The organism is Streptomyces sp. CA-106110, assembly GCF_050936285.1.
Classification (GTDB): Bacteria; Actinomycetota; Actinomycetes; order Streptomycetales; family Streptomycetaceae; genus Streptomyces.
Genome location: NZ_JBNJNB010000001.1, coordinates 10901227 through 11131912, shown reverse-complemented (window position 1 = coordinate 11131912; position 230686 = coordinate 10901227). Strand labels below are relative to the sequence as shown.

The 230686-nt window shown below is 68.2% G+C and carries 197 protein-coding genes and 21 pseudogenes (2 of these 218 running past the window's edge); 105 read left to right on the top strand and 113 right to left on the bottom strand.

Going from position 1 to position 230686, the window contains the following annotated elements:
- From ACQEXA_RS51330 to ACQEXA_RS51310, 5 genes are all read right to left on the bottom strand, one after another.
- Positions 1-901, bottom strand: partial view of a 4-hydroxyphenylacetate 3-hydroxylase N-terminal domain-containing protein gene (locus tag ACQEXA_RS51330; RefSeq protein ID WP_432922845.1) — the 5' portion only. 722 nt of this gene lie to the left of the window's left edge; 901 of the gene's 1623 nt are visible here — the first part of the coding sequence; the start codon lies at positions 899-901; its stop codon lies off the left edge, out of view.
- 450 nt (positions 902-1351) lie between these two features.
- Positions 1352-4408, bottom strand: coding sequence for a BTAD domain-containing putative transcriptional regulator (locus ACQEXA_RS51325; protein WP_432922848.1), 3057 nt, complete (start codon positions 4406-4408; stop codon positions 1352-1354).
- A gap of 797 nt (positions 4409-5205) precedes the next feature.
- On the bottom strand, positions 5206-5871 hold the full coding sequence (locus ACQEXA_RS51320; protein WP_432922851.1) for a CoA-transferase: 666 nt from the start codon (positions 5869-5871) through the stop codon (positions 5206-5208).
- Positions 5868-6548: a 3-oxoacid CoA-transferase subunit A gene (locus ACQEXA_RS51315; protein ID WP_432938838.1), complete on the bottom strand. Its 681-nt coding sequence runs from the start codon at positions 6546-6548 to the stop codon at positions 5868-5870. Before ACQEXA_RS51315 ends, ACQEXA_RS51320 begins: the two co-directional genes overlap by 4 nt.
- An 11-nt stretch (positions 6549-6559) precedes the next feature.
- Positions 6560-7747 carry a thiolase family protein gene (locus ACQEXA_RS51310; RefSeq protein WP_433134791.1) on the bottom strand — a complete coding sequence of 396 codons (1188 nt, stop codon included), beginning with the start codon at positions 7745-7747 and terminating at the stop codon, positions 6560-6562.
- 71 nt (positions 7748-7818) lie between these two features.
- Between ACQEXA_RS51310 and ACQEXA_RS51305 the strand changes: the two genes are divergently transcribed.
- Entirely contained in the window at positions 7819-8700 is an 882-nt protein-coding gene (locus ACQEXA_RS51305) for a LysR substrate-binding domain-containing protein (protein ID WP_433133474.1), read from the top strand.
- 104 nt (positions 8701-8804) lie between these two features.
- Here ACQEXA_RS51305 and ACQEXA_RS51300 read toward each other — a convergent pair whose 3' ends face one another.
- Positions 8805-10163 carry an IS4 family transposase gene (locus ACQEXA_RS51300; protein WP_433133472.1) on the bottom strand — a complete coding sequence of 453 codons (1359 nt, stop codon included), beginning with the start codon at positions 10161-10163 and terminating at the stop codon, positions 8805-8807.
- Between the two features lie 320 nt (positions 10164-10483).
- Here ACQEXA_RS51300 and ACQEXA_RS51295 point away from each other — a divergent pair, with 320 nt between their 5' ends.
- Genes ACQEXA_RS51295 through ACQEXA_RS51285 form a run of 3 tightly spaced genes read left to right on the top strand, consistent with a single transcriptional unit; the run spans position 10484 to position 11356 of the window.
- Complete coding sequence (locus ACQEXA_RS51295; RefSeq protein WP_432922860.1) at positions 10484-10738, top strand: hypothetical protein; 255 nt, start codon at positions 10484-10486, stop codon at positions 10736-10738.
- On the top strand, positions 10735-11112 hold the full coding sequence (locus ACQEXA_RS51290; protein WP_432922863.1) for a PIN domain-containing protein: 378 nt from the start codon (positions 10735-10737) through the stop codon (positions 11110-11112). The genes ACQEXA_RS51295 and ACQEXA_RS51290 overlap by 4 nt, the downstream gene beginning before the upstream one ends.
- 19 nt (positions 11113-11131) lie before the next feature.
- Entirely contained in the window at positions 11132-11356 is a 225-nt protein-coding gene (locus ACQEXA_RS51285) for a hypothetical protein (RefSeq protein WP_433133470.1), read from the top strand.
- Positions 11357-11401: 45 nt separating this feature from the next.
- Here ACQEXA_RS51285 and ACQEXA_RS51280 read toward each other — a convergent pair whose 3' ends face one another.
- The gene (locus ACQEXA_RS51280) at positions 11402-12358 is read right to left on the bottom strand and encodes a pentapeptide repeat-containing protein (RefSeq protein WP_433133468.1); all 957 of its coding nucleotides are present in this window, start codon (positions 12356-12358) and stop codon (positions 11402-11404) included.
- A 384-nt stretch (positions 12359-12742) separates the two neighbouring features.
- On the bottom strand, positions 12743-13963 hold the full coding sequence (locus ACQEXA_RS51275) for an RNA-guided endonuclease InsQ/TnpB family protein (RefSeq protein WP_433133466.1): 1221 nt from the start codon (positions 13961-13963) through the stop codon (positions 12743-12745).
- A gap of 179 nt (positions 13964-14142) precedes the next feature.
- Between ACQEXA_RS51275 and ACQEXA_RS51270 the strand changes: the two genes are divergently transcribed.
- Positions 14143-14967 (top strand): DUF6348 family protein, encoded by an 825-nt coding sequence (locus ACQEXA_RS51270; protein WP_433133464.1) that lies wholly within the window; start codon positions 14143-14145, stop codon positions 14965-14967.
- A 67-nt stretch (positions 14968-15034) separates the two neighbouring features.
- Positions 15035-16363, top strand: a complete 1329-nt coding sequence (locus ACQEXA_RS51265; protein WP_432933157.1) for an IS701 family transposase — start codon at positions 15035-15037, stop codon at positions 16361-16363.
- 260 nt (positions 16364-16623) lie between these two features.
- Here ACQEXA_RS51265 and ACQEXA_RS51260 read toward each other — a convergent pair whose 3' ends face one another.
- Positions 16624-17985: an IS701 family transposase gene (locus ACQEXA_RS51260; protein ID WP_433133462.1), complete on the bottom strand. Its 1362-nt coding sequence runs from the start codon at positions 17983-17985 to the stop codon at positions 16624-16626.
- Between the two features lie 97 nt (positions 17986-18082).
- On the opposite strand from ACQEXA_RS51260, the pseudogene ACQEXA_RS51255 reads away from it, so the two are divergent.
- Both ACQEXA_RS51255 and ACQEXA_RS51250 read left to right on the top strand, forming a co-directional pair.
- Positions 18083-18359: pseudogene (locus tag ACQEXA_RS51255) on the top strand (Pls/PosA family non-ribosomal peptide synthetase); the annotation flags it as partial.
- A 686-nt stretch (positions 18360-19045) separates the two neighbouring features.
- Positions 19046-20470, top strand: coding sequence for a purine-cytosine permease family protein (locus ACQEXA_RS51250; RefSeq protein WP_433133460.1), 1425 nt, complete (start codon positions 19046-19048; stop codon positions 20468-20470).
- Between the two features lie 9 nt (positions 20471-20479).
- Here ACQEXA_RS51250 and ACQEXA_RS51245 read toward each other — a convergent pair.
- Together ACQEXA_RS51245 and ACQEXA_RS51240 are read right to left on the bottom strand one after the other, a co-directional pair.
- Positions 20480-20705: pseudogene (locus tag ACQEXA_RS51245) on the bottom strand (IS5/IS1182 family transposase); the annotation flags it as partial.
- A 239-nt stretch (positions 20706-20944) separates the two neighbouring features.
- Positions 20945-22384, bottom strand: a complete 1440-nt coding sequence (locus ACQEXA_RS51240) for an NF041680 family putative transposase (protein WP_433128087.1) — start codon at positions 22382-22384, stop codon at positions 20945-20947.
- Positions 22385-22814: 430 nt separating this feature from the next.
- On the opposite strand from ACQEXA_RS51240, the gene ACQEXA_RS51235 reads away from it, so the two are divergent.
- The 3 genes from ACQEXA_RS51235 to ACQEXA_RS51225 all read left to right on the top strand — a co-directional run bounded on the left by ACQEXA_RS51235 (position 22815) and on the right by ACQEXA_RS51225 (position 23912).
- Positions 22815-22997: a hypothetical protein gene (locus tag ACQEXA_RS51235; RefSeq protein WP_433133458.1), complete on the top strand. Its 183-nt coding sequence runs from the start codon at positions 22815-22817 to the stop codon at positions 22995-22997.
- Between the two features lie 112 nt (positions 22998-23109).
- Positions 23110-23433 carry an ArsR/SmtB family transcription factor gene (locus ACQEXA_RS51230; RefSeq protein WP_359398647.1) on the top strand — a complete coding sequence of 108 codons (324 nt, stop codon included), beginning with the start codon at positions 23110-23112 and terminating at the stop codon, positions 23431-23433.
- Positions 23430-23912, top strand: coding sequence for an SRPBCC family protein (locus ACQEXA_RS51225; protein WP_432922903.1), 483 nt, complete (start codon positions 23430-23432; stop codon positions 23910-23912). The genes ACQEXA_RS51230 and ACQEXA_RS51225 overlap by 4 nt, the downstream gene beginning before the upstream one ends.
- A 402-nt stretch (positions 23913-24314) precedes the next feature.
- Here ACQEXA_RS51225 and ACQEXA_RS51220 read toward each other — a convergent pair whose 3' ends face one another.
- Complete coding sequence (locus ACQEXA_RS51220; protein WP_432922906.1) at positions 24315-25055, bottom strand: VOC family protein; 741 nt, start codon at positions 25053-25055, stop codon at positions 24315-24317.
- Between the two features lie 152 nt (positions 25056-25207).
- Here ACQEXA_RS51220 and ACQEXA_RS51215 point away from each other — a divergent pair, with 152 nt between their 5' ends.
- The 3 genes from ACQEXA_RS51215 to ACQEXA_RS51205 are packed head-to-tail and all read left to right on the top strand — an operon-like array spanning position 25208 to position 26442.
- Entirely contained in the window at positions 25208-25669 is a 462-nt protein-coding gene (locus ACQEXA_RS51215; protein ID WP_433133456.1) for an SRPBCC family protein, read from the top strand.
- Positions 25670-25681: 12 nt separating this feature from the next.
- Positions 25682-26029 (top strand): ArsR/SmtB family transcription factor, encoded by a 348-nt coding sequence (locus tag ACQEXA_RS51210; RefSeq protein WP_432922912.1) that lies wholly within the window; start codon positions 25682-25684, stop codon positions 26027-26029.
- 2 nt (positions 26030-26031) lie between these two features.
- Entirely contained in the window at positions 26032-26442 is a 411-nt protein-coding gene (locus ACQEXA_RS51205) for an SRPBCC family protein (protein WP_433133454.1), read from the top strand.
- A gap of 212 nt (positions 26443-26654) precedes the next feature.
- On the opposite strand, the gene ACQEXA_RS51200 is transcribed toward ACQEXA_RS51205, so the two are convergent.
- From ACQEXA_RS51200 to ACQEXA_RS51190, 3 genes are read right to left on the bottom strand one after another with little or no spacing between them, the layout of a single operon-like run.
- On the bottom strand, positions 26655-26864 hold the full coding sequence (locus tag ACQEXA_RS51200; protein ID WP_433133452.1) for a hypothetical protein: 210 nt from the start codon (positions 26862-26864) through the stop codon (positions 26655-26657).
- A 24-nt stretch (positions 26865-26888) separates the two neighbouring features.
- Positions 26889-28415 (bottom strand): IS66 family transposase, encoded by a 1527-nt coding sequence (tnpC, locus tag ACQEXA_RS51195; protein WP_432926078.1) that lies wholly within the window; start codon positions 28413-28415, stop codon positions 26889-26891.
- Positions 28416-28457: 42 nt separating this feature from the next.
- On the bottom strand, positions 28458-28652 hold the full coding sequence (locus tag ACQEXA_RS51190) for a nuclear transport factor 2 family protein (RefSeq protein WP_433133450.1): 195 nt from the start codon (positions 28650-28652) through the stop codon (positions 28458-28460).
- Positions 28653-29107: 455 nt separating this feature from the next.
- On the opposite strand from ACQEXA_RS51190, the gene ACQEXA_RS51185 reads away from it, so the two are divergent.
- The 3 genes from ACQEXA_RS51185 to ACQEXA_RS51175 all read left to right on the top strand — a co-directional run bounded on the left by ACQEXA_RS51185 (position 29108) and on the right by ACQEXA_RS51175 (position 36292).
- Positions 29108-29947, top strand: a complete 840-nt coding sequence (locus tag ACQEXA_RS51185) for an SDR family oxidoreductase (protein ID WP_433133448.1) — start codon at positions 29108-29110, stop codon at positions 29945-29947.
- Between the two features lie 128 nt (positions 29948-30075).
- Positions 30076-31125: an aldo/keto reductase gene (locus tag ACQEXA_RS51180; RefSeq protein ID WP_432922924.1), complete on the top strand. Its 1050-nt coding sequence runs from the start codon at positions 30076-30078 to the stop codon at positions 31123-31125.
- Between the two features lie 1084 nt (positions 31126-32209).
- Positions 32210-36292, top strand: coding sequence for a discoidin domain-containing protein (locus ACQEXA_RS51175; protein WP_433133446.1), 4083 nt, complete (start codon positions 32210-32212; stop codon positions 36290-36292).
- A 358-nt stretch (positions 36293-36650) separates the two neighbouring features.
- On the opposite strand, the gene ACQEXA_RS51170 is transcribed toward ACQEXA_RS51175, so the two are convergent.
- Positions 36651-37106 (bottom strand): SsgA family sporulation/cell division regulator, encoded by a 456-nt coding sequence (locus ACQEXA_RS51170; protein WP_433133444.1) that lies wholly within the window; start codon positions 37104-37106, stop codon positions 36651-36653.
- Positions 37107-37728: 622 nt separating this feature from the next.
- On the opposite strand from ACQEXA_RS51170, the gene ACQEXA_RS51165 reads away from it, so the two are divergent.
- The 3 genes and pseudogenes from ACQEXA_RS51165 to ACQEXA_RS51155 all read left to right on the top strand — a co-directional run.
- On the top strand, positions 37729-38085 hold the full coding sequence (locus ACQEXA_RS51165) for a zinc-binding dehydrogenase (RefSeq protein WP_432922932.1): 357 nt from the start codon (positions 37729-37731) through the stop codon (positions 38083-38085).
- Positions 38086-38241: 156 nt separating this feature from the next.
- Positions 38242-38814 carry a TetR family transcriptional regulator gene (locus ACQEXA_RS51160; RefSeq protein WP_432922935.1) on the top strand — a complete coding sequence of 191 codons (573 nt, stop codon included), beginning with the start codon at positions 38242-38244 and terminating at the stop codon, positions 38812-38814.
- Positions 38815-39137: 323 nt separating this feature from the next.
- Positions 39138-39444, top strand: a pseudogene (locus ACQEXA_RS51155) (RNA polymerase subunit sigma-24); the annotation flags it as partial.
- A 173-nt stretch (positions 39445-39617) separates the two neighbouring features.
- On the opposite strand, the gene ACQEXA_RS51150 reads toward ACQEXA_RS51155, so the two are convergent.
- Both ACQEXA_RS51150 and ACQEXA_RS51145 read right to left on the bottom strand, forming a co-directional pair.
- On the bottom strand, positions 39618-40412 hold the full coding sequence (locus ACQEXA_RS51150; RefSeq protein WP_432922938.1) for a nucleotidyltransferase domain-containing protein: 795 nt from the start codon (positions 40410-40412) through the stop codon (positions 39618-39620).
- A 295-nt stretch (positions 40413-40707) separates the two neighbouring features.
- A complete protein-coding gene (locus ACQEXA_RS51145) occupies positions 40708-41256 on the bottom strand; it encodes a GNAT family N-acetyltransferase (protein WP_432922941.1) in 549 nt (182 codons plus the stop codon).
- Between the two features lie 340 nt (positions 41257-41596).
- Here ACQEXA_RS51145 and ACQEXA_RS51140 point away from each other — a divergent pair, with 340 nt between their 5' ends.
- The 3 genes from ACQEXA_RS51140 (at position 41597) to ACQEXA_RS51130 (ending at position 44434) form a co-directional block, all read left to right on the top strand.
- Positions 41597-42787: an MFS transporter gene (locus tag ACQEXA_RS51140; RefSeq protein WP_433133442.1), complete on the top strand. Its 1191-nt coding sequence runs from the start codon at positions 41597-41599 to the stop codon at positions 42785-42787.
- A 237-nt stretch (positions 42788-43024) separates the two neighbouring features.
- Complete coding sequence (locus ACQEXA_RS51135; RefSeq protein ID WP_432922946.1) at positions 43025-43153, top strand: hypothetical protein; 129 nt, start codon at positions 43025-43027, stop codon at positions 43151-43153.
- 501 nt (positions 43154-43654) lie between these two features.
- Complete coding sequence (locus ACQEXA_RS51130) at positions 43655-44434, top strand: hypothetical protein (protein WP_432922949.1); 780 nt, start codon at positions 43655-43657, stop codon at positions 44432-44434.
- Between the two features lie 60 nt (positions 44435-44494).
- On the opposite strand, the gene ACQEXA_RS51125 is transcribed toward ACQEXA_RS51130, so the two are convergent.
- Positions 44495-45214 (bottom strand): class I SAM-dependent methyltransferase, encoded by a 720-nt coding sequence (locus ACQEXA_RS51125; RefSeq protein WP_432922952.1) that lies wholly within the window; start codon positions 45212-45214, stop codon positions 44495-44497.
- A gap of 512 nt (positions 45215-45726) precedes the next feature.
- Between ACQEXA_RS51125 and ACQEXA_RS51120 the strand changes: the two genes are divergently transcribed.
- On the top strand, positions 45727-46344 hold the full coding sequence (locus tag ACQEXA_RS51120; protein ID WP_432922955.1) for a hypothetical protein: 618 nt from the start codon (positions 45727-45729) through the stop codon (positions 46342-46344).
- Positions 46345-46463: 119 nt separating this feature from the next.
- Here ACQEXA_RS51120 and ACQEXA_RS51115 read toward each other — a convergent pair whose 3' ends face one another.
- From ACQEXA_RS51115 to ACQEXA_RS51105, 3 genes are all read right to left on the bottom strand, one after another.
- Positions 46464-48161 carry a hypothetical protein gene (locus ACQEXA_RS51115; RefSeq protein WP_433133440.1) on the bottom strand — a complete coding sequence of 566 codons (1698 nt, stop codon included), beginning with the start codon at positions 48159-48161 and terminating at the stop codon, positions 46464-46466.
- A 40-nt stretch (positions 48162-48201) separates the two neighbouring features.
- Positions 48202-49080, bottom strand: coding sequence for a hypothetical protein (locus tag ACQEXA_RS51110; protein WP_432922964.1), 879 nt, complete (start codon positions 49078-49080; stop codon positions 48202-48204).
- Between the two features lie 524 nt (positions 49081-49604).
- Positions 49605-50768, bottom strand: coding sequence for an IS4 family transposase (locus ACQEXA_RS51105; protein WP_432933394.1), 1164 nt, complete (start codon positions 50766-50768; stop codon positions 49605-49607).
- A 188-nt stretch (positions 50769-50956) separates the two neighbouring features.
- Between ACQEXA_RS51105 and ACQEXA_RS51100 the strand changes: the two genes are divergently transcribed.
- Positions 50957-51598 (top strand): SMI1/KNR4 family protein, encoded by a 642-nt coding sequence (locus ACQEXA_RS51100; RefSeq protein WP_432922967.1) that lies wholly within the window; start codon positions 50957-50959, stop codon positions 51596-51598.
- Between the two features lie 240 nt (positions 51599-51838).
- Positions 51839-52489, top strand: coding sequence for a hypothetical protein (locus ACQEXA_RS51095; protein WP_433133438.1), 651 nt, complete (start codon positions 51839-51841; stop codon positions 52487-52489).
- A 273-nt stretch (positions 52490-52762) separates the two neighbouring features.
- On the opposite strand, the gene ACQEXA_RS51090 is transcribed toward ACQEXA_RS51095, so the two are convergent.
- Both ACQEXA_RS51090 and ACQEXA_RS51085 read right to left on the bottom strand, forming a co-directional pair.
- Positions 52763-53617: an ABC transporter permease gene (locus ACQEXA_RS51090; protein WP_432922971.1), complete on the bottom strand. Its 855-nt coding sequence runs from the start codon at positions 53615-53617 to the stop codon at positions 52763-52765.
- Positions 53614-54534: an ABC transporter ATP-binding protein gene (locus ACQEXA_RS51085; protein ID WP_433133436.1), complete on the bottom strand. Its 921-nt coding sequence runs from the start codon at positions 54532-54534 to the stop codon at positions 53614-53616. Before ACQEXA_RS51085 ends, ACQEXA_RS51090 begins: the two co-directional genes overlap by 4 nt.
- A gap of 208 nt (positions 54535-54742) precedes the next feature.
- Here ACQEXA_RS51085 and ACQEXA_RS51080 point away from each other — a divergent pair, with 208 nt between their 5' ends.
- Both ACQEXA_RS51080 and ACQEXA_RS51075 read left to right on the top strand, forming a co-directional pair.
- Positions 54743-55915 carry a histidine kinase gene (locus ACQEXA_RS51080; RefSeq protein ID WP_433133434.1) on the top strand — a complete coding sequence of 391 codons (1173 nt, stop codon included), beginning with the start codon at positions 54743-54745 and terminating at the stop codon, positions 55913-55915.
- Entirely contained in the window at positions 55912-56574 is a 663-nt protein-coding gene (locus tag ACQEXA_RS51075; RefSeq protein ID WP_433133432.1) for a response regulator, read from the top strand. The genes ACQEXA_RS51080 and ACQEXA_RS51075 overlap by 4 nt, the downstream gene beginning before the upstream one ends.
- Positions 56575-56757: 183 nt before the next feature.
- Here the strand turns inward: ACQEXA_RS51075 and ACQEXA_RS51070 are convergent, their stop codons facing one another.
- Complete coding sequence (locus ACQEXA_RS51070) at positions 56758-57762, bottom strand: helix-turn-helix domain-containing protein (RefSeq protein WP_433133430.1); 1005 nt, start codon at positions 57760-57762, stop codon at positions 56758-56760.
- 88 nt (positions 57763-57850) lie between these two features.
- On the opposite strand from ACQEXA_RS51070, the gene ACQEXA_RS51065 reads away from it, so the two are divergent.
- The gene (locus ACQEXA_RS51065) at positions 57851-58882 is read left to right on the top strand and encodes a saccharopine dehydrogenase family protein (RefSeq protein ID WP_432922989.1); all 1032 of its coding nucleotides are present in this window, start codon (positions 57851-57853) and stop codon (positions 58880-58882) included.
- Positions 58883-59370: 488 nt separating this feature from the next.
- Here ACQEXA_RS51065 and ACQEXA_RS51060 read toward each other — a convergent pair.
- The 4 genes and pseudogenes from ACQEXA_RS51060 to ACQEXA_RS51045 form a co-directional block, all read right to left on the bottom strand.
- Positions 59371-59526, bottom strand: a pseudogene (locus ACQEXA_RS51060) (MFS transporter); the annotation flags it as partial.
- Between the two features lie 81 nt (positions 59527-59607).
- Complete coding sequence (locus ACQEXA_RS51055) at positions 59608-59868, bottom strand: integrase core domain-containing protein (RefSeq protein WP_433134790.1); 261 nt, start codon at positions 59866-59868, stop codon at positions 59608-59610.
- A gap of 34 nt (positions 59869-59902) precedes the next feature.
- Complete coding sequence (locus tag ACQEXA_RS51050) at positions 59903-60523, bottom strand: IS3 family transposase (protein ID WP_433133428.1); 621 nt, start codon at positions 60521-60523, stop codon at positions 59903-59905.
- Positions 60520-60837 carry a transposase gene (locus ACQEXA_RS51045; RefSeq protein WP_433133427.1) on the bottom strand — a complete coding sequence of 106 codons (318 nt, stop codon included), beginning with the start codon at positions 60835-60837 and terminating at the stop codon, positions 60520-60522. Before ACQEXA_RS51045 ends, ACQEXA_RS51050 begins: the two co-directional genes overlap by 4 nt.
- Positions 60838-61022: 185 nt before the next feature.
- Between ACQEXA_RS51045 and ACQEXA_RS51040 the strand changes: the two genes are divergently transcribed.
- Entirely contained in the window at positions 61023-61685 is a 663-nt protein-coding gene (locus ACQEXA_RS51040; RefSeq protein ID WP_433133425.1) for an IS3 family transposase, read from the top strand.
- A gap of 255 nt (positions 61686-61940) precedes the next feature.
- On the opposite strand, the gene ACQEXA_RS51035 is transcribed toward ACQEXA_RS51040, so the two are convergent.
- On the bottom strand, positions 61941-63104 hold the full coding sequence (locus ACQEXA_RS51035) for an IS4 family transposase (protein ID WP_432933394.1): 1164 nt from the start codon (positions 63102-63104) through the stop codon (positions 61941-61943).
- A 96-nt stretch (positions 63105-63200) separates the two neighbouring features.
- Between ACQEXA_RS51035 and ACQEXA_RS51030 the strand changes: the two genes are divergently transcribed.
- Entirely contained in the window at positions 63201-63440 is a 240-nt protein-coding gene (locus ACQEXA_RS51030; RefSeq protein ID WP_433133423.1) for an integrase core domain-containing protein, read from the top strand.
- Between the two features lie 322 nt (positions 63441-63762).
- Here the strand turns inward: ACQEXA_RS51030 and ACQEXA_RS51025 are convergent, their stop codons facing one another.
- Positions 63763-65106, bottom strand: a complete 1344-nt coding sequence (locus ACQEXA_RS51025) for an IS4 family transposase (protein WP_433128925.1) — start codon at positions 65104-65106, stop codon at positions 63763-63765.
- 846 nt (positions 65107-65952) lie between these two features.
- On the opposite strand from ACQEXA_RS51025, the gene ACQEXA_RS51020 reads away from it, so the two are divergent.
- Positions 65953-66780 carry an HARBI1 family protein gene (locus ACQEXA_RS51020; protein ID WP_433133421.1) on the top strand — a complete coding sequence of 276 codons (828 nt, stop codon included), beginning with the start codon at positions 65953-65955 and terminating at the stop codon, positions 66778-66780.
- Between the two features lie 4 nt (positions 66781-66784).
- Here the strand turns inward: ACQEXA_RS51020 and ACQEXA_RS51015 are convergent, their stop codons facing one another.
- Entirely contained in the window at positions 66785-67258 is a 474-nt protein-coding gene (locus ACQEXA_RS51015) for a group II intron maturase-specific domain-containing protein (protein ID WP_433134789.1), read from the bottom strand.
- Between ACQEXA_RS51015 and ACQEXA_RS51010 the strand changes: the two genes are divergently transcribed.
- Positions 67245-68513, top strand: a complete 1269-nt coding sequence (locus tag ACQEXA_RS51010; RefSeq protein ID WP_432920608.1) for an ISL3 family transposase — start codon at positions 67245-67247, stop codon at positions 68511-68513. The genes ACQEXA_RS51015 and ACQEXA_RS51010 overlap by 14 nt on opposite strands.
- Here the strand turns inward: ACQEXA_RS51010 and ACQEXA_RS51005 are convergent.
- On the bottom strand, positions 68467-69150 hold the full coding sequence (locus tag ACQEXA_RS51005; protein WP_433134788.1) for a reverse transcriptase domain-containing protein: 684 nt from the start codon (positions 69148-69150) through the stop codon (positions 68467-68469). The two genes, ACQEXA_RS51010 and ACQEXA_RS51005, sit on opposite strands and share 47 nt — an antisense overlap.
- A gap of 103 nt (positions 69151-69253) precedes the next feature.
- Here ACQEXA_RS51005 and ACQEXA_RS51000 point away from each other — a divergent pair, with 103 nt between their 5' ends.
- Complete coding sequence (locus ACQEXA_RS51000) at positions 69254-70417, top strand: IS4 family transposase (protein WP_432933394.1); 1164 nt, start codon at positions 69254-69256, stop codon at positions 70415-70417.
- A gap of 260 nt (positions 70418-70677) precedes the next feature.
- Here the strand turns inward: ACQEXA_RS51000 and ACQEXA_RS50995 are convergent, their stop codons facing one another.
- The 4 genes and pseudogenes from ACQEXA_RS50995 to ACQEXA_RS50980 all read right to left on the bottom strand — a co-directional run bounded on the left by ACQEXA_RS50995 (position 70678) and on the right by ACQEXA_RS50980 (position 75128).
- Positions 70678-70944, bottom strand: coding sequence for a hypothetical protein (locus tag ACQEXA_RS50995; RefSeq protein ID WP_433133419.1), 267 nt, complete (start codon positions 70942-70944; stop codon positions 70678-70680).
- 548 nt (positions 70945-71492) lie between these two features.
- Positions 71493-72749 (bottom strand): group II intron reverse transcriptase/maturase, encoded by a 1257-nt coding sequence (ltrA, locus tag ACQEXA_RS50990; protein WP_432920871.1) that lies wholly within the window; start codon positions 72747-72749, stop codon positions 71493-71495.
- A 742-nt stretch (positions 72750-73491) separates the two neighbouring features.
- Positions 73492-73602 (bottom strand): annotated as a pseudogene (locus ACQEXA_RS50985) (IS5/IS1182 family transposase); the annotation flags it as partial.
- 251 nt (positions 73603-73853) lie between these two features.
- Positions 73854-75128 (bottom strand): IS701 family transposase, encoded by a 1275-nt coding sequence (locus ACQEXA_RS50980; protein WP_433133417.1) that lies wholly within the window; start codon positions 75126-75128, stop codon positions 73854-73856.
- A 139-nt stretch (positions 75129-75267) separates the two neighbouring features.
- Here ACQEXA_RS50980 and ACQEXA_RS50975 point away from each other — a divergent pair, with 139 nt between their 5' ends.
- Positions 75268-76548 carry an IS256 family transposase gene (locus tag ACQEXA_RS50975; RefSeq protein ID WP_432938879.1) on the top strand — a complete coding sequence of 427 codons (1281 nt, stop codon included), beginning with the start codon at positions 75268-75270 and terminating at the stop codon, positions 76546-76548.
- An 83-nt stretch (positions 76549-76631) separates the two neighbouring features.
- Here ACQEXA_RS50975 and ACQEXA_RS50970 read toward each other — a convergent pair whose 3' ends face one another.
- Positions 76632-77981 (bottom strand): IS701 family transposase, encoded by a 1350-nt coding sequence (locus tag ACQEXA_RS50970; protein ID WP_433133415.1) that lies wholly within the window; start codon positions 77979-77981, stop codon positions 76632-76634.
- Positions 77982-78082: 101 nt separating this feature from the next.
- Positions 78083-78805: pseudogene (locus ACQEXA_RS50965) on the bottom strand (HARBI1 family protein); the annotation flags it as partial.
- Positions 78806-79438: 633 nt separating this feature from the next.
- On the opposite strand from ACQEXA_RS50965, the gene ACQEXA_RS50960 reads away from it, so the two are divergent.
- Complete coding sequence (locus ACQEXA_RS50960) at positions 79439-79957, top strand: transposase (RefSeq protein WP_433133413.1); 519 nt, start codon at positions 79439-79441, stop codon at positions 79955-79957.
- Positions 79958-80139: 182 nt separating this feature from the next.
- On the opposite strand, the pseudogene ACQEXA_RS50955 reads toward ACQEXA_RS50960, so the two are convergent.
- Positions 80140-80355, bottom strand: a pseudogene (locus tag ACQEXA_RS50955) (transposase); the annotation flags it as partial.
- Between the two features lie 440 nt (positions 80356-80795).
- Positions 80796-82185 (bottom strand): annotated as a pseudogene (locus tag ACQEXA_RS50950) (IS1380 family transposase).
- Between the two features lie 1035 nt (positions 82186-83220).
- On the opposite strand from ACQEXA_RS50950, the gene ACQEXA_RS50945 reads away from it, so the two are divergent.
- Positions 83221-84678 carry a sugar transferase gene (locus ACQEXA_RS50945; protein WP_433133411.1) on the top strand — a complete coding sequence of 486 codons (1458 nt, stop codon included), beginning with the start codon at positions 83221-83223 and terminating at the stop codon, positions 84676-84678.
- A 111-nt stretch (positions 84679-84789) separates the two neighbouring features.
- On the opposite strand, the gene ACQEXA_RS50940 is transcribed toward ACQEXA_RS50945, so the two are convergent.
- Entirely contained in the window at positions 84790-86139 is a 1350-nt protein-coding gene (locus ACQEXA_RS50940; protein ID WP_432928858.1) for an IS701 family transposase, read from the bottom strand.
- A gap of 200 nt (positions 86140-86339) precedes the next feature.
- On the opposite strand from ACQEXA_RS50940, the pseudogene ACQEXA_RS50935 reads away from it, so the two are divergent.
- Positions 86340-87158: pseudogene (locus ACQEXA_RS50935) on the top strand (RNA-guided endonuclease InsQ/TnpB family protein); the annotation flags it as partial.
- Positions 87145-87435, top strand: a pseudogene (locus tag ACQEXA_RS50930) (phosphatase PAP2 family protein); the annotation flags it as partial. The pseudogenes ACQEXA_RS50935 and ACQEXA_RS50930, both read left to right, overlap by 14 nt.
- Before the next feature lie 17 nt (positions 87436-87452).
- Here the strand turns inward: ACQEXA_RS50930 and ACQEXA_RS50925 are convergent.
- The 25 genes and pseudogenes from ACQEXA_RS50925 to ACQEXA_RS50805 form a co-directional block, all read right to left on the bottom strand.
- Positions 87453-88778, bottom strand: a complete 1326-nt coding sequence (locus ACQEXA_RS50925; RefSeq protein WP_433133408.1) for a glutamate-1-semialdehyde 2,1-aminomutase — start codon at positions 88776-88778, stop codon at positions 87453-87455.
- A gap of 7 nt (positions 88779-88785) precedes the next feature.
- Complete coding sequence (gene rfbC, locus ACQEXA_RS50920) at positions 88786-89337, bottom strand: dTDP-4-dehydrorhamnose 3,5-epimerase (RefSeq protein ID WP_433133405.1); 552 nt, start codon at positions 89335-89337, stop codon at positions 88786-88788.
- Positions 89334-90566, bottom strand: a complete 1233-nt coding sequence (locus ACQEXA_RS50915; protein ID WP_433133403.1) for a polysaccharide pyruvyl transferase family protein — start codon at positions 90564-90566, stop codon at positions 89334-89336. Before ACQEXA_RS50915 ends, rfbC begins: the two co-directional genes overlap by 4 nt.
- Positions 90563-91510: a glycosyltransferase family 2 protein gene (locus ACQEXA_RS50910; protein ID WP_433133401.1), complete on the bottom strand. Its 948-nt coding sequence runs from the start codon at positions 91508-91510 to the stop codon at positions 90563-90565. The genes ACQEXA_RS50915 and ACQEXA_RS50910 overlap by 4 nt, the downstream gene beginning before the upstream one ends.
- Positions 91507-92817 carry a hypothetical protein gene (locus ACQEXA_RS50905; RefSeq protein WP_433133399.1) on the bottom strand — a complete coding sequence of 437 codons (1311 nt, stop codon included), beginning with the start codon at positions 92815-92817 and terminating at the stop codon, positions 91507-91509. Before ACQEXA_RS50905 ends, ACQEXA_RS50910 begins: the two co-directional genes overlap by 4 nt.
- Before the next feature lie 5 nt (positions 92818-92822).
- Positions 92823-94106 (bottom strand): DUF4910 domain-containing protein, encoded by a 1284-nt coding sequence (locus tag ACQEXA_RS50900; protein ID WP_433133397.1) that lies wholly within the window; start codon positions 94104-94106, stop codon positions 92823-92825.
- On the bottom strand, positions 94094-95119 hold the full coding sequence (locus ACQEXA_RS50895) for an NAD-dependent epimerase/dehydratase family protein (protein ID WP_433130449.1): 1026 nt from the start codon (positions 95117-95119) through the stop codon (positions 94094-94096). Before ACQEXA_RS50895 ends, ACQEXA_RS50900 begins: the two co-directional genes overlap by 13 nt.
- A gap of 3 nt (positions 95120-95122) precedes the next feature.
- Positions 95123-95770, bottom strand: coding sequence for a PIG-L deacetylase family protein (locus ACQEXA_RS50890; RefSeq protein WP_433133395.1), 648 nt, complete (start codon positions 95768-95770; stop codon positions 95123-95125).
- Complete coding sequence (locus tag ACQEXA_RS50885) at positions 95767-96594, bottom strand: glucose-1-phosphate cytidylyltransferase (protein ID WP_433133393.1); 828 nt, start codon at positions 96592-96594, stop codon at positions 95767-95769. The genes ACQEXA_RS50890 and ACQEXA_RS50885 overlap by 4 nt, the downstream gene beginning before the upstream one ends.
- Positions 96591-97826, bottom strand: coding sequence for a class I SAM-dependent methyltransferase (locus tag ACQEXA_RS50880; RefSeq protein WP_433133391.1), 1236 nt, complete (start codon positions 97824-97826; stop codon positions 96591-96593). Before ACQEXA_RS50880 ends, ACQEXA_RS50885 begins: the two co-directional genes overlap by 4 nt.
- Entirely contained in the window at positions 97823-99100 is a 1278-nt protein-coding gene (locus ACQEXA_RS50875) for a glycosyltransferase (protein ID WP_433133389.1), read from the bottom strand. The genes ACQEXA_RS50880 and ACQEXA_RS50875 overlap by 4 nt, the downstream gene beginning before the upstream one ends.
- A 2-nt stretch (positions 99101-99102) precedes the next feature.
- The gene (locus ACQEXA_RS50870) at positions 99103-100329 is read right to left on the bottom strand and encodes an O-antigen ligase domain-containing protein (RefSeq protein ID WP_433133387.1); all 1227 of its coding nucleotides are present in this window, start codon (positions 100327-100329) and stop codon (positions 99103-99105) included.
- A gap of 1 nt (position 100330) precedes the next feature.
- Entirely contained in the window at positions 100331-101848 is a 1518-nt protein-coding gene (locus ACQEXA_RS50865; protein WP_433133385.1) for a right-handed parallel beta-helix repeat-containing protein, read from the bottom strand.
- A gap of 17 nt (positions 101849-101865) precedes the next feature.
- Positions 101866-103809: an alginate lyase family protein gene (locus ACQEXA_RS50860; protein ID WP_433133383.1), complete on the bottom strand. Its 1944-nt coding sequence runs from the start codon at positions 103807-103809 to the stop codon at positions 101866-101868.
- Positions 103806-105986, bottom strand: coding sequence for a bi-domain-containing oxidoreductase (locus ACQEXA_RS50855; protein ID WP_433133381.1), 2181 nt, complete (start codon positions 105984-105986; stop codon positions 103806-103808). The genes ACQEXA_RS50860 and ACQEXA_RS50855 overlap by 4 nt, the downstream gene beginning before the upstream one ends.
- Before the next feature lie 29 nt (positions 105987-106015).
- Positions 106016-107950, bottom strand: coding sequence for an asparagine synthase (glutamine-hydrolyzing) (gene asnB / locus ACQEXA_RS50850; RefSeq protein WP_433133379.1), 1935 nt, complete (start codon positions 107948-107950; stop codon positions 106016-106018).
- 2 nt (positions 107951-107952) lie between these two features.
- Positions 107953-109494, bottom strand: a complete 1542-nt coding sequence (locus ACQEXA_RS50845; RefSeq protein WP_433133377.1) for a Wzz/FepE/Etk N-terminal domain-containing protein — start codon at positions 109492-109494, stop codon at positions 107953-107955.
- A complete protein-coding gene (locus tag ACQEXA_RS50840; protein WP_433133376.1) occupies positions 109491-110897 on the bottom strand; it encodes a Wzz/FepE/Etk N-terminal domain-containing protein in 1407 nt (468 codons plus the stop codon). Before ACQEXA_RS50840 ends, ACQEXA_RS50845 begins: the two co-directional genes overlap by 4 nt.
- Positions 110894-112158, bottom strand: a pseudogene (locus ACQEXA_RS50835) (glycosyltransferase family 4 protein). The gene ACQEXA_RS50840 and the pseudogene ACQEXA_RS50835 overlap by 4 nt, the downstream one beginning before the upstream one ends.
- Positions 112148-113464 (bottom strand): nucleotide sugar dehydrogenase, encoded by a 1317-nt coding sequence (locus ACQEXA_RS50830; RefSeq protein ID WP_433133374.1) that lies wholly within the window; start codon positions 113462-113464, stop codon positions 112148-112150. The pseudogene ACQEXA_RS50835 and the gene ACQEXA_RS50830 overlap by 11 nt, the downstream one beginning before the upstream one ends.
- A gap of 87 nt (positions 113465-113551) precedes the next feature.
- Positions 113552-113914 (bottom strand): hypothetical protein, encoded by a 363-nt coding sequence (locus ACQEXA_RS50825; protein WP_433133372.1) that lies wholly within the window; start codon positions 113912-113914, stop codon positions 113552-113554.
- 121 nt (positions 113915-114035) lie between these two features.
- Positions 114036-115287 (bottom strand): annotated as a pseudogene (locus ACQEXA_RS50820) (IS3 family transposase).
- 35 nt (positions 115288-115322) lie between these two features.
- Complete coding sequence (locus ACQEXA_RS50815; RefSeq protein ID WP_433133370.1) at positions 115323-115502, bottom strand: hypothetical protein; 180 nt, start codon at positions 115500-115502, stop codon at positions 115323-115325.
- 148 nt (positions 115503-115650) lie between these two features.
- Positions 115651-116694: a Gfo/Idh/MocA family protein gene (locus tag ACQEXA_RS50810; RefSeq protein WP_433133368.1), complete on the bottom strand. Its 1044-nt coding sequence runs from the start codon at positions 116692-116694 to the stop codon at positions 115651-115653.
- Positions 116695-117046: 352 nt separating this feature from the next.
- Entirely contained in the window at positions 117047-117685 is a 639-nt protein-coding gene (locus ACQEXA_RS50805; protein ID WP_433133366.1) for a DUF6518 family protein, read from the bottom strand.
- Positions 117686-117979: 294 nt separating this feature from the next.
- Here ACQEXA_RS50805 and ACQEXA_RS50800 point away from each other — a divergent pair.
- Positions 117980-118848 (top strand): annotated as a pseudogene (locus ACQEXA_RS50800) (transposase); the annotation flags it as partial.
- Positions 118849-118868: 20 nt separating this feature from the next.
- Here ACQEXA_RS50800 and ACQEXA_RS50795 read toward each other — a convergent pair.
- The gene (locus tag ACQEXA_RS50795) at positions 118869-121061 is read right to left on the bottom strand and encodes a recombinase family protein (protein ID WP_433134787.1); all 2193 of its coding nucleotides are present in this window, start codon (positions 121059-121061) and stop codon (positions 118869-118871) included.
- A gap of 301 nt (positions 121062-121362) precedes the next feature.
- On the opposite strand from ACQEXA_RS50795, the pseudogene ACQEXA_RS50790 reads away from it, so the two are divergent.
- Positions 121363-121503 (top strand): annotated as a pseudogene (locus tag ACQEXA_RS50790) (IS5/IS1182 family transposase); the annotation flags it as partial.
- Positions 121504-121522: 19 nt separating this feature from the next.
- On the opposite strand, the gene ACQEXA_RS50785 reads toward ACQEXA_RS50790, so the two are convergent.
- Positions 121523-122449 (bottom strand): alpha/beta hydrolase, encoded by a 927-nt coding sequence (locus ACQEXA_RS50785; RefSeq protein ID WP_433133364.1) that lies wholly within the window; start codon positions 122447-122449, stop codon positions 121523-121525.
- 183 nt (positions 122450-122632) lie between these two features.
- Between ACQEXA_RS50785 and ACQEXA_RS50780 the strand changes: the two genes are divergently transcribed.
- The 7 genes and pseudogenes from ACQEXA_RS50780 to ACQEXA_RS50750 form a co-directional block, all read left to right on the top strand.
- Positions 122633-123511, top strand: a complete 879-nt coding sequence (locus ACQEXA_RS50780; protein ID WP_433133362.1) for a helix-turn-helix domain-containing protein — start codon at positions 122633-122635, stop codon at positions 123509-123511.
- An 88-nt stretch (positions 123512-123599) separates the two neighbouring features.
- Entirely contained in the window at positions 123600-123926 is a 327-nt protein-coding gene (locus ACQEXA_RS50775) for a helix-turn-helix domain-containing protein (protein WP_433133360.1), read from the top strand.
- Positions 123818-124216, top strand: coding sequence for a recombinase family protein (locus ACQEXA_RS50770; RefSeq protein WP_433134785.1), 399 nt, complete (start codon positions 123818-123820; stop codon positions 124214-124216). Before ACQEXA_RS50775 ends, ACQEXA_RS50770 begins: the two co-directional genes overlap by 109 nt.
- Positions 124213-126186 (top strand): zinc ribbon domain-containing protein, encoded by a 1974-nt coding sequence (locus ACQEXA_RS50765; RefSeq protein WP_433133358.1) that lies wholly within the window; start codon positions 124213-124215, stop codon positions 126184-126186. Before ACQEXA_RS50770 ends, ACQEXA_RS50765 begins: the two co-directional genes overlap by 4 nt.
- A 53-nt stretch (positions 126187-126239) precedes the next feature.
- Positions 126240-126527 (top strand): DUF2255 family protein, encoded by a 288-nt coding sequence (locus tag ACQEXA_RS50760; protein ID WP_433133356.1) that lies wholly within the window; start codon positions 126240-126242, stop codon positions 126525-126527.
- A 97-nt stretch (positions 126528-126624) separates the two neighbouring features.
- A complete protein-coding gene (locus ACQEXA_RS50755) occupies positions 126625-127137 on the top strand; it encodes an SMI1/KNR4 family protein (protein ID WP_433133354.1) in 513 nt (170 codons plus the stop codon).
- Between the two features lie 67 nt (positions 127138-127204).
- Positions 127205-127348 (top strand): annotated as a pseudogene (locus ACQEXA_RS50750) (helix-turn-helix domain-containing protein); the annotation flags it as partial.
- Here the strand turns inward: ACQEXA_RS50750 and ACQEXA_RS50745 are convergent.
- Both ACQEXA_RS50745 and ACQEXA_RS50740 read right to left on the bottom strand, forming a co-directional pair.
- Positions 127329-127487: pseudogene (locus ACQEXA_RS50745) on the bottom strand (transposase); the annotation flags it as partial. The pseudogenes ACQEXA_RS50750 and ACQEXA_RS50745 sit on opposite strands and share 20 nt — an antisense overlap.
- A gap of 132 nt (positions 127488-127619) precedes the next feature.
- Positions 127620-127907 (bottom strand): hypothetical protein, encoded by a 288-nt coding sequence (locus ACQEXA_RS50740; RefSeq protein WP_433133352.1) that lies wholly within the window; start codon positions 127905-127907, stop codon positions 127620-127622.
- Between the two features lie 80 nt (positions 127908-127987).
- Between ACQEXA_RS50740 and ACQEXA_RS50735 the strand changes: the two are divergent.
- From ACQEXA_RS50735 to ACQEXA_RS50725, 3 genes and pseudogenes are all read left to right on the top strand, one after another.
- Positions 127988-128212, top strand: a pseudogene (locus ACQEXA_RS50735) (DUF6086 family protein); the annotation flags it as partial.
- A 274-nt stretch (positions 128213-128486) separates the two neighbouring features.
- On the top strand, positions 128487-129356 hold the full coding sequence (locus ACQEXA_RS50730) for an IS5 family transposase (protein WP_433133350.1): 870 nt from the start codon (positions 128487-128489) through the stop codon (positions 129354-129356).
- A gap of 35 nt (positions 129357-129391) precedes the next feature.
- Complete coding sequence (locus ACQEXA_RS50725) at positions 129392-129913, top strand: hypothetical protein (RefSeq protein ID WP_433133348.1); 522 nt, start codon at positions 129392-129394, stop codon at positions 129911-129913.
- A gap of 181 nt (positions 129914-130094) precedes the next feature.
- On the opposite strand, the gene ACQEXA_RS50720 is transcribed toward ACQEXA_RS50725, so the two are convergent.
- Positions 130095-130532, bottom strand: a complete 438-nt coding sequence (locus ACQEXA_RS50720; protein ID WP_433133346.1) for a MarR family winged helix-turn-helix transcriptional regulator — start codon at positions 130530-130532, stop codon at positions 130095-130097.
- 86 nt (positions 130533-130618) lie between these two features.
- Here ACQEXA_RS50720 and ACQEXA_RS50715 point away from each other — a divergent pair, with 86 nt between their 5' ends.
- Complete coding sequence (locus tag ACQEXA_RS50715; RefSeq protein ID WP_433133344.1) at positions 130619-131083, top strand: MarR family winged helix-turn-helix transcriptional regulator; 465 nt, start codon at positions 130619-130621, stop codon at positions 131081-131083.
- Between the two features lie 302 nt (positions 131084-131385).
- Here ACQEXA_RS50715 and ACQEXA_RS50710 read toward each other — a convergent pair whose 3' ends face one another.
- The 4 genes from ACQEXA_RS50710 to ACQEXA_RS50695 all read right to left on the bottom strand — a co-directional run bounded on the left by ACQEXA_RS50710 (position 131386) and on the right by ACQEXA_RS50695 (position 134116).
- Positions 131386-131787: a tautomerase family protein gene (locus tag ACQEXA_RS50710; RefSeq protein ID WP_432923187.1), complete on the bottom strand. Its 402-nt coding sequence runs from the start codon at positions 131785-131787 to the stop codon at positions 131386-131388.
- 143 nt (positions 131788-131930) lie between these two features.
- Positions 131931-132644: a flavin reductase family protein gene (locus tag ACQEXA_RS50705; RefSeq protein WP_433133342.1), complete on the bottom strand. Its 714-nt coding sequence runs from the start codon at positions 132642-132644 to the stop codon at positions 131931-131933.
- Between the two features lie 142 nt (positions 132645-132786).
- The gene (locus tag ACQEXA_RS50700) at positions 132787-133575 is read right to left on the bottom strand and encodes an alpha/beta fold hydrolase (RefSeq protein WP_433133340.1); all 789 of its coding nucleotides are present in this window, start codon (positions 133573-133575) and stop codon (positions 132787-132789) included.
- Between the two features lie 115 nt (positions 133576-133690).
- The gene (locus ACQEXA_RS50695; RefSeq protein ID WP_432923196.1) at positions 133691-134116 is read right to left on the bottom strand and encodes a nuclear transport factor 2 family protein; all 426 of its coding nucleotides are present in this window, start codon (positions 134114-134116) and stop codon (positions 133691-133693) included.
- A 270-nt stretch (positions 134117-134386) separates the two neighbouring features.
- On the opposite strand from ACQEXA_RS50695, the gene ACQEXA_RS50690 reads away from it, so the two are divergent.
- The 6 genes from ACQEXA_RS50690 (at position 134387) to ACQEXA_RS50665 (ending at position 140981) form a co-directional block, all read left to right on the top strand.
- Positions 134387-134854, top strand: a complete 468-nt coding sequence (locus ACQEXA_RS50690; RefSeq protein ID WP_432923199.1) for a winged helix-turn-helix transcriptional regulator — start codon at positions 134387-134389, stop codon at positions 134852-134854.
- A gap of 689 nt (positions 134855-135543) precedes the next feature.
- Positions 135544-136392: an MBL fold metallo-hydrolase gene (locus ACQEXA_RS50685; protein WP_433133338.1), complete on the top strand. Its 849-nt coding sequence runs from the start codon at positions 135544-135546 to the stop codon at positions 136390-136392.
- A 426-nt stretch (positions 136393-136818) separates the two neighbouring features.
- The gene (locus ACQEXA_RS50680; RefSeq protein WP_433133336.1) at positions 136819-137820 is read left to right on the top strand and encodes a zinc-dependent alcohol dehydrogenase family protein; all 1002 of its coding nucleotides are present in this window, start codon (positions 136819-136821) and stop codon (positions 137818-137820) included.
- 463 nt (positions 137821-138283) lie between these two features.
- Positions 138284-139087, top strand: a complete 804-nt coding sequence (locus ACQEXA_RS50675) for an alpha/beta fold hydrolase (RefSeq protein WP_433133334.1) — start codon at positions 138284-138286, stop codon at positions 139085-139087.
- A 15-nt stretch (positions 139088-139102) separates the two neighbouring features.
- A complete protein-coding gene (locus ACQEXA_RS50670) occupies positions 139103-140011 on the top strand; it encodes an alpha/beta hydrolase (protein WP_433133332.1) in 909 nt (302 codons plus the stop codon).
- 385 nt (positions 140012-140396) lie between these two features.
- The gene (locus ACQEXA_RS50665) at positions 140397-140981 is read left to right on the top strand and encodes a CGNR zinc finger domain-containing protein (RefSeq protein WP_359407800.1); all 585 of its coding nucleotides are present in this window, start codon (positions 140397-140399) and stop codon (positions 140979-140981) included.
- A gap of 78 nt (positions 140982-141059) precedes the next feature.
- Here ACQEXA_RS50665 and ACQEXA_RS50660 read toward each other — a convergent pair whose 3' ends face one another.
- The gene (locus tag ACQEXA_RS50660) at positions 141060-141992 is read right to left on the bottom strand and encodes a ketopantoate reductase family protein (RefSeq protein ID WP_433133330.1); all 933 of its coding nucleotides are present in this window, start codon (positions 141990-141992) and stop codon (positions 141060-141062) included.
- Between the two features lie 301 nt (positions 141993-142293).
- On the opposite strand from ACQEXA_RS50660, the gene ACQEXA_RS50655 reads away from it, so the two are divergent.
- The 6 genes from ACQEXA_RS50655 (at position 142294) to ACQEXA_RS50630 (ending at position 147488) form a co-directional block, all read left to right on the top strand.
- Entirely contained in the window at positions 142294-143022 is a 729-nt protein-coding gene (locus tag ACQEXA_RS50655; RefSeq protein WP_433133328.1) for a flavin reductase family protein, read from the top strand.
- 8 nt (positions 143023-143030) lie between these two features.
- The gene (locus ACQEXA_RS50650; RefSeq protein WP_432923225.1) at positions 143031-144236 is read left to right on the top strand and encodes an alpha/beta fold hydrolase; all 1206 of its coding nucleotides are present in this window, start codon (positions 143031-143033) and stop codon (positions 144234-144236) included.
- 27 nt (positions 144237-144263) lie between these two features.
- Positions 144264-145157 (top strand): alpha/beta hydrolase, encoded by an 894-nt coding sequence (locus tag ACQEXA_RS50645; RefSeq protein ID WP_432923228.1) that lies wholly within the window; start codon positions 144264-144266, stop codon positions 145155-145157.
- A gap of 52 nt (positions 145158-145209) precedes the next feature.
- On the top strand, positions 145210-145998 hold the full coding sequence (locus ACQEXA_RS50640) for an enoyl-CoA hydratase/isomerase family protein (RefSeq protein WP_433133326.1): 789 nt from the start codon (positions 145210-145212) through the stop codon (positions 145996-145998).
- 236 nt (positions 145999-146234) lie between these two features.
- Positions 146235-147227 carry a hypothetical protein gene (locus ACQEXA_RS50635; protein WP_432923234.1) on the top strand — a complete coding sequence of 331 codons (993 nt, stop codon included), beginning with the start codon at positions 146235-146237 and terminating at the stop codon, positions 147225-147227.
- 3 nt (positions 147228-147230) lie between these two features.
- Positions 147231-147488 (top strand): helix-turn-helix domain-containing protein, encoded by a 258-nt coding sequence (locus ACQEXA_RS50630; protein ID WP_433134783.1) that lies wholly within the window; start codon positions 147231-147233, stop codon positions 147486-147488.
- Here ACQEXA_RS50630 and ACQEXA_RS50625 read toward each other — a convergent pair.
- On the bottom strand, positions 147400-148095 hold the full coding sequence (locus tag ACQEXA_RS50625; protein WP_433133324.1) for a class I SAM-dependent methyltransferase: 696 nt from the start codon (positions 148093-148095) through the stop codon (positions 147400-147402). The genes ACQEXA_RS50630 and ACQEXA_RS50625 overlap by 89 nt on opposite strands.
- A 79-nt stretch (positions 148096-148174) precedes the next feature.
- On the opposite strand from ACQEXA_RS50625, the gene ACQEXA_RS50620 reads away from it, so the two are divergent.
- Positions 148175-149125 (top strand): AraC family transcriptional regulator, encoded by a 951-nt coding sequence (locus ACQEXA_RS50620; protein WP_433133322.1) that lies wholly within the window; start codon positions 148175-148177, stop codon positions 149123-149125.
- Here ACQEXA_RS50620 and ACQEXA_RS50615 read toward each other — a convergent pair.
- Both ACQEXA_RS50615 and ACQEXA_RS50610 read right to left on the bottom strand, forming a co-directional pair.
- Positions 149076-149477, bottom strand: a complete 402-nt coding sequence (locus ACQEXA_RS50615) for a hypothetical protein (RefSeq protein ID WP_432923243.1) — start codon at positions 149475-149477, stop codon at positions 149076-149078. The genes ACQEXA_RS50620 and ACQEXA_RS50615 overlap by 50 nt on opposite strands.
- A complete protein-coding gene (locus tag ACQEXA_RS50610; RefSeq protein WP_433133320.1) occupies positions 149468-149632 on the bottom strand; it encodes a hypothetical protein in 165 nt (54 codons plus the stop codon). The genes ACQEXA_RS50615 and ACQEXA_RS50610 overlap by 10 nt, the downstream gene beginning before the upstream one ends.
- Before the next feature lie 325 nt (positions 149633-149957).
- Between ACQEXA_RS50610 and ACQEXA_RS50605 the strand changes: the two genes are divergently transcribed.
- The 5 genes from ACQEXA_RS50605 (at position 149958) to helR (ending at position 156210) form a co-directional block, all read left to right on the top strand.
- Positions 149958-150800 (top strand): FkbM family methyltransferase, encoded by an 843-nt coding sequence (locus ACQEXA_RS50605; RefSeq protein WP_433133318.1) that lies wholly within the window; start codon positions 149958-149960, stop codon positions 150798-150800.
- Positions 150801-151354: 554 nt separating this feature from the next.
- The gene (locus ACQEXA_RS50600; protein WP_432923252.1) at positions 151355-152173 is read left to right on the top strand and encodes a Teneurin-2; all 819 of its coding nucleotides are present in this window, start codon (positions 151355-151357) and stop codon (positions 152171-152173) included.
- A gap of 18 nt (positions 152174-152191) precedes the next feature.
- On the top strand, positions 152192-152314 hold the full coding sequence (locus tag ACQEXA_RS50595; RefSeq protein ID WP_433133316.1) for a hypothetical protein: 123 nt from the start codon (positions 152192-152194) through the stop codon (positions 152312-152314).
- 329 nt (positions 152315-152643) lie between these two features.
- Positions 152644-153873: a glycosyltransferase gene (locus tag ACQEXA_RS50590; RefSeq protein WP_433134781.1), complete on the top strand. Its 1230-nt coding sequence runs from the start codon at positions 152644-152646 to the stop codon at positions 153871-153873.
- Between the two features lie 189 nt (positions 153874-154062).
- Positions 154063-156210: an RNA polymerase recycling motor ATPase HelR gene (gene helR, locus ACQEXA_RS50585; RefSeq protein ID WP_433133314.1), complete on the top strand. Its 2148-nt coding sequence runs from the start codon at positions 154063-154065 to the stop codon at positions 156208-156210.
- Positions 156211-156708: 498 nt separating this feature from the next.
- On the opposite strand, the pseudogene ACQEXA_RS50580 reads toward helR, so the two are convergent.
- Positions 156709-157107: pseudogene (locus ACQEXA_RS50580) on the bottom strand (maleylpyruvate isomerase N-terminal domain-containing protein); the annotation flags it as partial.
- A gap of 134 nt (positions 157108-157241) precedes the next feature.
- Between ACQEXA_RS50580 and ACQEXA_RS50575 the strand changes: the two are divergent.
- Positions 157242-157661 (top strand): winged helix-turn-helix transcriptional regulator, encoded by a 420-nt coding sequence (locus ACQEXA_RS50575; RefSeq protein ID WP_432923261.1) that lies wholly within the window; start codon positions 157242-157244, stop codon positions 157659-157661.
- A gap of 198 nt (positions 157662-157859) precedes the next feature.
- Here the strand turns inward: ACQEXA_RS50575 and ACQEXA_RS50570 are convergent, their stop codons facing one another.
- A complete protein-coding gene (locus ACQEXA_RS50570) occupies positions 157860-158339 on the bottom strand; it encodes a hypothetical protein (RefSeq protein ID WP_433133312.1) in 480 nt (159 codons plus the stop codon).
- A gap of 92 nt (positions 158340-158431) precedes the next feature.
- Between ACQEXA_RS50570 and ACQEXA_RS50565 the strand changes: the two genes are divergently transcribed.
- Positions 158432-158863, top strand: a complete 432-nt coding sequence (locus ACQEXA_RS50565) for a MerR family transcriptional regulator (protein WP_433133310.1) — start codon at positions 158432-158434, stop codon at positions 158861-158863.
- 245 nt (positions 158864-159108) lie between these two features.
- Here ACQEXA_RS50565 and ACQEXA_RS50560 read toward each other — a convergent pair whose 3' ends face one another.
- The 8 genes from ACQEXA_RS50560 to ACQEXA_RS50525 all read right to left on the bottom strand — a co-directional run bounded on the left by ACQEXA_RS50560 (position 159109) and on the right by ACQEXA_RS50525 (position 169895).
- Entirely contained in the window at positions 159109-160329 is a 1221-nt protein-coding gene (locus ACQEXA_RS50560; protein ID WP_433133308.1) for an RNA-guided endonuclease InsQ/TnpB family protein, read from the bottom strand.
- 238 nt (positions 160330-160567) lie between these two features.
- Positions 160568-162781, bottom strand: a complete 2214-nt coding sequence (locus tag ACQEXA_RS50555; protein ID WP_433133306.1) for a TIGR03767 family metallophosphoesterase — start codon at positions 162779-162781, stop codon at positions 160568-160570.
- 1004 nt (positions 162782-163785) lie between these two features.
- Positions 163786-164832 carry an ABC transporter permease gene (locus ACQEXA_RS50550; RefSeq protein WP_433133304.1) on the bottom strand — a complete coding sequence of 349 codons (1047 nt, stop codon included), beginning with the start codon at positions 164830-164832 and terminating at the stop codon, positions 163786-163788.
- Positions 164833-165104: 272 nt separating this feature from the next.
- A complete protein-coding gene (locus ACQEXA_RS50545; protein WP_359410984.1) occupies positions 165105-165359 on the bottom strand; it encodes a hypothetical protein in 255 nt (84 codons plus the stop codon).
- A gap of 263 nt (positions 165360-165622) precedes the next feature.
- A complete protein-coding gene (locus ACQEXA_RS50540; protein WP_433133302.1) occupies positions 165623-166087 on the bottom strand; it encodes a phospholipase domain-containing protein in 465 nt (154 codons plus the stop codon).
- A gap of 29 nt (positions 166088-166116) precedes the next feature.
- The gene (locus ACQEXA_RS50535; RefSeq protein WP_433133300.1) at positions 166117-167337 is read right to left on the bottom strand and encodes an RNA-guided endonuclease InsQ/TnpB family protein; all 1221 of its coding nucleotides are present in this window, start codon (positions 167335-167337) and stop codon (positions 166117-166119) included.
- Between the two features lie 195 nt (positions 167338-167532).
- Positions 167533-168849 (bottom strand): transposase, encoded by a 1317-nt coding sequence (locus ACQEXA_RS50530; protein ID WP_433133298.1) that lies wholly within the window; start codon positions 168847-168849, stop codon positions 167533-167535.
- A gap of 191 nt (positions 168850-169040) precedes the next feature.
- Positions 169041-169895 carry a reverse transcriptase domain-containing protein gene (locus ACQEXA_RS50525; protein WP_433133296.1) on the bottom strand — a complete coding sequence of 285 codons (855 nt, stop codon included), beginning with the start codon at positions 169893-169895 and terminating at the stop codon, positions 169041-169043.
- 71 nt (positions 169896-169966) lie between these two features.
- Between ACQEXA_RS50525 and ACQEXA_RS50520 the strand changes: the two genes are divergently transcribed.
- The 4 genes and pseudogenes from ACQEXA_RS50520 to ACQEXA_RS50505 all read left to right on the top strand — a co-directional run bounded on the left by ACQEXA_RS50520 (position 169967) and on the right by ACQEXA_RS50505 (position 173036).
- A complete protein-coding gene (locus ACQEXA_RS50520) occupies positions 169967-170344 on the top strand; it encodes a hypothetical protein (protein WP_359412606.1) in 378 nt (125 codons plus the stop codon).
- A pseudogene (locus ACQEXA_RS50515) lies at positions 170341-170496 on the top strand (DUF5372 family protein); the annotation flags it as partial. The gene ACQEXA_RS50520 and the pseudogene ACQEXA_RS50515, both read left to right, overlap by 4 nt.
- Positions 170497-170659: 163 nt before the next feature.
- Complete coding sequence (locus ACQEXA_RS50510) at positions 170660-170824, top strand: hypothetical protein (RefSeq protein ID WP_359412609.1); 165 nt, start codon at positions 170660-170662, stop codon at positions 170822-170824.
- Positions 170817-173036: a recombinase family protein gene (locus ACQEXA_RS50505; RefSeq protein WP_432920226.1), complete on the top strand. Its 2220-nt coding sequence runs from the start codon at positions 170817-170819 to the stop codon at positions 173034-173036. The genes ACQEXA_RS50510 and ACQEXA_RS50505 overlap by 8 nt, the downstream gene beginning before the upstream one ends.
- 9 nt (positions 173037-173045) lie before the next feature.
- Here ACQEXA_RS50505 and ACQEXA_RS50500 read toward each other — a convergent pair whose 3' ends face one another.
- Entirely contained in the window at positions 173046-173624 is a 579-nt protein-coding gene (locus tag ACQEXA_RS50500; protein WP_433132685.1) for a reverse transcriptase domain-containing protein, read from the bottom strand.
- Between the two features lie 699 nt (positions 173625-174323).
- Between ACQEXA_RS50500 and ACQEXA_RS50495 the strand changes: the two genes are divergently transcribed.
- Positions 174324-175625 (top strand): ISAs1 family transposase, encoded by a 1302-nt coding sequence (locus ACQEXA_RS50495; RefSeq protein WP_432923114.1) that lies wholly within the window; start codon positions 174324-174326, stop codon positions 175623-175625.
- A gap of 189 nt (positions 175626-175814) precedes the next feature.
- On the opposite strand, the gene ltrA (ACQEXA_RS50490) is transcribed toward ACQEXA_RS50495, so the two are convergent.
- The 3 genes and pseudogenes from ltrA (ACQEXA_RS50490) to ACQEXA_RS50480 form a co-directional block, all read right to left on the bottom strand.
- Entirely contained in the window at positions 175815-177233 is a 1419-nt protein-coding gene (ltrA, locus tag ACQEXA_RS50490; RefSeq protein ID WP_432930471.1) for a group II intron reverse transcriptase/maturase, read from the bottom strand.
- A gap of 616 nt (positions 177234-177849) precedes the next feature.
- Positions 177850-178128 (bottom strand): annotated as a pseudogene (locus ACQEXA_RS50485) (transposase); the annotation flags it as partial.
- 57 nt (positions 178129-178185) lie between these two features.
- Complete coding sequence (locus ACQEXA_RS50480; RefSeq protein ID WP_433133294.1) at positions 178186-179493, bottom strand: alkaline phosphatase family protein; 1308 nt, start codon at positions 179491-179493, stop codon at positions 178186-178188.
- Positions 179494-179566: 73 nt separating this feature from the next.
- On the opposite strand from ACQEXA_RS50480, the gene ACQEXA_RS50475 reads away from it, so the two are divergent.
- Both ACQEXA_RS50475 and ACQEXA_RS50470 read left to right on the top strand, forming a co-directional pair.
- Positions 179567-181273, top strand: coding sequence for an ISAzo13 family transposase (locus ACQEXA_RS50475; protein WP_433128026.1), 1707 nt, complete (start codon positions 179567-179569; stop codon positions 181271-181273).
- Between the two features lie 80 nt (positions 181274-181353).
- Positions 181354-182283 carry a transposase family protein gene (locus ACQEXA_RS50470; protein WP_432922089.1) on the top strand — a complete coding sequence of 310 codons (930 nt, stop codon included), beginning with the start codon at positions 181354-181356 and terminating at the stop codon, positions 182281-182283.
- Between the two features lie 40 nt (positions 182284-182323).
- Here the strand turns inward: ACQEXA_RS50470 and ACQEXA_RS50465 are convergent, their stop codons facing one another.
- The 3 genes from ACQEXA_RS50465 to ACQEXA_RS50455 all read right to left on the bottom strand — a co-directional run bounded on the left by ACQEXA_RS50465 (position 182324) and on the right by ACQEXA_RS50455 (position 184573).
- The gene (locus ACQEXA_RS50465; RefSeq protein WP_433133292.1) at positions 182324-182623 is read right to left on the bottom strand and encodes an alkaline phosphatase family protein; all 300 of its coding nucleotides are present in this window, start codon (positions 182621-182623) and stop codon (positions 182324-182326) included.
- A 29-nt stretch (positions 182624-182652) separates the two neighbouring features.
- A complete protein-coding gene (locus ACQEXA_RS50460) occupies positions 182653-183093 on the bottom strand; it encodes a hypothetical protein (RefSeq protein ID WP_432923294.1) in 441 nt (146 codons plus the stop codon).
- Between the two features lie 535 nt (positions 183094-183628).
- Complete coding sequence (locus ACQEXA_RS50455; RefSeq protein WP_432923297.1) at positions 183629-184573, bottom strand: RNA polymerase sigma-70 factor; 945 nt, start codon at positions 184571-184573, stop codon at positions 183629-183631.
- Positions 184574-184745: 172 nt separating this feature from the next.
- On the opposite strand from ACQEXA_RS50455, the gene ACQEXA_RS50450 reads away from it, so the two are divergent.
- A complete protein-coding gene (locus tag ACQEXA_RS50450) occupies positions 184746-185231 on the top strand; it encodes a carboxymuconolactone decarboxylase family protein (protein ID WP_432923300.1) in 486 nt (161 codons plus the stop codon).
- Positions 185232-185384: 153 nt separating this feature from the next.
- Here the strand turns inward: ACQEXA_RS50450 and ACQEXA_RS50445 are convergent, their stop codons facing one another.
- Positions 185385-185864, bottom strand: coding sequence for a DUF2000 family protein (locus ACQEXA_RS50445; protein WP_432923303.1), 480 nt, complete (start codon positions 185862-185864; stop codon positions 185385-185387).
- A 49-nt stretch (positions 185865-185913) separates the two neighbouring features.
- Between ACQEXA_RS50445 and ACQEXA_RS50440 the strand changes: the two genes are divergently transcribed.
- The 7 genes from ACQEXA_RS50440 to ACQEXA_RS50410 all read left to right on the top strand — a co-directional run bounded on the left by ACQEXA_RS50440 (position 185914) and on the right by ACQEXA_RS50410 (position 193026).
- Entirely contained in the window at positions 185914-186759 is an 846-nt protein-coding gene (locus ACQEXA_RS50440) for an AraC family transcriptional regulator (RefSeq protein WP_432923306.1), read from the top strand.
- A gap of 90 nt (positions 186760-186849) precedes the next feature.
- Positions 186850-187353 carry a methylated-DNA--[protein]-cysteine S-methyltransferase gene (locus ACQEXA_RS50435; RefSeq protein ID WP_432923309.1) on the top strand — a complete coding sequence of 168 codons (504 nt, stop codon included), beginning with the start codon at positions 186850-186852 and terminating at the stop codon, positions 187351-187353.
- 178 nt (positions 187354-187531) lie between these two features.
- Positions 187532-188038: a methylated-DNA--[protein]-cysteine S-methyltransferase gene (locus tag ACQEXA_RS50430; RefSeq protein WP_432923312.1), complete on the top strand. Its 507-nt coding sequence runs from the start codon at positions 187532-187534 to the stop codon at positions 188036-188038.
- Between the two features lie 86 nt (positions 188039-188124).
- On the top strand, positions 188125-188856 hold the full coding sequence (locus ACQEXA_RS50425) for a 2OG-Fe(II) oxygenase (RefSeq protein WP_432923315.1): 732 nt from the start codon (positions 188125-188127) through the stop codon (positions 188854-188856).
- A complete protein-coding gene (locus ACQEXA_RS50420) occupies positions 188853-189146 on the top strand; it encodes an Ada metal-binding domain-containing protein (protein WP_432923318.1) in 294 nt (97 codons plus the stop codon). The genes ACQEXA_RS50425 and ACQEXA_RS50420 overlap by 4 nt, the downstream gene beginning before the upstream one ends.
- Positions 189147-189859: 713 nt before the next feature.
- Positions 189860-190909 carry a PP2C family protein-serine/threonine phosphatase gene (locus tag ACQEXA_RS50415; protein WP_432923321.1) on the top strand — a complete coding sequence of 350 codons (1050 nt, stop codon included), beginning with the start codon at positions 189860-189862 and terminating at the stop codon, positions 190907-190909.
- Positions 190910-190932: 23 nt separating this feature from the next.
- A complete protein-coding gene (locus ACQEXA_RS50410) occupies positions 190933-193026 on the top strand; it encodes an ATP-binding SpoIIE family protein phosphatase (RefSeq protein ID WP_432923324.1) in 2094 nt (697 codons plus the stop codon).
- A gap of 78 nt (positions 193027-193104) precedes the next feature.
- On the opposite strand, the gene ACQEXA_RS50405 is transcribed toward ACQEXA_RS50410, so the two are convergent.
- The gene (locus ACQEXA_RS50405; protein WP_361825264.1) at positions 193105-193821 is read right to left on the bottom strand and encodes a TetR/AcrR family transcriptional regulator; all 717 of its coding nucleotides are present in this window, start codon (positions 193819-193821) and stop codon (positions 193105-193107) included.
- 182 nt (positions 193822-194003) lie between these two features.
- On the opposite strand from ACQEXA_RS50405, the gene ACQEXA_RS50400 reads away from it, so the two are divergent.
- The 5 genes and pseudogenes from ACQEXA_RS50400 to ACQEXA_RS50380 all read left to right on the top strand — a co-directional run.
- The gene (locus ACQEXA_RS50400; protein ID WP_432923327.1) at positions 194004-195587 is read left to right on the top strand and encodes a succinic semialdehyde dehydrogenase; all 1584 of its coding nucleotides are present in this window, start codon (positions 194004-194006) and stop codon (positions 195585-195587) included.
- Positions 195588-195638: 51 nt separating this feature from the next.
- Positions 195639-196568: an NAD-dependent epimerase/dehydratase family protein gene (locus ACQEXA_RS50395; protein ID WP_432923330.1), complete on the top strand. Its 930-nt coding sequence runs from the start codon at positions 195639-195641 to the stop codon at positions 196566-196568.
- A complete protein-coding gene (locus tag ACQEXA_RS50390) occupies positions 196565-197002 on the top strand; it encodes a hypothetical protein (protein ID WP_432923333.1) in 438 nt (145 codons plus the stop codon). Before ACQEXA_RS50395 ends, ACQEXA_RS50390 begins: the two co-directional genes overlap by 4 nt.
- The gene (locus tag ACQEXA_RS50385) at positions 196999-197874 is read left to right on the top strand and encodes a DAPG hydrolase family protein (RefSeq protein ID WP_432923336.1); all 876 of its coding nucleotides are present in this window, start codon (positions 196999-197001) and stop codon (positions 197872-197874) included. The genes ACQEXA_RS50390 and ACQEXA_RS50385 overlap by 4 nt, the downstream gene beginning before the upstream one ends.
- 19 nt (positions 197875-197893) lie before the next feature.
- Positions 197894-198142, top strand: a pseudogene (locus tag ACQEXA_RS50380) (fatty acid--CoA ligase); the annotation flags it as partial.
- A 150-nt stretch (positions 198143-198292) separates the two neighbouring features.
- On the opposite strand, the gene ltrA (ACQEXA_RS50375) reads toward ACQEXA_RS50380, so the two are convergent.
- On the bottom strand, positions 198293-199711 hold the full coding sequence (gene ltrA / locus ACQEXA_RS50375; RefSeq protein ID WP_433131268.1) for a group II intron reverse transcriptase/maturase: 1419 nt from the start codon (positions 199709-199711) through the stop codon (positions 198293-198295).
- A gap of 607 nt (positions 199712-200318) precedes the next feature.
- Here ltrA (ACQEXA_RS50375) and ACQEXA_RS50370 point away from each other — a divergent pair.
- Positions 200319-200594, top strand: a complete 276-nt coding sequence (locus ACQEXA_RS50370) for an AMP-binding enzyme (RefSeq protein WP_432923338.1) — start codon at positions 200319-200321, stop codon at positions 200592-200594.
- A 31-nt stretch (positions 200595-200625) separates the two neighbouring features.
- Here the strand turns inward: ACQEXA_RS50370 and ACQEXA_RS50365 are convergent, their stop codons facing one another.
- Positions 200626-201792 (bottom strand): IS630 family transposase, encoded by a 1167-nt coding sequence (locus ACQEXA_RS50365; RefSeq protein WP_432920486.1) that lies wholly within the window; start codon positions 201790-201792, stop codon positions 200626-200628.
- A gap of 88 nt (positions 201793-201880) precedes the next feature.
- On the opposite strand from ACQEXA_RS50365, the gene ACQEXA_RS50360 reads away from it, so the two are divergent.
- The gene (locus ACQEXA_RS50360) at positions 201881-202207 is read left to right on the top strand and encodes a PH domain-containing protein (protein WP_432920489.1); all 327 of its coding nucleotides are present in this window, start codon (positions 201881-201883) and stop codon (positions 202205-202207) included.
- A gap of 76 nt (positions 202208-202283) precedes the next feature.
- Here ACQEXA_RS50360 and ACQEXA_RS50355 read toward each other — a convergent pair whose 3' ends face one another.
- Both ACQEXA_RS50355 and ACQEXA_RS50350 read right to left on the bottom strand, forming a co-directional pair.
- The gene (locus tag ACQEXA_RS50355) at positions 202284-203717 is read right to left on the bottom strand and encodes a transposase (protein ID WP_433133290.1); all 1434 of its coding nucleotides are present in this window, start codon (positions 203715-203717) and stop codon (positions 202284-202286) included.
- A 236-nt stretch (positions 203718-203953) separates the two neighbouring features.
- Complete coding sequence (locus ACQEXA_RS50350) at positions 203954-204631, bottom strand: TetR/AcrR family transcriptional regulator (protein ID WP_432923341.1); 678 nt, start codon at positions 204629-204631, stop codon at positions 203954-203956.
- A gap of 194 nt (positions 204632-204825) precedes the next feature.
- Here ACQEXA_RS50350 and ACQEXA_RS50345 point away from each other — a divergent pair, with 194 nt between their 5' ends.
- From ACQEXA_RS50345 to ACQEXA_RS50335, 3 genes are all read left to right on the top strand, one after another.
- A complete protein-coding gene (locus tag ACQEXA_RS50345) occupies positions 204826-206247 on the top strand; it encodes a DHA2 family efflux MFS transporter permease subunit (protein WP_432923344.1) in 1422 nt (473 codons plus the stop codon).
- A gap of 133 nt (positions 206248-206380) precedes the next feature.
- Positions 206381-206890 (top strand): hypothetical protein, encoded by a 510-nt coding sequence (locus tag ACQEXA_RS50340; RefSeq protein ID WP_433133288.1) that lies wholly within the window; start codon positions 206381-206383, stop codon positions 206888-206890.
- The gene (locus ACQEXA_RS50335; RefSeq protein WP_433133286.1) at positions 206887-207804 is read left to right on the top strand and encodes an MsnO8 family LLM class oxidoreductase; all 918 of its coding nucleotides are present in this window, start codon (positions 206887-206889) and stop codon (positions 207802-207804) included. The genes ACQEXA_RS50340 and ACQEXA_RS50335 overlap by 4 nt, the downstream gene beginning before the upstream one ends.
- A gap of 177 nt (positions 207805-207981) precedes the next feature.
- On the opposite strand, the gene ACQEXA_RS50330 is transcribed toward ACQEXA_RS50335, so the two are convergent.
- The 6 genes from ACQEXA_RS50330 to ACQEXA_RS50305 all read right to left on the bottom strand — a co-directional run bounded on the left by ACQEXA_RS50330 (position 207982) and on the right by ACQEXA_RS50305 (position 212363).
- Positions 207982-208251 carry a hypothetical protein gene (locus ACQEXA_RS50330; RefSeq protein ID WP_432923353.1) on the bottom strand — a complete coding sequence of 90 codons (270 nt, stop codon included), beginning with the start codon at positions 208249-208251 and terminating at the stop codon, positions 207982-207984.
- Positions 208252-208693: 442 nt separating this feature from the next.
- Positions 208694-209734: a low-specificity L-threonine aldolase gene (ltaE, locus tag ACQEXA_RS50325; RefSeq protein WP_432923356.1), complete on the bottom strand. Its 1041-nt coding sequence runs from the start codon at positions 209732-209734 to the stop codon at positions 208694-208696.
- Positions 209735-209880: 146 nt separating this feature from the next.
- A complete protein-coding gene (locus tag ACQEXA_RS50320) occupies positions 209881-210099 on the bottom strand; it encodes a hypothetical protein (RefSeq protein WP_359407452.1) in 219 nt (72 codons plus the stop codon).
- 349 nt (positions 210100-210448) lie between these two features.
- Positions 210449-210814: a hypothetical protein gene (locus tag ACQEXA_RS50315; protein WP_433133284.1), complete on the bottom strand. Its 366-nt coding sequence runs from the start codon at positions 210812-210814 to the stop codon at positions 210449-210451.
- 234 nt (positions 210815-211048) lie between these two features.
- Positions 211049-212119: a hypothetical protein gene (locus tag ACQEXA_RS50310; RefSeq protein WP_433133282.1), complete on the bottom strand. Its 1071-nt coding sequence runs from the start codon at positions 212117-212119 to the stop codon at positions 211049-211051.
- Positions 212067-212363: a hypothetical protein gene (locus tag ACQEXA_RS50305; protein WP_433133280.1), complete on the bottom strand. Its 297-nt coding sequence runs from the start codon at positions 212361-212363 to the stop codon at positions 212067-212069. Before ACQEXA_RS50305 ends, ACQEXA_RS50310 begins: the two co-directional genes overlap by 53 nt.
- A 228-nt stretch (positions 212364-212591) precedes the next feature.
- Here ACQEXA_RS50305 and ACQEXA_RS50300 point away from each other — a divergent pair, with 228 nt between their 5' ends.
- The 4 genes from ACQEXA_RS50300 to ACQEXA_RS50285 all read left to right on the top strand — a co-directional run bounded on the left by ACQEXA_RS50300 (position 212592) and on the right by ACQEXA_RS50285 (position 218006).
- Positions 212592-213374, top strand: a complete 783-nt coding sequence (locus tag ACQEXA_RS50300; protein WP_433133278.1) for a DUF899 domain-containing protein — start codon at positions 212592-212594, stop codon at positions 213372-213374.
- Between the two features lie 356 nt (positions 213375-213730).
- A complete protein-coding gene (locus ACQEXA_RS50295) occupies positions 213731-214717 on the top strand; it encodes an AAA family ATPase (RefSeq protein ID WP_432923370.1) in 987 nt (328 codons plus the stop codon).
- Between the two features lie 8 nt (positions 214718-214725).
- Positions 214726-216726, top strand: a complete 2001-nt coding sequence (locus ACQEXA_RS50290) for a helix-turn-helix transcriptional regulator (RefSeq protein ID WP_433133276.1) — start codon at positions 214726-214728, stop codon at positions 216724-216726.
- Between the two features lie 59 nt (positions 216727-216785).
- Positions 216786-218006, top strand: coding sequence for an RNA-guided endonuclease InsQ/TnpB family protein (locus ACQEXA_RS50285; RefSeq protein WP_433133274.1), 1221 nt, complete (start codon positions 216786-216788; stop codon positions 218004-218006).
- 235 nt (positions 218007-218241) lie between these two features.
- Here ACQEXA_RS50285 and ACQEXA_RS50280 read toward each other — a convergent pair whose 3' ends face one another.
- Together ACQEXA_RS50280 and ACQEXA_RS50275 are read right to left on the bottom strand one after the other, a co-directional pair.
- On the bottom strand, positions 218242-219051 hold the full coding sequence (locus ACQEXA_RS50280) for an SAM-dependent methyltransferase (protein ID WP_433133272.1): 810 nt from the start codon (positions 219049-219051) through the stop codon (positions 218242-218244).
- A gap of 381 nt (positions 219052-219432) precedes the next feature.
- Positions 219433-219696, bottom strand: a complete 264-nt coding sequence (locus ACQEXA_RS50275) for a hypothetical protein (protein WP_432923381.1) — start codon at positions 219694-219696, stop codon at positions 219433-219435.
- A gap of 684 nt (positions 219697-220380) precedes the next feature.
- Here ACQEXA_RS50275 and ACQEXA_RS50270 point away from each other — a divergent pair.
- Both ACQEXA_RS50270 and ACQEXA_RS50265 read left to right on the top strand, forming a co-directional pair.
- Positions 220381-222624 (top strand): RICIN domain-containing protein, encoded by a 2244-nt coding sequence (locus ACQEXA_RS50270; protein WP_433133270.1) that lies wholly within the window; start codon positions 220381-220383, stop codon positions 222622-222624.
- Positions 222625-223092: 468 nt separating this feature from the next.
- A complete protein-coding gene (locus ACQEXA_RS50265) occupies positions 223093-224403 on the top strand; it encodes an epoxide hydrolase family protein (RefSeq protein WP_433133268.1) in 1311 nt (436 codons plus the stop codon).
- Between the two features lie 42 nt (positions 224404-224445).
- On the opposite strand, the gene ACQEXA_RS50260 is transcribed toward ACQEXA_RS50265, so the two are convergent.
- Positions 224446-225192: an SDR family oxidoreductase gene (locus ACQEXA_RS50260; RefSeq protein ID WP_432923390.1), complete on the bottom strand. Its 747-nt coding sequence runs from the start codon at positions 225190-225192 to the stop codon at positions 224446-224448.
- A gap of 123 nt (positions 225193-225315) precedes the next feature.
- Here ACQEXA_RS50260 and ACQEXA_RS50255 point away from each other — a divergent pair, with 123 nt between their 5' ends.
- The gene (locus ACQEXA_RS50255) at positions 225316-225969 is read left to right on the top strand and encodes a TetR/AcrR family transcriptional regulator C-terminal ligand-binding domain-containing protein (RefSeq protein WP_432923393.1); all 654 of its coding nucleotides are present in this window, start codon (positions 225316-225318) and stop codon (positions 225967-225969) included.
- A gap of 73 nt (positions 225970-226042) precedes the next feature.
- Here the strand turns inward: ACQEXA_RS50255 and ACQEXA_RS50250 are convergent, their stop codons facing one another.
- On the bottom strand, positions 226043-228568 hold the full coding sequence (locus ACQEXA_RS50250; protein ID WP_432938863.1) for a Pls/PosA family non-ribosomal peptide synthetase: 2526 nt from the start codon (positions 228566-228568) through the stop codon (positions 226043-226045).
- Positions 228569-229880: 1312 nt separating this feature from the next.
- On the opposite strand from ACQEXA_RS50250, the gene ACQEXA_RS50245 reads away from it, so the two are divergent.
- Positions 229881-230686, top strand: the 5' end (the start) of a protein-coding gene (locus ACQEXA_RS50245; protein WP_433133266.1) for a carbohydrate-binding protein. The gene runs 1447 nt beyond the window's last position; the window shows 806 of its 2253 coding nt (coding positions 1-806); its start codon is at positions 229881-229883; the stop codon falls past the right edge of the window.

The following is a 230686-nucleotide window of genomic DNA, read 5'->3' as shown; positions in this document are numbered from 1 at the left end:
TGTGGTGCAGGGTGTCGGCGTGCTCGAAATCGAACGTACGCTGCGCATACAACCTGGAGTGATCGACGTTGCCCAGGTGGTAGATGTGCTCCCACGGGATGAGGACGTCATCGAAGTACGTCATGGAGTCGAGCTCGTCGCCGAGGCTTGACAGCGGCCGCTCGAAGGCGAACTCGGCGGGCGTGGCGTTGGAACGGCGTCCCACGTGCGTGACCTTCGGGTGGTTCACGGGGACGCTCGCCCAGATGATGTGCTCCGGTTCTGTCCCGGGCTTCACGATGTTGCCGAGCAGAATCGTGTCGGCAAATATGACCGAGGTGGAGACCCCCTTCCAGCCTTCGACCACGATGCCTTCGTCATTGCGCTCCTTGACGCGGAGCATCGGGTTGCGCGCGGCCGCCTCGGGGTCCGAGCGGTCGCGCTGCACGTCGTTCAGCAGGGGGACCGTCCAGAGGTCCGCGTCCCGGTTGGCCTCGAAGTCCGCGACGATGTTGCGGGCGAGGTCGACGGTCGCGGGCGTGTCCTTGGACAGCTCAGCCCAAGGGGCGGTGTCGTCCACGAGGGCGTACCAGTTGCCGTTGTTGCTCTGGGGGAGGCGGCCGAACGCGCCGCCGCCAAAGCTGCGGATCACCTGGTTGGCGTAGTCGCGCCGGCGTTCGAGGTCGTGCTGGTTTCGCGGATACAGCCAGCCGATCGGGCGTCGCGTACCGTTCTCGTCGACGAAGGTCAGGGAGTCCTGGTTCTCGGGCTCGTGATGCAGGTCATAGAAGCGCGCGGCTTGCGCGGCGTAGCCACGGGTCAGAGGATGCGTTGTCACATCCTCGATGCGCTCACCGTCGATGATGACGTTGCGCCCGTCACGCAGATTTTCCAGGTACTCCGAACCGGTCCTCATGGTCATGCCTCCAGTTCTCCAGGGACGCGGCTCATCGTCGCGGTCACGGCGTTAACCGCCTGCGAAGAGGGTGTTAGCTTGGCGTTTAACCCCGATCGTGCATGAGGGTTCGTCAGCTCGCTGACGGACCCTTTCTGCTCGTCGGGAGCGGAGATATCTGTTTGTGGGCAGGTTGATGGCCTACGCCAACGCGCTGCGCTGCCGGCCACCCCGGCCTGGGGACAGGCGGCATCGGGACGATCGACCCGTCGATGGCGATCTGGTCCAAGGCTGGACCGACCATACGGTCGGAGGGCTCCAGAGCGATGCGCTGTCCCAGAGGGCTTCGGTCAGCCATGGTGACAGGGCAGGCACAGGCCTCCCGGTGATCACAGAGCGTCGCAACTCCATGATCTACAGACCCTGTGCCTGTGTTCTACTACCGAGGTATCCCATCGCGCCTATCTGCGCGAACCCTTATCGGCGCAGTTGGGCGACAAGCCGGCGAACCTCGTCGGACGGCGCGACGCCGAGCTCCCTCATCCGTGCGACGTACCGCCGATAAAGCGCCAACGCTTCGTCATCGCTGCCGCTGGCATACTCAAGCTGGATCGCGAGCTGCCAGGCCTGCTCTCGGTAGGGATCGTCGCGGAGCACGTAATCGACCAGACCCTTCGCCTCACGAAGGCGGTTCAATCGATAGGCCAACTTGGCTGCGTCGACTCTGGCCGACAGTAGGATCCCGGTCAGAGCCACGCGACGCTCCGCGACCCATTTGCCTGACATTGTTGCCAGAAAAGTGCCCCTCTCTGCGCCCCTGAGGGCGTGCAGGAGCGTCTGGAGTCGCACCTCTCCGTCTTGCCTTCCGGCTTGCGCGACGATGTCAACAGCTCGCTGGGCCGAGCCCATCGCCAGCTCCGGGCCGACCAAACTGAAGACATCCCCATCCTGCGACGGTCCAAGGTCTGCGGGGAGCGCCTGGCGGAGCCGGAAGAGGGCTTGGCGCAGGTAGCTTCGGCTGGCAGCATCGTTGCGGCCGCCGAAGAGCGCGCCGAGAAGCTCATCGCGTGTGGCCCTCCGGTCAGGGCTTCCGAGTAGATAACTGAGCAGCTCCACACTCTTCGTCAGACGGGGCTGGACCACCTTTCCGTCGACCGTGAGGGTCGGCTCTCCGAACTCTTCGAGGACAAGACGTGGCGCACTCACATTCACGCGCACGGGGTGCTGGCCCGAGAGCACGTCGAGGACCTCGTGACAATGCGACATGCGACTGGACTTGGTGTCCGCCGCCCTGGACGCAACCGATGGCATGTCCGCCAACGCCGTCAGCAGCAAGTGCTGAGTCCCGTGGGCCGAGGCAGAGACGAAGGCCAGCTCCGCCGTGGCGTCGGACTCATCCTCGAGGCCGAGCCGCCATTGCGCCTCGGCCAGGTACACCGCAGCCGTCGGGAGCTCGAGCTGGCGGTCTCCTTTCTGCATACTCAGCAGGCATGCCGTGAGATGCTCCTGCGCCTCAGCATCTCTGCCTTGCAGCAGCATGGAAAGACCCGTCCAAAGCTGCCACCCCTCGCGCGTCAGGGCATAGTCCGAGACACCGTTTGCAGCCGCCGCCGCCAGCACGCGGTCGGCACGTTGCCTGTTGCCTTCGAGGCGCAGCCACAGCTTGGCTTCAGCGAGAAGGCTCATGTTCTGGAACACCTTCGAGCCTGTTGACGCAATGAGGTCCCGCCCCCGCTTGAGCAAGGCCCAGGCTTCTTCTCCGCGGCCGAGGTCCAGCATGAGATCGACGGCGTCGACGGCATGCAACCAGACCGGCTGCGACGAACTGCGACGAGGCTCGTACATGGCCATCGCTGCGTCCAAGCGCCCCGTGGCGCGCAGTGCGGCAACGACCCAGGGACCCCCGAGGACAGTGCGCCACGGGTCGAACGAGCCTGGGTCGTCGAGTCCGTCAAGGCGACCGCGGACGAAGGCCAGGCGCATCAGCAAACCGTCGACCGGGCCGGAGGGCATCGTTGAGTATTCCGGGAAGGGTGGCGGCTCCTCGCCGGTTGCGCCCGCGATCAGCGTGTCGGCGATGCGCCGGTTCCGACCAGGTGGCAGCTGGTCGCCGATGATTCGGGCCTCGGCGATCCGTCCTGAGTGCCAAAGGCACCAACAAGCCAGGACGCGCGCCTCCTCGGAGTCGGGAGCCCCCGGCTCTGGAAGCCAGTCATAGCCGTGCCGATCGATGAACTCGACTCCGCGACCCCATTGCTCCAGTGCAAAGGCAACGCGCAAGACGACGGATCCGATCTCCGGAGTCGGGGTCCGGACCGATGCACCCAGTGCATCGAGCCAACGTGCCGCCGGGGCGAAGTCCATCCGCGCAACCAGGCTTGGGAGGGCGGCGGCGGCCAACCGCCCAGCCGCCTCCACATCGCCGAGCCGAAGCAGCTCGTCGACGGCTTCCTCGCGCGCGCCGTTGGCGATCAGGACTTCTGCGTATCTGCGACGCACCTCGCCGACCGTCTTGGCGTCCTCCCGCTCGAGAGCCACCTGTAGGAAGTCCCGGAACATGGGATGGGGTGTCATGCGCGAACCATCGGCGGACCACGTCACCGGAAGATATCGGCCCCGGAGGTCGGCCATGATGTGCGCTGCATTCTCCTGGCCCAGTGCTCGGGCTCCGTCGACCGATATCTCGTGCAACGGACTTGTATGAAGCAGGAACCTTCGTTCAGCCAGGGAAAGGGAGTTGAATATGTTGGCGGCGACGTACGAGTGCAGTGAATCGGGATCCAGCTCATGAGACCGGGCGTGGCGCCACCCCTTGAACAAGACGCCGGTTATCCATCCCCCTGTCGCGGCTACTGCCTGCGCGGGATCGACGTCGACGTCACCGACTGTTCGAAGGGCCGCGCTCGCCTCCTGGACGTCGAAGGCAAGGTCGGTCTCGACCAGCTCGCCGACCCGGTCGCGCTCGCTGGTCGAGCCCCAGTCGAGCTGGACGTCGACGCGCGAGATCAGTATGAGGTTCGCGTCGGACGGCAGGTAGCGGGCGAAGGAGGACAGCACCGCGGTGCAGCTCTCGTCGGAAGCGATTCGCTCCACGTTGTCGCAGACCACGATGAGCCGACTGCCCTGAAGGCTCTCGGCAAGCAATCCGGCTGCCTCGCCGATCTGAAGGCTGCTGCTCAGAGCATCCGAGGCGACATCCGCCGCACTGGAGACTATGTCCTCGACAGCCGCCTCGATATAGACGAGCAGACGCCCCGCCGCCCGCTCCGTCCCGTCGAGCGACACCCAGGCAACAGGCCTGTCGAGGTCGCGAACAGCCTGAACCACCGCGGTTGTCTTGCCGGCACCGGCGGTGGCAAAGACTTTCACCACCGTGTGGCGGTCGAGCAGCTCGTGTATGCGTTGGCTGAGCCTCTGGCGGTGGACTACCTCTTTCGCAGGCTCGGGCATTGCGAGTTTGCGTCTGATGATCGTGCGGTGGTGGCGACCTGGTGTCTTCGGCGCGCTCGATCGACCGGGCTCGGAATCAACCATCGGAGCAACTTCGAGGATGTCCGGAGGAGCAGACACCTCTCCCGGCATCCCAGGCCATGTGTTCCGACATCGCCCTACCTCCGCGCTTCTTGGTGCTCCTCGGGACCTTACGTGAAGCGCCTCGGGTTCGGTAGAGACTGGAACATTCGAGTCATGGCACGACCCTCGTGCTACCCCGCTTGAGCCATCGCCGTGGGGTGGGCATGGTTGCCGGCGTCCTCGGCGACTACCGGAACGAGTCCCCCGGGTGGAAGGGCGGTCGCCCAGAAGCTCGGGACGGCACCGAACACGGCGCCAGATCGCCCCTTCCATCTAACTACGCCCACAAGAAACGCCTGGGGCCCCCGTCCGCCCGTGCAGCGCACGCACGTGCGGGGGTAGGCCGCCGGTAGCCGATCGGCTTGCCTCTTCGGCCCAGCGGACCGAACTCATCGAATGTCCGAATCCCCAGAAGGTGATCCTGCCGCGGGCGCGGCCGATGCCGATCACCCGTCCATGGACGCGCGCAGGCAGGCGGCTGCGTGTGCATCGACCAGCGAGTGACTGGCCGACGAGCTCGGCCCGGCCGATGGTGGCCGTCTCCACCGACCACAAGATCGGCTCGGCCCGTCCAAACCCTCAGGAGTCGAAGGACCCCCTCCTGACCAGCGACGATGGCAAGGAGCTGGCTCAGCCTGGAGAACTTCCCGGCCACAGCACCGGCGGGGCATCGCTCCTACGTCGACGGACTCGTGGCCAAAGCGTGCGGCCGACCACCCCGCGAGCGCGCAGCGACCCTGCCTTTGCCGGGCGCGGCGCTACGCAGGGAGGCCGAGTCGCTCGCACAGCTCCGCCGCACCGATGCCGTACGTCTCGCGGATCGCGACGCCGTCAGGGCCGAGATCGAACACTCCGTAGTCGCTGTAGACCTGCCTCACGCACTGGATGCCGGTGAGCGGATAGGTGCACTCGGGCACCAGCTTGGGCGCGCCGGACTTGGTGAAGAGCGTCATCATCACGAAGACCTGCTTGGCGCCGATGGCCAGATCCATCGCCCCGCCGACGGCCGGGATGGCGCCCGGCTCTCCGGTGTGCCAGTTGGCCAGGCTGCCGTCGTACGCCACCTGGTAGGCACCGAGCACGCACACGTCGAGATGGCCTCCGCGCATCATCGCGAAGCTGTCGGCGTGGTGGAAGTAGGAGCAGCCCGGCGTCTCGATCACCGGCACTTTGCCGGCATTGGTGAGGTCGGGGTCGACCTCGGTGCCGTGGGCTGCGCGGCCCATGCCGAGCATGCCGTTCTCGGTGTGCAAGACAATACCCGCGTCGGCGGGCAGGTGGTCGGCGATCTTGGTCGGCCGGCCGATTCCGAGGTTCACATACGCGCCGGCCGGGATGTCACGGGCGATGACGGCGGCGAGCTCATCCATCGACAGGGGGTGGTCGGCCGCCATGGGCGCTTCGACCATATGGCTGGTGCTCATCGTGCTCCCTCGACGGTGTAGTGGCGGGCCTCGACCTGGACAACCCGGTCGACATAGATGCTCGGCGTGATGATCGCCTCGGGGTCTAGGAACCCGGTCGGGACGATCTCGCCGACCTGCACGATCGTCGTCGTGGCGGCGGTGGCCATGACCGGGCCAAAGTTGCGGGCCGTCTTGCGGTAGACCAGGTTGCCCATCCCGTCGCATTGATGGGCGCTGATGAGCGCGTAGTCTCCCTTGATCGGATACTCGAGCACGTACGTACGCCCGTCGATCTCGCGGGTCTCCTTGCCTTCGGCCAGCGGCGTGCCGACCGCCGTCGGGGAGAAGAAGGCGCCGATGCCGGCGCCGGCCGCGCGCATCCTCTCGGCCAGGCTCCCCTGCGGGACGACCTCGAGTGCGATCCTGCCCGCGTGGTACAGCTCATCGAAGACGTAGGAGTCGACCTGCCGCGGGAACGAGCAGATCACCTTACGGACCCGCCCCGCCTTGAGCAGTGCGGCCAAGCCGACCTCGCCATTGCCGGCGTTGTTGGAGACGATCGTGAGGTCCTGCGCGCCCTGCCGGATGAGCGCGTCGATGAGGTCGAACGGCATCCCCGCCAGGCCGAAGCCGCCGACCAGGACTGTCGAGCCGTCCTGGATCCCGGCGACGGCCTCGTCACACGACTCGAGCATCCGGGTCTTGCTCACCTTCCGACCTCCGTGTTCTCCAGCACGACGGCGAGCCCCTGCCCGACACCGATGCAGATCGCTGCGACGCCATACCGCTCATTGCGCTCGCGCAGCACCTTCGCCAGCGTGCCCACGATCCGGCCACCCGAGGCACCCAGCGGGTGGCCGATCGCGATGGCGCCGCCCTTGGCGTTGACGATCTCCGGGTCGATCTTCCAGGCGTCGACGCAGGCGATGGACTGCACCGCGAACGCCTCGTTGAGTTCGACAGCGCCGACCTGATCCCAGGCGATGCCGGCGCGAGCGAGAGCTCGGTTGGCCGCCTCCACCGGGGCGTAGCCGAACATCTGCGGCTCCAGCGCCATCGCGCCACGGCCCACGATCCGCGCGACCGGGTCCGAACCGATCACGTCGGCCGCACCCTCCGAGCCGAGCAGGAGCGCCGAGGCACCGTCGTTGAGCGGCGAGGCGTTCCCGGCGGTGATGGAGCCGTCGTCGCGGAAGGCCGGTTTCAGCCCTGCCAGAACCTCCACCGTCGACGTCGGTCGGATGCCTTCGTCTCGGGCCAGGTCGGTGCCCGCGACAGGCGTCACCAGGCCGTCGTAGAAGCCCGCCTCCCACGCTTCGTACGCCAGACGGTGCGAGCGGGCCGCGAACTCGTCCTGACGCTCCCGCGAGATCCCGAACCGCTCCGCGAGTTGCTCGTTGCACTCGCCCAGGCTCACCGTCCACTCCGCCGGCATCTTCGGGTTGACCAGCCGCCAGCCCAGCGTCGTCGACACCGCCGTAAGGTCCCCTGCCGGGAAGCCCCTGGCGGGCTTGGGCAGCACCCAGGGCGCCCTGGTCATCGACTCGACACCGCCGACCAGCACCACTTCGGCATCGCCGGTCTCGATCGCGCGCGAGGCGATCATCGCCGCGTCCAGTGACGAGCCACAGAGACGGTTCACGGTCGTACCCGGCACCGACACGGGCAGGCCAGCCAGCAAAGCGGCCATCCGGCCCACGTTGCGGTTCTCCTCGCCCGCACCGTTCGCGTTGCCCCACACGACGTCGTCTATCGCGGCGGGCTCCAGCTTCGGGGCTTGGGCGAGCACCGCCGTGATGGCGGAAGCTGCCAGGTCATCCGGCCGTACTGCGGCCAGGGCACCGTTGAAGCGACCGAAGGGGGTCCGCGTCGCGGCGTATACGAAGGCGCTCATGTCACCGAAGTTAATACGGCTGCCTAATATTCTGAAATACACATATCCCCGCTGATTAAGATGGTGCACATATGGATCTCCGGCACCTCCGGTACTTCGTCGCTGTCGCCGAGGAGCGTCACTTCGGCCGCGCCGCGGAGCGGCTGCACATAGCGCAACCGCCGCTGTCCCAGCAGATCCGCCAGCTCGAGGCCGAGCTCGGCGTGGACCTGCTTCATCGCACCACCCGGCGTGTCGACCTCACCGCGGCCGGCCGCGCCTACCTCAAGCGCGCACGGGCGATCCTCGCCGAGGTCGATGACGCCGCCCGCCTGGCTCGCCGAGTCGCGGCCGGTGCCGTCGGGCATCTCACCATCGGCTGCGTCGGCTCGGCGACATACAGCCTGTTGCCGGCGCTCTCGCGCCGACTGTCGCTGGAGCTACCGGGGGTCGACTTCTCCTTCCGTGGCGAGATGTTGGCTCCGGACCAGGTGGAGGCATTGCGCACCGGCGCCATTGACGTCGCCCTGTTGCGACCACCCGTCGCCGATCTCTCGCTCACTGTCCGAACACTGCGCCACGACCGGCTCGTGGTCGCCGTGCCGGCCGACCATCCGCTCGCAAAACGGTCCCGGCTCCGTGCCCACGATCTGGCCGACGCCGATCTGATCATGCACTCGGCCGACCGCCGATCGGTGATGTACGGCGTTGTGCTGCGCCTGCTTCACGACGCCGGCGTAGAGCCGCACATCCGCCACGAGGTCGGCGAGACGTCCACCCTGATCACCCTGGTCGCCGGCGGCCTGGGCCTCGCGGTGGTGCCGGAACCTGCGACCGCACTGACGCTCGAAGGGGTGGTCTACCTGCCCCTGACAGGTCCCACCGCCCGCGTCGAACTCGCCGTGGCCCATCGCGCGGATCGTTCCGAACCGCACCTGGCTCGGACCGTCGAGGTCATCGAGGCGACGGTCTAGACCCAGCCGCCTGCACGACGCAGGCGGCCGGATCCTCAAGCTCACTGCCACCCACGGCGGTGATCTAGACCCAATGCCGTGTAGATAGGCGGCTGGGCTGGGTGTCAAGGTCCTGGTGCGGTCAGGATGTCGATGCTGATGGTGGCCTTGTAGCTGGTCCGGTCGATGGTGCCTTTGGCGTTGTACTTGGAGATCGCGCGTTTGACGACGCGGGGCCGGGTGCGGATGCGTCGGTCGGGCATGAGGTCGGCCAGGACGTGGCGGCCGATGGCCCCGACGAGGTCGACGACCGTGTCGGCGATGACGCCCGCGGCCTGGATGACCAGGTCGCGGGCGGTGTTCAGGGCGGTGGTGAAGCTGGCCCGGTCGGGGTCGATGCCGGGCCGGGCGGCGGTGGCGTCGGCCATGGCCAGGCGCAGGGCCTGGTAGGTGACCAGCAGGGCGTAGAGCTCTTGGGAGACACCGTCCGGGGTGCGGGCGCGCAGGACACGGCCGCCCAGGGTGGTGGACTTGATCTCCAGATACGCGGTCTCGATCTCCCAGCGCTGGTGGTACAGGGTGATCAGTTCGGCGGCGGGGTGGGTCCTGTGGTCGGTCAGTGTGGTGACGAGGCGGTAGAGGCCGGTGCTGCGTCCCGTGGCCGTGGTGATGGTGATCTCGCAGTCGATGACCCGCACGGGGACGGCGCCGATTGCCGAAAGGTAGGAGCCGTCACCGCAGCGGCCCAGGACGGGCAGCCGACGGCCGTTCTTCACACGGGTCAGCACGTGCGCGCCGGTTCTGGCCATGGCGGTCACCAGCGCTTGGGCGGCGAAGTTCCGGTCCAGCAGCACGATCATGCCCTTGCGCAGGCTGCGGAGCAGGCGCGGCGCGTACGTCGTCTCGCCGTCAGTGGTTGGTCCGAACACCGCGTCGATGACCGTGCGGGTGCCGCAGGACACCAGCACCAGGAGTCGCAACGCTGGATATCCCGCACCACCGTTGTTGCAGCGGTGTTTGGTGTATTCGGTCAGATTCGCCGGGCTGTCGGGCACCGCCATGGTGGTGCCGTCGATCGCGCAGACCAGCAGCCCGCGCCACCACACGCCGGTGGTGGCGATGCCGGCGGCCGGTCCACGCAGCAGGTCGAACAGCCATCGCAGCGGCTCGGCCCCCACCCGCCTGCGGGCCTGTGCCAGCGCACCACCGGTCGGGTCCGCAACCGTCAGCCCTTCCAGTCCCGCCGTCAACCGCTGCCACACCTGCCGCCAGCCCAGCCCGGGGAACAGACACCCTGCCAGCAGCAGATACACCACCACCCGGGACGGCAGGTCCCGCACCCGCTCCTGCACCCTGCCCGTCTGCGTCAACGCCTCGTCGACCATCTCGAACGGGATGATCCGGGTCAACTCGCCCAGATGGCCGGGCGTGAACGCCCCGGCGGCAACAACAACTTCACGAGAAATGACAGACTGGGTACCCAACGGAGCTCCCGCCGAACAGTGATCTTGGTCGACACGGTTCTAGCAGGAGCTCCGTCCCGTTTCAGGCCACTTGGCACACAGGCCCCACGCGCTATCTACACGGGATTGGATCTAGACCTATTGCCCTGCGAGGTAGGGGACGCGGCCGGCGGGTGGTCGGCCGTTCAGCGGGGTGTGTCCGCGGTGGTGATGGTAGGTATGCAAACCGGCAACGGCCTTCCGAACTGCCCCCTCCAGAGGGGAAATGCCGGGGGCGCCGCCGCCCCGGTGGCGGTGTCAGACGCACCCCGTGCGAATTCTACCGGTGGTAGAATCCCCGTATGAGCAAGCCGACGAGCATCAAGACCACGGAGGCCGTGCGCGATCGGCTGCGCATTCTCGCGGCGGAGCGCGGCACGACGATCACAGAACTGCTGGAGGAGCTCGCCGCAGGCGAACTCACCGAGGCCGAGCGGGCAGAACGCGCCGCTGAAGCTGCGCGGGAACTCGGGATCGACTACACCCCACAGGTCCGGGACGCAGGCCAGTCCGCCTGGGAGAAGATCCGCGCGCACCAGGGCGGCGCTGCTGCGTGAGTCTGACAGCCGTCTTGGATCACACCGCCCTGATCGCCCTGTACCGGGCAGACCACTTCTTCACCGGCCTGTACATCGAAGCCTCACGGGGCACCGGGCGCGTCCTCGTTCCGTCGCTGTCCATACTGGCCGCCGAGCGCCAGACCCCTGGTTCCGGGACACATGCCGCAACGCTCCGCTTCGCCGAGCAAGTGCCGTTCACCTCGAACCATGCCCTGGATGCCATGGCCTGGCCGGACGCCGAGTGGCCGGTAGCCCACCCTGCAGCAATCGCCTGGCAAGGCGCCAAAGCGGGTGACCCCGTCACCGTCCTGTCACTCGATCCTCAGCTGTATGCGGGCACCGGAATCATTCCGCTGAATCCCAAAGAGTAACGCCGAGCGGATACCGCCAGTGGGACTGCTGGAGCAGCCCGGCACTCACGTGATCTCACTACCCGGGCTTGAAGCGGACCCCGTCCGGGCCGCCCGGACCGTCGCGAACCTGGCCGGACGTGATGACGCCCCAGCCCGCCTCCTACTCGGCCACGACGCCGTCCAGTACGCCGGCGCCGCCGCCCAGGCACTCGCCGAGTCCGACGAGAAGCGGCGCCCGGTCTCCGAGTCCGTCTGGGACTGACCACTCCCCACACCGGTCGGTCCGCTGCCCACCCGCAATCTCCGATTACCGTGTGCCGCCTGTCGGCTGGGGTGGTGTCGGAGAGCCGTCGTCCTGAGCTCGCCTGGCGGCGAGTTCGGCCAGCGCGGGCGGCAGCCGGGTGGATTCGTCGATGCGGGCGTCCGCGAGTTGTTCCTCGGTGAGTCCGTCACAGTTCCGGAGGTCGGCTCCGGTGAGGTCGGCTCCCTTCAGAACCGCTCCTGAGACTCCCGCGCCGCGCAGGTCTGCCCGGTGAAGCAGGGCGCCGTCGAGGCGGGCTCCGTGGAGGGCGGCCTGTCTGAGGTCCGCGAAGTTGAGAACAGCGCCTTGGAGGCGACTGCCGCGCAGGTCGGCACTGCGCAGGTCCGCGTGGGTGAGGAACACCCGGTCAAGGCGCGGTGCGCCATCGAACTCGAAGCCGCGCAGGAACAGTCCGCACAGAGCGGCGTCGCCGAGGTCGATTCTGCGTGGCTCGTGGCGCTCCGGACGGCGAGCGAGCACATCCACCGCGGCCTGGACATCGGGCGATGGCTGCGTTCCCTGCGGGAGCGACGGTCGGCCGGCATTCCGGGTTTCCGGCAGTGTCAGGTCAGCTGCGGGTGCCGGATCGGGGCGCGTGCGGTGCCGTACGAACGCGGCCAGGACGCTCACGACAGCCGCATGCTCATGAGGCGACTCGGACAGCACATGTTCAAGGCCGTACACCCCGCCCAGGCGCAGTTCCATCGTGTCCGAGGCCAGGTGCTGGATGGCCGTGCGGAACCGCTCCGTCACCTGGCCCCGCCGGGAGAGCAAGTAGGTGCGCGCCGTGTAGAAAAGACCGACGAAGACGGTTGCCCCCGTCACCGTGGCAAGCACGGTCTGCCGGACCGCATTCACCGCGTCGGCCCGCTCTTTGCCCCGCAGCGAGCTCACGGTGTCGCCCGCCACCAGCCAGGAAACCGGCCCAAGCACCAGCAGTACGGCGCCCAGGACACCCACCACGACAATCCCGCCCCTGGCCACCCGCCGCCACCGGCGCCACCACACTCGCCAGCGGGCCCTCCGAGCCCCTTCAGCGCTCAAGCTTCCCCCACCGCCATCAGCAGACCGCGAACTCGTAGCTTACGGATATTCTCTCCGCGCCAAACCCGGCGGCTCTGCGCGCTGACCCAAGCTCGCCCGTACGCGACAACCACGGGAGCAGAGCCGTAGCCGACTACGGACCGATGGCCGGCCAAGTGCCGACGTCACAACCGTCAGCCATCGGAACTACTCGCCTGGGGCACGGCCGACGATTCCGTCAATCGGCGGTCAGTCTCTTTGAAGGCTCCCCTCCCTGAAGGGAGGGGATTCTCCACCCTCCAGGGTTGAGCGGGGATGTACGGCTCAGGCTGCCACCGGAGCCAGCGGCTCAGGTGGTCTTACGCCCTCGACACCGTCCGGGTTCCAACCTGCCCGGACCAGCATCACGCGGGCGGAGTTCTTGTCCCTGGGGGACACGGCTCCGCACACGGTGCAGGCATACGTTCTCATCGAGAGAGGGAGTGCGTGCTTGGTTCTCGCCCCGCACGTTGCGCAGTCCATCGTGGTGTGCGCCGGGTGCACCAGACGGACGTCCCGTGCGTGCTTGCGGCCCATCTCGATCAGGGCACGCTTCGTCGCCGCGATGGCCGCGTCGGCCGCCTTGCGGGCCATGGTGGTCTTCGCGAGGAACTTCGGGCGGAAGTCCTCCACCGCCACTCCGTCATGATCGCGCATGACGGCCTTGGCCCACTTGCGGCCGGTGTCCTCTCGCTGCCGCGCGATCTTCCTGTGCAGCTTCGCTGCCTGTGCCTGCGCCTTCCGGTAGCCGGTGGATGCACGCTGTCCTTTCGGTCGCCGGCGCCGGGCCATCATCCGCTGGTACTTCGTGAGCCGCTGAGCGGACCGCTTGCCGTGTTCGGCATGCGGAAGGTCGTAGGCGTCGTCGGTGGTGGTCGCGGTCTCCTTCACACCCCAGTCCACGCCCAGGACGTGGCCGGTCTCCACAAGCGGCTCGACCTGGGCCGGGGCGACGAAGGAGGCGTACCAATGTCCGAGCGTGTCCTGGTACACGCGCACGCTCGACGGGTCGGCCGGAAGGTCCCGCGACCACACCACGCTCAGCACGATCTGGCCCGCAAGGTGCAGGCGGCCCTCCTTGAGGCGGAAGCCGCGCCGGGTGTAGTTCAGGCTCGGCCTGGCCTCCCGCTTGCGCTTGAAGCGGGGCATCCCGGCCCGGCGGTGCTGCGCAAGCCCGTCCTTGATGTCCTTCAGCGCCTTCGCCCGCGACTTGGCGAACTCCCGGATCACCTGCTGCTGCGGCACGCTCGCGCCCTCAGCCAGCCACGCTGTCACCCCGCGGGCGTCGGTCAGCATCCTGTCCAGCTGCGCCGGACCACACGTCAACTTCTCGCCGCCCGCTCTGCTCTGCGCGTGGGCCTGCCGGGACTTGGCCACGCATTCGTTCCAGAGCCACCGGCAGCGATCCCACTCGGCTTCGAGTGCGCGCCGGGCTGTCTTCGACAGGCGTACACGGAAGGTGTACCGGGCATGCCCGGTGTCCTTCGTGGTCGCTTCTGTCGTCATGCATCCGAACCTACCTGGGAGGACTGACAGTTGAGAGTTCTTGACCGTTGTGGGCGGCATCACGGCCGTGCGGGGTGGACGCCGGATCGCCCTGACGGCGATCCGGCTGTCCCTGCCCTGCTCCGCAGGAGTCCGATTCCTCCCCGGCCTGAAGGCCGGGGCATCCTCGGAGAAAGCCGGTGAAGGACGGGAACTCAGACGGCATCTGCGCACAACTGCGGCTCAGTAAGATCCACCGCATGCCCTGGATACGACGGCGTGCGCGCCAAGCCCAGCCGCCTGAGGACCGCCTGCCCGACCTTGAGTTCCTCGCCCTCGTGAAAGCAAGCCTTGAGGAGTGCGCCCCCGGCGTGACACGGGGCACCGAACTCAAGGGCAATTCGCTGAGCAGCCCACGCGGATGGGCAGTGGGCATGGCTCTGCCCGGCCATGGAGGCGACCACCATTACGACCTCGTCGCACTGCCGGACGTAAGTATCCAGCCGGATGTGCCTTGCTTCATGGACTGCGTCGTGGCGATGTCCGGCGATCCCCGCAAAGCGGCCGACGCATGGGTGCAAACCGCGGGCGCGTGCATGCTTGAACTTCTCGACCCGCGCGGGCACTTCGCGGACCACGCGGACCCCGATCACGAACGTGGCGTTCCCGGCTGGCACTCGATCATCTCCGGCGCAGTCGGCTTCGGACTCGACGCCGCCGAGAACCGGCGCTTGCAGACTGCTCTCCTCGATGCGAACGTGCTCCATCGCATCGCAGGCACCTTCACCGCGGATCTGGAATCGCCGTTCTTCAACGGGGTCAAGGTCTTCTACGGCGGGCGCCCTGGCGCGATGGAGGTTGAGATCCGAGTCAACGGGGAGCGCCACGAAACCGCCTCGGCCGCGATGGCGACGCTGAACCTGCCCGAGCCCACAGTGTTCACGGCTGTTCGCTACTACGCACTGTTGCTCCCGGTGCCGACTGACGGCGGAGAGCCGCCCCACCCTCCCCGTCCGCCCGCCTAGCCCTTCAGTTGGAGATCAGCGGCCCCGCTGTAGTTCCTCGGTCATCGTGTGGGGGTAACTGCCTTGTATGAAGGCGGAGTTACTGGACATTATGCCGGAGATCACCGATCGGGAGCGGGCCGAGGAGTTCTCCGATCAGTTGGAGAACCTGCTGGTGGAGGTTGGCGGGATCTTCCCGCGGGCGGATCTGCGGATGCGGGCCGCGCGGTGCATCCGCGGCCTGCTCTCCCCGGTGTCACGCAAGAATGGCTGGCAGCTTGCCGAGTACGGCGGCGACGCCGAGCCGTGGGGGCAGCAGCATCTGCTGGACCGCTCGGTCTGGGACGTCGATGCGCTGCGGGACTTCACCCGACGCTACGTCATCGATGGCCTGGACGACGGCGGGAGGGGAGCTGGGCCCGGCGGAGCGGGGGTTTTGGTGGTCGACGAGACCGGCTTCGCCAAGAAGGGCCGGGCCTCGGTCGGGGTGGCCAGGCAGTACTCCGGCACGCTCGGCGGGGTCTTCCCGTGCCAGATCGGGGTGATGGCCGCCTGGGCCACCGGACGCGGGCAGGCACTGATCGACCGGGAGATCTACCAGCCCCGGGAATGGACCGAGGACCGGGCCCGCTGCCGCGCCGCACACGTCCCCGACACCGTCGGTTTCGCCACCAAGCCCCGCCTGGCCGAGCAGATGATCGCCCGTACGCTGCCCAACCTTCCCGAGGACCGGGTGTGGGTGGCCGCCGATGAGGTCTATGGACGCGACGGCGCCTTCCGCGTCTTCCTGGAGGAGCACCATCTGCCCTACGCGGTGAACGTGCAGGCCAACCACACGGTGCTGCCCCGTCCCGGCTGGCGGCACGCCGCGAGGCTGGTGGAGCGGCACGCCGCCGAGGACGACTGGGTCACCCTGCCGGCCGGCCCCTCCCAGCTCGACTCCCGCGTCTGGCAGTGGTGGGTACGCCCTATCCCCGACCCTGAGGCGGAGACCGGCGACGGGGCGTGGGCGCGGTGGTTCATCGCCCGGCGACGGCCGCAGACCCCCACCGGGCGCGACTACTACCTGGCCTGGGGCCCGCCCGAGACCACCGTGGAAGAGCTGGTCTGTGTACCCGGGGCCCGCTGGCGAGTGGAGGAAGCGATCAAGCTCGCGAAGTCGGCCGCCGGGATGGCCGATTACGAGGTGCGTTCCTTCCACGGCTGGTACCGGCACATCACCCTGGCCCAGCTGGCCGCGGCCTTCCTGGCTGTCCAGGCCGCGGCCGCCACCCGCGACGAGGAGCCCGCCCCCGGCCCCGACCGCGTCGCGGAGATCCTGCACGCCAGCTTGGACACGCCTCCCGGCCACACAGGGGGACCTCGCCGATCCCACCAGCCCTACCGGCACCGCCGCTATCGCGTTCACGGCGTATGAAATCGCCCGACTGCTGTGGGTGATGGCACCCCAGCCCACCCCGGCCGAGCGGATCCGCCACGGCCTGCACTGGTCCTGGTGGCGACGCTGCCACCAGGCCGTCGCCCGCGCCTGTCACAGGCGGCGCAACCGTGCCCGCGAAGCCGAACACCCCACGGCACGGCCGCCACCCACCGGTCCTCAAACTACAGCGGGGCCGCTGATCTCCAACTGAAGGGTCAATCACGGCAGCTGTAGATAGCTGCTGCTGAGCTTTCTGATCATGGTGTGGTGTCGGCGTACGCGTGCCAACGGCGGTGGCAGAGGCGGGCGCGGTGTTGATGGCGGCGGCGCCAGGTGGACCACCACAGCAGGTGTTCGGGGCCTCGTCGGGATGGCGGAAGGATCAAGGCCCGTAGCAGGCGGAGAAGTTCGTGGCTGCTGAGGGGGACGAGGTCGGCCTCGGCAGGATCGTTCCGGCCGGTCTGGGCGGCACGTTCGAGGGCAGCGGCGACGGCCAGGAAGGCGTAGGCGACCAGGGCGATCACGCTCCAGCGGTGCCAGGAGTTCCAGCAGGTGACCTGGCCTTTGTCGAGGTGGCAGACCTCCTTCGCATCCTGGAAGTCGTCCTCTACCCGCCACCTGCGGCACACCAGTGACACCAGTCTTGCCAGCGTCACCGGCCCGGGGGCGAAGCAGCGGTAGTAGGACACGGTGCGGGTATAGCGGTGCCGGCGGACCAGCAATACGGACGTCCCCGCGTCGCGGTCGTGTCCGTCGGGGGTGTCGTCGGCAGTGACCTCGATCATCGCCCAGTCGTAGTCGCGTATGCCCTTCTGCCCCGCGCCGGTCCGCATCCGCTGCCAGGCCCGCTTCGGCAGCCGGCTAGCGGCCTGGGTCACGCTCAGCTTCGCGGCCGGGGTGGTGACCTGGTGGTTGGAGCGCACTGCCACGACGTAGCCCAGGCCCAGCTCGCGGCAGGTGGTACGCAGCTCCCGCCCTCCGTAGACCTCGTCACCCAGGAAGAAGGATGCAGATATGCCCTGCTGACCGGCGGCGCGGAGCATGTGGGCCGCGAGTTGCGGCTTGCTTGCAAAGCACAGCTCGTCGGGAACACCGGTCAGTTCACGACGCTCCTCGTCGCCGGCCCACTCCCTGGTGAAGTACAGGCGCCGGTCGATCAGGCAGTGCCCGGCGGCCGTGGCGAAGGTGAGGTGCACCGCGACCTGGCACAGAGCCACGCCGCCGACCGAGCCGGAGTACTGGCGGGCCGCGGCCACCGCGTCGGTCGAGGACTTCGCGTCCCCCGTCTCATCCGCGATCAGGACCCCGTCGCCGTCGTCGAGCAGGTCCACGGCCCAGTCCGCCGTCCGCTCGAGCACCGCTTGTTCGTCCCATACCGCGCGGGACAGCAGATGGTGCAGGCGGTGCGGGCCCCGCTCACCGATCGCTTCGGCCAGGCTCCAGCAGTTGACGTCCTCGAGCTCCATCAGCATGCCCCTAGTCATCCGCGCGAACGTCTCCCTGCTCTCGGAGCGGGCGAAGCAGTCGGACAACGAGGCCAACAAGGCCCCGAACGCGGCCTCGTGGCCCTCATGGTCTACCGTGGCCGAAGCGGCCGTCTCGTCCTGATGTTGCGTCACACCACGTCATGATCGAGGCGGCCGTCCTCACGCCCACACCCACCCCTGTCACCCCGCTGACCAGCCGCGATGAATACCAGGCAGAGCTATCTACAGCTGCCGTGTCAATGCGGGGACCAAGATCCAGTGTCATTCGCAGGAGGACGGCACCTTCAAGTCCGACTACAGCACCCTCGGCGCAGGCTGCACCCTCGGAGTCGGCGCCCTTGTGCATTACAGCGTGACAATGGGTGACGGCGTCGTGCTGGCGCCCGACTCCTTCCTCATGAAAGGCGAAGAAGTCCCCTCGCGCGCACGCTGGGGTGGAAACCCCGCAGCTCAGATGCCGGATACTCCCGGGGAGACCCGCGGCATCGGCCCGGCACTGGCAGTAGCTACGTCCTCGGCGGGCGGCGCCGCGACGGAGAATTGAGGAAGGCCGCACCATGGGATCGCACGCATAGCGGGACGTGCGTCTTGGGCGGTGTGCTGGCCGCCGGCCGATTAACTGCGGTTCCCCGGTGGGTGCGGGAGCCGGTGGTAGGCGTGTTCGAGTCCGTGGCGGCGGTGCCTGACGCCGTGGCGGCCAAGGTGCGTGGCCGGCACATGATCTGGGAGCGCGGGTGAGCCCGGGACTGCTGGCGATGCACGCCGCGGTGACGGCTTGTCCGCCCCGGATCCGGGGGCAGCGCCGGAGGGGCGTCCTGCTCTGTCTCGCCGGCAGGCATGGGGCGCGTCCTGGCCTGTTGTGACGTGCAGCGGGACGGTGATGATCCAGGCGTCGTAGATGTGCTGCAACCACCGCCCTGCTTCTGGCCCTGCTCGTCCGGGACCGGGCTGGAGATCACCCGATGACAGACGATCAAGTTGAGTGATCACGGCCGACGACAGGGTCACTCACGCCGAACCACCGCCAGGTCACCCCACTCGACCTGCGAAGTCAGGACGGAAGATCCTCTTCCAGGCTCATGACGTGCTCCCTCTTGACAATCTATTCAGTCATCAAGAACTCTGCATGACGTTATGCAGGCCCGGCAACCCTAGGTCCGTCGGCAACAGGACCGAGGAGAGACAACGGATCATGGCAGAGGCTCTTGTCGAGCAGCGCTCCATCGATGTCGTACCGGACGAGGAACGACACGGGACCGCCTTCTCACAGTTCACACTCTGGCTCGGTGCCAACCTTCAGATCACCGCCGTGGTGACCGGTGCACTCGCCGTCGTCTTCGGCGGGGACGTCGTCTGGTCGCTGGTCGGCCTGGTGGTGGGCAACTTGCTGGGCGGCGCCGTGATGGCGCTGCACTCCGCGCAGGGTCCCAAGCTGGGCCTCCCGCAGATGATCCAGTCGCGCGCCCAGTTCGGCGTGCGCGGCGCAGTGGTCCCGCTGCTGCTCGTGATCCTGATGTACGTCGGGTTCTTCGCGAGCGGCACGGTGCTCGCGGGTCAGGCGGTCGGCGAGCTCACCCACACGAGCCACACCTCAGGCATCGTGATCTTCGCCGTGGTCACGGCGGTCACGGCGGCCGTCGGCTACCGCGTCATCCACGCCCTCGGCCGGTTCGCGAGCGTCGTCTGCGCGCTCGCCTTCATCTACCTGGCCATACGACTGCTCGACCACGTGGACCTGTCGACGCTGCTGCACAACGCGCACTTCTCGCTGCCGATGTTCCTGCTCGCGATGTCGCTGTCGGCGTCCTGGCAACTCGCGTTCGGACCGTACGTGGCGGACTACTCGCGCTATCTGCCGCGCGCCACCTCCGGCCGGGCGACCTTCTGGTGGACCCTGTCGGGTTCGGCGCTCGGCTCACAGTGGTCGATGACGTTCGGCGTGCTGGTGGCGGCGACGGCGGGCGACAAGTTCCTCGCCAACCAGGTCGGCTACGTCGTCGGCCTCGGCGGCGCGGGCCTGATCGCGTCGTTCCTCTACTTCGTGATCGCGCTCGGCAAGCTGACCGTCAACGTGCTCAACACGTACGGCGGCTTCATGTCGATGGTCACCAGCGTCAGCGGATTCCGCGGCCAACGCGTGCTCTCGCAGCGCGGTCGGGCCGCGTACATCGCTCTGATCATGATCGCGGGCACGGCGGTCGCGCTCCTCGGCAAGGACAGCTTCCTGGCCTCGTTCAAGGACTTCCTGCTCTTCCTGCTGACCTTCTTCACGCCGTGGTCGGCCATCAACCTGGTCGACTACTACCTGATCTCGAAGGAGCGGTACGACATCCCGGCGCTCTTCGACCCCGCGGGCCGCTACGGTGCCTGGCGCTGGGACGCGCTCGGGGTCTACGCGGTGGGTCTGCTCGCCCAACTGCCGTTGCTCTCCACGGCCTTCTACACGGGCCCGCTGGTCGCCCCGCTGGGCGGCGCGGACATCTCCTGGATCGTCGGTCTCGTGGCGCCCGCGCTGCTGTACTGGCTGCTGGCCCGGCGAAACCCGCCCCTGCCGACGGGGAACCAGCCCAACACCATGACGGGGGCCAGCCCCAAGGCCGAGGCCGAGGCTGTATAAGGCCGAGCCCTATGCGGTGAGGCGGATCAGGCGCTCGCAGCGGCAGATGGTTGCTGCGAGCGAGTCCGAGCAAGGCCGGGGAGTTCCGGGCATGGCGCTCGTAGCGGTGCTTGAGCCCCCGGTAGCCGGTCAGCTGGGAGAAGGTGCGCTCGATGACCCATCCGCTGCGCCCCAGTCGTTCCCTGGACTCGACTCCTTTGCGCGCGATGCGGACGCCGATGCGCTCGCCACGTAACCGATGCTTCGGCATCACCGCGGCGGCCAGGCGCTTCACGTGGTGCGGGAGTGCAAAGGTCGGCTCGACGACGTAGCGGGGCTTCCCCAAGAGCAGGGTGGGGAAGCCCCTCAGCGCGCCCCACGGCCTGCAGTCACAACCGCTCTCCCGCAGCCCTCCCAGTGTCGGCCAGCCAGCCGCACTGTGTGTACCTCACACCCCAGACCTACCGGATCACACAGCGACTCTCAGCTTGATCTTTAACCTGCACGGTTCTTGTGTTCCGCGATGCTGAGATCGCGTTTCACGGTTTTACCGACGTCGTGGTTGGGTGCCCGGCGGCGGTTCTTCGAGCCGGTCGGGCGTCCGGGGCCGGGCCGGGAAGGTTTGGGTGCGGCCGCCGGACGGGCCGTCTTCGCTCGGAGGTTCCGAAACCCCCGCCGCACCCGCGCGGGCGTGAGCCGCCCCGGCTCGGCGGGCTTCTCCCAGGGGCGGCGAAGATCCTCGGCGAGTGGGCGGGCGAGCCGGAGCTGCGTGTGGGCGATGATGACCAGCCAGGTCCAGCGGTCCGCCGTATCGGGCTCACGGACCTTCGGACGGGTCCAGCCGAGCGTCTGCTTGATCATCCTGAAGGTGTGTTCAAGATCGAACCTTCGCAGGAAGGCCTGCCAGAACACATCGACCAGTCCAGCGCTCGCACCGGTGACCGACGACCACAGCCAGACCGGCTTGGGGTCACGGTCACCGGGCAGGTACTCGACCCTGAGGCGGATCAACGTGCCATGCAGAACGGGGAGGTCGCCCTCGTGGTCCAGCCAGGGCCCGCGGTGGGTGAGCCGGGGATGCATCCGGTCCCATGCCATCGCCTCGGCTTTCCCATAGCGGGTGGTGTCGGTGACGGTCGCCACCTCCGGCTCGTGCCAGGTGTCGGACTTGGCCAGGGTGAAGGTTCCGCCGTGCTTGCGGGGCCGGCCCCCCTTGGGGCTGTAACGGTGCGGTGGTGCGGGTCGAAGCAGCACCCGGTCGGAGCGGAGACGGCCCACCAGCTCGACCGGCAGGTCCGTGAGGACGAAAGCGAGGCGGGTGACGTCGTAGCCGGCGTCCATCACAATCAGGATGTCCGGGTCACCGTCGCTCCAGTGCCCTGCAGCGATGATCCGGTCGACAACTTCGCGGAGCTGGGCGGCGGTCACCGCAGTGGCGTCGTCGGCCGGGCCCAGCCGCACCGCGTCCAGCAGCGCGGTCCAGGATGTGCGTCCGGTCTCCAAGGCAGCGACGAAAGAGTAGGGCCAGCCCGGGATGAACTGCGAGTTGCTCTTGGCCCGCCCGTAGACATGACAGAACAGCCGCTCCGCGCTGGTCGGCGCATCGGGCCGCAGCCACGGCGAGACATCGACCGCCAGCACGATCCTCCCATCGGCCGCCCTGGGTAGCGGCAGGGACGCCAACGACCGGCGCAGACGTTCCACCTGGAGGCGCCCGCAGTTCAGCGCGTCGTACATCGCGCCGTGTCCCCGCTGGTGCTCCGCCACCAGCGTCAGGTCGACCAGCGAGGTGACCGGGCCGTCGGCACACAGAACCGCATCCGTCAGCTCGAACAGTGCATCCGCCCGCCGGGACAGGCAGGCATGGAAGTCCTCACGGAAGCAGGACAACACGGACAGCGACTCGACGCGGGCGGCGTCATCCAGAACACTCATCACAGCGGCCGTTTCTTGGTGCTTCGTTGCTCGACACTCCGAAGCCTCAAGGACGGCCGCGCCCTCTGTCCGGCGAATCAAGAACCCCGACAAGAAACGATCTTGCCGAGGTTAAAGATCAAGCTCAGCGGGCGTACGACCCCGACATCACCCATCAAGTTCAGGAGTGTCGCGTCAGGCAACGTTCGCCGCGTCGATGAATTCCTGTAGGCGCTCACCGGTGGCATGCCGGTGCCGCCCGTTGATCTACCGGCGGATCACGCTGCCCTGCTTCTTGTGGCCGGCATGGTCGGTGCCCTCGAGGGTGAACTGGACCTCGCTGCGGCTCAGCACATCTGGTCGAGACCGTTCACCACTGCACCGTGATCGGTGAGGGTCGCTCTTGACGGCCTCAGTGGACAGCGAGAGCGTCCAGCGCGCCGAATCTGAGATGCAGCGTCCGGAAAGCGGGCCGTCCCCACTCGGTACGCGCCTTGGAGCTGCGCGCCTCGCCATGGCCGCGGCCGGCTGCCCCGCACCGGCCGTCCAGCGCTTCTCGCTCGCGGAGGTGGCCGCTGCCCGCCGGGCGCTGGAGACGCGGGCAACGGTCGTGACGGTGGTGATCAAGCCCTGAACGCGAGGGTCGCTCCGGCAGGCGGAACCACCGATCGGCGGCATGTTGAGGAGCGATCTTCCCGGGCGATGGCCTTGACGCGCCCACCTCCGTAAGTCAATACTTACCGTTCGTGGGTACTTACCAAGCTGGCGATCCGCTGGGCGCTCTGGGGGATCCCACCAGGCGCGCCATCGTCGAGCGCCTGGCTGACAGGCCGCGCGCCGTCGGCGAACTCGCCGACGAGCTCCCGGTCAGCCGACCGGCGGTGTCCCAGCACCTGAAGGTGCTGAAGAACGCCGGGCTCGTGAGCGAGCGAGCGGACGGCACTCGCCGGATCTACCGGCTCAACCCGGCCGGCGTGGCCGCGCTGCGCGATCAACTCGAGACGTTCTGGAACCGGGCGTTGGCCGGCTACCAGGACGTCGCCGAAGAACCGGAAGAGGAAAATTCATGACCCAGGAAGCCGCCACCGTGGTCCGCAGGGAGATTGTGGTCGACGCGCCGCTCGAGCGGGCGTTCACCGTGTTCACGGAGCGGTTCGGCGACTTCAAGCCGCCGGAGCACAACCTTCTCGCGGTGGAGATCGCCGAGACCGTGTTCGAGCCGAAGGTCGGCGGCCATATCTACGATCGCGGCGTGGACGGCAGCGAGTGCCGCTGGGCGCGCGTCCTCGCCTACGAGCCGCCGGACCGGGTGGTGTTCAGCTGGGACATCGACCCCCAGTGGCAGATCGAGACCGAACCGGAGAACACCAGCGAGGTCGAGGTCCGGTTCGTCGCCGAGGCCCCGGAGCGCACCAGGGTGGAGCTGGAGCACCGCAACATCGACCGGCACGGCCCCGGCTGGCAGGCTGTCGCCGGTGGTGTCGCCGATGACGCCGGCTGGCCGCTGTACCTGGCTCGCTACGCCGCCCTGCTCGGATCCGGCAGCTGAAGGCCGTCCATCACGCGTGATCCCGGGAGGTGAGGAGAGGCCGACCGGCATCGCCCTGCCCGGAACGTGGGAGATGGACGGGCGGTGGCCTCGCCGATGGAGCGCGGCCACCGCCCGTCCGCGCCGTGCCCAGGGCGCTCTGGGAAAGCGGCCTGAGGCGTCCGGATCGCTGGATTCTCGCGGAGATTCGTGAGGTCAGCCGGCGTGCTCAGTCACCACGGGATGTAACTCAGCGCTTCAGTTGGCGAGTTGAGTGTTGTGCTCGGCGAGCAAGCTGATCTCGGCCCCGACACGCAAGTCCTCGCCGCTCGAATCGACCGAGACGCCACAACCCAACTCACCTGGGGTCATGGCGCATCAGCGCACAAGGCTCACATGTCGCGGTGTCGTCAAGGCTCCGCGTCAGGACGGGGCGAGGACGCAGAACTCGTGGCCCTCCGGGTCGGCCAGGCACGTCCACGGGACGTCGCCCTGGCCGAGGTCGAGGTCGGTGGCGCCGAGGGCCCGCAGCCGGGCCACCTCCGCTGCCTTGTCGTCACCGGGGTACGGCAGCAGGTCAAGATGGACGCGGTCTGGCACGGTCTTCACGTCGGGCGTGCGGAGGAACTCGAGATACGGGCCGACACCCTTGGCGGAGCGCAACGCCGCATGAGCGTCGGTCACCTCATGCAGGGTCCAGTCCATCGCCTCACCCCAGAACCGGGCCATGGCCCGCGGATCCTCGCAGTCGACCACCACCGCGGCGATCGGTCCGGTGTCCCGGTAGATCTCCCGGGGCTCCAGCACGCAGAACTCGTTGCCCTCGGGGTCGGCGAGGACCGTCCACGGCACATTGCCCTGGCCCACGTGGGCGGGCGTCGCCCCCAGAGCCTGGAGGCGCGCGACCAACTCCGCCTGATGGTCCGCAGAGCTGGTGGCGAGATCGAGGTGCACACGGTTCTTTGTCGCCGTCTTGGGCTCCGGGACGGGAACGACGTCGACGCAGACGGCGACCGGGTCCGGCCAAACGAGGCCGCCGCCGGGTCCGACGTAGGTCGTCACGCCGGGGCTGTAAGCACTCCAGCCGAGCGACTCCGCCCAGAACCGGCCGACCGCCGCGCCATCACGAGCCTTGATGTTCACCTGAACTGGTCGCAGTGCCATGTCGGCGATCCTATGCACCCGCACTGCACACACATCCGAATGGCCACGACTCGCCGTAAGCCATGACCTCTTGACAGGCGACAGAGTCCTACCTAGCTTTACAAGCAACAGCTTGTACAAGAGATCGCTTGTGCATCCGGAAGGAGACCGGGATGACCAGCACCACCAGCACGCGGACCGAGGACTTCAGCGCGGTCTTGAACCTCCCCTCCAGCCCCGACGCCGTGTCGGCGCTCTTCACCTCCGCCGCCGGCGTCAGCCGCTGGTGGGGCCCGACCGAGGGCGATGGAGCAGTCGGCGGCACGCTCGTCACCAGCTTCGGCGACTACGGCGTCAACGCGATGCGCGTCCTCGAAGCCGGACCCACCCGCGTGGTCTGGGAGTCCATCGCGCCCGACGGGACCACCCCAACCGGGCACACGCAGGAGTGGCTCGGCACGACGATGGAGTTCGACATCGTCGCCGCCGACACCGGCACCGAGCTCCGTTTCCGGCACGCCGGCCTGACCCCGCAGCTCGAGTGCTGGGACTCCTGTGTCGCCGGCTGGACGTACTTCATGGCGAGCATCGAGACCTATGCCAAGACCGGCATCGGCACCCCGTTCGGGGCTTGAGACCCTGGTCCGATGGCAGAGTCGAAGCAGTCGACGCCCGCGGCACCCGATGCGGTGCTGCGGGCGCTCGCCGACCCGCACCGCCGACAGATCCTGCGCCTCGTCCAACACGCCGAGCTACCTGCGGGCCAGATCGCGGCGAGCTTCACCCTCACCCAGCAGGCGGTCAGCCAGCACATCGGCGTGCTCAAACAGGCCGGCCTCCTCACCGAGCGCCGCGAGGGAACCCGCCGCCTCTACACGCTGCGCCACGAGTCGCTCGAGCCGGTACGCGAGCTACTCTCCGAGTTCTGGCCCGACGCCCTCAGCCGCCTGAAGAAGGCCGTCGAGACGGCCCATCCCCGACCACCGAAGAGGTAGCCGTGACCGCTCAGATCCGCAATGACGTCATCGTCGCGACCGAGCACATCAAGGCACCGCCCGAGGTGGTCTTCCCCTACTTCACCGACCCCGCGCTCATCGTCGAGTGGATCGGCGACCGGGCCGAACTCGACCCGCAGCCCGGCGGCGTGTTCTCGCTCGACATGGGCGAGGTCGTCGCCCGCGGCGCCTACATCACCGTCGAGCCGCCGCACCGCGTCGTGTTCAGCTGGGGCATCCCCGGCAACGACGCGCTGCCGCCCGGCGGATCGACCGTCGAAGTCACGCTGACACCTGACGGCGACGACACGCTGGTCGTACTCACGCACCGCGGCCTGCCGTCCACCCACATCGGCAACCACCGCGCCGGCTGGGAGCACCGGCTCGGGCGGCTGCGCGTCGAGGCCGGCTGAACCAGCTGCATGGTGGTGTACGGACTGGGGGCATCCGTCCATGCCGAAGTCCGGCGCGACGTTCTTGCCAGCGGCACTGAAGGGTGGGGGCGCAAGGTTCAGGGTCGCGCCCGAGGCCTCCGTGCGGTGAAGATTCGACACCTCCACCTCGCACGGAGGCCTTCGCCACGATCAAGAACCTCGACTGTCAACAACGCTCGCGGTCAGCGCATCTAGCTGATCCGCAGGCTCGCGATCAGCCCGTCCTTCAGAACGAAGGTCATGGGGCCGGTGCCGTTGTAGCCGTTGCCCGAGACGGTCAGCGTCACCACATAGGTGTCCTCGGAGGACTTCTCAACGCCCTTGAGGGCGAAGTTCGCCTGGACGCCGATGTTGTCAGTGCCGTTCCAACGTAAGCATTCACAAGGAATGCCTGTCGACATTTGACGCTGTGTGATATCTGCTGGTCAGGTGGCCAGGGCGATGGGTGGCATCCAGAGGTTGCCGGTGAAGGCGCGGCGGATGGCGTCGAAGGGGTTCAGGCCGTGCTTGCGGGCGGAGTCGAGGTATGAGCGCACGGCGAGCCAGGCCGCGGCACCGTGTTCGGACTGGTGGCAACCGGAGATCTTGACCTGGGTCTTGACCGGTCGCAGTGCTCTCTCGCCGGTGTTGTTGGTGAAGGGCACGTGTCGGGGGTGGTCGGCGAAGCGGAGCACGTTGTTCGCCTGGTCGCGGAGCCGTTCCAGCAGGTTGCGGGCCGGGGACTGCTTGCGGCCGGGGGCTCTGGGGTGGAGCGCGAGTCCGGCGGTGACGCCTCGGTGGTAGTGCTGCTGGTAGAACAGCAGCGAGGTGGGGCCGATCTCGGCTCTCTCGCCGTCCCTGACGCGCCGGGCCTGGCGGTTCAGGCCCGCCAGGGCCCAGTGGATCTGCTGGTGCCACTTCTGCTTGGGATGGTCTTGCTCGGCGGCGGTCAGCTCGCGGATCAGGTGCGCGCCGCACAACTGGTGGTCCGCGTCCGGGTAGCCGGCGTAGAGCGAGAGCGAGTCGTGGACCAGCGTGCCGCGGAAACCCGGCAGGATGCCCAGGGAGTTGGCGCCCTCACGCGAGCGCGGCGCCAGGGCCAGGTGGGTCAGTTGCTCGGTACAGGCCACATGCAGCCAGCGGCGCTTGGCGCCGATCCGGGTGGTGGTCTCGTCCGCGTGCAAGATGTGGCCGAGCATCAGCAGGGTTTTGATGAGGTTCAGCGAGTCGCCGGTCAGTTCGGCGGCCTCGGCGACCATACCGCTGACCCAGCCGGTGGACACCGCGGCGCCGGTCAGGTCGGCTATCAGCCGGGCGGTCCGCTCGACGGGGACGTGGTGAAAGACGACCAGGTAGACCGCCAGTGCGCGCAGGTTCGGGCCGTAGGACGCGGGCGAGCCCGCCAGGTGGTCGGGTGCCTCGGCTGTGGTGGTGTGCCCGCAGCCGCAGCGGACCTTGTGCAGCCGGTACTCGGTGACCTTCACCGTGACCAGGGGGATGTCGCTGACCTGACGGCGAGCGAAGCCGACTGAGGGCGCGCCGCGCAAGTGGCTGCCGCAGTCCGCGCAGGCACGCGGGCGATGGTTCTCGACCTGGTCCGGATTCTCGACCATGCCCAACCCCGCACCGGGCGCGCCCTTGCGCCTGCCCCGCCGGGCCTGGCCCTTCGGCTGCGCCTCGGGCTTGTCGTCCTTCGGCAGACCGAACACGTCCTGCGAGGGCGGGAAGTTGGAGTTGCCCGAGTTGCGGTTCAACCGCCGTTCCAACTCCACGACCCGCTTCGTCAGGCGCTCGTTGGCGGCAGCGAGCTGCGCGTTCTGGTCCTCCAGCAGTGCGGCCCGCGTCTCCAGCACAGTGTTCCGCTCTTCGAGCAGTGCACACCGCTCGGCCAGCGCCACGTTCTGCTCGCGCAGCAGCGCAATCAGCGCGAGGAGGTCCTCACGCGACGCGGCGGACTCGGCAGCAACAGACACGATCCCGCAGCGTGCCAGAGACCACGACGGCCTGTCACATCGTCAACTCGCCACCAGCGGACAGACCACGTGAATGCTTACGTTCCAACTACTCACGCCGTCCCGTCCGTGGAACTCACGGCCCCAGTCATTGAGATACGCGTCAGGGGTGAAAGCGGCCACAAAGGCCGCCGCATCGCCTTCGTTGGTCGCGTCGATGAACGTGCGGATGGCGGGGGGAATCTCGATGTCCGTCACGGTGACGACTCCTTCGCTTCAGGTCGGTTCGGGACTGGCCGCATTGCGGCCGAGCAGCCCTGTCCGACGTCAACGAGCGCGGCAGCGATGGCCATTCCGCCCGGACGCCGGTAGAACGCCGGTGGAGGAATTCCGACGGGTGCGTTCCCGCCGGCTGCCGCTCGTGTCCCAGGGCACCGTGTCGGCCCCCGCGACAGAGTCGGGTGCCCCAACTGGAAGGCAGATCCCTTCGGCGTGCCGCACCCCGATCGTTGAGCCGGCCTGACGTAGAGGGCGGCCCGGCACTTGGCCTCTGGGCGCGGAGCCCGACCGAATAAACCATCCGGTTGTTTTCTCGAACGAGGCACGCTAGATTTCCAACCAACCGGATGGATGCAAGTTTAGCGACGGGCCAGCGTCATACAGCGTCACAGCGCCGTCACCCCAGTCAGTAAATTCAGCTTGGAGCAACGATCATGGGCACATGGTTGGTCACCGGTGCGTCGTCGGGCATCGGCCGCAAGGTCGCGGAGCAGCTTCTCAAGCGCGGTGACAAGGTCGCCGCCGTGCCACGGCGCAGGGATCGCCTGAACGACCTGGCCGAACAGTACGGCGACCAGATCTGGACGGCTCAGCTCGACGTCACCGACACCGAGGCCCTGCGCGCCGTGATCGACCGAGTCTTCGCGGAGCTTGGTCAGGTGGACGTCGTCTTCTCCAACGCCGGCTCCGGCGCCGTCGGTGCCGCCGAGGAGCTCGAGGACTCGATGATCGAGCAGCAGATCGCCCTCAACCTGGTGGCCCCGATCCAGCTCGCCCGCGCCGTATTCCCCCGCCTGCGCGCCCAGGGCGGCGGCCGATTCATCCAGACCTCCACCATGGGCGGTCAGATCACCTCGCCGGGCGCCAGCATGTACCACGCTTCCAAGTGGGGTGTGGAGGGCTTCCTGGAGTCGGTGGCCCCTGAGGTCGCGCCGTTCGGCATCGGGATCACGCTGGTGGAGCCTGGCGTCGTGCGCACCGACTTCGGTGCCGCGCTCTCCATCGCCCCGCCGATCCCCGCCTACGCCTCGACGCCCGTAGGCCAGATGCGCCAGTACATCGAGGCGTCGTGCGGCAACCTGACGGGCGACGCAAGCGGTGACCCCGAGAAGGTGGCGGCCGCGGTCATCGACTCCGTGGACATCAACCCGGCCCCCCTGCGGCTTGCGCTCGGCAGCGACTCCTACGGGGCCATCCAGGCCGCACTCCAGCGCCGGCTCGCCCAGCTCGAGAGCACGAAGTCCATCTCCTTCTCCACCGACTACGACCAGTAGCCCACCCGGCGTACGTCCCTCAACAGCGCCCCTCCCTCCGGCCCGCCGGACAAGTGCCGGCAGCGGCAGTCCTGCCGGCTGTACCGACGGTCTCAGCACCCTCAGAGCAGAGTTAAGGAAACCCCACCGTGAGCCTCACCGACTTCCGCACGCTCGGACGCACCGGTCTTCGTGTCAGCCCCCTGGCTCTGGGCACGATGACCTTCGGCGACCCCTCCTGGGGCGCCGACGAGCAGACCTCGCTCGACATCCTCGCGCGCTACATCGAGGCGGGCGGCAACTTCATCGACACCGCAAACCGCTATATGGAGGGGCGTTCCGAGCAGGTGATCGGCTCGTACCTGCGCAAGTACCCGGATCAGCGGGACCGGCTCGTCATCGCGACCAAGTTCGCCCTCTCGATGGACCCAACCGACCCGAACAACGGCGGCACCAGCCGCAAGGCCATCCGCAAGCACATCGACGCCTCGCTGGAGCGGCTCGGCACCGACTACATCGACCTGTACTGGCAGCACAACTGGGACCAGCACACACCGCTGGAGGAGACCATGTCCACGCTGGACGATCTCGTCCGCGAGGGCAAGGTCCGCTATGTGGGCCTCTCCGACAGCCCTGCCTGGGCGGTCGCCCGCATGGCGACGCTCGCCGAGTGGCGCGGCTGGGCCCCGGTCGCCGCCCTCCAGCTCGAATACTCGCTGCTGGAACGCACCTCCGAGGGCGAGCTGTTCGGCGCCGCGCGGGAACTCCGCCTCGGCGTCCTGCCCTGGAGTCCGCTCGCCAATGGCGTGCTGACCGGCAAGTACACGCGTGAGAATCACAACCCGGAGGGCGCCGGCCGCGGCATGTTCGTCGGCCACCATCTCAACGAGCAGACCTTCGCTCTGCTCGACGTGCTCGCCCGCATCGCCAAGGAGCTGGACACCACGGTCGCCGCGGTCTCGCTGGCTTGGGTCCGCCAGCAGCCCTTGACCACGGCCACGGTCATCGGCGCCCGTACGGTCGCACAACTCGAGGCCAACCTGGCCTCCCTGGACGTCACCCTCTCCCCCGACCACCTCACCGAACTCGACGTCCTCACCGCCCCGGCCCTCAACTTCCCCCTCCCCTTCCTCAAGGCTCTCGGCGTCCCCGCCCAGCAGGGCACAACGATCATCAACGGTGTCAGGGCCGACGCCTGACCGACACGGCACACGGCTCGCCCTGTGGTGCACACCCCTCACGGGTGGGTACCACAGGGCATCGCTGCCAGGCCGTACTCACCGCGGGCTTCGCCGTACTGCTCCAGCGAGCGCGTGCCGGTTCGCGGATCACGGCTGTGCCCAAGTACGGGGCCGAGTCCAAGTACAGGGTTGCGCAACGAGCCCAGAGCGCTCCGCAGCTGACGTGCCTTCAGCGTCGGACTGCTGATGCCGGCGCGGGGTCAGAAGGCGCGGTAGGGAGAGAACCCCTCCCCCGGCGTACAACAGGATCATGCGCAGCCCGGGACAGCGGTCCAGGGTGCCCGCAACGAAACAGACATACGGCGCATTCATCAGATGACGGGCCTACGCTCCATGCCGCACGGCCGCGACCCAATTGAGCGCCAGCGGGTCGATCGGCGCCCCCAGGGCACGGGCAGCGGCAATCCCCGTATCCACCCCAACCGTGCCGGCGCAAGCGCGCGAGTTGCCCGGTGCGTACGCAAACGACGTCACTGCGACCGACCCACGACGGAGACCCTTTGGCCTCGCCAGGACACCCAGCGTGCCCCGCACGTGGTCCGGGACCCAACGGACCGTTTTCGAGCGATGTGCGGCGGCGACCGCGACGTACCGACCCGGTCGGTCCAATCCCCCCTTGCTGTTTGAGCGTTCATGGCGCGCCCCCTTGGAGTGTTCAAAGTCCACTCGGAGCGCGTCAAAGATAGGAGACGGATCTCCGACTCCCCTACTGCGATCGGCACTTCGGCTGGCCCCCGGACACAGGCTCCGTCCCCACCCGAGGCGCTTCCCCTGCACGGACGGCGACCCAGCGAAAACATCCAAGGCGTCCCACCCGCCAACTCCCCCGCCCTCGTCTGCTCACGCAAATACAGCCAACACGTCAACCCGCCCCCGCGGCCTCGGCTTTCACGACGATTCCGGCATCAGGGGTTGACAGGACTCTTCTCACACCACAGCCTTTGGCAACGTTGTCATTCTTCGTTGGCACCGGGCGTGCTGAGCTGGTCGGCCAGGTCGCTCCGGCCCACGCCGCTGTCTTTTTTGATGGGACATCACGCTCATGAGAGATCAGGAGAGTCCGTCGCGGCACGTGTCGCGACGGTCGGTCGTCACCACGGGCTCCACACTGCTGGCAGGGTTCGGCCTCGGATCGCTGATGCCCGTGGCGACCGCCGCGGCCGCCGGCACCGACGCGTCCACCGCCTCCTCCTCGCCACAGGAACTCGCGCTCTACCGGCCGGTCACGGTGTCCTCGACGGCCTACGCGCCCACCCCGGCGGAGTTCGTGGTCGACCGGCTCACCTCGCCGGGCGTGCGCGGCAGTGGCTGGCGAGCGGAGGCGAGCGATCCGCAGTGGATATCGATCGATCTTCAGTCCGTCTGCGATGTCACGTGGATCCGTCTGACGTTCGAGGCGGACGCGAGCGACCCCGTCTTCACGCCGCCCAGCACCGGCAATCCGAACAGCGGCACCACGGGCAAGGAGATCCTGTCCAGCTACGCCGTCGAGTTCGTGGTGGAGACCTCCCTGGACAACAAGTCCTGGACGAGCGTCTACCGTACGACCGCGGGCACCGGCGGAGTCGTGAACCTCCAGCTCGCGCGCCCGGTGACGGCCCGCTGGGTGCGGATGACCTCGCGTCGGCGCTCCAGCGCCAACCCGCTGGGACTGAACGGCTTCGAGGTCTACGGCACGCCCAAGGGGCGGCGTCCTTCCGCCACCGGCTGGACCGACTGGGGTACCGACACAAGTCGCCCGCCGAAACTGGCGGTAGCCGCCGACGGCACCGTGCCGCTGGAGTCGGGCTGGCGGCTGACGCTCGACGACTGGGCCGACGCCGACGGTTCGGCTCTGTCACGGACGTCCGTCGACACGAGCGGCTGGCTGCCGGCCACCGTGCCGGGCACGGTCCTGACCTCGCTCGTGGACCAGGGCAAGCTGCCCGACCCGGTTGTCGGCTTGAACAACCTGCACGTCCCCGAAGCGTTGTCACGGCACTCTTGGTGGTACAAGCGCGACTTCGAGCTGCCGCGCGGTCTGCGCACGGGGGGTGGCCGGCGCATCTGGCTGGAGTTCGACGGCATCAACCACAAGGCCGACATATGGCTCAACGGTCAGCACGTGGGCGGTCTGACGTACCCCTTCGCACGCTCGACGCACGACGTGACCGGACTGCTCACAGCAGGCGAGACCAACGCGCTCGCGGTGCGGACCGACCCCATGCCCGTCCCCGGCAGCCCCGGTGACAAGGGCCCGGCCGGCGAGTCCTGGGTGGACGCCGGCGCCAACCAGATGAACCTCAACTCACCCACGTACCTGGCTTCCTCGGGCTGGGACTGGATGCCCGCGGTGCGGGACCGGGCGGCCGGCATCTGGAACCACGTACGGCTGCGCTCCACCGGCCACGTCGTCATCGGCGACCCGCGGGTGGACACCATCCTGCCGGACCTGCCCGACGTGTCGGTCGCCGAGCTGACCCTCGTCGTCCCGGTGCGCAACGCCGACACCGCCGACCACCAGGCGACCGTCGTAGCGTCCTTCGACGACGTCCAGGTGAGCAAGGTCGTCACCGTCCCGGCCGGACAGAGCGTCGATGTCACGTTCGCCCCGGACACCTTCCGCCAACTGCGGCTGCGCAACCCCAAGCTGTGGTGGCCCAATGGGCTCGGCGACGCCGACCTGCACACGCTCACCCTCGTGGCATCGGTGGACGGCGCCGAAAGCGACCGCCGCACCACGCGGTTCGGCATCCGGCAGTTCGGCTACGAGTACAAGGTGCCGCTGCCCTTCGCCGCCTCCGGCGACGCCTACACGCAGACCGTGACCTTCGATCGGCAGCAGGCCCGCCACGTGCGCGTCAAGTGCCTCACCCGGGCCACCTCCTGGGGCTCCTCGCTGTGGACCCTGTCCGTACTCGACAGCTCCCGGCCCACCACGGATCTCGCCCTGCACGCACCGGCCGAGGCATCGAGCGTGGACGAAAGCGACCACGGCGCGGCCAACGCGACCGACGGCGACCCGAACACCCGCTGGTCCTCCGCCTACGAGGACGACCAGTGGATCACGGTCGACCTGGGTTCCCAGCAGTCCTTCGACCGAGTCGACCTGGTCTGGGAGCAGGCGTACGCGAAGACGTTCGTGGTGCAGGTTTCCGCCGACGGCTCCACCTGGACCGACGAGGCCTCCGTCGACAACACCGCCGTACCGCTGCCGTTCAACAACGGCAACGCGAGCCTCCAGGTCGAGGACTTCGACGCCCGTACGGCCCGCTACGTCCGTATCGCCTGCGGGGTGCGCAACACCAGCTGGGGCAACTCCCTGTGGTCACTAGGTGTCGTCAACAGCGCCGACCACGGACACGATCTCGCACTTCACAAAACGGCGACCGCCTCCAGCGAAGACCCGGGCAACCCCGCCTCGAACGCCACGGACGGCAACCCAGGCAGCCGCTGGTCGTCCGCCTACGAGGACAACCAGTGGATCCAGGTCGACCTCGGCTCGGCGCAGCAATTCGACCGTGTGGCCATCGTGTGGGAAGTGGCCTACCCGAAGACGTATGTCATCCAGGTCTCCGACGACGGCAGTTCGTGGACCGACGTGAAGTCGGTGTCCAACACTCCTGACCCGCTGACGATCACCGTGAACGGTGTCCGGGTACTGGCCCGCGGTGGCAACTGGGGCTGGGACGAGTTGCTGCGCCGCATGCCGCCGGAGCGCATGGACGCGGCGGTGCGCATGCACCGCGACATGAACTTCACCATGATCCGCAACTGGGTGGGTACGTGCGACCGCGAGGAGTTCTTCGCGGCCTGTGACGAGCACGGCATCCTCGTGTGGAACGACTTCCCCAACGCGTGGGGGATGGACCCGCCGAACCACGACGACTTCATCTCGATCGCCCGGGACACCGTGCTGCGCTACCGCATCCACCCCAGTGTGGTCGTCTGGTGCGGCGCTAACGAGGGCAACCCGCCCGCGGCGATCGACAAGGGCATGCGCGACGCGGTCGAGCAGCAGGCACCCGGTCTGCTCTACCAGAACAACTCGGCGGGCGGGATCATCACCGGCGGCGGCCCCTACGGGTGGGTCGAGCCCCAGAAATACTTCGACGCCTCCACGTACGGCAGCAGAGACTTCGGCTTCCACACCGAGATCGGCATGCCGGTCGTGTCCACCGCCGCGAGCATGCGCAACATGACGGGCGACGAGCCCGAGTGGCCGATTCGCGGGGCGTGGTACTACCACGACTGGAGCGAGCACGGGAACCAGGCGCCGCAGACCTACAAGGCGGCCATCGAGACCCGACTCGGGCAGGCGCGGGACCTCGACGACTTTGCCCGTAAGGCCCAGTTCGTCAACTACGAGAACACACGGGCGATGTTCGAGGCGTGGAACGCCAACCTCTGGGACAACGCCACCGGTCTGATGCTGTGGATGTCCCACCCCGCCTGGCACAGCACGGTCTGGCAGACCTACGACTACGACTTCGACGTCAACGGCACCTACTACGGCGCCCGCGCGGCCTGCGAGCCCCTGCACGTGCAGGCCGACCCTGAGGGCCGGGTCATCGCGGTCAACCACACCCGCCAGGACCTGAAGCACATCACGGTCTCCGCCACGCTGTTCGATCTGACCGGCAGCCGACTGGGCCCGGCCAAGAGCGTCCAACTGGACGTGGCGTCGGCCGCCACCGCGAAGGCGTTCACCGCCGCGTGGACGGATGACCTGCCCGATCTGCATCTCCTGCGGCTCACGCTGGAGAGCGCCGACGGCCGCGTGCTGTCCGACAACACCTACTGGCGCTACCGAACACCCGACGCCATGCGGAAACTGACCGAGGCGCGACAGGTGAAGGTCACCGGCTCGGTGACCCGCCAGACGCAGTCCGGGGACCGTCACGAGCTGACCGCGACGATCCGCAACCGCGGTTCGGTGGTCGCCTCGATGGTCCGGCTGTCGCTGCTGGACGACGCCACGGGACACCGTGTGCTGCCGACCCTCTACAGCGACAACTACCTGTGGCTGCTGCCCGGTGAGTCCAAGACGGTCACCCTGTCCTGGCCCGCCCACGCCCTGCCCTCGCGCCGGCCCCGGCTCGAGGTGACGGCGTTCAACGGGAGTTCCTCCTCGGTCCGTCCGTAGCAGTGCTCGGTCCCGGTGCTCGCCGCACCGGGGCCGTGCCTCCCACCAGACACACGGCGGCCCGCGACCGGCTTGACGGCGCAGGCCGCCGCGTCCACCGCCGTAACCACCGCACCGCGTACACCGGGCGGCATGGGCGACGTGCTGACGGTACGCAATTCCACCGGGCGCCTGAAGGGATCTTCGTCGACCACCAGCGTGAGCGCCGGACGGGCTGGGCTGCTAGGCCTGCGTGGCAGGGGCGAGCGGTCCGGTCCGGGGGTGGATCCGGTGCCGAGCGCATTCCCGTGCACCGCCGGAAACCGTGGTGCGTGGCACGTACCGGCTGGCGTGCGTGCGAAGGACGGACCGTGCGGTGTCATCTACCGTCCAAGAGGCCGACGAGGAGGGCGTCCCAGTCCACGTCGTTCAGTTCCTCGCCCGCCGGCACCATGTCGCAGGTGTCGAACAGCCACTTCTCCAGGGCGCGCCGGTCGATCTCGAACAGCGCGCTGGCCCCACGCGTCGCAAGCCGAAGCCGCAGCAGGGACCGGCCTCGGCTGTGCACTGGCCAGGCCCGGACGTCCCCGATGCCGCTGGATTCCAGCAGTCCCTCGCACAGCAGGTCGCGGCCGAGGTGCCAGGTGACGGCGGGGCCGTCCTCCGACCGGAGGACGACGGTCACCAGCAAGGGGTCATCGGGGGCGAACCGGAACTCGGCGCCGAGCGGGACCCGGACGTCCTCCCACAGCACCCGGTGCACGACCAGCGAGAGGGGGGCCATACGCCCGGTTCCGGAGTGCTGTGCCTGTGGTTCGAATTGGTTCCCGCTCATGGAGACCTCCCCTTGCATACGGCGCTTCTCCCTAACGTGGCCGTTGGAGGGCGTAGTACGCATCAGTCAGATGACTGGCAGTAGCATCTGTCGCGTCCGGCTCAGGACGGTGGCCCGGTCGTCCAACGCGGTCACCGCGTTCCAGCAACTGCCGCGCCATCTCGCGGCCGAAGCCGCTGCTGACCCCCGTGATGGACCAAGTGTGTAAAGACATACGTGCGGCCTCCTATCAACCATCCAACTGGCTGGTTTCATCCAGGCCACAGGTGTCCCGCTTACCAACCAATCAGTTGGATTTTCGGTCGCGAGGCCGCGGTGATCGCACCACGTGCGTGGGCGGTGAAAGTGTCGGCAAGCGCCAGGACCTCCGCGTTTGCGCTGCGGGGCGACCAGCAGAAGACAAGGGCGTAGGCGAGAGGTCACCCGCTGGGACGGCTGTGAGATCCGGCGGCAGACGGTCCGCCACAGCCGAGCGGGCCACCGTGATGAGGCGGCCGAGCGCGACCAGATCGATGATCTCGTCGAGGCCCGCCTCCGGGCAGTGGCCCTGGTAGCTGGGCAGCTCCTGGAAATCGGCCGGTGACCGCGGGCCGGCGGCCCAGGGGGTGTTCCCTGCGCAGGAATGCGACTGGGTACTCCTCCCCCGCCTCGACGCCTTTCAGCCCCGTCAGATCATCGCTGGCGGGAACTGGTCCCGGCCGGAGTGGACACGGTGCTGGACACGGTCGGCAACCGCATCCGAGCGACCATGGCCACGGCGGCCCGGGACGACGCGCGCACCGCGTCCGTGGCGGACGTCGGTCATCCGGGCGTCACTCCGGTGTTCTGCCGCCTGAACGGTGAGGATCTGCGCGCCGTCGCGGAGTTGGCCGACGCAGCCCTGCTCATGGTGCGGGTAGGTGCCACGCATCCGCTGGAGCGCACCGCCAACGCCCAGCGGGCGCTGACGGCAGGGGCACCGACGGCAAGATCGTCGTGACGATCGAGCCCTGATCACCCGACGAGCTGCGTGGTGCCCGGCAGCCGTCTATCGGTCGGCCGCCGGGCACCGCGCGACGTGGACGACCTGGGCTCCGTGGCGCTGCCGGGTCCCGGGCCTTTCTCAAACCAGACGTTTGTCTTTTAAGCTGGCGCCATGGGTTACGACTCTTCCGCCACGCGTGCGCGTCTGATCGAGGCCGCGTACGCCGAGTTCGTGGCGTACGGCCTCGCCGGAGCCCGTGTCGAACGGATCGCCAAGAACGCACCGGCCAACAAACAGGCCATCTACGCGTACTTCGGCTCCAAGCACGATCTCTTCGACGCCGTCCTCGACAGCCGCCTGCGCGTCCTCGCCGACGTCGTGCCCTTCACCCCCGACGATCTCCCCACCTACACCGCCGCCCTCTTCGACGCCTTCATCGCCGATCCCGACCTCATCCGCCTCACGCAGTGGAAGGCCCTCGAAAAGCCCGAAGCCTCCGCCACGGAACTCGAGGCCCATCTCTCCAAGGCCCAGGCCGTCGCGGACGCGCACGGCGCGGACCTGGAGGCCGGCATGGACGCGCTGATGATCGCCTTGGCCGCCGCACAGGCCTGGCTCGCCACCCCGCCGACCATCCGGAACCCGGGCAAGGACGACGAGGCGGCGCGGCTGAAACGGCACCGTGCTGCGGTGATCGCCGCGGTCGAGGCGATGACGGACCGATTGCTGCCGTCCGGCAAGTGACGTAGTCAGCGCAGCAGGGCAGACCCTGCACCTCCCACAGTCCGGCAGGCCGAGATCGTCAGGGCCTTCAAGCAGGCGTGGGAAGCGTCTCTGATTGGCTTAGCGAGCCTGAGCGTTGCTCAGCCCTGGGAGCCAATCGCCTTCGTGCCCTGGTACTGAACGACAGGAGCCGCCAGCCCGCGTGGCACGTCCCTCCGGACGCTGGTCGACCGGGCCGCAAGACCCGACCGAAGAGGGTGCCCGACGTCGCCTGGGCGCCGGGCGTGCGCGTAGCACTCTGCCACACGTTCACTACGCTTCGCCAATCCAACTGGTGAGCCTAGGACATCGACGCCCTCGTCGGCCTCCTCGACCCCGACGCCACCGCGACCGCCGATGGCGGCCGCCTCGCCAGCGCGGTGCTCCACCCGATCGAAGGGAGCGAGGAAATCGCTCGCGCCAGGGTCGAAATCGCCGCCCGAGTGCCCCACCTGACGCACCTGGAGCGCACGGTGAACGGCCAGCCCGGCCTGGTGGCCCAGCATGACGGCGTCACGGTCACGGTGTATGCGTTCGACATCGCAGACGACCCGGATCAAGCACATCTGGGCGGTACGCAACCCCGAAAAGCTCCGGCTGGTCCCCGAGTGAGCGGGCTGCGCCCTACCGAAGGAGTGGCGGATCTCCGGTCAGGCCCACTGCAGTACCACCCGAATGGCGTTCACCGTCGCCGCTGTTCATGCCGTCCAGACTGCACGGCGCTCAGGGTGAAGCTCAGAATGAACAGGCACCGACGGCCGGAAGGTGCACGCCGAGCGGCGCGGTCAGCTCGCCTCATCGATGACGTCGTGGAGGTACTGCATCGCGAGGCTTTCGGCGTGCCGATGGCGTTCGATTGCCGCGCCTGTGTCGTCGCGCCACCGCCGGTACAGCTCGACGCTGGCGAGGAGCGCCTGACCGGCGCCGTGCTGGTCATAGCCGCACACCGTCCTCTGAAGGTCGCGCGCCTCATCCGGTGCGATCGACTCGAGGTGGCGCACGCCACGCGGGATTGCACCCACCCGGCGAACCGCCAGGGGGCCCAGCACGGCCTCGCGCAGGTAGGAGAGGAAGCCGATGACCTCGAACAGTTCACCGCGGCCGAGTTTCGTCGCACTGTAATGCACCCAGACCCAGAACCGGTCCTCGATCCACTGAAGGTCGAGCGACGCCGGTACTGGGGGATGCTCCGCGAGCGAGTCGGCCAGGCCACCGTCCCGGTCCCACAGGATGTCCGGGTCCTCAACGCGCTCGGCGAAGTCACAGGCGCGCACGAACTTGAAGTCGACATGGAGAAGGGGCGGCCCGACGAGCGTGATGATCAGGCGGGGTTCACCGACATGCTCCCCGGTGAAACCGGCCACCAGGGCGGCCCATGACTCGATCAGCTTGCGACGCTCCTTCATGACGGAGTCGAACGCCTCGTCGTCGATGACCACGATCAGGTCGACATCGGAGTAGATGTCGGGGTTTCCGCCCGCGATCGACCCCGACACAGCAACACCCGTCACCCTCGGATCCTGCTGGATCCGAGGAAGTACGTCGCTGAGGAACCGGCTGTGCAGGGAGGGCTCATCCATGGCATTCCTTCCGGTCGGAACAAAGTCTCGCAACGTACCACCCCACTAGGCCCGATCTACACGAAATAACGGCGCGGCAAGGCGTGGCGAAGAAGGAGCCCGGCGCCCGCGCACGGCCGAAGTTCCACAACTGCACCGCAGCGCCGGGCAGCAGCGCATGGCCCGACGCAAAGCCACTCACGCGGCTGGCAGGGACATGTACTGGTCCTGTCCGCCCGTAGAGGTGAGGTGACGGGCAGTGCGGATGCTGGCCCGGACGGCGCGTCACGTCACCACAGGCGTACCCCCCGCGGCACTATGCGCTGGGGCCCCGGAGGCCGACTGCATCATGCCGCCAGAACGGCTCCGCATAGACGAGCGTCCCCGTCATCCACGGCTCGTACTGTGGGAGCCTGAGAGCCTGGAAGGCACCGTCGGGAATGCGCAAGGATGGTTTTCGGAAGCCCTGGTCACCGCCGGGAGTAAATCCGAAGCGTGAGTAATAGCCCGGATCGCCCTCCAGGAAGACGAGGGGGACGGATCGCTCGGCGAGGATCTTCAGTCCGTGCCGGACCAGGGCCGAGCCGATACCGCGCTTGTGGTGCTCAGGCATGACGGCCAACGGGCTGAGCACCTGCACCCCAACCAGACGTCGAGGGGCATCGAGCAGACTGCGGGTGAACATGACATGCCCGACGATCCGTCCGTCGCTCTCGGCGACCAGCGAAAGACCGTCCGCGGGCGTGATGATCTGCCGCAGCGCATCGACCAGGTCGGCCACGACAAGGCCGTGGTCCCCGAACGCCCGCAGGTGAATGTCCCGTACAGGCTCACTGTCGCCAGGACGCTCTTCGCGAAGCTCCATGCCGGAAGGGTAGGGACACCACCCGGTCACTCGCACACGGTTTTGGAGCCGAGGCAGCGCGGTCAGTGGACGCCCAGCTGCCCACCGGGCCAACCGCACCACCGACGCAACGACAACCAGGGAGTCGGCCGAACTCTTCCTGCCCATCGGCCTGGCGTCTCGCAGAAGGTACGGTCCCGGGTGCCGACACCCTTCGCGAGGTAATTCCCTGCGCCGCACGGCGTCGCCGCCTACCATGCGAGCCATGACCTGGCGACATTGATCCCGCAGCCGAGCCTCCCGAGGACCGCCTCGGAACGCCCTACCTCCGGCGTCCGAACTGTCCCTGCGGGAAGGCCTCATGACACATACACCTGCACGTACAACCGCCACCGGAATCAGGCGGCTGACGGCGACGCTGTACTCCTACGCATTCCTCAACGACTTCATCCTGCTCTACCCGGTGTACGCGCTGCTGTTCAGCGACGCCGGCCTGCCGCTGTGGCAGATCTCCTCCCTCTTCGCCCTCTGGTCACTCACCGGCGTACTCCTCGAAGTGCCCTTCGGCGCCTTGGCTGACGCCGTCTCCCGCCGACTCGCGCTCTGGCTCGGCCCGCTCCTCACGGCCACCGGCTTCACCCTGTGGGTGCTCATCCCCTCGTACGGGGCCTTCGCAGCCGGCTTCGTCCTCTGGGGCGCCGGCGGAGCCCTCAGCTCCGGTGCGCTGGAGGCACTCGTCTACGATGAACTGGAACGGCTTGGCGCCGCCGGCCGGTACGCCCACGTCATGGGCCACGCCCGCGCGGCCGGCCTGGTGGCCGTGGTCGCCGCCATGGCGCTCGCCGGCCCCGTCCTCACCCTGGGCGGCTATTCCGCCGTCGGCGCGGCAAGCGTACTGGCCTGCCTGCTCGCGGCGGCGGCAGCGACCCGGTTACCCGAACAGCCACCACCGGCCGCCCGCAGCGGCAGCTGGGCCACGACCCTGCGGGCCGGGCTCGCCGAAGCCCGTGCCGACCGGTCCGTGCGCACAGCCCTGCTGCTCGTCCCGGCCGTCGGCGCCGTATGGGGCGCACTCGACGAATACACCCCGCTGTTGGTCCAAGGCACTGGCGTAGCCGAGCACACCGTGCCCTACCTGCTCCTCATGATCTGGGCCACCACCACGACCGGCAGCCTGCTGGCCGGAGCATGCTCACGCCTGAGCCAGAACGGCCTCGCCGTGCTGCTCGCCGGCGCGGCGCTCGCACTGGCCGCAGGCGCCGCACTGCGCACACCGGCCGGCCTCCTCCTCGTGGCCCTCGCCTTCGCCGGCTTCCAACTGGCCACCGTGCTCGCCGACGCCCGGCTCCAGGACCGCATCGACGACCAGCGCCGAGCCACCCTCACCTCCCTCGCAAGCCTCGGCACCGACGTAACGACCGTGGTGGTGTATGCCGCGTACACAGCCGTCACCTCCGCAACCTCCCACCATGCCGCCTTCGCTTGGGCCGCACTCCCCTACCTTGTGACCGCGCTGCTGATCACAGGCGGCAGACGAACCCCAACGAAGTGATCGCCAAGGCCAGCGCCTCAGCCAGCAGACGGGTACATCCGAGCACCGCTCCAGCCCAGCCAACACCGCACCACGCCACCCGTTGTCCCCAGAGCCCGGCACTCCTACGCAGCGGGCACACGCAAGGCCGACCGCAAGGGCCGCCCCGCACGGCAGAGGGCCGAGCCCTGCGCTCGGCTCCTTCGTCGTCCGGCACAACGGGACGAGCGGTGCTACACCTTCAACTATCGTGAGAACGTGACCGACGGGCTCCGGACCATCCGCACGGGCGAACGCGTCCGCTTCCATGTCAGCGTCGAGAGCTCCGACGGAGTGGAGTTCGTCAGTCGCCTCGACCAGCCCCACCCCGCCGAGTTCTACCGGTGACCGCCCCCGGGGTTCCGCTGCTGGAGACCGTCACGGGGGCGCGCCAAGCGCTGACCGTCGTCCTGCCCGTGCGGCTGCTGCACCTGCCCGAGTGGCCCGAAGGTCCTTTCCCTTTCGAGCTTGGCAGCCGCCGCACCGACACCCATACGCGGTCCACCTACTTCGCACCGGCCTCCGCTCGCGCGCTCTACAGGGCGCCCGGACGGCCGCGTCGCAGGCACCTGCCCCTGGACGTCAAGCATGACGGGATGCACCTGCTTGGCATGGAGCTTCTGCGCGTGGCCACCGCCCGCAACCCCGAACACGCCCTCGCCGTAATGCACTTCAGCGTGGAAAGACCACTGCTGCCCGCACTGCGGGCCCTGGGCGGGACGGCGGCTCGATCCCGCGGACGAACTCCTCGGTGGGCCCTTCGATCCGGCCGGGCTGCTGGCCGGCATCGCCGACGCCCGCGACCACGAGGCGCCCTTCGCCATAGCCCGGCCCTACAGCATCGTCTTCATGACTCCGAGTCACCAGCACACTCCCGCCCTGCGCACCGGCCCCGAAATGGCACTGCCCGTCACTGCGGATCGCTGGCTGTGGCAACTGGCCTCACGCTCCACACCCGAGGACTTCCCTCTTCCTCCGGAAACGGCCGACGAACAGCTCAAGGACACGGTGAGGATCTCGGCGGACTGGAGCGCCCTGGTGCTGCGACAAGGGACCGCCTTCCTGGGTCACCGACCCGACACCGGCACGGGCGACTTCTTCGAGTTCGGGGCGCTGCACTCCCGTACGGTCTATCTCGACGCCCTGCTCCTCGGCTCGCTCCAACGCGATCACATCAACGAGCTCACCGACGAACTCTCCGAGGTTTTCAACTCCCCACGGATCGCACGGCGAGTCGCCACGCTGGAGAGGAACATCGCTGTCTTCCGCAGCACCTACTGGCGACAACACCTCACCGCGCATGGCGCCGCCAACGATCTGCTGCTCGCCTTCCAACAACAGCATCGGCTGCCCGCCCGCTTCAACGAGATCCTCGCCGAAGCAGCTGATTACAGCAGGCTGGTACAGACGCAGGAAAGCCAGCAGATCAGCGGCGCCCTGGGCATCCTCACCATTCTCGGACTGCCCCTCGGCACCGCGCTGAGCATCCTCCAAGTCCTCGGCGACGGCTCCGTGACACACCTGCTCATCGCCCTCGCACTGTCCATCGCCGCCGCAGCGGCAGCCCTCACCACGCCCTATGGACGCCTCGTCCTGTCATCCCTGCGCGGCGGAAGCGACAAGACCTGACAACAGAGCGTGCCCTCTGGGCCAACCACCCGGCGCCAACGCGGCGCGCCCGTGTCTCCGTCAGAATGTGTGAAACTCCTCGAAGGGCGGCTCGAACGACGGGTCAGGCAAGCGAAAGGCCGTGCAGCGAGTCACTGGTTCGGCCTGAGGATCGGCGGAAACCGTCGTCGGAGCTTCGCCGGGGAAGGCGTCGGGAAGCACCGTCCATCCCAGGTTCCTTTCGAAGTAGCGCACGGCAGTTCGCACAGACGGGGCCCAGGCGTCATCGACGATGATCAGCCCGCCGGGCCGAACGACCTTGCGCAGGAAGTAGAGATCGACGAAAACCTCATGGAACCGGTGACTGCCGTCCACGAACGCCGCATCCGCGGCGAGACCTTCCGTGAGGAGTTGCGGAAGCCCGATCGACGAAGGAACGAGCATGAGCGAGGCGATCGAGTCCAGCCCCGCGGAGCCCATCACGTCCCAGCCGGCATTCGACCAGTCACGTTCCTGAAACGGGTCGATGATGACGTGCCGAGCACGCGGTGGGTTCACCGTCACCAGCGCCTCACCGATCGCGAGCGCGGAACTGGCATAGGCGAGACCGATCTCGACGACCGTCTGCGCACCCTCGGAGATCAGTAGGTCACGCAACTGGTCGCATTCGCGTTCGGGCACCGTGATCGTCTCGAAGTCCGCCTCGCCAGCTCGCGTTCGTGGCGGCCCCTCCTGCGCGAGCCTACGGCGTACTTCGCGGACCCGCTTCCTGCGCTCATCCGTTTCCATCGTGTTGACCACGCATCCACGCTACGAGCACTTCGGTCGAAGGGGGAGGAACCGACACGGGCTTCCCGGTGACGGGTTCCTCTGGCAGTGGCCGCCCCCGTTCTGGGAACCGTTCCCCAGTGCACTTCGAGGTCGTCCGGCTTCGGTGACGTCGGGCGCGACAACAGCAGTAACCGGCGCGGCAGCCTCACGCCGCTCCACACATCACCCCGACCTCCCCGGCCGCGCCTTCGTAGCCCCGCCAAGGACGCGTGTCGTTGAGCAGTCGAGGTCACCGCGCCGCAGGTGACAGCAAGGGCCACCGTGCCTCGCCTCCCCCACCGCCCTGCTCTGCCCCAGCCAGATCGGCTCTACGATCACCCAGAGCACGCGAAGCGCAGCTGAAGGGGAGCAGCATGATTTCCGAGCCGGAGATGGCAGGAGAGATCGGCGCGGTTGAGACGCCCGAGATAGTCAGCGACCTCGACCGGAGACCTACCGGCCCACGTGGGTCGCGAAGCCCGTGGCTGTGGGCACTGGGGGGAATGGTGGCAGCATCGGCCCTCTGGGCGGCAGCGGTGTTCCACTTCGGGCTGGGCAGTCCGAGGCCGGACGCACGGGGGTACCACCTCGACCACGACCCTTGCCCGTCCGTGCAGCTGGCGTCGATCGAGTCAGCCATCGCACCGAGAGACTCCGCCGGCCTGACCGATTCGGGACTCCTCAAGGATCCCGCCCTTGACCAGGTCCAGTGCTTCGTCTCTCTTCAGCCCGAAACCAATGCCAAGCAGTCCAAGCCAGGCTGGTTCCTCTACTACACCGTCGGCATCACGGTGGAACAGCACAAGAAGGCTGATCCCAGGGCCGAGTTCGAGGCGCGGCGGCGGGTGACCGATCTCGGGGTCGTTCCGGAGGACAGTGTCAAGGTCGTCACGCACCTCGGCGACAAGGCCTACTTGGTCACCCGGTCTCTCGGTGACACCGAGTTGCGGGTCGTGGACGGCGGAACGGTCCTCTCCCTCAGTCTCTCCGCCGTTCCCCACTACGAAGGCGACGGCACGGGCGACCAGATCGGTGTCGGACCGGACACCCCTGATCTGTCCTCGTACCAGCCGGCCATGATCAACGACATGCGTGACCTCATGGCCAGCCTCAAGCGATAAGGGCTCCCAACAGAAACTGTCGGCCCGCTTGCTTCTTGATCTTGTCGTGGGGAGGAGGGAGTCACGGCGTGATCGTCTCGGACGAGCTGCAGTCGCTCATTGAGCCGTTGTCACCGTTCTTAGCGTTGTTGGCCGGTGTTGGCCAACTCGCCGAAATCCGGACATGAGGTGGTCCGGTGACCTCGCGAACGGTCTTCGAGGTCGGGGAACAGCGTGAGCTGGTCACCTTGGCGCAGTCGGGTCTTGTCGCCTCCGTTTGGCGTGCCCGCTGTCCTGGGTGGGCTCACGGTCCCACGCGTCCTCGGGACGTGCACGGTCTGGCCGGTAGCTCTCCGCTGTCCGATCCTCTGGTCGGGAGCGGTCACACCTGGCCGTCGCCGTGCTCGGTGCCCGAGTGCGCGTCGTCCAATCGTCACGCTGGCGCCGTGATGCCGCGTGACGGTGATCTTCTGGTGCTGCTGCTGGAGTGGATGCTGCCAGTGCTGGCCGCCCCAGATCGAGGTGTAGGCGGGATCCACTGCGATCACCACAAGGCCCTGGTGGAAGGCCATGCCCCGGAGTCGTTCACGAAAGCGTGCGGTGGGGATACCGGCCACGGTGCGGCGGAACGTCTTCCCGCGTCCGCCTCGGCCCATGGTCTCCCGGCCCACAGCGCGGGCGTCGTCGAAGCCTGGGTTCTCCACCGCGATCCCGGCGCAGCCGTGCTCCTTGGCGATGCGGATCAGCTCGGTGACCGCGGTGCGGAGCCTTCCGTCCCGTGTCGAGGCGGGGCCGGACATCTCCAGGGGCACGGTGATGGGGTCTCCGATGGGGTTGCCGTGCGGGTCGAGCAGGTAGGCAGCCAGGTGATCGGCGTTCAGGTCGATACCGAGCAGGCGTTCGCCGGATGCCTGGATCTCCTTTGGCGTCGGCAGCACGACAGGATCGCAGGCCCACGAGGCATCCAGGTACCAGCGGTCACGCTCGGGGTCGTACACGATGTCGTAGCGGACGGCCCGGTTGGCCATCGCCCGGTCCAGCCATTCCTCACGGCGGTGCGAGAAGGCCACGGTGCAGGCCAGGTTGTACCGGCCCCGGGGGGCGTTGGCCAGCTGCCGCAGCGGCTCGGGCAGCACGATCGACACCTGGCCCTTCTCCGGGTGGACGCTGATGGTGTAGTTCCCGAAAGGGGCGCCGGATTCTCCATCGGCGGTGAGGAACAGCCGCTTAGCCACCCACCGCAGCCGCCACTCCTCGACGGTAAGCTCGGCCTTCTCCAGGTTGTGTCGCAGCTTCGCCAGACGGCGGCCACCCACCACGATCGACGGGCGCCCGGATTCGATACGGGCCTCCACGACCGCGAGCCGGGCGGTGAGGATCTGCAAGCGGCGCTGCTTCTCGTAGCGCTCTGCCTGGTTGGCGTAGCCCCGCGTCGTGCCCGCGTGCTTGCCGCAGGGCGCGGCAAGGCGGCGGGAGATCGTGCGGATAGCGCGGCGCAGGCAAGCGCGCTCATCGAACAGGACGCGCATCCTGAGCTGGTACTGGTCCTGCGAGGCGCGGGTCATCGCCCCCGCCCAGCGGGACGAGGACACAGCGGTGAGGTTCTTCTTCCGGGCAGCGCGCTGGTTGTCCTTCGCCTTCACCCTGCCGACCGATACGCGCTCGGCGAGGTCGGCCCGCTGGTGGTGCCCGAGATGCTCACCGACGAGCCACAGAACCTCGGCCTCTTCGGTGGTGACGCACAGCCGGTCCCGGATACGGGCGCCGGTCGGTGCGGCGATGGTGAAGGGGGCCGCGAGCGTGCGCAGCTCGCGCTTCTTCTTACGACGTCGCGGCATGCTCGCGGCCCTCCCTGCGGTGTCTTGTCGGGGATCGGTGTCAGTTGTCTACGGGATAGGCGTCGAGATAGCGGACACCCTGCTCGGGCGGGATCGGTTCTCCACTCTCGTGGTCGACGCAGTGAGCCTCGAAGGTCTCTTCCTCGGTGAACGGGTGGAATGTGCCGTCCACCAGATACCAGCAGCGCAGCTCCTTGACGGCGATCTTCGTCCCGTTCGGAGCCGTGTGCGAGATCGCGTGAGTGAAGGTGCGAACGGTGATGCCCAGTTCGTCTCCGTCGTGGACCATGCGGTGCAGTCCGGCAACAACCATAGGGTTTTCGATCTCGACGGAGCCGTCCTTGCCGATGGTGACACCGGTGCTCCAGCCATTGCTGAAGGTCACCAGGTGATTCCCTGTGCCGGCGGGAGCGACCAGGTTGTTGATGGTGGCCTGGACGGGGCTGCCAGGTTGGATGGCGAGCGCGGCAGCAGCAAGATCCCGTGCCTTGGTGAGCGAGGCGATCTGCTCGTCGCTGGGGAATTCGTGCCGCCAGCCGGTGAACGATCCGACCGCGTTGTGGCCGATCACGGTAACCATGCCCGCGCTGCCGGGCGGCTCGTAATGGCAGGCACCACGTCCGCAGTACAGGCCCTCCCAATCCTTCCGGCGACGCGCTGTTGCCGGCTTGACCTCGATCGAGAATCCGCAGCCGGGGCAGGCGATTGCAACCTTCCCGGCCTGATTCTTGGCCTTGGCACTGGATCGCTTCTGCTTCTCCAGCAGGAACCAGCCTGGTGGTTCCTCATGCCACCGCGCTATGTCCTCCCGGGCAGGAAACTGCTTTCCCTTCCGCTTGAGTAGCCGCCGAGTAACCCACTCGCAGTCGCCGCCGAGTGCCTTGCGGATCTCCTCGATCGTTGCGCGGCCCTGATGCAAGAAAGCCTCCTTCATCAACTCGCAACCCGCCATCCAAACAGTACACATGGCCAACCCGGACCAAATCGCCTTTCTCAACAGTCGACTTGACCGCCCTCGTCAGCGCACGGGCCTTCGCTGACCTGGAGCCACGAAGAACGGTACCGGCCGACACTGACAGTGCCCGTCATGCGACGTGTGCGCGCTGCAACACCACGAACCAGTACATGCTCCTGCACATCCGAAAACGAACAGTTCCCCACCCCTTGGCCCAACGTCGCTTGATTTAGGCAGCTGATGCCATCTGTCGAGGCGGAGGCGACGTCTCGTCATATGTGGTGATCTGCGGGATGGCTGGGCTGTTCGGTGGTGCGGGGCGTTGGTCTTGGGGGAAGAGCTGGAGCTCGATGGTGTGGGTGACGTGGGTGGTGGCCGGTTCGTCGGGTCGCAGGCTGCGGTAGCCGGTGCCGCTGCGCTTGGTGGCGCGGGGTGCGGCGCGTCCGGGGCGGGGCTTGACGGCCTCGCGGATCAGGTCGTCCTGGACGTCACGGACCTTGGCGGTCAGCTGGCGAGGGGGAAAAGTCCGCGCCGACGGAGCGTCGGGCGGCGGCGAGGGTCTGCTTGAAGCTGATGTGCGAGACGGGGAGGTGGGCGCGGTGGGCGGAATCGGCGGCCAGCTGGTGGAGGGCCTGGTAGACGCACAGCATGGCCCACAGTTCCTGCTCGACCATGGCGGGGCTGTTCGAGCGGAGGGTGGCGGTTCGCCCGCCGCGCTGCTCGATTTTGATGTGTTTGAAGATCGTTTCGCTGGTCCAGCGCGCCGTGTACAGCTCCGCCAGCTCGCGGGCGGGCGCCGAGGCCGGGTCGAGCAGCGTGGTGATCAGACAGAACAGCTCGGAGGTCTCCCCGCTCGCCCCGTCCTTATCGAGGGTGGTGGTCAGCACCGTGTACTCGATCACCCGCACCGTGATCCGCGCCCCGCGCGGGCCGTTGAGGTGGGAGAGGTAGGTGCCGTCCGACAGGACGTGATCCACCGGCAAGGTGAAGGAGTCCGAGACGCGCCAAAGGAGTTGGGCGCCCCTGTCCGCGGCGGCCTGCCACAGGCCGAAGGCGGGAAAGCCTCGGTCGGCCATCACGAGCATCCCCGTGTGCAGGTGCACCAGCAGGCGCCGTGCCAGGGTCCGCTCACCCACCGCGAAGGAGTCGAAGACCGCGCCGATCATCGCCTTGGTGCCGCACTCCACCAGTGCCAGCAGCCGTACCTGCGGATACGGACCGGGCCGGCCTCCGTTGGAGGCGCGGGTGTAGGCGGCGGCGTTCGCCTCGCTGTCCGGCACGTCGAGCAGGGAGCCATCCAGGGAAGCCAGGCGCAGGCCACGCCAGAAGGCACCGGGGGTGGCCGGACTCCCGCTCGCCCCTGCGACCCGGTCGAACAACAACCGGAGCGGACCGGGCCCCACTCGCTGGCGGGCCAACGTCAGTGAGCCCGTGCCGGCCGGCCGCCACTCCTCACCCCGTCGACGCGGCCAATGCTCCACCAACTCCCGCAGCACCAGCCCGTATCCGTTTCCCGTGAACAGCCACATCGTGAGCACGAAGTACACCACCAGCCGCGACGGCAAGGACCGAGTCCGCTCCTCCCGCGCCCCAGCCTCGTCAACCACAAAGTCAACCAACTCGGGCGTAAAGGTCCGCGACAGCAGCCCCATCCGGATCCACTCCGGGTACGTCTCACCAGCTATGTGACCCCTCGACACAAGAGCGAGATGATAGGCGATCTTAGACTATCCAAGCGACGTTGGGATCTTGGCCAGGCCTCGAAGGCGTGACGGGACAGCCTTCGGGTCAGGTTTGTCTACGAGACCGCATTGTCAGCACGACCGTCTATCTTCGCTGCATGACACAGACAGATCTTGCTGACTTCCGTCGTGAATGGGCCCGACTTGAATCGTGGCTTGAGGCGCACTCGCCCGCCGACCTGGCGACATTGCGCGGGCCTGCCGACAGCGGACAGCTCGCCGAGCTTGAAGCACGACTGGGATTCCCACTGCACCCGGAGCTGAGGACGCTGTTGGAGCTGCACGACGGAGGCGCTGCTCCCTCAGCCTGCCCCGGGATGAGTGCAGCAGCTCTGCATGCCGGGGCCTTCCTTCCGTTGGGCCATCGGATGAGCGGTGTGGACGACATCCTCGAGGAATACGACATACTCGTGGACGTCGGCGAGGACAACATCGACGCCGACCTCTGGGATGAAGAGGCCCTGGCGGTGAATCTGCATCGATGCGTGCCTTTCGCGCTGCCCAACGATGGTGGTGTCGCCTTCGTCGATCACCGACCCGGCCCTTCGTACGGGCATGTCTATGAGATGGGCATCGGATCGGGAGATCTGGAGGGGACGCTCTGGGCGACCAGCCTCACTGAGTTCTTCCGCGCGTTGGCCGATGCTCTGGAGACGGGCACTCCTTTCCTGGATCACTGGCCCGCGCCCTACGAAGACGGGTCGGGCCACCGTTGCCTCGATTGGGGAATCCGGCCCTGAGCGTGAAGTCGGGGCGTTGGCCTGACAGTTGGCTGTCGGTGGCGATAGCCCTTGGCGTGTGAGGTACGCGCAGGGCGACGGGCTGACCGGCGCCGAGAGGGCCGGGCGGAAGCGGATCCGGCTGCAGACCCCAACGCCTTCGAACCTGGCCTCACCCGGACCGGACGCCACGCCGCCGCCGTACAGCGAGGACCCCATCAGGCGCCCGTAGGTCGCGTTGCACTGGAGGAGAATGTCGTCATGCCACCTACCTCTCCCGCGTCGCGGCTCGTGGCTGGGGCCGCCAGGGCCCGGCTGCGCCCTCTTGGACTTCGCCGGCGCGGCCAGTCCCGCCTTTGGCTGGACGACCATGGTTGGTGGCTGGGGCTCGTCGAGTTTCCTTCACCCAGCTGGAGCCAGGGCAGTGGACTGCACGTCGGAGCGATGTGGCTGTGGCAGGACGTTGAGCACTTCGCATTCCACCTCAGTGAGCGCCTGAGTGGTACCGAGGACTACCGCAGTGACGAGCAGTTCGCGGCGGTCGCAGAAGATCTTGCACTTCGGGCAGAGACACAGGTGCAGAAGCTCCGACACCAGTTCCCCGATGTTCAGTCGGTGGCGCGGTACTTGGCTGTCCAACCGGTGAGGCGCGGGTGGTTCTGGGAGCCGTGGCACGCCGGGGTCGCGGCAGCGCTCGTCGGTGACGTTGCCGTGGCGCAGGAGCGATTCGCCACGGTCCTCGAGGAGGAGCCCGTCGCCCCTTGGATGGAGAGTGCTCAGCAGACCGTGCGGGAACTGAGGGGCATGGTGCGCGACAGGAGCGCCATCAGGGCCTGGGCGCTGAGCAGCATCACCTCGTGCCGAGAAAGGCTGCGCCTCACCGGCTACGACAAAGAGCTGTTGATCACGTGACGGCTGATCCCCGGGAGGATCGGGCTCGGTGGCCGGTGGAGGCCGGCGCCGCCGCGGGCGGAAAGTGCCCAGCCAGAACAGCGCCTCTTCACCCGGTGCGGCCTGCCCAGGGCCGCCGCCAGGTCGCCGTCGGCATCGCGTCCTGGCCTCGGCGGCACTGTGCAGCCTGGCGCTGCGCCGCCTGCCTTTCTCCGCAACTGTCTTTGTCCAAGGCGACGTGCCCAACCAGCCACCCCCGCAGACGGCGGTGCGCCCGGAGATCCTCAGTACGTTTCACACGTCGCGGCGCCGCACGACGACCAGCGCGAGCAGGACCGCGACGAGCGGCCACAGCGCGTACACGATCCAGGAGCCGGCGACCGTGGCGGTGTAGCCGAGGGAATGGGGATCCGGCGGCCAGTTCTGGACCAGGCGCTTCCAGGCGCTGGCCACCATCGCATGGTTGACATCTGCGGACCAGCGCTTGTCCTGGGAGAAGAGGGTGGGCAGCATCACCAGTGCGAAGACGCTGGTGACCATGGTCGCGGCGCTGTGGCGGATCAGGACGCCGAGGCCCAGGCCGACCAGTGCGCAGACCGGGGCCAGCAGCGCGGATGCCGCCAGAGCCCGGAACACTCCGGGGTGGGTGATGGGTACCCCTGTGTGCCGCCCGTTCAGGATGGCCTGGGAGACCAGGAAGGATCCGGTGGAGATGCCTGTCCCGACGGCGGCCCACACGCCGGCGGTGACGACGGCTTTGGCCAACATCACTGAACTGCGGGCAGGTACGGCCACGGTGGTGGTGCGGATCAGGCCGCTGCTGTATTCGCTGGTGACGGTGATGGCGCCGAGGCTGCCGGCGATGAGCATCAGCGTCATGTAGCTGGCAGGCGGATAGGCGTCGAAGGGCAGGAAGTCGGGAGGCTGCCGGGTGCTGGCGCCGGGGCCCTCGAAGTTCTTGTAGTTCGCCAGGGCTGCCACGGCTGCGGACCCGATGACGAACAGGCTGGTGAGGGCGATCGTCCACGGAGTGGAGCGCAGGGACCTCATCTTGATCCACTCGCCGGCCAGGACGTCGCGGAAGCGGGCCGGCGGCTCGGTGATGGGCGCGTGCGAGGTGGTCGAGGGGAGGGAGGTGATCGTGGTCATCGAGGGTGTCCTGCCAGGTATTCAACGCTGTCGGCGGTGAGTTGCATGAACGCTTCCTCCAGTGAGGCGGTAAGGGTGGTCAGCTCGTTCAGCACGATCTGGTTCTCGAAAGCAAGCGCGCCGATCCGCTCCGCGGGCAGCCCGGTCACGGCGAGCTTCGCGGTGCCGGTCGAGTCCTGTAACTCGACCGCTGCGCCTGCGGCGGTCAGCACCGCTGCCAGCGCGGCCGCCTGCGGGCTGCCGACCACGACACTGCGGCAACCGCTACGGGCCGCGAAGTCCCTTACAGACTCTGCCGCGATGAGCCTGCCCCGGCCGATGACGACGAGCTGGTCGGCGGTGTTCTCCATCTCCGACATCAGATGGCTGGAGAGGAAGACAGTGCGCCCCTCGGCGGCCAGCCGCCGGAACAGGCGGCGCATCCAGAAGACTCCCTCCGGATCCATGCCGTTGATCGGCTCGTCGAACATCAGCACGGGCGGATCGCCGAGCAGCGCGGTGGCGATGCCGAGCCGCTGCTTCATGCCGAGCGAGAACCCGCCGATGCGGCGGCTCGCCACCTCGGCGAGCCCTACCTCCTGAAGGACCTCGTCGACCCGGCGCAGCGGGATGCCGTTGCTGCGCGCCAGGGCTGACAGGTGAGCGCTGGCGCTGCGGCCGCCGTGGACCTGGGTGGCGTCCAGGAGAGCGCCGACATGCCGCAGTCCACGGGGGTGAGTGCCGACGGGCACGCCGCTGACGGTGGCGGCACCGGACGTGGGCGCGTCCAGGCCCAGGATCATCCGCAGAGTGGTCGTCTTGCCGGCTCCGTTGGGGCCTAGGAATCCAGTGACTTGACCCGGCCGCACCGTGAAGGACAACTGGTCGACGGCGGTCTTGCTGCCGTAGCGCTTGGTGAGTTCGTTGACGTCGATCACACGGTCAAGCCTGTCGGGAAGTCCCCGACCGGGCATGGGACCGTGGGCGGCAATCGCACCGCCGGGTTAGCCCGCGGGCGTACGTCCCGGGGCCGATGCCGTGCAGGTAGCGGCTGGTTAGTCTCGCAGCATGGACGACTCAATGACCTCTCCGTCGCCTGCCGGGGTTCCGCATCGCAATCCTCCTCTGGAAATAGGCACACCGACGGTGACCAGGACGAAGGTCATGGCCTGGGTCGGGGGTTTCCTGTACCTCTTCCTCCTGCTTCTGCTGCTTGGGGGCGCGCCGCGGGCTTCGGGCACGGTGCACGCGGTGGGGTCGCTGCTGGCTGCGAGCCTGCTCGTCGGTGTGCTGCGACGGATGCCGCTGCTGGCTCTGGGCATGACGCTCTTCGGCGCCATCGCCGTGGTGGCGGTGTTCCCGCCACGCCACGTGCATACGAGCCTGGCGGTGTCGTATCAGGGCGAGTTCCTGTCGTTTCTGGCAGTGGACCTTGTGCTGGGCTTCATCGTCGCCACTCGCACGCGGCGAGCTTCGATCGTCGCCGTCGCCGTGTCTTTCACCGTGCAACTCCTGCTGATCGGCGGCTTCGCGCACGGGGACAACCTGACGGTGAACGGCGTGATCGCCCTCCTCGCGATGGCCGCATCGTGCATGGTCGGCCTGCTCAGCCGCGAGCGTCGCGAGCACGCGGTGGCTCTGCGCGCGCAGGAGGTATCGGAGGCCGTGACCGCCGAACGGCTGCGGATCGCAAGGGAGTTGCACGACATGATCGCCCACAGCATCGGCATTATTGCCATCCAAGCCGGGGTGGGCAGCCGGGTCATCCAGACACAGCCTGCGGAGGCCCGCGAAGCCCTGCGAGCCATCGAGGCCACGAGCAGAGAGACCCTGTCGGGCCTACGCCGCACGTTGGTGGCGCTACGTCAGGCCGACCCGGAGGCTGCGGCATCGATGCAGGCTCTCGCGCCCTCGCCGGGACTGGCGGACATAGAGCGGCTCACGGCGGCGACCGCGGATGCGGGGGTACGCGTCGACGTGCACCTCAGCGGGGAGCAGCGGCCGTTGCCGGCCGACATCGACCTGTCCGCCTACCGTATCGTGCAGGAGGCGCTCACCAACGTGGTCCGTCACGCGGGCACGGGGCATTGCCGGGTGGCCATCGACTACGGGGACGAGGAGCTGTCCGTGGAGGTCGTCGACGACGGGCGCGGCGCCACGAACGGCTCGGCCCATGGCTTCGGCCTCGTGGGCATGCGGGAACGGGTGGGCCTGCTGCACGGCCAACTCATCGCCGGACCACGTCCCGAGGGCGGCTTCCGGGTGGCGGCGACACTGCCACTGCCCCAACCCGTCGCAGTTCCGGCGGAGGCCCGATGACGGTCCGCATCATCCTCGCCGACGACCAGCCATTGGTGCGGTCCGGTCTGCGCGTGCTCATGGCCGACTGCCCCGACCTCGAGGTCGTCGGAGAGGCCGCCACGGGCGCCGAGGCGGTCCAACTGGTCAGCGACATCAGCCCCGACATCGCGGTGATGGACATCAGGATGCCCGGCATGGACGGGATCGAGGCCACGCGCCGGATCACCGCCGGCCCGGCAAAGACCCGCGTCCTCATGCTGACCACCTTCGACGAGGACGACCACGTCTACGGCGCGCTCCGGGCCGGCGCGAGCGGCTTCGTGGTCAAGGACATGGCGCTGGACGACATCCTCGCGGCGATCCGCGTGGTCGCCGCCGGCGACGCACTGATCGCGCCAAGTGTGACGCACCGTCTGATCGCGGATTTCGTCAGGCGCCCTGCGGATCCCCCAGAGCGCTCTCCACGGCCGGTCGAGGGCCTCACCGAGCGGGAACGGGAAGTGCTGACCTTGGTCGGACATGGCCGGTCGAACAGCGAGATCGCGGAGGATCTCTTCATCTCGGTAGCCACCGCCAAGTCGCACGTGTCACGCCTGTTCACCAAACTGGGCGCCCGGGACCGTGTTCAGCTCGTGATCACCGCCTATGAGATGGGGCTGGTAAGACCGCCGCGCTGAGCCCGTCCGTGGGCTCAACGAGGCATTGGGCGCCGTGTTCGCCCCGCACGTGCAGGCTGCGGCGCTTCATCTGTGCGGAGTATCGGCACTGGTTTTCGCAGTGGAGAGCAGGTGCCGGGCGTCTCAGTGGAGGCCCCGGCCTGGCAACTGACCGCCGGTGAGCCGAAGGCTCCTTCCCGTGGCTCAGGGGAGTTGGTGGTGTTGCCGGCTGTCGTTCAGGCCGGGGTGAGGTCGCGAGCGGAAGGTGCGGCGGTAGCTGTCGGGAGGCACGCCGACCGTGCGGTTGAAGTGCCGGCGCAGCGTTGTTGCGGTGCCCATGCCGGTGGCCGCAGCGATGGTGTCGACGGTGTCGTCGGTGGTTTCCAGCAGCTCCTGGGCGTAGCGGATCCGCTGAGTCAGGAGCCATTGCAGCGGGGTGGTACCGGTCACCGACCTGAAATGGCGGCCGAGGTTGCGTGAACTCATGCGTGCCTGGCGGGCCAGATCCTCCACGGTCAGCGGCTGGTCCAGCCGTTCGATCGCCCAAGGGAACAGTTCGGCGAGCGGGTGGTTGTCCGGGGCGGGCGCCGGGGCGGTGACGAACTGGGCCTGGCCGCCGTCCCGGTGTGGTGGCACGACCAGGCGGCGGGCGACGGCGTTGGTGATCGACGAGCCGTGGTCGAGGCGCACGAGGTGCAGACACAGGTCCATGGCGGCGGCTTTGCCGGCGGAGGTGAGCACACTGCCGTTGTCCACGTAGAGGACGTCCGGGTCCACCTTCACCTGGGGGTACCGGTCAGCCAGGGCTTGGGTGTGCGCCCAGTGCGTGGTCGCGCGCCGCCCGTCCAGCAGGCCTGCGGCGGCCAGCACGAACGCGCCCGTGCAAAGGGATGCCACGCGTGCGCCTGCCTCGTGGGCCGCGCGCACTGCGTCGACCAGGTCGGCGGGTGGGGCCTCGTCGACGTCGGCCCAGCCCGGGACGATCACGGTGTCGGCTTTCGTGAGCTGCTCGAACCCGTGATCGGGCTCCAGCCGGAACCAGCCGGCCCGCACGGCGCCCCGGCCGCAGACGTGCAGGTCGTACCAGGGGTCTGCCACCCCGATCGGGGCGGCGCTGAAGACCTCGTAGGCGATGGACAGTTCGAAGTGCAGCATTCCGTCGGTGACGGCCAGCGCGACGGTGGTCACGTCCGGAATTGTACGGGCCATGGCGTTCCGGACACTCGTGTGAGGCACCCACCCTCGACAGGATGTCCACAACGGATCGCAAGAGATCATTTCGAGTGCGGGGGAACCCATGGAATCAGGGCTCAAGGTGGCTGTCTTCGGCGCGTACGGGCACACCGGGCGCTTTGTTGTGGCAGAGCTGCGGGATCGCGGGTTCGTCCCGGCCCTCTCCGGGCGCGACGCCGACAAACTCAAGGCGCTGGCGGCATCCGAAGCCGGACTCGTCGCCCGCCCGGCATCGGTCGACGACCCGGCCTCGCTCGATCGCGCACTGGCCGGTGTGGCGGCCGTGATCAACTGTGCCGGGCCCTTCGCCACGACGGCCGCCCCTGTGATCGAGGCGGCGTTGCGCGCCGGGATCCCGTATGTGGATGTGGCGGCGGAGATCGAGGCCAATGTCGATACGTTCGCGCACTTCACGGAGCGTGCCCGCGCGGCAGGGGCGGTGATCGTCCCGGCCATGGCCTTCTACGGCGGCCTCGGCGATCTGCTGACCACCGCCGCGATGGGCGACTGGACGGCGGCCGACGAGGCGCACATCGCGTACGGGCTCAGCAGTTGGCACCCCACTGCCGGGACGCGTGCAGCGGGCGCCGTCTCCCGGCAGCGGCGAGACGGTCGGCGCGTCCGTTACACGAACGGGCAACTCGAGTACCGCCATGACGATCCGCCGACTCTCAAGTGGCCCTTTCCCGAGCCGATGGGCCCTCGGTCCGTCATCGGGGAGTTCACGATGGCCGACGTCGTCACCGTTCCCAGCCATCTGTCCATCCCCGAAGTGCGCAATTACATGACGATCGAGGCGGCCAAGGACGTGACGGCCCCGAACGCACCCCTGCCGGCCGCGGCCGACGAGCGTGGGCGGTCCGCGCAGACCTTCATAGTCGACGTCGTCGTGCGCCGTGGCGGCAGCGAACAGCGGGCTGTGGCGAGGGGCCAGGACATCTACGCCGTCACCGCGCCGCTCGTTGTGGAAGCGGTAGACCGCATCCTCACGGGACGGACCAGAACGGTCGGTGTCGCCTCCGCCGGCGATATCTTCGACGCACCCGACTTCCTCCGTGCGCTGTCCTCGCACATTTCCCTGGAACTGTGTCCATAGCGGCAGACTGCTCACGCCGTGCGCCGGGCTGTTGTAGTTGGGCCCGCTCCGGCGGGGCGGAGGTGATCCGACATGGGTTGTCGACGCGAACGGTGTTCGAGTGCCGGTAGCCACCCCGCCTCCCTGGGCCGCGTCTCCCCCACCGGCTCCGCGGTTCCCGTGACGGCCCGGGGTCCTGCGGCCCGTTACCCATACCGCTGGGCCGGGACTGTCTGCCGTGCTGTTGGACTCGCGGTCTGTACGGGCATCGCGGCTGCGCACCGCCGCATACATGCTGTCGTTGCTGGTCACGCTTCCACTGTGCGGCGGCCCGTCTCGGGAGCTGGCGGGAAACGGACATCGCATGCCTGCGGCCAGGCATGTCAGCTGTGACGGGTTAGTCGCGTCTGCGTCCGCTGGGCGACGCGAATGCGGCCGCCGACAGCGCAGGCGAAGTCTGAAGGAGCGGGAGGGAGAGGGCAGCCAATGTCTCTTCTCCCCCCTCAACATCACGTCGTGACGCTCGCGTTGTGTCGTGAAGCGTCTTCCTCAGGTTGCCGCTTCAGGGCTCCTCGCCCGCCCGGACGGTCCATCTCGCGCCATTCCGGCCGCAGTCCAGTCAGGTTCGTGGTGAGGAAGTATGCGGCCCCGCATACGAGCAGCACTGAGGGTCCCCTCGTAACGTGGAGTCGGTGATACCAGGGGAAGTTGAGGTTGTCAATCCCCAGAAAGCGTGGAGGACTTCCTTATGCTGCTCGGTCCTCCCGATGCCCCCGCGTCCTGGCCTCGGTGACGGTTCGTTCGAAGTCCACCGGAGCCAGTCCGTCGGCGGCGCTGTGCCTGCGGCGCGTGTTGAAGAAGTCCGTGATCCATATGGCGATCTTCAGCCGGGCCTCGGTGCGGGTGGCGAAGCGGTGCCGGTGGACATACTCGACCTTGATCGATGAGTGGAACGATTCCGCGGCGGCGTTGTCCAGGGCCGAGCCCACACGCCCCATCGACTGCACCACGCCGAGGCGGTCACACAGGCTGTTGTACGCCTCACTGGTGTACTCCCGACCCGCGGTCCGAATGAAAGATCACGCCGTCCACCCTGCCGCCACGCGTCGCGGCGGCCATCTTCAACGACGCGCTGACCAGCAACGCATCGTGCCGAGGACCCATCGCGTAGCCGAGTACCCGGCGCGAGAACGCGTCGTGGACGGACGCGAGGTAGAGCTTGCCCTCATCGGTTTCAATCTCGGTCATATCGCCCCACCACAGCACGTCGGGCGCGATGGCGTCGAAACGACGCAGGACCAGGTCACGGGCAGCTTTCCGCTTGCCTTGGCGAGTCAGATTCCTGCGCCGACGCGGGGGCTTGCGGCCCTGCAGACCGAGCTCGGCCATGATCTCGGCGACGGTGTTCTGCGAGACCTGCCAGCCCTCGGCCCACAGGTCCAGCGTGATCCTCGGCGAACCGTACGTCCGGTGCGACGCGTTGAAGAAGTGAGTGATCCGCTCGGCCAGTGCCGCGCGTCTGACCTCGCGTTTCGTCGGCTGCTCGGGCCGGCGGCGCCACTTGTAGAACCAGGACTCGGACACCCCGAGCGCCCGGCAGGCGACCGTGTGCGGGACATGGTGCTCGGTCCGCTGGCCGGCGATGAAGCCCGCAACCGTCACTTCGTCGCCTCCTTCACCCAGAGGACCACGGAACGCTTGAGGACATCGCGCTCCATCCCGATCTCCGTGTTCTCCTTGCGCAGCTGCTTGTTCTCCTCGCGCAGCCTGCGCAGTTCATCGCGTTCCGACTCGTCGAGCCCGCCAGCGGCCTCCGCGTCCGCGCGGGCCCGGGCCCGATGGACCCACGTCTGCAGCGTGCCCTCATGCACCCCCAGATCCCGCGCGACCTCCGCCGCGGACTTCCCCGTCTCCAACACGATCCGTACCGCACCCGCACGGAACGGCGCGTCGTACGACCTTCGCTTCCCACCCATGACCCTCAAATTCCCCTTCAGTCGCACCTCCACGCTACGAGGGGAAGGTCACTGGAGCGGTTGCGGCGGGAGATGGGCGAGAAGAACAAGCGCATCCGCGAGCTGGAGATGGAGCGTGATGTCTTCAAACGCTGCATGGCCTTGTGGGTGAAGTAGCTGCTGCGGACCCGGCCCAGGTGGCCAGGATGATCAGCGACTGCAAGGCCGGGCAGAACATTCCGCACAACCTCGCGTGCCGTGTGCTGGGCGTGTCGGAGTCGTGGTTCTACAAGTGGCGGGATCGACCCGTCACCGCGCGCGAGGTGCGGCGTGAGGAACTGGCCGACGCGATCAAGCACATCTTCGACACCTCGGGCGGCACCTACGGCTCCCCGAAGATCTGGATCACGCTCATACGGGAGGGATGGCGGGTATCGGTGAACACCGTCGCCAAGCTCATGGCCGAACTCGGCCTGGCCGGACACAAGATACGCCGCAGGCGTGGGCTCACCCGTCCCGGCAGGCGGGCCGCGGCCCCGGACTTCGTGCGCCGTGACTTCACCGCCGACGCACCCGATCAGGTCTGGGCGGGCGACATGACGGAGATCGTCACGAGCGAGGGGAAGCTCTACCTGGCCACCGTGATCGATCTGTTCTCACGCCGCCTGCTCGGCTACGCGATGAGCGCCCACCATGATGCCGAACTCGTCGTGGCCTCCCTGCACATGGCCGCCGCCACCCGAGGCGGCGACGTCAAGGGCGTGATCTTCCACAGCGACAGGGGTTCGGAATACGTCTCTCGCCGGTTCAAGCGGACCTGCCGCCGCCTGGGCGTGACCCAGTCCATGGGCCAACGTCGCTTGATTTAGGCAGCTGATGCCATCTGTCGAGGCGGAGGCGACGTCTCGTCATATGTGGTGATCTGCGGGATGGCTGGGCTGTTCGGTGGTGCGGGGCGTTGGTCTTGGGGGAAGAGCTGGAGCTCGATGGTGTGGGTGACGTGGGTGGTGGCCGGTTCGTCGGGTCGCAGGCTGCGGTAGCCGGTGCCGCTGCGCTTGGTGGCGCGGGGTGCGGCGCGTCCGGGGCGGGGCTTGACGGCCTCGCGGATCAGGTCGTCCTGGACGTCACGGACCTTGGCGGTCAGCTGGCGAGGGGGAAAAGTCCGCGCCGACGGAGCGTCGGGCGGCGGCGAGGGTCTGCTTGAAGCTGATGTGCGAGACGGGGAGGTGGGCGCGGTGGGCGGAATCGGCGGCCAGCTGGTGGAGGGCCTGGTAGACGCACAGCATGGCCCACAGTTCCTGCTCGACCATGGCGGGGCTGTTCGAGCGGAGGGTGGCGGTTCGCCCGCCGCGCTGCTCGATTTTGATGTGTTTGAAGATCGTTTCGCTGGTCCAGCGCGCCGTGTACAGCTCCGCCAGCTCGCGGGCGGGCGCCGAGGCCGGGTCGAGCAGCGTGGTGATCAGACAGAACAGCTCGGAGGTCTCCCCGCTCGCCCCGTCCTTATCGAGGGTGGTGGTCAGCACCGTGTACTCGATCACCCGCACCGTGATCCGCGCCCCGCGCGGGCCGTTGAGGTGGGAGAGGTAGGTGCCGTCCGACAGGACGTGATCCACCGGCAAGGTGAAGGAGTCCGAGACGCGCCAAAGGAGTTGGGCGCCCCTGTCCGCGGCGGCCTGCCACAGGCCGAAGGCGGGAAAGCCTCGGTCGGCCATCACGAGCATCCCCGTGTGCAGGTGCACCAGCAGGCGCCGTGCCAGGGTCCGCTCACCCACCGCGAAGGAGTCGAAGACCGCGCCGATCATCGCCTTGGTGCCGCACTCCACCAGTGCCAGCAGCCGTACCTGCGGATACGGACCGGGCCGGCCTCCGTTGGAGGCGCGGGTGTAGGCGGCGGCGTTCGCCTCGCTGTCCGGCACGTCGAGCAGGGAGCCATCCAGGGAAGCCAGGCGCAGGCCACGCCAGAAGGCACCGGGGGTGGCCGGACTCCCGCTCGCCCCTGCGACCCGGTCGAACAACAACCGGAGCGGACCGGGCCCCACTCGCTGGCGGGCCAACGTCAGTGAGCCCGTGCCGGCCGGCCGCCACTCCTCACCCCGTCGACGCGGCCAATGCTCCACCAACTCCCGCAGCACCAGCCCGTATCCGTTTCCCGTGAACAGCCACATCGTGAGCACGAAGTACACCACCAGCCGCGACGGCAAGGACCGAGTCCGCTCCTCCCGCGCCCCAGCCTCGTCAACCACAAAGTCAACCAACTCGGGCGTAAAGGTCCGCGACAGCAGCCCCATCCGGATCCGCTCCGGGTACGTCTCACCAGCTATGTGACCCCTCGACACAAGAGCGAGATAATAGGCGATCTTAGACTATCCAAGCGACGTTGGTCCATGGGCCGGGTCGGCTCGTGTTTCGACAATGCCGTCAGCGAGGCGTTCAACAGCGTGCTCAAGGTCGAGTACGTTCACCGGCACACCTTCGCCACCCGCACCGAGGCCCGACTGAAGATCGCCACGTGGATCACCGGGTTCTACAACACCCATCGGCTACACAGCGTGTGCGGCTACCGCAGTCCGATCGACTACGAACACGACCACCGGGCCAACTCCGTCCTGGAGCTGGCCGCTTAGAAGATCTCCACAGTTCGAGGGGATTGACAGCACCGCTTTGACATCCGGCGGGAAGTACGTGCCGGAGGACATCCGATTCCAGACCTTGTACAAATTGTTCTTAGGGTCCTTCTCGAACATCTCGATCGACACCCCATCCACGCCGGATGAGCCCTTGTTCCCTCTCACCTTCACCCAGGCGTCCCACACCTCCTGCTTGGAGATGTCGAACGGCTTGGCCGACGCTTTCAACTCGTCCATCCCGCTCCTCCCGGAGAACTTCCGGTTGACCGAACAAACCAGTCACGAACGACCCGGCCCCTCAATGCCGTTGCTTGAATGTCTAAACCAGTTTGGGGATGAGGGTGATGGTCTTCGGCTGGACGCGGCGGGTCGGTTGGCGGGTCCAGCCCTTCGGAGGGTCGGCGTACTTGAGCTTGAAGCGCTTGACCAGGCGGTCGGCCTCGCGGTCGCGACGTGGTCCGATGTCGAGTTTGCGGAGTTTGGCGGCGAGGGTGGCCAGGAACTTCGCGAGTCGGCGTGGGGTGCTCGCGGCCTGCTGGATGACGCTGCGGCGGGCGGCTTTGAGGACTTTGACGAAGGAGATCCGGTCCGGGTCGAGGCGATGCTGGCCGGCGATGTCCACGATCATGCGGGACAGGCAGTGGTGGACGGTCAGGTGGGCCCAGACCTCCTGGTGCACCAGGGCCGGCTCCGCCGAGCGCAGGACCTGCTGCGGGCCGCGCTGGAAGGTCTTGAGTTGGCGGTTCGACAGCTCCGCCTCCCAGCGCTCGTGATAAAGGGCCGCGAGTTCGGCGGCCGGGGCCTGGTCGGGGTCGAGGAGGTCGGTGAGCAGACGGATCGTCTCCCCACTGTTGACCTGGTACTCGATCACCCGCACGGTCACCGTGTGGACCTTACGACCGCCGACCCACTGCGAGATCTCCGCCAAGTAGGTGCCGTCCGGCAGGCGTTCGACCGGGGTGCGCGCGTTGTTCGTCTTCGCGCGGATCAGCACGTGGGCGCCCGCGCCGGTGAACGCCCGCCACACGCCGACCCCCACGAACCCGCGGTCCATGATCACGAGCATGCCAGTCGCGGCGGCAGCGAGAGGCACGGCCAGGTCCTGTTCGCTGTCGACGAGGCCGCCGACCCGCGCGTCCAGCACCGCGTGCGTGCCGATCTCCGTCAAGGTGACCACCCGGACCTGCGGGAACGCCAGCGGACTGCCGTCTTTTGCCACCTGCCCGCCGAACGCTGCCCGGTTCGCCGCCGTGTCCGGGGCGTCCAGGTAGAACCCGTCGACCGCGGCCAGCCGCATCCCACGCCAGAACGACCCGGCAAGCCCGTCCGGAGCCAGCGGACCCGCGACCTTGCGAAACACCGTCTCCAGTACCTGCGGGCCAAGACGCTGCCGCGCCCGGGTGAACGACGACTTGTTCGGAACCGCGCCACCCATCCCCGGGATCGCGCTGACCAGGTTCTCCGCCACGTCGTCATAGGAGTCCTGATGGAACAGGGCCAGCCCCAGCACGAAGTACACCATCGTCCTGACCGGCAGCGCACCCGGCCGCTTGTCCCGTCTCCCGTGCGCGACGACCGCCTCGTCCACCAGCTCCGGCGTCACCCACCGAGTCAACGCCCCCAGCCGCACCTGATCAGATAATCCCACCCACGCGTGACCCATGCCCGACCCAACGAGGGCCAGCCCGCCACGTCACCGCCCCAGAGCGAACTTGTTCGCACATCAAGCAACGGCATTGCCCGGCCCCTTCGCTCCACCTCGATTACCGAGGCTTCCCCACTACTACGAGCCGGTCCGCCAGCGCGCCGCGCAACGGTACTCAGCACCCGGCCGGAGCGCTTCCGCACCAGGCTCTCCCTGTCGCCCCGGCCTCTGAGCCAGGGCAGTATCGCGCCGCGCCTTCCCACGTTCCGCACGGAAGCCGCAGACCGGGCTCGCGCCGCCTTCATGCCGGACACCGCCTGGCCAATACACGGTCACCCGCCAGGCTCATCCCGGGGTCCTGAAGACACCCCGGTTTCGATGTCATCTACTACTTACGACACGTCATCAGCGGTTCACTCGCGTTCGCCTTCCCGGTCCCCACCTGACGCCTGATCAGCGCCTTTCCCCCGGACGCTCACCACGACGGTCTGCCGAGTAGCCGAGGGGAATCTCACCCCTCGGCTCTCACAGAATCCGTGCGTAACAGTCTCCCGTTACACGGCTCTTGCCACTCTGATCACCAGGCCACGGACGCCACTGTGGTCCATCTCCAGTGCGCGAACATGCGGGGGTACCTGTCGGCGATCTCCCACATCTTCTGGAGCGCTTTCCGCAACGCCGCGAGCCTCTTGTACTTCTGACGGATCCACCGCACCAAGTAGGCATTGAGCCTTTCCCGGTAACCGACGGTCGCTGAGGGTGATCGCCTCCGGGAGTTTCGTGGTGCACTCCCAACTCCGGGCAGGCGTAAGGCCCCTGGTAGGAACGATCTTGCGACAGAAAGATCCGACCGAGGGGCCTCACGTGCCGACCAGTGTCACATACACCGCCGTGCTCGATGTCCGGCGCTCCACCGCCGAGCACCTGGCCCGGCTCCTGCGAAGCCATCGAACCGAGGTCGGCACCCGCCGCGGGCGCCGCGCCCTGGGCTGCTTCAAGCAGGCCGTGCTGATCCTGCGCTGGTTCATCGACGGCACCCGTCTGTCCCAACTCGCCCGCGACAACGCCCTGTCCACGTCCACCGCCTACCGATACCTGCACGAAGGACTGACGGTCCTGGCGGCCGGGGCACCGGACCTGGCCACCGCGCTGGAACGGGCGAAGGCGGCCGGCCTGACCCATCTCAATCTGGACGGCACGGTCATCCGCACCGACCGCGTCGCCGCCCCGGGGCCCAACGGGGCAGACCTCTGGTGGTCGGGCAAGCACAAGCATCACGGCGGCAACGTGCAGGTCATCTCCGCCCCGGACGGCTGGCCGATCTGGGTCTCGCCGGTGCGGCCCGGCCGCGAGCACGACACTACCTGCGCCCGCCACCACGGGCTCGTCGATGCTCTGAACCGGCTCGCCGACCAACTGGGCACACTGACCCTGGTCGACCTCGGCTACGAGAACGCCGGAGACGGCTTCCGTCACCCGGTCAAGAAGCCCGCGGGCGGTGAACTCACCGAAGCCCAGCAGACCTTCAACAAGGCCATCCGAGGCATCCACGGGATGTGCGAACGCGCGAATGCCCTGCTTAAGACCACTTTCAAGGCCCTGCGGCGGGTCAGCCTCGATCCCAGCCGCATCACCCAGATCGCCGCCGCGGCCCTCGTCCTGCTCCAGCTCGAATACGACCGCACCATCTGAACGATCACACACAGACATGAGGGCTTACCGGGAAACGCTCATTGATGCGCATCAAGAGGGGATTCAGTGCCGACCGGTAGAACCGACCGAAATACTGCATCCAGCCCCGCACGGCCGGATTGATCCGTCGTGCAAGCTCGACGAAGGAGAGATCGGACCGAGTGTGGAGCCGCCAACTGCGGACTTCCGCACTGATCCTCTTCAGAGCTTCCTTACTGATCGCCGGCTCGAACGACGTGGACCGCCGTCCGTGCCTGTTCCGGCTCTCGCGTGCGCGAAACGTATACCCGAGAAAAGTGGCTCTCCGGGTATGGGTGTGGGTGACTGGGTGTGATCTCGGCGTCAATGTGTTGACCGGGTTGGATGGTTCCGTCCCAGGGCGGTGGAATGCAGGACGCGCACGGGGTGGACCGTAGGTTTGGAGGTTGTCGAAGACCGTCCTGACCTGCCGGAGAGCCAGCGCCGTGCGCGTTACCACTGCATTCAACCGCCTTCTGGACCTTCCCGGCGCGAGCGTCACCGACGTGTCGTTCGGCGAGGACCGCGTGATCGTGGACGTGGTGCTGACCCGTCGGCGTCTGGTCTGCCCGGAGGCTGGCTGTGACTTCACCGCTGCGTCGCGGTACGACACCCGGCCGGTCTCCTCCTGCTGGCGGCATCTGGACCTGGGCCGCTGGGGCCTGGTCCTGCGTGCAAACCTTCGCCGCCTGGACTGTCCCCAGCACGGTGTCAAGATCGAGGCCGTCCCCTTCGCCAGGCACCGCTCCGGCTTCACCCGAGACTTCGAGGACGTCGTCGCCTACCTGGCCACCCGCACCGACAAGACCACCATCACCCGCCTGCAGCGCGTCGACTGGGACACTGTGGGCCGCATCTGCGCCCGCGTGGTCACCGACGGCCTGGACACCGACCGGCTCGACGGCCTGGTCGCCATCGGCGTCGACGAAGTGAGCTGGAAGAAGCACCACAACTACCTCACCTTGGTCGCCGACCACACCGGGAAGAAGATCGTCTGGGGCGCCGAGGGCAAGGACAGCGAGACGCTCGACCGGTTCTTCGCCGAGCTCGGCCCCGAGCGTGCCGCACGACTGGCCGCGGTGAGCATGGACATGGGCCCGGCCTTCGCCAAGAGCGTCCGCGAGAAGGGCCACGCCCCGCAGGCCGCGATCTGCATCGACCCCTTCCACGCCGTCAAGCTCGTCGGCGACGCCCTGGACACTGTGCGCCGCGAAGCCTGGAACGAGATGCGCGGGCTCGGCGACCAGGAAGGAGCGAAGAAGTTCAAGGGCGCCCGCTGGTCGCTGCTCAAGAACCCGGAGAACCTCACCGACGAACAGGCATCCACACTCCGCAAGCTCCGCCGCAAAGGCGGCGGCATCTGGCGGGCCTACCGCCTCAAGGAGTCCTTCCGGGCCATCTTCGCCGGCGACCTGAACGCCGACGAGGCCGCCGAGTTGATCGACCGCTGGACCTCCCAGGCCCAGCGTTCCCAGCTCCCCGCCTTCATCAAGGTCGCCAAGACCATCCGCAAGTTCCGCGACGGGATCCTCGCCTCGATCCGCATGAAGATCAACAATGGGCGGGCGGAGGGCCTCAACAACCACGTCCGCCTACTGGTCCGACGCGCCTACGGCTTCCACACCGCCACAGCCGCACTCTCCCTGGTCATGCTCACCTGCGGACCCATCACCCTCGTCCTACCCTGGGAGCGCCCCCCAACTCGCACCGGCTGACCCACACCGATGCCGGGAGAGCCAGAAAAGTGAACTCCGTCTGCCCGAAAGGCCGTCGGCGCTTACCGTCCCGGCAGTACACGATCTTGGTCTTGTCGGGGTGCAAGCGCAGCCCGACCTCCTCCATCCTGTCCGTCAGCGACGCCAGCACTTCGCGGGCCTGACGCTCCGACACGCAGTGCACGACTGCGTCGTCGGCATAGCGCTCGAACGTGATACCCGGCCATTTACGGGCGAGCCACAAGTCGAACGCGTAGTGGAGAAACAGGTTCGCCAGCACGGGCGAAACCGCTGACCCCTGGGGAGTCCCACGATTCCGCTCTTGCAAGGTGCCATCGGGCAGTTGAAGCGGAGCTTGGAGCCACCGCTTCACATACAGCACTACCCAACGGGCATCGGTGTGCGCTTCCACGGCTTTGACGATGAGGTCCCACCGGACGCTGTCGAAGAACTTCTGGACATCGAGATCGATCACCCAGTCCCTCTTCCAGCAGCGTTGACGGCAGCGTTCCACCGCCTCCAAGGCCGATCGTCCGGGCCGGTAGCCGTAGGAGTCTTCATGGAATACGGGTTCGACCCGGTCCATCAGATGCCTGGCCACCACCGTCTGGGCGATTCTGTCGGCCACCGTGGGCACGCCCAAGATCCCAACGTCGCTTGGATAGTCTAAGATCGCCTATCATCTCGCTCTTGTGTCGAGGGGTCACATAGCTGGTGAGACGTACCCGGAGTGGATCCGGATGGGGCTGCTGTCGCGGACCTTTACGCCCGAGTTGGTTGACTTTGTGGTTGACGAGGCTGGGGCGCGGGAGGAGCGGACTCGGTCCTTGCCGTCGCGGCTGGTGGTGTACTTCGTGCTCACGATGTGGCTGTTCACGGGAAACGGATACGGGCTGGTGCTGCGGGAGTTGGTGGAGCATTGGCCGCGTCGACGGGGTGAGGAGTGGCGGCCGGCCGGCACGGGCTCACTGACGTTGGCCCGCCAGCGAGTGGGGCCCGGTCCGCTCCGGTTGTTGTTCGACCGGGTCGCAGGGGCGAGCGGGAGTCCGGCCACCCCCGGTGCCTTCTGGCGTGGCCTGCGCCTGGCTTCCCTGGATGGCTCCCTGCTCGACGTGCCGGACAGCGAGGCGAACGCCGCCGCCTACACCCGCGCCTCCAACGGAGGCCGGCCCGGTCCGTATCCGCAGGTACGGCTGCTGGCACTGGTGGAGTGCGGCACCAAGGCGATGATCGGCGCGGTCTTCGACTCCTTCGCGGTGGGTGAGCGGACCCTGGCACGGCGCCTGCTGGTGCACCTGCACACGGGGATGCTCGTGATGGCCGACCGAGGCTTTCCCGCCTTCGGCCTGTGGCAGGCCGCCGCGGACAGGGGCGCCCAACTCCTTTGGCGCGTCTCGGACTCCTTCACCTTGCCGGTGGATCACGTCCTGTCGGACGGCACCTACCTCTCCCACCTCAACGGCCCGCGCGGGGCGCGGATCACGGTGCGGGTGATCGAGTACACGGTGCTGACCACCACCCTCGATAAGGACGGGGCGAGCGGGGAGACCTCCGAGCTGTTCTGTCTGATCACCACGCTGCTCGACCCGGCCTCGGCGCCCGCCCGCGAGCTGGCGGAGCTGTACACGGCGCGCTGGACCAGCGAAACGATCTTCAAACACATCAAAATCGAGCAGCGCGGCGGGCGAACCGCCACCCTCCGCTCGAACAGCCCCGCCATGGTCGAGCAGGAACTGTGGGCCATGCTGTGCGTCTACCAGGCCCTCCACCAGCTGGCCGCCGATTCCGCCCACCGCGCCCACCTCCCCGTCTCGCACATCAGCTTCAAGCAGACCCTCGCCGCCGCCCGACGCTCCGTCGGCGCGGACTTTTCCCCCTCGCCAGCTGACCGCCAAGGTCCGTGACGTCCAGGACGACCTGATCCGCGAGGCCGTCAAGCCCCGCCCCGGACGCGCCGCACCCCGCGCCACCAAGCGCAGCGGCACCGGCTACCGCAGCCTGCGACCCGACGAACCGGCCACCACCCACGTCACCCACACCATCGAGCTCCAGCTCTTCCCCCAAGACCAACGCCCCGCACCACCGAACAGCCCAGCCATCCCGCAGATCACCACATATGACGAGACGTCGCCTCCGCCTCGACAGATGGCATCAGCTGCCTAAATCAAGCGACGTTGCCCAAGATCCTGACGCCGCCTTCGGGAGACGACTTGGGAATCTCCACCGCACGCACCGGCGGCGGGAAGTACGTCCCTGACGACATCCTGTTCCAGATCTTATAAAGGTTGCCCTTCAGATCCTTCTCGAAGTCCCCAATGGAGCGACTGTCCACGCCGGGCGCGCCTCTGTTCGCTTTCACCACTTCGTACGCCCCCCAGACTTCCCGTTTCGAAATGTCAAACGGCTTGCCTGATGAATTCAACGCGTCCATATAGGTCCTCCCGGGAAGCCCGGTTGTCTAGATAAACAACGTCACGAATGGCCCGGTCCCTTCGCTCCACTCTCATTACAAGAGCTTCTTCACTACTACGAACCGGTCCGCCAGCGCGCCCCGCGTCGGTACTCGATCCCTTGTGGTGTCCGCCACTTGGGACACTCCCTCTCACCCGCCCGAGGACAGGGCAGTATCGAGGCGCGCCTTCTCCTGTTCCATGCGAGAGCGGCAGACCGGGCTCACGTCGTCTACATGCCGGACACCACCTGGCCAGTAAGCGGATTCCCGCCAGGCTCTTCCCGGAGTTGGCTAAAGACCCCGGTTTTGATGCCATCTGTCTGCTTAACGACACTTCAGCAACGATTCGCTTGCGCTCGTCTTCCCGATCCCCACCTGACGCCTCTTGAGCGCCTTTTCCTCATCGCTCACCACGACAGTCTTCGGCTAACGCGGCATGAGGTCGAGTAGCCGGGGGGAATTTCACCCCCCGGCCCTCACAGATCCCGGCGTGACAGTCTCCCGTCACCGGGCTCTTGTCATCCTGATCACCAGAACGTGGGAACCCATGCCCAATGGGCGAAGAGCCTGGGGTACTGACGGGTGATACGCCGCCAGCACGCATGGGCCTTCTTGAAGGTCCGCAGCCGCTTGAACTTCTTGCGGATCCAGCGCATCAAGTAGGCGTTGATGCGCTCCAGGAGGGGAAGCAGCGCCGTCCGGTAGAACGCACCGAAGTACTGCATCCAGCCCCGAACGATCGGATTGATCGCCCGTGCGAGCTCGGCGAAGGTCCGGCCGATCTGTCGGTGAAGCCGCCATTGCCGCACTTCACCACTGATCTTCTTCGAGGATTCCTTGCTGATCGCCGGCAGGAACGAGGTGAACCTCTCCCCATTCCTGTCGATGGCCTTGCGAGCCCGGAAAGTGAACCCCAGGAAGGTGAACTCCGTCTGCCCGTACGGACGTCGGCGCTTATTACCATCCCGGCAGTACACGATCTTGGTCTTGTCGGGATGCAGCCGCAACCCAACTTCCCTCATCCTGTTCGCGATTGCCTCCCGTAGTTTCCGGGCCTGACCCTCGCTGACACAGTGCACAACACCGTCGTCTGCGTACCGTTCGAACGGTACGCCCGGATACTCCCGGGCCATCCACATGTCGAACGCATAATGCATGAACAGGTTAGCCAAAACAGGCGAAATCGCAGAACCCTGCGGGGTTCCGCGATCGCGCTGCTGCAAGGTCCCGTCAGGCAGTTGCAACGGCGCCTCAAGCCACCGCCGCACATACAGAACTACCCAGGGGAGATCCGTGTGGGCCCGAACCGCTTTGACGACAAGGTCCCAGGGCACGCTGTCAAAGAATTTCTGGATGTCCAGATCGATCACCCAGTCATACTTCCAACAGCGTTTCCGGCACGCCGCGACCGCATCCAACGCGGACCGCCCAGGACGGTAGCCGTAGGAGTCCTGATGGAAGATCGGTTCGACCTTCTCTTCAAGACGCCGGGCTACTACCGTTTGAGCGATTCGGTCAGCCACGGTGGGCACACCGAGCAAACGAACCCCACCACCATGCGACTTCGGGATCTCCACACCCTTCACCGGAGGCGGAAAGTAACTCCCCGAAGACAGACGATTCCAGATTCGATAGAGATTACCCTTCAGATCCTTCTCGAAGTCCTCGATGGAGCGCCCGTCCACCCCTGCCGCACCCTTGTTCGCCTTGACCTTCTCGTACGCCTCCTGAACCTCCCACTTCGAGATCTCAAACGGCTTGTCCGATGATTTCAACTGGTCCACCCAGCTCCTCCCGGAGAACTTCCGGTTGACCGAACGAACAATCAGTCACGGATGACCCGGCCCCTTCGCTCCCCCTTCATTACAAAGGGTTCCTCACTACTACGAGCCGGTCCGCCAGCACACCCCGCGTCGGTACTCAAACCCTCACGGTTCTTCCGCTTGGGCCGCTCCCTCTCGCCACCCGCATGACTCAAGCGGCACTATCAGGGCATGCCTTCTCACGTTCCATGCGAGAGCCGCAGATCAGGCTCACGTCGCCTCCGTGCCGGACACCGCCTGGCCAGTAGACGGGACTCCCGCCAGACTTATCCCGGAGCAACCACAAATCTCCGGTTCTGATGTCACCTGTTTTCTAACGACACTTCAGCAGCGATTCACTTGCGTTCGTCTTCCTGATCCCCACCTGACGGCTCTACCGCCGCCTTTTCCACATCGCTCACCACGACGGTCGTCAACCAACGCAGCATGTGGCGGTTTGGCACCATCCCCCGCAGGACGGAACCGAGGGGCCAAGTCCCTCATCTCTCGCACAGCACCGCATCGCGAAGCTCTCCTACCTGAACTCCCCTCTGCGTTCGTGACACACGCGGTTTGAAATCTCCCTCCGCAGGGCGATTCCGAAGGGCCATACCTTCATCTCTCGCACAGCATCGCTTCCAGAAGCTGTCCTACATCAACTCCCTTTCGCGTTCAGGACACAATGAGCGTTTCCCGGTAAGCCCTCATGTCTGTGTGTGATCGTTCAGATGGTGCGGTCGTATTCGAGCTGGAGCAGGACGAGGGCCGCGGCGGCGATCTGGGTGATGCGGCTGGGATCGAGGCTGACCCGCCGCAGGGCCTTGAAAGTGGTCTTACCCTTCAGTTGTAGATCATGGTCCTTGTGGTACTTCTGACGTCGCGTGAGATGCGGACCGGTCCATGTGTCGTCGTGCGCGGGTGCGGCGGTGGCAGGCGCGGGCGATGGTCTGGTGCAGGCGGCGGTAGGCGGACCAGGCCAGGCCGTGCCGGATACGCTCGGCCCGGTCGGGTTGCGGGGCGAGCAGGATGATCAGGCGTTGGATCTCGAAGGCCGTGAAGCGGACGGGGGCCGGGGTGCCGGTGGGGTCATCGTGGTCCCCCTCTCTGGTCGCCGGTCAGTGTGGGCTGGTCTTGGCCGAAGCGGGTGGAGGCCAGTGGGCCCTGTTCCCGGGCGGCTTGGGCGTCGCAGCCGGCCAGGAAGGCGGCGGCGAGCTGGGCGAGGGTGATGTGCCGGTACCAGCCGTGGTAGGAGCGGACCTCGTAGTCGGCCAGTCCGCAGGCGGATTTCGCCAGCTTGATCGCTTCTTCCACCCGCCAGCGTGCTCCCGGGACCAGCACCAGGTCTTCCATCGCTGTCCCGGGTGGTCCCCAGCCCAGGTAGTAGTCGCGCTTGGCTGGTTCCTCGGGGCGGCGGCGCGCGATGATCCATCGTGCCCAGGCCTCGTCGCCGACCGGCTCGCCCGGGTCGATGATCCGGCGTGCCCACCACTGCCAGACGCGGGTGTCCAGCTGGGAGGGCCCGGCTGGTAGCTGAACCCAGTCCTCCTCCTGGGCGACGCGCTCCACCAGCCGTCCCGCATGCCTCCATCCCGGGCGTGCCAGTACCGGCGTGTTCGCCTGGACCGCTACCACGTAGGGCAAGTGATGTTCCTCGAGGAAGGAGCGGAAGGCCTTTTCTCGCCCGTAGACCTCGTCCGCCGCTACCCACACTGCTCCTTCGCCCTGGGGCAGGTCGGGCAGCGCCCGCTCGATCATCGCCTCGGCCAGCCGCGGCTTGGTCATGAAAGCGCGGTCCTCGGGCACGTGCGCGGCCCGGCAGCGCGCCGGGTCGCCTGTCCACTCCTTCGGCAGGTACAACTCCCGGTCGATCAACGCCTGCCCGGCTCCGGTCGCCCACGCGGCCATCACCCCGACCTGGCAGGGGAAGACACCCCCCAGCGCCCCGGAATACTGCCTGGCCACCCCGGCCGAGGCCGTGCCGCGCTTGGCGAACCCGGTCTCGTCCACCACCAGCACTCCCGCCCCGCCCGGCCCCGCGCCCTCCCCGTCGTCCGCCAGCGCCGCGACCACGTGACGCCGCGTGAAGTCCCGCATCCCCTCCACGTCCCAACGCGCACGGTCCAGCAGATGCTGCTGGTTCCACGGCGCACCGTCGCCGGCGTACTCCGCCAACTGCCAGCCGTTCTTCCGCGAGACCGGCCCCAACAAGCCCCGCACACACGCCGCAACCCGACGCCGCACGTCCACCCGGGGGAAGAACCGGCCGACCTCCAACAGCAGGTCGTCCAACTGCCCGGCCCACTCCTCCGCCCACTCCCGGTCCGACACCGCGCCCACAACGTCCAGCAACTCGACCTGCATACACGCCAGTTACCCGCCCTACGAGATCGACGAACTACGACCCCGACCATGATCTACAGCTCAAGGGACTGACCCGGGAGTGTCTAATCAACGGCGGATCTGCTGATCAAGGGAGAGACGCCACGTGAGCGAGATGACGATGGAGCAAGGGTCCGTGGAGGAGTCGGCAGGCAATGCGACGCCATCGGCCGCGTCGGACGAACAGCTCGTCGCGATGCTCGTTGACCGGGCACGTAGTGAGGGACTGCAACTGACTGGCGAGGGCGGGCTGTTGCAGATGCTGACCAAGCGGGTGCTGGAGTCCGCCCTGGAAGGCGAGATCACCGATCACCTCGGCTACGAGAAGCACGATCCGGCCGGGAAGAACAACGGCAACAGCCGCAACGGCACCCGGGCGAAGACCGTACTGACCGACATCGGTCCGGTGGAGGTGAAGGTGCCCCGCGACACCGCCGGCAGCTTCGAGCCGCAGATCGTCAAGAAGCGGCAGCGCCGCCTGACCGGTGTCGACGAGATGGTGCTGTCCCTGTCCGCGAAGGGTCTCACCCACGGGGAGATATCGGCTCATCTCGCCGAGGTGTACGGCGCCGAGGTGTCCAAGCAGACCATCTCCACCATCACTGACAAGGTGATGGACGGCATGGCCGAATGGCAGAACCGGCCGCTCGACCGCGTCTATCCGGTCCTGTTCGTGGACGCTATCAATGTCAAAATCCGCGACGGTCAGGTCGCGAACCGCCCCATCTACGTCGTGATGGCCGTGACCGTGGACGGCACCCGCGACATCCTCGGCATCTGGGCCGGTGACGGCGGCGAGGGCGCGAAGTACTGGCTGCACGTGTTCACCGAGTTGAAGAACCGCGGCCTGGACGACGTGCTGATGCTGGTCTGCGACGGACTCAAGGGCCTCCCCGAGGCCGTGGAGACCGTCTGGCCTCGCACGATTGTCCAAACGTGTGTGGTTCACCTGCTGCGGAATTCGTTCCGTTACGCCGCCCGCCAGGACTGGGACAAGGTTGCCAAGGCCCTCAAGCCCGTCTACACCGCTCCCAGCGAGGACGCGGCGACGGAGCGGTTCCTGGAGTTCCAGGAGTCCTGGGGCCAGAAGTATCCAGCGATCGTGAAGCTGTGGTCGGACGCCTGGGCCGAGTTCGTGCCCTTCCTCTCCTTCGACGTCGAGATACGCAAGGTCATCTGCAGCACGAACGCGATCGAGAGCGTCAACGCCCGCATACGCAAGGCCGTTCGCGCCCGCGGACACTTCCCCAACGAGGCCGCCGCCCTCAAGTGCATCTACATGGCGCTGATGAGCCTGGACCCGACCGGGAAGGGCCGCAAGCGGTGGACCATGCGCTGGAAGGCCCCACTCAACGCCTTCCAGATCGCCTTCGAGGGCCGCCTGACCCCGAGCAACAACTGACCGCTCAACAACCAAGATCAGCCGTTAAATTGACACACCCACTGACCCGGCAGCTGTAGTTCTTGATGATCGGTGTGGGGGAGTCAGGTCGCTGCAGCTGCGGTGATGTTGTTCCAGCGCTGGTGACATGCCTGGGCGACGGCTTGATGGCGGCGGCGCCAGGCCGACCAGTGCAGGGCGTGGTCCGTGTCGCGGTTCGGCAGGGGCAAGGCGGTGATGCGGAGCAGGGTCAGCAGCTCGCGTGCGCTGACGGGGATGAGGTCGCTGCTGCCTGTGGTGGGGGTGGTGCGGGCGAGGGTGACAGTCAGGACGGCAGCGGCCAGCAGGCTGAGTAGACTCCAGCGCATCCAGGAGTTCCAGCAGGTCACCTGGCCCTGGTCGAGTCCGGTCGCGCCCTTGGCGAGCTGGAAGTCTTCCTCGACCCGCCACCTGGTGCAGATCACGTGGACCAGGTCGGCGAGTGTGACGGGGATGGCTGAGTGGCAGCGGTAGAAGGAGAGTTCCCCGGTGAAGCGGTGGCGGCGTACGACGAGAACGGAGTGTCCGTCTTCGACGCGGTTGCCGGGCTCCGGGGCGTCGTCGGCCAGAACACCGATCCACGCCCAGTCGTAGTGACGGTCGCCCTTGAGGCCGTGCCCGGTACGCATGCGCATCCACGCCTGCCGGGGCAGCTGCCTGGCCAGGGCGTTGGCGGTGAAGCCGCCGGCGGGGGTGGCCACGGTGTGGTCGGCCCGCACGGCAACCGCGTAGTCGAAGGCGAGCTCGCGGGCGCATCGGCGCAGGTCGCGACCGCCGTAGACCTCGTCGCCGGCCAGCCATCGGGCTTCGACACCCAGGGTGCGGGCCCGGCGGAGCATCCCGGCGGCGAGCTGGGGCTTGGTGGAGAACTCGATCGCGTCGGGCACGTGGGTGAGCAGGCGGCGTTCCTCGTCCCTGGCCCAGTCGGTGCCCAGGTACAGGGCGCGGTCGATCAGCGCGTGGCCGCGCGGGGAGGCGTAGGTGAGGTGGACGGCGACCTGGCACAGCCCGACCCCGCCCAGCGCTCCGGAGTACTGGTGGGCGGCGCCGACCGCGTCGGTGGAGGACTTCTCATCCCCGGTCTCGTCCACGATCAGCACCGCGTCACTGTCCGCGAGTTCGCCAGCCGTCCAGGCGGCCATCCGGTCACGCACCCCGTTGTGGTCCCACACGCCCCGCGACAGGAAGTGCTGCAGACGCGACGGGCTGCCATGGCCCATCGCCTCCGCGAGCGTCCAGCAGTTACGGCTTTCCAGACCCATCAGCATGGCCTGGGCCATCTCCCGGGCCAGTAGCCGGGACTCCCGGCGGGGGAAGCAGTCGGCCACCGCCGCCATCACCGCCCCGAAGCAGTCCCGCCACGTCTCCCCGGCTATCGTGGCCTCCCCGGCCACCGCGTCATGGCTCGTCGTCACAAACGATCATCGTCGCGGTGGCCGTTCCCGTCTCCGCAACCACCCCACCCGAAACGGCTGACCAGCACGAACGCGTCAACGATCAAGAACTACAGCTGCCGGGTCTTAAGCAGGGCATTCGCGCGTTCGCACATCCCGTGGATGCCTCGGATGACCCTGTTGAAGGTCTGCTGGGCTTCGGTGAGTTCACCGCCCGCGGGCTTCTTGACCGGGTGACGGAAGCCGTCTCCGGCGTTCTCGTAGCCGAGGTCGACCAGGGTCAGTGTGCCCAGTTGGTCGGCGAGCCGGTTCAGAGCATCGACGAGCCCGTGGTGGCGGGCGCAGGTAGTGTCGTGCTCGCGGCCGGGCCGCACCGGCGAGACCCAGATCGGCCAGCCGTTCGGGGCAGAGATGACCTGCACGTTGCCGCCGTGATGCTTGTGCTTGCCCGACCACCAGAGGTCTGCCCCGTTGGGCCCCGGGGCGGCGACGCGGTCGGTGCGGATGACCGTGCCGTCCAGATTGAGATGGGTCAGGCCGGCCGCCTTCGCCCGTTCCAGCGCGGTGGCCAGGTCCGGTGCCCCGGCCGCCAGGACCGTCAGTCCTTCGTGCAGGTATCGGTAGGCGGTGGACGTGGACAGGGCGTTGTCGCGGGCGAGTTGGGACAGACGGGTGCCGTCGATGAACCAGCTCAGGATCAGCACGGCCTGCTTGAAGCAGCCCAGGGCGCGGCGCCCGCGGCGGGTGCCGACCTCGGTTCGATGGCTTCGCAGGAGCCGGGCCAGGTGCTCGGCGGTGGAGCGCCGGACATCGAGCACGGCGGTGTATGTGACACTGGTCGGCACGTGAGGCCCCTCGGTCGGATCTTTCTGTCGCAAGATCGTTCCTACCAGGGGCCTTACGCCTGCCCGGAGTTGGGAGTGCACCACGAAACTCCCGGAGGCGATCACCCTCAGCGACCGTCGGTTACCGGGAAAGGCTCAATCAACCAACGCAGCTCGGGGCGGTTTGACGCCTCCCACCGCAGGGCGACGCCGAAGGGCCACAAACCTTCATCTTCCGCACAGCACCGCATCAAGCAGGGTCTCTACCTACATCAACCTCACTCTCAGCGTTCGTGGCACACCTTCAGTTGCAGATCGTGGTCTTGCTGTTCGGGCACCAAGTCCTATGCCGAACTACTCCCCGCCTCGATCGGTCGGTTCGGGAGTGCCAGGGCCCGTCTTCTGGCCACCGGCGGGGACCGGAAGACCGACCCCGCGGACGCTCTCTACGTGGCCCAGGTCGCGCTCTTCCGCACTGATCTGCGCAAGGTCACCGCGGAGGACTAGTCCACGATCCTGCGGCTGCTGACCGAGCGGCACGACGACCTGACCGGCGAGCGGACCCGTATCGTCAACCGTCTCCACGCGGTCCTCCGCGACCTGTTGCCCGGTGGCGCCCCCACACGGCTGTCGGCAGAGAAGGCCGCGACTTTGATGAAGGACATCCGGCCGGCCACTGCGACGGACCACTGCCGCCGGGACATCGCTCGTGATCTGCTGGCCGACCTGCGCAGGCTTGACCGGCAGGTCAAGGACAACGAGGCCCAGATGCGCGATGCTCTCGCTGCCGCACGAACCAGCCTGACGTCGCTGCCCGGACTGGGCACGGTACTGGCTGCGAAGCTCCTGGGCCACGTCGGCGATATCAGCCGCTTCCCGACAGAGCACCACTTCGCCAGCTACGTCTGCAGCACGCCCTTGGACACCTCCAGCGGCAAACGGGTACGCCATCGGCTCAACACCAGGGGTAACAGAGCCTTGAACAGCGCGCTTCACATCATCGCTGTCTGCCAGATCCGTAACGATGGGCGCGGCCGGGAGTACTACCTCCCCAAGATCGCCGAAGGAAGGACACCCGCCGAGGCGCGCCGAGCCCTCAAACGACACCTCTCCAACGTGGTCTACCGGATCATGAAACGAGATCAGCGAGTTCAACTCGCAGCAATTGCTTGACACACAGAGGCGCTAATCAACGGCCCTGCCTCACATTCGGTGGTAGCGAAGCGTGACACTGATCACCAACTGCTGGATGTTCGAGGCGCCTTCTGTCTCTTGGGCATGGCGAAGTCCCGGCACGATGGTCGGGTTCTCCGTGGTCCTTGAGGTCGTGGGCAGGATAGGACGGGTAGCCGACAGCCGGCTGGGCGGGGCAGGGCGGCGAGCCGGTGGAAGGCCGTGGTCAGTTCGTGTCTCCAGGGCCAGGTCGCGGAGATGCGCAGTCGTAGACGGCGGCCGCCGCGGGTGAGGCGAGCTGCGTCATGCAGGATCCGGTAGCGCAGTTTCCTAGGCTCGGCGCTGGCCAGTTCACCGTCCAGCAGCAGGATCCTCGTCCAGGCGAGCAGGTCGATCGCGGTCAGCGACTTCAAGCCACGAGACCGGGCCGCCGCAACCGCGCCGTGCTCCACGTCCACCCCGCAGGTGGAGAGACCGAGTTCCCCTGCGTGGGCGACGAAGTTCCCGATGCTGCAACCGATGTCCAGTACGGATTGGATGCGGCCCAGCGTTGCGGCGTGACCGATGGTGGCGGCGTAACGCCGCTGGCACCCCTGACGGACTTCGTCATCTGCATATATGTCAAACTCATAAGACCCAGGTTTCACTGACGGCGGTGGTGCTGGCGCCACAACTCAGCCCAGATCCACCGGCTTGATTTCGGTGTGATCGTTTCGGGGTCGTGCAGGCCGTGTCGGGGTTGAGTTGCGGATTCGGGCGTGAGGTGGCCGCTGGTCTACCCAGCTCTTCCACTTTTCCGCAGGTCTCGGGCTCTTTCGGGCAGGTCGGTCAGGGAGTGTCAGGGGGCTGGTGGCGCGTGCACGATGTTGAAGAGCTGGGTGAAGTTGGTGCTCCAGGGCCAGCGTGCGGGCAGGTGCAGGGTGAGGCGGCGGGCCGAGCGGGCCAGGCGGGCGGGCACGTTGATCAGGTGGTCCCGGATGGTGGCGGTGGTCGCTCTGGCATGGAACGTGCCGGCCAGTGCGCCGGCGGCGCGGGTCAGGTTGTGTGCCAGGGCTGCCAGGGCGAGCCAGGCGGCATTGGCCTGGAAATGCCCGGAGGGCGCGTGGGCGAAGGCGCTGTTCTTGACATCCGCGATCACCTGCTCGACGACGGCGTGCCGTCGATGGTCACGCTCGGCATCGTTCAAGGAGAGCGGGGAGTCGGTGAACGCGGCGTGGTAGCGCCAGGTGTCAAACAGCGTGCCCTGTCCGGCGGGGACGGCTTGCGCGCTCAGGCGTTTGACGCGGCGCACGATCAGACGGGCGGTGACCTGCTGCTTCTTCGGCTTGGAAGTGAAGGCGGTGTAGGTGGTTTTGGCTATCTCGGCGTCGGAGATCCAGCACTGGCCCTCCTCGTCCCAGACCGCCTTGGGGTACTTGATCGGCGTCCAGGCGTCCTCATCGATGCGGGCGATGGCGGTCTTGACGGAAGCGTTCATCCGCACGGTGATGGAGAACCGCGCGCCCAGCGCCCGGCAGGAGTTGACGACATCGGCGCCGTAGAACGCCGAGTCCGCGCGCATCACCAGCAGGCCGCTGGCGCCGCAGGCGCGAGGCGGTGCGGATGGTCTCGGCGACGAACGCCGCCGCTCCGCGCGCGGAGTTCGAGGGTCCCTTGCGTAGCCTGGTGGCGGCGATGACCGGGGCGGCCAGGGGTGTGGAGACGATGCCGAGCAGCGCGTTCAGGCCCTTGACCTTGCTGTATCCGTAACCGGCGCCCTGCTTGGCGTAGCCGTAGGTGCGGCGGATGGTGTCATCGATGTCCACGTAGGCGACCTGGTCCGCGCCGGGCAGCAGCGGGGCGTGATGGGCCAGTTCGGGAAGGAACCGGCGGGCCACAGCGTGCAGTTGCTTCACATGCCCGTGGGTGAAGGAGCGCAGGAACGACCCCAGCGTGGACGGGGCCCGCGCACCGGAGAACAGGCGGCCCATCGCGCCGTGCCGCAGCCGGTGCATGTCGTCGATGCTGTCGGCGCCCGCGACCATGCCACCCACCAGCGACATCACCTTCGCCGCGGGGAAGGCACCGGTGCCGTCCTTCGAGGCCGGCAGACGGATGTACTCCCCGACCAGTGCGGGCAGACCGCACCGCTCGGCCAACCGCACCACCGGCTCCAGGCCGCCGTATGCGATCAGGTTCGGGTCGTCGAACGCGGATGAGACCGCCGCTGCGGCATGGGAAGATTGCATCTCGGAAGTGCCTTGCTGATCGTGCCTGATGTGGTCCTAGAGAAATCCCATCATCGCAGGTCACAAGGCACTTCTTCGTTCCCCGAGAAACCGTCCACAGGCATCAAGCCGGTGGATCCGGGCTCAGTCTGGGGTCCGGGCGGAAATACCCGGTGAGGCAGCGCTTGCAACGGATGGGGCGATAGCGACCGTCCACGACCAGATGCAGAGCGTGACCTTTCTCCAGGCACGCTGGGCAATGGTTGTCCAGCGGGCTCGGCGTTCCGGCTTTCAGAGTCTCGGTCTCAGTCGAGTCTGCCGAGGTGGCGCCCATCCTTACCGCCTTCCAGGTAATAAGAAGCACTCTCGCCCGAGCATTAGTTGGATTTGCATCATGTATTTCACGTCGGGCGTGGGCGCCCACGACTCTTCCCGCCGGTGAATGCATCCGACGCAATCGCCACGCAAGCACAGTCCCGTCCGTAATTGCGAGATGTCGTGCGAGACGAATCCCGGGTGTGGTGGGCGCACGGTTGGACCGTTCGAGCGAGTTTTTGCTGTGGATTTCCTGTGCCGAAATTCCGGCCGCGCGCGTTCCATCTGCCACTTCGCCGGTCACATCGCCCTGCAGGCCGTGACTGGCGTGGGTGAGTCGCCTTGCGCGCGATTGACAACACACCCTACCGTCCAATCCCGCTGGACGAATTGTCCAGTTTCATTGGACAATGTCCGGGTTTCCATCAGTGTTCGAGTCTTCGCGGTGCCCTGGGGTCGGCCGAGGTCCTCGGGTCGAGGAGAAGCGAACCGATGACAGCCATGCCATGAGCCCCCACGCCCTCGAGCCACGAGGCGAGGACGGGCTACGCGGACTCCGACCCACCATGACCGTGCGGCGGCATATCAGCCAACCCCGCCCGGATCCAGGGCCTGGGAATGCCAGTCACTCCCTCACTCCCTCACTCCCTCACACCTCTCACTCCCTCACTCCCCAAGACAGATCTCTGGGCCCGAGACCACGAACTGACCTTCCGGAAGGATGAAATGCCCCAGGCACCAATGGCAGTACCGACACAGAGACAGACCATCCGGAAGCAGCCACCAGCCGGACGCCGCACCGGCAAACCCATCTGGTACGCGTGGGCCGCCGTCCTCGGCGACGCGGCTGGCGCCGCCGTGCCGATGTACCTGGCGTTCGCACTGGCCGACGGGAGCAATGCCACGGCGTACGCGATGGTGGCGACCGCGGCGTGGCTGCTCGTACGCGGCGCACGGAACCGCTACGCCGAACGCCGTCTCGGTGAGCGCGACAACGTCGGCCCCGCACTGCAGGACTGGCTGGTGCTGATCGGACTACTCGCGGTCGTGCGGGCGGCGACGGGCGAGGAATCCCCCTTCCTCGTCGCGCTCACCGCCTTGGTGCCCTGCGCCCCCACCAGCGCCCTCGTGCACACGCTGATCCGCCGCCATCTGGTCACCCGGCGCCGCGCCGGCCGGGCCGTCCGCAGGGCCTTGGCGATCGGGGAACCGAACGCCGTCGACAGCCTGGTGAGCCACCTCGCCAAGCGGACCGACCACGAGTTCGTCATCGTCGGGGTATGCCCGATCGGCGACCGCGACCCCCAGACGCTGACCCCGGTCGCCGCCCGCCTCGGCAGACAGGCACCGCCGCGCATGTCGGCCGACTCCGCCCCGGTGCTGGAGGCTGCGCGGCGGCTCGGCGTCGACGTGGTCCTGGTCGCGCCGGGACCGTACATGGCCGGAACGCGGCTGCGGCAGCTGTCCTGGGCACTGCACAACGAGGAGTGCCCGCTCGTGGTCGTACCGGGACTCACAGAGGTGTCCGGGCGCCGGGTGAGCGTCTTCTCCGTGGCCGGTCTGACGATGCTGAACGTGGCGCCACCCCTGAGACGGGGGCTCGCGGCGCTGCTCAAGGCGGTGACTGACCGGCTGGGCGCAGTGCTCCTGATTGTGCTACTGGCCCCGGTGTTCACGGCGGTGGCCCTCGCCGTACGGTTGGACTCCCCGGGCCCGATCGTGTACCGGCAGACGCGCATCGGTCGCGGCGGACAGCCTTTCACCATGACCAAGTTCCGCTCCATGGTCGCCGACGCAGAGCGGCTGAGACACCAGCTGGCCGCCACCAACGAACAGGACGGCCCGACGTTCAAGGTGCGCCGCGATCCGCGGATCACCCGCGTCGGCCGGGTACTGCGCCGCTACTCCCTAGACGAACTGCCCCAGCTTTTCAACGTGGTGCGGGGTCACATGTCCCTGGTCGGCCCGCGACCGCCCTTGCCCGACGAGGTCGCCGGCTACGACGAGGTGGAGCTCCGGCGACTGGCCGTGAAGCCCGGCCTCACCGGCCTGTGGCAGGTCAGCGGCCGCTCGGACCTGTCGTGGAACGAGACGATCGCTCTGGACCTCAGGTATGTGGACAACTGGTCGCCCATCGGAGATCTCGGGGTACTCGTCCAAACGGTTCGGGCCGTTGTGGCGGGCACCGGGGCCTACTGATCGCCTGTCGGCCGCGCTCCGGCACCGGCAATCCCCCGGGAGGACCATGCCGGGTCTTCGAACTTGAGCGGTCTGACACGGCAGCTGTAAGTCTTGATCTTCATAGTGAGGTCAGCAGGTCGCGGTGGCGGCCACGTTGTTCCACTGTCGGTGGCAGGCGGTGGCTCGGTGCTGATGCCGGCGTCGCCAGGCGGACCAGTGCAGCACGTGGGTCAGGTCGCGGCGGGGCGTGGGGATGACGGTTGCCCGCAGGACGGCGAGGAGTTCGCGGGGGCTGGCGGGAACGAGCTCGGCGCCGGTGGTGTCGGCGGTGTGTGTACGCGCGCGGGTGACGGCCAGGACCGCCGCGGCCAGCAGGCTGATCAGGCTCCAGCGCATCCACGAGTTCCAGCAGGTCACCTGCCCCTGGTCGAGCCCCGCGTGGTCCTTCGCCCCTTGGAAGTTTTCCTCGATCCTCCACCTGGTGCAGATGATGTCCACAAGGTGCGCGAGGCTGACGGGGGTGGCCGACTGGCAGCGGTAGAAGGAGAGTTCGCGGGTGTAGCGGTGGCGACGCACGACGAGGAATGAGTGCCCTGAGGCGGACGCGTAGCCCTCGAGGGCGTCGTCGGCGAGCACGTCGATCAGGGCCCAGTCGTAGTGGCGGTCTGCCTTGCGGCCGTGCCCGGTCCGCATCCGCATCCACGCCCGTCCGGGCACCTTTCGGGCCAGCTCGGCCGCCGGATGGCGGCCGGTGGCGGTGGTGGCGCGGTGGTCGGTCTTGACCGCCATGGCGTAGTCGAAGCCCAGAGCGCGGGCAGCGCGGCGCAGCTCGAGGCCGCCGTAGACTTCGTCGCCGGTGATCCAGCGCGCGCGGATGCCCAGGGCGCGGGCGCGGTGCAGCATGGTGATCGCCAGCTGGGGCTTGGTGGCGAAGCACACCTCGTCCGGCACGTGCCGCAGCAGCCGGCGCTCCTCGTCCTCGGCCCAGCCCGCCGGCAGGTACAGCTCCCGGTCGACCAGCGCGTGTCCGCGGGGCGAGGCATAGGTCAGGTGGACAGCGACCTGGCACAGGCCCACCCCGCCCAGCGCGCCGGAGTACTGGTGGGCCGCGCCAACGCAGTCGGTCGAGGACTTCGCGTCCCCCGTCTCGTCCAGGACCAACACTGCTTGCTCGTCAGCGAGTTGACCACAAGCCCAGGCGGCCAGCCTGTCCCGGGCCGCATCATGGTCCCAGGCGCCACGGGAGAGGAAGTGCTGCAGCCGGTGCGGGCCGTCGTGACCAAGCGCCTCAGACAGCGTCCAGCAGTTGCGCCGCTCCAGCTCCATCAGCATCGCCTGCGTCATCTCCCGCGCCAGCAGCCGCGAGTCCCGTCGCGGGAAGCAGTCCGCGAGCTGCCCCATCAGCTCCCCGAACGCCGTCGTCCACTCCTGCCGGGCTACCGTGGCCTCCACGGCCACCACGTCATACGTCGACTCCACAATCGACCATGATCGAGGTGGCCGTTCCCATCCCCGCACCCGCCCCGCTGACCTGCATGAACAGCTCAACGATCAAGACTTACAGCTGCCGTGTCCGTACAGCATCGCTGCAAGAAGAGTTCCTACATGCTTCTTCCTTTCGCGTTCAGGACACAACAAGGCCGTGTACCTGCACAACAAGGTGCGTTCCGAAGGACAAGCTGACGTGTGGTCCAGCGCAGCTCGACAAGATGCTGACCGAGGCGCGTCGGGTGACGCCGTGGCTCGCGCAGGGCGCGAGCGTGCCGCAGCAGCAGGTCATACGCGACTTCGCGACATCGCGGGCGAAAGGGCTGGGGGACATCAAGGCCCGGCTGCCGATGCGGCAGCGTGCGGGGATGCCCCGCTGGAAGAAGAAGCGGGAGGCCGATCCGTCGTTGAACTACACCCGGCGTGGGTTTTGTCTCAAGGACGGGCGCCTGCACCTGGCGGGCGGGATCGTGCTGACGGTGGTGTGGTCGCGCCGGCTGCCCAAGGCGCCGTCCTCGGTGCGCGTGTACCGCGACGGCATCGGCCATTGGTACGCGTCCTTCGTGACCGCCACCACCACTGAGCAGCTGCCGGAGACCGGTCGCATGATCGGGATCGACTGGGGCGTCAAGGAGAGTGCGACCACCACGAGCGACGATTACGACCTTCCCCACGCCCAGCACGGGAAGAAGGCCCAGGCGAAGCTCTCGCGCTATGACCGGATGATGGCCCGACGCCGACCGGCCACGGGGCAGGCCGCCTCGAAGGGCTACCGCGAGGCGAAGAAGCTGCGCGCGAAGGCGTACGCCAAGGTCGCCGGGCAGCGTCAGGACACCGGCCGCAAGTGGGCCAAGTCCGTGGTCTGCGGCCATGACAGGATCGCGGTGGAAGAGTTCCGCCCGAAGTTCCTCGCGAAGACCACCATGGCCAAGAAGGCGGCCGACGCCGCTATCTCGGCAACCAAGCGCGCCCTGATCGACATGGGCCGCAAGCATGGGCGGGATGTGCGCTCTCACCGCGTTCGCCCTCGTGGTGGCGCTGCTCGTGACCGGCCGGCTCGGCCTCGGCGGGACGGCCGGCATGTCATTCGTGCTCGCCTCGGCGCTGGTTGCCGGTGCCGCCATGGGCTGGGCGGAGGTCGTCCTGGGCGCGCACTACCCGACCGACACCCTCGGCGGCTGGTGCACCGCGCTGGCGGTGATACCGGCGACCGCGTGGCTGGTCGACCGCACGGCTGACTCGCTGGTCGACCGGACGGCCGAGGCCGGTCGGCCGGAGCGTCGCTGACGTCACGTCACGTCATGTCACGCCAAGCGGCGGAATACGGGCTTGACCGGTCGTCCGGCCAGCCAGGGGGTGGGGTCGGCGGCGTCCAGTGCCTTCCGGTACACCGCGCACGCCTGGGCCACCACCTCGACGGTGTGATCGATGTCGGCGTCGTCGAGCGCGCTGCTCACCACGAACGACGGGGCCAGCACCCCGCCCGCGAGGAGCCGGCGCAGGAACAGGGTGCGGTACTGCTGCGACGGCTGCCCGTTCTCGTCGAGGGTGGCGAAGACCAGGTTGCTGGCCCGGCCCCGGACGACGAGGTGGTCGCCGACGCCCGTGCTGGCCGCGGCGTCGCGGACACCGGCGGCCAACCGCTCGCCGAGGGCGTGCAGCCGTGCGGTGACGCCCTCTTCGACGTAGGTGGTGAGCACGGCCATCGCGGCGGCCAGGGAGTGCGTTTCCGCACCGTGGGTGGTGGACAGCAGGAACACCCGGTCGCCGGAGTGTCGCAGCCCGCCCCGCTCCATCAGATCGCGGCGTCCGGCCAGCGCGGAGACGGCGAATCCGTTGCCCAGCGCCTTGCCGAACGTGGAAAGGTCGGGGACGACGCCGTACAGGCCCTGGGCGCCCGCCTCGGACCAGCGGAAGCCGGTGATCATCTCATCGAAGATCAGTACGCAGCCGTGCCGGTCGGCCAGCTCGCGCAGGCCGGCGAGGTACCCGGGCGGAGGCTCGGTGTGGGTGGCGGGTTCGAGGATCAGACAGGCGACCTCGTCCTGGTACCGGGTGAGCAGCTCCTCCGTGGCGGCCAGGTCCCCGTAAGGGAACGCCACGGTGAGCTCGTTGGTCGCCGCCGGAATGCCGGCGGACATCGGCGTGGTGCCGATGAACCAGTCGTCGACGGAGAAGAACGGATGGTCGGCGCAGATGGCCACCCGCGGGCGCCCGGTGGCGGCGCGGGCGAGGCGGACCGCGGCGGTGGTGGCGTCGGAGCCGTTCTTCGCGAACTTCACCATCTCGGCGGTCGGCACCGTGGCCAGGAAGCGTTCGGCGGCTTCGACCTCCACGATGGACGGCCGCACGAAGTTGCTGCCGCGGTCGAGTTCCCGCCGCACCGCCTCGATCACGCGTGGGTGGGCGTGGCCGAGGCTGACCGACCGCAGGCCGGAGCCGTACTCGACGTAGCGGTTGCCGTCGATGTCCCACACGTGGGCACCGCGGCCGTGGCTGATGACCGGGGCCAGGTTGTCGGGGTACTGGTCGTCGCCCTTGGCGTAGGTGTGCGCGCCCCCGGGGATCATGGCGTGCAGCCGTTCGTTCGCCCTCCGCGACCGGGGCAGGTGAAGCTCTTGGGTGTCCACGGGTACCTCATCCTTCTCTGTGCTTCAGGACCTCGGCGAGGCTCGGCGCCTCCCGGTCCCGTTGGGACATCGATGTGACCGGCAGCGGCCAGGGAATGGCGAGCTCCGGGTCGTCGAAGGCGATCGTCACGTCCTCGGCCGGGTCGTGCGGGCGGTCGATCCGGTACGAGACGTCGGCGGTCTCGGTCAGAGCCTGGAAGCCGTGCGCGCACCCCGCCGGGATGTACACGGTCACCTGCGCCTCGCCGGACAGCTCGAAGAAGACCCAGTTCCGGTAGGTCGGCGACTCCGGGCGCAGGTCCACGACGACGTCGTAGATCCTCCCGTACGAGCACCGCACCAGCTTGGCCTCGCCGGCGCCGGAGCGCAGGTGCAGGCCGCGCAGCACGCCCAGGACCGAACGGGACACGCTGTCCTGAACGAAGGCGTCCGGGTCGAGGCCCACCGAGCGGACCACGTCGGCGTCGAAGGTGCGGCAGAAGAAGCCGCGCTCGTCGGCATGCGGCGTCGGCTCGAACAGGTACGCGCCGGCGATCTCCGGGACTTCGGTCGCTTTCAAGGAGACTCCCGCAAGGCGTGGGCGTGGTCGGTCGCCGGGAACACGGCCGCGGTCAAGGCGGTGAACTGGTCCTCGAGTTGCCGGGCGGCGGCCAGGTTCTGCTCGGTGAGGGTCTGCCGCAGCTCCGCCGAGTGCTTCTCCAGCGCCCGGAACTGTTCGAGGAGCCGGTCGGCGTCGACCTCGCGGGCCGGGTGGCAGTACGCGCCGAGGCCCATCCGGTCCATGAGCGCGTCGCTCTTCGCCGCGTAGCAGAGGGCAAGCACGGGCGTTCCGGTCTTCAGCGCGCAGATCAGGTTGTGGTAGCGGACGGCCACCACGGTGTCGGCGGCCGCCATCTCGTTCATCAGGTCGGCCAGTGAGGCCGGTTCGGCGGCGGTGACCAGCGGTGAGTCGACCGCGTCGAGGATCGCGGCGACCACCGACTCGTCGCATGTGTCGCCGGTGAGCAGCCGGACCGGCCTGCCGTCCTCGACCAGCGTGCGGACGAACTTGATCGTCCCGTCGAGGTAGCGCCGGTGGATCTCCTCGGCCCGGGCGCGGTCGTCGTTGCCGCCGTGGAAGTCCATGACTCCGAGGCAGACGGGACCCGGCGTCCCGGTGGGCGCGCTCACTTGTGGTGTCGGCAGGGAGAACGCGAGGTCGGGGTAGACCTCGTCGCGCGCGGTGTCCACGCCCATCGCGCGCATCGCGTCGCGGGACTGGGCGTCCCGGTACGACCGGTATGCGGCCAGCCGTGCCGACCAGCGCACCAGGGTCCGGGTCGGGCGGTTGCCGATCGCGGCGGCGCCGACGCTGACCAGCGCGACCCGGGTGCCCAGCAGCCGGCCGGTCGCGCAGAGCAGGAACAGCGAGTACGGGAAGCCCCACGGCCGCAGCGGCAGGGTGGCCTCCAGGACGCCCATGCCGGGCACGATCACCACGTCGTGCCGGCGCACCCAGGCAGCGGTGCGGAAGACGTCGACGAGTTTGCCCAGGCCCTTCGCCGCGATCGCGCCCGCACGCGACGCGGTCCGGTACTCCGCGCGGTTCCAGTGCAGCCGCGTCGCGGGGATCCCGAACTTGGCCGTCACCGCCTCGGGTCCGCCGCACAGCGCGTCCACGACCGCGTCCGGGTGCTTGAGCCGGAGGTACCCGAGCACGGCTTCCAGCGATCCGTCGTTGCCGAGGTTGCCGGAGCCGAGCAGGCCGAACACCCCGACGCGCACCGGAGTTCCGTTCGCCGACGTCATGCGCGCCTGCCCTCACGGCCGGCGACGAGGGTGTCGACGGAGACGGTGAGCCGGCCCGGGTCGACCGGGGCGCGGTCCTCGACCCGCTCGCCGGCGCCCGGCCGGACCCGGCTGGTCATCCACGCGGCCAGGTGGCGGAAGCACGCGCGCCGGTCGGCCGGGGACAGCGGCGCCCGCCGGATCGCCGCGGCGAAGCCCCAGACGTACTCGGCGAGGAGCCGGGGCGTCGGGTGCAGCGGGCCTGCCCGGCGCGGGTCCAGGTTGACGCACCGGGAGCGCTTGCTGGGGTTCGCCCGCTCGGCGCGGGTGGGGTGGTCGCGGCGGAAGTACAGCAGCTCCGGCACCTGGTAAAAGGGCCCTTGCAGGGCGATGTCGGTGACGAACGTGCGGTCCGCGTGGTGGTAGCTGTCGAGTGGCTTCACCCGGCGCAGCACGTCGGCCCGGATCACCCCGTAGAAGTCGTCGCCGCCGGGCTCGAACAGCATGCTGCGGAAGCGCTCCGGCGCGTGCGGCGAGTCGGTGGCGAGCCGGTACTCGTAGGGGACCTTCACCCGGCCGTCGCCGTCGATGACCGCCTGGCCGGTGTGCGCGAGGATCATGTCCGGCCGCTCGTCCAGCGCCTCCACGCAGCGCCGCAGCAGGTCTCTGCCGTACAGGTCGTCGTGCGAGGCCCACTTGAACAGTTCGCCGCGGGACTCGGCGAACACATGGTTGTGGTTCGGCGTGGCGCCGATGTTCCGGGGCAGCCGGAGGTACCGGATGCGCGAGTCCTGCGCGGCGTACCGGCGGCAGATGTCCTGGGTCCCGTCGGTCGAGGCGTTGTCGGAGATGACCAGTTCGAAGTCCTCGTAGGTCTGGCCGAGCAGAGCGTCGAGCGACTCGGCCAGGTACTCCTCGCCGTTGTACACGGGCAGGCCGATGCTCAACCGGGGATGGGCGGTCATGAGGTCCTCACTTCGGGGACGGTGTGGTGTTGGTGCTCGCGCAGGGCGGACCGCAGTTGCAGCCACCACACGGCTGAGCCGGTGACGGTCGCGGCGGCGACGCCCCAGGCTGAGCCGACCGTGCCAGCTACGGCCGCCCCGCCGAGCCCGCCGCCGACGTAGCAGGCGGAGGCGAACAGTTGGGAGCGCAGGCTGCGCCGGGCCGCGCCGAGCGCGCGCAGCCCGGCCGCCGCGCCGGTGCCTAGGCCGGCGCCCGCGACGCCGAGGGTGACCATCACGATGAGCTGCGCGGCGGAGTGCCAGACGTCGCCGAGCAGGAGTTCGCCGAGCCGGTCCGGCATCAGCAGCAGCGCGCCGCCCCAGAGCAGCGCGCCGGCGGCCTGCCCGCCGCCCAGCAGGAGGCAGAATCTGCCCAGTTGCTGCGGGGCCTGCCGCAGCACCCGTGCCGCCTCCGGGACGGTGACCAGCGACAGGCCCATCAGCACGGCGAGGAACGGGCCGAGCAGCAGCTCGGCGCCCCGGACCGCGCCCACCGCGCCGAGGCCGACGATCGCGCCGAGCCCGTACGCCCGCAGCTGGCTGGCGCCGCTGAGGCAGGTGTTCTCGACCAGGTACCGGTAGCCGAGGTCGCGCTGCTCGCGAAGCCAGCCGCGTGCCTGTGCCGTCCGGGGCCGGATGCCGGACTGGAGGCAGCCGTAGCCCGCGGCCACCGTGGCGGACGCGCCCCAGGCGAGCACGAAGGCGGCCACGCTGCCCACGTGGGCAGCCACGACCAGGGCCGGGATGAGCGCGATGCCCCACACGACGTCGTTGACGAACGCCTTGCGCCCGGTGCCGGCGGCGAAGAACGAGTACCGCCAGGCGTCCTGCAGCAGCAGCCCCGGCAGCATGACGCCGAGGCAGACGAACGCGGGCCCCACGCGGCCACCGAGGGCCGGCCCGATCACCAGACACGCCGCGCTGATGGCCGTACCCACGCCGAGTGCGGTACCCGTCGAGCGGGCCACCGCCGCGCGCCAGGACGCGTCCGGCGCTCCGCTGAAGCGCACCATGAGCGGGTCGGTGGCTAGCCCGCGGGAGACGTTGAGCACCACGCCGTAGGTCACCCAGGCCAGGCTGAACACGCCGAACGCGGTTACCCCCAGCGAGCGTGCCACGTAGGCGCCCACCGCGAAGTTGCTGATGCTGGAGGCCGCCTGGTCGGCCAGTCCCCAAGACAGCCGGCCGGCTATGGCCCGCAGGGCGGTCGGCCGGGTGGGTCCGGCCGGGGCCGCCGGTGTCGTCGTCTTCTCGCTCTCGGTCGTCATCGGCGTTATGCCTTGATCAGCCCGGCGCCGTGCAGGGCGTCGGCCGCGTCGGCGACGGTGTCGAACGGGAGCCCGGACCGGTCGGCGACGTCGAGCAGGCTGTGCTCGCCGTCGGAGAGGTTGAGTACCCAGAGCATGGCCATCTGGGCCTGCTTCGCGTCGCTGCGGCCGCCGAGCGCGTCGTACAGCCCGCGTCGGCCCAGCTGTGGTTCGCCGTACGGGCTGAGGTTGACGTACTGACGGTTGCGGTCGAGGACGGCGAACGCCTCGCGGCAGACGGCGAGGGTGTCCGCCATCGCCTCCGGGGAGACGAAGTCCAGGTTGTCCGCCGAGGTGTGGTACTCGGGGTAGCCGGCGTACGGGGTCCGGGTGAGCGAGCCCACGCCGAGATTGAACCCGGGCGAGCAGAACTGCCGCTCGTCGTAGCCGTACGGGGTGAACTCGACTGTCTGGTGCGGGCGTTCGGAAGCGGTCAGCACGTGCCGCATGACGCGGTCGATCTCGGCGTCGCCGCGTCTGCTCTGCTTGTACGTCAGCCGGCCCGGGTCGCCGGCGCAGGCCAGCACCAGGCCGTGCTTGACCCGTTCCACCCGTTCCGCGTTGCGGGCCAGCCAGGTGATCGCTCCGATGGTGCCGGGCGCGAACAGGAACCGGTAGGTGTAGTACGTCGGCTGCTCGGCCAGCGCCCGGGCCAGGTACGTCGCCACCGCGATGCCGGCCAGGTTGTCGTTGGCCAGCGACGGGTGGCAGACGTGGCAGGAGACGATCACCTCGTCGGCGACCTGCCCGGGGACCACGTACTCGGCGTAGGTGAGGTGCCCGTCGGCGAGTGTGGAGTCGACGCACACCTCGTACTCGCCGTCCGGCAGCGCGTCCAAGGTCTCCTGGGCCAGGCAGAACCCCCATTCCGGCTTGTAGTAGCTGGTGCGGTACGGCACCCAGGCCGGGTGCTCCGGCAGGGTGTGCAGGTGCGCGCGAAGCTCGGCCAGCGGCATGGTCGCCGACACCGGCACGCTGTAGCCGAGCACGTGCAGGCTGGACGCGGCGAAGTCGACGACCCGCTTGCCGGCGGTGTCGGCGATGTACGCGTCCCGGATGTTCCACTCCTTGGGCACCGTCCAGTCGAGCACCTGAGTCCCGGTCGGCACCTCGTGCACCTGGAGCGGAACGTACTCGCCGACGATCTCCAGGGTGGCGCGCACACCGTCGCCGGTGATGCTCCGGCACAGCGGGTACAACCGTTCCACCAGCGCGTACATCTCTTCGCCGGCCGTGGTCATCGGCGCCACCGCAGGGTGTCGTCGACCGTGCCGGCGTCGGACGCCGCGCGCAGCACGGCCAGCCGGGTGAAGCGTCGCTCGAAGTCCTCCCGGGTCAGCCCGTGCTGACGGTAGGCGTCGGCGAGTTCGAGCGCGCCCTGCTTCACCGTCCACTCGCAGTCGAAGCCGGGCACCGCGGTCCGGAACCGGGAGAAGTCCACCCGGTAGGACCGCGGATCGGCACCGTTCTCCCCGGTGATCACCACCCGCGAGCCGGATACCGCCTCGGCGACCTGCTCGGCGATCTCGGCGACCGTGACGTTGTTGATCTCGCTGCCGATGTTGAACGCCCGGTCGTGCACCGCCTCCCGCGGCGCCACCAGCGCGGCCGCGAAGGCCCGTGCGATGTCGGCGGCGTGCACCAGCGGGCGCCAGGGGGTGCCGTCGGAGAGCACCAGCACCTCGCCGGACAGGAGCGCGTGGCCCACCAGGTTGTTCAGCACGATGTCGGCGCGCAGCCGGGGTGAGTAGCCGAAGGCGGTGGCGTTGCGCATGTACACCGGGCTGAAGTCGCCGTCGGACAGCGCGTGCAGGTCGTCCTCCACCCGTACCTTGGACTCCGCGTACGGCGTCACCGGCCGCAGCGGGGCGTCCTCGGCCACCAGGTCGTCGCCGCCGGCGGCGCCGTAGACCGAGCAGGTCGACGCGTACAGGAAGCGCCGTACTCCGGCGTCGCGGGCCAGCCGGGCCAGCCGCACGGACGCGTGGTGGTTGATGTCGTAGGTGAGGTCCGGCGCCAGTGCTCCCAGCGGGTCGTTGGACAGGGCGGCCAGGTGGATCACGGCGTCGACCCCGGCCACGTGTTCGGCCGTGACGTCGCGCAGGTCCACCCGCCGCCCCGGCGGATCGGCGGGCGCCGGGCCCAGCACGCAGTCGGCGAACAGGCCGGCGTCCAGCCCGACGACCTCGTGCCCGGCGGCCGCGAGGACCGGGGCCATGACGGTGCCCAGATAGCCCTGGTGCCCGGTCAGCAGTACGCGCAAGGTTCATTCCCCCAGGTCGAGAGTGAGTTTGGTGACGGCGAACGCCTCGGCGTAGCGCGCGTGGCATTCGATACCGCGGATCCGCGCCAGCCCGAGGAAGGCCTCGCGGTCGTACCAGGGCCGGCGCCGCTGCGAGGGGTAGTGCTCCTGCAGCAGCCGCACCTTCCGCTCGGCGATCTCCGGCGACAGCGGCTGGTACGCCGCCATACGGCCGAGATCGCCGTCCCACTTGACGATCTCGTAGCCGAGCACCAAGTGGTCGCGGAACGCGGTGGTCATCAGCTTCGCCAGACCGCGGTGGTCCTGGTGCGCGTCGTCGGTGCGCGGGGCCAGCACGAGATCCGGCTCCGTCCCCGCGCGCAGCTCCTCGACCGCCGCCTTGGCCTCGTCCCAGTACGCGGGCAGCCGGCCGTCCGGCAGCTTGTGCACGGTCAGTCGCAGGTCGGCGCCCGGGCAGAAGGCGGCGAGCGCGGCCTGCTCCTCCTGCTCCCGTTCGCTGCCGCCGCCGGAGAGCACCAGCACGTCGACGCGGACACCCGGCCGCGCGTGGCACAGGGTGAGCAGCGTGCCGCCGGCGCCGATGGCGATGTCGTCGCAGTGCGCACCCACCGCGACGATCCGGTCCAGGCGCCCGGCCCCGAGCCGGATCACGCCCCAACTCCGGAGCCGGCCCGGCTTCCGGTCGCGCCCGCCACCGCGCCGTCGTGTTCCCACACGGCCCACGGGCGCTCGCCCCTGGCGTAGGCGGCGTCGAGCGCGGCCCGCTCCTTCACGGTGTCGGTCGGCTTCCAGAAGCCGCGGTGCTGGTACGCGATCAGCCGCCCGCGCTTGGCCAGTTGGGCGCAGCCGTCAGCGACCAGGTCCCCGTTCTCCGGGATGTGGTCGAAGACCTCCTGGCGGAGCACGAAGTAGCCGCCGTTCTCCCACAGCGGCAGTTCACTCACCGCGGTGATGCCCCCCACCAGGCCGTCCTCGCCCAACTCCACACAGTGGAACGAGGACTGCGGCGGCACCACCATCATCGACGCACCCGCGTCGCGCCGGGCGAACCGGTCGATCATCTCCGGCAGCGGGGCATCGGTGAGGACGTCGGCGTAGTTGGCAAGGAACATCTCGTCGCCGTCCAGGTGGCGGCGCACCCGGCGCAGCCGCTCCCCGATCGGCGACTCGATGCCGGTCTGCACAAACGTGATCGTCCAGTCCGAGATGTCGGTGGACAGCAGCTCGGTCCGCCCGCTGCGCAGCACGAAGTCGTTGGACGTCGTCTCCTCGTAGTTGAGGAAGAAGTCCTTGATGTGGTGGGCCCCGTACCCCAGACACAGGATGAACTCCGTGTGCCCGAAGTGCGCGTAGTAGCGCATGACATGCCAGATCAGCGGACGGGGGCCGACCATCGCCATCGGCTTGGGCACGTCGTCGGAAGCTCCGTTGCGCATCCGCATCCCGTAACCGCCGCAGAACAGAACGACCTTCATCGCTTGACCTCGACAATGCTCAGTTCCGGGATGGGAAAGACCAGCCGGCCGCCCCAGTCGTGCACGAAGGACAGCTGCTCGACCAGCTCGGCCCGCAGGTTCCACGGGAGGACGAGGACGTAGTCCGGTCTGTCGGCGGCGATCTGCTCGGGCGGCAGGATCGGGATGCGGGTGCCCGGAGTGAACCTGCCGTGCTTGTAGGGGTTGCGGTCGACCGTGTACGTGAGCAGGTCGGGCCGGATGCCGCAGTGGTTGAGCAGGGTGTTGCCCTTGCCCGGGGCGCCGTAGCCGACGACCGTCTCGCCGCGCTCGGCCGCCTCGATGAGGAACTTGAGGAGGTCCCGGCGTACCTTGGCCACCCGCTCGGAGAACTCGGTGTACCCGGACAGCTCCTGCAGCCCGGCGGCCTTCTCCCGGTCCAGCACGTCGGCCACCCGCCGGGTCGGCTCGCCGGCCACCTCGGCCGGCCGGGCCCACAGCCGGATGGAGCCGCCGTGCGTGGGCAGCAGCTCGACGTCCACCAGCGCGAGCCCGCCGCTCGCCAGCGCCCGGATCGCGGACGCGACCGTGTAGTACTGGAAATGCTCGTGGTAGATCGTGTCGTACTGGTTCTCCTCGATCAGGGTCAGCAGGTGCTGCACCTCGATGGAGACCCAGCCGTCGTCGGCGACCAGGGCGCGCAGCCCCTGGGTGAACCCGACCACGTCGGGGATGTGCGCGTACACGTTGTTGGCCACGACCAGGTCGGCCGGGCCGTGCTCGGCGCGGACGCCGGCGCCGGTGGCCGGGTCCAGGAACTCCGTGAGCGTGGGCACACCCGCCTCGCGTGCCGCGGCGCCGACGTTCACCGAGGGCTCGATGCCAAGGCAGCGGATCCCGCGGTCCACCACGTGCCGCAGCAGGTACCCGTCGTTGCTCGCGACCTCGACCACGAAGGCGTCGGTGCCGAGACCCAGCCGCTCCACGGCGTCGGTGACGAATGTGCGCGCGTGCTCCACCCAGGAGGTCGAGTAGGAGGAGAAGTACGCGTACTGCGTGAACGTCTCCTCCGGCGTGATCAGCGGCGGGATCTGTGCGAGCCAGCAGCCGGTGCACACCCGCAGGTGCAGCGGGTACGCCGGCTCCGGCAGGTCCAGTTGGTCCGCGGCGAGAAAGCTTTCGCACGGCGGGGTCGCCCCCAGATCGACGACGCTCGCCAGCGCCGCCGAGCCGCAGAGTCGGCATCGTGTCATCTACTGCCTCCATCCCGCTCGCGCGGGTGCCCCCGACGCGAGCCAGTGCTTTTGTCCCCTATCGGCGGCGGGCTGTCCCCGCTGCCGGACCGCACCGCGATCGCGGTGCGGTACTCCTCCACCAGGCGCTCCAGCCCGACGGCCGGGCTGAAGTCCTGCTCATAACGGCGCCGGGCCGCCTGGCCCATCTCCTGGTTGCGTGCCGGGTCGGCCGTGATCCGGCGTATGCAGGACGCGAGCGAGGCGGGCTCTCCCGGCTGGTGCAGCAGCCCGGTCACCCCGTCCTCGACGAGTTCGACGAAGGCGCCGTGGCCGGCGGCGACGGCCGGGACCCCGGCCGCCATCGCCTCCACGACCACCAGGCCGAACGCCTCCAGCCACGTGGAGGGAGCCACCACGGCAACCGACCTCGCGATGACCTTGCGGCACTCCGCCGTATCCAGCAGGCCGGCGTAGCGCACGTCGTCCCGGCCCGCCGCCCAGGCGGTCACCTCCCGCTCCAGCGGCCCCGTGCCGGCGATCACGAGCGGCACGCCCACTCCGCTGTCGGCGGCGATCTCGTCCCACGCGGCCATGAGCAGCCGCACGCCCTTGGCTTCCGCGAGCCGGCCGAGATAGAGCAGATGCTCGCCGTCGCCTACTCGGCACGTGCCCGGGTCGGGCACGAAGTTGTGCTTCACCGCCAGCCGCTCGGCCGGCATGCCGGCCTGCACCAGGACGTCGCGCTGCGCCGCGGAGATGCAGAAGAACCGCTCCACGCCGGACCACCACCGCCGCCGGTTGACCGACAGGCTGACCGCGAGCGGCACCGTCGCGAGGCGGGAGTTGCGGTAGCAGCCGTGCCGGACGGCGGGCAGCGGCGCCGCCGACCCGACGCACTCGGTGCACGGCCGGCCGTCCCGCTGCAGCGTGCCGGGCGGGCAGACCTGGGTGTAGTTGTGCAGCGTGGCCACGGCGGGCACACCGGCGTCGGCGCACGCGGCCAGCACCGCCGGCGACAGCAGCGGGAAGACGTTGTGGACGTGGACCACGTCCGGCTGCTCGGCGCGCAGCCGGGCGGCGAGCTCCGTGCGGACCGCCGGGTTCCACGGCACCCGCAGGGGCACCGCGACCTTGGCGAGGAGGGACATGGCGGCGATGTCGTCGCTGCGCCGCTCGAACACCTCGACCTGATGGCCGGCCCCGCGCAGCAGCGCCACCTCCTGGTCGACGACCCTGTTCTCCCCGCTCGGCTGCGCCGAGGCGTAGCGGTTGTGCACCACGAGGACGTGCATGCTCAGGCCACCTCCGATTTCCGGGACCATCGCGGGACGCGTGGCCGGGGGACCTGGGGCGTCGGGAGGGGAGTGGCCGCGGCAGGCGCCGTCAACAGGGAGGCGGCCACGGCCAGATGCAGCAGATACGGCGAGGCGTCGCCCAGCCCTGCCTCGGTGTACGACGCGATCGCGCAGTAGCTGATCAGGAAGATCGCGCAGGCCCTCGACAGCGACGGTGGCCGCAGCAGCGCGACGCCGCCCAACACGATGATGATCGCCGCCACCAGGGCGACGCCGATCAGACCCTGCTCGTTGTAGACGGCCAGCCAGCTGTTGTCGATCGGCAGCCCGCCGAACGACTTGTCGCCCAGGCCCACTCCGAAGAACTTCTCCCCAGTCGTCCGGGGGGCGGCCAGCAGGGCGTCCCAGACCTTGGCCCGGCCGGTGAGGCTGGAGAAGTTCTCCTTGCTCTGTCCGCGCAGGAACCACGTCTGCAGGGCGGAGGCGAACCCCACGGCAGCCACCGTGGCGCACGCCACCGCCCAGGTGAAGAACCGACGGGCCGCGGCGCTGGTGAGCAGGAGCGAGCCGATCGCCAACAGCAACCCGAGCAGCAGGCCGAGCGTGGCCGTCCGGGTATGGGTCAGGGCGAGCAGGATGAGTGACGGCACGATGACCACCGCCGCACTGACCTTGTCGGTCCGGCGGCCCAGCAGGAGCAGCACGGTGAGCCCGATGATCACCGCGGCGTACTGTCCGATCTGCGGCGGGGTGAGCGGCCACAACGCGCCGACCAGCCGCCCGCCGTAGAGATCGGGCATGGCCGCGCCCGGTGAGACGACCAGGCCGGCGGCCACCGTCCCGAGCACCGCGAAGTACATCCGGATGTGGTGCCGGACGAACGTCAGACCGCCGTCCCACCAGCGGCTGAGCAGCCACAGCGTGCCGACGAAGAGAGCCAGCCGGAAGCAGCGGAACAGTGCGCCGAACCCCAGGTGCACGCTGGAGATCACGCTCGACACCAGCAGCAGGGTGAGCAGGAGCAGGTAGGCGCTGGACCGGATGCGCAGCCGGAGGTTGACCGTGAGGGCCAGCGCGAACGCGGCGACCAGCGCGCCCATGGTGACCATCTGGATAAGGGAGCGGGGCAGCGGGACGATGGTCTTCGCCCCGGCGGAGCCCAGCGTGTTGAGGACCAGCAGCCCCCAGACAGTGCCGACGATCTTCGGTGTGCGCTCCGCGCCCATCTCAACCACCGTCCCGTGCGCGGAGGGTGCTGCCCGCGTCCTGGCGGTACGGCGTGGCCTGCCACTGCGCGAAGTCGAGCACCTGGCTCGGGTCGTGGGCGACGAACTTCCACGGTCCGACGTAGACGTTGTCGTGCCAGCGGTTGTCCTGCTTCTGGGTGATCGCGTCGGCGACCTTCTCGCCCTTGTACGGCGACCAGTCCGGATAGGTGCCGTAGTTGGACAGCACCGCCATGCGGTCGCACTTCGCCGTGCAGTTGACGACGGACTTGTCCAGCACGAAGCGGTTGTCGTGGATGTCCACCCGCTGGGTCTTCCACCGGCAGTCGGCGTAGAGCGGTGCGGTGGCAATCGCCGGCTTCGCGCAGCTGGCGGTCTTCTTCACCAGCAGCGTGCAGTCACCGGACGAGGTGTTGGCCGGGCTGTTGCAGAACCGGTCGGCGTTCTCCCACAGGGTGATCCCGGACCAGTTGTCCTCCAGCACGTTCCGGTAGATCTCGATCTTGTTAGTGCGGGCCTTGATCCGTGGTTCGCCGCCGGACTCGGACAGGTAGATGGTCGCGAACGGGAAGCTGTCGCCGCGGTCGGCGTATTTGCGGCCCTCGACCCAGTTGTTGCGCCGGATGGTGTTGTTCCGGATGACCGCGTTGTAGCTGGTCTCGTAGATCAGCGCGGCACCGTCGTTGGCCTCGAGCACGTTGTCCTCGATGAGGAAGTCGTTGTTGTTGGTGTCCGCCCACAATCCGGTTCCGCGGTTGTCGTGCACCCAGTTGCCGCGTATGTCGGCGCCGTTGACTGCCCAGAACTTGACGCCTCCGGTGCAGCCGCAGCCCGGCTGCCGCCGCTCCCAGTCGCCGGTGTTGTTGCCCGTGATCTCGTTGCCCTCGACCACCAGGCCGGTGATGGTGCCAGTGGCCTTGTACGCGTTCATGCCGTATTGGCCGTTGTCGCGCAGGCAGTTGGCGCGGACCTGCTGGCGGTCACCGGCCATCAGCCCGGCGCCGGAGTTGTTCTGGATCGTCGCGTGCTCGATCACCCATCCGTCGGCGGAGTCATGGTTGACCACGCCCTCGTCACGCGGCGGGACGAAACCCTGCACGGTCAGGTAGCGGATGGTGACGTCGCGGGCGGTGCCGCTGAACGCGTACTGGTTGGTCTTCCGGCCGTCGAACACCGCGCCTGGCGCGCCGAGGTAGACGTCCCCCTCCTTGGGGATGACCTGGGCGTAGCGGTCCGGCTCGAGCCTGTGCGTGCCCGGTCGAAGCCAGAACGTGGTGTGCGGAGGACTGTTCTTGGTCTTCGCAGCCAGGTCACCGACCACCGCGGGGTCGACCGTCACCGCGTCCGCCGGCGCCTTCGCCGGCCCGGACGCGGGCTTGGCGCACACCCGGGCCATGGAGGTGGTTGGCGCCTCGGTCGGCCCCGCGGCCGGGGCTGCCGGCATGCTCGTGCAGCCGGTCGCCGCCAACAAGGCCAGCGCCGCCGCCGGCAACGCCCAGTTCCGCCACTTGATCCACACGCGTCCTCCCCCTCTCTCTAGCCGCGGAACCTGAGTACGGTGGTGAACCCCTCCGTGCCATCGGCGGAGCCCGTGCCGACCAGCGTGGTGGTGGGTTCCTTGCGCCCGAAGCCGGCGGAGTACCAGCCCAGCGGCGGGCCGGTCTCGCCGCGGTGCGCCCGCCAGGACAGCTGCCCGGGCAGGTCGAGCACCGCGGAGCGGTCCTCGCCGTCCCGGGTCCAGGTGAGCTGTGCCCGGTTCCCCACCAAGTCCGCGGCGATCGCCGGGCCGAGGTGGAACGCCAAGTGCACGGCCCGGCGCGGGCCGCGCACCTCGTCCACGACCCGCAGCTCCTGGCTCTCGGCGGTCAGCTCCACCCGGCGGCGGTGCACGGAATCCTGGTACCCGTCGTGCTCGGCACTCCAGTGAGCCACCCCGTCGCCGGACGCGTCCGCGGCCAGGACGCGGCTGCGGGCGTGCCGGGTCCACAGGAACGGGCCGCCGGAGACGGACTGGTCGGTGCCGTCCAGTTGCAGGGTGTTGTGGCCGAGGGTCGACCGGAAGTACTGCCGCCACTGGGGCTGTCCGTGGTAGCAGAACGTCCCCGGGTCGGCGAGGACGTCGACCCCGTCGTGCCGGACCTCCACGGACAGCGCGTCCGCGTGAGCATGCGCGGCGATGGACAGGAAGCCGTGCGGCCCGCCGTCGCAGCGGCACCAGATCTCTCCCGGACCGCGCAGGATGGTCATGCCCGCGTCGGCGAAATGGGCCGGCCGGCCTGCCGGGCGGGACACGGCCGGTGCAGTGGGCCGGATGAGCGCGGCCAGCAGCGGGGTGCGCACATCGGTGCCGGTCACCGCCGGCCACCAGGCGAGCCGGCCGAACACGGCGTCCCCGGTGGCCAGCAGCGAGGCCCAGCGGTCGGTGCCCGCGCCGTCCACGACCAGACCGTGTCCGTCGTCCGCGTCCCCCTGGCGCGGCGGCCGCAGCCGGCTGTCCACGACGGCCGCGAGCGCGTCGGTCATCCGCAGCAGCACCAGCCGGATCGACGCGGGGACCGGCACGCCGGCGGCATCCGCCTCGGCGACCGCGGCCAGGCCGAGCTCCAGCACCAGTCCGTGATATTCGGTGGCCAGCTCGCGGTTGAGGCCGGAGGCGAAGGTGTTGGCGCGCAGGTGCCGATCCAGCGACCGCAGCGCGTCGGCGCGCCAGCGCGCCGAGGAGGGGAACCACCCGAACGCGCAGGCCGCGGCGAACTGCCCGGCGGCCTCGGCGATGACGTGGTTGTTCGCCGAGGACCCCCGGCTGGGGAAGGCGGCCAGCCAGCGCTGGTGGTGCCAGATCTGGTTCAGTGCCACCGGGTTGCCCTCGAACAGCCCGGCCGCGCCCGGCCAGCCCTCGAGCAGCCGGCGGATCCACACCCAGGACAGCAGCCGGATACCCAGCTCGATGCCGCTGGTCCAATGGACGCCGCGCAGCGGCGTGTTGACCGCCCACCACGAGCGCAGGTGCTCGGCCACCCGCTCGGCGTACCGCTCCTTGCCAGTGATCGCGTAGGCGGCGGCGAGCTGGGTGAGGTACTGGTGCCGGGACAGCTCCCAGATCTGCTTGATGTCCCCGACCGCGTCCTCGTTGCGGTACGGCACGTCGAAGGCGTAGCCCGAGGGAGCCCGGCGCCCGGTCTTCGGGTCGTACCACCAGTCCGGGTCGGTCAGGTCGTCGCGGTCCACCCCGAAGTACTCGGCGTGCCCGGCCATCAGCCGGTCCGCCTCGGCGATGAGGCGTTTCGCGGCGTCCGGTGGCACCGCGTCGATCGTCCCTGCGGGCAGTACCGCGGTGAACCGGGCGCCGGTCACGCTGGGGCAGTCCGGTCGCGCCGACCGCCACCGCCGCCTGCGCACCGCGTCGCCCGCCCGGCCGCCGACCTCCTGCGGTCCCATCCGGGACAGCCGGCGCAGGTACCAGCCCGCGCTCATGGTCATCGCGCCCTCGCCAACGTCACCGGCACGCCGCCGGCCAGGCCGGCCTGCACGGCGAGGGTGGCCGCCGTGGTGGCGACCAGCGACTGGAGCGGCACCGGCATCGGACCGCCGGTCCGCACGGCCTTGATGAACGCGGCCAGTTCGGCGTTCTGGCCCTTGTCCCGGGCCTTGGGCAGCCGCGAACTGACCCACTTCTTGCGGCCGTAGACCGAGGCACGGACGAAGTCGTCGAGCCGCAGCACCTTGCCGTCCGCGACCAGGTCCAGCGTCTCCTTGGGGAAGCCGGGCGCACCGGTGGTGACGTAGCTGATGGTGGCCGTGGACTCGTCCGGGTAGCGCAGCACGATCTGCAGATCCTCGTTGCCGGACGTGGCGGTCGCGTACACCGAGACCGGGTCGGCCTCCAGCAGCCAGCTCGCCGTGTCGATGAAGTGCCCGCCCTCGCCGGCGAACCGCGAGCCCTCGGAGCCCTGCCGGAGGTACCAGCTGCCGTGGTCCAGCCGGCCCGCATTGACCAGGTAGCGCAGGCTCGCCGGACCGGTCCGGACGCCGAACCGCTTCCTGGCCTCCTGCAGCAGCGGCGCGAACCGGCGGTTGAAGCCCACCTGCAGCCGGTCGTTGCCGGACTCCTCCACCGCCGCGAGCACGCCGGCCAGCTCGTCCTCGGTGAGCGCCAACGGCTTCTCCACGAACACCGTCTTGCCGGCCAGCAGCGCCCTTCGGGTCAGTTCGGCGTGCGAGCTGTGCCGGGTGACCACGAACACCGCGTCGATGGACTTGTCGCCGAGCACGGCGTCGAGATCAGTGGTCGCCTCCGCGAAGCCGAACTTCCGCTGCGCGTTGGCCGCGGACAGCGCCGTCGTGGTGACCACGGTCGACAACTCGACGCCCTCGCGCCGTGCCAGATGCGGCAGCAGCATCGACGTCGCGTAGTTCCCCGCGCCCACGAACGCCAGCCGCACCGGCGCCTTGGCAGAGCGGGCCGGGGTGGCCACTTGGCCGCTGCGTCGCGGCGCGGGCACCGCCACCGCCGGGGCCTCCGCTTCCCCCGCGTGTTCGGGGTAACGGAACAGCACGGCAACGGCCTTCAGGTCGCCGTCCTTCAGGCGCTGGTACGTCTCGACGGCGTCGTCGAAGTCGGCGATATGGGAGACCAGGGGCTCCACGTCGACGCTGCCACGGGCGATGAGATCGAGGAAGCACGCCAGGTTGCGGCGCTCGGTCCAGCGCACGTAGCCGATCGGGTAGTCACGCCCCTGGAGCTCGTACTCCGGGTCATAGCGCCCGGGGCCGTAGGAGCGGGAGAAGCGGACGTCGAGCTCCTTCTCGTAGTACGCGTTCCACGGCAGGTCCAGGCGGCACTTGCCGATGTCGACGACCCGACCGCGGTCCCGGCAGAGCCGGGCGGCCAGCTCGACGGGCTGGTTGCTGCCGCCGCCGGCGGCCAGATACACCTGGTCCACGCCGTGCCCGCCGGTGAGTTCGGCGACGGCTGCTTCCACGGCCGCGGAGGAGGGATCGCCGCAGGCCGCCGCGCCCAGGCGCTCGGCGAGCTCGCAGCGCGCCGGGTCGGGGTCGGCCCCGACGACGCGGACTCCCGAGGCGGCCAGCAACTGCACCACCAGCTGCCCGATCAGTCCGAGGCCGATGACCAGCGCCACGTCGCCGAGTTGCGGCTCACCGCGGCGGACGCCCTGCAACGCGATCGACCCGACGGTGCCGAAGGCCGCGTGCCGCGGCGCGAGGCCGTCCGGCACCCGGGCGTAGAGGTTCTTCGGCACCCAGTTCAGCTCGGCGTGCAACGCGTGCTCATTGCCCGCGCAGGCCACGAGGTCGCCGACCTTCACATCGTCGATCCCGGCGCCGACCTGCTCGACCACCCCGCACAGCGAGTAGCCCAGCGGCGTGTAGGAGTCCAGCTTGCCCATCACCTTGCGGTAGGTGGCGGGCACCCCGTTGGCGGCCACGCTCTGCACGACCTTCGCCACCTGGTCCGGCCGGGAGCGCGCCTTGCCCAGCATCGACATGCCGGCCTCGGACACCTTCATGAGCTCGGTCCCGGTGGAAATCAGCGAGTAGGCGCTGCGGACCAGCACACCGCCCGGCTTGCACCCTGGCACCGGCACGTCGAGCAGCGCCAGCTCGCCGCTCTTGTAGTTCTGTACGACCTGCTTCACTCGAAGTCCCCTTGTTTCTACGCCGTCTTCTACGCCGCCGAGCGAGCGTTCTGGCCGGACCTGGAGGTCGCGTCGCGGTACCAGTACTCGAGGGTCAGCACATGCCACAGATGCTTGGAGAAGTCCCGCTGCCCGGCGGCGTCCTGGGCGACCATCCGCGCCAGGGCGTCGCGGCGCAGGAACCCTGAACCGACGAGCACGCCGTCGTTGACCACCTCGCGCACCAGCGGTGCCAGATCCCGGCTCATCCAGGCCCGCAGCGGGGCGCTGAACAGGCCCTTGGGCCGGTACACGATCTCCCGGGGCAGAACCGAGGCGGCCGCCTCCTTGAGGACGGCCTTGCCCTGCCGTCCGACGATCTTGCGGTCACCGGGCACGGCGAACGCCGCCCTGACCACCTCCACGTCCACATACGGCACCCGCACCTCGGTCGACGCGGCCATGCTCGAGCGGTCCGTGTAGGCGAGGTTCAGGCCCGGCAGGAACATCCGGGCGTCGGTGAGGCACATGCGGTTGACGAAGTCGTCGAGGTCGTTGTCCTGGTAGACGTCCGCATGCTCGGTCAGCACGTCCTCGACCGCCGGGGCCAGGTCCGGATCGATCAGGGCGAGCAACTCGTCCTGGTCGTACATGGTGTAGCTGCGCCGGAACGCGGTCTCCTCCGGCAGATCGGCGAAGGAGAGGAACCGCTTCGCGAAGCGCACCGACCGCAGTCCCCGGCGGGACGTGGCGACCGGCAGCCGGTCCACGGCCCCCGACACCCCGCGCCGCAGGGGCCGCGGGACGCGCTGGTAGCGCAGCGCGATCAGATTGGCCAGGTGCTTGCGGTAACCGGCGAACAGCTCGTCCGCACCCATCCCCGAGAGCATCACCTTCACCCCGGCCTCCCGGGCGGCCGAGCAGATCAAAAACGTGTTGATCGCCGCGGGATCGCCGATCGGCTCGTCCAAGTGGTACGTCATCCGCGGCAGCAGGTCGAGCACATTCGGAGCGATCTCGATCTCATGCAGGTCGACACCGAACCGCTCGGCCACCTGCCGGGCATAGCGCAGGTCGTCCGGCATCGCCTCGAACCTGGCGTCCTCGGCCCGGAACCCGATCGTGTACGCGGAGATCCCCGGCCGGTGGCGGGCCGCCAGCGCGGTCAGGTAGCTGGAGTCCAGCCCGCCGGAGAGGAAGGTCGCCACGGGTACGTCCGAGAGCAGGTGACGCCGGGTCGACTCCTCGACGACGGCGGCCAGGTCCGGCCGCTCGCCGGCCCGGGCCCGCTCCCGGCCCTCGGCAGCGACGTCCTTCAGGTTCCAGAACCGGCCGCGCTCCACCCGGCCGTCCGGCCGGCACCTCAGCCAGCTGCCCGGCGGCAGCTTCTCCGCTTCACGCAACGCGCACCGCGAGTCCGGCACCCAGTAGTACAGCAGCGAAGCCACCAGCGCCGCATGGTCCACCTCCAGCGACCCACCGGTCACGGCGGCGAGCGCCTTGAGCTCCGAGGCGAACACCAGACCCCCGCCGCGCCGGAGCAGGAACAGCGGCTTGATGCCCAACTGGTCACGGACCAGCACCAGCTCACCGGTTCGCTCATCGAAGATCCCGAACGCGAACATGCCGCGCAACCGGGGCAGACAGTCCGTCCCCCAGCGCCGCCAGGCCTCCAGCAGCACCTCCGTGTCGGAGGTACCGCGAAAGCGCACCCCGGCGGCCTCCAACTCGGCCCGCAGCTCGGGCGCGTTGTACAGCTCGCCGTTGTACGTCAGCACGAGGCCGTCCAAGACCATCGGCTGGGCGCCGGTCTCGGACAGGTCGATGATGGCCAGCCGGCGGTGCCCAAGGTGCACTTCGCCGCCGCCAGCGGGGTGGCTGTACCGGCCTGCCCCGTCCGGACCGCGGTGGGCCAGGGTATCGGTGAGCCGGTCGGCCACGGCCTTCCCGTCCGGCCACCGGTAAGCGCCTGCGATGCCACACATGTCTACCGCGTCTCCTGGTCGCTGTCCGGGACCCGTGCCGCCCACACCGGCCGCTCCGTCCCCTGCCGGCCCGGCCCGTTCTGCCGGTGCCCGCCCGTCCCGTTCTGCCGGGCCGGCCGCTCGTTCTGGCCGCGCAGCGCGGTGTGCAGCCCGTCCCACAGCGTGCCGTCGGTCCGGTCACGCGGATCGGGGTCGATCAGCACCACGCCGATCACCGGAATGCGCTGGTCCGCGAGCTGCCGCGCCACGGTGTGCAGCCATGCGGCGCTGCCGTGCCCGGCACGCACGACGAGCACGGTCCGGGTGCCGAGGTACTGGAGGTCGGTCCACGCCGTGCCGGGTGCCACCGAGCCGACGCCGAGCCGGAGTTCCTGCTGCGACATGGCCGCGGCACGCTCGCCGCTGACCACGGTCGGGTCTCCTGGCTTCGGGCGGCGGCCTGCGAGCCGCAGGCCGGGCAGACCATCGACGACGGTCACCGGCCCGTCCGCCGCCAGTGCCCTGGCGAGGGCCAGGGCGATCACGCTCGTGTTGCGCGCACAGCCCAGTTCCAGGAGCGACACCGGTTCCGCGGAGCCGCGCACGGTGCGGGCCAGGGACGTGGTGAGCCGTTCGCGTGCCGCGCGGATCCGTCGCCGCTGCCACAGCCTGCCCGACCTGTGGGGCAGCTCGGCGATGACCGAGGCGCCGAGGTTCGCCGCGATCTCCCGGCGCAGCACGGGGCGGTCCGCCACCACCGTGCCGACCGCGGCCACCGCGAGCCCGAGGACGAGCCCGAGGACGAGCCCGATCGCGGCGTTGGTGGCGGCGGTCTTGGGCAGGGAGTGCCGCACCGCGCTCGGTGCGTCCACGATCTGCGTGCCGGCGATGACCTTGGGCGTGCCGGTGCGTGCCTCCGCGGCGCGCTGGCCGAAATCGGTGATCCGCGAGGTGAGTTCGGCCCGGCGGGCGAAGAGCGACTCGATGCTCGCCGACGCTTTCGGGTCGCTGTCCGGCGATCGGTCTCCGATCGCCTTGTTGACCTGGGCGAGTTCGGCCTGCATGCGGTCACGCTGGTCGAGCAGGGCCTTGGCCTCGGCGTTCGCGGCTTCCTGTGTCCGTCTCACGTGGTCCGCGACGAAGGCATCGGCCAGCGCCTTGGCGCGGGCCATCGCTTCCGCGTCGCTGTCACCTGTCACAGTGATCTGCAGCAGGTTGTTGGTCAAGCCGGTACCCCCGTAGTCCTTCATGAAGTCCTCTGGTTTTTCTGAGGACTTGAGGGACTGCAGGGCCGCACCGGCGATCCGTGTGGTCTGCAGCAGCGCGACGTCGGTGCGGATCAGCGTTCCGGGGTCGTTCGGCTGGTCCTCCTGATGCGCGACCAGCACCTTGGTCACCGCAGTCGGCGGCGGCGGCAGCAGGACCGCCACTGCCGCGCCGACGAACAGCCCCAGCAGCGCCATGGAGCACCAGAAGCGGCGCCGCCTCCGCACCGCCACCACCAGCGCCTGCAGGTCCAGCAGCGGAGCGGCGGCCGACGACTCCGAAGTCGTACTCGTCGTCACCCTGAACCTCCCGTTGCGTTGTTGTTAAGCGCGAGCGCCGGCGTGGCGGCATCCGGAAGTTGGCTGGCAGACCGTGTCGGACGGGCCCGGACCGTGCCGGCGAGGACGATGCCGACGACCTCGTGCTCGGCGTCCGCACACGCCTCGGCGATGCCGGCGAGCTCCCCGGCGGTCCAGCTGCCCGCGCTGACCACGACCAGGGCACCGGACTCATTGTCGCGGTCCGGCACCAGCGGCTGGGACACCGACACCCCCACCACCCGCAGCAGCGGATCGCTCTCGGCCGAGGCGACGAGCTGCCCGGCGGCCCGGCGGGCGATCTCGTCGCCGTCCGGGACGACAACCAGCAGCCGCCGGGGGGCCGGCAGCTGGTCCCGGAGGCGGGCGCACACCCGCCGGTAGCGGATCTGCCTGCTGGCCTCGTCGCCGGACGCCTGCGGGGTCGGTACGTCCCACCGGATGTCGACGCCCAGCAGCCGGCGGATCCGGGCCCGCGGGCCACGGCCTTCCGGCCGGCGCGCTGGCCCTTCACCAGGTACGTCGACGGTACCCAGCAGTGGCGAGCCCAGCGCCGCGGCGATCTCCGGTTCGGTGCGCAGTCGGCGACTCATCCGTGCGGCGGTGAGATGGCCGATGACCGCGAGCAGGAAGAACAACAGCGCCCCGCCGACGATGAGCTGCATCCTCGTCGGCGGTGCCTCGCCGACCGGCCGGGCGGCCGACCCCATGACGACCATGCCTGCCTTGTTGGTCGCCAGGTCGGCCTCGTCCAGCTTCTTCATGCCCTCCTCCAGCGAGGTGCGCAGGTTCTCCAGCTCGGTGCGGGTCTGCCCGCTCTCCACGGTCTTCCCCGGATCGGCCGCATCGGCCAGCTCGGTGATGCGGCGGCTGGTCTGCACCACCATCTGCCGCAGTGCCTCGACCGGCGTCGCCGCTTTGGGGTCGGTGTTGTCGCCTGCGATCCGCGCCGCCGCTTTGGGGTCGGTGTTGTCGCCTGCGATCCGCGCGGCGAATGCGACGAACTGCTGGGCCACCTGGTCGGAGAGTTGCTGTGCGCGCTCCGGGGTGTCGGCCGTGCCCGAGATCTCGATGATGTTCCCGTCGGCGGCGTTGGCGCTCACCTGATCCCGCAGCTCGCGGCCGCTGACCCCGGTCCAGTGGAGTGTGGCAGCAGCGCGGTCGACCACCACCGAACTGGTCGCGATCTCCACCTGAGTCAGCAGCGCGCGCTCCTCCCACGCCCCCGGAAGCAGTACCGATGCCGACGTCGTGTACCGCGGCGGAAACAGCAAAGAGGTGCCGTAGCCGACGAGCGCGCCCACCAGGGCGAGGATGGTGAGAAGCCGCCAGCGCCGACGGATAATCCGCCCGATCGTGACCAGGCGAATCGTGTCATCGCTCACCGGTGCGGCCTCCGCCCTGCGCGGTCCGGGTCGCCTGCGACACCGGAGCATGGTCACGGCAGGCAGCGGCGTAGGCGGCGAGCAGCGACCGCTGGGAGTTCCGCCAGGAGAGCGGCCCGCTGATCCGCTCCTGGCCGATCTTGCCCATCAAGGCCCGCTTCTCCGGATCGTCCAGCAGCACCGTGATGAGCTTGGCGAACTCGGCCTCGTCGTTGGCGGGTGCGTAGACGGCGGCGTCACCGGCGGAGACTCGTGCCTCCTTCAGGTCGAATGAGACGACCGGCCGGCCCATCACCATGTACTCCAGGACCTTGTTCATGGTCGACACGTCGTTGAGCGGATTGTGCGGGTCGGGGGAGAGGCACACGTCCGCGGTGGACAAGTAGCGCACCAGATCGGCGTCCGGGATGCGCCCGGTGAACTGCACCTGCTCCAAGAGCCCGAGCTGCCGGGACAGTTCCACCATCGCCTCGAAGGTGTCGCCGGCGCCGACGAACACCGCATGCCAGTCGGTCCGCCCGAGCTCGTCGCGCAGCTTCGCAAGAGCCCGCAAGGCGTAGTCGACGCCGTCCTGCGGGCCCATGACGCCGAGGTAGCACAGCAGATGAGGCTTGCCGCGCTTCAACTCCGGCTCGGGCGGCACCGGTTGGAACCGTTCGATCGCGGGCGCGCTGCGCACCACGAAAACGTCCTCCGGCCGCCGGCCGCCACGGCGCACCGCGACGTCCCGGTAGCTCTCGTTCGTGGCGAGCACGACGTCCGCGGCCCGGTAGGTCAGCCGTTCCAGCGCGCACACCGCGCGGTAGAGCAGATCCTCGCCGCGGCCGAACCGGGAGAGGTACAGCTCGGGTACCAAATCGTGCTGGTCGAAGACGAACCGCGCTCCGCGCCGCTTCAGCCACATTGCCGGCACGAACAGCAGGTCGGGCGGATTGCAGGCGTGGACCACGTCGACCGAGCCGACCCTGCGGGCCAGCCGGACCGTATGCCACAACGCCGATCCGTACTCCCGCAGGTAGCCGGCCGGCCCTCCGGTGGCCGCGCGCAACGGATAGCGGTGGATCCGCACCCCGTCGATCTCCGCCTCCGCCTCCGTGTCCCGCTTACTCCCCTGGGGACAGATGACGTGCACCTTCCAGCCCGCGTCGCGCAGCGTCGTGCACTCCTGCCACACCCGCCGGTCGAACGGCACCGACAGGTTCTCCACAAGGATCAGCGCGCGCCGGCCGGAACCGGCGCCGCTGGTCGCTTTACCAAGCAAGGCCCATGTATCCCGGTTCGGCCCGGCGCGCCTCGGCGTCGGGAAGGCGGATGAGGTCGACGATCACCGGGCCGCCGCCATGGGGCAGCGCCGACAGCACGGCCGGATCCCTGGTCCCGACCAGGCACACCTCGGCGTGCTCGAGCACCTCCTCGACGGAGTCCGCGAGCAGCTGCGCAAGGTGCGGCAGCCGGGTCTCGATGTACTCGCGGTTCGCGCCCAGCAGCCGGGACAGGCTCACGTTGGCGTCGTGGATCCGCAAGTCGTAACCCTTGCCGAAGAGCCTCTCCGCCAGCTCGACGAGCGGGCTCTCGCGGAGGTCGTCGGTGCCGGGTTTGAAGGACAGCCCGAACAGGCCCACCCGGCGCTTGCCGGTGCGCTCGACCAGCTCCACCGCCCGCTGCAGATGGTCGGAGTTGGAGGGCAGCACGTGGGCGAGGATGGGCACCGAGACGTCCGCCCGCTGCGCCGCGTGGACCAGGCTGCGCAGGTCCTTGGGCAGGCAGGAGCCACCGAAGGCGAAGCCGGGACGCAGATAGGCCGGGCTGATGTTCAGCTTGCGGTCGGCCAGGAACACGTCCATCACCTGGTGCGAGTCCACCCCGAGCGCCTGGCACACCGCGCCCAGCTCGTTCGCGAAGCCGATCTTGAGGCCGTGGAACGCGTTGTCCGCATACTTGATCGCCTCGGCCGTCGGGACCGGCACCCGGAACACCTCGCCGGGCAAGCCGTCGTACAGCTCCATCACCACATCGCCGCTCGCCGGGTCGAGCTCGCCGATGACGGTCTTGGGCGGGTCGAAGAAGTCCCGCACGCTCGTGCCCTCGCGCAGGAACTCCGGGTTGACCGCGACTCCGATGTCCACCCCGGCCGTGCCGCCGACGTACTTCTCCAGAATCGGTACCAGCAGGTTCAGGCAGGTGCCCGGGAGCATGGTGCTGCGGAACACGACGGTGTGCCGCCCACCCCGCTCGGCCAGCACGGCGCCGATCTGCTCGGTGACCCGCTCCAAGTACGTGGTGCACAGGCTGCCGTTGGGCTCCGACGGCGTGCCCACGCAGACCAGCGACACCTCGCTGCCCATGATCGCCTCGCGGACGTCGCCGGTGGCGCGCAGCGCTCCGGTCCGCACGACCTCGGCGATGAGCTCGCCGATCCCCTCCTCGACCACCGGGGCCTTGCCGTCGTTGACCAGGTCGACCTTCACCTGGTTCACGTCCACCCCGATGACCTCGTGCCCCATGCCGGCCAGGCACGCGGCCGACACGCAGCCCACGTAACCGAGCCCGAAAACGCTGACCTTCATGACCCGTTCCTCCTTCCAAGCAGGCCCCTGCGGTCTACGGTCCGCACGCCGACCAGACGACGACCCCCGCGCATAGGATCTCCGGCTTCAATTAAAATTAGTACCTGACCAGTTAAAAACAATCAGGCCAGTTCCTGTGCCCTCGAAATTCAGGTTGCTTCCATCAGCGCGGAGCCTATACCCCTTGACAGTTCCCATTACTGCAATGTCGCCGGCAACAGTGGCTTTATTTGCAGAGGTCAATCCACCAGCCACAACAGTACCAGTAGCGGTTACCCCACCGGGAGTTGTCACATTGCCAGAGTTGTCTACGGTTACATTGGAATCCTGAATTAACGATCCGGAATTTCCACTAAATCTTACTATGACTTTGTCGGTTGATGAAACGGGTCCCGTGGCCTTCCCGCTTACTTCGCTCTCCAATTGATTAAGAGCGTTATTCAGCGTCACATCCCAGTCTGCCTGTCCCTTGGCAGGAACTCAGTTACGGCAGCTGTATATAGGTCTGCCAATGCCCGTTGCTGCTGTTCAGCGGCTTGTGAGGCGTCCCCCGGAGTGTGGACACGGAGGTTCATGCTGCGAGTGTGAGTTTACGTGCTCTCTGCCGTTGTTGTTCGAATTCGACTGGCGATAGGTAGTTGAGGGCGCTGTGGCGCCTGCTGGCGTTGTAGTAGGTGAGCCACTGGAAGATCTCCAGCCTCGCCTGACGCATCGTCGAGAACAGCTTCTTGTGCATCGTCTCCCTCTTGAGCCCCTGCCAGAACGACTCGGCGAGGGCGTTGACGTAGCTCGAGCCGACCCTGCCCATACTCCTGCGAATCCCGAAACCGTCGCAGACCTGCGCGAACGCGGCCGAGGTGTACTGCCCGGGCCCCTGTCCGCATGGAAGATCACCCCGTCCACGTGGCCGCCGCGGGTCGCCACCGCCATCGTCAGGGCGTCGATGACCAGTTCCGTGCGCATGTGAGTGGCCATCGACCAGCCGAGCACCCGGCGTGAACAGATGTCGATGACGCAGGCGAGATACAGCCACCTCCCGCCGACCTGCACGTACGTGATGTCGCCGCACCACTTCTCATCCAACTGTCTGGCGGAGAAGTTGCGTTGGACGAGGTTCGGGGCCAGTGGTGCAAGCCGGTCGGGGACCGTGGTGCGCTTGCGGCGCCGTAGGTGCCGGCCCTCGATACCGTGCCTGCGCATCAGGCGCTCGACGCGCTTGCGGTTGATGGTGTGCCCGAAGCCGCGCAGCTCGGCATGGATGCGCCGGACTCCGTAGGTGCCCTTGTGCTCGGTATGGATCTCGCGGATCTCCACGAGCAGGGCATCGTCGGCGGCCTGCCGCTCTCGACGCGCCTTCGCGCCGGCGAGCCACCGGTAGTAGCCCGAGCGCGAGACCTGCAGGACCCGGCATATCCGCTGAACGCCGAAGACTTCTGCATGGGCGGAGACGAAGTCCCAGCATGGGGTATCCCCTGCTCGCAGAGCTTGGGGAGGGGTCTTCACTTCATCTCCTTCGCGAAATAGGCGGCTGCCCGACGCAGGATCTCCCGCTCGAGTTCCCATTCCTTCTCTGCCTTGCGCAGCCGGCCGTTCTCCGCGCGCAGCCGGGCCAGTTCCCCGTCCCGGCTCTCCGCGCTCTGCTCTCCGCGGCCGTGATCCCGGCCCGCGTGTTCGTCGGCCTGACGCACCCAGCTCCGCAAGGTCTCGCCGGTCACCCCGACATCCGCCGCGACCGCCGCATACGTGCGCTTCCCGCCCGCCGCGCGGTACAGCGCGACGGCATCATTCCTGAACTCCACCGGATACGGAGACCTACGTCCCACCAGGACACCTTCCCTCGGATCTGCAAGATCCATTGTCAGAGTGTCCACACCACCGGGGTCGCCTCATCCGCCGCCGCACCCGCGCCGTTCGTCACCCCGGTCAACTTGACCTTCTCCGTCACCAGTCGCGGCAGACCACACCGCTCGGCCAGCCGCATCACCGGGACCAGCCCGGCATACGCGATCAGATTCGGGTCATCGAACGCAGCGGACACCGCCGCTGGCGTATGGGAAACTTGCATCTCGGAAGTGCCTTGCTGATTGTGCGTCCTGGAAGCGTGAAGAACTCCCATCATCGCAGGTCACAAGGCACTTCTTCATTTTCCCAAGCGTCATCCACAGGCATCAGTCGGTGGATCGAGGCTAAGCCGCGGCTTGGTCTTTCATCTCGCCGCGCAGCGGTAGCCCGCAGGCGCGGTAGATGCTGTCGAGCACGCTCATGTTCGCCACAGCGTCCCTGGCAGACGTAATGACCGGCCCGCCATCGAGGACCGCGGAGGCGAACGCCTCCAGTTGGCAGGCATAACTCGACGGATTCCGAGGCACGCGTTCCCGCCGTACAACGTGCCCTTCCGCACCGCACGACGTACGGATCGTCAACTGGTGGTAGAGCTGGGGCATCAGGAAGTTGGTCACGTTCATCTCGCCGTCCGTCCCGACCGCGCGGGCCCGGATCGACAACACACGGCGCGACCACATTGACGCGCGGATGCGCCCGGTCACCCCGCAGGGGAAGGCGAGCTCGGCACTCATGGCGCGGTCGATGCGCGTGTCCTTGCGCAGTGTCAGCATCCGCGCCGACGTCACCGCCGGGTTGCCGTTCCCGAGCAGCCGGGCGACATGCACGGCGTAGCAGCCTGCGTCCATCGTCACTCCGCCCGCAAGCGCGTAGTTGTACCGAATGTCGCTGAACCGTGGCAGGGGGAAGCAGACATCGGCTTCGACGCGGTGCAGCTCTCCCAGCTCGCCGCCGGTCACAACCTCGCGCATCCGTTCGGCAAGTGCGTGGTGGCGGTAGTGGAATGCCTCCATCACCACCAAGCCGCTGCGCGCGAAGGCGGCGTCGGCGGCGTCCGCGACGCGCTCGGCTTCGACGCGGTTGGCGGTGAACGGCTTCTCACACAGCACGTGCTTGCCGGCCTGAAGAGCTTTCAGTGTCCATTCGGCGTGCAGACCGTTGGGCAGAGGCACGTAAACAGCGTCCACCTGCGGGTCGGCGAGCAGGGCGTCGTAGTCGGCGTGGACGAAGGGGACGCCGTGCTTGCGGGCGAACGCCTCCGCGCGCGTCCGGTCGCGTGCCGCGACGGCGGTCACGGTGACGCGCGGCGTCTGCCGCGCCGGTTTGATCAGCGCGCTCGGCGCGATGGCGGCTGCCCCGAGCAGCCCGATCCGAAGGTCCTTGGGCACGGGGAGCAGTGTGCCAGCCGTGCCACATGGTGCAGAAGCCTGAGTGTTGGTGATCCACTGCATTCGGGACCACATCTCCTCCGCCGTCCCTCGGGACAGTTCGGATTTCCCCGACAGTCCGGGGCTCCCCGGCAGCACCATCGCGCCGACCATCCGTCGCAACAGGAGCGTGCGCCATGAGTGCGGCGACTTCGGGGCGGCCTGCCGTTCGGCACAGCGTCACCACCCGTTGCGTGGTTCGCCAGCCTGGTCCCTCGCGGCTGGGACGGCCCGCGGCGATGGGCCGATCAGCGCTCGGCTCCACGGAGCCGTGAAAGTGGCGGCACGTCCCGCACTTTGGAGTTGGACGGAACTACACCGAACCGAGCAAGCCGTCGAGGATGCCCCGCTCAGCAAGATAGAAGGCGAGACCAGCCACGGGAGCGAGCAGGGCGCACAGCCAGTAGCGCTGCGCTCCGGCGCGCGCCAGGTAGACGGTAAGGAGAGTGGTGAGCAGCGCTCCGACAGCCAGGAAGGCAGTCGCCTCTCCCCAGTAGTGGAGCGCCAGGCCCAACCAGAGCCCCTCCCCCAGCACCACCATCGCGATGGCCGCCCCGGCGACCGCCCGCGCAGCCCCCCGCCCACGCCGTACGGTCCACCCGGCCCATCCCAGCAGCGGCCCTCCAGCCAGCCCCGCCACCGACCACACGGCGGCGGTTCCGAGCCCTCCGGCGCCGAATGTGTCCCCGAGCGCGGACACCGCGTAGTAGCCGACGCAAGTTCCGACCATCATCACCGCCCCGCCCCAGACGGCGAGTGGCCGGGCCCGGATCAGCGCGCCGGCCACCGCGGTCCAGATGATCCAGGTGGACACCGAGTTGGTCGCCCGTTCCAACAGGGGTGTCGTACCGTGCAGGCCGTACGTTGTCCCGCCGAGCAGCAGCCCGAATGCCGCAGTTGCGATCAGGACGGTGACGGGGGCGTCGCGACGGGACGCGGTTATGGTGGTCACGCCACGGCACTATACACGCAACGTATACGTGTGGTGTATAGCCGCCTGGTACAGGTCTTTGGGGGGACCCGATCACGTGCCCCACCTTGACCCTCACACCGTGGAACGGGCGTGGCGCATGGCGTCCCGGTGGAGCGCGCCAGTATCCGGACTGATCAACCTCGCCCGCCCCCACACCTGACAGCCGGGCTCCCTCTCCAGGATCTTCATCGGCCCTCTAGGGCGCGTATCGAGTCGCGATCAATCTTGTGGATTTGCCCTCGTGCCGAGGTCTGATCCGGTAGATCGTCTTGCGTGACGCGAGTGCAACTGACAGACGAAGAGTGGGAGTTCATCGGGCCGTACCTGCCGATCGGCGAGTACGGCCCTTACCCCGAGCGCCTGCGGCAGCAGTTCGAGGGCGTGATCTGGCGGTTCAAGACCGGCGGGCAGTGGCGGGAGATGCCGCAGGAGTTCGGCGCCTGGTCGACCGTCTCCAACCGCTTCCGTCAGTGGCGTGACGCCGGCGTGTTCGAGGCCCTGCTGGAGGGGCTGATCGCGGAGGCCGCGAAGCGGGGCGAGGTGGACCTGTCCCTGGTCAGCGTCGACTCCACCACCGCACGCGCTCACCACGACGCCGCCGGGATGCACCTGAGCGAGGACGTGCTCACCGCACTGGAGAACGCCGCCGCCGAGGAGGAAAAGGCCAGGTCAAAGGGGGCAGTCCGGAAGGACAAGACGGGCAGGACGCCGGAAACGGCCGCGAGCGGGAAGAACGACGACGCATTCGGCGCCGACGAAAACTCCGGCTGAAGGCCGCTCTCCTCGGACGCTCCAGGGGCGGGCAGACCAGCAAGGTCCATCTCGCCGCCGACCGCAAGTGCCGCCCGCTGGCGTTCGTCCTGACTGCAGGCCAGGCCGCCGACAGCCCGCAATTCATCCCCGTGCTCAAGAAAATACGGGTCCGCGGCCCCGTCGGTCGCCCCCGCACCCGCCCCGACGCGGTAGCCGGGGACAAGGCCTACTCGTCCCGCGGCAACCGCGCCCACCTGCGGAAACGCCGCATCAAGGCAGTCATCCCGGAGAAGAAGGACCAGGCCGCCAACCGGAGGAAGAAGGGCTCCAGAGGCGGACGGCCCGTCAGCCACGACGCCGACCTCTACAAGGAACGGAACGCCGTCGAGATGAGCAAGCCGCAGTGCTGTCAAAGTCGCGGTTCGACGTCATCGCCTCGGGTTCCTTTCCTGTTCGGGATTATCGTCGTCTGTTGGTGGTCGAGCCAGGCTTGTCGAGGCTGGTGGCCGCGGGACTGCCGGTGGAGTCGGCAAAGTCGTTCGACTTCTGCGGGGTCGGCGTGGATCACCCAGGATCGGCGCGGGTTGCTGAGTTGGCGGGCGGTGACCCAGCCGCGTGTGATCCATCCGAAGAGGGTGACGCGGGGCATGCCGATGGCGCGGGCGAGGTCGGTGAGCCACCATTCGTGCTCGCCGAGTGCTGGTGCGGACCGCCGACTGGATTGTTCCTGGTGGCTGACACAGCCCAGGTCCTGCAGCAGTTTGCGCACGCCCTCGGTGCCGAAACGTTCGCGGCGTTTGGGCGGCCGGAAGCCTTCCGCGTTGAGCATCTTCGCGATCTGCGGCGCCGGGTGTCCGTCGTCGGCGAGTTCGCGGGCCCGGGCGGCCAGGCGAGGGAAGTAGCTGAGCTGATCAAGACGAGCGACCGGGCGGACGAGTTCGCCCGTGGTGCGATGCCCGCCGGCCCAGGTGATGCGGACGGTGACACGTTCACTGTCGCCGATCACCGCCAGGTCGACCTTCTCGATCAAATGCCGCACCAGCTGCTTGCGGTCGGTGTCCATGGTGGTCGGCGCCCGCCAGATCGCGGGCAGATCACTGGCAAGGGCCCGGATCTGCTCGCGTTCGGCGGCGGTGAGGGTGCGAGGCCGGGCCGCGGTGAAGCGGTCGTACTCCTCGCTCAGCTGCTGTCGTTCGGCCAGCGCGTGCTCCCAGTTCTTCTCCAGTTCCCGCACCACCAGGCGGTTCTCGGGCTCGGCCAGTTGGTACTGACGCCGGGCCCGGTCGACTGCGTAGTCGGCGCGTTCCAGGCGCTGACGCCAGATCCCGTCCATCTGGGCCCGGCGCTGCTGAGCCTGCTCGGCGGCCTGAAGCGAGACTTCCAGCGCGGCGGGGGCCATCGCCGCCAGCAGCAGGCTGGTCACATACCGGTCGACGCATGCTCCGGACAGCTGCTGGCACAACGCGCCGCCGTAGTCGGTTTTGGCACGGCTGCACTCGTAGACTCCTCGCAGCTCTCCGCCCGCGCCGCGCTGATAGCGCACGACCATGCGTTTGCCGCACCGATCACAGAAGATCAGTCCCGGCAGCAGGGCCGACCCGCCTCGCACCACGCCCATACTCTGAGCATGAGCCCGGTTCGCCTCGATGCGCTCGAGGTTGCGTTCATGCCGCTCGGTGCTGATATAGGCGGGCCAGACACCGGGCAGGTAGACCAGCCAGTCCTCCCGCGGCCGCCGCACCCGGCCGGTGAAGGGACGCCCTGCCTGGCGCCGGCGCGGATCGGTCCGGCTGCGGCCATAGACATAGACGCCGGCATAAGCCGGGTGGCGGAGCATGTTCTGCACCGCGATCCTGCTCGGGCGGCGCCAGGCCAGCTCGCCCCGCTCAGGGCCTTCCCGCACCCGGATCCCCATCTGGATGCCGTGGTCGACCAGGAACCGCAACACCGCGTTGATGGTGGCCAGTTCATCGAACAGATCAAAGACCAGGCGGACCACGGCCTGCACCTGCTCGTCCGGATCGAAGACGACCTCGCCGTCCGGGAGCCGCCCATAGCCCACCGGCAGCGGCACGGCCAGCTCACCGCGGCGGGCCTTGTTCAGGCGCCCGTTCCACATTCGCTGCTTGATCAGGTGTAGTTCGGCCTCGCTGATCGTTCCCTTCAGCCCCAGCAGCATCCGGTCGTTGTACTCGGCCGGATCGTAGATCCCGTCCGGGTCCGCCAGCAGGGCCCCGGCCAGCGCACACAGCTCCAGCAGTTGGTGCCATTCGCGCCCGCAGCGGGCCAGCCGGGACATCTCGCTGCCCAGCACCAGGCCCACATGATCGAGGCCGACCTCGGCCACCAGCCGCCGGAAGCCGGGACGGTCCTGAAGGCCGGACGCCGAATGCCCCAGGTCCTCATCGATCACCAGCACCCGGGACGGGGCCCAGCCCAGGTCGACGGCCCGCTGCGTGAGCCCGTACTGCAGCCGGGTGGACTCTGCATGACCGAGAACCTGCTGCGGGGTCGACTGGCGGACATAGATCACCGCGAGGCGGTCGCGATGCCACGGCCGGACCTTGCCCTCAACCCGTGCCCACGGGGCGGCAACCGTCATGTTCACCGCACTCACCCTCGTCCCGTCCGGCCACATCCGCAGCGATCACCATCCGCACGGCCAGCACCCCCAGCAGCCGCGCCACCAGCTGCCGATTCAGCTCCGGAACGGCTCCCCACCACGGGATCTGGGGAGCTCAGCGACGACACGCTCGTCCACCGCGACTCACCACCCTCTTCTGCACCAGCCTGCCGCTCACGCAACCGCCGAACGGCAGCAGCGGCAGCGAGCAGGCCCTCAATCCCTACGACCGGGGCATTCCCCGAGCCAGACACACCTACGTGTGCAGTGCGGCTTGCTGCTCGAACGCTGCATCAACAAACTCAAGGCCTGGCGAGGCATCGCCACCCGATACGACAAGACCCCAGACAGCTACCTCGCCGGCCTCCACCTGCGCGCCTCAATGATCTGGATCAGGGACCTCACCCGGACCGCCCATTGATCACAACCAAATACGCGCCCTAGACCGCTTGTCCCAGGCGCTTGGCGAAGAAGTCGGCAAGTACGTCCACAGCGGGGTCCACGTACTCCTTCTTGTCGTAGAGGTCGACATGACTGGCGCCGTCGATCCAGTGGATCTCCTTGGGCCCTACGGCGCGCTGGAACGCTTCGACACTCATCCAAGATGTGACGGCGCCGGTGCCGACGATCATGAGCAGCGGCCGTTGCCCGATCAGCGGGACCGAAGCGAACACATCGAATGTCGCCATCTTGTCGATGCTGCTCCAGGTGAAGAAGCTCGCCGAGCGGGGGTGCTGGGCACGCGGAGTGCGGTAGTACTCGAAGCCCTCAGCGCCGCGCTCTCCGCCCAGCACGCGGGCCTGTTCGGCGGTGTCGGGGAAGAGAGTGAGGGTCGGCGGCTTCTGGCCCAGGGCCTCGGTGGTGCGGGCCTGGGCCGCAGCATCCAGCATGCCCTGGAAGACGGCAGGGTCCTGTGTCCCATCGGCACCCAGGCGGAACTGGCGGGCGATGTCGGCGGCGCTGACCGTCCCGACGGCCTTGATGCGGTGATCGCTAGCGGTGGCGGGGAGCACATAGCCACCGGAGGCGCAGATGCCCAGCGCGCCGATGCGTTCCGTATCAACTTCACTGCGGGTGGTGAGGAAGGAGACGGCGGCCTTGAGGTCCTCCACGCGGTGGGCGGGATCCTCCAGACCGCGAGGCTCGCCGCCGCTCTCGCCCTGGTAGGCCGCGTCGAAGGCGAGCGCGACGAAGCCCCTTTCAGCCAGGCGCTGCGCGTACAGCCCGGCGGCCTGCTCCTTCACACTGCTGCCGGGGTGGCCGACGACGATCGCCGGTCGTCGGCCCTGTTCCGGGGTGTCGGGGAGGTAGAGGTGACCGGCGAGCGGGATGCCGGCGCTGTCGAAGGTGACATTGGTCTTCGCCACGGGGTTCTCCGTCTGTGTTGTCCCGGCAGGGCCACACCGCAGCGGTGGGCTCTCCGGGCCCGGCACTGTGCCGGGTACGTCTCCACGGTCGCCGCAGTCCCAGGCGCGCAAAAGCGGCGAGTTCCTGCCTGGGAAAAAACCTGCCCCCCTCACCCCTGTGCTGCTCGGGTGACAATGAGGAGCATGAATTCGGCCCCCGATCCCCGCGAACTAGGAGCCTTCCTGAAGGCTCGCCGAGCGCAGCTGACGCCAGACGAGTTCGGGCTGCCCGCGACGGACTCTCCCCGCAAGGTCACGGGACTGCGCCGCGAGGAGGTCGCCCAGCTCGCAGCGATCAGCGTCGACTACTACACGCGGTTGGAGCAGGGCCGTGTCCGAGCCTCCGCATCGGTGCTCGCCACCCTTGCCCGTGCTCTGCGTCTGGATGACGACCAACAGAAGTACCTGTACGAGCTCGCCGGCAAGGCCGACGTCCAGCCGCGTCGGCGGCGGACCGCGCAGCGCGTGCGGCCCGCCATGCGACGCCTGCTCGACCAGCTCACGGCAACCCCTGCCATCGTTCTGGGCAAACGAATGGACATCCTGGCCTGGAACTTTGCCGCCACGGCTCTGTACATCGACTTCTCGCGCATTCCGGCCCAGCGACGCAACTATGTGAGCCTGCTGTTCACGGACCCGGTCATACGAAGCATGCATCGGCAGTGGAAACATGACGCACGCGATGCCGTCGCCGCTCTGCGCATGGAGGCCGCTGCGGACCCCGACGACCCTGAGCTTGTCCGACTCGTCGCCGAACTGTCCGTCCGCGACGCCGACTTCCGCACGTGGTGGGCCGAGCATCGCGTCAACACCGCCAGCTACGGCACCAAGCACTACCAGCATCGGCTGGTCGGTGATGTCACGCTTGACTGTGACACATGGAGCAGCCCGGACGGCTCGGGGCAACGGCTCATGGTCCTCACCGCCGAGCCTGGCAGCCCATCGCACGATGCTCTGCGCATCCTGACCTCCTGGACGGCCGAGCAGTCGAGCGGTGGCCTGGTGGAAGGCCGGAACCAGTGACCACCTGGACGCCTGAGGAGCTGTCAGTGCTCTCCGCTTCAGGCTCATCAATTTGCTTAGAGCTCCTCAGTGATCGTACGGTGATTGTGTGGAACTTCTTCGACTCTCAAAAGCTGCTGAGCGTTTGGGTGTTCATCCCGTGACGCTTCGTCTTTGGGCTGACTCGGGGAAGATTCCAGTGGCTTGGGTCGGGCGTGAGCGCCGGTTCTCCTCGATCGATGTGGAGGCGATGAAGGTCTCCACCGGTGGCGAGCGTGTCCGGCTGGAGGGCCTGTACGTGCGTGTCTTCGGCTCCCACGGGCAGGAATCCTCGCTTCAGGCGCAGGAGATGGAGCTGCGGGCCACCTCACCGGCGAGATCGTCAAGGTCTTCCGTGACCGGGCCTGTGGCCTGCGGGAGGACCGGCCCGGTCTGAGCCGGCTCCTGCGGGCCGTTGCTGACGGCTCGGTGACCGTCGTACGGGTCACGCACGAGGACCGGCTCGCTCGGTTTGGTGTCGGCTGGCTCAAGCACCTGCTGTCCGTGTACGGCGCGCGTCTTGAGGTGCTGCACCCGAAGAAGCTCGGCGGCCGGGACGAACTGCTTGAGGACTTCGCGTCGCTGGTCACCACGTTCGCCGGCCGCCTGTACGGGATGCGGTCGGCTGAGAACCGGCGTCGCCTGCTGGCCGAGTCCGGACAATGCCAGGCCGGTAGTCGCCGGTGAGCCGGAAGCCGCTGCTCGCTGACGGTGAGACCTCCCGTACCGCGTGCGCCCGCACCCTGCTCCGCAGGGCAGTGGACGAGAAGACCGGAGAACGCCTGTCGCTGTCCGCTCTAAGGTTACGCGTCGGCTGGTGCGCTGACCTCGTGTCCAACCTGGCCGCCACCCTGCTGGCCGAACACTGCAATACCGGCGATGTTGATGTGCTGGCCTCCGGCGTCGACGCGGGCGGTCGGAAACTGCCGTCGAACGCGTGGATGGCGCTGCGGCGTCTGGGCTGGAGCGCCGCCCCGCCCGAGGGCGTGAAGGTCAACGACCGGATCGTGCGCATGGCCCAGGAGCAGGCCGGGCGGGCGCTGCGCTCAGTGAAGTGGCGCGCCGATGTGGTCTTGGGGGTGCTGGCGACGTGGCCGGCCGATCCGAGCAAACGCACCCCGAGAGAGTGGGATCAGGTTCGGGCGGCGATCTGTGACGGGGAACATCTGCCGTCCAGCATCATCAAGGCCCGCACCCGGCAGGCCGCCACGTATCTCAAGGCCAACGGCCGTCTGCCCGTGGACGTGTTCGAACTCGAAGGCACCCCGAAGGTGGCCCGCATGCTGCTGCTCGCCGCGTGCGATGGGCAGCAGGCCACGATCGAACGCTCCGAAACCGGCACCGGGCAGGCGCTGCTACGGCTTCAGCTGCCCACCCGCCCCGACCCGGCCACCTACCGGGATTGGACGTGGGTGGCCTGCCCCGTCGCGTTGCCGCCGACGGTCCCGGCATCGGCGGTGCTCCACCTTCCCACCCTCCGCTGCGCGGGTGACAGCGTGCGCGCTGACCTGGCGTACACCCACGCCGTTCCCAAGGCCCACCGCACCGGTCATGCGGTGGCGCTCGGCGTGGACTGGGGCCTGAACACGCTCCTCAGCGCGGGCGCCGTGCAATTGAACGGCGAGGGGCGGATCACCGCGCTCGGTGTCGGCGCCCAGTTCCGGGCCGCCGGTGTGCTCGCCAAGCAGCACCGCCTGCGCCGCCTCTCGGAGCGACTGCACACCAAGGCCGACCAGTACATGCGGCTGATCGCAGGCCACGACCACCAGCTTGCCCCCAAGCTGGACGTGCTCCGCAGTGAGATCCAGCATGTCTCGCAGCGCCGGTCGAGCCTCAACGACGCGCTTGCGTGGGCTGCTGCCAGGTGGGCCGTCGACCAGGCCATCGCGGCCGGGGCCACGGTGATCTATGTCGAGGATCTGCGGTCGATGGAAGCGGGGGGCATGGGCCGCACCCTGAACACCCGCCTGTCCCAGCAGGTCCGCGGACAGATCGCCGACCGCATGCGGCACCTCGCCACCGAACAGGGCATCGCCGTCGTCACGGTTCCGGCCCGCAACACCTCCAAACTGTGCCCGCACTGCCTGACCCCGCTGCGGCACCGCAACGCCCCCGACCGGCCCACCATCGCGGGATGGAAATGGGCCATCTGCCCCCACCAGGACTGCCGTTGGCAGGGCGACCGCGACCACGGTGCCTGGCGACGAATCGCAGCCCGCGGCCTGACCCACCAGGCCACGACCGTTACCGACCACACCAGCGGCCACATGGTGATCCGGACGGTCCTCGACAACCTGGAAGCGAACGCCGTCCTCACACCGACTCCCCAGACCAACCGGAAGGACCGGACCAAGACCGGCCCCACCCGGCCACGTTCCACACGCCCCGCGCCCAGGCGACGCAGGGCACCCTCCCCAGCACGGCCTCACGGTCGTGCCGGCCAGCGTCCGGAGGGACACGCTCACACGGACCGGACCCGGCTGCCCCGCGCAGCCCACCGACACCAGGGCATGAACACGGTCAGCACATCCACCACCGGCCACCGGCCACCGGCCACGAGGGGCAGCACTCGGCGCGGGATTCCACCTCCACGCCCACGCCTCCCCACCACGGTGGGAAACGATCCCGGAAACTCAATCCAACCCAGGATCGCATAGCTAATCAGAGACGCTCTCTCATCCTCAGCGCCGCAGACGGCGGCCACCTAGCAGTGGAGATCGGCATGGTCCTGGTGGGAGGCGAGCTCTACGTCCGTGCCTACCGAGGAGCCCAGTCGGGCTGGTACCAAGCATCACGAGAACACGGTCGTGGGCGGATCAGAGTGGGTGATATCGCTCGCGACGTCCTCCTGCAGGCACTCGACGAGAACGGGCCGCACGACGCGATCGACTCCGCCTACCAAGCCAAGTACCCGAGCGTCGGCGGTCTCGTCACAAGCTCAGTGGCACGTTCCGCGACCATACGCATCATTCCAGCGCAGCCATCTCGTCGTCATTAATGTCCCGGACCCGCACACGTTCAGCCACGTGAGCATTGCCCTCGTCCGGCCGAGGCCGGACGGTGAACTGTCGAGCCCGGCTCCTACGATGCCGGTCATGGCACGCTTTGAGGATCGTCAGCCCTCCTTCTGGGACACCAGCAGCGACTGCGGAGTGCAGCCGCCTCTGACCGACCAGGCGGTCAGGGAGGCCGAGCGGCTGTTGAACGTCACGCTTCCCGACTCACTGTTGGACCTGCTCCGCAAACAGAACGGTGGCCAGGTCAGCGACAGCCGGGATGCCTTCCCCACAAGCCGACCGACCTCATGGAGTGCCGACCACGTCCCGTTCGACAGCGTGATGGGCATCGGTCACCGCGAGGGAACGGTGTCCATGCTCGACAGCCCGTACCTGGTCGAAGAATGGGACCTGCCCACGGCCGTGGTGCTGGTCTCGGGTGACGGGCACTACTGGATCGGGCTCGACTACCGGACCTGCGGCCGACACGGAGAACCGTCCGTTGCTTGGTTCGATGCGGACGACAACTCGGAACTGGCCCTCGCGCCGGACTTCCGCTCCTTTGTCAACAGACTCACCTCCGCCCGGAAGTTCGAGAGCGAGTTGGAGTGAAGGCTCACCCGAGTGACCTCACCCACGAAGCGGTGACCAGCGGGGGTCAACTCCCTGCCACTAGTGCGGCAACCGGGTGCCGGTGATTGCGCAGTTGGTGCAGGCCGACGACGACACCGTCCGGGATGTGATCCACCGGTTCAACGAGATCGGCCTGGCATGCCTGGACCCTCGGTGGGCGGGAGGCCGCATGCGTCACGCCACTGCCGAAAGCGGTTGTGCACGGTCGACCAGGCACCGAACTCCTGCGGCATCTCCCGCCATTGTCCGCCGGTCTTGAACCGCCAAATCACGCCCTCGAAATGCTGCCGCAGCCGCTCGGGGTACGGACCGTACTCACCGATAGGCAGCTACGGCCCGATGAACTCCCACTCAGCGCCGGTCAGTTGCACTCGCATCACCCAAGAAGATCTACCCTCCCCGGCCGCGCCGCGAGGGCGAAATCCGGGACTGCCACCATCCGCCATCGAGTCGAGCTGGGTTCAGCCGAGACCACGATGCGCGGCCCACAATCCCCCGGCATGGCTGGCAGCTTCGGCGACCAGGGCCGCCAGTTCGGGTCTGTCGGGGACTGAGAACGAGACGTATGCGCCCCGACCACCACCGACTGGGCGGCCATAGGCCTTTACGGCGAGGTGACCGTCTGGGAGAAGCCGGACGTTGAGTGTGGTCAGCGTGAACGCTTCACCGCGTCGAGTGTCCGTCCAGCGGAGCGCTTGCGGGATCGTGACATTGATCGCCAGAGCACTCACTTCCAGGTCGCTGCTCATGGACGGATGATCTCACGCGAGTCGCCGCAGGCGACCGCCACCGGCTTATGTAGCAGGCAGCTTGATCACGACTCGATCATGCAGTCCTAATCGCTCTGTCCGAGGGCTTCATCGCGACCATGCTGGTCTTGGCACAGCGGGCCGGCATCGAGTTCACGTGGCCAACTGATGACGCCCCTGACCCCGGCACCACCGTGGACATCCAGGTCCCAAGCGCGGCTCCTGACAGCACCACCGGTGCTCGCGCGCGATTGGATCGGCTTCGGGACACCTCACGAACGCTCGGTACCTGCATGGCCCGTTGAGCAGACGCCACTGTGATCAGCGAGCCAAGAGAAACAACGTCTAAGAGGTCGTTTTCATCTCTAGCGCCCTCTTATTGCCCGCTTTCTTCTGTGCGGTGATGTGGTGCTGAAGGTGCTGTTGGACTGGGTTGGTCCGGTGGGGTTGGTGGGGTGACGGTTGGGGCGGGAGGAGGCGTGCGCCTGTCTCATCCCAGGAAGCCCGCTTCTGGGCTGTGCTTCCACAGGTAATTCCGTGCGCCTGGGCGCACTCGGCTGCACGCGGTACGTCCACACCATGAGTGAGCGACGTCCGTATCCGAGTGATCTTTCCGATGCTCGCTGGGAGTTGATCGAGCCGGTCCTGTCCGCCTGGCGGTCCGAGCGACGCCGACACGCCCTGGACATCGGCCGCCCGCCCGAGCACGAGCTGCGCGAGATCATGGACGCGATCTTGTACGTAGACCGTACCGGGGTGCAGTGGCGCTACCTGCCCCACGACTTCCCGCCCTGGGAAACCGTCTACGGCTACTTCGCCAAATGGCAGAAGGACGGCGTGTTCGCTCAGCTCAACGGCCTGTTGCGGGAGTTGGTACGACAGAAGGAGGGCCGCAACGCGAACCCGTCGGCCTGCGTGATCGACGCGCAGAGCGTCAAGACCTCCACCAGTGTCCCCGCTTCGAGCCAGGGCACCGACGCCGGCAAGAAAATCGTCGACCGCAAACGGAGCATCATCACCGACACCCTCGGCCTTCTGCTGGCGGTCCTTGTCACCGCGGCCAGTGTCCAGGACTCCGTCGCAGGTCAGGCTCTCCTCGAGCGGGCTGCCTCCGCCCATCCCACCATCCGCAAAGTCTGGGTGGACGGCGGCTACCGCAAGCACTTCGTGGAGCATGCCGCCACCCTCGGCATCGACCTCGAAATCGTCCAGCGCAATCCCGGGACCAGGGGATTCACCCCGATCCCGAAACGCTGGACCGTGGAGCGAACCTACGGCTGGCTCATGCTCCACCGCCGCTTGACCCGCGACTACGAGACTCTTCCGGCTCGCTCCGAAGCCATGATCCACCTTGCGATGACCGAGCTCATGGCCCGCCGACTCACCGGCGAGGCCACCATCTCCTGGCACAACCCGACATCACCGGAACAAATCCGCCTCACGGGATAAAACAACGGGAGAAAACGACCTCTAAGTTGGCTCGCATGAGCGCACGGGGGCGGCGTTACCGATACGTGGGACCGATCGACCTGACAACTGCGGTCCAGCCTGGCTGTGGTGGCTGCCCGATCGGATCGGCGGCTGAATTCGACAGCTGGGTCGCGGAGCGATCGGCTTCGGAGTTGGCCGAGCCGTTCACCTTCGTGGTGGACACGGCCGGCGTGCTTCGGTTGGCACCACGGCGAAGCGAGCATGTGGCCTGCGCCGGCGGAGAGTCAGTTCTGAGCGCCGGCGAGATCGGCTTCATCCGAGAGGCAGGCCGCTGGCTAGTGGGCCACGTCAGCAACCACTCGACCGGGTACTGTCCGGACGTCAGCTCCTGGTCGGCGGTGGCCCAGGCTCTGGATGGCGTAGGGCTCCGGCGTCCGTCCCGCTTCACCCACGAGGTGGTGTTCCGGAGCTGTCCTGACTGCCAGGAGTGCAACATCGTGCGCGAGGACTACTTCGTGTGCGTCTTCTGCGGCAGTGATCTGCCTGACGTGTGGAACGTTGACTCTGATCAATGAGGGCGCGGGCCACGGCCACCTTGCTCGCTGCGGGCATGCTCCGCCGCGATGTCCGCGAACGGGAGAACCCCGGCGTAGCGAACGTGGATGGATTCCTGACGAGGGCGGCATCCGCTGGGGCTGCCCGGGCGGTCCAGGGCACGGCCTGACCGCCGAACGCCGCCGAATCCCGGTCGTGGCGCTACCGGGAGGCGAGATCCGCTTCGATGTTGCCTGCCATGACCGACAGGATCCGTACGGTTTCGGTGTACTGCTCGACAGTCAGGCCCTTCAGCACCGCTGCGCGAGTTGTCTCAACACGTGCCGCGATGTCCGCGTGAGCGGCGCGACCCTCGTCGGTGAGCGCGAGGAGGTTCGCCTCGACCGGCAGACCGGGACGGGTCCAGCCACGCGCCGTGACATCCTCCAGGACCTTGTCCAGGTCGGGCTCGTCCTGCGTCCAGAAGGGGGCCAGGGCCTCCATGAGCTCGTCGCGCGTGGCGTGCCCGCGAGCGAGGGTGTTGAGGATCTGCCAGTGCCGGCGTCCGAGACCGACGTCGGCGAGGGTCGCGTCGAACTGCTTCTCCAGCAGGTTGTGCAGATGCTTGAGCCAGTAGCCGATGGGCTTGGGCGATTCCACGAGCCCTCTAAGAATGCATGTAAGGTTACATGTACTTGTCTCCAACTATGCATGGAGGGATTGTTGTGGGCAAGCCGAATACGGACGTGGCAGACATTGAGACGGCCGTGGTCGCCTTGCGCCGCAGCCGACAGCGCCGTGCACTGGCGCGGCTGGCGGAGGGTCGCGACGAGCACGTCGGCCCTCACGCCGGGCTGCCCGACGCGGTCTTCGAGTTGCTCGACGCGATCGAAGCGGGCGAGGGGCAGGGCTTGGCACTGACCGTTACCGAGGCGGCGGCCCTGCTTGGCGTCGATCAGCCCAGGTCGAGCCGACTCGCCTCTCAGGCACTCGAAGCCGGGCTGCTGCGACGTGAGGCCGACCAGCACGACGGCCGCAGGTCGTTGCTGGCCCTCACTTCCGAAGGACGAGACGTGCTCGCGGGGATGCGGAGATTTCGCCGCGGCATCATCGCCGAAGCCACGGCCGGGTGGACCGCCGAGGACCGAGCCGCCCTGGCCCGCCACTTGACCCGCTTCGTACAAGACTTCTCGGCGATCACGCCACGCTGACCCCGGCTGCCTACAGCAACCCAATGCCTTCCACGCCACCTGAAGGTGCGAGAACGCCAGTCGTGATCAAGATCGGCAACGGACTTTGAGACGAGTGCCGTGGCCGGAAACGGGAATACAGGCCGAGCAGGCAGGAGCCGTGCGGTCCCGACACTGCGCACATCTGCCGCTACATCTGGATCGGCGTACGGACCTGGTGGTGCGCGCAATCCCTCATTGGACGAGCGGACCCGTGCGCCCACCGTCTGAATCCGGCTTGAGAGGCCTCAGTACGCCCATCACGCCGCCTCGCAAGACGGAACTCACCAGCGAGGCGAGCCTTCGGAAAGTTGGAGTTCGCCCCTGCCGAAGGAGAAGTTCTCGTTCGGGACGGGAATCAGCGCGATGAAGATGTCGTCGGGCGAGACGCCGAGCGCCTCGACCACCAACCTGTTGATGGCCGCGGTCACTGCCCGCTTGTCCTCCAGAGGGCGGTGCGCCCCGAGAAGTACCGTGATGATCATGGCGTCGCTGCTGCGCTGCATGCCCATGAAAGTCGGGTCCAGGGACAGTTCGCCGTCACCGTGTTCGCTGATCATGATGAAGCGGTCACCCTCGGGGATACCGAGTCCCTGTACCAGGGACTGGTTGAGCGCATCAGCAAGGGCGCGCTTCTGCTCCGGCGAGTAGCGGTTGGCGGGGATGTGAGCGTTGAAAACGGGCATGGGGTCCTCCCTCGAGGAGTGTGGTGTCGGGTTTGAACTGCTGGTGATTACAAGGACGTTGTGCCGCCGACCGGGCGCGCCTGCCGAGGAGTGGCTCGTGCGATCGCCGGCAGGTGGCCGCGCACGACGGCGTTGTGGCCTCGTTATGCCTTGGTGGCCCCGGACGGGGACCAGTCGGCGCCGTCCACCGCCGACCATCCGTCTGGGTGTTCGTCGATGCGGTGCATTCGCCTGCCCGCTCGTGCGCGGAGTACGTCCTCGGTGAGGGGGGTGATGAATGCATTGTCGGCCAGGGTGTACTCAGCGGCGAGCCGTCCGACCGTCGGGATGGCACCGGTGTCGATCCGGCCGTTTTCGGTGTACAGGTCGTCTCTGATGTGGAACCGCACGACCTTGCCCCAGACCACGTGATCCTGTACATCGCCGACCGGAATGATGCGGTCGAGCGTGCACTCGAAGGCAATCGGTGCTTCCTTCACCCGCGGCACTTGTACGACTTCGCAAGCCTCTTTGACCAGGCCGACCTCGTCGAACTCGTCGCAGCTGCTGTCGAACTCAGCGGCGCTGCGGTGCATATGGTGGGCCTGGGGAAGTGTGACCAGGTTGGTGACGAACTCCCCCGTGTCCCGAATGTTGACGAGGGTGTCCTTGAGGGTCTCCCCGTCCGACCGCGGCTGAATGGTCAGTGACACCATCGGTGGCTTTCGGCTCACTACGGTGAAGAACGAGATCGGCGCCAGGTTGGCGATGCCGGACGACGACAGAGTGCTCACCCAGCCGATCGCGCGCGGCGTGACCGACCCGATGAGGAGCTTGTACGCGGACCGCGCATCCAGCTCGTCGGAGTTGATGATCACGTGGATGGCCCTTCGGAAGTGCGTGGCGGTGTTCCGCCGAAGACGATGTGGCGTTGGACTTGTGCCGGGGCGTAGGAGCGGTACCTGGTCTGACCCAGTGCGCGACCTGACCGTCTGCCCCACTTGGAGGCGATGCGGCTCATCAACTGCTCGGTTTCACGGCGGGTCTGAGGATGTGTTCCGCGATCAGTGCCAGGGTGCGGGCTGGGGTTTCCATGGGGGGCAGGTGGGCCGCGCCGTCGAGGACGAGACTGCGCACGTCGGTGTACTGGGGAACGATCTGCTCTTCCGCCACGGCGGCTGTCAGAACGGAGTCGTGCTGCCCGGTGAGTACAAGCACGGGTCGCTCGTACCCCTTGACCTGCTCGGACACGTCGTCCTGAGTCCAGGTCCGGAGGTAGGCGCGCATGGCCGCAGGATCGGCGGTCTTACGGGACAGTTCGTTCACGTGGCGCACGAAGCCTGTCCCCAGACGCCCACCGGTCACTGCGGAGATGACCGCCGCCCGTGCGTCAAGGTCGTCGATGGCCGCCCCGAAGAACCGCGAGCCGTCTGCATCGAGAGGGAAGGCGCGGCTGGGAACCGCGCACAGCAACACCAGACTGCTCAGGCGGTCCCGGACTTCCGGCTGTCCGGACACCCACTGCGCGGCCTGGCCGCCCATGGAGTGCCCGACGAGATGGAACTCGTCCCATCCCAGGGTGTCGGTGAGATCGATGAGATCTCGCCCCATCTCGGAGACGGAGAAGTCACCTGCCAACTCCTTCGACCTTCCGTACCCGCGGAAGTCCGGGAAGGCCCACGTGAACTGCTCGGTGTCGAGGAAGGGAATCATGCAGCCATAGCCTTCGTGGCCGGCCAGCCACGAATGCGCCCAGATGACCTTGGTCGCCCCGCTGCCCACTGTGCTGTATCCCAGAGTCATTCGCATGTCTTTCCGTTGGTCGAGAGCAAGTACTCGACGAATCCGACTGGCTGAGCCGGAAAACAATTTTCGTCATGGCCGGCGCAGAGCATCACGTTCACTGTTCGTTCCGATTCAGAACTCAGGAGGCTGCCGAGGGGAAAACCTCGAGGCCCTCGATCACGTCGCGCCCCTTGGCGGTGTCCGCGTACAGCCGCGCCTCCGTGATCAGCCCGTCGGAGACGGTGAACAGCAGGCAGTGTTCGTTCTCCATGGTGCGGCCGTTCTTCGCCTTCGCCCTGGCCGTGACAGGGACGACCACGTGCGTCCCGGCGTCGAGCACCGCGTGCGCGTCGTAGTTGAAATACTCGTAGTAATGATCGAAAAGGTCCTGGTAGAAGGCGACAAAGCCTTCGCGGCCGCGGAATGTGCCGCCGTAGGGCAGAGATGTGGGGAAATGGAAGACCACGTCGGGTGACATCAGGGTCACCAGATCGGATGAATCGTTCTTCTCGAATCCGGAATAGGCTCGTCGGCAGGCATCCACGATCGCCTGGTTGTGCGACATGCTTCCTCCATATGTGGGGCTGAAGCGGTGGTGGACAAGAAAGTGTTCCGGCCTGCACCGGATCTCAGCCGGTGGTGCACGCACGGTGGAGAGACGTAGCGACGGATCGACCGGCTCGTCAGGGGTGGGCAGCCGATCCACCGAGTCGAACAAGCCGCTGACGACACAGACGGAACCCTTGAGTCCGGCTCGATACGCTAAGTCTTAATCCGGAACCTAGGTGGCGTCAAGGCTGAGTTCCAGATGGCAACCCTGGAGTATGCTGGCGTCATGGAGTGGCAAGAACTTGATCTGGGCAACTGCAGCGTCGCGGCAACCCTGGCCCTGGTCGGCGAGCGATGGACTCTGCTCATCCTGCGCGAGGTCTTTGCCGGGCTTCACCGCTTCGACGAGATCGCCGACCACCTCGGGGTCTCCCGCCGTGTCCTGACCGAACGCCTTCGACAGTTGGTCGACGCCGGCCTCCTGGAACGCCGGAGTTATCAGGAGGCGGGGCAACGCGCCCGCCAGGAGTACCACCTGACGACTCAGGCACACGACCTGCAGTGGGTGTTGGCCGCCCTCCTCCAGTACGGCGACACCCATCTGGGCGAAGAAGCGGGCGCGCCCGTAGTACTGCAGCACTCCGGCTGCGGCGGCCCCGTTCATGTCGAGCTGCGCTGCTCCTGCGGGCACGAGGTCGCCGGCTCCGAAGTGGAGCCGGTCCTGGGCCCGGGCGCAATCAGGGTGTCTTCCTGATGCCACCGGCCCGAGACCGGACTTGATCCGCCTTGACGGACACCCGCCTGAACGTCCACAGACCACAGCGCTCGGTCCAGGCTCGGATCTCGCGCCGGTAGAAGTGCGTTCGTCGCGCGTCTCCAATGTGCAGAACTACGCGCCGCGGTCCGCGGTCACCGCCAGTCCCCGCCTGCAGGAGTCGCGACGGCTCCTTGCTTTCGCCTGAGGTCACGTGAGTGGTAGCTGTTCGCCGGCCGCCACACCGACTCCGCGATCGCACGCGCAGCGCGTCAACTGGGCGAACGGCAGCCCCCTGGTCCGTGCGGCATGTGGCGCCCGAACTACCGCCCGGACGTGGCTATTTGACTGCATAGGCCTGCGACCCACATGGTCTCTGGTCTGCCAACTGGCGTCGCGCCCCATCGGCAGGGAGCGGTCTCGAAGGGGCGCCTGCAGAACGCCATGGGGGCGCGGCCAGGCCACACGTTGTCGGCCGGCAACCACAGGCCGCCAGTGCCAGGTCACCCGGCTACGTACCATCGGACCACCCACTACCCCTCACGGCATCCATTTGATGCAGCCTCCGCAAGGGGGTAAATGTGGTCTTTGTGAATCACTTGATTCCGTACTGGCCAGGCAAGTTCGCCGGCGTCCCCACTGCCCGCGCATAGCGGTCCTACGGGCAGTTACACCACCAGGAACTGATCATGCCCGGAGCATCCCTGAGCTGGAGTGTCCGCGTAGCCCCGTCGATCCCCACCGAGATCTCGGACCTGCCGCCCGACCTCCCCAAACGTATGTGGTCGCCGATCACGGCTACGCTCATCGCAGGCGAGCGCGACGCGGTGCTGGTCGACGCGCTGATGACCACCGAGCAGGCCAGTGGGCTCGCTGACTGGGTCGCCGCGAGCGGCAAGACCCTCACGACGGTCTTCGTGACCCACGGGCATGGGGACCACTGGTTCGGGCTGGGCACTCTTCTCGAACGTTTCCCGCATGCCCAGGCGTTTGCCACGCCAGCGGCGGTGGACCAGATGCAGAAGCAGATGGCGCCGGAGTTCGTTGCGTCGTACTGGAACACGCGCTTCCCGGGCCAGATCCCCGACAGGTTGGTCGCGGCCGAGCCGCTGGGCGGCGATCGGCTGGAGTTGGAGGGCAACGACCTCGTCGTGGTGGAGCTTGGGCACACCGATACCGACGACACCACCTGCCTGCACGTGCCGTCGATCGGGCTGGTTGTGGCCGGTGACGCCGTCTACAACGATGTCCACCTCTACCTCGCCGAATCGCCCGCCGAGGGCCGTCGAGCCTGGCTCGACGCACTGGACACCATCGACGCGCTGAACCCGCAGGCGGTTGTCGCAGGACACAAGCGCCCCGATCGCCCCGACGCCCCGCAGACCATCGCCGAGACCCGGCAGTACATCCGCGACTTCGAGACGGTCGCGGAGCGCACCACGACCACCCTCGACCTCTACCGCGGCATGCTGGAACTGCACCCGTCCCGGGTCAACCAGGGCGCGCTCTGGGGATCGGCCAGGTCTGCCAAAGGTTGACCAGCAACCGGCTTCGTGGCTGGCCCACGACGCCAGGCACTGCGGAAATGTTTATCAAACGAGGGCAGTAATCGAGTGGTCGCACTGCGATCTCCATCGGTTCGGACCGCCGGCATAGTAATGCCGTGCGGAATTCATGAAATTCTCCCGAACATCCCTATCACATTGGAAACTGTCGCGACCGATGCAATTGCGGTGACTGCCTGCACGGCCCCGCATGCGCCTCACAGCCACGAGAGTTATCGTCACTAGATGAGGACGTTTGCCGATGAATATTCGCCCCGGGCAGGCGCCGCGAGTGTAGTTCCTGGCCGCTCCGCAGCACCCGAACGCCGAAGGTGACAAGATCGGCGGCAAGGCATCGCCTATACATGTGTTGATCAATTCGTCACCTATATAGGTGACGACACGTGCAGGAGTCCGAGAATGAAAGCGATCCGATTCGCCCAGCACGGAGAGCCGACCGAGGTCCTTTCCGTCGAAGATGTGCCTGTTCCGGTTCCCGGAGAGGGACAGGTGAGGGTCCGCATCCTGGAGACACCGGTAAATCCGTCTGATCTCCTGTATGTGCGGGGATACTACGCGGGCGTCGAGGCACATTTCCCGGCGCCGACCGGGTTCGAGGGTGTCGGCATAGTGGAAACCGTGGGGCAAGGCGTCAAAGACGTAGCCGAAGGGCAGCGGGTATCGGTCGTCAATGGACCGGGAGGCAACTGGGCCGAATACGCCGTCGTCCCGGCCGGCGAGTTGTTCCTCGTACCAGATGAAATACCCGATGACCAGGTGGCATCCTTCGTCATCAACCCGGCCTCCGCCATCCTTATGGTCCGCCATGTACTGGCGGTACCCAAAGGGGAATGGCTCCTCCAGTCAGCGGCCGGGTCCGAATTGGGACGCATGATCATCAGACTGGCCAAGCGTGATGGCATCCGTACCGTGAACATCGTCCGCAGACGCGAGTCAGCAGCAGAACTGGAACGCCTCGGCGCGGATGTCGTCATCGTGTCCACCGAAGGGCCGATCGACGAACAAGTACGCAGAATGATCGACCCCGAAGGCGTCAAGTACGCCATCGATCCTGTGGTAGGAGAAACCGGCACCCAGATCTTCAAATCACTCAGCGAGGATGGGCGCATGCTGGTCTACGGCTCCCTCACGCGCGAGCCGATCCGCATCGGCGATGACCCGCGCTACATCCTGGCGGGTCGACGAACCCTGGAAGTCTACTGGTTGGGATACTGGCTTCCGAGGCTCACAGATGCGCAACGAGAGCAGTTGAGTCGGGACATCGCGGACCTTATGCGTGAGGGGATTGTGGAAACGTCTCCCGGGCGCAAGTACTCCCTCGACCAGATCCATGAAGCAGTCACCCAGGCCGAGGAGAAGGGAAGACAAGGAAAGGTATTCCTTGTCCCCGGAAATATGTAGCGCGGTCAGTCGCGGTCCGTCGTCTGCGCTATGCAAACCCGCCCACCAGAAGAAGGTCCGGCGTGCGGGCTGCCGCAGACGCCGGGAGAGGTTTTTCCACACGGCTGCCGGCGTCAGCGCTTCATGTCCAGAAACGGACGTGCAAGTCGGCCGGTCAAGCCCGAGCCGACATCCTCCCGGACTCGATGCAGTAGCTCGCAACACGCCCCCTCGGGTCATCAGACCGAGATGGGGAGGGGCTCCGTTCCCTGGGCGGGCCGACAGCATGCGCGGAAGAGGACCCCCCTGCAGCCGCAGGCGCCACCCGGGGTCGGCCGCTGACGGAAGAGAGTCAGGAGGTAATGGAGCGCTGTCGTCCATCAGACCGAGCACCGAGGCCCAAGAACAGGGGTCGGCGCCCAGGCGCTCCGGCGCACGGGCGGCACGGGTGGCACGGGTGGCACGGGAGGAAGGAGGTGGCAGGGTGACTTACTCGCCGCAGGACGGGCCCGAGGGCGAGCAGCCACAGGGCTCGGACACCATCACCGGCGACTTGGTGTTCATCCATGGTTTCCAGGACAACGCCGAGCTCTGGCAAGACGTCATCAACCATCTGGAGTGCCCAGGGTGGGTGTCGATCCCGGTGAGTCTCCACCACACGGGGCTCCGGGAGCCCCACCGCCGAGGGAAGACGCTGGAGGCCTACCGCGATCAGGCTGCTGAGGCCATCGGCAGGTACGACGGCCCGTCCGGCCGGCCGACCGTCGTTGTCGGACACAGCATGGGAACCCAGATCGCCGAGCTCCTCGCCGTGGCACACCCGCGGCGCACGGTCGGACTCGTGCTGATCAGCCCCATACCGCTGCGAGGGTACGAGTTGTCGCCTGCGGAGTTCACCGCCTTCGAAGCCTCGGCCCGCAACCGCGACCCCGAGGCGGCCGCCGAGTCCCGCAAGAAGTTGTTGGTCTCCAGGTCAGCAGACGTTGTCGACACTCTGGTGGCGGCATCGCTCGCCACTCCGAGCGACACCGCGATCGAGGCTTTGCACGCCTGGACCGACGGCCATCCGCTGGGTGACGCGCCTTCGCAGGTCACCGCGGCGACCGTGATCATCACCACCGATGACACGTTCGCTTCCCGTCGACTAGTCAGCGAACAGGTGGCGCCCCGGTTCGAGCACTGCGAGATCGCATACGTCCCTGGTGCCGGGCCCTGGTCTCACGTCGAGCAACCCGCCGCCGTAGCACGCATCCTCACCGACTTCGTGAACAAATCGGTGACTGTATAGAGGGGTGAACGGTTCATGAGCCACCAGGACGTGTTTGTTCCTGTTGAGGGCGACATACAGTTGCACGCCTGGGTCTTCCGCCCGCCGACAGGCAGCGGCCCCTTTCCGGGGATCACCATGGCGCACGGCTTCGGCGGAGTGAAGTACCGCGGCTTGGAAGGATATGCGGAACGCTTCAGCCAGGCCGGTTTCGTCGTCCTCGTCCACGATCACCGTGGATTCGGTCTCAGCGGTGGCGAGCCACGCGGTGACATCGACCCTTGGCAGCAGATCGCGGACTGGCGGCGGGCGATCTCCTTCTTGGCGGCCCTCGACGACGTCGACGCCCGCCGGATCGGTGTCTGGGGTTCAAGTTACGCCGGCGGTCACTCGATCGTTTTGGCGGCCACCGATCGTCGGATCAAGGCCGCGGTGGCGCAGGTTCCGACCATCAGCGGCTATGAGCAGGGCCTGCGTCGCGTACCCGCCGACCGCAAGCGCGCACAGGAGGAGCTGTTCGACGACGACGAACGTGCGCAACTGGCGGGCAAGCAGCCCGCGTATCAGCTCCTCAACAGCCTCGATCCCGAGGTGCAGGCTGCCTACCATTCCCGGGCCATGGCGGAGTCCGACGCCCATTTCTCGCTGCCGCCCTCTGTCGAAGAACCCAAGCACATCACGCTGCGGTCCACACGCAAAGCGCAGATGTACGAACCAGGCGCGTGGGTCACCCGCGTCTCACCGACGCCGTTGCTGATGGTCGTGGGGCGGACCGACACCGTCACCCCCACCGATCTCGCGCTCGCAGCATATGAGCGTGCTCTGGAGCCCAAGCGGTTGAGGATGTTCCACGGTGACCACTTCGACTCCTACGTCGCGGCCTTCAAGCCGACGAGTGAAGCCGCCGCCGAGTGGTTCTGTGAACACCTCGCCGAACCGGGGTGAGGCCGGAGGGACCCCGTCAGCCACACCTGCCTGTCGGCGTCACGCTCGCCTCCGTGCCCAGCGAGTCCCGCCCGGCCGATCGGCATGTCGTCTCCGAGTCCGCCGTCGCGTCGACAGGCTGGAAAGCCGTCACCACGCCTTCGGACACCGCCTGGCACGAAAGGCGCGCTCGAGCGACACTGCACGCGGGCGAATCGAAATACGCTACGTCGCGTTCCTTATGTCACTGAGTGTAACGTCGATTTGCGATACCCGGTTGCCTTGATCGTGCCGCACCCAAGGCGCCGCCCATATTGACCTCACTCCCACAAGCCTCTCCAAAAAATAGATAAAAGTTGTATGCTTATGTCGCTCACATACGCATCGACTGCGAGGAGTGATCCGAATGGGCTGGCCAGCTACGGTTCGCTACGGCACTGAGTCGGCACCGGGCGGGCTCGGCTTCGTCCAGGACCTCATGAACACCATCTCCGCCGGCAAGCCCCGCGCCGCGGACCTGCTGGCGGATCCCGGCGAGGCCCAGGCTTGGCTTGATCGGGCGCTGGTGCAGTGGAGCGAGGCCACCGGCGCGGCCGTGGCCGGAATCGAACTCGAGCCGCACGACCAGGAGGAGCTTCGTGCCTTCCGGGACGATCTGCGCCGGGCTACGGGGCAGGGCCGCGACGACGCGCTTCCGCCGCTGCACACCGCGGCCATCGCGATGCAGCTCGGCGGGAACGGGGAGGTGCGACCGGAGCCGCGCGGCACCGGTTGGCGGCGGGTCGCGGCACTGGCTCTGATCGAGATCTTCCAGGCCCAGCAGGCCGGCAACTGGCAGCGACTGAAGCTGTGCCGCAACGAGCGGTGCGGGACGGTGTTCTTCGACCGGTCGCGCAACAACAGCGGAGTCTGGCACGACGTCAAGGTCTGCGGGAACGCGGCGAATCTGCGGGCCTACCGCGCCAGGCAGCGCGCCCAGAGCACTTCGTAGGCGCCCTTTGGCATGTCAACAGCGTGGGGGCTGCCCACCGAAGAGTTTCGGTGGGCAGCCCCCACGCGTATGGAGCGTTCAGGCGGAGCCGGCGCTCTCGATCCGGTGCTGGTGCACGCGGAGGTGCATCGTGGTCAGATCCAGCAGCGGAACGTCCAGCCCGAGCCGCTCAGCGCGGGAGACCAGGTCCCCGAAGATGTGCTCGACCTCGGCACTGCGGCCGCCTGTCACATCGCGGTAGAGCGACGAGGTGAGCGAAGAGCCGGCTGCCGTGACGGTCGCCAGCGTCTGCTGAAGGTCCGCATCAGGCACAGGGTGGCCGGCGGCAGCGGCGATGGACGCGCTCTCCTGGACCACGCCTTCGGCGAAGGCAGTCCCGCCGGGGACGGCCACGACCTCGCCCACCGATCCCCGCATCAGGCAGGTCACCGCGCTCACCGCCGCGATGAAGACCCACTTGGCCCACATCTCTCCATCGATGTCATCGGAGAGCCCGGTCGGGAACCCGGCGTCGCTGAGGGATCGGTGCAGGTGCTCCAGTCGCGCCGGGGAGGTCTCGTCCCGGGCGCCGTAGCGGAGGCTCTGGAGATCGGCCAGCCGGACGATGTCGCCGTTGTCATCGACTGTGGTGACCACCTTCGCCACACCGCCGAGCACTGTCTCGCCACCGAACCGTGCGGCCAGGGCGTCGATGTGGCGCATCCCGTTGAGGAACGGGACGATCAGCGTGTTCGGACCGACCGCGGGTGCCATGTCATCAATGGCCGGCTCCAATCCGGTGGCTTTGACGGAGAGCAGGACCACGTCGTAAGGGGCATCGACATCGCCGGCCTGCACCGTGCGGGGAGCGAGGACTGTCTGCTCCCCCAGACCGATGATCCGCAGTCCCCGCCGGGCCAGGCGCTCCGCGCGCTCCGCCCGTACCAAGAAGGTCACGTCCCGGCCCGCCTGGGCGAGCCGGGCTCCGAAGTAACCGCCGGTCGCACCGGCACCCACCACCAGGATCCTCATAAGCCACTGCTCCTCTCACGACCTGGCGACGACACCCCGCCTACACGCCTTCTGTTAGAGGCAATCACGGTGCGGTCATTTCCCATTTGTTTCCTTGGTCCCTCTTGAAAACGAAGTCTACTGGATCACTCCTCCTTGCACGACATAAGTAACCCGCTTACGCTTATGTCATAGGAGCTCGATGCCGAGCACCGCCCCCGGCCTCCGGCCAGCGCCGCCATGACGAGCCGCTTCACCGGTCATGGCCGTACGGCACACAGCGCTGTCCATGCGCCGCGCCTCAATCGATGGAGGGCCTCAAATGATCATCGACGCTGCGGAGCTCGACGCCACTCACGCATACAAACTGCTGATCGGAAGCATCATTCCGCGGGCCGTGGCCTGGGTCAGCACAGTGTCCGACGAGGGCGTCGCCAACCTCGCGCCCATCTCGTTCTTCACCGCGGTCGGGCGGAAGCCGCCCATGGTGTCGATCAGCCTGCAGCCCAAGGCGGATGGGGTGACCCTGAAGGACACTTTCCTCAACATCCGTGACACGGGCGAATTCGTCACCAACCTCGCGACGCTGCCGCAGGCGGATGCCCTGCACCATTCGGCGTTCGAGTTCGACCGGGACGTGGATGAGTTCACGGCGCTGGGGCTGGCCAAGGAGCCTTCCGAAGTGGTGCGCCCGCCGCGGATCAAGGAGGCGCCGATCTCGTTCGAGTGCGTCGTCGACCGCATCATTCCGGTCGGGGACGACGGCGTCGATCACGTGGTGTGGGGCCGGGTGGTGCGCTTCCACGTCAGGGACGACCTCTACCTCGAGCGCGGGCGGATCGACACCGCCGCACTACCGGCCGTGGGCCGCCTCGCCGGCGAGTACACCCTGGTCGACAACGTCTTCACCACGCCCCTGGACCAGGAGTTGCTCGCGGCGAGACAGGGCCGACGGATGGCGCGCCTGGACGCGAAGACGGCCGACTGGTCCCCGCTGGACACCAAGGAATGGTCCCCCTCGGGCGCGACGACGCCTGCCCCCGGAAAGTGAGCACCGTGATGAGGACTGAACGGATCGGGGCAACCGATGTGCGGTTCCGCCGGCAGGGCGAAGGCGACCTCGCCCTGGTGTTCGTCCACGGCTTCCTGGACGACCAGTACGTCTGGGACCCGCTGACCGCCGAACTCAAGACGACCGGTATCGAGTGCGTCACCCTCGACCTGGCCGGCTGCGGGGATCGAACAGCGGCGAGCGGGCCGTTCGGATACGACCGGTTCGCCGAGGAGGTGTCCTCTGTCGTCGACGCCCTCGGCAAACCCTTCGTCATCGTCGGACAGAGCATGGGAACGGCGGTGGCCGAACTGGTCGCGGCTCAGCGGCCCGAACGAGCAGTGGGCCTGGTGCTGCTGACCCCGGTTCCGCTCGGGGGCGCACAACTGCCTGATGAGGCGATCGACCCGTTCCGTTCCCTGGGCGGCGACCCCGCGGGGCAGCGTGCGGTGAGGACGCAGTTGTCGGCCGCCATGCCCGAGGCGGAGCTCGACCGCTTGGTGGTCAGCGGTTGTCGCGTCCGTCCCGAGGTCGTCCGTGACTTCGCCGACTGCTGGAACACCGGGCACCTGGCGGGCAGGCAGGCAAGTCGCTTCAAGGGCCCGGTGCTCATCGTGCGCGGGGACGAAGACGGCTTCGTCACCGAGGAGTTGGTGCGTGGCATCACGCCGCGGTTCGACTCGGCGGAGTCGGTGTCGGTCGGCGGGAGCGGGCATTGGGTCCACCTCGAGCAGCCGGCCCAAGTCGCGGGCCTTCTCGACCACTTCCTGGCCGAAGCCCTCTCCTCCGACCGCGATGCTTCCTCGCGAACCGTGCGCCCGCAGGGCTGGACCAACGCCTTCGCGGAGAAGTCGGCCACGGCTTTCGGTGACACGTTCGTTTCGGATGTGGTGCTGGAGGCGAGTGCGCTCACCCGACCGATCACGGGTCGAGACCAGGTCAAGGACGTGATGGCCGCGGCTAGTTCGGTGTACGAGTCGCTGGCCTTCACCCGCGAGGCCGTCAACGGGGACCACACCTATCTGGAGTGGCAGGCAACGGCGTTCGAGGGCATGCAGCTCCAGGGCGTGACGATCCTGACGAAGGACGACGGCGGCCGGATCGTCCGGATCGCCATCCATCACCGGCCGCTGGGCGCGCTGCACCGGTTCTCCGCGGAGTTGCGGGAACGTCTGCGCGGCGTGGTCGACCCCGAGCATTTCCACCAGGGCTGAGTCCCGTTTTCCTCAGGAAGGTTATTCATGGTTGAGCGTCAGACCGTCGAGTTCGAAGCCGACGGCGGAGTCACGTTGCGCGGTTGGCTCTTCCTGCCGGACGGGCCGGGCCCCCATCCGGCGATCACGATGGCCCACGGCTACGCCGGGGTCAAGGAGCACGGCCTTGAGCCCTTCGCGCAGGCCTTCGCCGAGGACGGGTTCGTCGTTCTGCTGCACGACCACCGCACCTTCGGGGCCAGCGACGGCCAGCCGCGGCAGGACGTCGACCCCTGGAGGCAGATCGCCGACTGGCGGCGGGCCATCTCCTACCTGGAGAGCCGGTCCGAGGTCGACGCCGACCGGATCGGACTGTGGGGTACGAGCTACGCGGGCGGCCACGCGATCGTGCTGGGCGCGACCGACCGCCGACTGCGTGCTGTGGTCTCCCAGGTGCCGACCATCAGTGGCTACGAGCAGGGGCTCCGCCGCATCGCACCGGACGCCGTCGCGACGCTGGAGGAGGCCTTCTCCGAGGACGAGCGGGCGCAGTTGCGCGGCGAGGCTCCACGTACCCAGGTCATTGTGAGCAGTGACCCTGCCGTACCCGCCTCCTACCGGTCGCAGGAAGCCATCGACTTCTACCTGCAGCCCAAGCCCGACGGCGTATGGGAGAACGAGGTCACGGTCCGCTCCACCCGCGCGGCCCGCATGTACGAGCCCGGGCCCTGGATCACACGGGTCTCCCCCACACCGCTGCTCATGGTGGTCGCCCTGAACGACACCGTGACCGTGACCGACCTTGCGCTCGCCGCCTACGAGCGTGCGCTCGAACCCAAGCGGCTGCAGCTCATCCCGGGCGGTCACTTCGACCCGTACACCACGCAGTTCGACCAGGCGAGCGCCGCCGCCCTCGCATGGTTCCGCGAGCACCTCGCCTGACGACCGGACAACCCCACGGGCCGCATCGCCGGCACGATCTCAAGGACGAAGCATGCCCCATCTCACCCACTCCATCGACGACGGCCTCGCCACGCTGGTCCTGAACAACCCGCCGCAGAACCGCATCGGTCCGCAGTTGGCCACCGAACTCTCCGAAGCTCTGGAGTCGATCGGCCGCAGCGGTGCCCGAGCGGTCCTGGTGCGCGCCGAAGGCCCGGACTTCAGCTTCGGTGGTGACATCGTCGACTGGCCGGGTGCGGACGTACGGGAACTGCGGACCCTCTTCGAGCGCTACATGCAGGTCTTCAACCAGCTCGAGCGCCTGCCGCTGCCGGTCATCGCCGCGGTACACGGCCTGTGCTTCGGCGGCGGTCTCGAGCTCGCGCTCCGCGCCGATGTCGTCTTCGCCGCCGAGACGGCCCGCTTCGGCCACCCCGAGCAGACCCTCGGTATCGTCACCCTGCTCGGCGGGATCTACCGGGTCGCCGAACGAGCGGGCCGGGCGCGCGCCGCGGAGTGGGCGCTCACCTCGGAGCAGGTACCGGCCGCGGTCATGGCCGACGCCGGCGTGATCAACCGGGTCGTTCCCGACGACGCCCTGCTGGCCGAGGCGACGGCCTTCGCCCGCAAGGCGGCCAAGGGTCCCACCCGCGCCTACGCCGCGCACAAGGCCCTGCTGCGGGCCTGGGCGGTCGGCGGGATCTCCGCTGCGGACGAGGCCATGTTCGACATCGCCATGCCGCTCTTCGAGACGGAGGACGTCACAACGGGTCTCGCCTCGGCGGTCAAGGCCTTCAAGGCCGGGCTGCCCCGACCCGCCATCGACTTCCAGGGCCGCTGACCGTCAGGACCTGCCCGCCGCAGGTGGGCAGGTCTCCCCCGCGCACGTGGGTCGGGGCCCTGCCGAAGGCTGTCCCGACCACATCAACCCCTTCACCTTCGACCCACGGATGGCCCCCGGGGCCGTCGCCACCGCCGCACGGCTCCAGGGGGTGGCTCGGCGCTGGACCATCCCCCGGAGTCACCACGAACGGCCATGCGGCCGTCGATCCACCCCCTGTCATGGAGAAATCCGGAGTGCATCCCCAGCTTCATGCCCCGCCGCATCACAGGCGCCGCAAAACCGTCCGCGCCTGGTTGCAGCCGTTCCTCATAGGCCTGGTCATCGTCTCTGCGTTCGTCAGCTGCTACATCGGTCTCACGCGAGATCCCCAGCCGCACCGCATACCCGTGGCGGTCACGGGGCCCCTGCTGGCGAACAAGGTCCAGCAGGCCCTGGGCAATTCGATCGACGCCCAGCAAGCCGACTCCACCGGTGAGGCACGCGACGCGCTCCTCCATCGGGATGTGGTGGCCGTGCTCGGCACGGAACATCACGGCAAGGCGCTCAAGCTCGACGTCGCGAGCGCGAACGGCCTGTCGACGACGACTGCGGTCACCAAGCTCGTCACCGCGTACGCACACGGCGCGGACCAGCACGTCACCGTCTCCGACGTCGTACCGCTCGACCAGTACGACGCACGCGGCCTGGCAGGGTTCTACGTCGCCTTCGGAGTGACCCTCTCCGGCTTCGTCCTCGCCCAGAACGTCATGGGGTTGAGCAATCTGCTGCATCTGCGGCACCGCTTCACCCTCATCACCGGCTTCTCCGCAGCGTCAGGCCTTGTCGCAGCCACCATCGCCGGCCCCGTCCTCGGCGCCGTCCCCGCACCGTTCCTTCCTCTCGCATTCGTACTGGCCCTGCTGGCGGCCGCCGCAGCGTTCACCACGAAAACGCTGGCCACATATCTCGGACCTTTGGGTGTCCCCCTCGCCACGTTGCTGCTCCTGACCATCGGAAACTCGACCAGTGGCGCAACGATCGGCACCGACCTGATGCCCAGTGGAGCCCGAGCGGTCTCCGCGCTCCTGCCTCCCGGCGCCGCCGTCCGCGCCGTGGCCGACCTCAGCTACTTCGACGGTTCCCATGTGTTCGCCCCGCTGGCGACGCTCGTTCTATGGGCCGCGGGTGCCGCGTTCCTGCTGGCCAACCGCACTGAGCGGACAGCGCCCAGCCTTCAGGCCGCCTGAGCGATCGAGATCGCGGCCCACCTCTACCTCAGCGTGCACACCGTGGACCCCCACGTGCGGAAGGCGTTCCGGAAACTCGGCGTCCACTCCCGGTGTGAGCCGGCCAAGCAGAAGGTCACCTCAGCTCGCCTTGAAGAGCGCCTTGTCTCTGCGGGAGTATTTGGTTCGAGGTTCAGGCGTCGCGCACGTTCGGACAGGCGACCTCGATGCGGATGCTTCCACCGATCCGCAGCGCCGTGGTGCGGGTTGAATCCATGGTGAAGCCAGCCGCGGCGATCTTCTGCGATACCGCGTCGCCGACGTTTTCGCGTAGCTGTTCGCGCATCCGGCCGCGCATCCCGACCTTCCCGGGCCCGCGGCCGTGCGCATGGACCTGTCCGTGCTCGTCGAGCACCGCGTCGGCCAGGACCAGCAGCCCGTCGGGCCGCAGCACCCGGCGCACTTCGGCCAGGAGCGCGTCCTTCGACGTGCTGTCCAGGTGGTGCAGCATCAGGCTGGAGAAGACTCGGTCGAACGAGGCGTCGTCATAGGGCAGTTCCTGTGCGAACCCGCGGTCCAGGCGTACGGTGAGGCGGGCCCGCCGGGCCTTGCGCCCGGCCTGGGCCAGCGCCTTGGGGTCAGGGTCCAGCCCAACGAGGTCCACGTTCCGGTGCCGCTGACCGGTCGCCCGCAGCAGGTTCCCGGTACCGCAGCCCACGTCCAGCACTCGATGCCCGTCCCGTAAGGCGGCCAGCGTGATCATCTCCTGATGGACGGAGTGCAGCCCGAACACGCGGTGCGCCACGTCATAGAGCGGCGTCAGGAAGTGCTTGCCCAAGCCTGGGATGTACTCCCGCTCGGTATGCGGCTGAGACAGTTTTTCGGTCATGTCCTCATTCTGACTGCGACTTGAGCTGCGGACCTGTACCGATTTGTGGCTCCCATGGGACGATTCGACGGTGCGGACCATGCGAACGGCGCCCAGCCGGGACCGGCCGGCGACCTACTCGATGCGGCCGGCACCCGGCGAGCTACCCGTGGCGACCTGGCGGCTGGACCACAGCTGGGAGAGCACCGGCACATTCGAGGAGCACGCGCACGACTTCCCCGGCCTGGCGTACTTCCAGACCACCGGCGGGCTGCTACGCACCGGCCGGCGGTCCTGGCCGATCGAGGCCGGCGACCTGTTCGTCGTCGCGCCCGGCGACGTGATGGGCCACTTCCACGCCGGCGACCTGGCCCACGCCCAGGGCTGGGGCGTGTTCTTCACCGCCGACGTACTCGGCCCGGACGTCCCCGGCACCCACCTGGCCTGGCGCACGCACCCACTGCTGTTTCCCTTCGTCCGTGGCGGAGCGATCGGCGCCCTGCGGATGCGGGTGCCCGAGGCGGAGCGGACCGAATGGACCGCCCGGATCCAGGCCCTCCACGACGAACTGACGCACCGCCAGGACGGCTACCGAGAGGCCGTGGCGGCCCACCTGACCCTGCTGCTGATCGCGGTGTCCCGGCTCGCTGCCGACGTCGTGGGCAACCTACGCGAGAACCACGAACAACTGCTCGCCGAGGTGTTCGAGGTCATCGAACAGCGCTATCCGCAACCGCTGTCACTGCGCGACGTGGCCGCCGCGGTCAACATCTCCCCAGGCCACCTCACCTCGACGGTACGCCGAAAAACCGGGCGTACGGTGCAGGAGTGGATCACCGAGCGACGAATGGTACAAGCCCGGCGCCTGCTTGCCGCGACCGAACTGCCGATCGGCGAGATCGGCAGGCAAGTGGGCTTCCCGGACGCCGGGTACTTCGCCCGCACCTTCGGCAAGGTGCACGGAACGAGCCCCGCACAGTGGCGACGGGCCGGCGCCGAACCTACAACTCGCACCACTCGCCCAGATCGCGAGGCGCCCCCGTCCGGATGAAGTTGCGCACGAGGACCCACGCACGGTCGACAGTCAGGACAAAGTCACCAGTGAACACTGCCAGGTCGTCCATGATCGGGATGTCGACCGCGACATCCGCCGCGACGGTGCCATCGCCGACGAGAAGAGACGTCACCTCAGCGTCATCGAACAGATGGATGACCGCCTGATTGCCTCGGAAACCCAGGGCCAATCGAGGAAACTCACCGCTTGGCAACCGGACTTCGAGGTACCCCTGACCACGGAAACGCAATACGGTGAGGCGATCCGACAGAGCCCTCACGCCCGAACGTCTCTCCACTGCGGAAAACCGTCCCGATTCCGGTGACGTCGCCGCCCACATCACGCCCATCTCTGCACCTCCGCCACGCACCCCGTCTCGACCTCGGGCTCGCCAGGGACGAAGTCCCGGTTGTAGTCGTACGGCGCCATCGCCGCGCCGATCGCCTCGGACACGTCCCGTGGGCCACAGCCGCGGACGCACACAGTCACTCGTTCTTTCGCCATGGCCCTTTCCGCATGTCATCGTCGCCGGGCCGCAGGCCACGAGCCGGCTGTCGCAGCCCCGCCGCCGCGACCGCGCACGGCGCCTCGGTACGCCGCCATGTTCGCCGGCTCCCCCAGGTGCCGGCGGCCCGGATTCGGCCTCCCCCGGCCCGTCCCTCGACCACCGCTGTCAGGTCGACATGGTGGGCTGTCCGACGCGGGTGGGCCAAACCACCCGTTTCATCCCGCAGCGTCCCACGTCGGCCGCACACATAATCCACACGGGCGATCAACTTGGATCCATGAACTACGCGACATGGCCATGTTTGGCTCCTACGATGGCGCAATGCGACTCCCGGAACTCGAACAAGCGAACGCCCGCACGCTGGCCCACACGACGTCTTTCCGGCCGGTCTCCACGGGTGAGATCATCCGCGTCCACCGCAAGAAGCACCCGTATCGGGGCTACGTCGAGATCGACTCTCCGTACTGCCCGCCGTTCGTGATGTTCTGCGTGAACGACGACGCGGTCGCCCTCGACACGGTGTGGAACGGTAAGTTCGGTTACGAGCCCGGCAGCCTCGCCACGTGGTCACGCCTCGCTGCGAAGAGCACGACGATCGCCGACGTCGGAGCGCACGTCGGCTACTTCTCCATGATCGCGGCACTCGCCAGCCCTAAAGCGAAGGTGCACGCGTTCGAGCCCGTGGACATGGTCCACGCCCGACTTGCGGTGAATGTCCGGTCGAACAACGTCCAGAACGTAAAGCGTTACCAGGCGGGTGTGTCGAGCGAGCCGGGCTGGGCCGACATCAGCGTCCGGTTCTCCGCAAATCTCCTCTCGACCGGCTCGTCCCTGGAGCATGCCGCCGCCGACGCCGAGATGAAGCGCATCAAACTGGTCACCCTCGACGAGGTCTTCGCCGACACGAAGCTCGACCTCATCAAGATTGACGTCGAGGGCCACGAAATGTCGGTCCTTCAAGGTGCGCAGCAGGTCTTGAAGCGCGATAGGCCCGCTGTGATGCTCGAGGCCCTGCCGAACGCGCCGCTGGATTCGCTCATCGCCGAGTTCAGCCCGCTCGGCTACGACTCCCACTGGATCGCCGAAGCCGACGGGTCGCTCGTGCCGTCGACGGCGCCTCGGCCGAAGGGCTCGCGGAACCTGCTGTTCGCACCCCGCGGCTAGTCCACGCCTTATGGCCGCAGGCCCCCATCGGGTCGGCGCCTCCCTTGCCCAGATCGCGTGCAGTCTGCGCGACGGGGGGACCAGGATCCGGGTGGAGCAGAGCCAAGACGTCAGCCCTGAACGCGGGCGAATATACGCTGATCACCATAAACGGACGTCCTCTTCCGGCCCCCTGCGGGGTGGGGAGAGGGCGTCAATTGCTCAAGAGATAGTTCTGGCGATAGGTAACGACAAGTCGAATCTCACTCAAGAGTTAATCAAGATTTCCGGTTATTGACGTAGTAATACACCGACTGCACGCCGAACAACTGCATTGTTCAACCGGGCATCCATGACGGATCACGAGTCGTGCATCGAGTGACCACTGGGCATTCATCCGTATTTCCCGCTGCGCGGATATCTTCGCGCTGGCACTAATCGTGCCGGACGGGAAGTCGGTGAGCATGTCCCACGGTGACGGAATCCCGCGGCGCAGTATTCTTCGCATCGGCGGAGGGGCAATTGTCTCGGCGGTTGTCGGGGCACCCGGCGGGACCTGGCCAATAGCCGGTGTCATGAACAGCCTCGGCTACGACGGCCGGCTCCCCGCCGTGCAATCGCACCTCAACCATCCTCATGGCGTGGCGGCGGACGCGCGCGGCAACGTCTACATCGCCGACACCTACAACAACCGCATCCGCATGGTCGACCAGGCAGGCGTGCTCTCGAACGTGGCCGGCGACGGTTGGCCCGGCTACACCGAAGACCACACGCCCGCGGTGTACGCCCGACTGAACCATCCCCACGCCGTCGCCGTGGACGGCACCGGCAACGTGTACATCGCGGACACGTACAACAACCGCATTCGGATGGTCTCTGGGGACGGTGCCATCAGCACGCTCGCCGGAACCGGCACCGCCGGCTACAACGGTGACGGCATCCCGGCGAGCAGGGCCCAGTTGAACCACCCCTGCGGCATTGCCGTCGACCCGTCCGGCAACGTCTACGTCGCCGACACCTACAACCATCGCGTGAGGCTCATAGGCCAGGACGGGCGGATCCGTACCGCCGTCGGCAACGGCGTCGCAGCCAGGTCCGGCGACGGCGGCCCGGCCGCGGCCGCCTCGCTCAACGCGCCACACGGTATCGACATGGACGACGCCGGCACGCTGTACATCGTCGACACCCTTAACAACATCGTCCGGACTGTCAGGGACGGCGTGATCAACACCGTGGCCGGCACCGGCGCGTTCGGCACCACGGGCCGCAGCGGCGGACCCGCCCTGTCCGCCACCCTTGCCGGCCCGTTCGACGTGGCTGTCGACCGTAACAACGGCGACCTGTACATCGTGGAGGGCAGTCAATCCGTCCTGCGAGTAGCGGCATTGAGCTGAGAGGCGCTCCGCCCGTTCGTGCTCATCGGCAGCCGGCCCGCGGTCCGTGGAAAGCAGTCCCCCGCCGCGTACCACCGCCAGGGCGACCTCTGGCAGGCGCGGCGGGCCCTCCTCTACCAGGAGGCATCCGGCGCGCAGTGACGGGTGCTCAACGAGCCTTCATGGAGTACCGCAACGTCCAGTCTGTGGGGGACAACGCGGCCACCTGCTTCATCCTGTAGGACGGCAAGCACACCGAGGGTTGGGCCAAAGGGCCGGTCGACAGTTCCGTCGTACGCGGCGCGCCGCCACTTCGCGAGACGCTGGCCCGTCTGCAGCGGGCCGCAAAAAGTAAAGGCAAGGAGGTAACCCTCTCCTTGCCACTCTCAACTTATAGCTCACTGGGGGGCTTGCCGCAAGGCCCGGGTCGTACTGCACAATCGTCCGCCGAGCCAGAAACCTGGGGGAAATAGGTGAGTCTCGAAGTATGTGTGCTGTTGTCTACCTACGGGTCGCGCGGGGACGTCGAACCGCTGGTGGGACTCGCGGTGCGGTTGCGGGCGCTCGGCGCGGAGGTGCGGGTGTGTGCTCCGCCGGACGAGGAGTTCGAGCGGCGGTTGGCCGATGTCGGAGTGCCGTTGGTGCCCGTCGGCCGGTCGGCGCGCGCGTTGACGACCGGGGCGCCACCGCCGTCATCCCTGCCCGAGCGTGCGGCCGAGTTGATCGCCGGCCAGTTCGAGGTGCTCACCGCGGCGGCCGAGGGATGCGATGCGTCGGTGGCCATCGGCGTGACGCCGGCCGCAGCGGGCGCACGGTCGGTGGCCGAGAAACTCGGTATCCCCTCCGTGTCCGTGACCCTCCAGCAGCTCACCCTGCCGTCGCCGCACCACGCGCCGTTGGCGTATCCGGGCAGGCCGTTCCCGCCGGGGGTGACCGACAGCCGGGTGCTGTGGGACCTGGACGCCGAGAGCATCAACGCGCTGTTCGGTGCGGCGCTCAACGCGAACCGTGCGTCGATCGGCCTGACACCGGTCGACAACGTCCGCGACTACGTCATCGGCGACCAGCCGTGGCTGGCGACGGACCCGGTCCTGGACCCGTGGCGGGAGACGCCGGACCTCGACGTCGTCCAGACCGGCGCGTGGATCCTGCCCGACGTTCATCCACTCCCGCCCGACTTGCTGGCGTTCCTGGACTCCGGGACGCCTCCGGTGTACGTGGGCTTCGGCAGCATGCCCATGGGCACATCGAAGGACATCGCCGAGGTGGCCATCGAGGCGATCCGCGCGCAGGGCCGCCGTGCGGTCGTGGCCCGCGGCTGGGCCGCCCTGGGCCTGATCGACGACCGGGACGACTACTTCCTCGTCGGCGAGGTCAACCAGCAGGCACTGTTCCGGCGGGTGGCCGCTGTGGTGCACCACGGCGGTGCGGGCACCACGACGACGGCGACCCGGGCCGGCGCGCCTCAGGTGGTGGTGCCCCAGGCGACGGACCAGCCGTACTGGGCCGGCCGGGTGGCCGACCTGGGCATAGGCGCGGCGCACGACGCGCCGACTCCGACCTTCGAGTCCCTGTCCGCCGCGCTCACGACGGCCCTGTCCCCCGAGACCCGCGCACGAGCGGTCGCCGTGGCCCGCATGATCCGTACCGACGGAGCAACGGTTGCCGCGAAACGACTGCTCGACGCGATCAGCAAGGAAAGGCCGCCGGTGCCCGCATGAAACACGCGTGACCGTCGAGCCGGCACCCAGAACACCAGCACCTGCAAACCCTGGCGACCTGACTGGCAACGGCCACGGGACCCGCACCGGGCGGAGCGTTGCCCGTCGCGGTCACCCGCTACGTCACACCGGTCCGGGCGCCTTGCCGCGCGTCATGGTCGCAAGCGGCCTCACATCGGAGCTGATCACGTGAAATCCTCGACCACCAGCGCTTTCGACCTTCCCGACCGCATCTCCCGCAAAGCCGACCCGGCCCTGATCGCCGGCGATGAACTGCACTTCGCGGCCCTTGCGGAGTGCCTCGAGCAGTCGATCGCCGAGGTCTCCGACCGCCTTGACACCGAGCGCAAGGCGCCCGGCGGCCTCGGCCGGCAGGCGATGGACCGGGACGCGGAGATCCACCGGCTGACCGCTCGCCTGCGCGCCTTGCGTCGCTTCGGCCTGGACCTGTGCCTCGGACACATGGTCAGCGCGGACAACCCCGAGCCCGTGTATGTCGGACGACTTGGACTTACGGACAGCGAGGGCCGTCGACTGCTGGTCGACTGGCGCTCCCCCGCGGCCGAACCGTTCTTCGGAGCCACCCACGCCAACCCGATGAGCTTGGCGAGCCGCCGCAGGTATCGCTGGACCCGCGGCCGGATCAGCGACTACTGGGACGAGGTGTTCACCTCGGACGGATTTGCCGGGCACGCCGCGCTCGACGACCAGTCCGCCTTCATCGCCAGCCTGGGCAGCAACCGGTCGCCACGGATGCGGGACGTGCTCGGCACCATCCAGTCCGACCAGGACGCCATCATCCGCGCGGGATCCCGAGGCGCTCTCGTCGTCGACGGCGGTCCGGGTACGGGCAAGACCGTCGTCGCCCTGCACCGCGCCGCCTACCTCCTCTACTCCGACCCCCGCCTCGGCCACCGCCGGGGCGGCGTGCTGTTCGTCGGCCCGCACCAGCCCTACCTGAGCTATGTCGCCGACGTCCTCCCCAGCCTCGGAGAGGAGGGTGTGCAGACCTGCACCCTGCGGGATCTCGTCGCCGAGGGCGCCGCAGCGAGGACCGAGGCCGACCCGGACGTGGCTCGCCTGAAGTCGTCCGCGGACCTGGTGAAGGCGATCGAGCCTGCTGTCAGGTTCTACGAGGAGCCGCCCCCCAAGGGGATGACGATCACGACCCACTGGTCCGACATCCGGCTGAGCGCCGACGACTGGGCCGTGGCCTTCGAAGCGGCAGAACCCGGTACTCCGCACAACGAGGCGCGCGACCAGATCCTGGAGGAACTGCTCACGATCCTGGTGGACAAACACGACGGCGACGCTCCGGTCGGCCTGCTCCGCAAGTCACTGCGGCAGAACAGGGAACTGCTCACGGCCTTCAACCGTGCGTGGCCGCTGCTCGAAGCGACCGACCTCGTCGGAGACCTGTGGTCGGTACCCGCCTACCTGCGGATGTCCGCTCCCTGGCTCAGTCCCGACGACGTTCGGCGGCTGCAGCGCGAGGACCCCCAGGCCTGGACGGTGTCCGACCTACCGCTCCTGGACGCGGCACGGCAACGGCTCGGCGACCCGGAGGCGGCACGGCGCAAGCGTCGGCACGCAGCGTCCCTCGCCGCCGAACGCGAGCGGATGTCCGGCGTCATCGACGCTCTGCTGGAGGCCGACGCCGACGGAGAGGGCGCGGTGACGATGCTGCACGGACGTGACCTGCAGGACGCCCTCGTCGACGGGACCGCACTGCCCGGCGCCGACCCGGACCTGCTCGCCGGCCCGTTCGCGCACATCATCGTGGACGAGGCCCAGGAACTGACCGACGCGGAATGGCAGATGCTGCTGCTGCGGTGCCCGTCCCGGAGCTTCACCATCGTCGGGGACCGTGCCCAGGCCAGGCACGGGTTCGCGGAGTCCTGGCAGGAACGGCTCGAGCGGATCGGGCTCGACCGGATCACGTTGGCCTCCCTGAGCATCAACTACCGGACGCCGGAAGAGATCATGGCGGAAGCCGAGCCGGTCATCCGGGCCGCGCTCCCGGACGCCAACGTGCCGACGTCCATCCGCAGCAGCGGCGTGCCCGTCGTACACGGATCCGCTTCGGATCTGAGCTCGATCCTCGACACCTGGCTCGCCGGGCATTCCGACGGAATCGCGTGCGTCATCGGCGATCCCACATTCCGGGAGACGTCTCGCGTCCGGTCGCTGACCCCCGAGCTGTCGAAGGGGCTCGAGTTCGACCTGGTCGTCCTCATCGACCCGGAGGAGTTCGGCAAGGACATCGAAGGAGCGGTCGACCGCTATGTCGCGATGACCCGGGCGACCCAGCAGCTCGTCATCCTCACGAGCTCCTGACGACAACCGGGCCAACGCCCGCTGCCGGCCGGGGCGGAGGCGTCCTTGGACGTCCGCACACAACCGGAGTACGTGGGCTTCCGTGCGGCCGCCTCGAAGTCGAGGGGCCGCGCGGGCCGCGGCACGATCAGTAACCGCTGAGGAGCGTTCGCACCGCGCGCAGCGCCTCAGGACCCGCGCACTGTGCCAGCGCGAGGCATCGGCAGGACGACGTCCCCAGATGAGAAGGGCGCGAACAGCCGCATCGCTCTCGATCGTGGCCGGCCCTTCCTGGGCGACCAGACGCATGCTGCTTCCGTCTGCGTCAGCTGTGACCAGGATGTCATCGGCCCCGGGGACACGCAGGCGCGCTTCGATCCGGTCGCCTCCGGCCCAGTCCAAGTAGGCGGAGCCGCGACGGTACAGCGGCCGGCCGACCTCGTTCACGCTGTGCTCGGTCACCCACGGCTCGGTGAGCGCTCGCACCGCAACGCTGTCGTCCCCCGTCACGTCCCATCGATGGAGAACGAGCTCTTCACGCATGTGTTCGGCGAAGAACGGCGCCTTCACGGAGCGGCCCGTCCAGATCACCTCGGTGTCCGGTGACAGGTCCTGCGCAGCCGCCTCGGTCACGTCGACAAGGTGTTCACACCGGGTGAGAAACGCCGACCAGAGCTCGGGATCGGTCAAGGCCCTGTAGGGGATCTCACGATCGAACCCGCGGGTCTCGACCGGTTCGCCGGCCATATGAGCGGCGAGCACCCGGGCCAGCTCTTCGGCGTTGCCCGTCTGGTGGATCAGGATGTCGCGAACGGTCCAGGCCTCGCACCAGGTGCCGTCATCGGGCCGGCGCGCCTGTACAGCATGCGCAAAGACTTCCAACTCCGGAAGAACATCATTGACACGGCTCGAAACCATACGGAACGGGGCATCCGAATACTTCTTGGCATAAACGCACGTCGAGGCAGTACGTCGGCTCAATACGGAATGCGGAGACTATGCCTCTAATAGTGACCATAGATCCATTCGGAGGCATGGTATAAGCTGTTGTCATGGCTCAAGAAGAACGGACAGTGAGCATCGACCCGAACCGGCCGATGGACATCCTCGACGCGCTCTGCCCGAGCCGTGACGTGTTCGTGGACCTGGCGGACAAGTGGGTTCTGCTCATGCTGGTGAGCCTTCGTGAACACGGCGTCCAGCGCTACTCCGAGCTGCAGCGGTCCCTGGGCGGTATCAGCCGCAAGATGCTGTCCCAGACCCTGCGGACCTTGGAACGGGACGGCATTGTCTTCCGTAACGTCGACCCCAAGGCGACCCCGCCCCTGGTGCAGTACGGACTGACCGACCTCGGCCGCGAGATAGCCGAGGAGACCCGAGCCCTGTGCACCTGGACCGAGAAGCGGGCCGTCACGGTGCACGAAGCCCGCGCCGCCTACGACCGCCGCCACGCCGTCGACCAGGAAGACTGAGCCGGCGACGCGCACTGCCGCTCCACCGCGTGCCGTATCACTCCGCAGTGACCGGTCGCCGTGTGTGGTGACCGGGTCGAGTGGGTCATCGTGGGTCATCAAGCCTCGTTGCCAACCTCATTCCCCGGCTACACGCCGGTGGGAACGGGAAGGACGACACGCCCAGCGCTGAGCGGCACGGGTGGGCGTGCTCGCACGTCACCGACTCGCTGTGCCGAGCGGGCGTCCGTCGGCCGGGCCCGCGTCGTTGCCTACGAGGTCTGCGTTTCGGCCCCATCTCCACAGCACAAGCTGGAGGACGCCGAATGCCACCTCGCCGCCGAAGAAGAGCCACAGAAGCCGCGATACACCGTGGGCCAGTGCGTACGCCTGCCACGTCGCGAACAGAGCACGCGCGATGCCGTCGAACAGTCCGTGCTCCGGCAGCGGCCTGACGATGCGCAGAACGGCCCAGACGACCACCACCGAACCCATCAGATTGGCGAACAGGATCTGCCACGGGTCGAGTTCGGGCAGGGCGCCAAGCCCGAGTGCGTTGCCGCACGACGACAGCGCGTCGTGTACCAGGGCGTAGGTCCACGGAGTTGCGAATCCGGCGGTGACGGCCAGGTCGTACCAAGCGCTCGCGCGTACGACGCGGAGGTAGGCGGAGTGCGCGGGGGTGCGAAGTCGGCTCACGATGAGGCTCCTGCTGGTCTCGTGGCAGCGATGCCCTCACGCTAAACAGTGGAGTAGGCTCCAAGGTCAAACCCGATATCCGCTGGAGGGGCATGCGCATCGGTGAGCTTGCCGCGCAGGCAGGCATGACCAGAGACACGATCCGGTTCTACGAGAAGGTCGGCCTTGTCACAGGTCGGCGTCTGCCCAACGGGTATCGCGACTTCCCGCCCGAGACGGTGTCCTGGCTCCAATACATCCGCACTGCGCAGGCACTCGGCTTCTCCCTGGCGGAGATCGCACGGAACGGCGAGACATTGCGCGAAGCACCGAATACGGCAGAAGCGCTGTCCATGCTCTTCGAGGAAAAGCTTCAGGTCATCGACACCCGTATCGCGGAACTGACCACCCTGCGGGCCGAACTGGCCACGCGCGTCGGCACCGGATGTCCACTGCGGGCGGCCGGCCTGCCGAAGCTGGGAATGATCAAGAGTGCCGATGCTCCCCGCGACCTGCCGGGACGCGCTCCGCGGAAAGGGCTGTGAGCACGGCTTGACGTGCTTCATCGGGTCTCGGTCCGACCCATGCGCCGAGTCACGAAGGAACCCAGGCCGTCGACGGGGTACGGCCTTGCGGCCGAGTCATCTGTCGGGCAGCCGAGGCCGTCCGCTTCCCGTTCAGGGACATGCCACGGCCCACCATGGCGGACACCGCGTCGTGCAGCGTTGAAGGCTCCCCTCCCTGAAGGGAGGGGATTCTCCACCCTCCAGGGCTGCGTGGGATTCACGGCTCAGGCCGCCTCTTGGTCCAGCGGACCAGGAGGTCTTACGCCCTCAACACCGTCCGGGTTCCAACCCGCCCGGACCAGCATCACGCGGGCGGAGTTCTTGTCCCTGGGCGAGACGGCTCCGCACACGGTGCAGGCATACGTTCTCATCGAGAGAGGGAGTGCGTGCTTGGTTCTCGCCCCGCACGTTGCGCAGTCCATCGTGGTGTGCGCCGGGTGCACCAGACGGACGTCCCGTGCGTGCTTGCGGCCCATCTCGATCAGGGCACGCTTCGTCGCCGCGATGGCCGCGTCGGCCGCCTTGCGGGCCATGGTGGTCTTCGCGAGGAACTTCGGGCGGAAGTCCTCCACCGCCACTCCGTCATGATCGCGCATGACGGCCTTGGCCCACTTGCGGCCGGTGTCCTCACGCTGCCGCGCGATCTTCCTGTGCAGCTTCGCGGCCTGTGCCTGCGCCTTCCGGTAGCCGGTGGATGCACGCTGTCCTTTCGGTCGCCGGCGCCGGGCCATCATCCGCTGGTACTTCGCGAGCCGCTGAGCGGACCGCTTGCCGAGTTCGGCATGCGGAAGGTCGTAGGCGTCATCCGTGGTGGTCGCGGTCTCCTTCACACCCCAGTCCACGCCCAGGACGTGGCCGGTCTCCACAAGCGGCTCGACCTGGGCCGGGGCGACGAAGGAGGCGTACCAATGTCCGAGCGTGTCCTGGTACACGCGCACACTCGACGGGTCGGCCGGAAGAGCCCGCGACCACACCACGCTCAGCACGATCTGGCCCGCAAGGTGCAGACGACCGTCCTTGAGGCGGAAACCGCGCCGGGTGTAGTTCAGGCTCGGCCTGGCCTCCCGCTTCTTCTTCCAGCGGGGCATCCCGGCCCGGCGGTGCTGCGCAAGCCCGTCCTTGATGTCCTTCAGCGCCTTCGCCCGCGACTTGGCGAAGTCCCGGATCACCTGCTGCTGCGGCACCGAGGCACCCTCGGCCAGCCACGGCATCACCCCGCGGGCGTCGGTCAGCATCCTGTCCAGCTGCGCCGGACCACACGTCAACTTCTCGCCGCCCGCTCTGCTCTGCGCGTGGGCCTGCCGGGACTTGGCCACGCATTCGTTCCAGATCCAGCGGCAGCGATCCCACTCGGCTTCGAGTGCGCGCCGGGCTGTCTTCGACAGGCGTACACGGAAGGTGTACCGGGCATGCCCGGTGTCCTTCGTGGTCGCTTCTGTCGTCATGCATCCGAACCTACCTGGGAGGACTGACAGTTGAGAGTTCTTGACCGTTGTGGGCGGCATCACGGCCGTGCGGGGTGGACGCCGGATCGCCCTGACGGCGATCCGGCTGTCCCTGCCCTGCTCCGCAGGAGTCCGATTCCTCCCCGGCCTGAAGGCCGGGGCATCCTCGGAGAAAGCCGGTGAACGCCGTAGGCGGGCCGGGACTGTTCGGTGCCGCACTGCCGCGGCACCCGCGACGTCAGGGCGCCAGGAGCGCCTGCCAGGTCGGCGAGGCCACGATGCCGTCGGCCGTGAGCCCGCGGCTGGTCTGGAACGACCGCAGGGCGGAAGCGGTGAGGGGGCCGAAGATGCCGTCCACAGTCAACGCAGCGCCGTGGGCCCTCAGTTGACTCTGCGTCGCCGAGACGGCCGGGCCGGTGCTGCCCTGCTGCACCGTCACGACGAGGGCCTGCCAAGTCGCCGCGGCGGCGATGCCGTCGGCCGTCAGAGCGATCCCGGTCTGGAAGGACCGCAGGGCCGAGGCCGTGGCGGAGCCGAAGATGCCGTCCACGGTCAGGGCCGCACCGCGAGCGTTCAGCAGCCACTGCAGGGTCTTCACCTGCTCACCGCTCTGCCCCTGCTGGACGACCGGCCAGCCGACGCCGGGGAGCAGCGTGCCGGCGCCGGTGGGGATGGTGAAGGGCGCCGGGATGAGCAGCTGGGTGTTGCGCACGTCGGGGGTGCCGCGGCGCTTGTCGATGCCCCGGCCCACCTCCTGGATGTCGTTGGCGGAGAGCTCCCGCGCCACGGAGGCCAGCGCCGCAGGGCTGCTGGTGTCCCCGTTCGCCGACAACGGCGCGTCGGCGTCGACCATGGTGGTGAAGATGGAGAGCAGGCCGCCGCCCTCGGCGATCTCCAGGACACGGCTCTGGATCGGCCAGTCGATGTGCGAGGCCGTGTTCACCTCCCAGAAGCCCTTTCCGAGGGTGGAGGGGAAAGCGGGACGGTAGGCCGTGATGTTGTTGGCGTGAGTGTGGCCGTCGACCATCAGGACCACGTTCGGGAAGCGCAGCAGCAGATTACGCAGGTCGTCGCCGCTGTACGGGTGGTCGCTGTCCGTGTTGTCCATCGAGTCGATCGTGTGGTGGCAGAAGACGACGAAGAGCTTGTCCTTGACACCGGACTGGGTGACGACCGTCCGGGGCCTGGTGCCGTCGGAGTCGTCGAGCTCGTAGCGTGAGCTGTTGGCTTTCAACTGGCTCTGGAGCCAGTTCCACTGGTCCTCGTCGAGCGCGCCGTTGGCGCCCCCGCTGTCGTTGGTGGTGTCCAGGACGAGGAACTTGACGAGGTCGTTCGCCCCGGACGGTATCGCGTAGTACGCCGTGTCGCTGCCGGAAGTGAAGCCGTGCCCGGCCGGCAGCCCGGTGGTGTTGAAGTGCTCGGAGACGAACTCCTGCCGGGAGAGCAGCCGGCGGCTGGGGTCCGCTGTCACTGTGGCGGTCTTCAGGGTGAAGTCGCCCGTGATGATGTCCTCGAGGAACTGGATGTAATACGAGGGGTCCGTGTAGTTGAGGACCGGCGGAACCCCGGTGACCTGCGTCAGCTTGGTGGAGCCGGTGGCGATGCTCTTCAGCGGGTCGAAGGGCAGCACGTCCGGCGGGACGTTGCCCTGCACCATCGCGTCGTGGTTGCCGTAGGCGGCGTACCACGGCATGCCGAGGCCGGTGGCGGTGTACTGCCTGCGGGCGGCCGCCAGGAGGCCGGGGAGCACCGGGAAGCCGTTGAGGTCGTTGTTGTCCGGCGGGTTCTGATGCGCCTCGGGGTGCCAGTAGTTGACATCGGGTCCGAAGACGCCGCTCGACACGCTCTCGTCCTTGGCGAGGTTGCCGGAGTCGGGGCGGACGGTGTTGCCGTCGAGCAGGTTGATGTACCAACGGGTCTCGTTGTACTGGCAGTTGTCGACCGCGTCGCCGGTGACCACGGTGAAGGTCAGTGGGGCGCTGGTGCGCGGACCCCGGCCGACCGCTCTGACGGCCCGGCACATGGCGTCGGTGGAGTGCGTCGAGAGGAACTCGTGGGCCCGATAGGCGGAGGCGGTCGGGTAGGAGTTGTAGTGCGGGGGGCCGAAGTCCGCGAGCCGGTCGAGGCACTCCACGCGCAGCGGCGACTGGTCGTCGATGATGTGCAGGTCCGACATCTGGGCGAAGGCGGCCAGCGACCGGGTGATCTGGGGAGCGGCGACGTTGGCGAGGTCGCGGCGGACGATGTGCGGCTCGCCGGGACCCGCGACGACGCCGTGGTAGCCCTCCCCCAGGTCCGGACCGCGCTGCACGGTCACGTCCAGGGTGGTGAGCCCGAAGGTGGAGCCGCCGGTCGCGGCGCTGGCGGTGGCTCGCAGTCCGCCGACGTCGATGGCCGCCGCCACCACGCTCACTGCGGCCGCCGCGAGGATTCTTCGCCGGGAGATTTCCATGTCGCGTCCTGTTCGATCGGTGGGGTGTGTGGTGGTGGTGCCATGTGAAGTGGCGCTGTGGGGCGCGGGTTCCGTCCGCTGGGGCCGGAGAGGGCGTGAGACGGGGTTGTTGCCGGTCAGGGAAGGGCGCAGCAGGGCGGTGTGACGGGCGTAGCAGTGGCGGCGGGCGCCCTCAGGCAGCGGCCGGTGCGGGGATGCGACGGTGGAGGCCGTCGGCTACGCGGGACAGCGAGCTGCGGGCGACGAGGCCAGGAACTGCCGAGGCAGGTGCCGGCGCCTGCGCGAGGCCGGATCGCCGGCGAAGTGAGCTGTCCTGGGCGGCTTGGGCGCAAGGGGCCGCGGCGTCGGCCGCCGGACCTCCTGGGCACGCCACCGCCGGGATGCGGGCGCTGGCGACCTTGGGACAGGCCGATACGACACTGAGTTCCCCCTGGGTGATGCGGAAATGAGTGTCAGTCACTTACGTGGCCCGGCCGGGGTCGACGGCGAAAAGCCTCGCCAAGAGTGGGGCACGGAGACCCTGTGCGGCAAGAGTTGGGACAGTGACTCATCCACTGGGCCAGTCGTCCACCGGTCGGATCTGCGGGCCGTCAGGCGCGTCTCCCCGCCCGGCAGCGCCGACCGGCTGTCCCGAGGATGCCCGATGCGGCCTTCTCCCCTGCGTCACACGGGATTTGGCGCACTGGGCGTCGCGTCGCGCATGCCATGCCCGCACCCCTGGGTCGGCCTGCGTACGCCCGCCCTTCATCGCCGCGTGATCTGCCCGTACGGTTCACAGAGGCGCACTTCGAGGGCCGCGGGCCCGGCCCACGAAGATCTTCACGCTTGTGTGGTTCCTCACACGGAGTCAGCCGGGACACGCGCCGCAACGGATGCCCCCTATCCCCTTGTTGAGGGCGCAGGTGCCTGATGGCGCGTCACGACGCAACCGACCAGTCGGCGGTCCCTTGTTCAGGCCCGCGGTGGCTCGGCCCACAGCTGGTCCCCGGCGGCGAACCAGGTGATCATTTCGGGCCGGTGGTCGCTGCGGCAGCCTGGCCGTCGGAGCGTGCATGCCGCACAAGGAAGACCGACGCGCCGGCCAGGCACCACGCGGCGAGCACAGCATAGGGCTCAACGTGCTGGTTGTCGGGGAAGTAGATGGCGTTGCGCTGGGCACTCACCGACGCGCCCGGTGGCAGGAACCGCCCCAGAAAGCCGAGGACCGGAGGGAGCAGCGGCCAGGCCACCGCGCCCCCGGAGGAGGGATTGCCGAGGACGACCAGCAGCACCCAGGTCGGCAGCAGCGCCCAGCGGCCCAGGAATGCCTGGAAGGCCATGAAGATCACGCCGGAGGTGAACATGGTGAGTGCGCAGATCCCCCACGACTGGGCGAACGGCAGCCGTCCCACGCGGAGAACGAAGTCGATCATGACACAGATGGACAGGCCACCCAGCGCGGAACAGCCGGCGGTGGCGGCGATCCGTTCGGCGGGGCGCAACGCCTTGGCATGGATCCCGAGCTGGATGGCGCCGACGAAACCGAGGATGGTCGACCCCAGGGCGATGTAGAAGAGCGCAAGCCCCTGCGGGTCGGTGGCCGGGAGCGGCTTGATGTCCCTGACCCGGACCGGGATGCCGAGCGCCTGGCCGACCTCCGGGGCGCTCGCGCCCAGGAGCCGGGCGACCGACGCACCCGCGGCGCTCGCCACATCGACCTCCACCCCGGCCGGTCGAAGCTGCAGGATCGCGAACTCCCGTTGCGCGTCGACCGCGGCGAGCGCCTTGCCGTAGCTGGAGTACGGATGGAGGACCAGCGAAGTGCCGAGCCTGGCCTCCAGCGCACTGACGAACCGGTCGCCCCCGGCCGACTGTCCTGTCACCGCCACGGGGATGCGATGCGGTACGGGATTGGCCATCGCCCAGCAATAGGCGCCGACGAAGAGGCCGACCAGGACCGCGACGATGAGCGAGAGCACCACCGCCGGCATGAAACGCGAGGACGTCAGCCGAGACCATCCACCCTCGCGGGCCTGCCGAGGAGGCTCCGCTGAGGACCGATGTTCGCTCATGGCTGGGATGGTATGAGGGGCGCAGGGCGGCGCCCTACTACCGCACCGGGCGCGTCACCGGGATACCGGAACCCGGACGAGCGCGGGATGTGACCTGCGCAGCGCTTTCGAACTGCCCCCCGGCGGATACGCGAGCGAGCCCCGGACCACTGGTCCGGGGCTCGCTCACCCCCCTCGCCATCCCTGGGATCAGCGCGTCTCCGAGGGTTCCTACCGCAGCGGGCAGTCATGGCTCCGCAGCAACCCGCGCGATCCCGATCGGGACCCAGGGCCTAGCGGCGGCAGCCACCGTGGCCGGGGTGCCAAACGCGCTCCATGTGGCCGCGCTTCAAGTGGTGGTGCTCCCAGTGGGCCGGGACCCACACCTGCGTCCAGTGGCCCCGGTCGTGCGCGCAGTGGCGGCCGTGGTCCGGGCCGTGGTGGAACGGAGCGGCGGAAGCACTGCCGACCGCGCCGAACAGCGCCCCCGCGGACATCGCGACCGTCGCCGCACCCAACGCCGCGGCCCGCTTGAACCTGTCAGTCATCGAAGGTTTTCCTTTCCCTGCGAAAGAGGGTGATGCCCCCTCAGTTCCCCCGGCCAGGCAGGGCCGGGATGGATCTGATCCTGCACCGCCAGAAGACCCAAATCCACAAAAGACGCCCTTCATGACTGAATACTCATAACCCTCTCATTCGGCTCAAATACTCACATGATCCCACTGTGCAGCCAGGGGCGCCCCGCCCCCGGGCACCGGCGGGTGGGACCGGTCCCGGCCGCAGCTGTCGAACGGTCCCACCCCGGCGCGACTCACCCGGCGTGCACGGTTCCCGCGTAACGCTGGACGAACCGGGTGCCGGTACCGGCGGTGACGGTGACGTCGTACCGTCCTTCGTCGGTGCGCCAGGTCAGACGGGTGCGGTCACCGGCCTTGACCCACACGGTCTGCTCCTTGCCGGCGAAGTCGTTCGGCGTGACCGTGAAGGCCACCTCGGTACCGCCGGCATTGCGCAGTTCCAGTTCCAACGACGCGTTCTCCGGGCGTCCGGACGTCCTCAGCGCCGCCGTGACCCACGGCACCGCCACATCGTCCTGACCCTCACGCACGAGGGTGCCGGAGAAGCGGCGGACGAACCCGTCGGCGCCGTACACGGAGAAGTCGTAGCGGCCGTCGGTCGTCGAGGCGTCCCACACGTAGGTGCGCGACGAGCGCGCCGGAACCGTGAACGGCGTACCGTTGAAGGCTCCCCTCCCTGGAGGGAGGGGGTTCTCCACTCTCCAGGGCTGATGTGGGGATTCACGGCTCAGGCCGCCACCTGAGCCGGCGGCTCAGGTGGTCTTACGCCCTCGGCACCGTCCGGGTTCCAACCTGCCCGGACCAGCATCACGCGGGCGGAGTTCTTGTCCCTGGGCGAGACGGCTCCGCACGCGGTGCAGGCATAGGTTCTCATCGAGAGAGGTAGTGCGTGCTTGGTTCTCGCTCCGCACTGCGCGCAGTCCATCGTGGTGTGCGCCGGGTGCACGAGACGGACGTCCCGTGCGTGCTTGCGCCCCATCTCGACCAGAGCGCGTTTGGTGGCGGCGATGGCGGCATCGGCCGCCTTGCGGGCCATCGTGGTTTTCGCGAGGAACTTCGGGCGGAAGTCCTCCACCGCCACCCCGTCATGATCACGCATCACGGACTTGGCCCACTTGCGGCCGGTGTCCTCCCGCTGCCGCGCGACCTTCTTGTGCAGCTTCGCGGCCTGTGCCTGCGCCTTCCGGTAGCCCTTGGATGCGGGCCGGCCCTTCGGACGCCGGCGCCGGGCCATCATCCGCTGGTAGCGGGCGAGCCCCTGCGCGGCCTGCTTGCCGTGCTCGCCATGCGGGAGATCGTAGGCGTCATCCGTGGTGGTGGCGGTCTCCTTCACACCCCAGTCCACACCGAGCACCCGCCCCGTGAGGGCAAGCGGTTCGCTCTGCGCGGGGGCGACGAAGGACACATACCAGTGCCCGAGCGTGTCCTGGTACACGCGCACACTCGACGGGTCGGCCGGAAGAGCCCGCGACCACACCACGCTCAGCACGATCTGGCCCGCAAGGTGCAGACGACCGTCCTTCAGACGGAAACCCCGCTTCGTGTAGTTCAGGCTCGGGCGGCTGTCCCGCTTGCGCTTGAAGCGGGGCATCCCCGCCCGGCGGTGCACCGGAAGCCGGTCCTTAATGTCCTTCAACGCCTTCGCCCGCGACTTGGCGAAGTCCCGAATCACCTGCTGCTGCGGCACCGAGGCACCCTCGGCCAGCCACGGCGTCACCCCGCGGGCCTCGGTCAGCATCCTGTCCAACTGCGCCGGACCACACGTCAGCTTCTCTCCGGACTCCTTGGCTCGCTGGTGGATCTGCTTGGACTTGGCCACGCACTCGTTCCAGAGCCACCGGCAGCGGTCCCACTCCGCTTCAAGTGCGCGCCGCGCGGTAGCCGACAGGCGCACACGGAAGGAGTACCGGGCATGCCCGGCCCCCTCCGTGGTCGCGTCTGTCGTCATGCATCCGAACCTACCCGGGGGGACTGACACTTGAGACCTCTTGATCGCCACGGGCTCGCTCACCTCGTCGCGGGTGGACGGTCCTTCGCCCTGGAGGCGAAACCCCTATTTCCTGTCCTGCTCCGCAGAAGTCCGATTCCTCCCCGGCCTGAAGGACTCCGTTGGGAAATCCGTAAACCGGGTGTGGGTGGGCCTTTATGCGGCCAGGTCAAGTCGGGCCAGATGCGAGGTCCTGGTCTGGCCGAGTGGGGTTTCGGTGAGCCAGGCGTCGAGTCGGATGATGTTGATGGCGGTGACGGCGAAGACGTGGCCGAGGTGGGTCTTGGGCAGGTCGGTGAAGCGGGTCCGGCGGATGCGGGTGCGCCGGACCGCCTGGGAGATCGTGCCCTCCACGCCGGCGCGGATGTTGTAACGCTGCTGCCACTCGTCGGTCAGCTGCTCGCGGCGCCGCGCTTCCAGCGCCTCCTGCTGGTCCCGGGGAAGCAGGGTCAGACTGCGGCCCCATTTGCCGTTCGCCGCCTTGGTGCACTTCTGGCGCACGGGGCAACTGCCGCAGTCTTGGGCGGTGAAGTGCACCCTCGCGACGGGAGTTCCGCTGCTCTTTCGCTGGTCGGACCAGCCGGCGCTGATCTTGCCCTCGGGGCAGGTGACCTTGCGGGCCTGCCAGTCGACGGTGAAGGCGCTCTGCGTGAAGTGCTCGCCTTCGTGGTTCTCGTGGCAGGTGTCCAGTCCGACCGGCCCCACCAACTCGATCCCGTACTCGTTCCGGGCGGTGACGATGTGCGCGGCGGTGACATAGCCAGCGTCCACGTCGTGCTCGGCAGGCAGTAACTCCCGTGCGGCCAGGCCCTGATGGACGGACTCGGTGACTTCGGTGTCGGCGACGGTCGCGTCCGTGGTGATCACCTGGGTGATCAGGTGCGGGACGTCCGACTCGCAGGTCTCAGACAGGTGGGTCTTGTAACCGCACCAGCCCGAACCCCGCTTCACGCCGTAACGGGCGTCGGGGTCATAGGGCGAGGAGAGCCGGCATCTGCCCGGCGGGAGGTCCTTGCCCTCCCGCCAGTGCACCCCCTCGCCATCGCAGTGGTACTGCTCCACCCAGGCCCGGCGCAGGACCTGGACAGCAGGGATCTCCCGCAGCCAGCCCGGCGAGCCGGGAGCGAAAGCGGCCTCAAGAATCGTGAAGCCGTCACGGCCTACCTGCTCGGCCCACTCCTGACGCACGTTCTCCCCTTTGGGGAAGCGGCAGGAGTCGATCCGGACACCGTATCGTCTGACCCAGTCCGCAGTGACCAGCGCGGACAGCCACTGCGGGGCCGCCGCTGACAGGGCCTCCAGGGCAGCCCGCAGGGTCTCGCCCACGAACTCCATCCGGTTCAACGTCCCCACCGCCGCGAGCACGTGGGTGGAGTCGGTCCGCTGACGGCCCCCTGCGCGCAGCAGCCCGATCCCGGAGATTCGCTCCAGGACCAGGTCCAGGACCTTCTCCTCCAGTCCGTGCTCGATCAACCGGGCACGGAAGTCGCAAAGGACGAAGAAGTCAAACCCCGGGTCGTCCAGCTCCAGGCCGTGAAGTCGGCCCGGAGCGCGGTCCCCGCCTTTCAGCCGGGCCGTTTCTCCGGGCCGCTTCCCGCACCCGCCGTGCGCCTCTCAACGCAACGGGCGCTCCACAAGTCCCGGTGATGTCCTGATGGTTGGCCTCACCTCGTGAGCGGCCATGGGGAGGGGATGACTGATCCGCGGTAGCGATAGCGCGTGGTGTGCACCTTCGCCGGGCTGAACAGTTCCCGTTCCTCGCTGGCCGGCCACCAGCCGCCGCAGAAGCGGCGGCGCAGATTCTTCCAGTTCATTCGGGGGTGCTTGCGCCGAAGCCACCAGATCACCCGGCCCCAGGCATACGAGCTCAGGTACTGGAAAACGGCACTCGACACTCCGGGCCGGAAGTAGGCGCACCAGTCCCGCAGCATCCGGTTGAGACAGATGAGCAGGGTGTCGAATGGCACGTCTGTGCCTGTTCTGCGGCACTGCGTCTTGACCTTGGCCATCACGGCCGCGAGGGCCTTGCGGGACGGGTAGGTGTAGACGTAGTGCTTGCTGGTGCCTCGCTTGCGATGGCGTTGGATGCGCCAGCCAAGGAAATCGAGGCCCTCGTCGATATGGGTGACCAGCGTCTTCTCCGGCGACAGGCGAAGGCCCATCGTGGAGAGGACCTGGGCGGCCTCTTCCTTGAGCGCCTCCGCGTCGGACTGGGTGCCCGACACGACCAGACACCAGTCGTCCGCGTAACGGATCAGCCGATAGTTCGGCAGTCCGCGACGGCGGCGTTTCTGGCGGTCGTTGAAGGTGCTCGCTGGACCTCCCGGGCCCCGGGCGATGTGCTCGTCCAGGACGGAGAGGGCCACGTTGCTCAGCAACGGGGAGAGGATTGATCCTTGCGGGGTTCCGGCGCTGGTCTCCCTGAACGCCCGGTCCTCGCCGAGGATGCCGGACTTCAGGAACGCCTTCACCAGGGTCAGGACGCGTTTGTCCCCGACGCGAGCGCGCACCCGGTCCATCAAAGCGGCATGCGAGATCTCGTCGAACGAAGCCCGGACTTACTACCCGCATCGAGGACCTCGCGGCCGCGTTGCGCGCTGGGGCCGCGGGGTTGTACTGCGCGGTGGCGGCCGTCGAGTTGCTGATTGGCCAGGAACGGTGGCTGCGCCGCGACGACTTCATCGCGGACTTCGTCGAGATCGTCCCTGCTGCGGACGGGACGCCGATGGCGTTCGTCGACTGGTCGCGGGTGGCAGCCTGTCTGAAGCGCGGGCGGCTGGCCTGCTCCACCGGCGAGGGCCAGGTGCTGCGGCTGTGCGCGAGCCTGGTCGAGGGCGTCCCCGTTGACCTGGGCACCGTGTTGACCAGCGTGGACGCACCCACCGTGGTACTGGTGGCCCGCGCCGTGCTGCGCGCCGGCGGCTGTGCGGAGGTCGCTCTGCCCTTGCGAGACGGTGGTGCGCGGTGAGGTCCGTGCAGGTGGTCAGGGACCACCACCCGCTCAAGGGCCGCAGCCTTCAGGTACTCGGCCAGATGCACTGCCGGGGACGGCTGGAGCTGCTGCTGGTCCTGCCGGACGGGAGCAAGTCGCTCATCCCGGCCGCCTGGACTGACTTCCCTCAGGACAGGGAAGAAGCCACCGGCGCCGGAGACGATCGCATCAGGCAACTTGCCTCGTCGGTCAAGCTGTTGGAGGCGCACGGGCTGGTTTCCTCGCTTCTCGCCCGGGCGATCGCTGGGCGGGAGCAGGCTGCACGGCAGTCACCGTGCAAGGAGGACGACCGTGCAGCCTGTCCAACTCAGTCTGCTCCCCGAGCAGGTATCCCCGCCGCAGAACCAAGTGATCGGCCGACTCCCGCAGCCCCAGCTGCAAGAGGCCGTCACCCAGCTGGCCCATCTCATCGCCAAGATGACCGCCGCACGCCGAACGGAGGCTGACGATGAGTGAGCACAGTAAAGTCACCGCGTCCCATCGACAAAGAGCGGCGATCGTCTACGTGCGCCAGTCCACTCTGCTTCAGTTGGAACGCAACAGGGAGTCCACGGCCCGCCAGTACGATCTGGGCCAGCGTGCGGTGGCGCTCGGGTGGTCCCGTGCGCAGGTCAGCGTCGTCGATGAGGACCAGGGCATCTCCGGCGCCAGTGCCCTGGGGCGGTCCGGGTTCGCCGGGCTGGCCGCCCGGGTCGGCCTGGGCCAGGTCGGGATCATCCTCGCGCTCGAGGTGAGCCGGCTGGCCCGCAATAATGCGGACTGGTACCGGCTGCTCGACCTCGCGGCGATGACCGACACGCTGGTCGCCGACGCGGACGGCGTCTACCACCCGCGCCGGTTCGACGACCGCCTCGTGCTGGGCATGAAGGGGACCATGGCCGAAGCTGAGCTGCACATTCTGCGGGCCCGCCTCGACGGCGGGGTGCGCAACAAGGCCGCCCGCGGGGAACTGCGACGCGGCCTTCCCGTCGGTCTGGTCTGGGGCGAAGCCGATGGCGAGATCCTCTTCCATCCCGACGAGGCCGTGGTCGGCGTGATCCGCGCGGTCTTCGAACACTTCGCCGCCTGCGGCTCAGCGCGCGGGGTGTGGCTGTGGTTGCGCGAGCAGGGCCTGAAGTGGCCGCTGCAGCCGACCGGGTACGTCAACGGCACCGAGATCGTCTGGGTCGAGCCGACCTACCACGCGGTGCACAACACGCTCACCCACCCCGCCTACGCCGGTGCCTACGTCTACGGCCGCACCCGCTTCGAACGCCGCCTCGACACCGACGGCACCGTGCGCACCCACCGCCGCGTCCTGCCCCGCGACCAGTGGCAGGTCCTGATCGAGGACCACCACGAGGGCTTCATCACCTGGGAGGACTACCTGGCCAACCAGGAGAAAATCAGTGCAAACACCCGCCCGCGGCGTCACGAGCCCGGCACCGGCGCGGTCCGTGAGGGGTGCGCGCTGCTGCAGGGCCTGGCCGTCTGCGGCATCTGCGGGCGCAAACTCGCCGTCTTCTACCAGGGCCCTGCCAAGGCCACCCCCGGCTACTACTGCACCGGATCCGGACAGCTGGTCGACGGCCGCGGCACGCGCCACCTGCAGGTCGGCGGGCAGGCCATCGACGCCGCGGTGGCCGCCGCGTTCCTGGCCGCGCTCACCCCCGCCGCCCTGGAAGCCTGCCTCAAGGCTGCCGACCAACTCGAAGCCGACCACGACACGGCGCTTGCCCAATACCGGCGCGAGGTCGAGCGCGCCCGCTACGACGCCTTGCGCGCCGAGCGCCGCTACCGAGCCGTCGACCCGGACAACCGCCTGGTCGCCCGCGGCCTGGAGGCCGACTGGGAGAAGACGCTCACGGCCCTGGCCGCCGCCGAGGCCGAGCTCGCCCGCCGCGATCGCCGCCAGCCCACCGCCCTCACCGCGGCCGAGCGCGCCACGGTGCTCGCCCTCGCCGACGACCTCCACCCGGTCTGGACCGCCGAGACCACCACCGACAAGGACCGCAAGCAGCTGCTGCACACCCTGCTCGAGGACGTCACCCTCACCGTCCACCGCGACGACTCCGACCCGCGCGCCGAGGCAGTCATGCGCTGGAAAGGCGGCGCGATCAGCAAACTGGTGGTGCCGATCCGCCGACCGCAGCCGAAGATCCGCACCGACGAGGACACCGTCGACCTCATCCGCCGCCTGGCGGTGCACTACCCGGACGCCCAGATCGCCGGGATCCTCAACCGCCAAGGTCGGCGCACCGCCCGGGGATTGTCATACACGGCCAGTAGAGTCCAATCACTACGGCACCACTGGGGCATCCCCTGCCACACCAAGAGCGACAAGCCGCAGGAAGGAGAGCTGGTCACCGTGGCCCAGGCCGCCGACCGACTCGGTCTCGCGCCCTCCACCCTGCATCGCTGGCTGGGCGACGGCTTCATCGCCGGCGAGCAGGACACCCCCGGCGCCCCCTGGCGCATCCGCCTCACCGACGAACTCCGTGCCCTATTCGTCGAGGACGCCCCCGACGGCTGGCTCGCCATGCTCGAGGCCACCCTCGCCTACGGCGTCTCCCGCCAGACCCTGTTGCAGCGTGTCAAGCACGGCGAACTGAAGGCCGTCCACGTCCGCACCGGACGCAGAAAAGGCCTGCGTATCGAGCCCCCGACCCCTCAGAACAGCCTGTTCTGACCCCCACAATCAGCACAAGGAGCAGTGTGACGATGCGTCAAAGCAGGCTTTGATGTCGCCTTCCACGATCCACTCGTAGGAGTGGGAAGTGAAGTGGCGGACCTCGGCCACCGCGTCATGAGCCCGGTGGTTCGGGCGGAACCCGTAAGAACACGGGAGGAAATCCGCCTCGAAAATCGGCTCTAGCACCAGCTTCAGGGACGCCTGCACCACCCGGTCGGTCACGGTCGCGATCCCCAGACGGCGCTTCTTGCCGCCCGCCTTGGGGATCATCCTTTCCCGGACCGGGAGCGGGCAGAAAGTGCGGTCCTTGATTGAGGACCGCAGCCCGTCGAGGAAGTTCTCGACGCCCCGCACGGTTTCCACGTAGTAGGCGGTCTCGCCGTCCACTCCGGCCGTGCGGGCTCCCTTGTTGCCCCGCACCCGAGCCCACGCGACCAGCAGGAACGCGGGGTCGGCAACGAGGTTGAACAGATCACTGAATCTGCGATGAGGGTCCTCGCGGGCCCATCGGTGCAGCTTCGTCTGGATCTCCAGTACCCGGCGTTCCGCCCTGGTCAGGGCGTATTCCAGCTCGTCGGTATTCACCAACGGCCTCCTGGCCTTCCAGTCCTTCGGCTGCTGACTTGCTGTCCTCCTTCGCCATGTACGCGCCTCTCGCGCGCTCGGACTACTGCGAGGACTCCGCCACAGTCCGGTGCCGTCAGCCGACGACGGGCCTGCCCTCCGCCCGGCTGGCTGCCGGGACTTGGGCGGCATCGGACCGCTTCCCACGTTCACCGCTATCCGGTTGTCGAGTGAGCCGCCCAGCTGTACCCCGGCAGCATCGCCATGTCTACGCCGCAGACCTTCAACATGGCCTCCGGACCAGCGCACTTCACCAGCCACGGAGACGCCCCCACCTCCTTCGTGGGAACGAGCACTGCACCCGGCCCAGATCCGCCAGATTCGAGCCGGTGGAAGTGTTACGAGGCTTCAGACACTGGTTCCTCTCGTACAGCTTCTCGTCTCGCTTGCCGGGCCCATACCGTCTGGCAGTTCCGGTACGTCCCGTCGTTGTCAGGGCTGCTTACCACCCTCCCGCGCGACTCCGCGATCAGGCTGCCCTCAGCTTCGCTAGCCTGCTGCGACAGGCCAGCGGCGGAGTCCTTTCACCCCCAGGGCCCCGGCGTTCAGGCGGGTTGTCCCGGTTCACGGTGATCGGTGGGGCGGGAGAGCGGGAAGCAAGCGGACACGGCCCCTTGTGGATCATGGAGGTGTCGAAGCTTCACGATCTGCAAGGATGCCGTGTCCGTTGCTCCATCATCTCCCACGCCCGCTGCCGTACCATCAGCCGCCCCGTGTCAGGTACCGGCCGGTGTCCAGGGCGAGGAAGTAACCGTTCTGCTGGCCGAGTTCGCCCGCATCCCCGATCCCCGTGCCGAGCGCGGGCGCCGCTTCCCGTTACCGTCTGTCCTGGCGTTGTCCGTGTGCGCGCTGACTCCGGCGGGCAACGACTCGCTCACCGCGGCCGCCGAGTGGTGCAGGCGCGCCACCGACGACGAACTCGCAGCCTTCCAGCTCCCGTATGACCTGATCGCGGGCGGCTACCGCGTGCCCAGCGAAAAGACCCTCCGCCGGGTGTTGGGCCTGCTCGATCCGGCCCGCCTGAGCACTGCGGCCTTCGCCTACCTGCGTCCCCTACTGCCTGGGCCCGGGCAGACGACAGCCGGCGCCCGTGTCACGCCGGACGGGCTCGACGAGCGTGAGCAGCGCCGCCGCCACGGTGAGGCCGCCGACGAGGACCGCCCCGCCCCACGCCGCCACGCTATAGCGGTCGACGGCAAGTGCCTTCGTGGCGCCCGCCGCCCCGACGGCAGCCACGTCTTCGTCCTCTCGGCCGTCACCCACGGCGACGGCATCACACTCGCCTCCCGCGAGATCGGCGCCAAGACCAACGAAATCCCGGAGTTCGCCCCGCTCCTCGACCAGATCGACGACACCGACCTGACCGGCGCGATCGTCACCGTGGACGCCCTGCACGCCCAACGCGACCATGCCACCTACCTGGTCGAACAGCGCGGCGCTCACTACCTGTTCACGATCAAGGGGAACCAGAAGAAGCTGGCCCGCCAGCTGCACGCCCTGCCCTGGAAGGACATCCCTGTCGTCCACCGCGACGACACCACCGGCCACGGCCGCAATGAACGCCGACTCGTACAGGTCGCCACCGTCAACAACCTGCTGTTCCCCCACGCCCGCCAAGTCCTGCGTATCCAGCGCAAGCGACGTGCGGCCGGGCAGAGACGCTGGCGCACCGAGACCGTCTACGCGATCACCGACCTGCCCGCCGAGCAGGCCACCGCGGCTGAGATCGCCTCTTGGGCCCGCGGCCACTGGACCGTGGAGAACACCGTGCACTGGTGCCGCGATGTCACCTTCGGCGAGGACGCCAGCCAGGTCCGCCGCCACCACACCCCCGCCGTCCTGGCCGTCCTGCGCGACCTGATCCGTTCCGCTCTCAAGCTCGCCGGCTGGGCCAACATCGCCGCCGCCCGACGCGCCCACACCGACCGGCACCGCGTCCTCGCGCTCTATGGACTCACGTGATCACGAACCCGGACATCCAACCTGAACGCCGGGGCCCTGCTTTCACCCCCGCCCGGAAAATAGGTGAGGTCGACCCGGAGCGCGGTACTGGCCTCACGACCAGCCCGTTTCTCCGGGTCGCCTCCCGAACCCGGCGTGCACCGCTAAGCGCACCGGGCTCTCCACAAGTCCCGTGGGTCGGTGTTCACTTCATGCTGTGCTCGGCCACAGTGTCGGGATGCGTGTTCCCCGGTAGTAGTAGCGCTTTGCGCTCACTCTTGCCGGATCGAACAATTCCTTCCCGCCCTCGGCGGGCCAGATGCCGTAGCGTCGGCGTAGTACCTTCCAAGGAACGCGCCGATGCTTGCGCTCCTGCCATCTGATGATCTCCTTCCAGAGATAGGCCCTCAGATAGCTGAAAGTCGCGTTCGAGCACCCGTACTTGAAGTACGCGGTCCAGCCCCGCAGCATCCGGTTGAGCTGACGCAGCAGGTCTTCGAGCGACAGGTTCGTGCTCCGCCGGCATATCGTCTTCACCTTGGCCATGACGGCCACCAGGGCCTTCTTGGCTGGATAGACGTAGACGTACTGTTTGCCGGTGCCTCGCTTCTGGTGGCGCTGGATGCGCCAGCCGAGGAAGACGAGGCCCTCGTCGATATGGGTAATCAGGGTCTTCTCCGGCGACAGGCGTAAGCCCATCGTGGACAGGACCCCGGCGATTTCTTCCCGCAGGGCTTCAGCGTGTGCCTTGGTGCCCGACACGAGCAGGCACCAGTCGTCCGCATACCGCACGAGACGGTAGTTGGGCAGACCTTGACGGCGTCGCTTGGCCCTTCCATACGGGCTGGCTCCGGGGCCGCCCGGCCCTTGGGCGATATGCTCGTCCAGGACCGAGAGAGCCACATTGCTCAGCAACGGCGAAAGAATCGACCCTTGCGGAGTCCCAGCGTTGGTATCCACCAGCGTGCCGTCCTCATCGAGGATGCCAGCCTTCAGAAATGCCTTCACCAGATCCAAGACACGTTTGTCTCCGACCCGTTCCCGCACCCGGCCCATAAGAGCGGTGTGCGAGATTTCGTCGAAGCAGGCTTTGATGTCACCTTCAACAATCCACTCATACGAGCGGGATGCGAAATGGTGCACCTCGGCCACTGCGTCGTGAGCCCGGCGATTCGGACGGAATCCGTAGGAACACGGGAGGAAATCCGCCTCGAAAATCGGCTCCAACACCAGTTTCACGGACGCCTGGACTACCCGGTCTCGGATGGTCGCGACCCCCAAGTAGCGGACCTTGCCGCCAGCCTTGGGAATCGCGCGTCGCCGAGCCGGGAGGGGCCGGAAGGTGCGGGCTTTGAGATCATCTCGCAGTTCCGAAAGGAACCCCTCCAGCCCCCGCACGGACTCGATGTAGTAGGCGGTCTCGCCGTCCACTCCCGCCGTGCGCGCGCCCTTGTTATTCCGCACCCGATCCCAGGCCACCAGCAGGAAGCCCGGGTCCGCGGCGAGGTTGTACAGATCATCGAACCTGCGATGAGGGTCATCACTGGCCCAACGGTGCAGCTTGGTCTGGATTTCCAGTACCCGGCGTTCCGCCTTGAGTAAGACGTATTCCAGTTCGTCGGTATTCACCAACGGCCTCCCGGCATTCCAGCATCCTTATTGCCGACTTGCTGGCCCCCTTCGCCATGCGCGGACCTCTCGTCCGCTCGGACTACTACGGGGCCTCCGCCCCATCCCGCGCCTTCGACAGACGACGTATCTATCCCAAGAACCCGGATGGATTCCGGGCCCGGGGAACAACGCGAGATGGTTCCCGTGTTCACGGTGAATCGATCGGTCAGTCCGGCGCCCAGCTTTGCCCCGGCAGCATCGCCACGGTTACGCCGCAGGCTTTCGCCGTGGCCTCCCCACCGACACGCCAAGTCGGCTACGGAGTCAGCCCGCTCAACGAGCGAACTGTGCGCTACAACCCGGCCCATATCCACCAGATTTGAGCCGGTGCCACGCTTACGGAGCTTTACCACTGGTTCCTCTCGTACGCCCTCTGATCTCGCTCGCCGGACCCGGCCCGTCTGGTAGTTCCGAGCAGTCCCGGCTTTGTCAGCGCTGCTTCCCGCCCTCCCCGGCGTCTCCCGGATCGGACTGCGCTCAGCTCCCACCAGGCTGCTGCGACAACCTGGCGAGGAGGTCTCGCACCTCCTTCGATTCACCGCGCCTCACGGCGCACCGGCGCCTCGTGGCGCACGAGGAGGAACTTCCAGTCCATCCGCGCCCGCACCTGGTCAGCGGCCTGCCGGTCGGTGAGGCCTTCGGCATACTGCAGCACCGACACCAGCGCCAATGCCCCAGGCGAGACCGCCGGCCGCCCCCGTCCGGGGAACGCCTCGGCAAAGGACTCGTCCTCGAACAGCGGACCGAGCGCCTCACGGACACGGACCGCAAGCGTCCCCTTCGGGAACGAAGCCCGCACCACCCGCGCAGTTAGCTCCGGCACTCCGCGATCAGCCCGCGGTTCCAGCGACATCCAGCCCCACCCTCGATCAGCGAACAGGCCGATCATGGCAGCCCGGCACACTCATCATCACCGGTTTACGGATTTCCCAACGGAGTCCTGAAGGCCGGGGCATCCTCGGAGGAACCCGGTGAAGGGCAGGGCGATGTTGGGCAGCACGGTGAAGTGGTAGCCGACACCACCGTCGTTGGTGAGCGTGCACGTGACCTTGCCGGTGGCCCGGTCGACCGCCACGTCGGCCCACGGACGGTACGGCAGCGCGCGGTGCGGGCGCTGTCCCTGCTCCTGCCCGGGCATGGACTGCTGGTCGGGTATCTTCACCGCTGGCAGGGAGCTTCCGGCGTCGGCGTTGGCCATCAGTGCGACCGTGTCGGGCAGTTCGGGGATGCTGTAGTCGGGCTTGCCGAAGTCGAAGCAGCTCGTGAGGTCGCCGCAGACGGTGCGCCGCCAGTCGGAGATGTTGGGCTCGTGCACGCCGGTGACGCGTTCCAGGAAGCGCACCACCGATGTGTGGTCGAACACCTGGGAGTTGACCCAGCCGCCTCGCGACCACGGCGACACGACCCACAGCGGCACCCGGCTGCCCAGGCCGATGGGCTTGCCGTTGGCGAACTCGTCCTTGGTGCCGGGCTCCGGGAACGGCGGGATGACGTGGTCGAAGTAGCCGTCGTTCTCGTCGTACATGAGCAGGAAGACGGTGTGCTTCCAGACGTCGGGGTTGGAGAAGAGCGACTGCAGCGCGGTGTTGACCCAGTGGGCGCCGTAGTCGGGGCTGGCCGCCGGGTGTTCGCAGAACAGGTAGGGCGCCACCAGCCAGGAGACCGTGGGCAGGGTGCCGTCCTTGCAGTGCTGGTCGAACGCCGTGAGGTCGAACTTCGTCATGGCGTTGATGTAGCGCGGGTCGTCCTTGGGGAACTCGTGGAACTGCTTGAAGTACGACAGCGCGTTGTCGTCGTAGTCGCCGTAGCGGTCGTCGGAGCCGTCGGGGTTGTGGTAGACGCGCCAGGTGATGCCGGCCTGCTCCAGACGCTCGGCGTACGTCGTCCAGTCGGCCACCGGGTTGTTCGTGACCGGGGTGTTGTCGGTCCACGGGCCGGTGGTGCCGTCGACGCCGGGGCCCGCGGTGCCGGTCCACAGGTAGAGGCGGTTGGGGTCGGTGGGGCCGTTCAGCGAGCAGAAGTAGCCGTCGCAGAGGGTGAAGGCGTCGGCCAGGGCGTACTGGTAGGGGATGTCCTGGCGGGTGAAGTAGCCCATGGTGCGCTCGCCCTTGGACTGCACCCACTTGTCCATGGCGCCGTGGTTGACGGCGCTGTGGCCGGTGTCCCAGTCGTGCGGGAGACCGCCCGCGTTCTGCGCGTTGTACTTCGTGGTGTCCATGCGGAACGGCAGGAGATAAGGGCGCGCAGAGAATCAAGGCGTTGCTTCCGTGGATCTGGCTCGTTGATGTGATATGGCCATATCGCAGGAGACTCGTGATCAACTCTTTGTGAGATTAGCGGTGTTGGTTCCGCACCTGGACGAGCGTCAGCGCCGTCTGCTGATGGGAACCGAGGCCCGGATCCTGGGACACGGCGGGATCCGGGCGGTCGCGCAGGCGGCCGGGGTCAGCGAGACCACCGTCCGCAAGGGCGTCGACGAGCTGGAGGCGGGTGCGGAGCCTTCGGGACGGGTCCGCCGCCCCGGCGGCGGGCGTAAGAGGGCGGCCGAGGTGGACGAGGGGTTGCGTCCTGCGCTGTTGGCGCTGGTCGAGCCGGATATGCGTGGGGATCCGATGTCGCCGCTGCGTTGGACGACGAAGTCGACGCGCAAACTCGCCGGTGAACTCACTCGGCAGGGCCATCGCGTTTCGGCGGACACCGTCGGTGACCTGCTGCGCGAGGAGGGCTTCAGTCTGCAGGCCAACGCCAAGACGATCGAGGGCAGCCAGCATCCCGACCGCGACGCGCAGTTCCGCTACATCAACGAACAGGCCCGCGATCACCGAGACGCCGGGGATCCGGTGATCAGCGTGGACACGAAGAAGAAAGAGCTGGTCGGCGAGTACAAGAACGCTGGGCGTGAGTGGCAGCCTCAGGGCGAGCCGGTGCAGGTCAAGACGCACGACTTCCTCGACCGGCAGGGGCCGGGCAAGGCGATCCCCTACGGGATCTACGACATCACGGCGAACACCGGCTGGGTCAACGTCGGGTGCGACCACGACACCGCGGCCTTCGCGGTCGCTTCGATTGGCCGCTGGTGGCATGCCCGTGGCCGGCACGACTACCCGCATGCCGCACGGCTGCTGATCACCGCGGACGCCGGCGGCTCCAATGGCTACCGCACCCGCGCATGGAAGACCGAACTCGCAGCCCTCGCGGCCGAGACCGGCCTGCAGATCACGGTCTGCCACATGCCGCCCGGCACATCGAAATGGAACAGAGTGGAGCACCGGCTGTTCTCCCACATCTCCATGAACTGGCGCGGCAGACCGCTGACCAGCCACGACGTCATCGTGAATACCATCGCAGCCACCACCACCGGCACCGGGCTCCGGGTCGAGGCCGCACTCGACACCAACACCTACGACACCGGCATCAAAGTCACCGACGCCGAGATCGACGCCCTGGCGATGAGCAGGCACCGCTTCCACGGAGACTGGAACTACACGCTCCACCCCGCCGATGCCCCGCCCACTCCCGGCCCGAGGACGGATCCCGCGACCGTCGCCCGGCCGGCTGCAGCACCGGCTCGCATCGACGGCTCCATGCTCTGGGACCCTGAGCTGACCGGCATGACCTTCGTCGAACTGGACACCCTGCTCAACGATCTGATCCCTGCCCTGGCCGAACAGCGCGAGCGGCTCCGCCACGAGCGACGGGGCGGCGAACGACACCGAACACGCGGCGCAGGGGCCAAGGACAAGCTCTCCGACGCCGACCGGATCCTGGCCACCGTGCTCTACCAGCGCAAGATCGGCACCCATGACTTGCTTGCCCAGCTCTTCGGCGTCACCAGAAGCACCCTCACCCGCGCTGTCCAGGAAGTGCGACCCCTCCTGGCCGAGGCCGGCCACACGATCCCGCCGTCGACAGCCAGATTCCGCACCCCAACGGACCTGGCTACCCACCTCGACAGGTACGGCAACCAGCCACCAACGAAGATCAAACCAGCATGTTGATTCTCTGCGCGCCCTAACGGCTTGGTGCGCGATAGCTGACACCCCCTGCCTAGGTACGCGAACGGCCGTGCGGGACGATCATGATTGTGACGTCAGGATGGGCCCGCACGGCCTTGAGACATCGTATCTGTACGGGGATCCCGCGCCGCCGCTTAAGCAAGCTGATTGTGGAGCTGGCCGACCCGTGGACGGCCCGTGAGGAGTCCCGGCTGCGCGAACGCCGAGGCCACGACCGGCAGCGCGCCGCAGGAGCCGGCCCCGACCACGAACTGGTCTTCACCGACCGGGTCATTGCCACCCTGGTCGTCCTGCGCTTCCAACTCCCGCACGCCGCCCTCGCCGTGTTCTACGGCGTGGACCGCTCCACGATCACCCGCGCCGTTCACGAGGTACGCCCCCTGCTCGCCGCCCGCGGTTTCGCTATCCCCGATGGCCCCGACCTGCGGCTTCGCTCCCTGGCTGATGTCTTCGCCTACGCCGCCTCCCACGGTGTGGAACTGCGGATCGACGGTACCGAGGTCCGTGTACGCCGCCCCCGGGCGAACAAGCCCGGCCGCCGGGCGTTCGTCTCCGGCAAGATGAAGCAGAACACCAAGAAGGCCAGCGTCATCAGCGACGAGAAGGGCCGCACCCTGTGGACCGGGGCCATCCGGCCCGGCCGTATGCACGATCAGACCGCGCTGAAGACCGAAGGCATCTCGGACCTGTTCGAGCAGTTCCCCCAGGTGAAGGCCAAGGTGGACGCCGGATACCGAGGCCTGGCCAAACAGTTTCCCAACCAGGTCGAAGCCCCGCCGCTGAAGCCGAAGAAGGATTCCCCGCCCGAAGAAGTAGCTGTCTGGGAGGCCGCTCGCAAGAAGCAGTCCTCCGAGCGGATTCCAGTCGAGCACGCCAACGCCGAGCACAAGCAGTGGCGGTCCCTCCAGCGCTGGATCGGACGCCGCGAGTACTACGACGAGACCCACCTGGCCATCGCCAGCCTGGTCTCCGACCGCACCGCCGAGCGGTGATCATCCACCAGCCAACCCGCCAGGCCAACACGACCCGACCTCAATCGCGCACCAACTCGTAACCCTCCTTGCGGCTTCTGGCGGGCTGGCGGAAGACCGGGTCGCCGTTCGACAGGACGGTCGCCTGGCGGTCGTCGAAGCCCCGTACGCCGCTCAGGGTGCCGAAGTAGTGGTCGAAGCTACGGTTCTCCTGCATCAGGATGACGACGTGCTTGACGTCGGCGATGCTGCCCTGCCGGGTGTCGCGGCCCGCGGCCTCCGCGGTGCCGGGGAGTCCGGCAGCGACGGCGGCACCGGCCGCGGTGGTGCCGATGAAGGTGCGGCGGCTGATCTCAGTCATGGGAGGAAGGTCCTTCGGGTCGTTCGGGGTCAACCGCGGGCGGACAGGGAGAAGGTGACGACGGCGGCCGCGTGGTCGGAGGGCCAGCCGTTGGCGGAGGTGTCGGGCACCGGCCGGGGCCAGCCGGTGAACAGGCTGTGCGCCTCCAGCACCTTCAGCCGCCCGGCGTACTGGACCTGGTCGATCCGGTCCTGGGGTTCCGCGCCGCCGCCCTCGCGCTGCGGCCTGACGGGGGACCAGGTGATGCCGGGCGCCTTCACCGGGCTGGGGTTGGCGTCCCGGAAGGCGTCGACGAGTCCGGCCTTCTCCAGCACCTCGGTGACTGGCCATTCGACCCGGCCCACTCCCCCGTGCGCGGCCGCCGTCCGGTTCGTCCAGTCGTGGTGGGACGGCGAGGCCAGGCCGCCCGCCAGGACGACGGGGGTACGGGAGGCGAGTTCCGGCCGCATCTCGGCCAGCAGCGCCTGCACCTGCCGGTAGCGTGCCGTGCCCTTCTCCGCCTCTCCGCCCCGAATGCCGCCGCGGCGGCACCCGGGTGAGCAAAGTTGTCTATATAACTTCGCTCCCAGCAAGCCGTTCCACGGCGACGGGCCCGTGAACGACGGGTTGCCGCCGTCCGGGGAGTAAACGGAAATCTGAGGATCACCTGAGCGGGCCGAGTAGCCGAGGTCCGACCTCAATACCCTTCTGAGCAGCCATATTCTGAGGTCGCCGGGTTCCGCATCGGCCCTTCGAGACAGCAAGAGCCGCATCCCCCGACCGGCAGCCCCGGGGGATGTGGCGCCGTGCGCCCGGCGACGACTCCTACCTCGCTGTGCACACAGCCGCGCCATACCGAGGGCGTTCAGTACCCCGGATCCGGCAGCCCAGTGATGGCTGGACGGCGGCTGCGGTCCAAGCGCCGGCGTGTGCTGATCCGCCGACAGAACGCGAGTTGCGGTGGGGCGGTGGACGCTTCGGCGCCGGTGGCGATGACGGACCTGTTCGTTCCCAGGAGTCCCGGACTCAGCGGCGCAGCGCCATCTCCCGCTGCATGTGCGACAGTTTCTCCGGATTGCGCACCGCGTAGAACCCGGTGATGAGACCGTCGTCGATCCGCACCGCCATGACGGTGTCGATCGCGCCGTCCTGCCGGATGACCAGCGCGGGGTAACCGTTGACCTCCGCCGGTCGCAGCGACCACCCTTCGACGGCGATTCGGCCCAGTCCTGCGGCGAGCAGGCGGCCCACCTTGTCGGCCCCCACGATGGGCCGCGGGACGGCCTGCTTGAGGCCGCCACCGTCACCCAGGAAGACGACATCCGGCGCGAGGATGTCGAGCAGACCCTGCAGGTCGCCTGTATCGGCCGCCCGTTGGAACGCATCGAGCGCGTTCCGGGTCTCGGTCGGGGAAACGACCCCGCGCGGCCGGCGCGCCGCGACATGTGCCCGTGCCCGATGCGCGACCTGACGGACCGCGGCCGGGCTCTTGTCGACCGCCTCGGCGATCTCGTCGTAGCCGAGGTCGAACACCTCGCGCAGCACGAACACCGCCCGCTCGGTCGGCGAGAGCGTCTCCAGCACCAGCAGCATCGCCATCGAGACGCTCTCGGCCAGCTCGACGTCCTCGGCCACGTCGGGTGCCGTGAGCAGCGGCTCGGGCAGCCAGGGGCCGATGTAGGACTCCTTGCGGCGGCCGAGTGTCCGCAGCCGGCTCAGTGCCTGGCGCGTGGTGATCCGGACCAGGTACGCACGCTGGTCCCGCACCGTGCCGAGATCGACACCCGCCCACCGCAGCCAGGTCTCCTGCAGGACGTCCTCCGCGTCGGCGGCCGAGCCGAGCATTTCGTAGGCCACCGTGAACAGCAGATTGCGATGGGCGACGAACGTCTCGGTGGCGGCGTCCGCGCGTCCGCCGTCGGCGGGCTGCCCGGCCGTGTCCTCTGTGCGATCGCTGTGCTCGCTGTTCACCGGCTGCTCCTGCCTGTCCGCTCTCCACGATGCCACGCGCACAAGACGCCGGTCCCCGCGGTTTTGTGACACTCGTGGACAGTGGCGCACGTCACACGACCGCCCTGTCACAAGCGGCCGGTCGCCGGCATCTCGTGTTCGTTCAGGCAACACCACGAGTGAGGACGAGGTCATGGACGCCCGATTCAACATGTTCGACAACGAGATCTCCGCCAAGTTCGCCAAGCGGTTCGCCAACGCCGGCCTCGTGATCCAGCAGTCGCCGTTGCCCAAGTCCACGCAGGAGCTGGTGTCGCTGCGCGCCAGCCAGATCAACGGCTGCGGTTGGTGCATCGACATGCACACCAAGGAGGCCACGGCCGAGGGGGAAACCGCGGTCCGGCTCCACCTGGTCGCCGCCTGGCGCGAGTCGACGGTGTTCACCGAGGCCGAGCGGGCCGCGCTGGCGCTCGCCGAAGAGGGCACCCGGCTCGCGGACGCCCACGACGGCGTGTCCGACGAGACCTGGGCCCAGGTACGCAAGCACTACGACGACGACCAGGTCGCCGCGCTGGTGTCCTTGGTCGCCCTCATCAACGCGGCCAACCGGCTCGCCGTGATCGTGCATCAGCGGGGAGGCACGTACGAGCCCGGCATGTTCGCCGCCGCGTTCAACTGACCGGCGGACGAATCGGGCCCGGCCCAGGATCGTTCGATCCGGGCCGGGCCCGCCCATGTCCGGGCACGGCTGCACATCTCAGGCCCGCGAGGCACACCGCCCGCGCTGTGTGCAGCTGGCGGCCGTTTGCCGGCTCGTCGCCACGCCTACTGCTCAGGGGTGCATCCGCGCGCCTTTGAGGACCTTGTCCACGGCGTTGCGCGGCCCGTAGACGGCCATCCCCACCAAGTCGAGCTGATCGGTGCCGACCGACCGTACAGCCGCCCGGTTGTCCCGGTCGTTGCCCGTGCTGAACAGATCCGAGGTGAACACAGCCATCGGCAAGGATCGGGACAGGGCACGACCGTGCGCTGTGGTCAGCATCTCCTTCGTGCCCTCGAAGACCAGAACCGGCTGGCGGAGCATCGGCAGATACGGGGTGCCGTCGGCGTCCGCATAAGGCTCGCCGATCACCTCGGGTGACACCGTGCCGAGCCCGCTGACGACGAAGGCGGTCACATTCAGCCGTTGCCAGGGTTCCAGGTCGTCGTGCAGCAGTACGGCGATCTTCGTGTCGAAGCGAACGGGCACGTTCTGCGTCTCTGCACCGCTCTGGGCTCCGGCCGGGGTCTCGGTCTCATCCTTCGTTCTCATGCTTTGAGACTGCAGGTAGTAGTCCTTCGCCGTCTTGTACGTTGTTTGCATGGTGCACGGGCAGGAAGTCTCTGCGTGGCGCCCCTCGGTCCCGGGCGTCGTGGAGGTCTTCCACGCCCACTTCACCGAGCACGTGTACCCCATGCATGTACATGACGCCTGGACGCTGCTGATCGTCGACGACGGCGCGGTCCGCTACGACCTGGACCGCCATGAGCGCGGCACCCCGAACGACACCGTCAGCCTGCTGCCGCCGCAGGTCCCGCACAACGGCTCGCCCGCCACCTCTCACGGCTTCCGCAAGCGGGTGCTCTACCTCAGCACGACGCAGCTGGACGAGAGCTACATCGGGCCGGCGGTCGACGGCCCGGACCTCACCGATCCCGTTCTGCGCCGACGCATCGGCCAGCTGCACACCGCCCTTGCCCGCCGGGGAGACGAACTCGAGGCGGAGAGCCGGCTGGCCCTCATCAGCCAGCGCCTGCGCGAACACCTGCGCCCCAGGACGGCTGTCATCGGCGGCACGGTTCCGCACCGTGGCATCGCGCACGACCTGCGTGACCTCCTCGATGAGAGATTCCTCGAAGGCACCACGCTGGAAGAGGCCGCGCGATCGCTCCACGCGCACCCCGCCCATCTCGTACGTGCCTTCAGCGCCGCGTTCGGCATCGCACCGCACCAGTACGTGACGTCCCGCCGCGTCGACCTTGCCCGTCGCCTGCTCCTCGACGGACGGCCACCGGGCGAGGTGGCAACCGCGGCCGGCTTCTACGACCAGTCCCACCTCACCCGGCACTTCAAGCGGCTCCTCGGTATCGCCCCGGGTCACTACGCCCGTACGGGAGCCCATCGGCTGAGCAGGAACCGACCGCGCTCGATGCCGCACGGGCTCTGATACGCCGACGACGTCCGAATCCCGCCAGCACCAGGCATTCCAGGACAGCAAAGTGGGTGGTGGAAGGAATGCTGACCTGAGGAGGCGACGATGACCGCCTGCACGATGATCACCAGCCCGCTGGGCGACCTGCTCCTGGTGGGCGAGGAGACGGCACAAGGGACCACTCTGTCCTCGCTGTCGATGCCCGGCCAGAAGAACGCCCCGGCCATCCGCCCGGATTGGCGCCAGGACCCGGAGCCGTTCGCGGACATCGTCCGCCAGTTGAAGGCGTATTTCGCGGGCGAACTCTCGCAGTTCGACATCGCGTTGACGCCGGCAGGCAGCGACTTCCAGCGGCGTGTCTGGCACGCGCTGGAGCGGATCCCGTACGGCGACACCACCACATACGGCGCTCTCGCCGCGCGGCTCGGCCTGCCGCGCGAGCGGATCCAGGCCCTGAGCGCGGCGGTCGGCGCGAACCCGGTGCTGTTGGTGCGTCCCTGCCACCGCGTCATCGGTGCGGATGGCTCGATGCGCGGGTACGCCGGCGGCGTCGAACGCAAGGTGCAGCTCCTCACCCACGAGGGTGCCCTCCAGCCGACGCTCATGTGATCCGCAACGCTCGCATCGCGCCCCGGGTCACGGCCCCCGGCAGACGGCGCCGGGGGCCACCTCACCTCCCGCCATCCTCGTAGAGCGATGTCCGATTTCCGCCGGACAATGCGGTCGGCAAGGCGCAAAGTGGATGGTGAGGACAGTGGACAAGAGACTTCGAAAGGACACCGGACCGATGACGGTCTACACGACCATGGACAGCCCGCTGGGCGAACTGCTGCTGGTGGGCGAGGAGTCGGCCACCGCCAAGGGTGGCACCGCGCTCGCCTCGCTGTCCGTGCCGGGCCAGAAGCGCGGGGCCGTCGTCCAGGACGGCTGGATCGAGAAGCCGGAGGCGTTCACCGAGATCGCCGCCCAGCTGCGCTCGTACTTCGAGGGCAGACTGACCCACTTCGACATCGAGTACGTCGCGAGCGGCTCGGAGTTCCAGCGGCGGGTGTGGACGGCGGTGGCGGCCATCCCGTACGGCACCACCCTCACCTATGGCGACATCGCCCGGCAGATCGGCGCCTCGAGGGCCGCGGTGCGCGCGGTGGGCACGGCGATCGGGGCGAACCCGCTGCTGATCGTGCGTCCCTGCCACCGTGTGATCGGCGCCGACGGTGCGCTGACCGGCTACGCCGGCGGCCTGGAGCGCAAGCAGCATCTCCTGGACCTGGAGAACGTCCACCCGGGCGCCTGACAGACCGCCGCCCGGACTCCGCGCCCACGGCCTCGCGCCTGCGGAGTCCGGATGCCACCACCCACCGATCCAAGGAACCCCTTGCCATGATCGACACCACCCTGCTCTCGGGTCCGGTCGCCGGCCGGGTCGCCGACACCGACTGGAGCGCGCTGGTCTCCGAGCTCAACGAACACGGCAACGCGCTCACCGACCGGATCCTCACCCCCGCCGCATGCCAGGAGATCGCGGCCCTGTACGGCGAGCCTGCCCATTTCCGTACGACTGTGGACATGGCCCGCCACCGCTTCGGCTCGGGCCAGTACCGGTACTTCACCCACGATCTGCCCGACATCGTGCGGGAGTTGCGCGAGGCGTTCTACCCGCGCCTGCTGCCCATCGCCCGCGACTGGGCCGAGAAGCTCGGCAAGCCCGCTCCCTGGCCCGACGAGCTGTCCGAGTGGCTTCGCATGTGCCACGCGGCCGGGCAGGCCAAGTCGGCGCAGATCCTGTTGCGTTACGGCCCGGGCGACTGGAACGCCCTGCACCGCGACGTGTTCGGCGACATGCTCTTCCCGCTCCAGGTCGTCATCGGTCTCGACGCGCCCGGCGTCGACTTCACCGGCGGTGAGTTCCTCATGACCGAGCAGCGTCCGCGCGCCCAGTCCCGCGGCTCGTCCACCACCCTCCCGCAAGGACACGGCCTGGTCTTCACCACCCGCGACCGCCCGGTCGCCACGAAGAGGGGCTGGTCGAACGGGCCGATGCGGCACGGCGTCAGTACCGTCCGCTCCGGCCGACGGCACACGCTCGGCCTCGTCTTCCACGACGCCGCATGACCGTAGTCTCCGAGGACGAACCGGAGTACACCCTGATCGGCCCGGACGGGCAGCCCTACCAGAGCACGACGAAGGGCACGCTCGGCGGCCATCGCCGCAGCCGCGTGTACGGGCGCCTGGACTGCGCGTCCGCGCTGCGGTCCATCGCCCGCGGCCACTACGTCACCCAACGGGTGTTCTTCGCCGACGAGGCCACCGCGATCGCGGCCGGTTACCGGCCTTGCGCCGTGTGCCTGCCCGTGGAGTACGCCCGCTGGACAGCATCCCGGGAAGGCTCCGTCACCCCATGACGCGGGCCCTCCCGCGCGCCCTTCATCGACGAGGCCGAGATCGCCGCGTACGGCGGCGATGCCACCGAGGCCGCGTGGCTCTGATCAGCCTGCCGATCGGGCCATGAGACGCACATGGCGGTGATCCGGTCGTTGCCCGAACAACCTGGGGCCATGGGGGACGGCACTGTGCGGTGGATCAACGCAGCTTGCTCGCATTTCTCAGGTTATTACCGACTTCGCCCCATATTGACAACTCCATCCTGTACGTGTCTCATGTCTCTTGTACATGAACGGCCGACAGGCCCTGCATCGCCAGACGATGCCTGAGAAAGCCCGCCTCCAGGGCGAGACAACGACCGCGCCGGCCGACGAGCCATCGCCGCCCTCGCGGACACCCCGCTTCCCCTTGCGTCATCGGAGGAGTACTCGCGGGTCGCCTCGCCAGGCCCAGGACGGCGGAGAGCAGGATGACCATGACGTTCGGATCATTCCGGGCAGTACCGCCTGTCCACCCACCTCACCGTCCGGCCCCTGACATCGGCAGGCCGAGCGATCTATTGCCGTCTGTCGACGATCGCCCCTGCGGCGGGCTCAGACGACTCGTTCAGCGCGGCCTCGGAGCGGCCTATCGATCGTGGGGGGCGGGTAACCGCCTGCTGGTGGCGATCCCGGTGGCACTGATCACGGCAATCACCTTGGCCAGCGTCTTTGCTCCCACAGGCAGATATCTGGTGCCTCTGCTGGTCGCCGCTCCCGCGTCCACCGCCACGTTCGCCGGCGCCCGGTTCACCGCCCTCATTGCTCTGTGCGCCAGTGCGGCCGTCTTCGTCATCGACGGGCACGACCGCCCACTGCACCCTCTGCTCCCGCCGATCCAGGTGATCGCCCTGCTACTGGCCTCGGGGTTCGTCGTCGCCTTCCGCGTGCTGCACGACCGTAGCCTCAGCGAACTCAAACAGGTGCGAGCCGTGTCCGAGGCGGCCCAGCGTGCTCTGCTGCGCCCCCTGCCCCACCGTATCGGTGGCCTGCGGGTCGCCTCCGTGTACCGCACGGCCGCGGCACATGCCCTGGTAGGCGGCGACCTCTACGCTGCCGCCCGGACCAGCGACGCGACCCGGTTCCTGATAGGCGACGCCCGGGGCAAGGGCCTGTCCGCGATCGACGATGCCTCGGCCCTCCTGGGCGCATTCCGGGAAGCCGCCCACCGCGACGTCACTCTGTCCGAACTGGCGGCTTCATTGGAAGGCAGCGTTCGCAGGCATCTGGCTCATGTCGGCGATACCGATCTGGAAGGCAGCGAGCGCTTCACCACCGCCCTCCTTGTCGAGATTCCCGACTCCACCGCCGTCGCCCGGATGGTCAGCTGTGGCCACCCCGCGCCGCTGCTGGAACGACATGGTGTGGTCCAGATGCTGCGTGCCCACTGGCCTGCCCCGCCATTGGGTCTGGCGAGCCTCAGCCCTGACGCTTATCACGTAGACAGTGTCCGGTTCGGCGCCGGAGACACCCTGCTGCTCTATACCGATGGCGTCATCGAAGCCCGTAACGCTTCAGGCGCCTTCTACCCGGCCTCCGAGCGAGTCGCCGCCTGTACCTGTCCCTGGATCTGGCACCGACCCCAACACCTTCTCCGGCACATCCTCCAAGACCTTCAGACCTATGTCGGAGGACGCCTCGAGGACGACCTGGCCATGGTCGCCGTCCAGCGCATCTCGTCACCAGCCGTCGATCAGACGCGAAAGCCGTCTCTTCCCCGGCATGGCCTCGATCCGGCCCGGTGAAAGGCGGGGGAAGGGGTACTGCCATGGCTTCCGTTCGACTGAGCAGATGGGTCATTGCCCTTCTGATCGCCTACATCGGTCTGATCACCGTCATTCAGATCGAGACTGCGGGCAACGGTCTCGTCAGATGGTCGGGCTACTCAGTACTGACACCTCTCACCGCCGCCGCGCTACTGCCTGTCCGGCGCACCCTCATCGTGGGCGTTCCCGCTGTTGCCGCAGTGGTCGGCACCTATGGATTCGAGATTCATGAGGCGTCCGCAGGCGGTCGAGTCGTCGCCATCAGCGCGGTGGTGCTGTCGTTCGGCCTCAGCCCCGTGATCTGCCGAATGCGGTTGAGTCGCGAGCGATACCGCCGACATGCCGCCGTCCGGACCCAGCTCACCTTCCTGAGCTCGGCCGGCCGCCGTATCGGGAAGGTCCGGCCCCTGGACATGACACACACCGCGCGCCAGGCGGCCGAAGTCGCTGTCCCCCGGTTCGCGGACTTCGCAGCGGTGGACCTGTCCGACACCGTCCTGCGGGGACGCGAACCGTCGCCCGAGCTGCTCAGGGGTCCGTTCTCACTCCGCTGCGTCGCTGAGCGCTCAGTGTCTGCCGACCGCCCCCATAGGACGCTGAACCGCGAGACTGGACCGGATTTCCCCGAAGTGGCAGCGCCCCTTCGGCTATCGGCCAACGTCCGGCCCGCCAGGGCCTATCGCCTGAGCGAGGACGAGGTCGCCCACTGGCTCGGGCTGAATCCATTCCCAACCACCCCGGGCCGCAGGAGCCGCGTCCATTCGGCGATCGTGGCGCCGCTGTGTTCCTGCCGGGGAGCCGTTCTGGGGGCGATGGTGTTCATACGTCATCAGCGCCCCGAACCTTTCGACGCCGACGACCTCGTCATCGCGGAGGAGATCGCGATGCGGACGGCGGTGTACGTTGACAACGCCCTCCGTCACGCGTGCGCACACGGCATGGCCCGGAGCCTGCGTCGCAGCCTGCTGCCCCGGCATCTGCCCCAGCTCGCGGCCGTGGAAGCAGCCGGTCGCCACCTGGCCGCAGACCCGCCCCACGCTGGTCTGGACACGGCCTGGTTCGATGTCATACCTCTGTCGAGCGCACGAGCCGCACTGGTTGTCGGGAAGGTGCCCGGCCACGGCGTGCACACCTTTGCCACCGCCGCGCAGCTGCGCGCCGCGGTACGCGCTTTGGCAGACCTCGACCTGCCCCCCGACGAGCTGCTCGCTCACCTCGGCAACGTCCTCATGAGTCTCCCGGCCAAGGGCGCCAGGGCCCCTCACGGTCAGCCGGTTCCAGCAGTGGGAGGCACCGCCGACGACCTGAGGGCCTCCTGCCTGTATGCCGTCTACGATCCGGTCTCGCGCCGCTGCGCGCTCGCCGGCTCCGGCCACCCTCCGCCCGCCGTCGTCACCCCGGACGGCGGCGTCGAAACCGTCGACCTTCCGCCCGGACCCGGCCTCGGGCTCGGCGGCCTGCCCTTCGAGGCCGTTGAGATGGACCTCCCGGAAGGCAGCCTCCTCGCCCTGTCCACCGACAGCCTCGTCGGATCCTGCCACCAGCACCCAGCGGGAGGCCGGGCGCTGTGGGAGATTCTCGAGCCAGGCCGGCCCGCGTTGGACGTCATGTGCGAGTCCCTCCTCGCGACCTTGCTCGACCACCGGCCCCACGACGACGCGGCTCTGCTTCTCGTCCGCACCCGGACTCTCGACGCCGGCTCCGTGGCCACCTGGGATCTCCCCAGCAGCCTCAATGCTGTCCCCGACGCTCGCGCCTGCGTATCGGGACAACTGGCCGCCTGGGGGCTGGAAGACGGCGTGTGCGGCTCCGACCTGGTGGTCAGCGAGCTGGTCACCAACGCCGTCCGCCACGCCGCACCGCCCGTGCAGCTGCGCGTCATCCGCCAGGAGAACAGCCTGATCTACGAGGTCTCGGACGGCAGCAGCGCTCCTCCACGCCAACGCCGAAGCCAGGCCTACGACGAGTGCGGCCGCGGCCTGTTCCTCGTCTCCGAACTGACCGAGCGCTGGGGAGTGCGGCACAGGCCCGACGGCAAGACGGTCTGGGCCGAGCAGGCGTGCACACCCGCGAGTTCTGACCATCGGCGCCTGTGAGGAACAACCCGCAGGTGCCTACCCGCGGTTGCCCTGCGAGGGGATGTCAGTAGAGGAAGAACGGGCTGCCTGACCGCCTCACTCGGATCGCGGCAATGCGGCGTCCGCATCGTCGTCGAGTGCGTTGGCGATGGTGGTGACGCCGCCGATCAGCATGTCCAGGTTGAAGGCGTAGTACTCGTCGGGGCTCGCGCAGTTCGCCAGCGCGTCCGCGCACCAGATCACGGTCGGGAAGCGGCGGGGGGACAGCGCGATCAGCGAGGCGCGCTTGGCACGGATGGCGTCGTCTCTTGCTTCCTCCTCGCTCGGGTGCTCGCGGCCCGGCTCAGCGGTCACCAGGGCAACGATGGCGCTGAGGAGATAGCCGCCGACCTCCGCGGTGCGCTCGGGTTGCAGCCCGCCTCGCCGCAGCAAGGAGAGCGTGCGTTCGGTCAGGGCCAGCCCGGCCGGCGAGGCAAGGATTCGGGACGGCAGGAGCGCCACGACAGCCGGATGGGGTCGCAGTGCGGCGAGGAAGGCCTCGAGTACGGAACGCAGCTGATGCTGCCAGGGAGCGGAGTCCTCGGGCGGGAGCTGCACATCGGCGAACAACTGCTCCGCCATGCCGTCAAGCAGCTGGTCTTTCTCTTTGAAGTGCCAGTACAGGGCGGTCGGTGTGACCCCGTGCTGCTGGGCCAGCCGGCGGATGGTCACCGCTTCCAGACCTTCGTCGTCGGCCAGCGCGATGGCACTGAGCGCGATCGCCTCGCGACTCAGGGGCTCCTGCCGCTGCGGTCCTGTTCTCCTGTTCGCCATGTTGACAACTCTACCCTGGACATGTCTCATGTAGATAGTTCATGAACGATGTACAGGAACACTGTGCAGGGTCGCGCGGACGGGGCTCAGGTCCTGAAGAGCCTCGCCGCCGGCAAACCCCTCCCGCACCCCGGCCCTGTCCTTGCCCCTACGGCATGCCGCGGCCCGTTGACGGAGACTCGATGACCTCACCCCCTCGGCCGCAGCCCAGTGCCCCGGCCGTCAGCAAGATTCCGCCGGACCCGGCGCTGGTGCGGCACCTGACCAGCGGCATCGTCGCCACGGGCGACCCGCTGACCACGCACGCGCCCTTCACCGGTGAGCCTCTCGCTCACCTGCCACAGTCCACGGCCGTCGATGTGGAACGCGCCTTCGCCGCGGCCAGGGAGGCCCAGCAGAACTGGGCGGCCGTCCCCGTGCGGCGCAGGGCCCAGCTGTTCCTGCGGTTCCATGACGTGGTGCTTTCGCGTCAGCACGAGATCCTCGATCTCATCCAGTGGGAGACGGGCAAGGCGCGACACGACGCCTTCGACGAGGTGCTGGAAGCCGCCACGGCCGCTCTGTACGCGGCTCGGCAGGCCCCGAGCATGCTGCGCGCCCGCCGTCGTCAAGGGGCCTTCCCCGGTCTGACCCGCGCCCTGGAGGACTTCCAGCCCAAGGGGGTCGTCACGGTGATCTCGCCATGGAACTACCCGCTGGCGCTGGGCCTCGACGCCATCCCCGCGCTGCTGGCAGGCAATGCGGTCGTCCACAAGCCCGACACGCAGACCGCCCTGTCGGCTCTGTGGCCTCGCGCGGTCCTCGAGGAACTGGGGCTGCCCAAAGACCTGTGGCAGGTCGTCATCGGTGAGCCGTCGGTCATCGGCACGCCCCTGATCGAACACGCTGACTTCGTCAGCTTCACCGGCTCCACGCAGACCGGCCGGGGCATCGCCCAGCAAGCCGGGCGCCGGCTGATCGGCTGCTCCCTGGAGCTCGGCGGGAAGAACCCGATGCTTGTCCTCGACGACGCCGATCTCGACGCCACCGTCGAGTCGGCAGTCCGTGCATGCTTCGGCAATTCCGGGCAGATGTGCGTGGGCATCGAGCGTATCTACGTCCACACCCAGGTCTACGACGCCTTCCTCGACCGTTTCACCAAGCGGGTGCAACGGATGCGTCTGGGGCGAGACTTCGACTTCGAAACCGACATGGGATCCCTGACGACCGCCCAGCAGCTCGAGCGAGTCACCGAGCATGTCGAAGCGGCCCGAGCCGCGGGCGCCCGCGTCGCCGTCGGCGGGAAGGCACGCCCGGACCTCGGCCCGCTCTTCTACGAGCCGACCATCCTCACCGAGGTCCCCGTCGGCACCCCGGTGCGCCGTGAGGAGACCTTCGGGCCGGTCGTCTCGGTCTACCGGGTCCTCTCCGACGAAGCGGCCATCAGTGCCGCCAACGACAGCCCGTACGGGCTCAACGCGGCGGTCTACAGCCGCAACATCCGCCGCGCACGCCGGGTGGCGGGCCGCATTGCCGCCGGAACCGTCAACATCAACGAGGGGTACGCGGCCGCGTACGCCTCCCAGGGCGCTCCCATGGGCGGCATGAAGGCCTCCGGCCTCGGGCGCCGTCATGGCGTCGGCGGACTGCTGAAGTACACCGAGCCGCAGACCGTGGCGAGCCAGCGGCTCCTGGGATTCGATCCCGTGCCAGGCATGAGCAGAGCTCGTCAGGCCGGCCTCTTCACCGCCTCCCTGCGTGCCTTCAAGACGCTGCGCATCCGCTGAGACACGCGACACCCGCACACCATCCACCTCTGTCACTTATGGAGAGCCGCCATGAGAGTCCTCGTCACCGGAGCGACCGGCTATCTCGGCCGGGCCGTCGCCCAGCACCTCCAAGTCGCCGGCCATGACGTCACCGGCATGGCCCGAAGTGCCGCGGGACTGCAAGCCCTCGATGCCGCCGGGCTGCGCCCCGTTGCCGGTGACCTGACCGACCCGCACTCCCTGCGCGCCGCGGTGGAGAACGCGGAGGCGGTGATCGAGACCGGCAGCGCCGACAACGACCGGGCCACCGCCCTCCTGCTGGATCTCGTCACCGGCACGGACAAGCGCTACCTGCGCACGAGCGGCGTCGCCGTCTACACCGAGCTGTCCGGGGGCGAACCCAGCGACACCGTCCACGTGGAGGACGAGGAGTTCATTCCGCTCCCGCAGCTGTCCCACCGCTACGACCAGGATCTGCGGGTCATGGCAGCCGCCGAGCACGGCGCACGGACAGTGGTGCTGCGCCCCGGCATGGTCTACGGCCAGGGCGGCAGCGAGCAGCTGCCGGTGCTTCTGCGTGCGGCCCTGCGGGACGGCGTCAGCCGCTATGCCGGGCGCGGGCTGAACCGCTACCCCAACGTCCACCTGGACGACGTCGCACAGGCCTATCGGCTGGCGCTTGAATCCGCCCCGCCCGGAAGCGAGTACAACCTCGCGGCCAGCGAGTGCGCGATGCGTGAGATCGCCGATGGCGTCGCGCGCGTCCTCGGCCTCGGCCCTGCGGTCTCCGTCTCCCTGGAGGAGATGAGCCAGGCCATCGGTCAGCTGTACGCGCTGGGAATGAGCAGCAACGTCCGCGTCGACGCCGTCAAGGCCCGCACCGAACTGGGATGGCAGCCCAAGGGCCCCTCCCTGCTCGACGACCTCGTGAACGGTTCCTACCAGCGGGTGTGGGGCCATCGAGAAGTCTCTCTGATCACCGAAGGAGCACACGCATGACCAGCGGCACAACGCGCACCTCCCCGCTCGCCGGTGAGGTGGCGGCCAGGAACTTCGAGGGCTGGAGTCCTGCACTGCGCCAGGAGTTCACCGACAACGCCCACAACTACCGGGTCGGGTCGGTCCTGCTCTCGGAGACCGACGACCTGAAGGTGTGGAGCATCCACGTGCCTCCCGGGCGGCGCCTGCCGGCCCACCGGCACGTCCTGGACTACTTCTGGACCGCACTCACCGACGGTTCCAGCATCCAGCACACCGACGACGGCACCACCCGCAGGGTCTCCTACCGGGCCGGTGACACCCGCCACTTCACCTTCCCCGGCGAGGAGTACCTGCTGCACGACCTGTGCAACGACGGTCCCACCGAACTGCGCTTCATCACCGTCGAACACAAGCGTCCGCACAACGCCGCACCGCAGGAAGGCCGTTCATGACCACCGCACACCCCGCCGAAGGGCTGGTGCCGGTCACCTACTTCCCGGCACCGACCCAGGACGTCTTCGCCGCCAACGCCCAGCGCATTCGCGACAAGCCCTACGCGCACTTCTTCAGGAAGGAGATGTACCTGCACCGCGAGGTCCTGCCCGCGCTACAGCGGCCCATGGACCCCGGCGATGCGCTCGGAACCTCCCCCGAGGAGCTCAACACCCTGCTGGACGCCGGCCACCACAAGGTGGAGAACGGCTACTGCCTGCTGGCGGACGGCACCGCATACGTGGCCAGCAGAACACCTCTTCCCGGCGCCACCGGAGAGATGGTGAGCTGGTTCTTCTGGTGGTACATGGGCGAGTCGGAGCGCTACTCGCTCTGGCACCCGTACAACCGTGTCTTCGCCGAAGCGGCCGACCCGGCGGCGCTCAGCCGGCCCGGCCTGACCCACGAGCAGCGGTACATCGGCAACACCGTGCACGTCACCGAGTACGTCGGGCCCAAACGCGTCAAGGTCAAGACACGTTTCGTGCAGCCGTCCGACTGGGGGCTGGACACAGGCCGCTTCGCCCAGGCCGGGGTCGTGGCCCAGATCTGCGGAGAGATCATCCTGGCCGGTGTCCGCGTGGGCCGCATGCTCCGCCTGGCCCGTGAAACCGACGAGGGCCTCGAACTGCGGACCCGGTTCTGGCTCGGCGACCTCCTCACGCTGGGGTCGGTCGACCTCGCACCCATGCTGCGCGCTCTCGGCCTCAAGCGCAGGCTGATCAACAGCACCACCGCATACGAACAACTCTTCAACGATCAGGTCGGAATGACGCACCTCGCCGGCTTCCTGCCCGCGTTGTATGCCCAGTTCGGCGCACATACCGCCTGACTGCCACCGATCCGGCGTCCTGACGGGCACCGAAAGCCACAGACGCCTGTGGCTGCCGCACGACCGACAGACGCCCGGCGAGCTGGAAGTCCGCGGTCCCTGGATCACCGGCGCCTACTTCGGCGGCGAGGGCAGCCAACCACTGCGCCCGCAGGCAGCTTTCACCGACGACGGCTGGCTGCGCACCGGTGACATCGCCACCATCAGCCCAGGGGGCTGTATGACCATCACCGACCGCGCCAAGGACCTGATCAAATCCGGGGGCAAGTGAATCTCCTCCGTCGAGGTGGAAGTGAGGTCGACCCGGAGCGCGGTACTGGCCTCACGACCAGCCCGTTTCTCCGGGTCGCCTCCCGAACCCGGCGTGCACCGCTAAGCGCACCGGGCTCTCCACAAGTCCCGTGGGTCGGTGTTCACTTCATGCTGTGCTCGGCCACAGTGTCGGGATGCGTGTTCCCCGGTAGTAGTAGCGCTTTGCGCTCACTCTTGCCGGATCGAACAATTCCTTCCCGCCCTCGGCGGGCCAGATGCCGTAGCGTCGGCGTAGTACCTTCCAAGGAACGCGCCGATGCTTGCGCTCCTGCCATCTGATGATCTCCTTCCAGAGATAGGCCCTCAGATAGCTGAAAGTCGCGTTCGAGCACCCGTACTTGAAGTACGCGGTCCAGCCCCGCAGCATCCGGTTGAGCTGACGCAGCAGGTCTTCGAGCGACAGGTTCGTGCTCCGCCGGCATATCGTCTTCACCTTGGCCATGACGGCCACCAGGGCCTTCTTGGCTGGATAGACGTAGACGTACTGTTTGCCGGTGCCTCGCTTCTGGTGGCGCTGGATGCGCCAGCCGAGGAAGACGAGGCCCTCGTCGATATGGGTAATCAGGGTCTTCTCCGGCGACAGGCGTAAGCCCATCGTGGACAGGACCCCGGCGATTTCTTCCCGCAGGGCTTCAGCGTGTGCCTTGGTGCCCGACACGAGCAGGCACCAGTCGTCCGCATACCGCACGAGACGGTAGTTGGGCAGACCTTGACGGCGTCGCTTGGCCCTTCCATACGGGCTGGCTCCGGGGCCGCCCGGCCCTTGGGCGATATGCTCGTCCAGGACCGAGAGAGCCACATTGCTCAGCAACGGCGAAAGAATCGACCCTTGCGGAGTCCCAGCGTTGGTATCCACCAGCGTGCCGTCCTCATCGAGGATGCCAGCCTTCAGAAATGCCTTCACCAGATCCAAGACACGTTTGTCTCCGACCCGTTCCCGCACCCGGCCCATAAGAGCGGTGTGCGAGATTTCGTCGAAGCAGGCTTTGATGTCACCTTCAACAATCCACTCATACGAGCGGGATGCGAAATGGTGCACCTCGGCCACTGCGTCGTGAGCCCGGCGATTCGGACGGAATCCGTAGGAACACGGGAGGAAATTCGCCTCGAAAATCGGCTCCAACACCAGTTTCACGGACGCCTGGACTACCCGGTCTCGGATGGTCGCGACCCCCAAGTAGCGGACCTTGCCGCCAGCCTTGGGAATCGCGCGTCGCCGAGCCGGGAGGGGCCGGAAGGTGCGGGCTTTGAGATCATCTCGCAGTTCCGAAAGGAACCCCTCCAGCCCCCGCACGGACTCGATGTAGTAGGCGGTCTCGCCGTCCACTCCCGCCGTGCGCGCGCCCTTGTTATTCCGCACCCGATCCCAGGCCACCAGCAGGAAGCCCGGGTCCGCGGCGAGGTTGTACAGATCATCGAACCTGCGATGAGGGTCATCACTGGCCCAACGGTGCAGCTTGGTCTGGATTTCCAGTACCCGGCGTTCCGCCTTGAGTAAGACGTATTCCAGTTCGTCGGTATTCACCAACGGCCTCCCGGCATTCCAGCATCCTTATTGCCGACTTGCTGGCCCCCTTCGCCATGCGCGGACCTCTCGTCCGCTCGGACTACTACGGGGCCTCCGCCCCATCCCGCGCCTTCGACAGACGACGTATCTATCCCAAGAACCCGGATGGATTCCGGGCCCGGGGAACAACGCGAGATGGTTCCCGTGTTCACGGTGAATCGATCGGTCAGTCCGGCGCCCAGCTTTGCCCCGGCAGCATCGCCACGGTTACGCCGCAGGCTTTCGCCGTGGCCTCCCCACCGACACGCCAAGTCGGCTACGGAGTCAGCCCGCTCAACGAGCGAACTGTGGGCTACAACCCGGCCCATATCCACCAGATTTGAGCCGGTGCCACGCTTACGGAGCTTTACCACTGGTTCCTCTCGTACGCCCTCTGATCTCGCTCGCCGGACCCGGCCCGTCTGGTAGTTCCGAGCAGTCCCGGCTTTGTCAGCGCTGCTTCCCGCCCTCCCCGGCGTCTCCCGGATCGGACTGCGCTCAGCTCCCACCAGGCTGCTGCGACAACCTGGCGAGGAGGTCTCGCACCTCCTTCGATTCACCGCGCCTCACGGCGCACAAACGCCTCATGGCGCACCCGGACATCGCGGAGGCCGCTGTCGTGGCGATCCCGGACGAACGGTGGCAGGAGCGCCCGTTGGCGCTCGTCGTCCTCAACGAGGGCGCTGAACCCGACTTCAGCGCCTATCGGGCGTTCCTCCGTGGGCACTTGGCCGGCTGGCAGGTCCCCGAGCACTGGGCCGTCCTCGCCTCGCTGCTCAAGACCACCGTCGGGAAGGTCGAGAAGAGGGCGCTCCGCGCCCGGCATGCGCGCGGGAACATCGCCTTCACCACCCTGCCTTAGTGGTCGAGTTCGTAAGTCCTTCGGGGGTTGATCACGCTGCCTTGGCGACGGAGGATTCTTCCTGGTGATCGGCGGTATGCCGGTCGAGTCTGGCCAGCAGATTGTCCAGGTCGGAGGTGGTGAACTTCCACTGGAACGGCTGTGCCGTGGCGTTGTAGCGGTCTTCGAAAGATCGGAGCCGATCCCGGACCTGATTGAGGTCCGTGAAGTCGTTGGGCGAGACGACCTTGCGCTGGACGATCGAGAAGAAGATCTCCACCTGGTTCGTCCAGGAGGCGTGGACTGGGGTATGGACCATGACAGCGTTGGGGAAGGCGCGGGTCAGACGGTCGATGGCCTTCTGTCCGCGGTGGGAGGAGCCGTTGTCGACGATCCAGAAGACGCGTTCGGCGCTGGCGTACGGCTCTTGGCTCATGACCTGGGTGACCAGATTCATGAACGGGTTGATGCCGGTGGTGGGTTCGCAGCGGCCGAACACCTTCGCCCGGTGAACGTCGTAGGCGGCCAGGTAGGCCAAGGCGCCGCCGCGTTCGTAGGTGTGGTTGACGCGCATCGCCCGGGCCTGGCCGGGGGCCAGGGTGGGGTGGCAGCGGCAGCGGGCCTGGATGGAGGTCTTCTCGTCCGCAGAGATCACGTACTCGTCCTCGCGCAGTGAAACGCCGTCCCAGGCGCGGGCGTACAGGTCCATGATGCGGCTGGCCTTGGTGCGGAAGTCCGGGTCGCGGATGAAGATCCACGACCTGTGCTGCCAGGGCTTGAGCACGTCGTCCTTGAGCCAGCGCCGCACGGTGGAGGCGGAGACCGATCCGGCGATGGCCCGGGCGACCACCTCGCGGGCCAGTTCCGGACATGACCAGCGCGATAACGGCGTGGCGGTCTCGGCGGGCAGATGGCAGGCCAGGGCCTTGACCTCGGCGACTTGCAGCGCGGTGAACACCGGCGGACGGCCGCTGCGTTCACGGTCGGACAGCCCAGGCAGGCCGTGTTCGGCGAACCGGCTCCGCCAGAGGCGCACCGTGTCCAGGTGCAGGCCCGTCTCTCGGGCGATACGCGCGTTGGAGCGTCCGCGTGCCGCGTGCAGGACGATGTGCGTGCGCATCCGCAGCCGGTACTCGGTCTTGTGGCCGTAGGCCATCTTCTTCAGCCGCTTTCGCTCGGCGGCGGTCAGGGTTATCGGGCGGGCCGGGGCAACGGGCATGCAACGACGGCCGATCGGGAGAAGTGGATCACGACAGCCCGTATCCTGCCGTGCCCCGCCCTGCGGCCCCTCGGGCAGGATGGCTGCCATGCCCACACCCTCGGAGTCCACCCGGCTCTCACTCGAGCAGCGCCTTGGCGAGCATGCCCGCACCACCTGGCCGCAGATCAGGCGGCTGCACGTCCGTCACCGCGGAGCCTTTGCCTACGTGGAGGCGGAACTGGCGGACGGCGAACGGGTCACGCTGATGCGCCTGCGCTACGGCGGAACCGCCAGCAGGTGGGGCTTCGCCCTCTACTACGCCAGCAGCGACCGCTACGAGGACTCCCTCCTGCCCACCGGCGGCTTCGCCGGCACCCCCCAAGACGCCCTCGACTGCGCCTGCCACCTCCACCTCGCCGCACTCGGCACCTGACCAGGCGATACACACAACGTCGGCTCCCGCGTCAACCCCCGAAGGACTTCCGGCACGGACCACTAAGCTTGCGATTTTAGCTTCTGTCGTCACTCTGTGTGTTTACGGTGGTCGGTTCGCTCTTGCGGTAGGGCGGTCGCTTGGATTTCGGGCGGTTCTTCGAGCCTTTCGGGCGGCCTGGGCCGGGGCGGGTGGGTTTCGGCGAGTCGGCGGGTGTGCCGATGCGTGCGCGGAGTCGGCGGAAGCCGAGGCGGACCTTGTAGGGGCTGAGGGGCTTACCCGGGTCCGGTCTTGGGTGCCAGGGGCGGCGCAGGTCGTCCACGAGGTGGCGGGCGAGGCGTAGTTGGGCGTAGGCGCCCATGGCCAGGGACACCCACCGGTCGGTGGCTGCCGCCGAGCTCAGGTGCGCGCTGGCCAGGCCGAGATAGGACTTGGCGAAGCGGTGGAAGTGCTCCTGGTCGAAGCGCCGCAGGTAGGCCTTCCAGAGCAGGTCCGGGTCGGCCGGAACGGGGCCGGCGTGCCACAGCCACAGGTCCTTGGGTGGCTTGCGGCCGTCGGGCAGGTGGTCGACGACCACTTGCAGGACCGTGCCGCGCACGATCGGCAACTGCTTGTCCCGCGGCCAGTTGGCCCAGCGGCCGGTGCTGCCGAGTTTTTGGTGCAGTCCGCTCCAGGCGCGGACGGTCACGGTGCCGTACAGCTCGGACTCCACGGTGCGTTCGAAGTCGGGGGCGTGTCGTTTGGCGGGGTCGGAACAGGAGAACTCCGCGCCGTGGCGCAGCGGCGCGCCCATCTGGCCCGGTCGCCGGGGCGGGGGGTCGAGGTAGAAGACCCGGGTGGCACGTAGCCGGACCAGCAGTTGCACGTCATGGCCGGCCAGGGCGTGGGTGAGGTCGGTGGCGTAGTTGCCGGCGTCGAGCAGGACCAGCGGCGGCGGGTCGCCGGGCTGCCACTTCCCGGTCGCGGTCAGGTCTTTGAGCAGCCCGGTGATCTGGTCGATCGTGACGTCGGTGTGCTCCTCGCCGGGCCGCAGTCGGCGTGCCTCGATGGGGTCGACCCAGGAGGAGGACCCCCACTGGATGCCGACGAGCAGGCTGTAGGGCCAGCCGGGCAGCCAGCGGTCCCCGCCCTTGCCGCGGACCTGCACCATCGTCCGCTCGTCGGCGTACTCGGCGTCGGGGCGCGCGTGCGGAGTGGTGTCGATCGCGAACATCAGCGGCTCGCCCGCCCTGGCCGGGGCCGACAGGCCGATCAGCAGGTACCGCAAGCGGCTACTGCTTATCTGGCCATGGGCCAGGGCGTCGTAGACAGAGCCGTGTCGTCGGCGGAACTCCGGCTCCAAGGACAGCTCAACCGGTGATCGCACCGGGCCCTGCGCGCACAGCATCGCGTCCGCCAACTCGAACAGGGCATCCCCGCGGCGGGTGAAGCAGGCATGGAGACCCGCACGGAACCTGGATAACTCGGACAACGCCTCGACGCGGGCAGGGGTGTCTTGCAGACTGTCCATCACGGCCTTCTGGTGCAGCTGGATCTCTGGCGAGAACCCAGCGTCACCCGAAGGCCGTTCCCATGTCCGGCGAACAGCAGAATCCAAACCTAAACGATCTTCACGTCCTAAAATCGCAAGCTAAGGGAGGCGACACCAAGCGCGCGCAGACCGCCCCTTCGTGACAGGGGCGGTCTTGCCGTCCGGCGGAGTAGTGCGTGGTGCGTGGTCAGTACCCCGTCGGGGCGGCAGCCGCGTCAGACGACGGGAGCTTTCGTCCCTGCCTGGACACCGCGTACACCGGCGATGATGAGATCGATGCCGCGCTCGTAGTAGACGTCCCGGCTCGCGCAGGACGCCAGCGCGCCGGCCGCTGCCACGATGTGCGGATAGTGCTTGGGAGACAGCGCCTCCAGCGAGGCTTGTTTGGCCCGGATGGCATCGTCCCGCAGCTCCGGGTCGTCCATGTGGCTGCGGCCCGGCTCGTTGACGACGAGCGTGACGACCGAGCACAGCGCCTGGCCGGCGATCTCCGCGGCCTGCTCGACCTGGAACCCTCCAGCATCCAGCAACCCAAGTGTCCGCTCCGCCAGCGCAAGCCCCGGCGATGAGACCAGGACGCGGGTGATGACCAATTCAGCTGCGGCAGCGTGCGGGCGCAACGATTCGAGGAAGGCCACGAGCACATCGCGCAACTGGTCGCCCCACGGCCGGTCGTCCGTCTCCGGCAACCTGACGTCGGCCAGGAGACGTTCGGCGAGGGCGTCAAGGATCTGATCCTTGTCACGGAAGTGCCGGTACAGGGCCATCGCCGAGACTCCGTGCTCCTGCCCCACACGGCGCGTGGTGACCGCGCTCAGGCCCTCGGCATCGGCAAGAGCGAGGGCCGTGGCGACCAGGACGTCCCGGTCCAGACGCTTCCTCGACGACTCCATGTGAACCTCCCTGAGCGGCGAGTTTACAGCGTACACACGAGGTTTTACCAGGAGGACGCATCGTTTACGCCGTAAGCGTCTAGTGTATGTTTACGCAGTAAGCAGCCTCGATCGACGGCGGCGGCAGGTGCCCGCCTTCTGATCTTGAGCGCGATGTCTGCCCTACCTGAATCCCTGTTCTGATGAGGAAATCCATGCGGCGCAGTCCATGGGCGACCCTGACGGTCCTGGCCCTCGCACAATTCATCGTGGTGCTCGACGTGACGATCGTGAACGTCGCGCTCCCCCACATCCAGACCGACCTCAAGTTCTCAGCCGACGGCCTGCAATGGGTCATCAGCGCATACACCCTGCTCTTCGGCGGCTTCCTGCTACTGGGCGGCCGCGCCGCCGATCTGCTGGGCTCCCGCCGCGTCTTCGTCGTCGGCCTCGGTCTGTTCGGCATCACCTCGCTCGTCGCTGGGCTGGCGACCTTCCCCGGTGAGCTCATCGCCGCACGCGCGGTGCAGGGACTGGGCGGAGCCCTGATGTCCCCGGCGGCACTGTCGATCCTGACGGTGACCTTCCCCCACGGTCGGCAGCGCAACATCGCCATGGGCGTCTGGGGAGGTCTGGCCGGCCTCGGCGGCACTCTGGGGGTCGTGGCGGGCGGCCTGCTGGTCGACTCGCTCAGCTGGCGCTGGGTCTTCTTCGTCAACGTCCCGATCGTGGTGGCGCTGGTGATCGCCGTCCCGATCTTCATCCGGCGCATCGCCCCGCTCGCGGGCCGCGGGTTCGACGCTTTGGGCGCGCTGTTGAGCACCGCGGGCCTGCTGGCCGTGGTCTATGGCGTCGTACGGGCCGAGCCGGTGGGCTGGCAGTCGACCGAGGTGATCACCTGCCTCATCGCCGGAATCGCCCTGCTGGCCGTCTTCATCGTCGCCGAAGCCCGCTCCAAAGCTCCCCTCGTGCCGCTGGGTCTGTTCCGCTCCCGCGCCCTGAGCACCGCCAGCGGGGCTCTGGCCCTCAACGGGGCCGCGTTCTTGACCATGTTCTTCCTGACGGCGATCTATCTGCAGGAGGTCCGCCGAGCCTCGGCCCTGAAGACCGGCATGGAGATCCTTCCCATGGGCGCCGCCGCCATCCTCGCCGCGGTCGTCACCACTCAGATGGTTCATCGCCTCGGTACCAGGACCGTCCAGCTCAGCGGAGCCGTGCTCAGCGTCGTCAGCCTGCTTCTGCTCGCCCAGACCAATGCCGACAGCAGCTACGCCGCGCATCTCCTGCCCGGCCTGATCCTCTTCGGCGCGGGCATCATCGCCCTGGGCGTACCGGCGCAGATCGCGGCCGTCGTCGACGTCGCACACCACGAAGCCGGTGCGGCCTCCGGCGTCGTCACCGCCTTCTACCAGGTCGGCGGCGCACTCGGCCTGGCCCTCGCCACGACCCTCTCCGTCTCACGCACCAATGCCGCGCTCGCCGACGGCTCCTCGCAGCAGCAGGCCCTCGTCGACGGCTTCCACCGGGGACTGATCGTCGCGGCGGCTTTCGCCATCGTCAACGTGCTGGTGACCCTGGCGTCCCCGAAGCTGGCACCGAGCGCGGAACAGATCGCCGAAGCCACAGCGACGGCCTGAAAGGCCACCCGCAATGAAGACGCCCCAGGGCCGCCGGCCACCCACTCCGGCGGCACTGCGGGCCCGGTGTCCGGCCCGGTCGGGAGGGCCGGACACCGCCACCTCCCCCCAACTCATCCTGAGAGAACAGCAGATGACCACTCCGGCTCCCACGCCCGCACACGCCGCAGCGCTGCTGCGGCACTTCACAGACCTGCGCGACGGCACCCACGGTGACGCCGTGTCTCGTAAGGACAAGGAAAGGCTCTTCGCCGACGCCATCCCGCTGCTCGATCCCTACGCCCGGCAGGCACTGGCCGAAGTCAACACCAGCCTCCTGCTCGGCCAAGGTGACGTGGCCGCCAGCGGGTTGCGTACCACGAACGACAGTTCGGAAGCGCTCTGGGTACTGACCTGGGCCGAGCAGCGCGCTTCCGGGATCGCCCCGATCGTGCTGCACGCCTACTACGGTGCCGGATTCCACCACCCCCACCTGCGCGGCGGCACGGTGGGCGACTGGCCGCTGAACGTCTTCACCGACGACCAGGCCGCGGCCGAACTGCCCACTCTGCGCGCCATCGTCTCCGCCGAACTGCACAACCTCGTCTTTCAGCGGGACTTCCGCATCATCCCTGCCATGACGAAAGGAGCGGCATCATCGTGACGTTGCGTCTGTCCGTCCTCGACCAGTCGCCCATCCCCGACGGCGCCGCACCAGCGGACGCGCTCGCAGCCACTCTCGAACTCGCCCGCGCCGCGGACGATCTGGGCTACCACCGGATGTGGGTCGCCGAACACCACCAGACCGCCGCATTCGCCGGAACCGCGCCGGAAATCCTGGTGGCCGAACTGCTCAACATCACCCAGCGCCTGCGCATCGGCTCCGGCGGTGTCCTCCTCCCCCGGTACGAACCTCTCAAAGTGGCGGAGACCTTCCGCATCCTCGCCACCCTGCACCCCGACCGGGTCGATCTCGGCATCGGCCGTGCCGGCGGGCACGTACACGACTTCCCGCACAAGCTCGCCGAGCTGGCCGACCTGCTCGAAGCACCCGCCCCCGGCTACCGGCCGCCGCAGCTCTGGCTCCTCGGAGCCAGCCCGGCCTCCGCCTACACGGCCGTCACCCTCGGCCTCTCCTACGCCTACGCCCACTTCCTGCGGCCCGAACACAGCGTCCCTGCGCTGGAGATACACAACGTCCGCACCATCGAAGCGATCACCCACAACGCCCTCGCCGTCCGTGCCATCGTGGCGCCCACCAAAGCCACAACACGTGATCTCGCCGACAGCTACTTGCTGTGGCGCAGCCGCCGTGACCTCGGGCACGACGAACCGCTTCCCTCCCCCCTCATCGCCCGCACCCACCGCTGGACGACACAGGAGAAAGACCGCGCGGACCGCAACAGCCGAGCGCTGATCGCAGGCACACCGCCCGAAGTGCACGACCAGCTCGCCGAGTTGGCCAAGATTCACGGAGCCGACGAGATCATCGTCAACACCCTGACCCACGACCCCGCCGACCGGCTGCTCTCCTATCAGTTGCTGGCCGAGGCATTCCACCTGGTCCCGACAGCATGAGCTGCCATCGCCGCCGGCGCTCCCACGGAAACGCAAACAGGCCCCGGACCATTGGGTCCGGGGCCCGCTCCCCCCACTCGCCGCCTGTCAGATCACTGCGACACAAATCGTTCCTACGGCACAGTCGCCGTCATGGGGACGGATCGAACCGGTCCGCGATCTGACTCGGAGCAGGGCCTAGCGGTGGCAGCCCCGGTGGCCGGGGTGCCAGATGTTCGCCATGTGGCCACGCTGCCAGCGGCCGTGCTCGAAGTGGGCCGGGACCCACACCCGGGTGAAGTAGCCGCGGTCGTGCCAGCAGTTCCGGCCGCGATCCGGACCCGGGTGCGACGGGCCGTGGTGGGCCGGGGCGGCAGAGGCACTGCCGACCGCGCCGAACAGCGCCCCAGCGGTCATCGCAACCGTCGCAGCACCGAGGGCCACGGCCCGCTTGAACGTGTCAGTCATTCCAGGTGTCCTTTCCATACAGGGCGTGATGCCCCGTCAGGTCTCCCGGCCGGGTTGAGGCCGGTACGGATCCGATCCTGCACCGCCGGAACGCCCGAAACGGAAAAAGACCCCCTTCATTACTCAATGCTCATTACACTTTCATTTGCCTTAAATACTCATATGATCCAACTGCGGTGAATTGGGAGACCATCGGGAACTGACACGGCGCCAGGCATCAGGCACACCAACGACTGCCGAACGGGCCGCCTCGGTACTCAATAGCCGGTCCGGCGCCTGATGGAAGGAACCGCGGACGACTTCCCGGACCCGCCACGTCCCGCCCAGCCTCAAGGCTCGGGGCACCATGGGCTTCGCGCAATGACTGCCGAGCCGCAGAGAGCAGGCCTTCGCCGGGTGCCGGACCCGCACGCAACGTGCCCACGCACGGGCCCGGCATGCCTCAGGCGGCGTCTTCGGCCAGGGTCTCCCGGATCATGACCGCCGCGCGCTCCGCATCCGCCTTCGAGACGTCGAGGTGGAAGACGAACCGGATCTGCGGCCCGCCTGCCGTGCACAGCACACCCCGGGCCGCCAGCCGCTGAACCAGGTTCGGCGTCGTAAGGCCCCCGACGGGACGCGCGAACACCATGTTGGTGCGCGCCGCGCCGACCTCCAGCCCCGGCACACCGTCGAGGATCTCGGCGAACAGTGCGGCGTTCGCGTGGTCGTCGGCCAGCCGGTGGACATGGTGGTCCAGCGCGTAGGACGCGGCCGCCGCAAGGACGCCCGCCTGCCGCATGCCGCCGCCCAGGGCTTTGCGCCACCGCTTGGCCTGGCCGATGAACTCCGGTGAACCCAGTAGCACCGAGCCCACCGGCGCCCCCAGGCCCTTGCTGAAGCACACCGACACGCTGTCGAAGTGCTCCGCGATCCTCCGCGCCCCGTCGTAGGGATCGCCGCCGCCGGCCACCGCGGCGTTGAACAGCCGGGCCCCGTCCAGATGCGTCGCCAGTCCGTGCTTTCGGGCCAAGGTCGTGGCTGCCTGGAGGTACTCAGGGGCGATCACCGTGCCGCCGAACGTGTTCTCCAGACACAGCAGCCGAGTGCGCGCGAAGTGCGGATCGTCCGGCTTGACGGCCGCCTCGATATCCGACAGATCGAGCGTTCCGTCGCTCTGGTGCGGCAGCGGCTGCGGCTGGATCCCGCCGAATGCGGCCGCTCCGCCGCCCTCGTGGCTGTAGAGGTGGGCGTTCGCCCCGGCGATGTACTCCTCGCCCCGCCCACAGTGGCTGAGGAGGGCGCACAGATTGCTCTGGGTGCCGGACGAGACGAACAGCGCGGCCTGGAAACCGAGCAACTGCGCCACGCGCTCCTGGAGCGCGTTGACGGCGGGATCGTCGCCGAACACATCGTCGCCCACCTCGGCCCGTGCCATGACGGCACGCATCTCTTCGGTGGGACGGGTGACGGTGTCGCTGCGGAGATCTATGACGTGGTCCATGCCTCTTTCCTACCGGACCACCCCTGTGCAACCGCCGCCGGGGCCAGCCGACGCCCACCAGCTCGGGCCCCGCTCTCTGGCGCGCCCCTCACCGGGCAGCGGCGTACGCCCCACCCGCGCCGGCAGGACACCCGGCTGGAGCATCGTCACTCCACCGCCGGCCACACCTCCGGACCGCCACCCTGCCACTCGATCAACGGCGACATCGCCACATCCAGCTCATCCAGGTCGTCAAGCCCGGCGCGCTGCAAGTACACGGTCAGCTCATGCAGCGAGTACGCGGTACCCAGGACGTCGTCCCCCACCATCACCTGTCGACCGCCTTTCGCATGCGGCGGGGAAACGATCACGCGAGACTCGGTCATAACCCCAGCCTCGGCGACCGACGGTTTCCCTGCACACCAAAGACGCCCGTCAGTGGAAGCGCCCACCCTTGATCCCGCTGCCCGCCGCACCGCCTCCGGCCCGCGACCAGGCAGGAGCCTTCTCAAGCCAAGAGGTCGCCGAGCTCGTACGGCAGCCGCGGCACTGTGCCGTACGCGGACTACGGCAGCCAGATGTCACGGATGCCGAGCGGGCGGGGACCGGCGTGGCCCCGCCAGAGCACCTCGCGCGCGTTCCCCGGGCCGTCGGCCAGCTCGCGGGCAGAGGTCCCTGGCAACACCCTGAACCAGATTGCGGTGACCGTCTCCGGCCACCGCCTTTCCGCCCGGATCAGGCGCGATCCGTCAGTTCCTCTGCGAAAACCTGCGACAGCGGCTGCGGTCCCACGTATTGCTGACAGTTGCACTGGCCGGACTCGTAGCGCAGGGGCTTCTTGTTCTCGTCCCAGGCCGTCGGCACCTCGACGCGTTCGTGGCACCGGCCCTGCTTGTCGTGCTTGGCGAGATGATGCGTGCACCCGCACACCGGCTCCGGCGGCTTCTGCGCCGCCTCAACAGCCAGTCGTTCCTGCTTCGCCACCTCCAGCAACTGCAATTTGCGCTCGTGGCGATTGCGCAGCGCGCTGCGGATGTTGTCGGCCGCCCAAGCGAAGCCGCCCGTCCAGAAGACGATGAGAACCCACCAGAACCAGTCCACCGGCAGCCCCTTCCCCCTTTATCCGCTGCGGGTCAGCATAGATGGCGCATCCAAGGCCATCACCTTGTCGTACCTGCCTCAGAGTTCGCTGTTACAGCTGAGACAGCACCAGCCATGCGGATGACCCGGTCGCGGATCCAGTGACCATGCCTGCGTCGGCCGGAGGCGGGGATCAGGCAGGACGGTCGCAGAGTTCGTCGACGTACGTGCGCACATCATTAGGCTCTCCTTCGGTCACCGGGCGTGGACAGTGAACGGCACGGTGATCACGTCACCGTCGGCGAGCCGGAACTGCGCCCACAGCCGGTAGGTCCCGGCGGTGGGGAACTCGACCTGCACATCGAGCTCGGGGCCGAAGGTCTGGCCGGGCAGGGCGAACACCGGGCGGCCGTCTGCGTCTGTGACCTTGGCGTGCTCGTGGACGAACGTCTGCCCATCGGCGCGCATGATCACGACGTGGCCGGCGGCGGCGAGGTAGGGCTGAAGGTCGTCTACCGGGCGGCCCGTGGCGGCGTCGCTGAATGTGTACCGCAGGCCGCTGCGCACGCCGACCTCGGCGTCGCCGTCGAGCCGTACGCGAACGCCGTCCACGACAGCGCTGCGTGGGCCCTCGGCGACGGTCACCGGCGCGGGCGCACTACCGACGACGGTGAGCACCTTCCGGGAGTGGACGTCGGCCATCTGGCCCTGACGGCGGAACTCGGTGTTGACGATGTACCGCCCGGCGGTGGGGAAGGTGATGTCCACCGCGAACTGCCCGGCCCGGCCGGTCGGCTGCGGATGTACGTGGGCGAACGTGCCGAGGTCGGCGCGAGTGGCGATCAGGTGCATCCACGCCTCGTGGGTGCGGGTCAGATCCCCCACCGGCTTCCCCGTCCTGTTGTCGACGACGGTGGCCACCAGTCGGGTAGCGACGCCGGGCAGGGTGCCGGCCGGCAGGTCGAGGCGGACATCGAGACCTGCCTCTGCCGCGTCGGTCGCCGAGACATCGGCGGTCATCATCACGCTCATCGCCGGGCGCATCGGCATGCCGGTGCCCTGCGCCCACGCAAGCTGGCCGTTCATGCCGCGCGCGGCGAAGTCCATCCGACTGACCGCAGTCAGCCCGGCGCCCAGGGCCAGGGCGACGACCGCGATACCGGTCAGGTAGACGTACTGGCCGACCCGGGCGCGCAGCGGCGGGTGCAGAATCTCCTGAGCAGTCGCCGGGCGGCGGAAGCGGCGCAGCCGCAGCTGACCACGCCGGCCGAGCTCATCGCCATCGCCGCGCTGGCCAGCACAGGGTCGAGCAGCAGGCCATGCCACCAGTACAGCGCCCCGCGGCGACTGGGACGAGCAGCAGGTTGTAGCCGAACGCCCAGCCCAGGCCCTGCTTCATCGTCGTCACAGTGCGCCGCGAGAGCGCGATCGCCGAGACGATCCCGCGCAGGTCGCCACCGACCAGGGTGATGTCGGACGCGGCAATCGCAACATCGGCGCCGGTACCGACCGCCAGACCAAGCGCTGCTTCACTGATGAGGTGCTGGTAGTGGTGCCCGGTCAGGCACAAGAGTCGGTGCGGGCGTGGATGCGTCTCACCGCCCGAAATCGCCGGGTTTTCCGCCTGGATCGGCCAGATGGGTGTCGGTACGCTCCCTGCGCGAGGCCGGCGACGGCGGCGCCCGTGCGAAGGGCGCAGCCTGCCGCGATGAGTTCCGGCCGGACCGGGAGTCTGTACTGGTGACCGTCATAAGACGTCGTACGACGCTGCCCGGCACGAGACACCACGGAGGACACCATGACGACCACGCCGGACGACCCGACCACCGCACTGCCCGGCCGCCCGCCCGTCGTCGACCTGGCCACCTGGCAGGCGGCCCGCGACGAGCTTCTGGTCCGCGAGAAAGCCCACACCCGCGAGGGCGACGCCATCGCCGCGGCCCGCCGCCGACTGCCCATGGTGGAGTTCGACGGGACGGTCGAGGTCGTCGGACCCGACGGCCCGGTCCCGTTCCTGGACCTGTTCCAGGGCCGCGACGAACTCGTGGTCTACAAGCACATGTGGCACGACGGCGCGCCGCACCAGGGGCAGTGCGAGGGCTGCACCACCACGGCCTGGCATCTGAAGGACGCCGTCTACCTCAACGCCCGCGGCGTCTCGTTCGCCGTCCTGACCTCGGGCCACCCGGACGAGGTGGCCTCCTACGTCGAGTTCATGGGCTACACCCAGCCCTGGTACTCGGTGCGCGACGTGGACGCGCCGGTCGGCCGCAGCATGGGTCACATCACCTGCTTCCTGCGCGACGGCGACCGCGTGTTCCTCACCTACTCCACGACGGGCCGCGGCAACGAACGGGTCAACGGGTCCCTCGGCCTGCTCGACATGACGCCCTACGGCCGCGGCGAGACGTGGGAGGACAACCCCGAAGGCTGGCCCCAGGGGCACAGCGCGTGCTGGTCCTGGCGCTCGGACGCGGACGGGAAGGCCACCTGGGGCCCGACCAGCCGCCCCGTACCGCAGTGGACCCGCCCCGGCGCGACCCCCGTGGACACCCTCGGCCGGCACGGCCACCACCACTGACGCGCCTTCGTCGACGGCGTCGGCAACGATCTCGGATGCCGGGCGGAACCTCCGGACGATACGAACGGCCCGCGCGCGCTCGATCGGGGCGCGGTTCGCTCGGAAGGGGAAGGACTCCTTGTAGGAGAGGGACTCTCCAGGCGTGCCAGTCCTACCGGGAGTCCGGGTGCACATAGCGTCCCAGTGCCCGCCCTGTACTCGTCATGCCCTGCTCATGGCCGGGCTGGTGATCGTCCCTCGCGACGGCACTTCTCCCCCGGTACGACGATGACCGACGGGCAGTGGACGCTGCTGGCCCCGCTGCTCCCGGCGGCGGGCACCGGGACCCGTCCGGAGCGTTCGGTACCGTTGGCTTCGTGCTGGCCGGACGGGATCCCGAACGCGCGGCGATCGCCGCCCTGCTCGACGCCGCCCGCAGCGGCAGTGGCGGTGCGCTGGTGGTGCGCGGCGACCCCGGGGTCGGCAAATCGACGCTGCTGGCCGATGCGCTGACAACCGCCGCGGACCTGCGGGTGCTGCGCACCTCCGGCGTGGAGTCCGAATCACCGCTGGCCTTCGCCGCGCTGCAACGGCTGCTGTGGCCACTGCGCACCCGAATCGACTCCCTGCCCGCACCGCAGGCATCGGCGCTGCGCGCGGCGATGGGTGAGGCAGAAGGCGAGGGCGACCGCTTCCGGGCGTTCCTCGGCACGCTGAGCCTGCTCGCCGACGCCGCCGAACAGACGCCGCTGCTGGTCGTCGTCGATGACGCGCACTGGCTCGACGAAGCGTCGGCCGCGGCGCTGTTGTTCGCCGCTCGCCGGTTGCAGGCCGAGCGCGTGGCGCTGCTGTTCGCCGCCCGTGACGGCGATGTCCGACGCTTCGACGCCGATGACCTGCCCACCGTCGTACTCGGCGGTGTGACGGGCACCGACGCCGACGCGCTGCTGTCCGCCCGCGCCGGGACCGACATCGACCCAGCGGTGCGTGAGCAGCTGGTCACGGGCACCGGCGGCAACCCGCTCGCACTGGTCGAGCTGGCCGGGGTGCTCACCGCCGACCAGCTGACCGGCCGGGCGCCGCTGCCCAGCCCACTGCCGCTGACCGGCGGCAGGGAGCGCGCCTTCCTCCACCGCTACCGCAGCGTCTCTGATTGGCTTAGCGAGCCTGAGCGTTGCTCAGCCTTGGGAGCCAATCGCCTTCGTGCCCTGGTACTGAACGACAGGAGCCGCCAGCCCGCGTGGCACGTCCCTCCGGACGCTGGTCGACCGGGCCGCACGACCCGACCGAGGAGGGTGCCCGACGTCGCCTGGGCGCCGGGCGTGCGCGTAGCACTCTGCCACAGGTTCACTACGGCTCGCTAATCCAACTGGTGAGCCTCGATGAACCCGCGCAACGGTTCCTGCTGGTCGCCGCGACCGACGACACCGCCCGACTCACCGTGGTCCGCGACACCGCCGAACGCCTCAACGCCGCTGATACCGCTCTGGACGCGGCGGAGCGGTCCGGATCGCTGCGCGTGGACGGCGACACCGTCACCCTCTACCACCCGCTGGTGCGCTCGGCGGTCTACCGCGCGGCCACCAGTGCGCAACGCCGCGCCGTGCACCGTGTGCTCGCCGACGTGCTGACCGGCGATCCGGAGCGTCGGGCCTGGCACCTGGCTGCCGCAGCCGACCGGCCCGACGAGGACGTCGTCGCCGCCCTCGACGGGGTCGCCGAGCGCGCCGCGGCCCGGGGTGGCCACGAGGCGGCGGCCGCCGCACGGGCCCGCGCCGCCGAACTCACCGTCGGCGGTGAGGCCCGCGGCCGGAGGCTGTACCTGGCCGCCTCCTCGGCCTGGCTGGGCGCGCACCCGTCGCGCGCCTCGGCACTCGCCCGGGCCGCCGCGGCGGATGTGACCGATCCGCTGCTGCGGGCGCAACTGCTCGCGTTGCAGGGGCAGATCGAGTGGAACACCCGTTCCCTCAATGACGGCTACGACCTCGTCCTGCAGGCCGCCGAGCTCGCCGCCGACGTGGATCCGGCGCCGGCGGCTCAGCTGGCGATGCTCGCCGCGTCGCTGGCGGCGTTCGGCGCCCGATCCCCGCGCACCGTGAACCCGACCGCTCTCGTGGCCGAGCCAGCGCCGGACGCGCCGACCCGGGTACGGGCCGCCTGGGCCCTGCTGCAGGGGTTCGGCGCGGTCGCCCGCTGCGACTGGGCGACCGCCGCGGAGTCCTTCCGGTGCGCGTTCGTCCTCACCGACGCTGACCCCGTCGACGACCATATGCTGCAGCCCAACCTGGGTATCGCCGCGATGCTGATCGACGACGACGAGCGCGGACTGCGGCTGCACGAGGAGCAACTGACCGCTGCCCGCCGCGCTGGCGCGCTGAACATGGTCGAGCACGCCCTCACCCGCGGCGCCCACTTCCAGATCGCGACCGGCGCCTGGTCGAAGGCCGCCGCTGCCGCCGCCGAGGCGCTGCCGCTGACGGTCGGTACCGGTCACCCGGGGCTGAGCGCGCTGCCCACCGCGCAACTCGCCCTGATCGCGGCGCTACGTGGAGACGATGCCGCCGACCGTCATCTGGACAGAGTCGCCGAGATCCGGGACAAGCACCCGGTCGGCATCACCGACGGCCTTGTCGCCGACTTGGCGCAGTGGGCCCGCGGGCTGCGCAACGCGGCACAGCCGGTCACCGCGCTGCACCACCTCGGGCAGATCGAAGGGCCCGTCTGGCGCCGTCTGGCCGCCCTCGACCTGTTCGACGCAGCCGTACGCGGCGACCGCCAGGATGTCGCCCGCACCTGGCTCGCCGAGCTGGAGCAGTTCGCGGCAGGCACTGGTCTGCCGGCGGCGACCGCGGTCGTCGAGCACGGCCGGGCCCTGCTGGCCGACGACGGCGACGCCGAGACCCACTTCCGGCGTGCACTCGCCGCGCACGCCGACTCGCCGCGGCTGCGCGACCGGGCCACCACCCATCTGGCCTTCGGCGAGCACCTGCGGCGCGCCCGCCGCCGGGTCGACGCCCGCGATCATCTGCGCACCGCGCTGGCGCTGTTCGAGGACCTGGGCGCCACGCCGTGGGCCGAGCGGGCGACGCAGGAACTGCGCGCCTCCGGGGAAAGCGCGCGCCGCCGCGACGAAACCACCGCCACCGAGCTCACCCGGCAGGAACGCCAGGTAGCCGCTCTGGTCCGGCAGGGACTGTCGAACCGGGACGTGGCCGCGCAGTTGTTCGTCAGTCCACGCACCGTCGACTTTCACCGGCTTTCTCCGAGGATGCCCCGGCCTTCAGGCCGGGGAGGAATCGGACTCCTGCGGAGCAGGGCAGGGACAGCCGGATCGCCGTCAGGGCGATCCGGCGTCCACCCCGCACGGCCGTGATGCCGCCCACAACGGTCAAGAACTCTCAACTGTCAGTCCTCCCAGGTAGGTTCGGATGCATGACGACAGAAGCGACCACGAAGGACACCGGGCATGCCCGGTACACCTTCCGTGTACGCCTGTCGAAGACAGCCCGGCGCGCACTCGAAGCCGAGTGGGATCGCTGCCGCTGGATCTGGAACGAATGCGTGGCCAAGTCCCGGCAGGCCCACGCGCAGAGCAGAGCGGGCGGCGAGAAGCTGACGTGTGGTCCGGCGCAGCTGGACAGGATGCTGACCGACGCCCGCGGGGTGACAGCGTGGCTGGCTGAGGGCGCGAGCGTGCCGCAGCAGCAGGTGATCCGGGACTTCGCCAGGTCGAGGGCGAAGGCGCTGAAGGACATCAAGGACGGGCTTGCGCAGCACCGCCGGGCGGGGATGCCCCGCTTCAAGCGCAAGCGTGACAGCCGACCGTCGCTGAACTACACCCGGCGCGGTTTCCGCCTCAAGGAGGGCCGTCTGCACCTTGCGGGCCAGATCGTGCTGAGCGTGGTGTGGTCGCGGGCTCTTCCGGCCGACCCGTCGAGCGTGCGCGTGTACCAGGACACGCTCGGGCACTGGTACGCCTCCTTCGTCGCCCCGGCCCAGGTCGAGCCGCTTGTGGAGACCGGCCACGTCCTGGGCGTGGACTGGGGTGTGAAGGAGACCGCGACCACCACGGATGACGCCTACGACCTTCCGCATGCCGAACACGGCAAGCGGTCCGCTCAGCGGCTCGCGAAGTACCAGCGGATGATGGCCCGGCGCCGGCGACCGAAAGGACAGCGTGCATCCACCGGCTACCGGAAGGCGCAGGCACAGGCAGCGAAGCTGCACAGGAAGATCGCGCGGCAGCGTGAGGACACCGGCCGCAAGTGGGCCAAGGCCGTCATGCGCGATCATGACGGAGTGGCGGTGGAGGACTTCCGCCCGAAGTTCCTCGCGAAGACCACCATGGCCCGCAAGGCGGCCGACGCGGCCATCGCGGCGACGAAGCGTGCCCTGGTCGAGATGGGCCGCAAGCACGCACGGGACGTCCGTCTGGTGCACCCGGCGCACACCACGATGGACTGCGCAACGTGCGGGGCGAGAACCAAGCACGCACTCCCTCTCTCGATGAGAACGTATGCCTGCACCGTGTGCGGAGCCGTGTCCCCCAGGGACAAGAACTCCGCCCGCGTGATGCTGGTCCGGGCAGGTTGGAACCCGGACGGTGCCGAGGGCGTAAGACCACCTGAGCCGCTGGCTCCGGTGGCAGCCTGAGCCGTACATCCCCGCTCAACCCTGGAGGGTGGAGAATCCCCTCCCTTCAGGGAGGGGAGCCTTCAATTGCGAAACTGCTACGCCAAGTTGGGCGTCAGCTCCCGTGCCGAGCTCACCGCTCTCCGACTCGACCTGTGACCGGCGAGGCCCCGCCCCGCATCTGAGGACCGTATCGGTCGGTCCCCCGGCGACAGCGGTGTGCTGCCGTGATCCGGCCAAGCCCGTGGGGAGGCGATCAGCGGATGCGGGCCACCGCGGCGTAGATGCCACTGCCTTCCGGCGACGGCATCGTGGCGGGGCTCTTGAACCACTCGGGGGCTGTCACCAGGCCGGGATCAAGGAGATCCAGGCCGTCGAAGAAGCGGCCAACCTCACCTCGGGTGCGGAAACCGAGCCGAATGCCGCCCTTCTCATACTCGGCGGTGACCTGCTCGGCGAGTTCCGGATAAAGATCGGATGCGGCGTGCGACAGGACGAGGTGACTGCCCTGCGGCAGGGCTGCGAGCAGAGCACGCACGATCTCGTACGGGTCCTGGTCGTCCGGGATGAAGTGCATGAGTGCGATCAACGAGAGCGCGATGGGGCGTTCGAAGTCGAGCACGCTTCGGGCATGCTCGACGATCTGTGCCGGTCGGCGTGCATCGGCCTGGATGTAGTCGGTGCGCCCCTGGGGGTGACCGGCCAGCAACGCCTCTGCGTGCCGCAGCACGATGGGATCGTTGTCGCAGTACACGACCTTGGCACTCGGCACGATGCGCTGGACGACTTGGTGCAGGTTGGGTTCGGTGGGAATGCCCGCGCCGATGTCCAGGAACTGGTCGACGCCCTGCATGGCGAGCCATGCAGCCGCCCGGTGCATGAACTCACGGTTCTGGCGGGCGGCGTCCCGTGCCTCAGGCGGAAGTTTCTCGCCCACCGCCTTGTCGGCGGGGTAGTTGTCCTTGCCGCCGAGCAGCCAGTCGTACACCCGCGCCGGATGCGCCTTGCTGGTATCGATGTGCACAGAGCCGGGTGTATCGGCCATCATGACGGACTCCCGTTGCATGAGTGGATCAATCGATCACCGCAGTCTGGCACATCATCTGCCCGGCGCCTGCGCAGAGTTGACGGAGGCAGCACTCTCCGGCCATCGGCGCGTCCGAGCCCGGCCACATGCCGCACCAAGCCGATACCCGCACCGTCCCATTCCCCCACGGCGGCTGCCGACTTGATCGCTGTCCCGAGGTTGCCCGGAGCCATGCGATCGGTCGTTGCCGGCCGCTCCCTCAAGGGGATCAAACTCGAGCGCGCCCCGGACTATTGTGTCCGGGGCGCGCTCAAATCCCCTTGTTCGCCGTCAGATCACCGGTTCACCGATCGCCGGGACAGCGCAGGCAATGGTGTGAAGCGGCTCAACGCCGATGCGAAAGTGAAGCCTGGGCCGGGTCTAGCGGCGGCAGTCGCGGTCGTTCTTGTGCCAGGCGCGCCCCACGTGGCCGTACTGCTTGTGGTGGTGGTGCCTGTCGTGACCCAGGTTCCGCCCCCGGTTCCAGTAGTTCGAGTCCTGCCAGCCGTGCCGGGCGTGGTCACGATCCGGGCCGTGGTAAGCCGTGGCGGCGGAGGCGCTGCCGACCGTCCCGAGCACGACCCCGGCGCTCATCGCGATCGTCGCCACGCCAAGGGCCGCGGCCCGCTTGATTCTGTTACTCATCGAGGGTGTCCTCTCCGTTCGACGGAGCGTGATGCTCCGTCAGGTCGCCTGGCCGGGTGGGCCGGGATGAATCAGATCCTGCACCCGCAAATCGCCCAAAACGGAAAAACGCCACTCCGATAAGAGAATGCTCATCAAGCTCTCATTTGCCTCAAATACTCGCATAATCTCACCGCAGTGGAGTCGGAGCTTGCTCCTGAGTCCATGCCTCAGCTGTTGCCAGGGCTCCGTGGCGATCAACCCGATGGCGACCACATCTGGGCCCGACAGGCGTACCGGCTCCAGGCCCTTTGACCTCGGATGCGCTAGGGGATGACTCTGCCCCTGGGGTCAAGAGCGGGTCGTACCGCAGGACGGCGCCGAGTGTCACGGTGCGGATGGCGTCGCCCTTGAGTCGGCCGTCGCGCAGGAACCTACACCCCGGTCGCGCTGATGGGCGCCTACTGACCGGAGCGACTACTCGTAGAGGAGCGGAGCCTCAGCTGTTCCGGATGCGGCGGGCGAAGCGGGGACACCTGTCGATAAAGGACCCAACCGTCCGTTCGTGACAGCGCCCACCAGCTCAGTTCCCTTTCCTGGCAGCATAGTTCACGGCTTATTTTTTGTTGTGTATTGACGGCCCGGCGGGCGGCGCCTACCTTCCGACCAACATCGCGCGACCCCAACGCGACCGAGGAGACACGTGTGACCGACGTTCTCGCGGTGCTCGCCCGAGCCCCCCGTCCCCGCAGACGCACAGCCGCTCTCACAACCGCCCTTCTGCTGCCGGCCGTCGCCGGCATCACGCTGCTCGCCGCACCGAGCGCCGGCGCGGCGACCATCCCCACCTCCCCCACCACCGTCGTCAACGCCAACAGTGGCAAGTGCGTGGACGCACGCGCCGCGGCCACCGGCAACGGCACCGCCGTGCAGCAGTACACGTGCAACGGCACCGGCGCCCAGTCCTGGCAGTTCACCGCCACCGACAGCGGCTACTACCGGATCGGGGCGGCCTCCGCACCGAATCAGGTCTGGGACGAGACCGACGTCTCCACCGCCGACGGTGCGCTGACCCAGCTGTGGCTCTACGGCGGCGGTGCCAACCAGCAGTGGCTGCCGGTCGCAGAGGACTCCGGCGGGTACCACTTCGTCAACCGCAACAGCGGCAAGTGCCTCGATGTGCCGTCCGCGTCCACCGCCGACAGCGTCCAACTGCAGCAGTACACCTGCAACGGCACCGGCGCCCAGTCCTTTACTCTCTCCGGCGGCATCACCCCGCCGCCCAACACCCCGGACTTCGGCCCCAATGTGACGGTGTTCGATCCGTCGATGCCAGTGTCCACCATCCAGTCGAAGATCAACTCGGTCTACAGCACCCAGCAGACCAACGAGTTCGGCACCCAGCGCAACGCCCTGCTGTTCACGCCCGGCACGTACAACGTCGACATACCGGTCGGCTACTACACCCAGGTCTCCGGGCTGGGTCTGTCACCGACCCAGGTGTCGATCACCGGCGGCGGTGTGCACGTCGAGGGTCACACCAACGACGGCAACGCCACCCAGAACTTCTGGCGCGACGTCGAGAACATGTCGGTGAGCCCCAGCTCCGGCAGCACCATGTGGGCCGTCTCGCAGGCCGATCCGTTCCGGCGGATGGACGTGCACGGCAACATGAAGCTCTGGGACGACACCCACGGCACCAGCACCAACTGGTCCAGCGGCGGCTACATCGGCAACTCCCGGATCTCCGGCCAGATCAACTCCGGGACCCAGCAGCAGTTCCTCACCCAGAACAGCGCCCTGGACGGCGGCTGGACCGGGCACAACTGGAACATGGTCTTCGTCGGTGACACCGGCGCACCGGCGACCAGCTTCCCCAATCCGCAGTACACCACCGTCGCCCAGAGCCCGGTGATGCGCGAGAAGCCGTTCATCTACGTCGACGGCTCAGGCAACTGGCAGGTGTTCGTTCCGTCGGTGCGCACCAATGTGCAGGGCCCGGACTGGGTCAACGGAACGGCTCCGGGCAGTTCGCTGCCCATCAGCAAGTTCTACATAGTCAAGCCCGGTGACACCGCCACGACGATCAACAACGCGCTCGCCGCGGGTCAGAACCTGATCGTCACCCCTGGCGTGTATCACCTCTCGGCGCCGCTGAACATCACCCGACCCGACACGGTGGTGCTCGGACTGGGCCTGGCCACTCTCGTGCCGGACAACGGCGTCACCGCGATCACCACGGCCGACGTCGACGGCATCGACATCGCCGGGTTGTTGATCAGTGCGAACACCACCAACTCCAACACCCTGATGCAGGTCGGCCCGGCCGGCTCCAGCGCCAGTCACTCCGCCGACCCGATCGTGCTACACGATGTCTTCTTCCGCATCGGCGGAGACATCGCCGGCAAGGCCACCCAGACACTGGTGATCAACAGCAATGACGTCATCGGCGACGACCTGTGGCTGTGGCGCGGGGACCACTCCAATGGCGTCGGCTGGACGACCAACCCCGCCGTCAACGGGCTGATCGTCAACGGCAACAACGTCACCATGTACGGTCTGGCGGTCGAGCACTACCAGAAGTACCAGACCACCTGGAACGGCAACGGCGGCCGCACGTACTTCTACCAGAGCGAGACTCCCTACGACGTGCCCAACCAGTCCAGTTGGACCACGAGTGGAGGCGACCTCGGCTACGCCTCGTACAAGGTCGCCAACTCGGTCACCTCCCACGAGGCATGGGGTGTGGGTGTCTATGCCTATCTCCGCGACAACCCCTCCGTGGTACTCGGCCATGGCATCGAGGCGCCCACCACGTCCACGGTCAAGTTCCACAGCATGGTGACCACGGTCCTGGGCGGTGCCGGAACCATCAACCACATTATCGACAACACCGGCAACCAGGTCACCGCAAGCAACAATGTGGCCTACCTGGTCAGTTACCCGTAAGTCCGGCGCAGACCTGACGGCACACAGAGCAGAGGGGCCGGCCGGCCCAGGGGCGTTTCCCGTCGGCCGGCCCCTCTCGTGCGACCCGGGCTCGACTCGGCTCGACCGGTCAGGCGCGCGCTCTGGGCACTGCATGGGCCGGGCGGCCCGTAGACCGACGGAGGGCCAGGCCCTCACTGCCCGGCCCTCCGCCATCTGCGGCCCGCTGCACGGCTGACCTGCAGCTCGTCCGCCAGATCTGGGGCCCGAGTTGCGAGTTCACACAACGCTGCATAGCGTTACGTTCAGTCACGATACCCGTGGTGAACCAAGCATCTCATCGGCGCCTGCCGCTGCCTCCTGGATGTCGCAGCCCTGGCTCGCAGGAATTCCCTGCCAGATCTCTCTCTTCGCCGTTGGGCAATGTGGGGCGTGACGTCGTCGCGAGTCCGTTCGCGAAAGCCTGCGCATCACCCAAGGAGGTCTGCCATGCCCGAAACCCCATCGCGGCACTCTCGGCGCACGTTCCTTTCCGCCTCGGCTGCCGCGATGACCGCGGCGACCACAGGGGCTTTCGACCTGCCCCTTCGGACGCCGACTGCGACACATGAAAGCGCGGGCATCCGTCCCTTCCGCATCAATATTGCGGAAGAGGATCTTGTCGATCTCCGTCGGCGCATCATGGCGACACGTTGGCCCGACCGTGAGACTGTCCGCGATCAGTCGCAGGGCGTCCAGTTGGCCACGATGCAAAAACTTGCGCGCTACTGGGGAACGTCCTACAACTGGCGGAACGTCGAGGCCAAGTTGAATTCCTTGCCGCAGTTCATGACCAAGATCGATGGGCTCGATATCCATTTCATCCACGTGCGCTCCCGCCATCCGCACGCCCTGCCGATGATCCTGACCCATGGCTGGCCTGGCTCGATCCTGGAATTTCTCAAGGTGATCGACCCGCTCACCAACCCGACGGCCCATGGCGGCCGCGCCGGCGAAGCCTTTCACCTCGTCATACCCTCGATACCCGGCTACGGCTTTTCGGAAAAGCCGACGAGTACCGGCTGGGGCCCCGACCGCATTGCACAGGCATGGGCCACGCTGATGGAGCGCCTGGGGTACAAGCACTATGTTTCCCAGGGCGGCGACTGGGGTGCGGTGATATCGGACAGACTGGCGATGCAGCGACCCGCAGGATTGCTCGGTATCCATGTGAATTTCCCGGCCACCGTGCCCCCGGATATCGCAGAGAAACTGGCCTGCGGCGACCCGGCCCCAGCCGGGCTGTCCGCCGACGAGAAAGCCGCATACGACAGACTGGCCACCTTCTACAGGACGGGCTCGGGCTACTCGGCCATCATGGTCACCCGGCCACAGACCCTGGGATACGGACTGTCGGACTCGCCGGCCGGATTGGCCGCATGGATGTACGACAAGTTCGCGGCGTGGACGTACAGCGGCGGCGAACCCCAGCGGGTGCTCACCGTGGACGAGATGCTCGACGACATCACGCTCTACTGGGTGACCAACACCGCGGTCTCTTCCGCTCGCCTCTACTGGGAGAACAACGCCAACAACTTCAACGCCGTGTCGGTCTCCGTCCCGGCCGCCATCACCGTGTTTCCCGGCGAGATCTACCAGGCACCACGGAGTTGGGCCGAGCGCAGCTACCACAAGCTCATCTATTTCAACAAAGCCCCGAGCGGCGGCCACTTCGCGGCCTGGGAGGTGCCGGACATCTTCACGAAGGAGCTCCGGGCCGCGTTCAGATCGCTGCGCACCACTCGAGCCGCCGAAGGATAGGCGTCACCCGGGCCGAGAACTGGGGCGCCGACGGGCGGGGCGCTAGGCGATGCCGCCGTTGGTGTAGAGGACCTGGCCGTTGACCCACCGACCGGGTCCGGCCAGGAAGGCGACAGCCTCGGCGATGTCCTCGGGGGTACCGAGTCGCTCGAGCGGCGGGGCGGAGGCGATCTGGTTGATCAGCTGCTCGCTCTTGCCGTCCAGGAACAGCGGCGTGGCGGTCGGTCCTGGAGCCACCGCGTTCACCGTGATGTCCCGGCCGCGCATCTCTCGGGCGAGAATCAGCGTCATGGCCTCGACCGCACCCTTGGTCGCCGCGTAGGCGCCGTAGGTCGGCTGCTGCAACCGCGTGACGGAAGTCGAGATGTTGATCAGCGCGCCGCCCTTCCGCAACCTGCGCGCGGCAAGCTGCGAGACCACGAAGGCGCCCCGCACATTGATTCGGTGCATCCGGTCGAACGCGTCCAGATCCATCTCGGCCACCGGCGCCAGCAACATGATCCCGGCCGTGTTGACCACGACGTCGACCCGGCCGTAGCGCTCCTCGGTGACATCGAACAGCCGCTCCACCTCCCCAGCCTCAGCGACGTCTCCCGGCACTGCGCTTGCGTCTCCACCGGCCGCGGTGATCGACTCCACGACCTCCTTGGCCCGCTCGGCGCTTCCCGCGTAGTGCACGACGACCTTCATCCCGTCGGCTGCCAGCCGGCGAGCGACCGCTCCTCCGATCCCGCCGGACCCTCCGGTCACGATCGCGACGCGCTCGGGTGCCTGCTCAATGGTGGTCATGGAGACCCCTCCTCAGTTATATGGACGACTCGTACACTAACACATGTGGACTGAGTGTCTATATACTTTGACAGCTCAAGGGGTGCCGCCGTTGCAGGGCACTGACGAACGTGGAGTACGCACATGGAGCGAACCGATGTCCCCGACGCTCCTCGCCTCAAGCCGGGGCGTGGTCGCCGCCGGGCGGAGGACGTACGCCGGGCGGCCCTGGCCGCGACAGCCGAGCTGCTGTTCTCGGAGGGCATACGAAGCGCGACCTTCGCGAAGGTCGCCGAACGTGCCGGCGTCAGCAAGATGACCCTCTACAAGTGGTGGTCATCGCCCGGGGCGCTCGCGTTCGAGGCCTACTCCGATGCCGTGGAGGACACCCTCGCTTTTCCCGACACCGGTGACGTCCGGCGCGACCTCAGCACCCAGCTCCACGCATTCGTCGACCACCTGCGCCACAACGGCCTCGTCGTCGCCGAACTCATCGGAGCCGCTCAGAGCGACCCCGAACTGGCGGCCGCGCTGACAGCTCATTACGTCCGGCAGCGCCGCGAGCTCGCCGTGGACCGCCTCATGCTCGCACGGCAGTCGGGGCAGGTCCGCGAGGACGCCGACCTCGAGACGGTCGTCGACCAGCTCTGGGGTGCCTGCTACCACCGCCTGCTCATGCCGGCGGAGCCCCTGACCCCCGACTTCGCCGATCAGCTGATCGCCAATCTCTTCGAGAGCATCGCCCCACGTCCAGAGCACCGGGCCCCCGGCCACCCGGAGACCGATGGCGCTGAGTAACGCGGAGCGTCCTGCGCTCGTGCCCGGGCGCAGGACGCTCCGCGTGGGCCTGCCGGCCCACCGTAGGGTCAGGTCACGGCGCCCGTACCGCGCAACGCTGCTCGGCGGCTTTCGCCTCCGTGGCGGGGTTTCCTAGCCATTGGGCCATCCGGGGGACTTCTTCGCCCTTCATGAGGAATGAGTCAGGTGCCAGCGTGGCGCCTTCTCCCATGATCACGCCGTAGTGGACGTGGGCGGCCACACCGAGGGTGACACCGTTGCCCAGCTCGATGTGATCGGATTTGAAAGTCCCGTCCTCCTGCGAGTGGCACTGGATCCTGCTGCCGAGGTTGAGGGTGCAGTCGTCGCCGATGGTGGCGAGTGTGCGCTCGGTCAGATAGCAGCCGTCGTCGAAGACCCGTTTGCCGACCTGGGCGCCCATCAAGCGCCAGGCCAACGGTTTGAAGGGGGTCCCGTTGAAGATATGGAAGTATTCGACGGGCAGCTTCCACAAGCGCTCGTGCAGCCAGAAGTCCCGGTGGTAGATCGAGCACAGTTTCGGCCGCAGTCTGCGGAATCCTCCTGCCAGGCGCTCCACGAGGATGAGGTAGAACGACGTGAACACCAGGGTGACCGCTGCGGACACGGCGAACATGACGTGTCCCACGACCCCGGGCGATGAAGCGGCTGACATGCCGAGGAGAGTGATCACGAAGAAATACAGCCAGCCGAGCGCCAGGAACAAGCCCATGGTGCGCAGGTTGTAGTGGTTCTTCACGGCGAGGTGGCGGGGCAGTTCGTCAGGGGAGAGCAAGTGGTCGAAGCGGCTGTCCCGCTCCACCGACCGCGGGATCTCGAAGGGCGGCGAGCCCAGCAGACCGACTCCCTCGCGGATCTGGCCGTCGAGCGGCACCATCACCTTTGTCGCCAGCAGACAATTGTCGCCGGTCCGGGCGCCGGAAGGGAAGGCGATATTGTTCCCGATGAAATTGTCCCGGCCTATCTCTGCCCGCGAGACACGGAATGACGTGCTGGAGTAATCGGCATTCACCACGGACAGCCCGTCGGCCACCATCGTTCCGGTGCCCACAGCACTGTGGAACGGCGACTCGTGTTCCACTTCAGTGCCGAAGTTCGAGCCCGTCTGCTGCACCGGGGCAAGCTTGTATCCCAGCCCCCTCAGGTAGTGCACGATGAAGGAGCTGTCGCCGAAAAGTCGCTTGAAGAACTTGACGTTGGTGGTCCGTGCGATCGTGCGGTGAACCGAGTAATGCAGGCCGTACAGCGGATAGACCCTATCGGGCTTGACCAGTCGGCCCAGCAGGCGCGGAATCGTGCACAACGCGGCGGTGCCCAGGACGACGAACCCGAAGAAGACCACCAGGGATGTGCGCAGCGCGTCCGTGTAGAACCGCGCCGAGGTGATTTCCGCGGATGTCGACTCGGACCCGACGATGTGGGCCACCGTAGGAGCCGTGGCCAGCAGCATGTACGAGCCGCCGACAGCCAGCGGCACGACCACCAGGAGGACCTGCAATATGGTGACCAGGCCGTAGACGGTACGACGCACGGGACCGCACTGCGCCGGCGGCACCCGAATCGCGCTGATCTGCGCGCGTTGCGCCGGTGAACCGTGCCAGTACTCGCCGGCCGGTACGTTCTGGCCGCTGTGCAGCGAGGACGCATGGCCGAGCTGCGCATGGTCGCCGAGCGAGGTGTTGATGTCGAGCACAGTCTTCTCCCCGAGCACGGCGTTCCTGCCGAAGGTGACCCTGCCGGTCTGGATACGCCCTGCTTGCGCCCGGTAGCACAGGAAGAACGACTCCTTGCGCAGGACTGTGTCCGCGCCGATCGTGAGCAGGTCCGTACAGACCGGTATCCGGCGGGAGAGGATCGTGACCCCGCTGCCGATGCGCGCGCCGAGGCATCGCAGGTAGAGCACGTAGACCGGATTGCCCACGAAGAAGAACATCGGGTTGGCGTGCAGCAGGACCCTGATGATCCAAAACCGTAGGTATGTGAATCCCCACAGGGGAAACTCACGGGGTTTCCAGCGGCCCACGAGAATCCATTTGGCCGCGATCGGGAAGGCGGTCAGGGCGGCGAAGGCGACACCGCCGAAGACCACTGCCCGGAGGTAGATATGGGGCGCATCCTCGCCTGCGGCGACCCAGTTGTACCCGCGGGCGGCTGCCACTCCGAGGGCGAATACGTACCCCAGGAAGAGCAGCAGTTGCATTGTTCCGCAAAGGACGTAGCGAAGCGTACTCGTGCGGGGCACTTCCTCGGCCGTCGTCGTCGGCGGCTCGGAGGGCCCGGGATCGGCCTCGCTCATGGCAGCGGCGAGACTCCGGATCGTCGGGTTCTGATAGATGTCCTTGATGGAAGCCGAAGGCAGGTCCGCCCGCTTCCTGAGCCGTGCGCAGAACTGCGCCATCACCAAGGAATTCGCACCCAACTCCTCGAAGAAGTTATTGTCGATCGCCACTCTGTCCGTCTGTAGGACTTCGGCGAGGATTTCAGCGAAATGGTTCTGGAGAGCAACTGTTGAATCGACGTGTCCGTTGTTGTGTTCCGATGTATCGGGTTCAGGTGTCGAAATTCCAGAAGATCGCACCATGTGAATGGCCCCTTGAGATACTCGGTAGCCGACACGGTCAATGCGGCCGCCCAGGTGTCGCTCTGCCCGGCGGAGCCCTGAACGGACTCCCCGGGCACCGAGGACACCATCACCATCCAGTGTCCGCCCTTGGCCATAAGAAGGCCACCGGGACCTCGTCGAGCCCCAGAACACGGGCCAAAACAGCCGCCACGCACTCTCCCTGGCCCGCTGCACGCGGCGACACCGAACCCGCCCGAACCCGGCCCCCCTGCGCCGCAGAGCGACGGCCACGTGACCCTGCATTGGGGACGTGCTTGACCAAAAGGACCGGCCGATCGGAATCAGATGCCGGCCGACGCCAGACGCCGGGTTGGGGCCTCGGAGGGGAACCCGGGGGAGGAAATATGGGCGTCGGCGGAAAGCATCGATTCGACCCGGCTTAGCATTCGCATGGTGGGCCTGAACCACACATTTCGTCATTGAGGTCGAGGATCGGGCCGCCGGGACGGGCTGTGTGATTCACCGTCGGCATGGGACCGGGCACGGCAGCTGCATCCCGTCGAGCCGCACCTTCTCGCCGGACGAACCCGGGCTCATGTTCCGGACTCGGATATCTCTCTCACCTCTGTCGGGTGCGCGCCGTGCGGTCCTCCCTCATCCCTCCGTCGTGCTCCCTTCAGAGGTGCCGCCCCCTGTCCAGAGCGGTGCCAGGACCCCAGCGCCAAGTGGTCGCGCCGGCGCGGAGTCGTGCGGTGGGGGTCGGCTGGCGGGAAGGACGAGTCGTCTGAGATCGGATCTCCATCAGACCCGGGTCGAAGAGCCGGGAGCCGATGTGCGGCGTGGCGGCGATCGAGGGCGACGGGCCGGACAGAGCGCCCCGCAGGCGTCGCGGCTGCACAGACCGGTCGAGGCGGGTCGTCTTCCACCAACTTCCTTACGCAGAAGCGCTGATGACGCCCGGCTCGCCGCCGACCGCAGGTGATCCCCGACCGAAGCTCACTTTCTTCATGCCTTGACTTAACACCAGTGAAATTGCTTGGATCCAACCCATTGTTGAGGCGGGAGGGGGCGATGTGGTGGCTGTCGCCACGTCAGGACCTGTAACCGTGATCGCCTTTCACGGCGCTCGTACTGCGGCGACGGCGGCAGCCCCGCCGACTCCGGTTCCGAAGCGCAGGCATGCCGCGTCGCCGCCTTGCGGGCTCAACGCCGTAACAGCCAGTACTCGCACACCACTTGATCACGTGTGCCGCAGCCGCCGGAACGGGCCGTACGCCACCGACCCGGCGCGGCATCAGTCCCCGACACTCCCCAGACTCCAGGAGAAGCTGTGAGACGTTCTCTCACCGCGATCGCCGCCATCGCCGTCACGGCACTGACCGCACTGGTCGGCACGGGTCCCACCGCGCACGCCGACCGGGCAGCACGCGAACCGGTCCGCCAGAACTCTGTCGTGACCGGCACCTACTCCACCGGCGGCGCGCAGGCATGGCAGCCGCTGCCCAGTGTGCGCACGAGCAATGACACGGGCTCCCCCACCGATGCCAGTGTGGTCGTCGATCCGAGTACCACTCTGCAGAAGTACACGGGTATCGGGTTCTCCCTCGACGAGACGAGCGTCTCCAACCTGTGGAAGCTCACCTCCGCCCGACGCGAGGCCGCCATCCGGCTGCTGGTCGACCCTAAGAACGGTGCGGGCCTCGACCGGTTCCGGTTGACGATCGGCAGCCCCGACCTGATCGAACATCTCCCGTTCTGGTCGGAGGACGACCTCCCCGCAGGCGTCACGCAGGACTTCGGTCTCAAGCACTTCTCCATCCAGCGGGACATCGACCTGCACATCGTCGACACCATCAAGCTGATCCAACGCTACAACCCGAAGGCAACCTTCTTCGCCTCCGCATGGAGCGCACCGGCGTGGATGAAGACGAACAACCAGTTCACCGGCGAGGTCGCACTCAAGCCCGGCAGCACCACCGACTACTACCAGGTCGGCAAGCTGCGCGACGACTGCATCGAGGTGTTCGCGCGCTACTACGTCAAGTACGTCCAGGCCTACGCCAGGCACGGAATACCCGTCGACGCCCTGACACTGCTGAACGAGCCGGGCATGGACGTGGTCTACCCGGCCATGGA

Coding starts and splice junctions, on each gene's coding strand:
- ACQEXA_RS51325 (WP_432922848.1), bottom strand. CDS start 4,408: ATGGTTGATTCCGAGCCCGGTCGATCGAGCGCGCCGAAGACACCAGGT.
- ACQEXA_RS51320 (WP_432922851.1), bottom strand. CDS start 5,871: ATGAGCACCAGCCATATGGTCGAAGCGCCCATGGCGGCCGACCACCCC.
- ACQEXA_RS51315 (WP_432938838.1), bottom strand. CDS start 6,548: ATGCTCGAGTCGTGTGACGAGGCCGTCGCCGGGATCCAGGACGGCTCG.
- ACQEXA_RS51310 (WP_433134791.1), bottom strand. CDS start 7,747: ATGAGCGCCTTCGTATACGCCGCGACGCGGACCCCCTTCGGTCGCTTC.
- ACQEXA_RS51305 (WP_433133474.1), top strand. CDS start 7,819: ATGGATCTCCGGCACCTCCGGTACTTCGTCGCTGTCGCCGAGGAGCGT.
- ACQEXA_RS51295 (WP_432922860.1), top strand. CDS start 10,484: ATGAGCAAGCCGACGAGCATCAAGACCACGGAGGCCGTGCGCGATCGG.
- ACQEXA_RS51275 (WP_433133466.1), bottom strand. CDS start 13,963: ATGACGACAGAAGCGACCACGAAGGACACCGGGCATGCCCGGTACACC.
- ACQEXA_RS51265 (WP_432933157.1), top strand. CDS start 15,035: ATGAAGGCGGAGTTACTGGACATTATGCCGGAGATCACCGATCGGGAG.
- ACQEXA_RS51250 (WP_433133460.1), top strand. CDS start 19,046: ATGGCAGAGGCTCTTGTCGAGCAGCGCTCCATCGATGTCGTACCGGAC.
- ACQEXA_RS51240 (WP_433128087.1), bottom strand. CDS start 22,384: ATGAGTGTTCTGGATGACGCCGCCCGCGTCGAGTCGCTGTCCGTGTTG.
- ACQEXA_RS51235 (WP_433133458.1), top strand. CDS start 22,815: ATGCAGCGTCCGGAAAGCGGGCCGTCCCCACTCGGTACGCGCCTTGGA.
- ACQEXA_RS51225 (WP_432922903.1), top strand. CDS start 23,430: ATGACCCAGGAAGCCGCCACCGTGGTCCGCAGGGAGATTGTGGTCGAC.
- ACQEXA_RS51220 (WP_432922906.1), bottom strand. CDS start 25,055: ATGGCACTGCGACCAGTTCAGGTGAACATCAAGGCTCGTGATGGCGCG.
- ACQEXA_RS51215 (WP_433133456.1), top strand. CDS start 25,208: ATGACCAGCACCACCAGCACGCGGACCGAGGACTTCAGCGCGGTCTTG.
- ACQEXA_RS51210 (WP_432922912.1), top strand. CDS start 25,682: ATGGCAGAGTCGAAGCAGTCGACGCCCGCGGCACCCGATGCGGTGCTG.
- ACQEXA_RS51200 (WP_433133452.1), bottom strand. CDS start 26,864: ATGTCGACAGGCATTCCTTGTGAATGCTTACGTTGGAACGGCACTGAC.
- ACQEXA_RS51185 (WP_433133448.1), top strand. CDS start 29,108: ATGGGCACATGGTTGGTCACCGGTGCGTCGTCGGGCATCGGCCGCAAG.
- ACQEXA_RS51175 (WP_433133446.1), top strand. CDS start 32,210: ATGAGAGATCAGGAGAGTCCGTCGCGGCACGTGTCGCGACGGTCGGTC.
- ACQEXA_RS51170 (WP_433133444.1), bottom strand. CDS start 37,106: ATGAGCGGGAACCAATTCGAACCACAGGCACAGCACTCCGGAACCGGG.
- ACQEXA_RS51165 (WP_432922932.1), top strand. CDS start 37,729: ATGCGACTGGGTACTCCTCCCCCGCCTCGACGCCTTTCAGCCCCGTCA.
- ACQEXA_RS51160 (WP_432922935.1), top strand. CDS start 38,242: ATGGGTTACGACTCTTCCGCCACGCGTGCGCGTCTGATCGAGGCCGCG.
- ACQEXA_RS51150 (WP_432922938.1), bottom strand. CDS start 40,412: ATGGATGAGCCCTCCCTGCACAGCCGGTTCCTCAGCGACGTACTTCCT.
- ACQEXA_RS51145 (WP_432922941.1), bottom strand. CDS start 41,256: ATGGAGCTTCGCGAAGAGCGTCCTGGCGACAGTGAGCCTGTACGGGAC.
- ACQEXA_RS51140 (WP_433133442.1), top strand. CDS start 41,597: ATGACACATACACCTGCACGTACAACCGCCACCGGAATCAGGCGGCTG.
- ACQEXA_RS51130 (WP_432922949.1), top strand. CDS start 43,655: ATGACTCCGAGTCACCAGCACACTCCCGCCCTGCGCACCGGCCCCGAA.
- ACQEXA_RS51120 (WP_432922955.1), top strand. CDS start 45,727: ATGGTGGCAGCATCGGCCCTCTGGGCGGCAGCGGTGTTCCACTTCGGG.
- ACQEXA_RS51115 (WP_433133440.1), bottom strand. CDS start 48,161: ATGCCGCGACGTCGTAAGAAGAAGCGCGAGCTGCGCACGCTCGCGGCC.
- ACQEXA_RS51105 (WP_432933394.1), bottom strand. CDS start 50,768: ATGGGGCTGCTGTCGCGGACCTTTACGCCCGAGTTGGTTGACTTTGTG.
- ACQEXA_RS51100 (WP_432922967.1), top strand. CDS start 50,957: ATGACACAGACAGATCTTGCTGACTTCCGTCGTGAATGGGCCCGACTT.
- ACQEXA_RS51095 (WP_433133438.1), top strand. CDS start 51,839: ATGCCACCTACCTCTCCCGCGTCGCGGCTCGTGGCTGGGGCCGCCAGG.
- ACQEXA_RS51090 (WP_432922971.1), bottom strand. CDS start 53,617: ATGACCACGATCACCTCCCTCCCCTCGACCACCTCGCACGCGCCCATC.
- ACQEXA_RS51075 (WP_433133432.1), top strand. CDS start 55,912: ATGACGGTCCGCATCATCCTCGCCGACGACCAGCCATTGGTGCGGTCC.
- ACQEXA_RS51070 (WP_433133430.1), bottom strand. CDS start 57,762: ATGGCCCGTACAATTCCGGACGTGACCACCGTCGCGCTGGCCGTCACC.
- ACQEXA_RS51065 (WP_432922989.1), top strand. CDS start 57,851: ATGGAATCAGGGCTCAAGGTGGCTGTCTTCGGCGCGTACGGGCACACC.
- ACQEXA_RS51045 (WP_433133427.1), bottom strand. CDS start 60,837: ATGGGTGGGAAGCGAAGGTCGTACGACGCGCCGTTCCGTGCGGGTGCG.
- ACQEXA_RS51040 (WP_433133425.1), top strand. CDS start 61,023: ATGATCAGCGACTGCAAGGCCGGGCAGAACATTCCGCACAACCTCGCG.
- ACQEXA_RS51035 (WP_432933394.1), bottom strand. CDS start 63,104: ATGGGGCTGCTGTCGCGGACCTTTACGCCCGAGTTGGTTGACTTTGTG.
- ACQEXA_RS51030 (WP_433133423.1), top strand. CDS start 63,201: ATGGGCCGGGTCGGCTCGTGTTTCGACAATGCCGTCAGCGAGGCGTTC.
- ACQEXA_RS51025 (WP_433128925.1), bottom strand. CDS start 65,106: ATGGGTCACGCGTGGGTGGGATTATCTGATCAGGTGCGGCTGGGGGCG.
- ACQEXA_RS51000 (WP_432933394.1), top strand. CDS start 69,254: ATGGGGCTGCTGTCGCGGACCTTTACGCCCGAGTTGGTTGACTTTGTG.
- ACQEXA_RS50995 (WP_433133419.1), bottom strand. CDS start 70,944: ATGGACGCGTTGAATTCATCAGGCAAGCCGTTTGACATTTCGAAACGG.
- ACQEXA_RS50980 (WP_433133417.1), bottom strand. CDS start 75,128: ATGCAGGTCGAGTTGCTGGACGTTGTGGGCGCGGTGTCGGACCGGGAG.
- ACQEXA_RS50975 (WP_432938879.1), top strand. CDS start 75,268: ATGGAGCAAGGGTCCGTGGAGGAGTCGGCAGGCAATGCGACGCCATCG.
- ACQEXA_RS50960 (WP_433133413.1), top strand. CDS start 79,439: ATGAAGGACATCCGGCCGGCCACTGCGACGGACCACTGCCGCCGGGAC.
- ACQEXA_RS50945 (WP_433133411.1), top strand. CDS start 83,221: ATGGCAGTACCGACACAGAGACAGACCATCCGGAAGCAGCCACCAGCC.
- ACQEXA_RS50915 (WP_433133403.1), bottom strand. CDS start 90,566: ATGACGTCGGCGAACGGAACTCCGGTGCGCGTCGGGGTGTTCGGCCTG.
- ACQEXA_RS50910 (WP_433133401.1), bottom strand. CDS start 91,510: ATGACCGCCCATCCCCGGTTGAGCATCGGCCTGCCCGTGTACAACGGC.
- ACQEXA_RS50905 (WP_433133399.1), bottom strand. CDS start 92,817: ATGACGACCGAGAGCGAGAAGACGACGACACCGGCGGCCCCGGCCGGA.
- ACQEXA_RS50885 (WP_433133393.1), bottom strand. CDS start 96,594: ATGAAGGTCGTTCTGTTCTGCGGCGGTTACGGGATGCGGATGCGCAAC.
- ACQEXA_RS50880 (WP_433133391.1), bottom strand. CDS start 97,826: ATGACACGATGCCGACTCTGCGGCTCGGCGGCGCTGGCGAGCGTCGTC.
- ACQEXA_RS50875 (WP_433133389.1), bottom strand. CDS start 99,100: ATGCACGTCCTCGTGGTGCACAACCGCTACGCCTCGGCGCAGCCGAGC.
- ACQEXA_RS50870 (WP_433133387.1), bottom strand. CDS start 100,329: ATGGGCGCGGAGCGCACACCGAAGATCGTCGGCACTGTCTGGGGGCTG.
- ACQEXA_RS50860 (WP_433133383.1), bottom strand. CDS start 103,809: ATGACCATGAGCGCGGGCTGGTACCTGCGCCGGCTGTCCCGGATGGGA.
- asnB (WP_433133379.1), bottom strand. CDS start 107,950: ATGTGTGGCATCGCAGGCGCTTACCGGTGGCCGGACGGGAAGGCCGTG.
- ACQEXA_RS50830 (WP_433133374.1), bottom strand. CDS start 113,464: ATGAAGGTCAGCGTTTTCGGGCTCGGTTACGTGGGCTGCGTGTCGGCC.
- ACQEXA_RS50795 (WP_433134787.1), bottom strand. CDS start 121,061: ATGACGGTTGCCGCCCCGTGGGCACGGGTTGAGGGCAAGGTCCGGCCG.
- ACQEXA_RS50780 (WP_433133362.1), top strand. CDS start 122,633: ATGAATTCGGCCCCCGATCCCCGCGAACTAGGAGCCTTCCTGAAGGCT.
- ACQEXA_RS50755 (WP_433133354.1), top strand. CDS start 126,625: ATGGCACGCTTTGAGGATCGTCAGCCCTCCTTCTGGGACACCAGCAGC.
- ACQEXA_RS50740 (WP_433133352.1), bottom strand. CDS start 127,907: ATGAGCAGCGACCTGGAAGTGAGTGCTCTGGCGATCAATGTCACGATC.
- ACQEXA_RS50730 (WP_433133350.1), top strand. CDS start 128,487: ATGAGTGAGCGACGTCCGTATCCGAGTGATCTTTCCGATGCTCGCTGG.
- ACQEXA_RS50725 (WP_433133348.1), top strand. CDS start 129,392: ATGAGCGCACGGGGGCGGCGTTACCGATACGTGGGACCGATCGACCTG.
- ACQEXA_RS50710 (WP_432923187.1), bottom strand. CDS start 131,787: ATGCCCGTTTTCAACGCTCACATCCCCGCCAACCGCTACTCGCCGGAG.
- ACQEXA_RS50700 (WP_433133340.1), bottom strand. CDS start 133,575: ATGCGAATGACTCTGGGATACAGCACAGTGGGCAGCGGGGCGACCAAG.
- ACQEXA_RS50695 (WP_432923196.1), bottom strand. CDS start 134,116: ATGTCGCACAACCAGGCGATCGTGGATGCCTGCCGACGAGCCTATTCC.
- ACQEXA_RS50690 (WP_432923199.1), top strand. CDS start 134,387: ATGGAGTGGCAAGAACTTGATCTGGGCAACTGCAGCGTCGCGGCAACC.
- ACQEXA_RS50685 (WP_433133338.1), top strand. CDS start 135,544: ATGCCCGGAGCATCCCTGAGCTGGAGTGTCCGCGTAGCCCCGTCGATC.
- ACQEXA_RS50680 (WP_433133336.1), top strand. CDS start 136,819: ATGAAAGCGATCCGATTCGCCCAGCACGGAGAGCCGACCGAGGTCCTT.
- ACQEXA_RS50670 (WP_433133332.1), top strand. CDS start 139,103: ATGAGCCACCAGGACGTGTTTGTTCCTGTTGAGGGCGACATACAGTTG.
- ACQEXA_RS50665 (WP_359407800.1), top strand. CDS start 140,397: ATGGGCTGGCCAGCTACGGTTCGCTACGGCACTGAGTCGGCACCGGGC.
- ACQEXA_RS50660 (WP_433133330.1), bottom strand. CDS start 141,992: ATGAGGATCCTGGTGGTGGGTGCCGGTGCGACCGGCGGTTACTTCGGA.
- ACQEXA_RS50655 (WP_433133328.1), top strand. CDS start 142,294: ATGATCATCGACGCTGCGGAGCTCGACGCCACTCACGCATACAAACTG.
- ACQEXA_RS50650 (WP_432923225.1), top strand. CDS start 143,031: ATGAGGACTGAACGGATCGGGGCAACCGATGTGCGGTTCCGCCGGCAG.
- ACQEXA_RS50645 (WP_432923228.1), top strand. CDS start 144,264: ATGGTTGAGCGTCAGACCGTCGAGTTCGAAGCCGACGGCGGAGTCACG.
- ACQEXA_RS50640 (WP_433133326.1), top strand. CDS start 145,210: ATGCCCCATCTCACCCACTCCATCGACGACGGCCTCGCCACGCTGGTC.
- ACQEXA_RS50625 (WP_433133324.1), bottom strand. CDS start 148,095: ATGACCGAAAAACTGTCTCAGCCGCATACCGAGCGGGAGTACATCCCA.
- ACQEXA_RS50620 (WP_433133322.1), top strand. CDS start 148,175: ATGCGAACGGCGCCCAGCCGGGACCGGCCGGCGACCTACTCGATGCGG.
- ACQEXA_RS50615 (WP_432923243.1), bottom strand. CDS start 149,477: ATGGGCGTGATGTGGGCGGCGACGTCACCGGAATCGGGACGGTTTTCC.
- ACQEXA_RS50610 (WP_433133320.1), bottom strand. CDS start 149,632: ATGGCGAAAGAACGAGTGACTGTGTGCGTCCGCGGCTGTGGCCCACGG.
- ACQEXA_RS50605 (WP_433133318.1), top strand. CDS start 149,958: ATGCGACTCCCGGAACTCGAACAAGCGAACGCCCGCACGCTGGCCCAC.
- ACQEXA_RS50600 (WP_432923252.1), top strand. CDS start 151,355: ATGAACAGCCTCGGCTACGACGGCCGGCTCCCCGCCGTGCAATCGCAC.
- ACQEXA_RS50575 (WP_432923261.1), top strand. CDS start 157,242: ATGGCTCAAGAAGAACGGACAGTGAGCATCGACCCGAACCGGCCGATG.
- ACQEXA_RS50565 (WP_433133310.1), top strand. CDS start 158,432: ATGCGCATCGGTGAGCTTGCCGCGCAGGCAGGCATGACCAGAGACACG.
- ACQEXA_RS50560 (WP_433133308.1), bottom strand. CDS start 160,329: ATGACGACAGAAGCGACCACGAAGGACACCGGGCATGCCCGGTACACC.
- ACQEXA_RS50555 (WP_433133306.1), bottom strand. CDS start 162,781: ATGGAAATCTCCCGGCGAAGAATCCTCGCGGCGGCCGCAGTGAGCGTG.
- ACQEXA_RS50550 (WP_433133304.1), bottom strand. CDS start 164,832: ATGAGCGAACATCGGTCCTCAGCGGAGCCTCCTCGGCAGGCCCGCGAG.
- ACQEXA_RS50545 (WP_359410984.1), bottom strand. CDS start 165,359: ATGACTGACAGGTTCAAGCGGGCCGCGGCGTTGGGTGCGGCGACGGTC.
- ACQEXA_RS50535 (WP_433133300.1), bottom strand. CDS start 167,337: ATGACGACAGACGCGACCACGGAGGGGGCCGGGCATGCCCGGTACTCC.
- ACQEXA_RS50525 (WP_433133296.1), bottom strand. CDS start 169,895: ATGGACCGGGTGCGCGCTCGCGTCGGGGACAAACGCGTCCTGACCCTG.
- ACQEXA_RS50505 (WP_432920226.1), top strand. CDS start 170,817: ATGAGTGAGCACAGTAAAGTCACCGCGTCCCATCGACAAAGAGCGGCG.
- ACQEXA_RS50480 (WP_433133294.1), bottom strand. CDS start 179,493: ATGGACACCACGAAGTACAACGCGCAGAACGCGGGCGGTCTCCCGCAC.
- ACQEXA_RS50475 (WP_433128026.1), top strand. CDS start 179,567: ATGGCCATATCGCAGGAGACTCGTGATCAACTCTTTGTGAGATTAGCG.
- ACQEXA_RS50470 (WP_432922089.1), top strand. CDS start 181,354: ATGATTGTGACGTCAGGATGGGCCCGCACGGCCTTGAGACATCGTATC.
- ACQEXA_RS50465 (WP_433133292.1), bottom strand. CDS start 182,623: ATGACTGAGATCAGCCGCCGCACCTTCATCGGCACCACCGCGGCCGGT.
- ACQEXA_RS50450 (WP_432923300.1), top strand. CDS start 184,746: ATGGACGCCCGATTCAACATGTTCGACAACGAGATCTCCGCCAAGTTC.
- ACQEXA_RS50445 (WP_432923303.1), bottom strand. CDS start 185,864: ATGAGAACGAAGGATGAGACCGAGACCCCGGCCGGAGCCCAGAGCGGT.
- ACQEXA_RS50440 (WP_432923306.1), top strand. CDS start 185,914: ATGGTGCACGGGCAGGAAGTCTCTGCGTGGCGCCCCTCGGTCCCGGGC.
- ACQEXA_RS50435 (WP_432923309.1), top strand. CDS start 186,850: ATGACCGCCTGCACGATGATCACCAGCCCGCTGGGCGACCTGCTCCTG.
- ACQEXA_RS50430 (WP_432923312.1), top strand. CDS start 187,532: ATGACGGTCTACACGACCATGGACAGCCCGCTGGGCGAACTGCTGCTG.
- ACQEXA_RS50425 (WP_432923315.1), top strand. CDS start 188,125: ATGATCGACACCACCCTGCTCTCGGGTCCGGTCGCCGGCCGGGTCGCC.
- ACQEXA_RS50420 (WP_432923318.1), top strand. CDS start 188,853: ATGACCGTAGTCTCCGAGGACGAACCGGAGTACACCCTGATCGGCCCG.
- ACQEXA_RS50410 (WP_432923324.1), top strand. CDS start 190,933: ATGGCTTCCGTTCGACTGAGCAGATGGGTCATTGCCCTTCTGATCGCC.
- ACQEXA_RS50405 (WP_361825264.1), bottom strand. CDS start 193,821: ATGGCGAACAGGAGAACAGGACCGCAGCGGCAGGAGCCCCTGAGTCGC.
- ACQEXA_RS50400 (WP_432923327.1), top strand. CDS start 194,004: ATGACCTCACCCCCTCGGCCGCAGCCCAGTGCCCCGGCCGTCAGCAAG.
- ACQEXA_RS50395 (WP_432923330.1), top strand. CDS start 195,639: ATGAGAGTCCTCGTCACCGGAGCGACCGGCTATCTCGGCCGGGCCGTC.
- ACQEXA_RS50390 (WP_432923333.1), top strand. CDS start 196,565: ATGACCAGCGGCACAACGCGCACCTCCCCGCTCGCCGGTGAGGTGGCG.
- ACQEXA_RS50385 (WP_432923336.1), top strand. CDS start 196,999: ATGACCACCGCACACCCCGCCGAAGGGCTGGTGCCGGTCACCTACTTC.
- ACQEXA_RS50370 (WP_432923338.1), top strand. CDS start 200,319: ATGGCGCACCCGGACATCGCGGAGGCCGCTGTCGTGGCGATCCCGGAC.
- ACQEXA_RS50365 (WP_432920486.1), bottom strand. CDS start 201,792: ATGCCCGTTGCCCCGGCCCGCCCGATAACCCTGACCGCCGCCGAGCGA.
- ACQEXA_RS50360 (WP_432920489.1), top strand. CDS start 201,881: ATGCCCACACCCTCGGAGTCCACCCGGCTCTCACTCGAGCAGCGCCTT.
- ACQEXA_RS50355 (WP_433133290.1), bottom strand. CDS start 203,717: ATGGACAGTCTGCAAGACACCCCTGCCCGCGTCGAGGCGTTGTCCGAG.
- ACQEXA_RS50350 (WP_432923341.1), bottom strand. CDS start 204,631: ATGGAGTCGTCGAGGAAGCGTCTGGACCGGGACGTCCTGGTCGCCACG.
- ACQEXA_RS50345 (WP_432923344.1), top strand. CDS start 204,826: ATGCGGCGCAGTCCATGGGCGACCCTGACGGTCCTGGCCCTCGCACAA.
- ACQEXA_RS50340 (WP_433133288.1), top strand. CDS start 206,381: ATGACCACTCCGGCTCCCACGCCCGCACACGCCGCAGCGCTGCTGCGG.
- ACQEXA_RS50330 (WP_432923353.1), bottom strand. CDS start 208,251: ATGACTGACACGTTCAAGCGGGCCGTGGCCCTCGGTGCTGCGACGGTT.
- ltaE (WP_432923356.1), bottom strand. CDS start 209,734: ATGGACCACGTCATAGATCTCCGCAGCGACACCGTCACCCGTCCCACC.
- ACQEXA_RS50320 (WP_359407452.1), bottom strand. CDS start 210,099: ATGACCGAGTCTCGCGTGATCGTTTCCCCGCCGCATGCGAAAGGCGGT.
- ACQEXA_RS50300 (WP_433133278.1), top strand. CDS start 212,592: ATGACGACCACGCCGGACGACCCGACCACCGCACTGCCCGGCCGCCCG.
- ACQEXA_RS50285 (WP_433133274.1), top strand. CDS start 216,786: ATGACGACAGAAGCGACCACGAAGGACACCGGGCATGCCCGGTACACC.
- ACQEXA_RS50280 (WP_433133272.1), bottom strand. CDS start 219,051: ATGCAACGGGAGTCCGTCATGATGGCCGATACACCCGGCTCTGTGCAC.
- ACQEXA_RS50275 (WP_432923381.1), bottom strand. CDS start 219,696: ATGAGTAACAGAATCAAGCGGGCCGCGGCCCTTGGCGTGGCGACGATC.
- ACQEXA_RS50265 (WP_433133268.1), top strand. CDS start 223,093: ATGCCCGAAACCCCATCGCGGCACTCTCGGCGCACGTTCCTTTCCGCC.
- ACQEXA_RS50260 (WP_432923390.1), bottom strand. CDS start 225,192: ATGACCACCATTGAGCAGGCACCCGAGCGCGTCGCGATCGTGACCGGA.
- ACQEXA_RS50255 (WP_432923393.1), top strand. CDS start 225,316: ATGGAGCGAACCGATGTCCCCGACGCTCCTCGCCTCAAGCCGGGGCGT.
- ACQEXA_RS50250 (WP_432938863.1), bottom strand. CDS start 228,568: ATGGTGCGATCTTCTGGAATTTCGACACCTGAACCCGATACATCGGAA.